Source organism: Lysinibacillus sp. NPDC093712, from assembly GCF_050280025.1.
In the GTDB taxonomy this organism is placed as follows: Bacteria; Bacillota; Bacilli; order Bacillales_A; family Planococcaceae; genus Lysinibacillus.
The window spans coordinates 474,313-704,998 of sequence record NZ_JBNNUU010000001.1 but is presented as its reverse complement, the minus strand read 5'-3'; the positions used below and the strand labels follow the sequence as shown (position 1 = coordinate 704,998).

Annotated in this window: 225 protein-coding genes, 1 other RNA gene, 3 pseudogenes, 1 riboswitch and 2 other annotated features (1 of these 232 cut by a window edge); of the genes and pseudogenes, 63 read left to right on the top strand and 166 right to left on the bottom strand. The window is 36.3% G+C overall.

From position 1 onward, the window contains the following. Together ACQKNX_RS03595 and ACQKNX_RS03590 are read left to right on the top strand one after the other, a co-directional pair. On the top strand, nucleotides 1–892 hold the 3' portion of the coding sequence (locus tag ACQKNX_RS03595; RefSeq protein ID WP_427428259.1) for an MFS transporter. 311 nt of this gene lie to the left of the window's left edge; the window shows 892 of its 1,203 coding nt (coding positions 312–1,203); the start codon falls outside the window, past its left edge; it ends in the stop codon at nucleotides 890–892. 472 nt (nucleotides 893–1,364) lie between these two features. Then, nucleotides 1,365–2,267, top strand: a complete 903-nt coding sequence (locus ACQKNX_RS03590) for a cation diffusion facilitator family transporter (protein ID WP_427427605.1) — start codon at nucleotides 1,365–1,367, stop codon at nucleotides 2,265–2,267. A 76-nt stretch (nucleotides 2,268–2,343) separates the two neighbouring features. Here the strand turns inward: ACQKNX_RS03590 and ACQKNX_RS03585 are convergent, their stop codons facing one another. Next, entirely contained in the window at nucleotides 2,344–2,793 is a 450-nt protein-coding gene (locus ACQKNX_RS03585) for a DUF1569 domain-containing protein (RefSeq protein WP_427427604.1), read from the bottom strand. Between the two features lie 49 nt (nucleotides 2,794–2,842). Beyond that, the gene (locus tag ACQKNX_RS03580) at nucleotides 2,843–3,547 is read right to left on the bottom strand and encodes a CPBP family intramembrane glutamic endopeptidase (RefSeq protein WP_427427603.1); all 705 of its coding nucleotides are present in this window, start codon (nucleotides 3,545–3,547) and stop codon (nucleotides 2,843–2,845) included. Between the two features lie 88 nt (nucleotides 3,548–3,635). Between ACQKNX_RS03580 and ACQKNX_RS03575 the strand changes: the two genes are divergently transcribed. Continuing rightward, nucleotides 3,636–4,361, top strand: a complete 726-nt coding sequence (locus ACQKNX_RS03575) for a MerR family transcriptional regulator (RefSeq protein ID WP_427427602.1) — start codon at nucleotides 3,636–3,638, stop codon at nucleotides 4,359–4,361. A gap of 118 nt (nucleotides 4,362–4,479) precedes the next feature. On the opposite strand, the gene ACQKNX_RS03570 is transcribed toward ACQKNX_RS03575, so the two are convergent. The 4 genes from ACQKNX_RS03570 to ACQKNX_RS03555 all read right to left on the bottom strand — a co-directional run bounded on the left by ACQKNX_RS03570 (nucleotide 4,480) and on the right by ACQKNX_RS03555 (nucleotide 6,551). Further along, nucleotides 4,480–4,797: a thioredoxin family protein gene (locus ACQKNX_RS03570; RefSeq protein WP_427427601.1), complete on the bottom strand. Its 318-nt coding sequence runs from the start codon at nucleotides 4,795–4,797 to the stop codon at nucleotides 4,480–4,482. Nucleotides 4,798–4,911: 114 nt separating this feature from the next. Further along, complete coding sequence (locus ACQKNX_RS03565) at nucleotides 4,912–5,535, bottom strand: FMN-binding negative transcriptional regulator (RefSeq protein WP_427427600.1); 624 nt, start codon at nucleotides 5,533–5,535, stop codon at nucleotides 4,912–4,914. Nucleotides 5,536–5,554: 19 nt separating this feature from the next. Beyond that, nucleotides 5,555–6,073 (bottom strand): GNAT family N-acetyltransferase, encoded by a 519-nt coding sequence (locus ACQKNX_RS03560; protein ID WP_427427599.1) that lies wholly within the window; start codon nucleotides 6,071–6,073, stop codon nucleotides 5,555–5,557. A gap of 25 nt (nucleotides 6,074–6,098) precedes the next feature. After that, a complete protein-coding gene (locus ACQKNX_RS03555) occupies nucleotides 6,099–6,551 on the bottom strand; it encodes a MarR family winged helix-turn-helix transcriptional regulator (protein ID WP_427427598.1) in 453 nt (150 codons plus the stop codon). A gap of 114 nt (nucleotides 6,552–6,665) precedes the next feature. On the opposite strand from ACQKNX_RS03555, the gene ACQKNX_RS03550 reads away from it, so the two are divergent. The 3 genes from ACQKNX_RS03550 to ACQKNX_RS03540 all read left to right on the top strand — a co-directional run bounded on the left by ACQKNX_RS03550 (nucleotide 6,666) and on the right by ACQKNX_RS03540 (nucleotide 9,931). Beyond that, nucleotides 6,666–7,286: a YczE/YyaS/YitT family protein gene (locus tag ACQKNX_RS03550; protein ID WP_427427597.1), complete on the top strand. Its 621-nt coding sequence runs from the start codon at nucleotides 6,666–6,668 to the stop codon at nucleotides 7,284–7,286. Between the two features lie 149 nt (nucleotides 7,287–7,435). Beyond that, the gene (locus tag ACQKNX_RS03545) at nucleotides 7,436–8,578 is read left to right on the top strand and encodes a winged helix-turn-helix domain-containing protein (RefSeq protein WP_427427596.1); all 1,143 of its coding nucleotides are present in this window, start codon (nucleotides 7,436–7,438) and stop codon (nucleotides 8,576–8,578) included. An 87-nt stretch (nucleotides 8,579–8,665) separates the two neighbouring features. Then, complete coding sequence (locus ACQKNX_RS03540; RefSeq protein WP_427427595.1) at nucleotides 8,666–9,931, top strand: MFS transporter; 1,266 nt, start codon at nucleotides 8,666–8,668, stop codon at nucleotides 9,929–9,931. A 151-nt stretch (nucleotides 9,932–10,082) separates the two neighbouring features. Here the strand turns inward: ACQKNX_RS03540 and ACQKNX_RS03535 are convergent, their stop codons facing one another. Continuing rightward, nucleotides 10,083–10,559, bottom strand: coding sequence for a hypothetical protein (locus ACQKNX_RS03535; protein ID WP_427427594.1), 477 nt, complete (start codon nucleotides 10,557–10,559; stop codon nucleotides 10,083–10,085). Between the two features lie 179 nt (nucleotides 10,560–10,738). On the opposite strand from ACQKNX_RS03535, the gene ACQKNX_RS03530 reads away from it, so the two are divergent. Both ACQKNX_RS03530 and ACQKNX_RS03525 read left to right on the top strand, forming a co-directional pair. Further along, nucleotides 10,739–11,044 (top strand): hypothetical protein, encoded by a 306-nt coding sequence (locus ACQKNX_RS03530; RefSeq protein WP_427427593.1) that lies wholly within the window; start codon nucleotides 10,739–10,741, stop codon nucleotides 11,042–11,044. 541 nt (nucleotides 11,045–11,585) lie between these two features. Next, on the top strand, nucleotides 11,586–12,095 hold the full coding sequence (locus ACQKNX_RS03525) for a DUF3841 domain-containing protein (protein ID WP_427427592.1): 510 nt from the start codon (nucleotides 11,586–11,588) through the stop codon (nucleotides 12,093–12,095). 181 nt (nucleotides 12,096–12,276) lie between these two features. Here ACQKNX_RS03525 and ACQKNX_RS03520 read toward each other — a convergent pair whose 3' ends face one another. Continuing rightward, a complete protein-coding gene (locus tag ACQKNX_RS03520) occupies nucleotides 12,277–13,029 on the bottom strand; it encodes an SAR2788 family putative toxin (RefSeq protein ID WP_427428258.1) in 753 nt (250 codons plus the stop codon). Between the two features lie 624 nt (nucleotides 13,030–13,653). Between ACQKNX_RS03520 and ACQKNX_RS03515 the strand changes: the two genes are divergently transcribed. Beyond that, a complete protein-coding gene (locus ACQKNX_RS03515) occupies nucleotides 13,654–14,082 on the top strand; it encodes a DUF2621 domain-containing protein (protein WP_172771918.1) in 429 nt (142 codons plus the stop codon). A gap of 295 nt (nucleotides 14,083–14,377) precedes the next feature. Here ACQKNX_RS03515 and ACQKNX_RS03510 read toward each other — a convergent pair whose 3' ends face one another. From ACQKNX_RS03510 to ACQKNX_RS03490, 5 genes are all read right to left on the bottom strand, one after another. Then, nucleotides 14,378–14,569: a hypothetical protein gene (locus tag ACQKNX_RS03510; RefSeq protein ID WP_340824768.1), complete on the bottom strand. Its 192-nt coding sequence runs from the start codon at nucleotides 14,567–14,569 to the stop codon at nucleotides 14,378–14,380. Between the two features lie 141 nt (nucleotides 14,570–14,710). Continuing rightward, on the bottom strand, nucleotides 14,711–15,208 hold the full coding sequence (locus ACQKNX_RS03505) for a CcdC family protein (protein ID WP_427427591.1): 498 nt from the start codon (nucleotides 15,206–15,208) through the stop codon (nucleotides 14,711–14,713). Nucleotides 15,209–15,232: 24 nt separating this feature from the next. Then, a complete protein-coding gene (locus ACQKNX_RS03500) occupies nucleotides 15,233–15,619 on the bottom strand; it encodes a response regulator (protein WP_401007733.1) in 387 nt (128 codons plus the stop codon). A 33-nt stretch (nucleotides 15,620–15,652) separates the two neighbouring features. Then, a complete protein-coding gene (locus tag ACQKNX_RS03495) occupies nucleotides 15,653–16,363 on the bottom strand; it encodes a cytochrome c biogenesis CcdA family protein (RefSeq protein ID WP_340824771.1) in 711 nt (236 codons plus the stop codon). 323 nt (nucleotides 16,364–16,686) lie between these two features. Beyond that, nucleotides 16,687–18,366 carry an L-lactate permease gene (locus tag ACQKNX_RS03490; protein ID WP_427427590.1) on the bottom strand — a complete coding sequence of 560 codons (1,680 nt, stop codon included), beginning with the start codon at nucleotides 18,364–18,366 and terminating at the stop codon, nucleotides 16,687–16,689. Between the two features lie 446 nt (nucleotides 18,367–18,812). Between ACQKNX_RS03490 and ACQKNX_RS03485 the strand changes: the two genes are divergently transcribed. The 4 genes from ACQKNX_RS03485 (at nucleotide 18,813) to ACQKNX_RS03470 (ending at nucleotide 22,595) form a co-directional block, all read left to right on the top strand. After that, nucleotides 18,813–19,532, top strand: coding sequence for a FadR/GntR family transcriptional regulator (locus ACQKNX_RS03485; RefSeq protein WP_427427589.1), 720 nt, complete (start codon nucleotides 18,813–18,815; stop codon nucleotides 19,530–19,532). Between the two features lie 177 nt (nucleotides 19,533–19,709). Further along, entirely contained in the window at nucleotides 19,710–20,426 is a 717-nt protein-coding gene (locus ACQKNX_RS03480; RefSeq protein WP_427427588.1) for a (Fe-S)-binding protein, read from the top strand. Nucleotides 20,427–20,451: 25 nt separating this feature from the next. Further along, nucleotides 20,452–21,879 carry a LutB/LldF family L-lactate oxidation iron-sulfur protein gene (locus ACQKNX_RS03475; RefSeq protein WP_427427587.1) on the top strand — a complete coding sequence of 476 codons (1,428 nt, stop codon included), beginning with the start codon at nucleotides 20,452–20,454 and terminating at the stop codon, nucleotides 21,877–21,879. Further along, entirely contained in the window at nucleotides 21,879–22,595 is a 717-nt protein-coding gene (locus ACQKNX_RS03470) for a LutC/YkgG family protein (RefSeq protein WP_427427586.1), read from the top strand. Before ACQKNX_RS03475 ends, ACQKNX_RS03470 begins: the two co-directional genes overlap by 1 nt. Before the next feature lie 259 nt (nucleotides 22,596–22,854). Here ACQKNX_RS03470 and ACQKNX_RS03465 read toward each other — a convergent pair whose 3' ends face one another. Beyond that, on the bottom strand, nucleotides 22,855–24,141 hold the full coding sequence (locus tag ACQKNX_RS03465) for an MFS transporter (protein WP_427427585.1): 1,287 nt from the start codon (nucleotides 24,139–24,141) through the stop codon (nucleotides 22,855–22,857). A gap of 220 nt (nucleotides 24,142–24,361) precedes the next feature. On the opposite strand from ACQKNX_RS03465, the gene ACQKNX_RS03460 reads away from it, so the two are divergent. Then, the gene (locus ACQKNX_RS03460) at nucleotides 24,362–25,606 is read left to right on the top strand and encodes a helix-turn-helix domain-containing protein (RefSeq protein ID WP_427427584.1); all 1,245 of its coding nucleotides are present in this window, start codon (nucleotides 24,362–24,364) and stop codon (nucleotides 25,604–25,606) included. Between the two features lie 232 nt (nucleotides 25,607–25,838). Here the strand turns inward: ACQKNX_RS03460 and rarD are convergent, their stop codons facing one another. The 4 genes from rarD to ACQKNX_RS03440 form a co-directional block, all read right to left on the bottom strand. Further along, on the bottom strand, nucleotides 25,839–26,744 hold the full coding sequence (gene rarD, locus ACQKNX_RS03455) for an EamA family transporter RarD (RefSeq protein ID WP_427427583.1): 906 nt from the start codon (nucleotides 26,742–26,744) through the stop codon (nucleotides 25,839–25,841). A 170-nt stretch (nucleotides 26,745–26,914) separates the two neighbouring features. Continuing rightward, nucleotides 26,915–27,451, bottom strand: coding sequence for a hypothetical protein (locus ACQKNX_RS03450; protein ID WP_427427582.1), 537 nt, complete (start codon nucleotides 27,449–27,451; stop codon nucleotides 26,915–26,917). 203 nt (nucleotides 27,452–27,654) lie between these two features. Continuing rightward, the gene (locus ACQKNX_RS03445) at nucleotides 27,655–28,326 is read right to left on the bottom strand and encodes an MBL fold metallo-hydrolase (RefSeq protein ID WP_427427581.1); all 672 of its coding nucleotides are present in this window, start codon (nucleotides 28,324–28,326) and stop codon (nucleotides 27,655–27,657) included. Between the two features lie 68 nt (nucleotides 28,327–28,394). Next, nucleotides 28,395–29,318 (bottom strand): DMT family transporter, encoded by a 924-nt coding sequence (locus tag ACQKNX_RS03440; protein WP_427427580.1) that lies wholly within the window; start codon nucleotides 29,316–29,318, stop codon nucleotides 28,395–28,397. 113 nt (nucleotides 29,319–29,431) lie between these two features. Here ACQKNX_RS03440 and ACQKNX_RS03435 point away from each other — a divergent pair, with 113 nt between their 5' ends. Then, a complete protein-coding gene (locus tag ACQKNX_RS03435) occupies nucleotides 29,432–30,859 on the top strand; it encodes a PLP-dependent aminotransferase family protein (protein ID WP_427427579.1) in 1,428 nt (475 codons plus the stop codon). A gap of 392 nt (nucleotides 30,860–31,251) precedes the next feature. Here ACQKNX_RS03435 and ACQKNX_RS03430 read toward each other — a convergent pair whose 3' ends face one another. The 5 genes from ACQKNX_RS03430 to ACQKNX_RS03410 all read right to left on the bottom strand — a co-directional run bounded on the left by ACQKNX_RS03430 (nucleotide 31,252) and on the right by ACQKNX_RS03410 (nucleotide 36,290). Continuing rightward, on the bottom strand, nucleotides 31,252–33,099 hold the full coding sequence (locus tag ACQKNX_RS03430) for an ABC transporter ATP-binding protein (protein ID WP_427427578.1): 1,848 nt from the start codon (nucleotides 33,097–33,099) through the stop codon (nucleotides 31,252–31,254). Then, complete coding sequence (locus tag ACQKNX_RS03425) at nucleotides 33,092–34,855, bottom strand: ABC transporter ATP-binding protein (protein WP_427427577.1); 1,764 nt, start codon at nucleotides 34,853–34,855, stop codon at nucleotides 33,092–33,094. The genes ACQKNX_RS03430 and ACQKNX_RS03425 overlap by 8 nt, the downstream gene beginning before the upstream one ends. Nucleotides 34,856–35,010: 155 nt before the next feature. Continuing rightward, nucleotides 35,011–35,424, bottom strand: coding sequence for a MarR family winged helix-turn-helix transcriptional regulator (locus ACQKNX_RS03420; RefSeq protein WP_427427576.1), 414 nt, complete (start codon nucleotides 35,422–35,424; stop codon nucleotides 35,011–35,013). Nucleotides 35,425–35,674: 250 nt separating this feature from the next. Continuing rightward, nucleotides 35,675–35,968: a hypothetical protein gene (locus ACQKNX_RS03415; RefSeq protein ID WP_427427575.1), complete on the bottom strand. Its 294-nt coding sequence runs from the start codon at nucleotides 35,966–35,968 to the stop codon at nucleotides 35,675–35,677. Between the two features lie 163 nt (nucleotides 35,969–36,131). Beyond that, the gene (locus ACQKNX_RS03410) at nucleotides 36,132–36,290 is read right to left on the bottom strand and encodes a hypothetical protein (protein ID WP_427427574.1); all 159 of its coding nucleotides are present in this window, start codon (nucleotides 36,288–36,290) and stop codon (nucleotides 36,132–36,134) included. Nucleotides 36,291–36,755: 465 nt separating this feature from the next. Here ACQKNX_RS03410 and ACQKNX_RS03405 point away from each other — a divergent pair, with 465 nt between their 5' ends. Genes ACQKNX_RS03405 through ACQKNX_RS03395 form a run of 3 tightly spaced genes read left to right on the top strand, consistent with a single transcriptional unit; the run spans nucleotide 36,756 to nucleotide 38,094 of the window. Continuing rightward, nucleotides 36,756–37,064 (top strand): hypothetical protein, encoded by a 309-nt coding sequence (locus tag ACQKNX_RS03405; RefSeq protein ID WP_427427573.1) that lies wholly within the window; start codon nucleotides 36,756–36,758, stop codon nucleotides 37,062–37,064. Further along, nucleotides 37,058–37,528: a hypothetical protein gene (locus tag ACQKNX_RS03400; RefSeq protein WP_427427572.1), complete on the top strand. Its 471-nt coding sequence runs from the start codon at nucleotides 37,058–37,060 to the stop codon at nucleotides 37,526–37,528. The genes ACQKNX_RS03405 and ACQKNX_RS03400 overlap by 7 nt, the downstream gene beginning before the upstream one ends. Nucleotides 37,529–37,566: 38 nt before the next feature. Continuing rightward, complete coding sequence (locus tag ACQKNX_RS03395) at nucleotides 37,567–38,094, top strand: hypothetical protein (RefSeq protein ID WP_427427571.1); 528 nt, start codon at nucleotides 37,567–37,569, stop codon at nucleotides 38,092–38,094. A gap of 341 nt (nucleotides 38,095–38,435) precedes the next feature. Here ACQKNX_RS03395 and ACQKNX_RS03390 read toward each other — a convergent pair whose 3' ends face one another. Further along, nucleotides 38,436–38,735 carry a cupin domain-containing protein gene (locus tag ACQKNX_RS03390; protein ID WP_427427570.1) on the bottom strand — a complete coding sequence of 100 codons (300 nt, stop codon included), beginning with the start codon at nucleotides 38,733–38,735 and terminating at the stop codon, nucleotides 38,436–38,438. Between the two features lie 178 nt (nucleotides 38,736–38,913). Here ACQKNX_RS03390 and ACQKNX_RS03385 point away from each other — a divergent pair, with 178 nt between their 5' ends. Continuing rightward, entirely contained in the window at nucleotides 38,914–40,095 is a 1,182-nt protein-coding gene (locus tag ACQKNX_RS03385) for a M20 metallopeptidase family protein (protein ID WP_427427569.1), read from the top strand. Nucleotides 40,096–40,232: 137 nt separating this feature from the next. On the opposite strand, the gene opp4C is transcribed toward ACQKNX_RS03385, so the two are convergent. From opp4C to ACQKNX_RS03320, 13 genes and pseudogenes are all read right to left on the bottom strand, one after another. Beyond that, the gene (opp4C, locus tag ACQKNX_RS03380) at nucleotides 40,233–41,156 is read right to left on the bottom strand and encodes an oligopeptide ABC transporter permease (RefSeq protein ID WP_427427568.1); all 924 of its coding nucleotides are present in this window, start codon (nucleotides 41,154–41,156) and stop codon (nucleotides 40,233–40,235) included. Beyond that, nucleotides 41,153–42,127 carry an ABC transporter permease gene (locus ACQKNX_RS03375; RefSeq protein WP_427427567.1) on the bottom strand — a complete coding sequence of 325 codons (975 nt, stop codon included), beginning with the start codon at nucleotides 42,125–42,127 and terminating at the stop codon, nucleotides 41,153–41,155. Before ACQKNX_RS03375 ends, opp4C begins: the two co-directional genes overlap by 4 nt. Then, the gene (locus tag ACQKNX_RS03370; RefSeq protein ID WP_427427566.1) at nucleotides 42,121–42,975 is read right to left on the bottom strand and encodes an ABC transporter ATP-binding protein; all 855 of its coding nucleotides are present in this window, start codon (nucleotides 42,973–42,975) and stop codon (nucleotides 42,121–42,123) included. The genes ACQKNX_RS03375 and ACQKNX_RS03370 overlap by 7 nt, the downstream gene beginning before the upstream one ends. After that, complete coding sequence (locus ACQKNX_RS03365; protein WP_427427565.1) at nucleotides 42,972–43,961, bottom strand: ABC transporter ATP-binding protein; 990 nt, start codon at nucleotides 43,959–43,961, stop codon at nucleotides 42,972–42,974. The genes ACQKNX_RS03370 and ACQKNX_RS03365 overlap by 4 nt, the downstream gene beginning before the upstream one ends. 23 nt (nucleotides 43,962–43,984) lie before the next feature. Then, nucleotides 43,985–45,601, bottom strand: a complete 1,617-nt coding sequence (locus tag ACQKNX_RS03360) for an ABC transporter substrate-binding protein (protein ID WP_427427564.1) — start codon at nucleotides 45,599–45,601, stop codon at nucleotides 43,985–43,987. 35 nt (nucleotides 45,602–45,636) lie between these two features. After that, on the bottom strand, nucleotides 45,637–46,413 hold the full coding sequence (locus tag ACQKNX_RS03355; protein ID WP_427427563.1) for a DUF1684 domain-containing protein: 777 nt from the start codon (nucleotides 46,411–46,413) through the stop codon (nucleotides 45,637–45,639). Between the two features lie 6 nt (nucleotides 46,414–46,419). Next, the gene (locus ACQKNX_RS03350) at nucleotides 46,420–47,277 is read right to left on the bottom strand and encodes an alpha/beta fold hydrolase (protein ID WP_427427562.1); all 858 of its coding nucleotides are present in this window, start codon (nucleotides 47,275–47,277) and stop codon (nucleotides 46,420–46,422) included. A 714-nt stretch (nucleotides 47,278–47,991) separates the two neighbouring features. Beyond that, a pseudogene (locus ACQKNX_RS03345) lies at nucleotides 47,992–48,195 on the bottom strand (acetyl-CoA C-acyltransferase); the annotation flags it as partial. Nucleotides 48,196–48,464: 269 nt separating this feature from the next. After that, on the bottom strand, nucleotides 48,465–49,163 hold the full coding sequence (locus tag ACQKNX_RS03340) for a YczE/YyaS/YitT family protein (RefSeq protein ID WP_427427561.1): 699 nt from the start codon (nucleotides 49,161–49,163) through the stop codon (nucleotides 48,465–48,467). 183 nt (nucleotides 49,164–49,346) lie between these two features. Next, nucleotides 49,347–51,074, bottom strand: coding sequence for an amidohydrolase family protein (locus ACQKNX_RS03335; RefSeq protein ID WP_427427560.1), 1,728 nt, complete (start codon nucleotides 51,072–51,074; stop codon nucleotides 49,347–49,349). Nucleotides 51,075–51,371: 297 nt separating this feature from the next. After that, nucleotides 51,372–52,349 (bottom strand): LacI family DNA-binding transcriptional regulator, encoded by a 978-nt coding sequence (locus tag ACQKNX_RS03330; RefSeq protein ID WP_427427559.1) that lies wholly within the window; start codon nucleotides 52,347–52,349, stop codon nucleotides 51,372–51,374. A 340-nt stretch (nucleotides 52,350–52,689) separates the two neighbouring features. Continuing rightward, nucleotides 52,690–53,859, bottom strand: coding sequence for a toxic anion resistance protein (locus tag ACQKNX_RS03325; RefSeq protein WP_427427558.1), 1,170 nt, complete (start codon nucleotides 53,857–53,859; stop codon nucleotides 52,690–52,692). 302 nt (nucleotides 53,860–54,161) lie between these two features. After that, nucleotides 54,162–54,492: pseudogene (locus ACQKNX_RS03320) on the bottom strand (DUF3888 domain-containing protein); the annotation flags it as partial. Between the two features lie 151 nt (nucleotides 54,493–54,643). Between ACQKNX_RS03320 and ACQKNX_RS03315 the strand changes: the two are divergent. Then, nucleotides 54,644–55,078 (top strand): hypothetical protein, encoded by a 435-nt coding sequence (locus ACQKNX_RS03315; RefSeq protein ID WP_427427557.1) that lies wholly within the window; start codon nucleotides 54,644–54,646, stop codon nucleotides 55,076–55,078. A 340-nt stretch (nucleotides 55,079–55,418) separates the two neighbouring features. Here ACQKNX_RS03315 and ACQKNX_RS03310 read toward each other — a convergent pair whose 3' ends face one another. The 5 genes from ACQKNX_RS03310 to ACQKNX_RS03290 all read right to left on the bottom strand — a co-directional run bounded on the left by ACQKNX_RS03310 (nucleotide 55,419) and on the right by ACQKNX_RS03290 (nucleotide 59,766). Continuing rightward, entirely contained in the window at nucleotides 55,419–55,886 is a 468-nt protein-coding gene (locus tag ACQKNX_RS03310; RefSeq protein ID WP_427427556.1) for a hypothetical protein, read from the bottom strand. Between the two features lie 856 nt (nucleotides 55,887–56,742). Continuing rightward, entirely contained in the window at nucleotides 56,743–57,993 is a 1,251-nt protein-coding gene (locus tag ACQKNX_RS03305) for an ABC transporter permease (protein ID WP_427427555.1), read from the bottom strand. Next, nucleotides 57,971–58,876: an ABC transporter ATP-binding protein gene (locus ACQKNX_RS03300; RefSeq protein ID WP_427427554.1), complete on the bottom strand. Its 906-nt coding sequence runs from the start codon at nucleotides 58,874–58,876 to the stop codon at nucleotides 57,971–57,973. Before ACQKNX_RS03300 ends, ACQKNX_RS03305 begins: the two co-directional genes overlap by 23 nt. Before the next feature lie 11 nt (nucleotides 58,877–58,887). Then, nucleotides 58,888–59,418, bottom strand: a complete 531-nt coding sequence (locus ACQKNX_RS03295) for a DUF2812 domain-containing protein (protein ID WP_427427553.1) — start codon at nucleotides 59,416–59,418, stop codon at nucleotides 58,888–58,890. A gap of 27 nt (nucleotides 59,419–59,445) precedes the next feature. Beyond that, nucleotides 59,446–59,766 carry a PadR family transcriptional regulator gene (locus ACQKNX_RS03290; protein WP_340824830.1) on the bottom strand — a complete coding sequence of 107 codons (321 nt, stop codon included), beginning with the start codon at nucleotides 59,764–59,766 and terminating at the stop codon, nucleotides 59,446–59,448. Nucleotides 59,767–59,946: 180 nt separating this feature from the next. Here ACQKNX_RS03290 and ACQKNX_RS03285 point away from each other — a divergent pair, with 180 nt between their 5' ends. Beyond that, nucleotides 59,947–60,528: a TetR/AcrR family transcriptional regulator gene (locus ACQKNX_RS03285; RefSeq protein WP_427427552.1), complete on the top strand. Its 582-nt coding sequence runs from the start codon at nucleotides 59,947–59,949 to the stop codon at nucleotides 60,526–60,528. Between the two features lie 52 nt (nucleotides 60,529–60,580). Continuing rightward, on the top strand, nucleotides 60,581–61,780 hold the full coding sequence (locus tag ACQKNX_RS03280) for a YhgE/Pip domain-containing protein (RefSeq protein ID WP_427427551.1): 1,200 nt from the start codon (nucleotides 60,581–60,583) through the stop codon (nucleotides 61,778–61,780). Between the two features lie 137 nt (nucleotides 61,781–61,917). Here the strand turns inward: ACQKNX_RS03280 and ACQKNX_RS03275 are convergent, their stop codons facing one another. Further along, nucleotides 61,918–62,496, bottom strand: a complete 579-nt coding sequence (locus ACQKNX_RS03275; RefSeq protein WP_427427550.1) for a TetR/AcrR family transcriptional regulator — start codon at nucleotides 62,494–62,496, stop codon at nucleotides 61,918–61,920. A gap of 228 nt (nucleotides 62,497–62,724) precedes the next feature. On the opposite strand from ACQKNX_RS03275, the gene ACQKNX_RS03270 reads away from it, so the two are divergent. After that, a complete protein-coding gene (locus tag ACQKNX_RS03270) occupies nucleotides 62,725–63,483 on the top strand; it encodes an SDR family oxidoreductase (protein ID WP_427427549.1) in 759 nt (252 codons plus the stop codon). A gap of 53 nt (nucleotides 63,484–63,536) precedes the next feature. On the opposite strand, the gene ACQKNX_RS03265 is transcribed toward ACQKNX_RS03270, so the two are convergent. The 3 genes from ACQKNX_RS03265 to ACQKNX_RS03255 all read right to left on the bottom strand — a co-directional run bounded on the left by ACQKNX_RS03265 (nucleotide 63,537) and on the right by ACQKNX_RS03255 (nucleotide 66,758). Continuing rightward, nucleotides 63,537–64,169, bottom strand: a complete 633-nt coding sequence (locus tag ACQKNX_RS03265; protein WP_427427548.1) for a LysE family translocator — start codon at nucleotides 64,167–64,169, stop codon at nucleotides 63,537–63,539. A 127-nt stretch (nucleotides 64,170–64,296) separates the two neighbouring features. After that, complete coding sequence (brnQ, locus tag ACQKNX_RS03260) at nucleotides 64,297–65,646, bottom strand: branched-chain amino acid transport system II carrier protein (RefSeq protein ID WP_427427547.1); 1,350 nt, start codon at nucleotides 65,644–65,646, stop codon at nucleotides 64,297–64,299. 359 nt (nucleotides 65,647–66,005) lie between these two features. Continuing rightward, a complete protein-coding gene (locus ACQKNX_RS03255) occupies nucleotides 66,006–66,758 on the bottom strand; it encodes an alpha/beta hydrolase (RefSeq protein WP_427427546.1) in 753 nt (250 codons plus the stop codon). Nucleotides 66,759–67,058: 300 nt separating this feature from the next. On the opposite strand from ACQKNX_RS03255, the gene ACQKNX_RS03250 reads away from it, so the two are divergent. Further along, nucleotides 67,059–67,961, top strand: coding sequence for a LysR family transcriptional regulator (locus ACQKNX_RS03250; protein ID WP_340824840.1), 903 nt, complete (start codon nucleotides 67,059–67,061; stop codon nucleotides 67,959–67,961). A gap of 71 nt (nucleotides 67,962–68,032) precedes the next feature. On the opposite strand, the gene ACQKNX_RS03245 is transcribed toward ACQKNX_RS03250, so the two are convergent. Both ACQKNX_RS03245 and ACQKNX_RS03240 read right to left on the bottom strand, forming a co-directional pair. Beyond that, on the bottom strand, nucleotides 68,033–68,830 hold the full coding sequence (locus tag ACQKNX_RS03245) for a DUF1835 domain-containing protein (protein WP_427427545.1): 798 nt from the start codon (nucleotides 68,828–68,830) through the stop codon (nucleotides 68,033–68,035). A gap of 14 nt (nucleotides 68,831–68,844) precedes the next feature. Continuing rightward, nucleotides 68,845–69,477: pseudogene (locus ACQKNX_RS03240) on the bottom strand (LysE family translocator). Between the two features lie 242 nt (nucleotides 69,478–69,719). Between ACQKNX_RS03240 and ACQKNX_RS03235 the strand changes: the two are divergent. From ACQKNX_RS03235 to ACQKNX_RS03195, 9 genes are all read left to right on the top strand, one after another. Further along, entirely contained in the window at nucleotides 69,720–70,103 is a 384-nt protein-coding gene (locus ACQKNX_RS03235) for a sodium:proton antiporter (protein ID WP_427427544.1), read from the top strand. 521 nt (nucleotides 70,104–70,624) lie between these two features. Further along, nucleotides 70,625–71,719 carry a glutamate 5-kinase gene (proB, locus tag ACQKNX_RS03230; RefSeq protein ID WP_427427543.1) on the top strand — a complete coding sequence of 365 codons (1,095 nt, stop codon included), beginning with the start codon at nucleotides 70,625–70,627 and terminating at the stop codon, nucleotides 71,717–71,719. Between the two features lie 12 nt (nucleotides 71,720–71,731). Continuing rightward, nucleotides 71,732–72,982, top strand: coding sequence for a glutamate-5-semialdehyde dehydrogenase (locus tag ACQKNX_RS03225; RefSeq protein ID WP_427427542.1), 1,251 nt, complete (start codon nucleotides 71,732–71,734; stop codon nucleotides 72,980–72,982). Between the two features lie 112 nt (nucleotides 72,983–73,094). Beyond that, on the top strand, nucleotides 73,095–73,973 hold the full coding sequence (locus ACQKNX_RS03220; RefSeq protein ID WP_427427541.1) for a DMT family transporter: 879 nt from the start codon (nucleotides 73,095–73,097) through the stop codon (nucleotides 73,971–73,973). A 27-nt stretch (nucleotides 73,974–74,000) separates the two neighbouring features. Further along, entirely contained in the window at nucleotides 74,001–74,963 is a 963-nt protein-coding gene (locus tag ACQKNX_RS03215) for a carbohydrate kinase family protein (protein WP_427427540.1), read from the top strand. A 628-nt stretch (nucleotides 74,964–75,591) separates the two neighbouring features. Beyond that, nucleotides 75,592–76,308, top strand: a complete 717-nt coding sequence (locus ACQKNX_RS03210; protein WP_427427539.1) for a hypothetical protein — start codon at nucleotides 75,592–75,594, stop codon at nucleotides 76,306–76,308. 561 nt (nucleotides 76,309–76,869) lie between these two features. Further along, nucleotides 76,870–77,079, top strand: a binding site (T-box leader). 175 nt (nucleotides 77,080–77,254) lie between these two features. Beyond that, nucleotides 77,255–77,707, top strand: coding sequence for an HIT family protein (locus ACQKNX_RS03205; protein ID WP_427427538.1), 453 nt, complete (start codon nucleotides 77,255–77,257; stop codon nucleotides 77,705–77,707). Continuing rightward, on the top strand, nucleotides 77,700–78,515 hold the full coding sequence (locus ACQKNX_RS03200) for a protein phosphatase 2C domain-containing protein (protein ID WP_427427537.1): 816 nt from the start codon (nucleotides 77,700–77,702) through the stop codon (nucleotides 78,513–78,515). The genes ACQKNX_RS03205 and ACQKNX_RS03200 overlap by 8 nt, the downstream gene beginning before the upstream one ends. Before the next feature lie 386 nt (nucleotides 78,516–78,901). Next, nucleotides 78,902–79,177, top strand: a complete 276-nt coding sequence (locus ACQKNX_RS03195; RefSeq protein ID WP_427427536.1) for a hypothetical protein — start codon at nucleotides 78,902–78,904, stop codon at nucleotides 79,175–79,177. 80 nt (nucleotides 79,178–79,257) lie between these two features. Here the strand turns inward: ACQKNX_RS03195 and ACQKNX_RS03190 are convergent, their stop codons facing one another. The 13 genes from ACQKNX_RS03190 to ACQKNX_RS03130 form a co-directional block, all read right to left on the bottom strand. After that, nucleotides 79,258–79,698: a GNAT family N-acetyltransferase gene (locus tag ACQKNX_RS03190; protein WP_427427535.1), complete on the bottom strand. Its 441-nt coding sequence runs from the start codon at nucleotides 79,696–79,698 to the stop codon at nucleotides 79,258–79,260. Nucleotides 79,699–79,777: 79 nt separating this feature from the next. Then, nucleotides 79,778–80,605, bottom strand: coding sequence for an ABC transporter permease (locus ACQKNX_RS03185; protein ID WP_427427534.1), 828 nt, complete (start codon nucleotides 80,603–80,605; stop codon nucleotides 79,778–79,780). Between the two features lie 12 nt (nucleotides 80,606–80,617). Next, on the bottom strand, nucleotides 80,618–81,559 hold the full coding sequence (locus ACQKNX_RS03180; protein ID WP_427427533.1) for an ABC transporter permease: 942 nt from the start codon (nucleotides 81,557–81,559) through the stop codon (nucleotides 80,618–80,620). 16 nt (nucleotides 81,560–81,575) lie between these two features. After that, on the bottom strand, nucleotides 81,576–83,105 hold the full coding sequence (locus ACQKNX_RS03175) for an ABC transporter substrate-binding protein (protein ID WP_427428257.1): 1,530 nt from the start codon (nucleotides 83,103–83,105) through the stop codon (nucleotides 81,576–81,578). A gap of 16 nt (nucleotides 83,106–83,121) precedes the next feature. Beyond that, complete coding sequence (locus ACQKNX_RS03170; RefSeq protein WP_427427532.1) at nucleotides 83,122–84,126, bottom strand: P1 family peptidase; 1,005 nt, start codon at nucleotides 84,124–84,126, stop codon at nucleotides 83,122–83,124. 70 nt (nucleotides 84,127–84,196) lie between these two features. Beyond that, nucleotides 84,197–85,171 (bottom strand): ABC transporter ATP-binding protein, encoded by a 975-nt coding sequence (locus ACQKNX_RS03165; protein WP_427427531.1) that lies wholly within the window; start codon nucleotides 85,169–85,171, stop codon nucleotides 84,197–84,199. After that, the gene (locus ACQKNX_RS03160) at nucleotides 85,146–86,174 is read right to left on the bottom strand and encodes an ABC transporter ATP-binding protein (RefSeq protein ID WP_427427530.1); all 1,029 of its coding nucleotides are present in this window, start codon (nucleotides 86,172–86,174) and stop codon (nucleotides 85,146–85,148) included. The genes ACQKNX_RS03165 and ACQKNX_RS03160 overlap by 26 nt, the downstream gene beginning before the upstream one ends. 11 nt (nucleotides 86,175–86,185) lie before the next feature. After that, complete coding sequence (locus tag ACQKNX_RS03155; protein ID WP_427427529.1) at nucleotides 86,186–87,646, bottom strand: aldehyde dehydrogenase family protein; 1,461 nt, start codon at nucleotides 87,644–87,646, stop codon at nucleotides 86,186–86,188. A 10-nt stretch (nucleotides 87,647–87,656) separates the two neighbouring features. Beyond that, nucleotides 87,657–88,403: an SDR family NAD(P)-dependent oxidoreductase gene (locus tag ACQKNX_RS03150; RefSeq protein ID WP_427427528.1), complete on the bottom strand. Its 747-nt coding sequence runs from the start codon at nucleotides 88,401–88,403 to the stop codon at nucleotides 87,657–87,659. Nucleotide 88,404: 1 nt separating this feature from the next. Then, entirely contained in the window at nucleotides 88,405–89,487 is a 1,083-nt protein-coding gene (locus ACQKNX_RS03145) for an isocitrate/isopropylmalate dehydrogenase family protein (RefSeq protein WP_427427527.1), read from the bottom strand. Further along, nucleotides 89,487–90,716 carry a M20 family metallopeptidase gene (locus ACQKNX_RS03140; RefSeq protein WP_427427526.1) on the bottom strand — a complete coding sequence of 410 codons (1,230 nt, stop codon included), beginning with the start codon at nucleotides 90,714–90,716 and terminating at the stop codon, nucleotides 89,487–89,489. Before ACQKNX_RS03140 ends, ACQKNX_RS03145 begins: the two co-directional genes overlap by 1 nt. 270 nt (nucleotides 90,717–90,986) lie before the next feature. Continuing rightward, on the bottom strand, nucleotides 90,987–91,754 hold the full coding sequence (locus ACQKNX_RS03135) for a DUF7683 domain-containing protein (protein ID WP_427427525.1): 768 nt from the start codon (nucleotides 91,752–91,754) through the stop codon (nucleotides 90,987–90,989). A 147-nt stretch (nucleotides 91,755–91,901) separates the two neighbouring features. Next, nucleotides 91,902–92,318 (bottom strand): Rrf2 family transcriptional regulator, encoded by a 417-nt coding sequence (locus tag ACQKNX_RS03130; protein WP_427427524.1) that lies wholly within the window; start codon nucleotides 92,316–92,318, stop codon nucleotides 91,902–91,904. Between the two features lie 132 nt (nucleotides 92,319–92,450). On the opposite strand from ACQKNX_RS03130, the gene ACQKNX_RS03125 reads away from it, so the two are divergent. Then, nucleotides 92,451–93,410 (top strand): alpha/beta hydrolase, encoded by a 960-nt coding sequence (locus ACQKNX_RS03125; protein ID WP_427427523.1) that lies wholly within the window; start codon nucleotides 92,451–92,453, stop codon nucleotides 93,408–93,410. Between the two features lie 289 nt (nucleotides 93,411–93,699). Here the strand turns inward: ACQKNX_RS03125 and ACQKNX_RS03120 are convergent, their stop codons facing one another. The 9 genes from ACQKNX_RS03120 to ACQKNX_RS03080 form a co-directional block, all read right to left on the bottom strand. Further along, nucleotides 93,700–94,824, bottom strand: coding sequence for a conserved virulence factor C family protein (locus ACQKNX_RS03120; protein ID WP_427427522.1), 1,125 nt, complete (start codon nucleotides 94,822–94,824; stop codon nucleotides 93,700–93,702). Between the two features lie 12 nt (nucleotides 94,825–94,836). After that, entirely contained in the window at nucleotides 94,837–96,723 is a 1,887-nt protein-coding gene (locus tag ACQKNX_RS03115) for an ABC-F family ATP-binding cassette domain-containing protein (RefSeq protein WP_427427521.1), read from the bottom strand. After that, the gene (locus ACQKNX_RS03110; protein WP_427427520.1) at nucleotides 96,723–97,343 is read right to left on the bottom strand and encodes an HD domain-containing protein; all 621 of its coding nucleotides are present in this window, start codon (nucleotides 97,341–97,343) and stop codon (nucleotides 96,723–96,725) included. Before ACQKNX_RS03110 ends, ACQKNX_RS03115 begins: the two co-directional genes overlap by 1 nt. A 758-nt stretch (nucleotides 97,344–98,101) precedes the next feature. Next, entirely contained in the window at nucleotides 98,102–99,145 is a 1,044-nt protein-coding gene (locus ACQKNX_RS03105; protein WP_427427519.1) for a DUF917 family protein, read from the bottom strand. 16 nt (nucleotides 99,146–99,161) lie between these two features. Further along, nucleotides 99,162–100,736 carry an OPT/YSL family transporter gene (locus ACQKNX_RS03100; RefSeq protein WP_427427518.1) on the bottom strand — a complete coding sequence of 525 codons (1,575 nt, stop codon included), beginning with the start codon at nucleotides 100,734–100,736 and terminating at the stop codon, nucleotides 99,162–99,164. Between the two features lie 22 nt (nucleotides 100,737–100,758). Further along, nucleotides 100,759–101,511 (bottom strand): IclR family transcriptional regulator, encoded by a 753-nt coding sequence (locus tag ACQKNX_RS03095; RefSeq protein ID WP_427427517.1) that lies wholly within the window; start codon nucleotides 101,509–101,511, stop codon nucleotides 100,759–100,761. 16 nt (nucleotides 101,512–101,527) lie between these two features. Further along, nucleotides 101,528–103,207: a hydantoinase B/oxoprolinase family protein gene (locus tag ACQKNX_RS03090; RefSeq protein ID WP_427427516.1), complete on the bottom strand. Its 1,680-nt coding sequence runs from the start codon at nucleotides 103,205–103,207 to the stop codon at nucleotides 101,528–101,530. A 3-nt stretch (nucleotides 103,208–103,210) separates the two neighbouring features. After that, the gene (locus ACQKNX_RS03085; protein ID WP_427427515.1) at nucleotides 103,211–105,247 is read right to left on the bottom strand and encodes a hydantoinase/oxoprolinase family protein; all 2,037 of its coding nucleotides are present in this window, start codon (nucleotides 105,245–105,247) and stop codon (nucleotides 103,211–103,213) included. 560 nt (nucleotides 105,248–105,807) lie between these two features. Further along, complete coding sequence (locus ACQKNX_RS03080; RefSeq protein WP_427427514.1) at nucleotides 105,808–107,487, bottom strand: formate--tetrahydrofolate ligase; 1,680 nt, start codon at nucleotides 107,485–107,487, stop codon at nucleotides 105,808–105,810. A gap of 212 nt (nucleotides 107,488–107,699) precedes the next feature. On the opposite strand from ACQKNX_RS03080, the gene ACQKNX_RS03075 reads away from it, so the two are divergent. Then, a complete protein-coding gene (locus ACQKNX_RS03075) occupies nucleotides 107,700–107,900 on the top strand; it encodes a cold-shock protein (RefSeq protein WP_004269397.1) in 201 nt (66 codons plus the stop codon). A gap of 52 nt (nucleotides 107,901–107,952) precedes the next feature. On the opposite strand, the gene ACQKNX_RS03070 is transcribed toward ACQKNX_RS03075, so the two are convergent. Beyond that, entirely contained in the window at nucleotides 107,953–108,738 is a 786-nt protein-coding gene (locus tag ACQKNX_RS03070; protein WP_427427513.1) for a VOC family protein, read from the bottom strand. A gap of 166 nt (nucleotides 108,739–108,904) precedes the next feature. After that, the gene (locus tag ACQKNX_RS03065; protein WP_427427512.1) at nucleotides 108,905–109,318 is read right to left on the bottom strand and encodes a hypothetical protein; all 414 of its coding nucleotides are present in this window, start codon (nucleotides 109,316–109,318) and stop codon (nucleotides 108,905–108,907) included. Nucleotides 109,319–109,778: 460 nt separating this feature from the next. On the opposite strand from ACQKNX_RS03065, the gene ACQKNX_RS03060 reads away from it, so the two are divergent. Continuing rightward, a complete protein-coding gene (locus ACQKNX_RS03060; RefSeq protein ID WP_427427511.1) occupies nucleotides 109,779–111,770 on the top strand; it encodes an alkaline phosphatase family protein in 1,992 nt (663 codons plus the stop codon). Nucleotides 111,771–111,978: 208 nt separating this feature from the next. Here the strand turns inward: ACQKNX_RS03060 and ACQKNX_RS03055 are convergent, their stop codons facing one another. From ACQKNX_RS03055 to ACQKNX_RS03010, 10 genes are all read right to left on the bottom strand, one after another. After that, on the bottom strand, nucleotides 111,979–115,320 hold the full coding sequence (locus ACQKNX_RS03055) for an InlB B-repeat-containing protein (protein ID WP_427427510.1): 3,342 nt from the start codon (nucleotides 115,318–115,320) through the stop codon (nucleotides 111,979–111,981). A gap of 595 nt (nucleotides 115,321–115,915) precedes the next feature. Continuing rightward, nucleotides 115,916–117,061 (bottom strand): cyclically-permuted mutarotase family protein, encoded by a 1,146-nt coding sequence (locus ACQKNX_RS03050; RefSeq protein ID WP_427427509.1) that lies wholly within the window; start codon nucleotides 117,059–117,061, stop codon nucleotides 115,916–115,918. Between the two features lie 462 nt (nucleotides 117,062–117,523). Beyond that, on the bottom strand, nucleotides 117,524–118,714 hold the full coding sequence (gene nagA / locus ACQKNX_RS03045) for an N-acetylglucosamine-6-phosphate deacetylase (protein ID WP_427427508.1): 1,191 nt from the start codon (nucleotides 118,712–118,714) through the stop codon (nucleotides 117,524–117,526). 74 nt (nucleotides 118,715–118,788) lie between these two features. Further along, on the bottom strand, nucleotides 118,789–119,643 hold the full coding sequence (locus tag ACQKNX_RS03040) for a MurR/RpiR family transcriptional regulator (protein WP_427427507.1): 855 nt from the start codon (nucleotides 119,641–119,643) through the stop codon (nucleotides 118,789–118,791). Nucleotides 119,644–119,659: 16 nt separating this feature from the next. Beyond that, nucleotides 119,660–120,544, bottom strand: coding sequence for an ROK family protein (locus tag ACQKNX_RS03035; RefSeq protein WP_427427506.1), 885 nt, complete (start codon nucleotides 120,542–120,544; stop codon nucleotides 119,660–119,662). A gap of 38 nt (nucleotides 120,545–120,582) precedes the next feature. After that, nucleotides 120,583–121,278, bottom strand: a complete 696-nt coding sequence (locus tag ACQKNX_RS03030) for an N-acetylmannosamine-6-phosphate 2-epimerase (protein WP_427427505.1) — start codon at nucleotides 121,276–121,278, stop codon at nucleotides 120,583–120,585. 27 nt (nucleotides 121,279–121,305) lie between these two features. Continuing rightward, a complete protein-coding gene (locus tag ACQKNX_RS03025; protein WP_340824901.1) occupies nucleotides 121,306–122,145 on the bottom strand; it encodes a carbohydrate ABC transporter permease in 840 nt (279 codons plus the stop codon). A gap of 12 nt (nucleotides 122,146–122,157) precedes the next feature. Beyond that, a complete protein-coding gene (locus ACQKNX_RS03020; RefSeq protein WP_340824902.1) occupies nucleotides 122,158–123,030 on the bottom strand; it encodes a carbohydrate ABC transporter permease in 873 nt (290 codons plus the stop codon). Nucleotides 123,031–123,108: 78 nt separating this feature from the next. Then, a complete protein-coding gene (locus ACQKNX_RS03015; protein WP_427427504.1) occupies nucleotides 123,109–124,500 on the bottom strand; it encodes an ABC transporter substrate-binding protein in 1,392 nt (463 codons plus the stop codon). Between the two features lie 142 nt (nucleotides 124,501–124,642). Then, nucleotides 124,643–125,554 carry a dihydrodipicolinate synthase family protein gene (locus ACQKNX_RS03010; protein ID WP_427427503.1) on the bottom strand — a complete coding sequence of 304 codons (912 nt, stop codon included), beginning with the start codon at nucleotides 125,552–125,554 and terminating at the stop codon, nucleotides 124,643–124,645. Between the two features lie 360 nt (nucleotides 125,555–125,914). Between ACQKNX_RS03010 and ACQKNX_RS03005 the strand changes: the two genes are divergently transcribed. Both ACQKNX_RS03005 and ACQKNX_RS03000 read left to right on the top strand, forming a co-directional pair. Beyond that, the gene (locus ACQKNX_RS03005) at nucleotides 125,915–126,817 is read left to right on the top strand and encodes a PucR family transcriptional regulator (RefSeq protein WP_427427502.1); all 903 of its coding nucleotides are present in this window, start codon (nucleotides 125,915–125,917) and stop codon (nucleotides 126,815–126,817) included. A gap of 104 nt (nucleotides 126,818–126,921) precedes the next feature. Continuing rightward, on the top strand, nucleotides 126,922–128,079 hold the full coding sequence (locus ACQKNX_RS03000; RefSeq protein ID WP_427427501.1) for an ABC transporter ATP-binding protein: 1,158 nt from the start codon (nucleotides 126,922–126,924) through the stop codon (nucleotides 128,077–128,079). 349 nt (nucleotides 128,080–128,428) lie between these two features. Here ACQKNX_RS03000 and ACQKNX_RS02995 read toward each other — a convergent pair whose 3' ends face one another. Then, nucleotides 128,429–128,968 (bottom strand): hypothetical protein, encoded by a 540-nt coding sequence (locus ACQKNX_RS02995; RefSeq protein ID WP_427427500.1) that lies wholly within the window; start codon nucleotides 128,966–128,968, stop codon nucleotides 128,429–128,431. 628 nt (nucleotides 128,969–129,596) lie between these two features. On the opposite strand from ACQKNX_RS02995, the gene ACQKNX_RS02990 reads away from it, so the two are divergent. After that, complete coding sequence (locus ACQKNX_RS02990) at nucleotides 129,597–130,085, top strand: flavin reductase family protein (protein ID WP_427427499.1); 489 nt, start codon at nucleotides 129,597–129,599, stop codon at nucleotides 130,083–130,085. A gap of 214 nt (nucleotides 130,086–130,299) precedes the next feature. Here ACQKNX_RS02990 and ACQKNX_RS02985 read toward each other — a convergent pair whose 3' ends face one another. The 3 genes from ACQKNX_RS02985 to ACQKNX_RS02975 all read right to left on the bottom strand — a co-directional run bounded on the left by ACQKNX_RS02985 (nucleotide 130,300) and on the right by ACQKNX_RS02975 (nucleotide 132,475). Continuing rightward, on the bottom strand, nucleotides 130,300–130,455 hold the full coding sequence (locus ACQKNX_RS02985) for a YezD family protein (protein ID WP_427427498.1): 156 nt from the start codon (nucleotides 130,453–130,455) through the stop codon (nucleotides 130,300–130,302). A gap of 73 nt (nucleotides 130,456–130,528) precedes the next feature. Further along, nucleotides 130,529–130,625, bottom strand: a riboswitch (SAM riboswitch). A 215-nt stretch (nucleotides 130,626–130,840) separates the two neighbouring features. Then, nucleotides 130,841–131,515 carry a phosphopantothenoylcysteine decarboxylase gene (locus ACQKNX_RS02980; protein ID WP_427427497.1) on the bottom strand — a complete coding sequence of 225 codons (675 nt, stop codon included), beginning with the start codon at nucleotides 131,513–131,515 and terminating at the stop codon, nucleotides 130,841–130,843. An 84-nt stretch (nucleotides 131,516–131,599) separates the two neighbouring features. Then, the gene (locus tag ACQKNX_RS02975; protein ID WP_427427496.1) at nucleotides 131,600–132,475 is read right to left on the bottom strand and encodes a LysR family transcriptional regulator; all 876 of its coding nucleotides are present in this window, start codon (nucleotides 132,473–132,475) and stop codon (nucleotides 131,600–131,602) included. Nucleotides 132,476–132,609: 134 nt separating this feature from the next. On the opposite strand from ACQKNX_RS02975, the gene ACQKNX_RS02970 reads away from it, so the two are divergent. Then, a complete protein-coding gene (locus tag ACQKNX_RS02970) occupies nucleotides 132,610–133,509 on the top strand; it encodes a DMT family transporter (protein ID WP_427427495.1) in 900 nt (299 codons plus the stop codon). A gap of 154 nt (nucleotides 133,510–133,663) precedes the next feature. On the opposite strand, the gene ACQKNX_RS02965 is transcribed toward ACQKNX_RS02970, so the two are convergent. From ACQKNX_RS02965 to ACQKNX_RS02910, 12 genes are all read right to left on the bottom strand, one after another. Then, nucleotides 133,664–134,170: a general stress protein gene (locus ACQKNX_RS02965; RefSeq protein ID WP_427427494.1), complete on the bottom strand. Its 507-nt coding sequence runs from the start codon at nucleotides 134,168–134,170 to the stop codon at nucleotides 133,664–133,666. A gap of 198 nt (nucleotides 134,171–134,368) precedes the next feature. Beyond that, nucleotides 134,369–134,818: a Dps family protein gene (locus ACQKNX_RS02960; RefSeq protein WP_427427493.1), complete on the bottom strand. Its 450-nt coding sequence runs from the start codon at nucleotides 134,816–134,818 to the stop codon at nucleotides 134,369–134,371. 598 nt (nucleotides 134,819–135,416) lie between these two features. Then, nucleotides 135,417–135,707, bottom strand: coding sequence for a hypothetical protein (locus tag ACQKNX_RS02955; RefSeq protein ID WP_427427492.1), 291 nt, complete (start codon nucleotides 135,705–135,707; stop codon nucleotides 135,417–135,419). Between the two features lie 224 nt (nucleotides 135,708–135,931). Continuing rightward, nucleotides 135,932–136,318 (bottom strand): iron-sulfur cluster assembly scaffold protein, encoded by a 387-nt coding sequence (locus ACQKNX_RS02950; protein ID WP_427427491.1) that lies wholly within the window; start codon nucleotides 136,316–136,318, stop codon nucleotides 135,932–135,934. Beyond that, a complete protein-coding gene (locus tag ACQKNX_RS02945; RefSeq protein WP_427427490.1) occupies nucleotides 136,305–137,117 on the bottom strand; it encodes a class I SAM-dependent methyltransferase in 813 nt (270 codons plus the stop codon). The genes ACQKNX_RS02950 and ACQKNX_RS02945 overlap by 14 nt, the downstream gene beginning before the upstream one ends. Before the next feature lie 5 nt (nucleotides 137,118–137,122). Next, nucleotides 137,123–138,283, bottom strand: coding sequence for an MFS transporter (locus ACQKNX_RS02940; RefSeq protein WP_427428256.1), 1,161 nt, complete (start codon nucleotides 138,281–138,283; stop codon nucleotides 137,123–137,125). Between the two features lie 55 nt (nucleotides 138,284–138,338). Next, complete coding sequence (locus ACQKNX_RS02935; RefSeq protein WP_427427489.1) at nucleotides 138,339–139,631, bottom strand: hypothetical protein; 1,293 nt, start codon at nucleotides 139,629–139,631, stop codon at nucleotides 138,339–138,341. Between the two features lie 85 nt (nucleotides 139,632–139,716). Next, a complete protein-coding gene (locus ACQKNX_RS02930) occupies nucleotides 139,717–139,905 on the bottom strand; it encodes a hypothetical protein (protein WP_427427488.1) in 189 nt (62 codons plus the stop codon). A gap of 522 nt (nucleotides 139,906–140,427) precedes the next feature. Next, nucleotides 140,428–140,670 (bottom strand): IS3 family transposase, encoded by a 243-nt coding sequence (locus ACQKNX_RS02925; RefSeq protein WP_427427487.1) that lies wholly within the window; start codon nucleotides 140,668–140,670, stop codon nucleotides 140,428–140,430. A 127-nt stretch (nucleotides 140,671–140,797) separates the two neighbouring features. Then, nucleotides 140,798–141,067, bottom strand: a complete 270-nt coding sequence (locus tag ACQKNX_RS02920) for a transposase (protein ID WP_427427486.1) — start codon at nucleotides 141,065–141,067, stop codon at nucleotides 140,798–140,800. Between the two features lie 126 nt (nucleotides 141,068–141,193). Beyond that, entirely contained in the window at nucleotides 141,194–141,721 is a 528-nt protein-coding gene (locus ACQKNX_RS02915) for a general stress protein (protein ID WP_427427485.1), read from the bottom strand. Between the two features lie 104 nt (nucleotides 141,722–141,825). Further along, nucleotides 141,826–142,266, bottom strand: a complete 441-nt coding sequence (locus tag ACQKNX_RS02910) for a Dps family protein (RefSeq protein WP_340824923.1) — start codon at nucleotides 142,264–142,266, stop codon at nucleotides 141,826–141,828. A gap of 264 nt (nucleotides 142,267–142,530) precedes the next feature. Here ACQKNX_RS02910 and pepF point away from each other — a divergent pair, with 264 nt between their 5' ends. Both pepF and ACQKNX_RS02900 read left to right on the top strand, forming a co-directional pair. Next, on the top strand, nucleotides 142,531–144,336 hold the full coding sequence (pepF, locus tag ACQKNX_RS02905) for an oligoendopeptidase F (RefSeq protein WP_427427484.1): 1,806 nt from the start codon (nucleotides 142,531–142,533) through the stop codon (nucleotides 144,334–144,336). 255 nt (nucleotides 144,337–144,591) lie between these two features. Continuing rightward, on the top strand, nucleotides 144,592–145,575 hold the full coding sequence (locus tag ACQKNX_RS02900; RefSeq protein ID WP_427427483.1) for an SEC-C domain-containing protein: 984 nt from the start codon (nucleotides 144,592–144,594) through the stop codon (nucleotides 145,573–145,575). A gap of 382 nt (nucleotides 145,576–145,957) precedes the next feature. Here ACQKNX_RS02900 and ACQKNX_RS02895 read toward each other — a convergent pair whose 3' ends face one another. Beyond that, nucleotides 145,958–146,149 carry a zinc-finger domain-containing protein gene (locus ACQKNX_RS02895; protein ID WP_172771035.1) on the bottom strand — a complete coding sequence of 64 codons (192 nt, stop codon included), beginning with the start codon at nucleotides 146,147–146,149 and terminating at the stop codon, nucleotides 145,958–145,960. Nucleotides 146,150–146,331: 182 nt separating this feature from the next. Between ACQKNX_RS02895 and ACQKNX_RS02890 the strand changes: the two genes are divergently transcribed. After that, nucleotides 146,332–146,724, top strand: a complete 393-nt coding sequence (locus ACQKNX_RS02890; RefSeq protein WP_427427482.1) for a ribonuclease HI family protein — start codon at nucleotides 146,332–146,334, stop codon at nucleotides 146,722–146,724. 115 nt (nucleotides 146,725–146,839) lie between these two features. Here the strand turns inward: ACQKNX_RS02890 and tyrS are convergent, their stop codons facing one another. From tyrS to ACQKNX_RS02805, 17 genes are all read right to left on the bottom strand, one after another. Then, nucleotides 146,840–148,054 (bottom strand): tyrosine--tRNA ligase, encoded by a 1,215-nt coding sequence (tyrS, locus tag ACQKNX_RS02885; protein ID WP_427427481.1) that lies wholly within the window; start codon nucleotides 148,052–148,054, stop codon nucleotides 146,840–146,842. 81 nt (nucleotides 148,055–148,135) lie between these two features. Further along, nucleotides 148,136–148,384 (bottom strand) — a binding site (T-box leader). Nucleotides 148,385–148,566: 182 nt separating this feature from the next. Further along, nucleotides 148,567–149,085 (bottom strand): hypothetical protein, encoded by a 519-nt coding sequence (locus ACQKNX_RS02880; protein WP_427427480.1) that lies wholly within the window; start codon nucleotides 149,083–149,085, stop codon nucleotides 148,567–148,569. A 73-nt stretch (nucleotides 149,086–149,158) separates the two neighbouring features. Continuing rightward, the gene (locus ACQKNX_RS02875; RefSeq protein WP_427427479.1) at nucleotides 149,159–149,674 is read right to left on the bottom strand and encodes a hypothetical protein; all 516 of its coding nucleotides are present in this window, start codon (nucleotides 149,672–149,674) and stop codon (nucleotides 149,159–149,161) included. Between the two features lie 270 nt (nucleotides 149,675–149,944). Continuing rightward, a complete protein-coding gene (locus ACQKNX_RS02870; protein WP_427427478.1) occupies nucleotides 149,945–150,286 on the bottom strand; it encodes a hypothetical protein in 342 nt (113 codons plus the stop codon). 110 nt (nucleotides 150,287–150,396) lie between these two features. Then, nucleotides 150,397–150,924, bottom strand: coding sequence for a hypothetical protein (locus ACQKNX_RS02865; RefSeq protein ID WP_427427477.1), 528 nt, complete (start codon nucleotides 150,922–150,924; stop codon nucleotides 150,397–150,399). Nucleotides 150,925–151,014: 90 nt separating this feature from the next. After that, the gene (locus tag ACQKNX_RS02860) at nucleotides 151,015–151,545 is read right to left on the bottom strand and encodes a hypothetical protein (protein WP_427427476.1); all 531 of its coding nucleotides are present in this window, start codon (nucleotides 151,543–151,545) and stop codon (nucleotides 151,015–151,017) included. Between the two features lie 21 nt (nucleotides 151,546–151,566). Beyond that, nucleotides 151,567–152,520 carry an SAR2788 family putative toxin gene (locus ACQKNX_RS02855; protein ID WP_427427475.1) on the bottom strand — a complete coding sequence of 318 codons (954 nt, stop codon included), beginning with the start codon at nucleotides 152,518–152,520 and terminating at the stop codon, nucleotides 151,567–151,569. An 18-nt stretch (nucleotides 152,521–152,538) separates the two neighbouring features. Continuing rightward, the gene (locus tag ACQKNX_RS02850) at nucleotides 152,539–153,288 is read right to left on the bottom strand and encodes a S8 family peptidase (RefSeq protein WP_427427474.1); all 750 of its coding nucleotides are present in this window, start codon (nucleotides 153,286–153,288) and stop codon (nucleotides 152,539–152,541) included. 745 nt (nucleotides 153,289–154,033) lie between these two features. Then, complete coding sequence (locus tag ACQKNX_RS02845; protein WP_427427473.1) at nucleotides 154,034–154,780, bottom strand: amino acid ABC transporter ATP-binding protein; 747 nt, start codon at nucleotides 154,778–154,780, stop codon at nucleotides 154,034–154,036. 11 nt (nucleotides 154,781–154,791) lie between these two features. Then, a complete protein-coding gene (locus ACQKNX_RS02840; protein WP_427427472.1) occupies nucleotides 154,792–155,448 on the bottom strand; it encodes an amino acid ABC transporter permease in 657 nt (218 codons plus the stop codon). 93 nt (nucleotides 155,449–155,541) lie between these two features. Further along, complete coding sequence (locus ACQKNX_RS02835) at nucleotides 155,542–156,348, bottom strand: transporter substrate-binding domain-containing protein (protein ID WP_427427471.1); 807 nt, start codon at nucleotides 156,346–156,348, stop codon at nucleotides 155,542–155,544. Nucleotides 156,349–156,585: 237 nt separating this feature from the next. Further along, the gene (locus tag ACQKNX_RS02830; protein ID WP_427427470.1) at nucleotides 156,586–157,809 is read right to left on the bottom strand and encodes a M20 metallopeptidase family protein; all 1,224 of its coding nucleotides are present in this window, start codon (nucleotides 157,807–157,809) and stop codon (nucleotides 156,586–156,588) included. Nucleotides 157,810–157,874: 65 nt separating this feature from the next. Further along, complete coding sequence (locus tag ACQKNX_RS02825) at nucleotides 157,875–159,287, bottom strand: YfcC family protein (RefSeq protein ID WP_427427469.1); 1,413 nt, start codon at nucleotides 159,285–159,287, stop codon at nucleotides 157,875–157,877. Between the two features lie 29 nt (nucleotides 159,288–159,316). Continuing rightward, on the bottom strand, nucleotides 159,317–160,429 hold the full coding sequence (locus ACQKNX_RS02820; RefSeq protein WP_427427468.1) for a M20 metallopeptidase family protein: 1,113 nt from the start codon (nucleotides 160,427–160,429) through the stop codon (nucleotides 159,317–159,319). A gap of 197 nt (nucleotides 160,430–160,626) precedes the next feature. Then, a complete protein-coding gene (locus tag ACQKNX_RS02815; RefSeq protein ID WP_340824960.1) occupies nucleotides 160,627–161,274 on the bottom strand; it encodes a GntR family transcriptional regulator in 648 nt (215 codons plus the stop codon). 217 nt (nucleotides 161,275–161,491) lie between these two features. After that, entirely contained in the window at nucleotides 161,492–162,196 is a 705-nt protein-coding gene (locus ACQKNX_RS02810; RefSeq protein ID WP_427427467.1) for a hypothetical protein, read from the bottom strand. Between the two features lie 130 nt (nucleotides 162,197–162,326). Continuing rightward, nucleotides 162,327–162,530, bottom strand: a complete 204-nt coding sequence (locus ACQKNX_RS02805; protein WP_340824964.1) for a transcription initiation factor TFIIIB — start codon at nucleotides 162,528–162,530, stop codon at nucleotides 162,327–162,329. 421 nt (nucleotides 162,531–162,951) lie between these two features. Here ACQKNX_RS02805 and hmpA point away from each other — a divergent pair, with 421 nt between their 5' ends. The 3 genes from hmpA to ACQKNX_RS02790 all read left to right on the top strand — a co-directional run bounded on the left by hmpA (nucleotide 162,952) and on the right by ACQKNX_RS02790 (nucleotide 165,400). Continuing rightward, the gene (gene hmpA, locus ACQKNX_RS02800) at nucleotides 162,952–164,160 is read left to right on the top strand and encodes an NO-inducible flavohemoprotein (RefSeq protein WP_427427466.1); all 1,209 of its coding nucleotides are present in this window, start codon (nucleotides 162,952–162,954) and stop codon (nucleotides 164,158–164,160) included. A 194-nt stretch (nucleotides 164,161–164,354) separates the two neighbouring features. Beyond that, complete coding sequence (locus tag ACQKNX_RS02795; RefSeq protein ID WP_427427465.1) at nucleotides 164,355–164,981, top strand: C40 family peptidase; 627 nt, start codon at nucleotides 164,355–164,357, stop codon at nucleotides 164,979–164,981. An 89-nt stretch (nucleotides 164,982–165,070) separates the two neighbouring features. Then, nucleotides 165,071–165,400: a hypothetical protein gene (locus ACQKNX_RS02790; protein ID WP_427427464.1), complete on the top strand. Its 330-nt coding sequence runs from the start codon at nucleotides 165,071–165,073 to the stop codon at nucleotides 165,398–165,400. Nucleotides 165,401–165,421: 21 nt separating this feature from the next. Here ACQKNX_RS02790 and ACQKNX_RS02785 read toward each other — a convergent pair whose 3' ends face one another. Together ACQKNX_RS02785 and ACQKNX_RS02780 are read right to left on the bottom strand one after the other, a co-directional pair. Continuing rightward, entirely contained in the window at nucleotides 165,422–166,618 is a 1,197-nt protein-coding gene (locus tag ACQKNX_RS02785; RefSeq protein ID WP_427428255.1) for an MFS transporter, read from the bottom strand. Further along, complete coding sequence (locus ACQKNX_RS02780; RefSeq protein WP_427427463.1) at nucleotides 166,618–167,016, bottom strand: MarR family winged helix-turn-helix transcriptional regulator; 399 nt, start codon at nucleotides 167,014–167,016, stop codon at nucleotides 166,618–166,620. The genes ACQKNX_RS02785 and ACQKNX_RS02780 overlap by 1 nt, the downstream gene beginning before the upstream one ends. Nucleotides 167,017–167,301: 285 nt before the next feature. On the opposite strand from ACQKNX_RS02780, the gene ACQKNX_RS02775 reads away from it, so the two are divergent. After that, on the top strand, nucleotides 167,302–167,856 hold the full coding sequence (locus ACQKNX_RS02775; protein ID WP_427427462.1) for a DJ-1/PfpI family protein: 555 nt from the start codon (nucleotides 167,302–167,304) through the stop codon (nucleotides 167,854–167,856). A 30-nt stretch (nucleotides 167,857–167,886) separates the two neighbouring features. Here the strand turns inward: ACQKNX_RS02775 and ACQKNX_RS02770 are convergent, their stop codons facing one another. The 5 genes from ACQKNX_RS02770 to ACQKNX_RS02750 all read right to left on the bottom strand — a co-directional run bounded on the left by ACQKNX_RS02770 (nucleotide 167,887) and on the right by ACQKNX_RS02750 (nucleotide 170,967). Beyond that, nucleotides 167,887–168,210 (bottom strand): DUF3889 domain-containing protein, encoded by a 324-nt coding sequence (locus ACQKNX_RS02770; RefSeq protein WP_427427461.1) that lies wholly within the window; start codon nucleotides 168,208–168,210, stop codon nucleotides 167,887–167,889. A gap of 169 nt (nucleotides 168,211–168,379) precedes the next feature. Further along, entirely contained in the window at nucleotides 168,380–168,520 is a 141-nt protein-coding gene (locus tag ACQKNX_RS02765) for a hypothetical protein (RefSeq protein ID WP_340824972.1), read from the bottom strand. A 17-nt stretch (nucleotides 168,521–168,537) separates the two neighbouring features. Beyond that, entirely contained in the window at nucleotides 168,538–168,762 is a 225-nt protein-coding gene (locus ACQKNX_RS02760; protein WP_172771013.1) for a hypothetical protein, read from the bottom strand. Nucleotides 168,763–168,964: 202 nt separating this feature from the next. Continuing rightward, nucleotides 168,965–169,801 carry a type II pantothenate kinase gene (gene coaW / locus ACQKNX_RS02755; protein WP_427427460.1) on the bottom strand — a complete coding sequence of 279 codons (837 nt, stop codon included), beginning with the start codon at nucleotides 169,799–169,801 and terminating at the stop codon, nucleotides 168,965–168,967. A gap of 431 nt (nucleotides 169,802–170,232) precedes the next feature. Beyond that, a complete protein-coding gene (locus ACQKNX_RS02750; RefSeq protein WP_427427459.1) occupies nucleotides 170,233–170,967 on the bottom strand; it encodes an SDR family NAD(P)-dependent oxidoreductase in 735 nt (244 codons plus the stop codon). A gap of 266 nt (nucleotides 170,968–171,233) precedes the next feature. Here ACQKNX_RS02750 and ACQKNX_RS02745 point away from each other — a divergent pair, with 266 nt between their 5' ends. Further along, nucleotides 171,234–172,052: a squalene/phytoene synthase family protein gene (locus ACQKNX_RS02745; protein ID WP_427427458.1), complete on the top strand. Its 819-nt coding sequence runs from the start codon at nucleotides 171,234–171,236 to the stop codon at nucleotides 172,050–172,052. A gap of 87 nt (nucleotides 172,053–172,139) precedes the next feature. Here ACQKNX_RS02745 and ACQKNX_RS02740 read toward each other — a convergent pair whose 3' ends face one another. Further along, the gene (locus ACQKNX_RS02740) at nucleotides 172,140–172,628 is read right to left on the bottom strand and encodes a metal-dependent hydrolase (protein WP_427427457.1); all 489 of its coding nucleotides are present in this window, start codon (nucleotides 172,626–172,628) and stop codon (nucleotides 172,140–172,142) included. A 215-nt stretch (nucleotides 172,629–172,843) separates the two neighbouring features. On the opposite strand from ACQKNX_RS02740, the gene ACQKNX_RS02735 reads away from it, so the two are divergent. After that, entirely contained in the window at nucleotides 172,844–174,088 is a 1,245-nt protein-coding gene (locus ACQKNX_RS02735; protein ID WP_427427456.1) for a ferredoxin reductase family protein, read from the top strand. A gap of 60 nt (nucleotides 174,089–174,148) precedes the next feature. Here ACQKNX_RS02735 and ACQKNX_RS02730 read toward each other — a convergent pair whose 3' ends face one another. Continuing rightward, the gene (locus tag ACQKNX_RS02730) at nucleotides 174,149–175,354 is read right to left on the bottom strand and encodes an MFS transporter (RefSeq protein ID WP_427427455.1); all 1,206 of its coding nucleotides are present in this window, start codon (nucleotides 175,352–175,354) and stop codon (nucleotides 174,149–174,151) included. A gap of 674 nt (nucleotides 175,355–176,028) precedes the next feature. Here ACQKNX_RS02730 and ACQKNX_RS02725 point away from each other — a divergent pair. Beyond that, on the top strand, nucleotides 176,029–176,517 hold the full coding sequence (locus tag ACQKNX_RS02725) for a hypothetical protein (RefSeq protein WP_427427454.1): 489 nt from the start codon (nucleotides 176,029–176,031) through the stop codon (nucleotides 176,515–176,517). 231 nt (nucleotides 176,518–176,748) lie between these two features. After that, a complete protein-coding gene (locus tag ACQKNX_RS02720) occupies nucleotides 176,749–177,906 on the top strand; it encodes a pyridoxal-phosphate-dependent aminotransferase family protein (protein WP_427427453.1) in 1,158 nt (385 codons plus the stop codon). Between the two features lie 69 nt (nucleotides 177,907–177,975). On the opposite strand, the gene ACQKNX_RS02715 is transcribed toward ACQKNX_RS02720, so the two are convergent. Both ACQKNX_RS02715 and ACQKNX_RS02710 read right to left on the bottom strand, forming a co-directional pair. Further along, nucleotides 177,976–179,298, bottom strand: a complete 1,323-nt coding sequence (locus ACQKNX_RS02715) for a D-serine ammonia-lyase (RefSeq protein ID WP_427427452.1) — start codon at nucleotides 179,296–179,298, stop codon at nucleotides 177,976–177,978. Beyond that, nucleotides 179,288–179,761, bottom strand: coding sequence for a YaiI/YqxD family protein (locus tag ACQKNX_RS02710; protein WP_427427451.1), 474 nt, complete (start codon nucleotides 179,759–179,761; stop codon nucleotides 179,288–179,290). The genes ACQKNX_RS02715 and ACQKNX_RS02710 overlap by 11 nt, the downstream gene beginning before the upstream one ends. Before the next feature lie 187 nt (nucleotides 179,762–179,948). Here ACQKNX_RS02710 and gdhA point away from each other — a divergent pair, with 187 nt between their 5' ends. The 3 genes from gdhA (at nucleotide 179,949) to ACQKNX_RS02695 (ending at nucleotide 183,148) form a co-directional block, all read left to right on the top strand. Further along, nucleotides 179,949–181,322, top strand: a complete 1,374-nt coding sequence (gdhA, locus tag ACQKNX_RS02705) for an NADP-specific glutamate dehydrogenase (protein ID WP_427427450.1) — start codon at nucleotides 179,949–179,951, stop codon at nucleotides 181,320–181,322. 243 nt (nucleotides 181,323–181,565) lie between these two features. Beyond that, nucleotides 181,566–182,252 carry a phosphoribosylaminoimidazolesuccinocarboxamide synthase gene (locus tag ACQKNX_RS02700; protein ID WP_427427449.1) on the top strand — a complete coding sequence of 229 codons (687 nt, stop codon included), beginning with the start codon at nucleotides 181,566–181,568 and terminating at the stop codon, nucleotides 182,250–182,252. 242 nt (nucleotides 182,253–182,494) lie between these two features. Beyond that, nucleotides 182,495–183,148 (top strand): Yip1 family protein, encoded by a 654-nt coding sequence (locus ACQKNX_RS02695; protein ID WP_427427448.1) that lies wholly within the window; start codon nucleotides 182,495–182,497, stop codon nucleotides 183,146–183,148. Between the two features lie 61 nt (nucleotides 183,149–183,209). Here ACQKNX_RS02695 and ACQKNX_RS02690 read toward each other — a convergent pair whose 3' ends face one another. The 6 genes from ACQKNX_RS02690 to ACQKNX_RS02665 form a co-directional block, all read right to left on the bottom strand. Continuing rightward, on the bottom strand, nucleotides 183,210–184,412 hold the full coding sequence (locus ACQKNX_RS02690; protein ID WP_340824993.1) for an NAD(P)-dependent malic enzyme: 1,203 nt from the start codon (nucleotides 184,410–184,412) through the stop codon (nucleotides 183,210–183,212). A 675-nt stretch (nucleotides 184,413–185,087) separates the two neighbouring features. Further along, the gene (locus ACQKNX_RS02685; RefSeq protein ID WP_427427447.1) at nucleotides 185,088–185,918 is read right to left on the bottom strand and encodes an MBL fold metallo-hydrolase; all 831 of its coding nucleotides are present in this window, start codon (nucleotides 185,916–185,918) and stop codon (nucleotides 185,088–185,090) included. 54 nt (nucleotides 185,919–185,972) lie between these two features. After that, nucleotides 185,973–186,329 carry a hypothetical protein gene (locus ACQKNX_RS02680; RefSeq protein ID WP_427427446.1) on the bottom strand — a complete coding sequence of 119 codons (357 nt, stop codon included), beginning with the start codon at nucleotides 186,327–186,329 and terminating at the stop codon, nucleotides 185,973–185,975. 197 nt (nucleotides 186,330–186,526) lie between these two features. Next, a complete protein-coding gene (locus tag ACQKNX_RS02675; RefSeq protein ID WP_427427445.1) occupies nucleotides 186,527–187,522 on the bottom strand; it encodes a hypothetical protein in 996 nt (331 codons plus the stop codon). A 163-nt stretch (nucleotides 187,523–187,685) separates the two neighbouring features. Beyond that, nucleotides 187,686–188,495: a sulfurtransferase gene (locus ACQKNX_RS02670; protein ID WP_427427444.1), complete on the bottom strand. Its 810-nt coding sequence runs from the start codon at nucleotides 188,493–188,495 to the stop codon at nucleotides 187,686–187,688. A 10-nt stretch (nucleotides 188,496–188,505) separates the two neighbouring features. Then, the gene (locus tag ACQKNX_RS02665; RefSeq protein ID WP_427427443.1) at nucleotides 188,506–192,117 is read right to left on the bottom strand and encodes a dynamin family protein; all 3,612 of its coding nucleotides are present in this window, start codon (nucleotides 192,115–192,117) and stop codon (nucleotides 188,506–188,508) included. Nucleotides 192,118–192,497: 380 nt separating this feature from the next. Here ACQKNX_RS02665 and ACQKNX_RS02660 point away from each other — a divergent pair, with 380 nt between their 5' ends. After that, nucleotides 192,498–192,917 (top strand): DUF4183 domain-containing protein, encoded by a 420-nt coding sequence (locus ACQKNX_RS02660; protein ID WP_427427442.1) that lies wholly within the window; start codon nucleotides 192,498–192,500, stop codon nucleotides 192,915–192,917. A gap of 30 nt (nucleotides 192,918–192,947) precedes the next feature. Then, the gene (locus ACQKNX_RS02655; RefSeq protein WP_427427441.1) at nucleotides 192,948–193,268 is read left to right on the top strand and encodes a DUF4183 domain-containing protein; all 321 of its coding nucleotides are present in this window, start codon (nucleotides 192,948–192,950) and stop codon (nucleotides 193,266–193,268) included. 120 nt (nucleotides 193,269–193,388) lie between these two features. Here ACQKNX_RS02655 and ACQKNX_RS02650 read toward each other — a convergent pair whose 3' ends face one another. The 5 genes from ACQKNX_RS02650 to ACQKNX_RS02630 form a co-directional block, all read right to left on the bottom strand. Then, a complete protein-coding gene (locus ACQKNX_RS02650; protein WP_427427440.1) occupies nucleotides 193,389–194,123 on the bottom strand; it encodes a 5-oxoprolinase subunit PxpA in 735 nt (244 codons plus the stop codon). Nucleotides 194,124–194,125: 2 nt separating this feature from the next. Further along, nucleotides 194,126–194,983: a biotin-dependent carboxyltransferase family protein gene (locus tag ACQKNX_RS02645; protein WP_427427439.1), complete on the bottom strand. Its 858-nt coding sequence runs from the start codon at nucleotides 194,981–194,983 to the stop codon at nucleotides 194,126–194,128. Between the two features lie 3 nt (nucleotides 194,984–194,986). After that, entirely contained in the window at nucleotides 194,987–195,685 is a 699-nt protein-coding gene (pxpB, locus tag ACQKNX_RS02640; protein WP_427427438.1) for a 5-oxoprolinase subunit PxpB, read from the bottom strand. Continuing rightward, the gene (locus ACQKNX_RS02635) at nucleotides 195,666–196,283 is read right to left on the bottom strand and encodes a pyroglutamyl-peptidase I (RefSeq protein ID WP_427427437.1); all 618 of its coding nucleotides are present in this window, start codon (nucleotides 196,281–196,283) and stop codon (nucleotides 195,666–195,668) included. Before ACQKNX_RS02635 ends, pxpB begins: the two co-directional genes overlap by 20 nt. A 315-nt stretch (nucleotides 196,284–196,598) precedes the next feature. Next, a complete protein-coding gene (locus ACQKNX_RS02630; protein WP_427427436.1) occupies nucleotides 196,599–196,928 on the bottom strand; it encodes a hypothetical protein in 330 nt (109 codons plus the stop codon). A 397-nt stretch (nucleotides 196,929–197,325) separates the two neighbouring features. Between ACQKNX_RS02630 and ACQKNX_RS02625 the strand changes: the two genes are divergently transcribed. The 4 genes from ACQKNX_RS02625 to ACQKNX_RS02610 all read left to right on the top strand — a co-directional run bounded on the left by ACQKNX_RS02625 (nucleotide 197,326) and on the right by ACQKNX_RS02610 (nucleotide 200,362). After that, on the top strand, nucleotides 197,326–197,793 hold the full coding sequence (locus tag ACQKNX_RS02625) for a chemotaxis protein CheX (RefSeq protein ID WP_340825013.1): 468 nt from the start codon (nucleotides 197,326–197,328) through the stop codon (nucleotides 197,791–197,793). Between the two features lie 242 nt (nucleotides 197,794–198,035). Further along, the gene (locus ACQKNX_RS02620; RefSeq protein ID WP_340825014.1) at nucleotides 198,036–198,158 is read left to right on the top strand and encodes a hypothetical protein; all 123 of its coding nucleotides are present in this window, start codon (nucleotides 198,036–198,038) and stop codon (nucleotides 198,156–198,158) included. A 70-nt stretch (nucleotides 198,159–198,228) separates the two neighbouring features. After that, entirely contained in the window at nucleotides 198,229–198,720 is a 492-nt protein-coding gene (locus ACQKNX_RS02615; protein WP_172770986.1) for a cytochrome B5, read from the top strand. Then, nucleotides 198,707–200,362: a b(o/a)3-type cytochrome-c oxidase subunit 1 gene (locus ACQKNX_RS02610; RefSeq protein ID WP_427427435.1), complete on the top strand. Its 1,656-nt coding sequence runs from the start codon at nucleotides 198,707–198,709 to the stop codon at nucleotides 200,360–200,362. The genes ACQKNX_RS02615 and ACQKNX_RS02610 overlap by 14 nt, the downstream gene beginning before the upstream one ends. A gap of 545 nt (nucleotides 200,363–200,907) precedes the next feature. On the opposite strand, the gene ACQKNX_RS02605 is transcribed toward ACQKNX_RS02610, so the two are convergent. The 4 genes from ACQKNX_RS02605 to ACQKNX_RS02590 all read right to left on the bottom strand — a co-directional run bounded on the left by ACQKNX_RS02605 (nucleotide 200,908) and on the right by ACQKNX_RS02590 (nucleotide 203,853). Next, complete coding sequence (locus tag ACQKNX_RS02605; RefSeq protein WP_427427434.1) at nucleotides 200,908–201,621, bottom strand: UDP-N-acetylmuramyl pentapeptide phosphotransferase; 714 nt, start codon at nucleotides 201,619–201,621, stop codon at nucleotides 200,908–200,910. A gap of 902 nt (nucleotides 201,622–202,523) precedes the next feature. Continuing rightward, complete coding sequence (locus tag ACQKNX_RS02600) at nucleotides 202,524–202,682, bottom strand: hypothetical protein (protein WP_167395904.1); 159 nt, start codon at nucleotides 202,680–202,682, stop codon at nucleotides 202,524–202,526. A gap of 220 nt (nucleotides 202,683–202,902) precedes the next feature. Beyond that, entirely contained in the window at nucleotides 202,903–203,283 is a 381-nt protein-coding gene (locus tag ACQKNX_RS02595) for an iron chaperone (protein WP_427427433.1), read from the bottom strand. A 330-nt stretch (nucleotides 203,284–203,613) separates the two neighbouring features. Then, a complete protein-coding gene (locus tag ACQKNX_RS02590) occupies nucleotides 203,614–203,853 on the bottom strand; it encodes a hypothetical protein (RefSeq protein WP_427427432.1) in 240 nt (79 codons plus the stop codon). Nucleotides 203,854–204,041: 188 nt separating this feature from the next. Here ACQKNX_RS02590 and ACQKNX_RS02585 point away from each other — a divergent pair, with 188 nt between their 5' ends. The 3 genes from ACQKNX_RS02585 (at nucleotide 204,042) to ACQKNX_RS02575 (ending at nucleotide 206,079) form a co-directional block, all read left to right on the top strand. Next, nucleotides 204,042–205,004, top strand: coding sequence for a S8 family peptidase (locus ACQKNX_RS02585; RefSeq protein WP_427427431.1), 963 nt, complete (start codon nucleotides 204,042–204,044; stop codon nucleotides 205,002–205,004). Next, complete coding sequence (locus tag ACQKNX_RS02580) at nucleotides 205,004–205,813, top strand: endonuclease I family protein (protein WP_427427430.1); 810 nt, start codon at nucleotides 205,004–205,006, stop codon at nucleotides 205,811–205,813. The genes ACQKNX_RS02585 and ACQKNX_RS02580 overlap by 1 nt, the downstream gene beginning before the upstream one ends. Nucleotides 205,814–205,974: 161 nt before the next feature. After that, nucleotides 205,975–206,079, top strand: a complete 105-nt coding sequence (locus tag ACQKNX_RS02575; protein ID WP_370635715.1) for a putative holin-like toxin — start codon at nucleotides 205,975–205,977, stop codon at nucleotides 206,077–206,079. A 169-nt stretch (nucleotides 206,080–206,248) separates the two neighbouring features. Here the strand turns inward: ACQKNX_RS02575 and ACQKNX_RS02570 are convergent, their stop codons facing one another. The 24 genes from ACQKNX_RS02570 to ACQKNX_RS02455 form a co-directional block, all read right to left on the bottom strand. Continuing rightward, nucleotides 206,249–206,506, bottom strand: a complete 258-nt coding sequence (locus ACQKNX_RS02570) for an AAA family ATPase (RefSeq protein ID WP_427427429.1) — start codon at nucleotides 206,504–206,506, stop codon at nucleotides 206,249–206,251. A 471-nt stretch (nucleotides 206,507–206,977) separates the two neighbouring features. Continuing rightward, nucleotides 206,978–208,474, bottom strand: a complete 1,497-nt coding sequence (locus ACQKNX_RS02565; protein WP_427427428.1) for a carboxypeptidase M32 — start codon at nucleotides 208,472–208,474, stop codon at nucleotides 206,978–206,980. Nucleotides 208,475–209,168: 694 nt separating this feature from the next. Further along, nucleotides 209,169–210,113 carry a malate dehydrogenase gene (gene mdh / locus ACQKNX_RS02560; RefSeq protein WP_427427427.1) on the bottom strand — a complete coding sequence of 315 codons (945 nt, stop codon included), beginning with the start codon at nucleotides 210,111–210,113 and terminating at the stop codon, nucleotides 209,169–209,171. Nucleotides 210,114–210,124: 11 nt separating this feature from the next. Further along, on the bottom strand, nucleotides 210,125–210,466 hold the full coding sequence (locus ACQKNX_RS02555) for a BMC domain-containing protein (protein WP_427427426.1): 342 nt from the start codon (nucleotides 210,464–210,466) through the stop codon (nucleotides 210,125–210,127). Then, the gene (locus ACQKNX_RS02550; protein ID WP_401008073.1) at nucleotides 210,459–210,743 is read right to left on the bottom strand and encodes a EutN/CcmL family microcompartment protein; all 285 of its coding nucleotides are present in this window, start codon (nucleotides 210,741–210,743) and stop codon (nucleotides 210,459–210,461) included. The genes ACQKNX_RS02555 and ACQKNX_RS02550 overlap by 8 nt, the downstream gene beginning before the upstream one ends. Nucleotides 210,744–210,779: 36 nt before the next feature. Beyond that, entirely contained in the window at nucleotides 210,780–211,649 is an 870-nt protein-coding gene (pduL, locus tag ACQKNX_RS02545) for a phosphate propanoyltransferase (RefSeq protein ID WP_427427425.1), read from the bottom strand. Nucleotides 211,650–211,664: 15 nt separating this feature from the next. After that, a complete protein-coding gene (locus ACQKNX_RS02540) occupies nucleotides 211,665–212,252 on the bottom strand; it encodes a phosphate propanoyltransferase (RefSeq protein ID WP_402760019.1) in 588 nt (195 codons plus the stop codon). A 100-nt stretch (nucleotides 212,253–212,352) separates the two neighbouring features. After that, on the bottom strand, nucleotides 212,353–212,631 hold the full coding sequence (locus ACQKNX_RS02535; protein WP_024363388.1) for a BMC domain-containing protein: 279 nt from the start codon (nucleotides 212,629–212,631) through the stop codon (nucleotides 212,353–212,355). Nucleotides 212,632–212,647: 16 nt separating this feature from the next. Further along, nucleotides 212,648–214,138 carry an aldehyde dehydrogenase family protein gene (locus ACQKNX_RS02530; RefSeq protein WP_427427424.1) on the bottom strand — a complete coding sequence of 497 codons (1,491 nt, stop codon included), beginning with the start codon at nucleotides 214,136–214,138 and terminating at the stop codon, nucleotides 212,648–212,650. Nucleotides 214,139–214,153: 15 nt separating this feature from the next. Beyond that, the gene (eutL, locus tag ACQKNX_RS02525) at nucleotides 214,154–214,804 is read right to left on the bottom strand and encodes an ethanolamine utilization microcompartment protein EutL (protein WP_427427423.1); all 651 of its coding nucleotides are present in this window, start codon (nucleotides 214,802–214,804) and stop codon (nucleotides 214,154–214,156) included. Nucleotides 214,805–214,815: 11 nt separating this feature from the next. Beyond that, nucleotides 214,816–215,832, bottom strand: coding sequence for an ethanolamine ammonia-lyase subunit EutC (gene eutC / locus ACQKNX_RS02520; protein ID WP_427427422.1), 1,017 nt, complete (start codon nucleotides 215,830–215,832; stop codon nucleotides 214,816–214,818). A gap of 9 nt (nucleotides 215,833–215,841) precedes the next feature. Next, a complete protein-coding gene (locus ACQKNX_RS02515; RefSeq protein ID WP_340825051.1) occupies nucleotides 215,842–217,212 on the bottom strand; it encodes an ethanolamine ammonia-lyase subunit EutB in 1,371 nt (456 codons plus the stop codon). 5 nt (nucleotides 217,213–217,217) lie between these two features. After that, entirely contained in the window at nucleotides 217,218–218,642 is a 1,425-nt protein-coding gene (locus ACQKNX_RS02510) for an ethanolamine ammonia-lyase reactivating factor EutA (RefSeq protein WP_427427421.1), read from the bottom strand. A gap of 21 nt (nucleotides 218,643–218,663) precedes the next feature. Beyond that, entirely contained in the window at nucleotides 218,664–219,161 is a 498-nt protein-coding gene (locus ACQKNX_RS02505; protein ID WP_427427420.1) for a EutP/PduV family microcompartment system protein, read from the bottom strand. Between the two features lie 10 nt (nucleotides 219,162–219,171). After that, nucleotides 219,172–219,513 carry a BMC domain-containing protein gene (locus ACQKNX_RS02500; protein WP_340825057.1) on the bottom strand — a complete coding sequence of 114 codons (342 nt, stop codon included), beginning with the start codon at nucleotides 219,511–219,513 and terminating at the stop codon, nucleotides 219,172–219,174. 19 nt (nucleotides 219,514–219,532) lie between these two features. Continuing rightward, nucleotides 219,533–220,777, bottom strand: a complete 1,245-nt coding sequence (eutH, locus tag ACQKNX_RS02495) for an ethanolamine utilization protein EutH (protein WP_427427419.1) — start codon at nucleotides 220,775–220,777, stop codon at nucleotides 219,533–219,535. Nucleotides 220,778–220,859: 82 nt separating this feature from the next. Further along, nucleotides 220,860–221,438, bottom strand: a complete 579-nt coding sequence (locus ACQKNX_RS02490) for an ANTAR domain-containing response regulator (protein WP_427427418.1) — start codon at nucleotides 221,436–221,438, stop codon at nucleotides 220,860–220,862. Next, nucleotides 221,431–222,861 (bottom strand): histidine kinase N-terminal domain-containing protein, encoded by a 1,431-nt coding sequence (locus ACQKNX_RS02485; protein ID WP_401018629.1) that lies wholly within the window; start codon nucleotides 222,859–222,861, stop codon nucleotides 221,431–221,433. Before ACQKNX_RS02485 ends, ACQKNX_RS02490 begins: the two co-directional genes overlap by 8 nt. Nucleotides 222,862–223,116: 255 nt before the next feature. Continuing rightward, the gene (locus tag ACQKNX_RS02480) at nucleotides 223,117–225,024 is read right to left on the bottom strand and encodes an ATP-dependent DNA helicase (RefSeq protein WP_427427417.1); all 1,908 of its coding nucleotides are present in this window, start codon (nucleotides 225,022–225,024) and stop codon (nucleotides 223,117–223,119) included. Nucleotides 225,025–225,108: 84 nt separating this feature from the next. Then, complete coding sequence (locus tag ACQKNX_RS02475) at nucleotides 225,109–226,245, bottom strand: THUMP domain-containing class I SAM-dependent RNA methyltransferase (RefSeq protein WP_427427416.1); 1,137 nt, start codon at nucleotides 226,243–226,245, stop codon at nucleotides 225,109–225,111. A gap of 3 nt (nucleotides 226,246–226,248) precedes the next feature. Further along, nucleotides 226,249–227,988, bottom strand: a complete 1,740-nt coding sequence (locus ACQKNX_RS02470) for an EAL domain-containing protein (RefSeq protein ID WP_427427415.1) — start codon at nucleotides 227,986–227,988, stop codon at nucleotides 226,249–226,251. A gap of 281 nt (nucleotides 227,989–228,269) precedes the next feature. Next, nucleotides 228,270–228,648, bottom strand: an RNA gene (rnpB, locus tag ACQKNX_RS02465) — RNase P RNA component class B. Between the two features lie 59 nt (nucleotides 228,649–228,707). Further along, a complete protein-coding gene (gpsB, locus tag ACQKNX_RS02460; RefSeq protein ID WP_427427414.1) occupies nucleotides 228,708–229,007 on the bottom strand; it encodes a cell division regulator GpsB in 300 nt (99 codons plus the stop codon). A gap of 121 nt (nucleotides 229,008–229,128) precedes the next feature. After that, nucleotides 229,129–230,376, bottom strand: coding sequence for a ribonuclease H-like domain-containing protein (locus ACQKNX_RS02455; protein WP_427427413.1), 1,248 nt, complete (start codon nucleotides 230,374–230,376; stop codon nucleotides 229,129–229,131). Nucleotides 230,377–230,686 lie beyond the last annotated feature (310 nt).

The following is a 230,686-nucleotide window of genomic DNA, read 5'->3' as shown; positions in this document are numbered from 1 at the left end:
TTACGGTGCAGGAACAGCAACAAATTTACAGGCTCGATATGCAGGGACAGATTTAGCAAATAAAAAACAACGAGCAAAGGCTATAAGCACGACAATGGTTATGACAACATTCGGCGCTGTTGCAGGACCAAATTTAGTTGAAGTTATGGGGAAATTTGCCCTTTCTATCGGTATTCCTTCATTAGCTGGCCCATTTATCTTATCTGCAGTGGCATTCATAATGGCAGGATTGGTTCTTTTCATCATGCTTCGTCCCGATCCTTTACTGCTAGCAAAATCAATAGAAGCTTATAAACAACAAGACGCTGAGGGCGTTATCACTCATTCTAGTCCTTTAATAAATAAAAATGGTATTATTGTAGGCGCAGTTGTCATGGTCCTCACGCAAATCGTTATGGTTGCTATTATGACAATGACGCCAATTCATATGCAACATCATGGACATAGTTTAAGTGCTGTAGGTATCGTGATTGGTTTTCATGTTGGATCAATGTATCTCCCTTCCCTTGTAACTGGAATTCTTGTAGACAAAATTGGTAGAACCGCTATGAGTATTGCTGCAGGTGTTACTTTACTGTTTGCAGGTTTAGTCGCTGCATATGCACCAAGTGATTCAATGTTTATGCTCATATTGGCCCTTTCTTTATTAGGATTAGGATGGAATTTTGGCTTAATTAGTGGAACTGCTCAAATTGTTGATTCTACAGAACCATCAACACGTGCTAAAATTCAAGGAACAATTGACGTTTTTATTGCATTAGCTGGAGCTACAGGAGGAGCTCTTTCAGGAGTCATTGTTGCAAATTCAAGTTACGCAGTTTTATCTTTAACTGGTGGACTTTTATCATTATTACTAATTCCTGTTATAATATGGTATCGTAAAGCGAAATAAGCATTCATTTATTTTAAGTAATCGACCAGGTTCTTATGTGAGAATGAGACCTGGCTTTACTAGCGAACCTTCGTTATCCGCTTCACTAATTATTTTGAAACAAACTGAAATATCTTCTCCTATAACTAAATTGATAGGGAATTCACCGATGCCTTTAATCAGTTATTTACTCGACTAAAGCAAGCTATTTTATATAATTTAACTGCTTAATAAAACACCTTTTTAAAAAACAAACATATATTAAGTTATTGGCTGAAAAAACGGCAAAGATTTCAGAAAAAGAAATGACAAACCATTATTGAACCAACGAATATAATGTGTTAAACTCAGTGGACGCCTATATAGGAGTGAGAAATATGATTCAAATTTCAAGTTCACGAAAACTATATTTTTTTAAACAAAACCTTTGACTTAAAAATAGTCAAAGGTTTTTGTTGCTTTTAGGAAAGAATTTTATTGGAGGTATACTTTTATGAATCAAACCACAAATTCCAATGCTTCAATTGTTGCTGGATGGATTAGTTTAATAAGTAACATCGTATTAACAATTTTAAAAATTGTAGTTGGTACTCTCTTCCATAGTCCAGTGCTTCTAGCAGATGGTTATCATAATGCCGGAGATGTGATTGCAAGCGGTGCCGCCTTAACATCGATGCGTATTTCCAAACGCCCTGCCGACGAAGATCATCCTTACGGACATGGGAAGGCTGAAGTAATCAGTTCCGCTATTGTAGGGATCATTTTAATTATAGCAGCATTGTATATTGCTTATGAATCGATCAAAGCATTCTTTCATGAACCAGAAAAAGCAAGTCTAATTGCGTTTATCACTGCAATCATTTCACTCGTTTGGAAGCTCATTTTATACGTATATACGATTAAAATCGGCAAAAGAACAAATAGTAAAGGCTTAATTGCCACTGCATATGATCATCTTGCTGATGTGTATGCTTCAATAGCTGCTGTATTGGGAATAGGGCTTGCGCTCATTGGGGAATTTACTAATATTCATATCCTTACATATGGGGATCCAATTGCTGGTATCATAGTGACAATATTAGTTTTCAAACTTGCATATGGGATGTTATTAGAAGCTATAGACACGCTTATGGAGAAAAGTGTAAGTCGTGATACACTGGATCATTTCGAAACATTAATTCTTACAATTCCAGAAGTAAAACGTATAGATCGTCTACGAGCTAGAGAGCACGGCCATTATGTATTGGTTGATCTTCGTGTAAGTGTACCTGGAGGTTTAACAGTTCAAGAAGGTCATGATATTATTCGTAAAATAAAGAAAACGATAATGGAAATGCATCCTAATGTAGAAGAAGTTCTTATTCACCTAAATCCTTGGTACGAGGATGATCAATAGGTCGAAATAGTAAAAACCTCCTAACTCATTTATTAGTTAGGAGGCTTTTTAATGGACTGAAAAATCTTTACATTGATTACACTTCAAACTGTTTTAAATGATGGTCAAGGTGCTTGTATATTCCTTTCCCCCATTGCTCTGGAGTGAGTTTTCCAAAAAAGGGATGAGGATGCGTTGTACACTTCTCTGGTCCGTTCTGTTGGAAGGTCGTAATTTTTTGTTTAAGCTTTTCTTTTTCTGTAGCAAATTCTCTAGCATCTGCGATCAAAATGGTTGGAATTGTAGACATATTGTGAGGTAATGTCTTTTCATTGTAAATCATTGGTTTTGCAAATCCCCCTACGATTACTCCTAACCAACTCCTTGTTGGAAATACATTTCCCATTGCAATGTCTTGGAAGGCTGAGCAATGTGCAAGCATTTGAGCAACATCCATTTTTCCCCATTTAGGTTTTGAATTAGGACTTAATTTATCTATCCGCTGTAAAATATCTGCTGTATGCGTAGGATTAAAAATATTTTTCATTATTGCAGATCCCCTACCTTTTTCAATTTGTCCTATAGTTGAATAATTTTCATCCCATACTAGTCAGAAAAACCATAATTCCATTCGTAATCCCGTGAATACATATTGGTACCCAAATCGAATTAGTGCGTTCATATGCTAAAGCAAAAATGACACCACTAAAGAAATTTACTGGCATTACATTATATGTCGGTATATGAACAATTGTAAAGATGAGCGAGCTAATTAAAATGGCACCAGTAAATCCTACGCGTGTACGAAACCAACGATATAAAAAACCACGATAAAAAATTTCTTCGTATATTGGTGAGATAACAGCCGCAGAGATAAAAGCAATGAAAACCGTGAAAAAAGTTACGCTTTGCTGCATTGCGTCTGTTTTGCTGTTCTCTACGGAAATTCCAATAAAACTAGTAAGTACGACAATTATTACGGCACCAACTAACAACATAATAGAATATATAATAATGAGTTTCCAATCGTTAGAAGCGAATGATTTTAACCCTACTTCACGCCAAGAAAGTTTTTTAGGACGTAGGGCAATAAAATAAATACCGAAAAGAAGCGTAATCGCAATTGTTAACCCCGTTAACGTTCCAGCATATAGTTCATTATTAAAAAAGTGAAAATAAATAGGTTTAACAACAAATTTAATACAACCTATGACAAACACAAATTCAAGTAATATTAAAAAGATGAATTCTTTCCATCCCCAACAGTCTTGTTCTTTCCAGTTCATTTGCTTTATTTCCATCCATTATCCCTCTTCCTCTTTATGGTATAATCCAAGTGTAATAGATGACGTTACGTCACCTGCAACCTTTTTTTCAGGAGGAAATGAAATGAAACAATGGACTACTGGCGAGGTATCGAAACAGCGGAATGTATCTATTCGTACACTTCGTTATTATGATCAGGTGAATCTCCTTACACCTAGTTTTAAAGATGTTAATGGCCGACGGTACTATTCAGAAAAGGATTTATTTAGATTAGAGAAAATCATCATTCTAAAATCACTTTCACTTCCACTCGATACTATACGTGATTTATTAGATAAACTCTCCTATAAACAAATTTTAATTTCGCATCATAATTACTTACAAGAACAACTGTCCCAACTTCAAACAAGCATTTCTAATACGACTTCATTAATTAATATGATTGATCTGGAAGAGTCTTTATCGTGGCAACATGTTACTAAACTTGTTCAAAATTCACAAAACATCCCCAAAAAGTGGATCGATTATTTCCAAGATGATGAACAATCATTTTTACAAGAAATAATCCCCAACCTTAGTAACAATGATAAAATAACACAGCAATATATTGCATTACTACGACGAATTGAATGGTGTATAGAGCACAATATTAAAGCCGAAACAGACGAAGGTTTTCAAATTGGTTCCAAATTAATCGACCTATCAAATGACACTTTTCAAGGAGATACAGAATTGATAGAGAAGTTTTGGGATGTCCGAAAACTACCCGTTGAGGAAACTGGGCTATATCCGATTTCGGAAGAGGTATTAGACTATGTGGAACGTTGTATTACATATGCAACAACTTGAAATAGGATAAAAATACGAATAAAGCTATAGGAGGAAGTTTCGCCCCCTATAGCTTTTGCAAATAAATTTAAATAATATACTTACAGAAATTTTTAATGTCGAGAATTCCCCTCTTACATTATAATGCTAATGCATCAATAAAAGCTTCAATTTCTTCCTGTGTTTTACGATCCTTGCTAACAAATCGCCCAACTTCATTGCCTTTATCGAAAGCTACAAAGCTTGGAATACCAAATACATCTAATTCAACACATAAATCGATGAAATCATCACGGTCAATCTTTACAAAACTATATTGACTATAGTTTTCTTCAATTGTAGGCATTATAGGATCGATAAATCGACAATCTCCACACCAATCTGCTGAAAAAACAAATATTGTACGTTCTCCTTTTTTTAGTTCTTCAAATTGATCAATCGATTGTAAATTTTCCACTTAAAAAATCTCCTTTATAACTGTTATTTTTTCTAAAAAAACATATTTACATTACCGGGTGTTTTTAAAACAATTAATGCAGGCAATTTATAAACACTACTTCTAAATATACATCTATATTTGCTTTTTGCATCTCTCTTCCATTAATAATGCCATTTGTTTCGAATTTGGGGTTTCTTCATTTTTTAATTGATCAATGATGTTTTTGTAATCATCTTCATTACGGTTCTGACTTAATTTATAGGCAGCCTGAACATCGCCAATCTTTATTTCAAATCCAACAATACCTTTTATTTCCTTTTCTAAAAGCTCAGGTGAAAGATTATCCCACAAAATAGGTTTCTCTCTATCCTTCTCATATTTTTCTAACAGCATTGTTAAATCGTCGATTAATTCTTCTTTTTCTAAAATATTAGCCTTGCCATAGATGTGAACAGCCTGATAATTCCACGTTGGAACATTTTCATGTGAATACCAAGAAGAGGAAATATACGCATTCGGGCCCTGAAACATGACGAGCACATCTTCACTAGATTCAAATGTTCTCCACTGTGGGTTTCCATATGCCATATGCCCAGTTAGAAAATAATTGTCGCCCTTTTTATTGAACATTAAAGGCAAGTGAGTCGCAATTGGTGTTCCTTGTTTTGTTGTTACGAGTGTAGCAAAAGAGTTCATTTGAATAAATTCTTCAATTTCATTAACATCCGTGACTTTATAGTATTTAGGAATATACATATATGTCCTCCTTAATCATTTAAATTAATGTTTTAGTCATGATAATATCAATTTGTTCTTCATCACCCATATAAAATGAGTGTACTCCTGTTTGAGCAAAGCCAATATTTTTATAAAAACTTATTGCATTTTCGTTCTTTTCCCATACACCTAGCCAGATGTTGCTTTTGCGTTGTTCTTTAGCAATTTCTATCGCTTTATCTATTAGGTATTTTCCGAGCCCTTTTCTTTGAAACTTGTTTCTTATATAAATTCTCTCAATTTCTAGGTACGCATCCCCCATTTTTTCTGATTGGGCATCATGTACATTGACTTTTAAATATCCCGCAACTTCTTCATCGCACCAAATGAAATAAAATTGTGAAAAACGATTGGCTAGTTCCTTCTCTAGTTGTTTAGAGGTAAATGCGCTATCCAAATAAGCTTTCATATTTTCAGGTGAATTTTGATTACTAAATGTATTATTGAACGTTTCAATACTTATTTCTCGGAGTACATGTAAATCTTCCAAGTTGCACTTCGTTATTTTTACAGTCATTTTCATACAGCCCCTTTATTTAAATTCAATAATCTCTCTTATTTCCCTTTTTCACAAATTCCCAGTCTACTTCTATATTTTTTCGAACCCTTTGAAGAAGATGAAAAATTGTTTCTGCTTCACGTTCGGAAAATCCTGCTAATGCGACACTATTGGAATAATCATTTTCCCTTTTGATAATTGGAAAAATCACTTTTCCTTTTTCTGTTGGAAATAGTTTTTTTATTTTTTTGTTATAGTCATCCTCTTTCTTTTCAATAAAGCCATTCATCTCAAGTTTTTTTATAGCCCGAGCTGCTGTTGTTCGATCTACTTTAATCATCTCTGCTAGCTTTTCTTGTATGATGCCTGGATTTTCACAAATTCTTACAAGATATAAATACTGCCCTTTTGTAAGGTCATATTCTTTAAATTCTATATTACTTATAGAATCTAACGCTCTTGAAATCATGCCAATTTCACGAAGAATTTCCTCCATAAATTAACTCCTCCGTTTTTTTATTGCAAATGCAACAAAAAGAATATATATTGAATCTAACCTAACTTTGTTGCAATTGCAACAAAAAACCAGTGGTAGAGAGGTCGAAAAAAAGTGAAATATAGCTTATATGTATTAGGAATTTTATTATTAACCCTTGGTATTTCTTTCACTATACAATCAAACCTTGGAACTTCTCCTTTTGATGCACTTTTGGTAGGACTATCTATTAATGTAGGATTAACAGTGGGGAGCTGGGAAGTAATTTTAGCTTTAATATTGATCGGTTGTAATGCAATATTAGCAAAACAAAGGCCAGAGTTTTTAGGATTAATCACAGCATTTATTACAGGTATCGGGATTGATATATGGTTATTTTTATTACACAATTTGTTAACACCAGAACTGTGGTTTAGCAAAACCATTTGCTTTGGAATTGGTTTGATTATTATTGGCTTAGGAACTGCCACCTATTTACAAACAAATTTTGCACCGATTCCTGTTGATCGATTAACATTAATCATACAACAATTAACTGGGAAAAATATATTATTTGCGAGAACATCCATTTATCTGTTGTTTTTACTCTTAGCAATGCTTTTTAATGGACCGATTGGTGCTGGCACTTTATTAACTGTTAGCTTAGGAGGGCTCATACTTAATTTCTTTATGCCAATTACTAAAAGATTAATAGACGGCATTTTAACTCCAGCTACTACTTTGAAAAAAGGATAGTGTTCAAATTTCTGCTTTAGCATACTCGCCATCTTGAATGTAATTATGACGAGCATCGTATGTTCATCCTATTGAAATAGTAATTAGGATTTAAAAAATTTATCTGTTAAAATGAGCTATAAAATATCCCATTTAGTTGAGGTGAAAGAATGGAAAAGATTCAATTTTCCAAAACAGATTATAACGTAACATATCGTTCCGAAAAAATTGCTTTCTTACCGAGGGAATATCAATTATTTAAATTTTTATATCAAAATCCTTCACGTATTTTTTCAAGGGAGGAATTATTGAACGCTGTTTGGCCAATGGAAGATCCAGTCGATAGAACTGTAGATGACCACATTTATAGAGTTCGGAAAAAAATTGAACCCCTCTCATCCATAGTTGAAATTAAAACAATTAGAGGTCAAGGATACCTTTTGTCAATGAAAGCGGTACAGAAAAGTCCATTATTAAAGGACGACGAAGTATCTACTCAAGTTAAAAGTCTTTTTCGCAAGTATCATCGCTACGGGCAGGGAGATGCCCTGAAACTATTAGCAGAAAATCAGAATGTGTTTGGCTTCCAAATCGATTTGCCTAACCTTCTGTATCTCCATTTCATGAAGGGAGATTTCAGTTGGTTTCTTGAAGCGCAAGAAATCACCTTTTGGGAAAAGTGCTTTTATCTATTGCATATCTATTCATTAATTGAACCAGATAAGAAGAAATGCTTTGATTACTTTACTTGCGCTTTATCTGTAGAGGAAATACCTGACTATCATCGTTTAGAAATGAAATTATTAAACCGTCTATCATTATTGATATTTACTAAACAACTAGATAAAGCCGTTACCCTTCTTCATCGTTCTAAAAATGAGATTTATGAGAAAAACTTGGAAGGTTTCATCCCCTTAATCTTGCTTTCCGAACTATGGCTTACGTTACTTCAAAAGGACATTCTAGAGATAGAGGAACGGATGGAAGAAACAGAAAAAAAGCTTGCAAGTTTTCCTTATCTAAGAGAAAATGCGAATTTATCAATTATTAAAGGATGCTATTGGCTTCTTAAAAACAATGAATCAAAAGCTAAAGATTATTTTGATGAAGGGTTTCAGCTACTTTTGGAAGCTAGATTCATACCTGGGGTGTTAATGAACATCAACATGATTTTATTTTGCGTAGACGATTTTGGCGTGAGTGGTACACTACAAACTGACTATAAAGAATTAAAAGAACAGTATATATCCAAGTACAAATTAAATGAAATACATAGTAAAATCGAACATCAGTTACAATACAACTTAAAATAATAATGAAAAATTTCATTTCCTCTGATATTCCTCTGATAATTGCTCGTTATGCTCGTTAGTAGAGACACTAGCGTGGAGGGATTATTTATGAATAAAGAAATATCAATATGGCGCAATGGCAATTTCATTAAATTTTTTTCTGCTAATACTTTAGCCAATTTAGGAAACTGGTTTGATTTTGTTGGGGTCCTTATTTTATTTAGGTATACATGGAAGGCGGACCCGATGCTGATTGCTCTAATTCCTATTATGTATGCCATACCTAGTATACTTTTAGGACAATTTGCGGGCGTATTTGCAGATCGAAGAAGTAAACGAAAAATTCTTATTTATTCTGACTGGTTTCGTGCAGCGTTAACTTTGTTGCTTGTCTTTACGACTACACCTTGGTTAGCTTTGCCCATCCTATTTTTACGAAACACTGCCGGGGTATTAAGCCTTCCTGCACAGCAAGGATTAATGAGGAGTATTGTGGACGAAAAAAATATTATGCAAGCCATCACTATTAATGGCAGTTTGTTTCAGTTAGTAAAAGTTATTGGCCCACTTATAGGGGGTTCAGTAGCAGGCATATTTTCTCCAAATGTATCCATTGCAATTAATGCGATAGCTTTCACTATTTCTGGCATACTGCTTACACAAATGAAGGTACAAGAAAGCGAATCAAATATAAAAATAGAAGATTCACAATCTGGATTTCTACATTCTTGGCAAGAAGGTTGGCATATAGTATTAAAAAGCAAAGTCCTTTTGGCGAGCATAATTTTCGGGATATTCAGCACCTTAACAATACAAATGATTGACGCACAAATTGTTACTTTGTTTAGTGAGGTGTTCCCCAACAAGCCAGCGTTTACTGGCTGGGCAATTTCTGCTATTGGAATCGGTTCCCTTCTTGTGGTCATCCTTCTAACCAAATTTAAAAAAATCTCTAAATTTGGTTGGTTTTTCGGTGTCGGAAGTCTTCTAATTGGTGTAATGACTGGAGGGTTTGGATTCCTATTGCAATACAATATCATAGCATTTGCTATTATTCTTTCGATTGTTGGTGGAATCGGCAACGGGTTAACGTTTACAGCCATAAATTATCTCATTCAAACAGAACCCCCTAAGGAAGCGATAGGAAGAGTTACCGGAATAATTGATTCCTTGATGAGTATCCTTTTTATTGCAGGCCCTCTTCTTGGCGGACTACTCATTACACAACTAGGGATATTAACCACATTTAAAACAATTGGACTTGGACTAACCATTATTGGCATGACAGGTATATTCCTGCAACGTCTCATCTGGAAGCAGCCCAAACTAGCAAACGTACAAATGAATGATAATGAGGGAAATGAATCTTGTTAAAGCGTGCTAGGAATATTAAGAACATCTTTTTTGCACATCACGATAACTATTAAAACAACAAAAACCCACTTTCAAATTGATAGTGGGCTTTTTGTATAATAAGGCATTTTAACAATGTAGAATAATCCTAATTATCCTATGTAAAATTTTGTTAAATTAAAGCTACACGTATATATTGTTCGTTTTGGATGCTCTCCAGGTGATGCATTTCGATTTCTTCAATCTTGATACTAAAGTTTTTTAGTTTTTGATCGTAATCTCCTGCCCAAAACCTAATTATATCAACGTTTTGCTCTGGTTTAATATGTTGCTTTAAATAGATTAAAAAATCCGCTAAAAATTGAGAACCCCAATTTCCCTCAATACCATATACATAGATTTTTTCACTATAATATTTTAAATCATATGGTGGATTACCCCATTCAAAAATATTGAACTGACGAAATGCTGATTCATCGGGCGCATGTAAAATACGGGCATCATCATCCATCGAATGCCATGCCTGTGCTGGTGTACTTTCTGTAATTGGATATAATTTTTTTAATTCTCTAACTGTAATTTCTACAATCCCTGTACAATCAACTGTTTGTAATGCCCTATCCGCTACAAGTACAGAATATAAAGTCATATCTGAGCCTCCTTAGGTTAAAATCCTTGAAAACAGCATCCTCCTTCCCTACATTTATTTTTTAAAAAATCCCATATTTTATATGATAATATAAAATAAAGGATATTAGATAATTTTAAATAATGGCATAGAAAGGAGTATAATTTATGAAGCAAATAACATAAGTGTGTGCAGGACTTTTGATAAGTGGCTTGTTAATAGGCTGTACGGAGGAAGAAACGAAGGTTGAGCCAGAAACAGAAAAAATTAAAATCGAACAAGTAAAAACAGAAACGGAAGTCGACCATTCAAAGCAATGGAAGGACGTTTCAACACCAGAAGGCTTTAACAATTATGGAATCGAACCAGCGTTGGAGGCTTGGATTGCTTATCACGCTAAAGATATCCTCAACACAACCGACGTAAACGAATATTATCCAAGGGCAGATCAACTCAAGACAGTGATGAACTTTCAAAAGGATTTTGAAAATTTGAACGTACTTTAAATTATGATGGGGCATCTAGTTTATGTTATATCTGTACAGGAAGAATAAGGGCTTGGAACGGCAGAGACCTATGCTGAATTAGAAAAGATTTTTAACTATTTTACTTAATTACTTCATGATCTCAACATCGTAATCAATTACGATGGAAAGGGTAAAACATTCGGGCTCACAAACCAATTAGATGGGAACAAAGTCGGCGAACTAGAAACGTTCCTCTATGTGGGATGACATTTATATTTTTAGTATATAACAAAGGATAACCTTGTCATTTTTGGATACAGGTTGTCCTTTGTTTTATATTAATTTATTTCTAATTCGCTAAAAATCAGAATAACAATATGTAATGAACTTGTTGATAATATATTCCCTATTCTCCCTGAAATCCATTTAAAAAAATGAAAAGGATGTTCTAGGTAGCATCTCCCCCTATTGTTTCAGTGTAAGGTTAATCAGAACCTACCTTTAAGTAATAATGATGGTTCCATACATTCAAATTTTAGATATAATTATATATTATTAATTTAGCAAATAAGGAGGATCTATGGGTATATATTGGACTATTCAATCAATTAAAAAATGGGAGGAAGTAAAAAATATAGGCTATCTTATCGGTGCTCGTGAGCATATATGGCCAGAGTTTATTGAGCCGTATCATTGGATGATGCAACAAATGACTAAAAAACTACCAAACTATCAAGGTGAGTATCCCGTATGGGTATGGACTGATAGACCAGATTTAAGAAAAATAGGACATTTAAATAAAGGAGATCGCGGGGTTTTGTTAAAAATTGACATTGAAGATGATAGAGTTCTCCATTCAGACTTTCAAGCTTGGCATTTTGTTTTAGTTGGTGAATATTGTAATATTGAAGCAAAAGAAGACTTTGAACTTAATTTATCACAACAATCCATACAAGATAGTTGGAAAACAATATTTAATATAAAATATTTAGCAGATCACCCTGATTGGGGGGTGTGTACAGTTCAAGGTGTAACTGGCAAGGTATTGCTACATGAAATTACTTTGGTGAAAGAATTTACAGCACGTTAAATACCAAATATTATTAGCAGAAAGATTTTAGATGTAAAACAGAGCCATCTATCGACAAGACTAAAAGGTGAATAACTCAATAATGGAGTAACTTAATGAATCCAAGAAAATAGAGAAATGGAAAGACATCAATTTCTCTTTTTCTTGGATATACTAGTTTGACCCAGCATCTATATTAATATTAATCAGGTACTATAGCTTTTTCTACCGATTTCTTAATACTATTATAAGTTCCTTTCGCTAATTCCTTATGTAATGGTACAGTAAAGGTATTTCCGTTAGGACCCTTCATAGTTACATGGCTTCCTTTTTGTCTAACCTGCTCAAATCCTACTTTTTCAAGCATCTTGATAAGATCTCTACCACTAATAGTTTTCGGCCATTTAAGTTGAGAGAGAATAGCTTCTTTCACCGCTGTTTTTCCATACTTTTTAATTGCTTCTTTTACTGCCTTTTTTACCACTATTCCAATAATAAGAGGTATTAATGGTGTAGCAGAAGCTTCTAATTTTGTGGAATTTAACAAGTATTCTTCACCCGTAATTGTATCTACTAATGTAGCAATAAATACATCTTCTTTTACTGCATGAAGGATAACATTGTATTTATAAGTAGTGATTTGTCCATTCTCATCTGTTACATCACCAAAAACTATAATATCATGATTATTTTTGTTGATTTCTAATTCTGCATTAATTTTAAGATCCTCTTCTAACAAGTTAGTTTCGAGTTTAAGTCTATTCTCGTTATCTTCTTTAAGATTCACTGGTAATTTATCTGAGAGTTGAAAATTATGTTTCTCTTCAATTTCACTCTCTGCTTTATTCAAATCAATTTTATTATGAGTATCATCATATGCAATAACACTAATATCCCTAGGAAGTATTGTAAATAATAAAGATAATACTAATAATACACTAAAAACTTTTTTCAAAATGTTCACCTCTTTAATACCATTGTCTACTATGTCTATTTTAGATTCCATCTTTAGAGACTCTTTTACTGAATAGATATCTTCAAAATAAATTAAAGAGAAAAGTACAACATAAAATCAATAAAAAGGCATACAGCTTTTACATTAATCTTTAACTCTTTTGTTAAAATTTCTTTATCAAGAATGGTTTTTCAACAATAATTGTAAACAAAATTAATAAAGATTAGTATAATTATATTTATTTTCATACATCTGAATAGCATGCTAGTACTAGAGTAAATATTATTTTAACTTTCTAATAACCGACATTTCAACCGACAATATTTCTGTCGGTTTCCGGCAAGATTACCGTCGGTTGTACTTTTCTGCTCTTAGTATCTCAAAAATTATAGAGTAAAATTTATGACGTTTTAAAAAATAGTTGCAGATATTTTTCCAAATAAGCAACCTAAAGATCTAGCATGTGGATCAGTCTTTATTTTGCAAAAAAATTTAAATCTACAAGCTTTCAATAGCTCAATATTTACATTTATATAAACAAATTATAAAAACAGGCACAATAAGGATGAATTTTTTTGTTTAAGCTTTTATAATAGAGTGAGTGAAGACAAAGAGGTGAACGATTTGTTAGATGGTTGGTTTTTATGGTTTATTTTATTTTGGGTAGTCGTCCTTATCTCGCTAATGGCAATTGGCGGATTTTTCATGTTCCGCAAATTTTTAAAGGCATTACCAAAACAGGATGGGAAATCGGATTTAGATTGGCAGGAATTTTATTTAGATAAAACGATTCATCTATGGGGACAACCTGAGAAGGAACTTCTTTATGAGCTTGTGAGCCCAGTACCTGAGTTATTTAGACAAGTCGCAAAAGAAAAAATTGCGGGTAAAATTGGGGAACTTGCTTTAGAAGAGAAAGCTAAAGCTATTGACAACGACTTAATCATCCGTGGCTATATTCAAGCTACACCTAAACGTGATCATAAGTTTTTACGCAAAAAATTAGATCAACTGCAAATTGATGTTTCCCCGTATGAGCATCTGTTTGAATAAAAGAGAAAAAGTGTTAGATTGACTTCAATCAATCTAGCACTTTTTTGCTATGGCGTTTGGACCTAAGGCTTACCGGCGATTCTCGGACTTTTATCGGCGATTTCTAATATCTTACCGGCTATTTTTGTACATTTATCGGCGATTTCTAATGTCTTACCGGCCATTTTCGTACACTTATCGGCGATTTCTAATATCTTACCGGCTATTTTTGTACATTTATCGGCGATTTCTCATGTCTTACTGGCCATTTTCGTACACTTACCGGCGATTTTTCTAGGCCCTTAGTCTATAAAGATTATTTAAATAAATGATCTAACGCTTGATAATCTTGTTGGTAGCGTCCACCATCTGCTACTTCTGCATGGTATAGCGCCTTTAATGCGTAATTTTTTTGCAAATCCATGTCAGCCATCAGCTCTTTTAGTCGATCATGTAATTCACGATTTTCTTTTACTAGCTGCTGCATCTGTGGTTTAAAATATTTCATGTAATAAACTCCTCATTTTTTAACATGCTTCCTAGTATACCACGATTACTGTTGGCTTGTAGCAAAAGCACAACTTATTTCTTCGAAGTCGCTTTAACATAAAAAAACTACAACAGCACAAGTGCTAGTGTAGTCTTTTCATTACATACTTTTAAGCGGAATTGTTTTTTTGATTTTTTTAAATTGAATTAGCATAGCAATTCGCCATGGGACTAGCATAGCAAATGCTAATATCCAAAACATGCCTGCTAACTCGCCGACATCTATTGAGCTACTTAATATCATTTTCGCCACAACACGGAATATTAACAGTCCAACTAAAATAAATACAAACGCTTTTGAACGTTTTAAATAAATATCCTGACCTTTTACTTCAAATTTAGAAGTAGCAATTAAAATTGTTGAGAACACTACGCCTACAGCAGCTGCTTCTAAAATTTGCATAGATGGCACTCGAAATTGTGCAAATAAAAACATTAACGCACCTGAAGACATTGCAATCGGTGGAATAATAATTTTCTTCTCATTTGTAGGTTTTTTGGAAGCTCGCATACGTACTACCATAACGAAGCTACCCATTATAATGGCCATTATAGTCGAACCTATAACATAATAGTGAGAAGGGATATTGCTTAACATAAAAAATCCTCCTCTGATGTTAAATTAGCAATTTTGACCAACTAATTGGTCTGCTATAGCCCTTAATCTTTCCGGTTCGAAAGGCTTCGTTATAAAATCTTTCGCACCACTTTCCAACGCTTCTACAATTAATTTTTGTTGACCTAAAGCAGTAATCATGACAATCTTTGCATTAGGAAATTCTGGGACGATTCTTTTTACAGCCGCAATACCTGTCATTACGGGCATCGTTACATCCATTGTTACAAGATCTGGTTGTAACTCTCGATACAGCTCTACAGCTTCCTTACCATTCACTGCATTGCCGACTACCTCGTAACCCCATTCGTTAAACATATTACTGATTGTAACACGCATAAATAGCGTATCATCCACTACTAAAACTGTAGGCACGTATTCATCTCCCTCCACGTTAAAGTACAGTATGCCATTAAGTTTAGCAGATTAGAAGCCAATAAATCCACCAAAAATAGGCTGTAATAATCGTGTGATGTACGTTAAACCGTCGAAGAATAACAATATCCCTACAGCAATCATAATATAGCCGCCGACTTTTACGATTTTTTGACTATGGTTGCGAATCCAATTCATACGTGAAATAAAGAATGATAGCACAAAGAATGGTATCGCAAATCCTAAATAATAAGCAAACATATAGCTAAACCCTGAAGAAGGATTTGCTCCAGCTAGTGTAATAATAGACATTAAGATAGGTCCTGTACAAGGTGTCCAACCCGCTGCAAATGCAATACCGATTAAAATCGAACCTAAATAGCCAGATGGCCGATTTTTAAATTGGAATTTCCGATCTTTCATTAAAAAATCAATTTGAAGTAATCCTACAATCATTAAGCCAAAGATAACAATTAAAATAGCGCCGATTTGACGTAACAATGTTTGATAATTAAGGAAAAACTCTCTTGCTAAAGATGCGCCAAGGCCAATCATTATAAAAATAATTGAAAAACCTAGTAAAAAGAATAGCGTATGCAAAATAGCACGCTTTTGCATCATGCCTCGTTCAGATTTTAGCTCATCTAATGTCATTCCCGTTATGTATGATAAAAATGCAGGATACAGTGGGAGCGTACACGGTGAAATGAAGCTTAAAAAGCCTGCGCCAAACGCTAAAAATACGTTAATATCAGTTTCCATATTTTTTCATTCTCTCCTTACAGTTACTGCCTCCATCGTACCAAAAAACAATGGAAATTGCGCCCTTTTAGCTTGTGAACGTTTCATGACGAAAAACTACAAAAAACGCGAAATATCGATATGTTTACATATGTACTTCTGAATTATGCTCTCGGAGCGTTTTTCTGTCAATGAAATTCACTATTATATTAGAAGTTAAAACACTGTATTTATGACCAATGAACGCTTTGTAGCAGTGCTCTACCCTCCGCTCCACACGACAAGTCGATCAAAAAAGACATTGAGAAATACTCAACGCCTTTCATTAAAACTATTCAATCCCCTTAAGGAATCATCCAAGCTAGGACATTACTTTGTAAGAATGTTAGTATACAAATACATAACAGCAGCATAACACTATACCTTAACGCAAAACGAATCAATTCCGATTCTCTACCGACAAGTCCAACCGCCGCAGCTGCTACTGCGATAGATTGTGGCGAAATCATTTTCCCTGTCACGCCCCCAGAGGCATTAGCAGCAAGCGCTAGCACTGGTTCCATACCAACAGATTCAGCTGTAACTTGCTGTAACTTGGCAAATAATACATTGGAAGATGTATCAGATCCCGTAATAAATACACCTAGCCAGCCTAGTACAGGAGCAAAAAATGGGAACAGTACGCCTGTTTTAGCTAACACCAATGCAAGTGTTGTCATCATCCCAGCAGTATTTGTGACATAAGCATAAGCTACAACACTACAAATCGTAATAAGTGGAAACTTAATTTCATTTAACGTTTCAAAAAAGGTTTTACCCCATTCGTGCCAAGAAACGTGAAAAATAAATTTAGAAACGATTGCAGCTAATAATATCGCTGTGCCAGCTGCACCTAATAATTCTAGTTTATAAAATGCTGCTATTGGTTCCTCTGTAGTGCCATTTAATACTTGATTATGTAAAAGCGGTACTTCTGCTGTAAATGTCACGGCTTGTCCTACTACATTGATGCCTTGTAAAATAACATTTGTACCTTCATAATTTCCAGTTAAAGCACTTTTGATTATCGGTATTCCCCAACAAGAAATAAAAGCTGTCAAAATGATAAATGGTGACCAAGACTTTAATAATGTTCCTCCTTTATATGACTCTTTTATTGCCATTTCATCAGCGGTCGCTTCACGTTCTGAAGCAAAGCGATAAATCGTTTTAGGTTGCCAAAATTTCATAAATATAGCTAGTGCAAAGAGCGATACTAATGCAGATAAAACATCGGGTAATTCAGGGCCTAAAAAATTCGAGCTCAAAAACTGCGTCACCGCAAATGAAATACCTGACACTAAAATGGCTGGCATTACTTCCCAAGCTTTTTTAAAGCCAGTCATAATTAACACTAAAAAGAATGGAATAAAAACTGCTAAAAAGGGTAATTGACGTCCTACCATTTTTGAAATTTCAAATGCTGCGATTCCCGTTGGCCCTTCCATTGCAGTAATCGGAACACCAATGGCACCGAATGCAACTGGTGCAGTATTGGCAATTAAACAAAGGCCAGCAGCATACAACGGGTTAAAGCCAAGCCCTACTAATAACGCAGCAGAAATAGCAACAGGTGCCCCAAAACCGGCAGCTCCTTCTAAGAAGGCTCCAAATGAAAACGCTACAAGTAATGCTTGAATACGTCGGTCTTCCGTAATGGATAAGACAGATTGACGAATGATAGTAAAATTCCCTGTTTTTACGGTGATATTGTATAAGAAAACAGATGTTATGATAATCCAACCAATTGGTAATAGGCCATAAACAGCCCCCTGTGTAGCGGACATTATCGCTGTCCCTACTGGCACTTTAAAAGCAATAGTAGCCAAAATTAAAGAAACAAGCAAAGTCGTTACACCTGCCATATAGCCTTTCATTTTTTTAATCGCTAACGCCCAAAAAAAATAAAGAATAGGAATAACTGCCACAATTGCAGACCAAGTCAAACTACCCCCAACAGCTGTAAAATTTTGTGTAAATGTCAAGATACATACCCCCAAATAAAAATTTCTCGCCAATTAATGACTGTAAGCAACAACAAACCACATTTTGATTCATTGCCTGAGTTGCAAGCCAAATGGCTACATACTCATACTATTCATTGTCAAAACCTTTGTAGAAACTACAAATGAAGTTATCCTTTTAGCAACACCTACAAATTTATTTCAAAACCATTTAATTTTCCTAAGCCCTCCAAACATCAATAGATTAGGTCATCTGATGACTATATGATAAAATTATATTAACTATATTTTAAAAATTCAATAATTTTTCATAATTCTTTTTAGCTTATTGAAATAGACATTCCACAAAGCTTTCATGAATGGACAATCTAAACTATTCACTTTAAACAGTGAGTAAAATTCTATTCATCATGTATAATAAAATTATAACGTAGAGCAATCGATCGAGATGAATGAGGTGTAGCTCCTTGGAATTAAAGAAAATTAAACAAAAAAAAATATATGAGGAAGTATCAGAAATGCTCTATGAAAAAATTCGGGCTGGTGAACTGAAGCCTGGAGATCGTCTTGATTCAGTAGAGCAGCTTGCTGAACAATTACAAGTTAGTAGATCTGCCATTAGGGAGGCCTTATCCGCCTTAAAAGCAATGGGCTTAATCGAAATCAAACAAGGTTCTGGGACTTTTGTAAAGAGCACTCCTTCCCAAAAGCTTAATTTCCCATTTTCAACACTAACTTTAACAAATAAAAAAGATATCTCTCATTTATTAAAAGTACGGAAAATTATTGAAGTGGGTGCTGCCGCGAGCGCTTCCATCCATCGAACTGAAGAAGATTTACAAACAATGCTTCGTATTTTAGATGACATGAAACTTGCACAAGGTGATGGTGAGCTAGGCGAAAAAGCAGATTTTCAATTTCACGCAGCAATTTCAGCTGCCTCTCAAAATCCCCTATTGGCAACAATTTTAGACCAAGTATCTGGATTAATGATTGATACGATGAAAGAAACACGTCGTATTTGGCTGTATTCGAAAAAGACAACAAGTGAAAAATTATATGATGAGCATATGCAAATCTTTCTAGCTATTAAGCAACAAAATGAAGAGCTAGCGAAGCATGCGATGTCCTCTCATTTAAGCAACGTCGAGGAAGTTTTAATGCAATACTTCGAAACGAGTCATTAAGTAATTGTAGCTGCCTTTGTAACACGGGTAGCTACTATTTTTTTGAAAATTTGCAATTAACACTTTCAACAATCCAGAAGGTTGTAGTATTATTAAACCAATCTATTTACATATCAAGTCATCTGATGACCAGTTGAATCGTTTGAATAGGAAATTATCACATAAGGAGTGATGAGCATGAAAGTAACACTGTTTGCGACTTGTTTAGTCGATATGTTTCAAGGTGATGTAGGAAAAGCTGTCGTTGAAGTATTAGAGAGACTCGGCTGTGACATCGACTTTCCAGAAAATCAAATTTGCTGTGGACAGCCTGCCTACAATAGCGGCTACGTCCAAGAATCCAAAAATGCTATGAAAAAAATGATTACAGCTTTTGAACATGCAGAGTATGTCGTCTCCCCTTCTGGCTCTTGTGCCTACATGTTTAAAGAATATCCTGAAGTATTTAAAGGAGATCCTATATGGGAACCTAAAGCGCAGGCATTAGCAGATAAAACATACGAATTCACTGAATTTATTGTGGATGTTTTACAGGTTGAAGATGTAGGTGCCCATTTAGAAGGTAAGGCAACTTTTCACACTTCTTGCCATATGACTAGACTGCTTGGTGTGAAAGAAGCACCCATCAAATTATTAGGGCATGTTAAAGGCTTACAATACGTTGAGCTCCCTGGAAAAGAGCGCTGTTGCGGATTTGGTGGCACATTTTCAGTAAAAATGGGGAATATTTCTGGAGAAATGGTCAGTGAAAAAGTACAGAACGTGGAAGAAACAGAAGCAGATATTTTAATTGGTGCGGACGCTGGCTGTTTAATCAATATCGGTGGTCGTATTGAGCGACAAGGGAAACCAATTAAAGTCATGCATATTGCGGAAGTGCTAAACTGCCGATAAATTGCATTTAGAGGAGGATAATCGAATGGCAATGAAAACAAGCGATGATAAGTTTAACAAGCGAGTAACGAAAGAGCTAGAAAATACATTTATGCGCGGCGCAGTATCAAGTGCCCAAGAACGCTTTCAAACACGTCGTTTAAAACAAGCAGATGAGCTTGGGCACTGGGAAGAATGGCGTTCCCATGGTGAGGAAATTCGACAACATGTACTTGCCAACTTAGATTATTACTTATATCAACTTAGTGAAAATGTTGCAAAACGTGGTGGACATGTGTATTTCGCTAAAACTGCTGAAGAAGCAACTACCTATATCCAACAGATTGCAATAGAGAAACAAGCCAAGAAAATTGTTAAATCTAAATCAATGGTAACAGAAGAAATTAATTTAAACCCTGCTCTCGAACAACTCGGTTGTGAAGTTATTGAAACAGACCTTGGTGAATACATTTTGCAAGTTGGTGACCATGAACCACCCTCTCATATCGTCGTGCCAGCATTGCATAAAAATAAAGAACAAATTCGTGATATTTTTAAAGAAAAACAAGGCTATGACAAAACAGAAAAACCGGAAGAACTGGCACTTTATGTTCGTGAAAAACTGCGTAATGAGTACTTAACAGCAGATATTGGCATTACCGGCTGTAACTTTGCTATCGCAGAAAGTGGCTCAATTACGCTCGTTACAAATGAAGGAAATGCTGACTTAGTAACTGCTTTACCTAAAACACAAATTACAGTTATGGGAATGGAACGTATTGTTCCTACATTTGAGGAAATGGAAGTGCTTGTCAGTTTATTAACAAGAAGTGCAGTTGGTCAAAAGCTGACAAGTTATATTACAACGTTAACAGGTATAAAAGACGAGGACGATACAGATGGTCCCGAAGAATTCCATTTAGTTATCGTCGACAATGGCCGTTCGAATATTTTAGGTGGTGAATTCCAGCCTATATTGCAATGCATTCGCTGTGCAGCATGTATCAACGCTTGCCCTGTATACCGTCATGTTGGTGGCCATACGTATGGTTCGATTTACTCTGGACCAGTCGGTGTTGTACTATCACCACTGTTGGGAGGATATGATGATTTCAAAGAGTTACCATATGCTTCTACTTTATGCGGTGCTTGCACAGATGCTTGCCCTGTCAAAATCCCATTGCATCAACTGATACATCGGCACCGTCAGGTCATCGTTGAAAATGAAGGGAAGGCTCCAGTGTCTGAAAAGCTTCTCATGAAAGCGTTCGGCTTAGGTGCTTCCTCTCCTACTTTATATAAGATGGCAACGAAAATGGCATCACCAGCGATGTCACCCTTTACAAAGGACAATAAAATTTCAAACGGTCCAGGACCATTAGAGGCATGGACCGAAGCGAGGGATTTCCCTGCACCGAATAAGGAAAACTTCCGTAGCTGGTTTAACAACCGTACTAAAGGAGGGTCTGAATAATGGCCGGAAGCATTCTAAATAGAGATGCATTTTTATCTACTATCGCCAATCAACTCGGACGAGCACCAAAAACAGAATTAACTAAGCCGATTTGGCAATATCAGCCACAGGATCGTGTTTTAAAAGATGCTACAAAGGATGATTTAGTAGCCGTCTTAGAGGAGCAATGTAAAAATATTAATACAAATATGCTCATAACCAATACAGCTAGTCTTGCAGCTGATTTACAAGCAGTCGTAGATAACTATGGTGGTCGCTCGGTCATCACATGGCAAGACGAACGCTTTGATCGCTTTGGATTATCACATATGATGCATACACAATGGCCCCAAACAAATATTCAACTTTATGTATGGAATGAGACACAGCCAGAGGAAAATATCCGACAAGCAGAAAAAGCAAACATCGGTATAACAATTAGTGAGATGACATTAGCCGAATCAGGTACCGCCGTGCTATTTAGTGACAAGCATAAAGGGAGATCAGTTAGCTTTTTACCCGAAAAGTCGATTATTTTGATTCCTAAAAGTACAATTGTTCCACGAATTACCCAAGCAGCTCGATGGATTAGCAAAAAAGTTCAAAATGGTGAACATATTGCTTCCTGTATTAATTTTATTACGGGTCCAAGTAATTCCGCAGATATCGAAATGATTCCTGTCGTTGGTGTCCACGGCCCTATTAAAGCAACATATATCGTCATCGAGGATCAATAAACGTAGCACAGGCATGCACGGGAAACTATGCATGCCTGTTGCTATGATGAAATTTATATTATTGTAGGTAGAACAGGCATTATCGCAGGTAAAACTTCTACTATTCAGGATAAACCACTCGCTACTGCTCAGAAAGCCCTTGTAATCGCCAGAAAATCCCTATCTATCGCCAGGTAAACCTTCGTTATCGCCCATAAAACCTCTGTAATCGCTAGTAAACCCCCCGTAACCGGTTGAAGGAATACATCCTTTTGAATAATTAATTTGCTACTCTCTCTGCCATCGTCGTTTCATCGTAAAATTCTGGGTGTGCTTCTCTTAAGACAGCTGTGCGTAGTAATACAAGTGTCATTACAACTATAATCGCACTTGTGACAAGTAAAATACCGGTTGCTGGTAACATATCGTACAAAATACCATAAACGAGCATACCAATTGGCATCATGGACATAGCCATCGTTTCCATGAGCCCAAATACACGTCCGCGGTATTCCTCAGATATAAGCTTTTGCATAAATACGCCTAGAGGCATATTTACGCCCATTTCAAAAATTGCAAAAATGAAGTAGAGCAAAATATAAAAGACAACAATCATGGAATATGAAAAATCCGTAACTAACGGGATAACCGCAAATGCTAAGCTACTTGATAGCAACAATAAACAAAATTTAGAAAAACGAAGTGGCACTTTAATTTCGCCACGTGTTGCAAAATAGATGGAAGCTACTAGCATACCAAGCGCACCTGCCGCTTCAACAAAACCAAAATGAGTAGGTTCGACCTTGAGTAACTCGATAATCACATACGTTCCACCGACTACGATTGCTGAGAAAAATAAATTAATCCACAATGATAGCCACATCACAACTTTAATAACTTTGTGTTGCTTAATATAGCTAAAACCGCTAACAAGACCTTTCCATATCTTTTCCTTTTTAGTATTGTCCCCTCTAGTACTGTACAAATTAAAATTCATCGTTGCCTCTAAGCAAAAAGCAATCGCATAGGCAATCATATGCACAATTAAAAAAACTTCCATCGAGAAAAATCCGTACATCATCCCTCCGATTACTGGACCTCCGACGGCTGCAACGGACATTGACATTTGGTTAAATGACATTGCGCGCTGTAAACGTTCTGGATTCACGAGTGTAGCAATAGCGGAAGTAAAGGTTACACCTGAAAAGGCAGAACAGAGTGTATAAAATACTGTTGTCACATAAATCGCATTGACCGACATACCAAACAGCTCTGTATATAGTAGTAAACCTGCCATCGTCAAAATCGTCCCAGCTTGCGCTAATAATATTGTTCGTTTTTTAGAATAATTATCGGCTACATAACCAGCTAATGGTGCTACTAGTGCTCTTGGGAGTATGGAACAAATCATGTTTGTTGCAAAGCTTGTGGCAGAACCAGTCATCGCTAAAATATACAAACTAATACCAAAGGACAACACATGTGACCCTAACATTGCAATCATTTTACTCGCTGTAAACGTCCACAAATGATAGGTCGCCTTTTTATATTTTGCTGCTTCATCCATCAAAAAACCCCTCCGTATTTCAATTAAAATTAAAAGTTTAATTTTATTAAACAAAATATACCACACCCTTTGCTTTTCATGCAACAAAAAGTTTAATATAATTAAACAAACTAAAATTAATTTTAATGTCTCCCCTAGCACTCTCAGTTGTTTTAGGTAAATGTCTAGACTTTGCGAAGAATAGTTATTATTGTTAATAGTGTAGAAAGGAGGCGAGGCAGTGGACTCTTTAGGCATGAGGATTCGCAAATTACGAAAAGAACGAAAATTAACATTAGAGGCACTTGCTGCCGATCGTCTAACAAAAGGTATGCTAAGTCAAATAGAAAATGATAAAGCGAAGCCATCTATGGAAAGTTTAGATTATATTGCAGAACGTCTTGGTGTGAAAGCAAGTGAATTGCTTGAGCAAGTGACATCATCTGATATCCGTCATCTTTTGGAGCAAGTAGAAATTATGTTTGCCGAGGTAAAGTTTGGAGATGTGGACAACCATCAGCAAATCGTTGATATCATTCACCCATACATAGACGATTTACCTCTTAGCTATGAAGCTGGGCGTTTATTATATATTTATGCGAATGCGCAGTATGTGGCAGGTTTAACGACATGGGAGCCACCGCTTCAACAAGCACGTCAAATATTTAAAGAAATCAATTTGTGGAGTCATTGGTTCAAAACCTACATGCTCCAGCTTGGCATTTTATCAGAAAATCGCTTATATGACGAAGCATATCGATGTATTTTACAAGTGAAAGAGGAAGTTGCCCAAGAAAACTATCAGCTCGATTCACGTGATACGGGGAAATTGGCTTATTATATTAGTATTTTTCAGCTAGCTATTGGTGAACATGAGGCAGGTAAAAAATTAATTAACGAAACCATTGAACATGCCCATCAAAACCAACTGTTTTATCATATCGATGATTTGTACCGCATTGGTTCCTATTGCGCCATGATTGATGGTGATTTCGAGCAGGCTGACCAAATGATGATGAAGTTGGAGCAGTATCGTATTTTTGTGGAACAAGATGATGTCGACGCCTTTATATACGTCTTAAAATCCCATTATTATAATAATTATACACATGAGTATGAAAAAGCATTAGTTGAAATTGAACATTTTAATGCCCTTACAAATTCAATAAAACTAAATAAAAATTTTTATTATGCTGAAAAAGGAAAATCATTGTATTTACTTGGTCGTTATTCAGAATCACTAGCAACATTTAACCATTTTACAGAAATACCCATTTCAATTTCACACCCTTATGATTTGCTAAGTATGAATGAATGTTTCTCCTATAAAGCGCTATGCTACGCACAGTTTGGCGAGCTAACAACGGCTTACGAAATTGCCAAAAAAGCATATCTTGATTCGAAAGATTTAATTGACCTACCTTATAAGCAAAAAATTGAGGAAACGTATTTTACGATTAAAGCACAAATCGATTCTAGGCAATAGCTATTGATTTCGCTACGGCCGAACGCTTTCCGCTGGCACAACCTAGCGATCGCGCGGTTTGTTGTAGTTTACGTTCTGTGCGTTCCGCTCCAATTAACGGAGCAAGTTGGAAGAGAAATCTTATTTTATGACCTTTAAAAGGATAAAAAAAGACAAAAGCATCAAGAGTTAACTACTTGATGCTTGTCTACATGCTAAAAGGACTTGTAGAGTTTTCTACAAGTCCTTTTCGCTACGCAGATTTATGATGTGCTTTTCTTATTTCTATAATTTTTGAACCTGAAAACAATAATAAGGCTAACCAAATAATACTGAATGCCAGTAGCTCTACTTGACTGAATGGTTCTTTATAAAGTACCACGCCCAAAATTAAAACAATTGTTGGCGCTACATATTGTATAAAGCCTAATAGGTAAAGCGGAATATTTTGAGCACCTTTAGCAAATAAAACTAAAGGCACAGCTGTCACAATACCGCTCACAATCATTAATATATCTGTATGGGTATTAACATGTAAGAAAGACGCTTGGCTTGTTGAAAATAAATAGACGTAATAGCCTAACGCAAATGGGAGAATAAACATGGTTTCAATGGCTAAACCCCTTGTTGCATCAAGTGTAATTTTCTTTTTCAGTACCCCATAAATAGCGAACGTTAGGGCAATTAAAATTGCCACCCAAGGTACTGTACCATAATTTACAGTCAGTATGATAACCGCAATAAACGCAATGGCTGTAGCAACCCATTGTGCCCGACTCAATGTCTCTTTAAAGAAGAAAACACCAAAAATAACCGACAATAGTGGATTAATATAATAGCCAAGGCTTGTCTCAATCAAATGTTCATGGGTTACAGCCCAAATATATAAATACCAATTCATTGAAATGACAAAAGATGCACCTGCTAACTGCCAAAAAATCTTCTGGTGTGTCCATAAATATTTTAAATCAGCTAATAAATCTTTGCGCATACCGAAAATAATGACTGCTAGTACTGTAAAGACGAAGGACCATATTACACGCCCTAATAAAATTTCCATACTTGGCACATGCTCAAGTAGTTTCCAGTAAAGTGGGAATGCTCCCCAAATGGCATAGGCAAAAAATGCTGCCAATACCCCTTTTTTCTCATTTGACATTGTCTTTAATTCTCCTACTCTTCTTAAATCAATTACGACACTCTCGTAATTTCACAAGTTTGACGTTTATTCATAATGTGAAAGAATAGACTAATTATAGGACTTTGACCGGCAACTGTAAATGCACAATTTTACTATGAACATATTGTTTATTGCTAAAACACCTGACATTACGCTTTATTTTCACTTTCAAGCTCAGAAATATATTTTCGTACCATACTATAACTAATATCAGGATTTATTTGTCTCTTAATGCGAATATGAATTTCTTTTATGCCTACCCCCTGCTCCCGCATATCTCGAATCATCGATTTTAAAGGACCTGAGAGAGATTCCCTAGACAGGGCCGTGTATTTACTAAGCTCAATCAGCAAGTTGGTATTTTGTCGGCGGAGCTCTTTCAGCTCGTCGACGGCACAATTATACTCCGTTAGCTTTTTTTGTAACACCGCATTTTGCTGTGTCAATTTTTGCATGTCTTCTGTAAGCTTAGTATTTTGTTTTTTTAAATTTTTCCGCTCTTGCTCCAATACAATTTGCTTTTCATCTAAATCAATATGCATGGCATTATACAATTGTTCAATATGCATTAATTCTTTATAGCGACTTTGCGTTAACATCATAAGTGTTTCTGTCGTTTTGACAGCAAGTGTGCCATCTTGCATTTTTTCACATGTTAATGCCGATAGATCCATTTTGTTCGTCATTTTTTTCTCACTCCATTACTAAATTGTTCGTGTAATGGGATTGCTTTGTTTAACATCCTTCAGCTTCCTTTTATATGATAATCATTCTCATTTATCTTATCATAATGAGAAAAGCACATTTTGTCAAAATAAAAAACTCCCTGTGTACAATACAAGGAGCCCTTAGCATTATATTACCTAATAACCTTCGTTGGATAAACGCATCACTTTCTTTCATTAATTAATAATTTCTGAATCTGCTTTTTCATATTTCCGGAACTCAATCCGCCGTGGTAACAAACAACAGATTCAATATCTAAGTCTAAATAATTCTTTAAAGATTGTTGTGCAACCTTTATATCTAATGTCGTTGGAACATGAATTCCCTTCAATATTCCGTTCTCACTATACATCGAATCTCCAGCAACAAGCGTTTTACTTTGTTGCAAGTATAGGCTGACATGACCCGGCGTATGACCTGGCGTATGGATAACACGAATGCCTCCGCAATATGGCAAATCTTGCCCATCAAACAAAGTATCATCCACTTTTCCCTTAGGTGGATTTTCTATATGCCCGTCTTTCAAAAGAGGCAAATCCCCTTCGATATAAGGCTTATCTAGTACGTGCGCATAAACTTTAATATTACTTCCATAAACCTGCAATATTTCAGGGAGACTGCCAATATGATCGATATCCTGATGCGTTAAAATGACAACCTTTAGTTTATCGAACGACACCCCTACCTTCTCCATTGCTCCATGCAAATCTTCAAATTGTCCCGGGAATCCAGTATCTATTAACACAGCCATTTCCTGATCCCATAAAAGAGTTGGATAAATGATAATCCCATTAAAATCAAGCTCCAAAATCTCTACACCATTAGAAATTTCCATTTTTCATACTCCTTTATCAATATATTTTCCGATGTAAAAAATTGTTTTCTCATACAAGAAGATTAAGGTCAATTTTTAACATCCTTAAGAACAGTTCCCTTCCGCCAAAACAATGACCGCAATGTTTCAAAATTAACTAAAATCGTTCCTACAATAATCGTCACAGTACCTATTCCTGTTAGCCAAGAAACATATTCATGATAAAAAAGGACACCTAGTATAACCGCAATTAATGGTGAGATATAAAGCCATGTAGAAGGAAAAATAGGATTTGTCCGTGAGACAAGCCAATAATACATGCTATGTCCAATCATTGACCCAACAATCGTTAAATAAAGAAGAGAGCCAATTGAAGCTGAGCTGACAAGATTATCAAGATGTATGTTCTCAGTAAATAACGATAAAATAATTAATAAAATCCCGCCATGCATCATTTGCGCTGCATTTAAAGCAATCGGTGATGTCTTATCATATTTTTGAACGACATGCTTCGTATAAATCGTTCCCGCTGCATAAAAAACTTCACCGACTATAATGGCAAAACAACCGACCATCCAGAAATGGCTTATCTCAATTGAAAAACTAGGTAAAATCAAAAACGTGACACCGATGACGCCGATGATACAACCAATGAATGAGTTCCGACTGCCTTTTTGCTTTAAAATGAACGACTGAATAATGATAATCATCATCGGCCCTGTAGCAGATAAAACAGCTGCAATGCCTGATGTCACATACTGTTCTGCCCAGTATAATGCGGCAAACGTGCCAAAAGTTAAACATCCCCCTGTTATAAACATCTCTTTTCGAAAAAACAACCGAATTGTCGCTTTTTCTCTCCAAACCATAAAACTAAACAGCAGCAAACCAGCAAGAAAAAAACGAAGTCCAGCTGATAGAAATGGCGCAACGCCTGCATCCACACCAATTTTAATCGCTAAAAATGTCGTGCCAAAAATTAAACACATAAAGATATAATTAACTATAACCATGTAAAACTCCTCCTCTTTTTCAATCATAAAAGAAAGAACATAGAACAGATTGAAAAAGATAGAACAGATTCAATTAGGTCATGGTACAATCGTTTTGAATAGGAGGAATCGATGTGAGCAAAGCGTTACAAAATGAAGATTATCTATTTAAAAAAGTATATGATTATGTACTACACCGAATAGAACGTAAAGAATGGAAAGAGCATGAAAAGATTCCCTCCGTCCGGCAATTAGCATCTGAAATGAATATTCATCGATTAACCGTATTAAAGGCTTATCGTTTACTGAAACAACACGACAAAGTTTATGTAAAAGATAAAGTAGGGTATTTTGTCCAATCTAATTTAACAAAAAATTCCGAACTCTCATATCAGAACAATCCAATCATTTCTGCATATGTACAAAAAAATCATTTATCTGAAATCCATCAATCACCTGTTTCCTATAACTTTTCTCAGGCGTTAATTGATCCAAATCTTTTGCCTAATCATTACTTTTCAGATTACGTGAAGAAAGTGTTTGACCTTTATCCCAAAGTACTTGCTACCTACTCCACTGTGCAAGGTGACTTAGAGCTACGTGAAACACTAACACAATATTTTATTAACCAGTATAAAACGCATCTCCATGCTGATAATCTATTAATTACTTCTGGCTCACAGCAAGCGATTCACATAATCGCTCAAACGTTTATTAAGCCAAGAGACATCGTTTTATTTGAACGGCCAAGCTATAGTGCGGCGATTGATATTTTCAGAGCACAAGGAGCACACATTGTAACGGTTGATATCCATCCAGAGGGGTACAATTTAAATCAAGTTGAATACTATATGAAACAATACAAACCACGCCTATTTTATGTCAACCCAACATTCCATAACCCGACTGGTTATACTGTTTCTGTCGAGCAACGTAAAAGACTAGTAGAATTAGCAGAACAATATCGATGTCTATTAATTGAGGACGATGCCTATCACGACATATATTTTGATGATGCTCCGCCTCCCCCCCTCTACACATTTGATACTGCGGGAACAGTCATATATATCCGAAGCTTTTGCAAATACATTTCACCAGGTTTGAGAATTGCGACCGTTATTTGTCAACCATCATTAATGAACTTACTATTAACAGAAAAATCGTTAGCTGATAATGGCTCTCCACTTCTCAATCAAAAAATTTTTCTCCATTACTTTTCATCACTAAGGTTACAACAGCACTTAGAGAAAATTCGGATCGCCCTACAAATACGAAAAGAAATTATGGAGGAAGAGCTAGCAGTAACAGGTTGGCAATGGGTCAGTCCAAATGGTGGTCTGAATTTATGGGTGCAGCTCCCTAATCAACTTTCAACTGAATTATTATTATCGAAAAGTATCGAACAATCGATATCCTTTGTGCCAGGTCAAATATGCGATCCATTAAAACAACAATCTTCTTGGATACGTTTAAGTTATTCTTATGCAAATGAAAAGCAAATAAGAGAAGGGATAAAAAGCTTGGTTGTAGTGGCGCAGTCGCTTGCTACGTATGGTGCATGATGCACTCTGTTTTGGTACTCCCACTGCATTTTTCAAAACCTTTCATCACTGTAACTATCTTATGTTTGGTTCTAAGCAAATTGTTGCTAAAATAAAAAAGCTCAAATAACTTCAGGAGTTATTTGAGCTTCATCTATTTTTCATTCGATTCCTTTTATCGACGCTTGAATATCTTCGAACGTTAAGTTTATTAACTCCATTATATCTTCATTGCTATTCCCTTTTTACTATCATCTTTCTCGCATTGCTTTTATACCTTTTTAAATGTCTTTTTCAATCCCAGCTTGTTCTGTATAGTATTTAGCATCTTCGATTGTCGGCACTTCATCATGATGTATTTAACTCGTGATTGGTAAGAATGTATTACGTATGCAAAAGCTCTAGCTCATTGTTCAAGAAACTTCCTCAAACTGACTATTGTAAAGGTCTGCATAAAAGTCGCCTTTTGTTAATAGTTCCTGATGATTACCTGTTTCAATAATATCGCCGTCTTTCATTACGAGAATTAAATCAGCATTCTTGATAGTTGACAAGCGATGTGCAATCACAAAGGATGTTTTACCAACGGTTAATCGGTCCATTGCTTGTTGAATCAATAAATCCGTACGAGTATCAACTGAGCTGGTTGCTTCATCCAAAATCAAAAGTGGCGCATTGTCAATCATTGCGCGGGCAATGGTAATTAATTGCTTTTGACCCGCTGACAGATTGGCTTTGTCATTTAACACGGTATTATATCCATGAGGTAATGTTTGAATAAAGTGGTGCAGTCCCACCGCTTTACAAGCAGCCTCCACTTCATGATCCGTGACGTTTTCTTTTGAAAATACAATGTTTTCACGAATCGTTCCTTCGAAGAGCCATGTATCCTGCAGCACCATACAGAACAAATCATGGACATTTTCACGTGTTAACTGATTTATTGGTGTGCCATCAATACAGATTTCTCCACTGTTCAAATCGTAGAATCGCATCAGTAAATTGACGATTGTGGTTTTACCTGCACCAGTTGGACCGACAATCGCAATTTTTTGGCCTGCCTTTGCTTTTGCATTGAAGTTTTTAATAATTATCCGATCTTCATTATAGCCAAATTGGACATTTTTAAATTCCACATCCCCTTTCACATCTTGAACTTTCAACGTTGTTTCACTTTCATCTTCTAATTCTTCTTCTGCTAAAAATTCAAAGATTCGTTCACTTGCAGCAGCAGTTGATTGTAAATTAGTTGCTGCTTGCGCTAATTGTGAAAGTGGCTGTGTAAACAGACGAATATATACCATAAAAGCAACAATGGTACCGATACTAATCATATCGTTTGTCACAAGTACAGCACCAACTACACAGATGGCCACATAGCCAAAATTCCCAATAAACTGCATCACAGGCATCATTAAGCCTGACATAAACTGGGCTTTCCATGCGTTTTCGTAAAGTCTTTTATTAATGCCGTGAAAAGCTTCTTTCGCATCTTTTTCACCGTTATAAACCTTCACCACATTGTGACCTGCATAAATTTCTTCAATTTGTCCGTTGATAAGACCGAGTTCTTTTTGCTGAGCGACAAAGTACTTTTGTGAATGCTTCATAATCATTGTCATTAACATAAACCCAATCATCGTTGCGATAATACCTGTTATAGCCATAATCCAATTCGTATAAAACATCATAATAATTGCGCCAATAAAAGTCGCAATAGAGCTGACTAACATTCCGAGGCTATTATTTAATGTTTGACCTATCGTATCGACGTCGTTTGTTACACGGCTTAAGACATTGCCGTAGCTCGTATTATCAAAATACTTTAAAGGAACTTTGTTAATTTTCGACGCAATATTAGTGCGCATTTTTTTTGTAATTCGTTGTGTGACTGTTGCCATCATAAACCCTTGGATGTAGTTAAATAAAAGGCCAGATCCATATAGTAACGCCAATATCAATCCGACTCTTTTAACAGCATCCAAATCAATTTCTGTCATCATGCCTTTTTGAATGATGTCAGTAATTTTACTTAACTGATCCGGACCAATGACATTTAAGGCTGCGCCGACAAATGCTAACACTAAGGCAATGAAGATTACTGGCATATAGCTACTGCAGTATGCCACAAGCTTTTTCATCGTTGGTCCAAAATTATTCGCTTTTTCACCTGGCCCCATCCCATGTCGTCCAGGTCCAGGTCCACGTGAAGGCTGAGACTTTTGATTATGCTCCCCAATGGTGTATTCTTGTTTAGTCATGTGCTAGTTCCTCCTTCGAAAGCTGTGAATAAGCGATTTCCTGATAGGTCTTACAGTTTTCAAGTAATTCCTCATGAGTACCATTTCCGACTACTTTTCCTTCTTCCAGCACAATGATTCGGTCCGCGTTTTTAATTGTGCCAATTCTCTGCGCTACAATTAGGGTAGTGGCATCATTCGTACCTTTTTTAAGTGCCGAGCGTAAGGTGTGATCGGTTTTATAGTCAAGAGCTGAAAAGGAATCATCGAATATATAGATTTCCGGTTGGCGATAAATGGCACGTGCAATTGACAGTCTTTGCTTTTGTCCACCTGATACGTTCCCGCCCCCCTGCGAAATATGTCCTTCATATTGTCCTTCCATTTTTTCAACAAATTCCTTACCTTGGGCAATCTCAACCGCATGTTTAATCATATCGTCCGCAGATTTCTTTTTGCCATTATCGCCATATCCTACGTTAGATGCTATCGTACCGCTAAATAAAATTGCGCGCTGCGGTACATATCCAATTTTGTTATGAAGAGCTTCTTGTGTATAGTTTTTTACATTGACACCATCGATCAGCACGTCCCCATCAGTAACATCATAGAATCGGGGAATTAAGTTGATCACACTTGTTTTTCCGCTTCCAGTTGAGCCTATGAAAGCAACCGTTTCCCCTTTTTGGGCTTTAAAAGTTATATTCTGCAAAATCGGTGCCTCAGCATCAGGATATTTAAAGCTTACATTTCGGAATTCTACTTCTCCGACAATGCCACTTTGACCTTCTGTTATATTTCCATCAATAATTTTTGACTCTGTTTCTAATACTTCCAGCACTCGTTTAGCAGATACCGCGGCACGAGGCATCATAATAAAGATCATACTAACCATCATAAACGCCATGACTACCTGTACGGCGTAAGATGAGAAAACTACCATATTAGAAAAAACGCTAATGCGATCAGGTAATTCTGCTCCATTAATTAAGTGAGCACCAATCCAATAGATGGATACACTTAAACCCGACATAATAAAAGTCATTCCTGGACTAAAAATGGCTAATAATCGATTGGCAAAAAGATTCGTTTTCGTTAAGTCATCATTGGCCTTTTCAAATTTTCCTTCTTGATATTTTTCAGAATTGTAGGCACGAACAACACGAAGCCCAGTTAAATTTTCCCGAGTGACACGATTCAAATTATCAGTCAAGCGTTGGATGCTTTGAAATTTTGGCATGACGAAAATAATAACAGTCACAAGCATAATAATTAAGGCTCCAACAGCCCCACCTGTTGCCGCAGTCCACTCCCAACTTTTCCCTGAAATTTTAATAACTGCCCAAACAGCTAAAATAGGAGCTTTAATGACTAACTGCAGACCCATCGCTACAATAAGTTGAATTTGAGTAATATCATTTGTTGAACGTGTAATTAAACTGGCTATTGAAAATCCATTAATTTCCTCCATCGAAAATGATAATGTTTTATTAAATACCATGCCACGAAGGCGCATTGACAATCCAGCTGCAACTTTTGCAGCAAAAAAACCAACGATAATGGCAGCTATCATACTCCCAATTGCACATAGCAACATATAAATACCTGGAACCAACAGCTCCGAAGTACCCGTTCCTTTTGTTTGGATCAATGTCGTAATTTCAGCCATATAATCTGGCAGCTTTAAATCAAGCCATACTTGCGTGACGATGAAGGCAATACTAACTAGTACGAGTAGCCATTCATTCCTTTTTAAATATTTGAAGATTTTTAACATAATTTCTCCCCTTTTAATCGAGTCACTTGCGGCCCGAATTTTACTTTGATGGCTGTTGAAACATAACTTACTATGCTTTCATTTTATTTATCTTATAGTGTAAGGAATTCAAGAAAAATAGATGGAGTTCCACTGGAGCTCCATTGCATTTATATTTAGGTCATGACCTTTTTTACAAGGCGTACAAATTCAATTGCCTCTTCCTCATCTAGCTTCTGAAGTGCCTTCATCATTCTTTCAATTCCATGTCGATGTTTTTCAAGCACCAGTTTTCTTCCTGTTTCCGTAATCAATACATTCACCCTGCGTTTATCTGATAAATCTGTTTGGCGTATAATGAATCCTTTTTTTTCGAGACCTTTTAGGGCTGTTGCCACCCTGCCAGTACTAACAGATAAACTTTCGCTTAAATCTCCAGAGGTAACTCTGTCACTATAAAAATGTAAATAAACAAGAATACCCATTTCCCCTCGCGTAAATTCCTGCGGTTCTTGCATCGGTATTTTAGGACATCTCGCCATAAATTCAAATAAATCCTCTGCTAACTTTTTATAGTCTATGATGAACACCTCCCAATTTACCTTACGCTATAAGATAATAATCTGTGCATGAAGGAATGTCAAGAAGAAGGCCCGCCAAGAGGTTTGTTTATGGGGATTTTTTTGTCGTCCTCTTACATGGGGGAGCAAATTCCTTACTGCTAAATCTCGACTCCATTCTTCCAAGCTTTAAAGATTACAATACTTTATAGATATCTTCATAGATTACGTTTAATCAGATTATCACTAATAAAGAAAACGCTAACATAAACAAATGACATCAATGTGTAAATAAAAATAATTCTATATCCCATTCTGTTATCAGTAAAAGCACACAAACACAAATTAATCCACAAGCAAAATGTTCTATATAAGCAAAGAAAATATGTTTCGTTCGTAATTCAATCACGATGGAAGCCAAAATGCCAAAAGTGAATAGTATTGGAACTGGAATTATACTTACACCAAGCCCGATTGCGAAATAAGAGTTCTTAAAATCGTTAAAGAAAATAGGTACGATAAAGTAACATACGACCGCTGTTACAAAAGCCGCAAGCAATTTTCTGTTTAACATATTTTCACTCCTTCACTCACTTCTCGTATTGCATTTTTCTAAAGCATTAAGCATTAATTAATCCAAATCTTTTGCCTAATCATTACTTATAAGATTACTGCAGAAAGTGTTTGTCTTATTCAAAAATACTTGCAAGCTACTCAATTGTGCAATTTTGACGTGATTAATATACAATAATAGATTCTGTATCATGATTAAGTACTTTCCACCCTTGAAATACTTCATGTAAGCGTATGTCTTTCATCGCTAATTCCTCCAATACTTTATTGTTATCTTCAATTGCATCAGCTATAAAAGAGAAATCAAACTTCCCTTCTTCCAAAGTAATAGCGTAATCAGTCCAATTTTTTAAGTCTTTGCAATTATTACGTATATTCCAGGTATTTTCTAAAGTCCGTGATTAATATATCCAACACAAATCATTTCAAAAGTATTTCACTCTAACTTCTTCATATCGCATTTCTCTTATTAGTTAATCAATAATTTAAAGCCCATATTTTTTAAATTTTTTTGAACATTTTATATTCTGAATTTTAAATTTTTATACTTTTTTTTATAATTAAATATGTACATATAATTATCGGGAAAATTATATTATTTCAATGTTGAAGAAATACTTATATTAATAAAAATCCTAATAATTTTATGTTGAAAGGTATATGAAATTGTCTGACTTCAGAAGAAATATCTCCTAATTAAAAAATCTACAGGTATCTATTAGAAATTTTATTTTCCCTGTTTATTATAAGTACAAATATTAGATATTATTTTTATAGGAGTGATGTTTATGGCAAGTTGGTCAACTAGTATCAATAATGCTTTTAAAAAAACGGTAAGTGATCAAATTTGGCCAGTTTTTACTGTAGGTGCTGCTATAACAGGTGCTAAGGATGGTTATAAAGTCGGTGTTGAAGCCTATAATACGAACAAAGGAAATGCACATAAAGCTGCTGTCGGAGTAGGTGCTTCACAAGCAAAACAATCTGTTATTAAAGCTGCTATATCAACTGCTGCTAAAACAACTGGGGTAGGTGCTGCAATTTCTTTTGGTACAAATTTCGTATATCGCTTAGGACAAGAGAGAGGCGCATGGTAAATAGAAAATTTCAAGTTAATCTATCTCCTTTTGTTAAAAAGCTAGAAATGAAATATTTAGAAGAGGATAAATTAACCAATGTTCCATTTTATTACAACAGCGTTTCTTGTCAGTGGGAAATCGATAATTTAGTATTAATTCAAAATTGTTTGTATTACTTTTGTTTAAATGATTCTAACTATTTTTTAGATCCTTTAAATCAAAATATTTATATAGATAAAAACACAATGATATATTCGGTTTATAATCAGCACCTAATTAATACAGAAGTATTTGAGGATTTTATATCGTCTGTTCAATCTTTTAAAATTCAAAATTCTAATCTGGACACTTATTTGTTTACTAAAAATTTCTTTTTAACAGATGAGGTAGTTGGTCTTTTAGTGAATATTAATAGAACAATTACTGACACAATTAAGAATAGTATTATCGTAACTTTTGATTTCTTGTATAGCTCTAATTGAAAAATTCTGATAAAAATACAATAAAAGGAGGATGTAATGTGAAAGATTACATCATAATAATTATTTCTATCCTTCTATTATTTACTATATTTTTTATCGTTCAAAGAACTTATACTATTCCATCAAACGTCAGTGCAATAACTGCTAGTATTCAACAACATTTAGAGGAAGAGATTTCATCGATTAAAGAGTATGTCATCTCACAATCAAATTCAAAGATTGTTATTTTTGAGTATGGTAATAACATGGGATATGCCGTTTTCAAAGAGAATTATTTTAATAAAAAATTAAAAATTATATTTGTAAAAACGAATATTTTAGAAAAGAATATCAATATCATTCATACTAATCGTGGTAACTATATTCTTTTAAGTGGCAACTATCATGAGAAAATCGATTATATAGTTGTAAAAGAAGGCAATACTAATCATTTATTTGAGGTTACACTTATTAACGAAAACATTGGTAATTTATATATCACACTCGAAACTATTCCTCGAAAGTTAACTGACACGATGCTAGATGATTTAACGCTTTACAATGAGGATAATAAGCAAGTTCATTAGAATATCTGCCAATATCTTCAACTACCTAAAGGGCCTTTACTTTTAGAAAATAATAACTAAGATTACCAGTTTCTCTGAATAAATCTGCATGAAAATTCTTACAATTCAATAGATTACAAGAAGTACCTTCTCAATGTCACCAGTGTAGTTACCGCTAGAAGCCATTTTTACAGATTTCATATTAAGTTCTCCAAACTCGTCATTAATCCTACATAATCTTTCAAATTAGCGATCACTGTTCGTTTTCATCTTTTGTAATTAGAAATAGCCATGAACATCACAATACGATAAAAGAGCAACCGAACTATTAATACGAATTGCTCTTTATCGTATTGATCGACTTAATTTTCTGCATCTACCATATGTGACGCGAAATTTTCGTTATGGATTCCTTCATGAACGGGAATGAAGATGCTTACTTGCTTAGTAGGTTCGACATCGTCATTGGCAACGGAGTGAACGACCCCTTTGGGAACTAGGAACGTGTCACCTTCTTTATAGCTTTTCCATTCGCCATTTTGCAGGAGTTTTACTTTACCTTTCGTAATATGAATTACTTCAGCTACGTCGTGATAATGGGGTAATACGGCTCCGCCTACCTCGATGCGTTCTCTTAAAACCGTGCTGACACTTACGCCCAACTCATCCGCCTCTTCGGCACTTAGGAGCTCGCGGTGATGGGCTTACGTGTAATACCATTCCCACTAGTCATTCCCTAGAGAGCAATCGCCCTACCCTTTTAAACGACCTATATCATACTTGACAACTTGGTTTAATCAACGTATTATCATTTTCATACATTTAGATAGAGGTGATCTTGTGAGTTTTCAAAATCAAGTAGAACAATTACATACACTTTTCGATGAAATTGTAGCAAATCGTCGTTATATGCATATGCACCCTGAATTATCATTCGAGGAAGAAAAAACATCCCATTTTATTGCAAATACATTAAAAACATATGGTATCCCATTCCGCGAACGCGTTGGCAAAAATGGCATCGTCGCTAGCATCGATGGCGCTTTACCTGGAAAAACACTCGCGTTCCGTGCCGATTTCGATGCCCTGCCAATCAATGATGAAAAAGACGTGCCCTATAAATCGACAGTACCTGGCGTTATGCACGCTTGTGGTCATGATGGACATACTGCTGCACTACTTGCATTTGCAAAAATTGTACATCAAAATAAAGATCAATTAACAGGCTCTATCCGTTTAATTTTCCAACCTGCAGAAGAAAAACCACCAGGGGGAGCAAAATTTATGATTGAGGATGGCGCACTTGATGGTGTTGATTATGTATTTGGAGCACATTTAGCTTCCGATTTACCTTTAGGAAAACTTTCGACTGCTGCTGGTCCTATTATGGCCTCTGTTGATGCCTTTACGATTAAATTATTCGGTAAAGGTGGACATGGAGCTTACCCACATACGACGAAGGATTCAATCATTGCAGCGACTCAGCTTATTCAAAATTTCCAGCAAATCGTTAGCCGCCGAGTAAATCCAACTGAGGCAGCAGTTGTAACAGTTGGTAGTTTACACGCAGGAAATGCCTTTAATGTTATTGCAGACACTGCTACATTAGAAGGTACTGTTCGTACATTAAATCAAAATGTACGTAATCAAATTGAAAAAGAAATTTTCGCTATTTTAGATGGCTTAAAAGTTTCAAATTATGTTGACTATGAAATCGATTATTTAAAAGGCTATCCTGTTTTAATTAATACAGAAAAGGAGTCTGTTATTGTTGAACAATTAATTAAAGAACAATTCACAGAAGAAGCTTTCGAAATTAAAACTGCAGTCTTGGGTGCCGAAGATTTTGCCTATTACTTACAACATGTACCAGGAAACTTTATTCACGTTGGCTCTGCCAATGATCATGCAAATACACAATTCCCTCACCACCATCCGAAATTTGATTTTGATGAGCGTGCATTGCTAAACATTGCAACAATTTTCTTAAAAATTATTGATTATTACGGTAAAGTCGAATAAATAAAACGGATTTGGAAAACGTGTAATTTTCCAAATCCATTTTTGTCTTTCGTATAATTTCAATTGCTAGCGTATGATCTAAAATCAAAAAAAGCCAAATTTGAAAAATAATGCCTTCTTCGAATCTGCTCCTTTTGCTACTTTGAATTGTGTGGGTCAAGCGCGTCTCGCAATGCATCCCCAATATAGTTAATTGATAAAACTGTACATAATATTAAAATACCCGGTGGAATCCAAAGCCACGGTTGATCCGTTAAAATCGAAATCGATTGGGCATTTGAAAGCATATTCCCCCAGCTTGCATCTGGTGGCTGTACACCTAAACCTAAAAAGCTTAATGCTGCTTCATCTAATATTGCCCCTGCAACACCAGAAGTAGCGAAAATCAAAATTGGTGCAATGGTATTAGGTAAAATATGCTTAAACAAAATACGTGGCGTCCTATATCCTAAAGCAATACTTGCTTTCACATAGTCCGATTGCTTAATCGCTAAAACATTTCCGCGCACAAGTCGTGCTATACCTGGCCAGCCTAACACCCCTAAAATAAGAATGATATTCGTTAACCCTGGTCCTACAATACTAGCTACAACTAAAATAAACAAAATATATGGAAATGACATAAACATATCTGTAATACGCATAATAATCCCATCTATAATGCCGCCAAAATAACCAGAAATCAACCCTAATACAGTACCAATAATCGCCGAAATTGCCACCGCACCAATACCTACAGCTAACGAAACACGTGCTGCATAAATGACGCGACTAAACACGTCTCGTCCTACTTGATCTGTACCTAGCAAATGCTGCCATGAAGGTGGTGCACTAAATTCACTTGTAATTTCAGCTGGATCAAACGGTGCAATAAACGGTGCAAAAATGGCCGCAATCGTTACAATCGCTAAAAACCATAGTCCAATCACAGCTAATTTATGCTTTTTGAATCTTCTCCAAAATAGGCCCCTCGTATTAGCTACAGCAAATTCTTCACTCCAAGTGACCGTGTGTTCTGTATCATATTGTTTTTTATTAAAATACCGTTTAAATAAACTCATCGTTTGCCACCCCCTACATAGCTTTTGCGAATACGTGGGTCGACAAATGCGTATACAATATCCGTTAAAATATTTGAAGCAATAACAACGAATGCAGCTACTAAGTTTAATCCCATAATGGTAGAGTAATCACGGCTCATAATGGAAGAAAGCGTAAGCTGACCAATACCTGGCCAGGAGAAAATTTGCTCAATTACAACTGCTCCACCAAATAAAATCGAAATCTCTAATCCGATAATTGTTACAATTGGAATTAAAGCATTTCGCATCGCATGTTTATTCACAACGAAAAATTCTTTTACTCCTTTTGCACGAGCTGTACGTAAAAAGTCTTGTCCCATAATTTCAAGCATGCCCGAACGCACATAACGGATGTTTCGCCCAGCAACGCTTGCGACAAGCACTGTCACTGGTAAAATCATATGCCATAAAAGTGATCCGAAGCTTCCTTCAGAACCTAATTCTTTCATACCGCCTGAAGGTAACCAGTTTAATTGAATTGAGAAAATATATACTAATAATAGAGCTAAGAAGAAGTTTGGAATGGAAACTCCTAAAAATGAACCCGTTACAAATGTATAATCAAGTTTCGAATATTGCTTCGTCGCACTATAAATACCAATTGGAATCGCAATAATTAACCCTAATATTAACGCTGTTCCCATTAAAATAATTGTCGGACCCATTCGGCTCGCAATTAACTCGGTTACAGGCTCGTACGTAATCATTGAATAGCCTAAATCGCCATGCAACACTAAGTTTTTTAACCAATTCCAATATTGAATGTAGGCTGGATCATTTAGTCCTAATTCTATCATTTTAGCCTGTCTTGCGGCCTCTGGTAACTTAGGGCTCACGAGCATATCGACAGGATTACCCGGTGCCATTCGCATAATAATAAAGTTAATAACCGATACACCAAATAAAACGGGGACGGCGATTAATAATCGTCTTAAAATATATCCTAGCATGCATCTGTCCCCTTTTCACGGCGAATAATACTTCGTTTTGTCGGATCTGGCTTCGGATAAGCATTTAATAATTTTTTTGTATAATCATGTTGAGGATTTAAGAAAATTTGTTCTGTTTTACCCATCTCCACAATTTTGCCCGCATACATTACTGCAATACGATCACTAATATATTTCATTGCACCTAAACCGTGCGCAATGAATAAGTATGTTAACCCTAATTCATGTTGAAGCTGTTTAAACAAGTTTAAGATTTGCGCTTGAATCGATACATCTAATGCCGATACAGGCTCATCACAAATTAATAATCTTGGTCGTAATGATAACGCACGAGCAATGCCGACACGTTGGCGTTGACCACCCGAAAACTCGTGTGGGTAACGCTCTTTTGCAGTCGTCGGTAGCCCCACTAGCGCAAGTAAGCGGTCTACTTCCTGGGCTATCTCATTCGTCGGGACTATTTTATGTACGCGTAGCGGTTCTGCAAGTAATGATCCGATAGTTTGTCTTGGATTTAAAGAAGAATATGGATCTTGGAAAACGATTTGGATTTGTTGACTTAAGCTAACGCGGTCTGTTCGATAATCCATTGGTTGACCATTAAATAGAATACGGCCCCCTGTTTTCGGTTCTAGACCGATAATCGTGCGCCCTAACGTTGATTTCCCACAGCCAGATTCTCCTACGAGCCCAACTGTTTCCCCTTCATAAATTTCGAATGAAACGCCATCTACTGCTTTCACATAATCGGTTTTTAAATTCATAAAGCCCGTTTTAAACGGATAGTACGTTTTAACATCTTCTAATACAAGTAACGGAGAGTGGTTTTGCTCTGTTTCCTTTTTCATTGCTGCTCTCCTCCTTGTGCGACCTTTTGCCATTCAAAACATCTCGTTTTATGCCCTTTTTCAACTTCAATTAATGGTGGTTGCTGTTTTTTACAATGCTCTGTTGCAAAAGCGCAGCGGTTTGCAAAACGACAGCCAACAATATTTTGGTAACGTCCTGGTATCGTACCTGGAATTGCCTTTAATTGTTTTCCGTCAAAATCCATTGATGGAATTGAATCCATTAGGCCCATTGTATATGGATGTAATGGTCGTTCAAACAACGTAAAAACATCTGCTTCTTCGACAACTTGCCCTGCATACATAACGATGACACGATCTGCCATTTCTGCAACGACACCTAAATCATGTGTAATAAGTAAAACAGACGTTTGCAGCTCATAACACAATTCATTCATTAAGCGCATGATTTGTGCTTGTACCGTTACATCAAGTGCCGTTGTCGGTTCGTCCGCAATTAATAACTTTGGTTTACACACTAAAGCTATTGCAATCATGACACGTTGTCGCATTCCACCTGATAAAGAGAATGGGAATTGCTTCATCACACGTTTAGCATTAGGTATACCAACTTTATCTAACATATTTTGAGCAATTGCTTTTGCTTCCTTTTTATCGACATCTGTATGGAGTAAAATGGCCTCTACTAGCTGATGGCCAATTGTAAAAACAGGATTTAACGCGGTCATTGGCTCTTGAAAAATCATTGAAATTTCTTTCCCTCGTAATGATTGAAATGCCTTATTAGAAAGAGCTGTTAAGTTTTTATCTTCTAATGTAATTTCACCTTGCTCAATTGAACCGCGTTTCCCTAATAGACGCAAAATAGAGAGTGCTGTTACGCTTTTACCGCTTCCCGACTCACCTACAATCCCCAATGTTTCACCTTTTTTTACATCAAAGCTAACATCGTCGACACTGACTACTTTTCCATATTCAGTTTCGAATGCCGTTTTCAGCTGTTTTACGCTTAGCAAACTCTCCATTAAAACACGTCCTATCTCTCTCTTTATTTAACAGTCCACTCGTTTACGTTAATGAACATACCGAAGTCGCTTGGTGTAGCGCCTTGAACTCGTTTATTGACTGCGCCTAATGCTGTTGTAGCATAAATTGATGGCATTGGTACTTCTTGTTGTGTTATTTCTTGTAATTCACCGTATAACGATTTAATTTTCACTTCATCTACTTCAGTCGCTAATGCAGCTAAAATTTCATTGACACGTTTATTGCTATACGCGTTTGGATTACCTTCTCCTAAGAAGTAAGCAATATCCGGAAGTGGATTAATTGGTGTAATGGATACTGTTAAAATCGCTAAATCATACTTCTGGCTTACGATTTCATCGATAATTGTACCGAAATCCATCATTTGGATTTCAGCTGTAATACCTGCCTCACGTAGGTTTTCTACGATGATGTTTGCAGCTTGCTCTAACGTTGCATCACCTGATAATACAGCTAATTTCAACTTTTTGCTTGAATCCCATCTAGACTCAGCTAATAATTGTTTTGCTTTTTCTAGGTCATACTTAACAGGTTTAATAGCATCATTTAAGTATGGGCTATTGCTTGGGAAGAAGCCATCCGTTACTTCACCAGCACCTTTTAATAAATTATCAATAATTAATTGACGGTTCATAGCATATGAAATCGCTTGACGTTGCTTCACATCTGGAACTACGTTTTCATTAATATACATATATTGTGTAGCTAATGGCTCTCCATAAGCCGTGTTTAATGTATCTAAACCTTGCACATTTGCATAATCTGAAACCGGAATAACACCTGCTGAAGGGATATTCATATCAATTTCACCGCTCTTTAATTGAGCAGCAATTTGATTCCCTTGTAATACTTTAAAGTTTAATTGATCTAATGTAGAAGCACCTTTGAAGTAATCTTTATTTGGTACCATTTCTACAAAATGCGCACGATCCATTTTTGAAATGATAAATGGACCAGAAGTTACTGTTGGGTTTTGCATGAAATCACTAGCATTTAGCTCTTCAACTGCAATTGCTTCAAGCTGTGCCTTCGGTAATGTTAATAAATAACGACCTACTGTATCTTGGAAGATAGATAAAGTCGTTGGTTTTTTTGTTTTAATTTGAACTGTATCTTCGTCTACTTTTGTAACGCCTGAAATAGAAGTGGATCCTTGTGGTAAGTAACCGCTATCATCTAAGCCATCAATAATTGCAAACATGTAAGCATAGTTTGACGCCACAACAGGGTTTGCCATTAATTCTAATGTATAGACTACATCATCCGTTGTAATGTCTGTGCCATCCGTCCATTTTGCTTCTTTATTTAAGTTAATAGTAAATGTTTGATTATCTTCTGTTGTAATAGCATCAGCTAGCATTGGCTGATAGTTTAATTTTGAATCTAAATCAACTAATGGTAAAAATAATAGATTTGAAACATAAGTAGATACTAATCCATTAGGTTGTAACGGATTAATGTTGCTAGCTGGGTACGTTACACCGATATTAATAACATTTTTTTCGCTGCTCTTCCCTTTAGTTGAAGAAGAAGATTCATCGTTACCACACGCTGCTAAAACAACTAGTACTGCCATTGTGACTAACGCTAACATAACCTTTTTTGAGTTTTTGAACATTGCTTTTCTCCTATTTCTCTAATTTAGGTGCTTCATTATAAATATGATGAAATGATTTGCTTTTCGCCCGCCTGCACTTTACTTTGAATTCGATTGCTCATAGGAGGCATCGGACAGTTAAATGAAGATGAAAATGCGCATGGCGGTAAAAATGCTTTATTAAAATCAAGAATCACCGTATCATCGTTTAATAGTTCGATGATTAACATACGACCCATACCGTAAGTTTCGTTACCACTTGTTGCATCTCGGAAAATAATAATTGAGTATAGTCCAGATTGAAATGGTCGTAATGTATATTGCGCTCCGCCAATTTCCACTTCAATGACACCTATTGATTCGTGACTACGCGCTGCACGATTGTCATCTCCCGTGTGAGAAAATTCAATCATCACATCATCTTTTATAAGCTTTCCTTTATAAATCGCTTGTTCGTCCAATTCGTACGAATCAATATGACTAAACGTTTGAAGTGCAGAGCTGTTTTCATCAAAAATGGCTAGTAAATGCATAGAGCCTGGCTGACTTGTGGCCATTGCAGAAATGCCGTTAGTAGTTTGAATGATCGTTTCATCCGCAATAATCTCTAAAATACCTTCTACTAGCACACCGTTTATAAATAATTGGTCTTCAGCTAATGCCGTTAAGGTAAGACCTGGTACAGATCGGTTTGTCGGCTTCCAGCTTCCAGCAATTTGTTTAACTGTTGTTTCACTCGTTAACTCATGCATTGCGATTAAACGTAAATCACCTTGTGCTCCCGTTACTTCTAAATGACGTTGTTTATGCCAGGCTTGTAATGTGGTATGCATCTTGAATCAGTCCTTTAATAAAAATTCACGTACTAGGTTTAAGAAATCTTCATGCTCTTCGATAAATGGCATATGCCCACTCTCTTCAAATACAGTTAATTGCGAATTTTTAATTAATGAATGCATTACTTCTGACTGTGTTAACGGTGTAATCCAATCGTGACGACCCGCTACGATCAATGTAGGCACTTCAAGGTTGGCAATTTGTGAGCGTACATCGTATTGTGGCATTAAATGTTTGAACGTATAGTTTGTAATTTCTAAGGAACCGATCGGACGACTTCCTGTATCGCCACCTAGTTCTTCCTGATAGTTGTACCAGTATAAGTCCCAACAAATATCCCACCATTGAATTAAATGATCGTCGTCACGGATGTTTCCTTCAAATAACTCAGGAATAGTTTGAATTTGTTTTTCCGTCCCAATTCGTTGTGCAAACTCTTTAGCTTCCTTATAGAATTCATAGCTTGGTGCAGTATTAATTAATAAGAGCTTACTCACTGATTGCGGATAGCGCGTAGCAAATACTTGGGCAATCATCCCACCAAAAGAATGGCCTAGCACAGCAACTTTTTCTAAGCCTAAATAATTGCGTAACGCTTCGATATCATCTGCTAACTGATCAAATGTTGCTGTCATTACATCTACACGCTCTGATTGACCGTTGCATCTTTGATCTAAATAAACTATCTGATAAAATTCTGATAGTGGCGTTAACCAAGGCTTGAAATCAGAGTGATCACTACCTGGTCCACCATGTACGGCAATAAGTACTGGTTTTTTCACCATTTTTGGTCCTACCGGAATATACCCTGAACCTTCTACGTCAAAATAAATTTTCGTTCCATTTATCGCAGCAAACATTATTTTCTCCTCTTTATCAAATAAATTTTATTTATATAATTATTAAAACTACTTTGTTATTATCTTAATTCCTATTTGTTTAGTCAAGTTTTTTTAACAAGAGAAATACTATTACAAATAATAGAGTAAAAGTGAAAAAATTTATAGTTATTTTTTCATAAATAACTGCTGAATATGCTCAAATAACATGTTTTTCACTTAGGTAGAATTAGTATTACACTCGTTGGTAACAATTCGATGGTTATTAACATGGATATCCTCGGAAGACAAAATTATTATGATTCAATAAAAAATGCGATAAAAAGACATTATCTAAAGATAAAATAATTTAACTGCATAGCATGAAGAATTTCAAAAAATATAAAAAAGCTCATATAACTAGTAAGTTATTTGAGCTTATTCTATCTATCTATCATTCTACATCTTGTCTTAACATTTGAATTTCTTCTAACGTTAAACTTGTTAACTCCATATTTCCTTTTGCTACCATCTGTCTTGCAATGATTTTTATAAATTCTTGCATTCCTTTTTGGATTCCTTTTTCAATCCCTGCTTGTTCTGCATGGTATTTTGCTATCTCTTAGCATTCTAAGAGATAAGATGATTTTTAAGCAAACTTTCCTATATAAAAAAATCTTTTTCCTTCTATGTAATACGCACTATAAGTTTTTTGATGTCAGAACCCGTCAAACCGTATTAAATTAAATTGCCCTACTACACTGTTGGATTTTCTAGTAAAATAGCTATGCCTTGTCCGCCACCAATGCATAAGCTTGCTACGCCGTATCTAACACCTCGTTTTTGCATTTCTAATGCAAGCGAGTAAGTAATACGTGCTCCACTTGCCCCGACTGGATGCCCAAGTGCTACTGCTCCCCCATTGACATTCACTATTTCTTGCTCAATTCCTAACACCTTCAGGGTTTGCAGTTAGATAATGCTAAATTGGAGGATTTAGGGAGGCCACTAATAAAACAACTTATAACAAGCTTACGAAACTAGCTTATAAAGTAAAAAAGCAGAGACTGGCAAGAAGATGAAACTCATAATTTGGAATACACTAGTTCTTGAATTAATAGTTATACTTTGCTACGTGCACTTGCATTACTAATTTTTTTGCAATGCGAGTTGAACACAATAAAAAACTCCTCAAAATTGAGCTGTTTTGGGGAGTTAGTTTATGTTAATTATTTTGCTATCGGTTGTGTAACTTCAAATCCTTTTTTCACCTTATTTCTTTTGTACATGTAAGTAAATAGTTTAATATATTGCCCGACAAGTATGGCGTTTAAAACCGTACCTTCTCGAATAAACATAATTTTACCAGCTAAAATCAGTCCGAAGATTAATGCTAAAGCAAGTAACGTCAAGTCAAAACACGTTTTAACATTCCCCCATTTAAACCCGGTCCTTAGTTGAACAGCATTAACGAAATTATCAATGGGCATTAGCACAACTTTAGATTGAAGCATAAGGAATACACCAAAAGCTAAAAATGCATCTCCAATAACAAGTGTTAAAAATTTCGTCCAATACTCAGGAAGATTTAGATAAGTAAATGTAAGAGATAGATTGAAATCTAAAAAAACAGCAAATATCGCCGAAGCAACAAGACCCATAATATGGTATAACTTAAAACCCTTTCTGTAGACTAAAAATGCCAGCACTAACATGATACACTCTAAAATGAAATTTGCCTTTCCCTGTGTTAACCAATCAAAATGCACAACAAAAACTCTTTGAAAGGCACTTTGAGGTGAAATGCCAATCCCCGCTGTTATTGCTAAACTAACACCAATTGACAATATATATATTCCAATGATATATACAATCCATCTTTTAATTAAACTGTTTTTATCGGATTTTAAAACGCTTTCATTTTGCATAAAAATCCTCCCTTACCCCTTGTGAAATTTTATAGTATTGCCAATCATTTAAATCTTGAGTGGAACATTTAGCATTAGTGCCTCTTAGTAAAAAATAGTTTTCTCACCGCTCAGGTATTATTAAAATGTTTCTCTAAAAAGCATAAATACGGTGTAAGTAATATGGACAGGATTTATTGAGTCTTATTTCATGATGCGGAAACGATGCAGAGAAATAAACAGACTTAAAAGTTTATTCACTACCGGCTCCCCTTCATTGCGGTTACCCATTTCTTCTAAAGCTGCATCAATGGCGTCAGCACTATTGGTTAATTCATCGACAGTCATATTCGCCATAGCGCCAAAAATTTCAAGAGGCATCACACTCTTAATCGCTTTATCATCTGATACAATACATGCACCAGAATATTTATCAACTTCTTTTGCACAGAAGCACATCTCTTCGCTTTCCTGTCCAACTACAACGAAATACGGTGATGGCGCTGACCAGAAAGTTGCTACTGCACCATGTTCAACATAGACTCCTTTAAATAATCCATTAACGACATGGCGTTTTCCATCTGCATAACGCTGGATAACAGACAGGCGGCTTAATTTTTCACCTTGATAATCCGGAACAATTTTGCCATTTACTATTGACACCCAAATTTCTTGGTAAAACTTTTCATGACCTCGCCCATATACATCAAATAAATAGACTTTTGCTTTTGTCCCATCTTCGGAAACTTCAAAAGGTGCAATGTCTAACTCAGCCGGTGTTAAGTCCTCTAAACCTTGTACACCCTTCGTACACATGGAAGAGTAGTCAATCTCAATTTTCTTTAATAATTTTTTGTCTTGTGCAATCAATTCACCATCTTTAAATACGTAAAGAGGATTTATTTTTGAGAGGCTGTCCGTCAAGACAATATCAGCAAATCGTCCAGGTGTTAAAGAACCTATTTGATCTTCCATATGGTAGGATTTAGCTGTATTTAATGTTGCCATTTTTATAGCTTTAATCGGGCTAATCCCCATCTCCGTACATAGGGAGATAATCCAATCCATATGCCCCATCTTACGTAACCTTTCAATTGAGATATTATCCGTACATAACATAAAATTATCTGTTGGAAATTTACGGTCTACAATGGAACGAAGCAATGTTTTTATTACTTCACTGCTCCCTACACCAAACTTAATTTGGGTTGGAAAACCGTAACGAATGCTTTTCTCAATATCGTCCCCATTCCAAACATCATGATTATTGGATGTACCAATAGCAGGTAAATAATTTAAAATCATATCTGGAAGAGCAGTCAAGCCCCAATGCCCGTTCATAAATCCCCCTTTTTCTCTTACCCATGAAGCCTTCAGAAAGTCATCCTCATCCCCCTTACTATAGGTAAAATGTTCAAATTCACCTAGCCCGATTACCGGCTCCATATTTAAGACTTCCTCCGTTACCGATGCCGCTACTTTCTTCCCAGGGGCAAATGCATATAATCTGTAGGGCAATTTTTCATAATCACGGAATAGACCTTGAGCCGCTCTGACCCCATCCTCACCAGCTGCACTTAGAAGGTCTAAAGTTTCAGCAAATATCGTCGTTGTTCCATTAGGAACCATTGCTTCGCCCAAGGCTACTGGATGAGCCAGCTGAGATTCAAAATGCAAATGTGCATCTATTAATCCCGGAATAGCGTATAGCCCTTGTCCATCAAATACATCTCTTACTTTAGCGATTGATTCATCGGGATTTAGAGCTACAATACGCTTATCATAGATTAGCAAAGACCCTTGATAGACCGTTTCCCCATGTACATCCAAAATATGTACATTTTTAATAAGCAAATCTGCTTCCTTTCTACCGTTTAAAATCTCGTAAATATCCCGTACTTTCTCAAGATGATTTGTTTCATTTTGTTTCATAGTTCGTTCTCCCCTTCGTTATATATTGATGTTTTATAAGAAGAGCAGTGCTCTTAACTTATCTAAAATAACTTATTAGTTAAACGATTAACTAATTGCTTCAATAGAGTGGTTAAACGATTAACTAAATAGATGTATTTCTTTTGTTGATCGTTTAACCACGTTGGTACATTAACTTCTGATTAAATTGGTTAAACGTTTAACTAATTTGGAATATCTTTATTAATGAATGAAAAATAGTTAAACGTTTAACCAATAGTTCCTTATTTGCCTCTATTTAAGTTTATCTCATAAAAATCATGAAGATTTCCGTTCAACAATAAACGGTTCTAATATAGTTACTGCCTCAAATTTTTCTTTTTGAATTTCGCTAAGAATAATCTCAGCACTTCTTATGCCTAATTCCTGGTTCTGTAAATCCACACAAGTTAGCTCAGGTGTAGAAATTTGTGATAATAGCGAATTCCCCAAACTCAAAACAGCAATATCCTCACATATCCGAACATCACGATGAACTAATGCCTTAGTTAAATAAACTGCACTTAATTCATTAAGTACAAATGCACCATCAATATTGTTTTCAAGAAGATTTGGCACACAATCTTTTGATAAATTCATATTATCGTCGATTTCGATAATTAAAGGCTTTTGCTCATACTTGCTTGCTTGACTAATTCCATCCAAGAATAATTCAAGTACATCGTTAGGCAACTTTTTATGAACTAAAGCTAATTTATTTTTACCTTTTGAAAATAGATATTCTGCCCCTATCCTACCTGCTTTGGTTAAATCCGGATACACTAATGGAAAACCGGAGTACGGAATACATCTATTTGCATAGACAACAGGTATACCACATTCTAAAAAACTAGGAATATTATCTTTAAATGATAGGTCAGAAAATAACCCAATAATGATAATTCCAGCTACCATATTTTCACGCATAAGTAGTAGTATTTCATTTTCACTTAAATTAAGATTGTCTACTTCATAAATAAATAAATTATAATGATGTTTTCCTAAAGTTTGACTGATTCCAGAAGTGATCTCAGAATAATAAAGACTATTAATCTTTGGTAAGATTACCGCAACATTAGTAGTTTCCTTACGCTTTAATGCTTTTGCAACTACATTTGGTACGTATCCCAGTTCTTTAATGGCGAGTTGGATTCTTTCTTCTGTTTCTTTTTTCACAACAATATTATGGTTTAAATATCTAGAAACGGTACAAGCGCTTACATTAGCGTGTTCTGCAATATCTTTCAGAGTTGTCATATCAAATCTCCTTGCCTTTAGTTAAACGTTTTAGTAAATCGTTTAACCGTTTATAAAAACAAAATATCATGTTAATAACTTAATTGCAAGAAAATTCTGTACATTATTCAAAGATAGTTGTAACTTTGAATGAATTTTTAGCACTTCAAGTTACTCGTCGGACTCACTATATGAAAATATAATTTGGCACTTATTAACTTTCAAAGTAGTAGTATTTCCCAAAATATAAAAAGCTTTTTTGAGTGCAATGAAATCATCTCAAGTTCAACAAATATTTAATAATAAAAGACTGTAAACAAACTCGATATATTTTCGAGTTTGCTTACAGTCTATGCAATCATTACATTTTTTTCAATTTTTCATATTCAAGCTGTAATTTTTCGATACGTTTGCGGCCTTCCTCGCGGTTTCTTGCTGTTTCTGCTTGAATTTGCTTTGTTTCTTGGATACCGGCCATAATTGTTTGCCATGTTGTTTCAATAGTTTCAATTTTAATGCTTGGGCTACCAGCAGCGCGTGCAATATTGACACTATTTTTGCTAATGTTTTCTGCATTGCGTACAAGCATTTCATTTGTGCGGCGATCCAGTTCACTCATTGAATCTGAGATAAGCTTTTGACGCTTTAATGTTACTGCGTGGATTAAACCTTGTTTAAAAATTGGAATAGTCGTTACAAACGCAGAGTTTATTTTACCGATTAGATGATTATTACCTTGCTGCATTAAGCGAATTTGTGGTGCAGATTGGAACGATACTTGCTGCGCCATTTCTAAATCATAACGTCGTTGCTCAAGTAATTCTACAGCACGTTGCATTGTTTCAAATTCCATTGCAGCTAGTTGGTCACCTGTTTGCGCTTTTTGCTCTAACATTGGTAACGCAGCACGAACTTCATCTGCCTTTACTTCAATCGCTGCAATAAATTTACTTAATGTTTGGAAATAGTCTAAGTTTTGGTCGTATAAGTTTTCCAAGTCGATAGTATTACGTTTCATTTCAACTTCATACTTTTGAATTTCACGATAAATCACGTCAACTTCTTTATTCATGCTGTCATATTTAGATAAAAATCTTTCTAATTGTTCTTTTCCTTTGCTGAACAGCTTTGTAAGGAAGCCCGCTTTTTTCTGCTCTGCAAAATCTTGCGGATCGAATTTATCCATCACCTTATTTAAATTATTTAACAATACACTGGATTCTTCCAGCTTACTAGCTCTCATTGATGCCAGCATTTTATCTGAAAATGTAGAAATGCCATTCGCCGTTTCTTTTCCTAGCTCTAACATAGCGATTTGGTCTTTTACATCAATTTTTTGAGCAAGTGCATGAACCTCTGGATCCTTCTTTAAAACAAGCTGGTTTTGAGCAATTTGTGATAGCTCTTGCTCAGAAATCAATGTCGGTGTTTGCACTGGTTCAGCTTGCATTAATGGGTTAGGTTGTAGTAGTGGTTTTTCAGTTGCGAATGGATCTTTTGATTTAAATAGGTCATTGTTCATTTCAGACATAAGTAATACCCCCTGCGATTAATCTCTTCTATTACATACGATTAGTAGATGAAAAAGTTTCATCTGATTTAGCCATACACGTTCGATTTAGTTAAAGTTTCGGACTAATGAGAAGCTTGTTTGCGCGGTATGTAGCTTCATTCACAAAGCAGTCCATCATTCCTTCTCCTCAAATTATAGCCTGTTTGAACTAAAAATTCGACTGAATCTTCAATTCGCCTTACATCTTTTCTAAAAATTAGTATATTCGAAAACAGCTACATCCCAATAGCTGTCACACTGTAGGCTATAGCTTAAAGAACTACTGGAATATACTGACCGCCATCTGTAGGTTCAATTACATATGTAATTTGTAATATAAAGCCACGGAAACTATTTACTCTTTTAGATTCAATAACTTCTATTTTCCATAGAGTAACTTGATGTAAAAAATCACTTATAATCTTCGGATAATAATAGCGATTTAAATCATTTTCTAAATTTTTCTATATAAGGAGTAAGCATTAACATTAACATTTCCTGTAATCTAATCTCCTTAGAGTCTTGAATTGGTTCTGATGATGAAACGGCTGTTGTTTGAAAAAACGTAATTAGAACATAGGACAGTATAAAAACGATTAATATCTTTTTCATTTTCTTAAATACTCCTCATTACGGTTTTTACATAAACGCTGGGCTTTACTTCAATAAGTAGTAGAGCCTTTTTCTACTTAAATACGACGCAGGGAGAAGAATGGATAACACTTTTCTAATTCGGGAAGATTAGAAAAGAGGTGAATTTATCTTGAAAAAATTGTATGCACTGATTTTATTCTTATTTTTATTTACGTTAATGTCATTAGAAACTTATGCACAGCCTAAAAACTGTCCTGTATTAAGTGATTTAGAGAAAACATCTCTTAAGGATAAAAAAGATGTAATAGAAGCGTTAAATACTTTAATACCTGAAACTTATGGAATTGGAATAGATGACTTTCCAGACATGTATACTAAGTGGAATGTAGTAACTGCTAAACCTTTTCCCAATACAGTTGGTAATAAGGAAGAAGAAGCCTATTTTGGAATGGCAAAAACCTTTTGTGGCAAAGAAATTGCTGAAAAGTCATGGCTTGTACGTTTAGATTTCCCAAAAGCACCTGGAGCTGACTTAGCCCAAGGTCAAATATTTTTAGCTAGAAGTAAGGAAAAAAGATGGTTTGTTTGGTTTCAATACCATTAAACAACTACACCTAATTGAACTAACAGGATACTTTATTATTGAGTAATGGAGTTAAATACTTCCATGAAGTGCCATTATGTTAACGTTGTGGATAAAAATGCAAATCGGTATTGATTCGCTTGTTTGGGATGGAGATAACCGCATTTTTTGCATGAATACAACCCATTTTAGTTTTTATATTATTCTCTTTTAAATTCTTCTTCTAGCTCTCCTGTTCCTGCGTTGAACATTAAATAGATCATATTTTCCTTTGCCTGATCCCAACCGATAACCATCACAATTGGAATATTTTTTTGTGGATCTTAAGTGAAACTAAAATTTATATCCCTTAGCAAAAGTGTCACCTGGGTATTTTGGTGTTTTTTTGTCCCTTTTTTAGTAATTCAGGCGTGTCAAACTTAAATTCATCAACACTAGCAATAAAGTAACTTTTAGGCATAACTTCCAATCCTGCTGGCACATGCGCTTTTTCATTTGCCTTTCCGTCTCTTATAGTTACTAGATAAAAATCTGTTTTACCTGGTATTCCAAATTCGATGTTCCAATGTTTTCTTTTGCCTTCCATTCCTGTTGGAGTATTATCTTTGTCAACACTATTTCCGCCATATAACATTGCTTCTTTATTCCACTTAAGCGCCTCTTTTTGGGCGATCTCGATTGCTTCCTTTAATGTTAAGCTCATTTCAGTGTCAGGGAAAAAAGAAACTTCGGATTTTTTGTTCGAACTCATTGTAGTATCTTGAAATGTACTTGGTTGAAAACTAACTAAAAATATACAAATAAAGAGAAGGAAAAGATTTTTCTTCATTAATTTCTCCCACCAAGGAATAGTATAAAACGATTAAAAACTTTTTCATTTTCTACAATACACCTCTTTACAACTTTATTTGTATTGTTACCGTTTCTAAATAAAGTATGTGCTTCTTCAACTAACCGGGGCTTTAGTAAACTAAGCATTGTTAAAACAATCTAACAAGGTTACTTTTATATCTTATTAAACCTCTATTTTAACTACTCAAAATGAATAGCAACCCATCTCTTCATTTTCCGCTACGTATTGTTTAACTGCTATCAATCTATTCACCAATTTTTCTCTTGTAAGCTACACATACTTATTTTTAGCATTGTTTAAATCACCTTCTACAGTTCTTTTATGTCTCAAATACTCCTCCTATAGCTACACGTATCTTTTCCTTTGAATCTTTCCACTCGTTGCCCTTGATAATTACTTTTTTCCCTAGCCACTAAAAAAAGGGAAGCAAACATTTCAAATAAGAGGTTGCAGAGCTCTTATCTATTTTCCTTACACAATCAACATAATAATCTGTCCAGGGAAGGAACGGTTAGTTATCTCTAAATACGAATAATTCATATTTACTGTCAATATGTTTGGGACATTAATACTCATATCAATACAATCAATAACACCCCTCAAAGAAGATTCGTTCTATCCTAACTTTTTTCAAAAAAATGTAAATATTAACCTTTTTAATAAATCCTAGGAGAAATTTTAAGCATAATAAAAAAATGCACACTACTAAAATTGAAATTAGTAATGTACATTTTTATAATATGTGCAACATTCTAAACAAGTTATGATAAATGAAAACATCATGTACAATTACTTGTCTTTAATATTACAGAGTAATAGCTGCTTTCCATCATTATGTCGTTACTTTTAATACCGTTTTGAACTTTTGAATCACGCCGCCTGTACTATATGTTAAGACGCTACGTTTGTAGAATGATAAGCTGAATAAGTATGCAACAATAATTGTCACTACTAAAATACCAAGTGATAGTAAAGGCTCAATCATACCTATATCTGTCGCTCCAATACGCATTGGCATCACCATACCCGATGTGAAAGGAATATAAGAGAAAACTTTAATAATAATTGTATCGGGATTACCAATTCCCGAAAGCATTACATAAAAGCCAATTAGGGTAATCATCATTGCAGGCATTAGCACTTGACCTGCTTCCTCTACTTTAGACACTAATGAGCCGAATAATGCGCCAACAATCAAGTATAAAACAATTGTTAACAGTAAAAACAGGATTGCATACAGCACATATCCAAGCGATAACTCCTTAACAATACTTGCTGCCATTTCCCAAATAACGCCGTCTTTCGCGAACTTTGCATAGATTAGGAAGACAACTGCAATAATCGCCATTTGTGTCATTGCCAGTAGCAGGACACCTGCAATTTTTGCTTTAAAATGCGTGGCAGGTTTCACACTTACTAATAGCATTTCCATAGCGCGTGAGCCTTTTTCAGAAGCAATTTCAGTTGTAATCATCGATAGGAATGTGGAAATAAAGAAGTAAATTAAAATGCCGACAGCATAGGATACCCATAGCCCTGATTGTTTTTCTTCCTCACTTTTTCCACCAGTCGTTTCTTCATTTAAATTTTTATTTGAAATAATCGTTTTGGCAGCCATTATTTGAGCTGCCTGCTCTGAAGATAGGGATAGTTTTTGTACAGCGTAATGCTGCCCAGCATATTGCAATAAAGAAGATATCGTCGATTGATCATTTAATTTCAAAGGCTTAAACGTTGAAATTTCTGCATGCAACTGACCGTTCTGATCACTCACTTCAACAATCGCAGCAAGTTCCCCATCTTTTACTTTTTGCTCTAACTTCTCTAAATTTGTCTCATCTTGAATAAACGTCATATCACTATTTGATACAAATATTCCGCTTAAATCTGCGGTTGTATCATTAACAATAGCGATTTGCTGTGCCTCATCGTTCCCTGTGAATAGCTCCTTAATATCTGACCAAAAAATAGCAACAGACATTGCAAGCACGTATAGAAGCGTCATTAAAATAAATGATTTTGATTTCAATTTTGATTTATATAATTGCTTCATTAACAAACTAAACTTCGACAACGCTGCCACCTACCTTATCTTTAAAAATTTCATCCAGTGTTAAATAGTCTAAGCTAAATTTTTCGATGTACTTACCTGCAGATAAATGTTGGAAAATACTTTCTGCATAATGCTCATCCTCAAGCATTAACACCGTTTGCTCTTTTTCCACACGTATGTCTTTAACACCTTCGAGCTTAAGTAATTCGGTTGTAGAGTAATCCGTTCGTACAGACAGTTTTGTTTTGCCATATTGTTTCTTTAAATCTAATAAACTGCCGGAAAAAAGTGATACTCCCCGCTTTAAAAGACATAAGTGATCACAAAGTTCTTCGACATTATCCATTTGGTGACTCGAAAATAATATCGTTGTTCCTTGTTCTTTTAGCAGTAAGATGGCATCTTTCAGTAAATCTTTATTCACTGGGTCAAGACCACTAAAAGGCTCATCTAAAATTAAAAATTGTGGTTTATGAATAAAGCTTGCAATTAACTGAACCTTTTGTTGATTTCCTTTAGACAACGTCTCCGCTTTATCTTTACGTTTTTCTTCTAAATCAAAACGGCTAATCCAAAAATCAATATCCCTCTTGAGCTCTGCTTTTTTCATGCCTCGTAGCTCTCCGAAGAAGTAGAGCTGCTCCTCAACCTTCATTGTTGGGAAAATTCCACGTTCCTCTGGTAAATAACCAAGGACGTCACGGTTTATTGAATTCACAGGCTTTCCATTCCATGATATCGTGCCTGCTGTAGTTTCCTGCAAGTCTAAAATCATACGGAATGTCGTTGTCTTTCCTGCACCATTTTGACCAATTAGTCCAAAAATCTCCCCTTTTTCAATCGTGAAATTTAAATTATCAACCGCAGTGAAATCTTTGTATTTTTTTGTGACCTGCTGTAATTGTAATGTCATATTTATCCTCCTTACCCCTCAAATATATGTAAATCATGTTCTAGATGCTTTTTGCGTCTTTGAATTTTTCTAATTGGTACATACATTAAAACCCCTAAAAACACATTTAAAAAACCAAGATTAATAGACATAAACGTTGCCGGAGATGCTGTTAGCCCCGTGAATATATTAAAAAATCCTATTAAAACACTTAGAATGGCAATTGGAATAAACAGCCTACTAATTGATTTTAAATATTTTATTTTTGAAGGTGCATCTGAGAATAATTCAAATTCCCCATCAGCTGCTTCTTTACGATAATATGCCCAAACACCGAATTTAGAAACGCATTCAATGTTTAGCGATTCTAAAAATTCGCAATAATCTTTCTTTTCACCTACTACCAATTCATTACGATAAATATATTTTCCAGGCTCGCCTTGTTCAAATACAAAGAAGCTGATTATATTTTTTCGTAAATGCCATCCTTGTTCGGCCATTTTATTGACCCATACCTCTTCTTTTTCATAGTCCAGAAAAAAGCGAAATTTAATTTTTTTCATATCAACACCTCTTATAAAAAATGCATTTTATGCTTTCCCATTTGTTATACGGATACCATTGTCAAAAAGTTCCCTTAATCGTAAAATTTCATATTCTATTACATTTTTCCCACTTTCCGTAATTATATATTCCTTCTTACGACCATCACCATCTAATGCTTCTATCCATTGTCGTTCTAACAATGTTTTAATAGCACCATATATCGTACCTGCCCCAAGACGAACACGACCTTTACTCATTTCCTCGACTAATTGCATAATGCCATAGCCATGTCGTGCTTCAAATAATGCTAATAAAATATAATAAACACCCTCTGTTAAAGGTGGATATTCCTGTGTCTGTGTCATAAAAAATACCTCCCTCTATATCGCCAAACAATATATCGACTGACGATATAAATAAAATATATCAGCGCCCGATATAGTTGTCAATGACAAAACTGGCGAATAATTCTTTTTGAGTTATTGCTAACACAAATCACTCATGTTAACATGTAAGTAATCACTTGCATTGGAGGATGTATTTTATTGACAACGAAAGAAACAGCAGAACGAATTATTGAAGCAGCCATACAGCTAATTAGCGAAAAGGGCTACACCGCAGCGACAACGAAGGCAATTGCCGACTTAGCACAGGTCAATGAAGTAACGATTTTTCGCCACTTTGGCAATAAACAAGGGATTTTAAAGACCATTGTGGACAGATTTTCCTACAACCCTATTTTGCAAAAAATGATGCATGAAGAGGTTACATGGGATTTAGAAAAAGATTTAAACCATTTTTCAATGAAATATTTTGAATATATGATGTCCATAAAGGATCTTGTGATGATTGGCTTTAAGGAATCAATGCAATTTCCAGAAATCAGTGAAGAAATAGCAAATGTTCCCCTTATCTTCAAAAATGAGTTAATTCAATATTTCGAGGAGATGCACCATAAAGGGAAAATCCGTGAGGTCAACTATGAAGCCGCTGCACTATCTCTTATTGCCCTTAATTTCGGCCACTTTATTTCACGCGCTCGATTAGGTACAACCGTTTCTACCCTTCCAACTGAAGAACTGATTAACACAAGTGTTGCAATTTTTTCTAGGGGATTAATTTCCTAGAAAAAATTTTTCTTAAGGATGCAAGTAAGTACTTACTTATAGGAGGTTTATAATGAAAGGATTACAAGCGTTATTTAAAATTCGCGAAACTTATATTGGTATTGCCGCTACAATTGCATTTCAATTAATATTTTTTTCTATCTGGATGACCGCATACGACGGCATAAGTGATAGAGCAGATAACTTAACGATTGGCTTGATCAGTGAAGATTCATCCTTTGGTCAAGAAGTTATTAGCGGATTAAAGGAATCATTGCCTTTTGCAACGAAAGATTTCACCTCAATTGAAAAGGCAGAAAATGAATTGGATCAACGTCATATAAATATGATTATCCACATACCAGCTGATTTTTCGGCCCAATTACAGGCTGGAGAAGAGGCAAACATTATTTATTCCATAAATCAAGCGAACGCAAGTCTTGCCAAAACAATGATGGAGAGCGTAGCAAAACAAGCTACAGAGGAAGTCAATCATAGTCTGTACCCTGTACAGCAAGGAGAAATTATAAAGGCATTTTCACAGCAGTTTTCACAGCTTCCTTTAGAACAAAATACAGCACTTAAAGTTCAAGATACTGTTGCTTCAACCATTATGGGAGTAAAAGACCGAACAGTTGAATCTACTATTATTAAAACGAATGACGTCAAAGGCTTTGCGGCAAATTTCGTACCGTTAATGGTTATTATTTCATCATTTGTTGGTGCAATGGTGATGATTATGCAACATCAGCAGGCAGCTGAAATCGTACAGCATACTGTTTCGAAATGGTCTTTATTTTTTGCTAGACAGCTAGTAAATATTGCGGTTGCTTTTATTCTTCCATTACTAACAATAGGATTGATGCATTTATTTACAATTTCAAGTAACGAAAGCTTTTTCACTATCTATCTATTCCAAGCTTTCATGTTTTGGGCTTTTCTATGTTTAGCACAGGTCTTTGTCATCGTATTTGGTAATCTCGGCATGGTCTTTAATATTTGCGCACTTTCCTTACAGCTTGTCACATCTGGCGTACTCGTACCAAATGCTATGCTTTCAGACTTTTACCATCGCGTTGCTTCCCTTTTGCCAGCAACTTACGGGGCTGATGGCTATTATACAATAATATTTGGAGGTAGCTCTGAAAGTCTAATTTATAATAGTAGTTCGTTAGCTATTATCATTGCTGTCACACTCGTTATTGCTACCGTTGCGGTTGCCTTAAAAAGACCTAAAATGGAACTAGAATTAAGCGTGACTACACCGCAATAAAAAAACAAAAGGCTAAGCCATAAGAGAAAAAGAGTTAGATTGACTGCTATCAATCTAACTCTTTTTACTATGTTTTACCGGCGATTGGCATGAGTTTATCGGCGATTCCCCTAGATTTATTGGCGTTTTACCGAGGATTACCGGCGATTGTCGTAACTTTCTTCAAAACGTAAAATTGCCGCAAACTGCTGATTTAGTTCACTAGCACTTTCGGCAAAATCATGCCGATACCACTCAATAATCATGCCGATAATTGCATTTGCTTGATAGGCACTATAAAAGTCAGTTGTTATTTTGCCTATTTTATTTTGTGCTAAGTCTCTTTTTAAAAGCGATTGAATTTCATTAAATAACATATAATAATAGGTTAGCGGTACATTTTTTGAAAAGACGATTCGATAAAATTGTTTAAACCGCTCTATATGATGAAAAATACGAATCGTATTTGGATCTAGCTCATTTTTAATAATGGTCGATGCAGCCCGGTATGGTTCCTCATATGAATTATATAAATCCTCCACAATTTCCTGAAAGTATTCCTCAAACAGCTTCTCTTTTTGTTCATAATGTAAATAAAATGTGCCCCTATTCACTTTTGCTACACGGCATATTTCCGCAATCGAGATATTTTCTAACGGTTTGTCGCTTAACAAAGTAAGCAATGCATTATGTAACGCTTGCTTTGTTTTTACTACCCGCAAATCATTAACGCTCAAAATTTTCACTCCCATATTAAACAAATATTTCAAATGTGTTGATTACTGAACAGTTCTACGAATTCTGCGTATTGAAATCGCTTACATGAGTATTATAATATTTTAATGAACACATGTTCAATACATAACCAGAAGTAGTAGATGCGAGTGCATATTTATTTCTGGTTAAGCTTAAGACAAAGTAACTTTGTCCTTAGGGAAATTCGATCTAATAGGAGGTCTTTTGACATGAGATTACAAGGTAAAGTAGCAATCGTTACAGGTGCAGCTTCAGGTATGGGAAAAGCAATTGCAGAAGGTTATGCAAAAGAAGGTGCTAAAGTTGTTGTGTCAGATTTAAATTTAGACGGTGCACAGGCTGTTGCAGATGGTATTCAAGCAAATGGCGGCACAGCTATTGCTATACAAACAAATGTTGCTTCAACTGAGGACATGCAACGCTTATTCGATGAAACAAAAAATGCATATGGTAAATTAGATATTTTAGTTAACAATGCGGGCATTATGGATGGAATGGAGCCTGTCGGTGAGATTTCTGACGAGCGTTGGGATAAAGTATTTGCCGTAAATACAACAGCTGTTATGCGTTCAATGCGCATGGCAACAAAGATTTTCCTAGAGCAAGGACATGGTGTTTTCGTTAATAATATTTCTGCTGGCGGATTATACGGTGCTCGTGCTGGTGCTGCCTATACTGCATCTAAACATGCCGTTGTTGGTTTAACAAAAAATACAGCATTTATGTATGCAAACCAAAACATTCGTTGTAATGGTATTGCACCAGGTGCTGTTATGACAAATATCGCTGCATCAATGACTAATATGAGTGAAGTTGGTGCGGCTCGTCAGTCACTAGGATTAGCAATCAATCCACGTGCTGGACAACCCGAAGAAATTGCACAACTTGCTATTTTCTTAGGCTCAGATGAAGCAAGCTTTGTGAATGGACAAATCATTGCCGTTGATGGTGGATGGACTGCTTACTAAGCCTATTCAAAATGCACGCAAAGGAATATACCTTTGCGTGCATTTTTCTCGTTCTATACTTTTTCAGTCGCAATACGTATACCAATTCCTACTAGCATAACAGCCGTAATTTTATTAAATATTGCCTGCACCGTCTGTTTCATAAACCATTTTCGAATAACATTCATAACGAGTATCACAATGCCCAACCAAACAATTGATAACGCGATTAAAATGCCTGCTAACACAATTAATTGAGAGTTTATATTAAAATTTGGCTGAATAAATTGAGGCATTAATGTTACATATAATAGCAATGTTTTTGGGTTTAATAGATCAGTCGTAATGCCTTGAGTCATACAGCTAAGCGATACGTTTTTTTCTGCATCTTCCTGTAAAGGTAGCTCTTCTTGTAATATCATATTTTGTGCCCTTGCACGCCAAGATTGAATGCCTAAATATATTAAATAAGCGGCACCTGCATATTTTATCGCTAAAAATAAGACCATTGATTTTGAGATAATCGTAGCTAGGCCAAGTACAGCAAGGGTTGTCCAAACGACAAGGGCAAGAATAATCCCCACCATTGTAAAAAAGCCTGCTTTCTTTCCATGGATGATTGTATTCTTTAACACTAGAAGCGAATCCACTCCCGGCACCATAACAATCAATAATGCCACTGCTGTAAACATCCAAATCTCATGCATATGCTCACTCCTTTAAACAATACTAAGTATCATTATAAATTAAATTGAATAAATTTTCTGCATATAATATTTTTACATATAAAAGCACACACATCAATTATTTATTTTGTGTGTGCTTTCTCATATGTTAGTTAATTGTTGATACTTTTCTTGAAGGCATTGCTAATCCAATAATGACACCAATTACAGCCGGTAATATCCAGCCTAAACCGATATCATATAAAGGTAAAACATTTGAATACAACTCAGCTACTGAATCCAACAGGCTTAATTTTGCACCTGGAATGCTATTAACGAGTGCATTGTAGCCATCGATTAGGCTAACGAAAAATGTTAAGAACATCGCAGATGCATAAACTGTTTGCTTATTGTTAAATAGCGAAGAGCTTAAAGCAAGTAAAATAAGGACAATCGCAAGTGGATATAAGAACATCAACACTGGAATCGCAAATTGAATAATATTATTTAAACCAAAGTTGGCAATTGAAAATGACACAACACACAAAATGAAAACAAACCATTTATAGCTTATTTTCGGGAAAACTTCATGGAAAAATTCACTACAAGAAGTAATTAAGCCAATACTCGTTTTTAAGCAAGCTAGCACAATAATTACAGCCAATAAAATCGCACCAAATGAGCCAAAATAATGGTCTGCTACTGCTGCGAAAATTAATCCACCATTTTCAAATGTTCCGACAGCCTCAATACTCGATGCGCCCATATACGTAATGAGCCCATAAATTAGTGTCATTAAAGCCATTGCAAAGATACCTGATGTCCATGTTGCCTTGGCAATTTCTTTTCTATCTGTAATACCTGCACGTTTAATAGCATTGATAACGACGATACCAAATGCTAGTGACGCTAGTGCATCCATCGTATTGTAGCCTTCTTTAAAGCCTGTCATAAAGGAAGACTGGATATAATCACCGATTGGCTGTTGGAATTGACCCATCGGCTTCACAATACTGATAATAATTAAAATAAATAATACAACTAGAAAAGCTGGTGTTAACACCTTACCTATATAGTCCATAATCTTCGCCGGATTTAACGAGAAATAATAGACTATTGCAAAAAATATAAAGCTAAACAGAGCTAGTAAAATTGTTGTATATTCCGCATTGATATACGGTTCAAAACCAACGACAAATGGTACTGTAGCAGTTCGAGGAATTGCAAAAAAGGGACCGATTGTTAAGTATAGCGCTAGTGAAAAAATAACGCCAAATAAAGGATGAATACGGCTCGCTAAATCACGCAGACCATTACTGCCCGATAAACCAATCGCTAAAATGCCCAAAAATGGCAAACCGATCGCGGTAACTAAAAAGCCGATCAGTGCAAACCAAAAGTTTGTTCCTGCAAGTTGTCCAAGTTGAATTGGAAAAATAAGATTCCCCGCTCCAAAATACAGTCCAAATAACATCGTTCCTATGACTGCATAGGTAGAAAAAGGTATTTTCTTTTGCATAATTGATGTACTCCTTAGATGTGTTTAACTATAGCAAATTACCTTGGCGTAGTTGCGTCCAGATTTTTTCGAGTTTGCTCGAAAAGCATTTTTAAAATCTGTAATAGCCGCCGGGGCTTTAACCTGATTCAGACAAGTTTAAGCTTTCACTTAATTCAGTGGCTATTTGGTTCGTCCCACTTATAGAAGTAGAGGGGTTGCTAAAACAAGTTAAATCGAATGAATTTTCACTACAATTTCACTATGGTAACAGGCATTTATTATAAAAACAATAGTTTTTGCGTAGTTGATTGCTAATTGTACAGTTACTAGCTAATAAGTAAAAGTAAAAAATGAAAAGAGCTGTCAGAAGACAGCTCTTAGTTTGCAACAGACCATTCAATATGGTTTAAAAAATTGTACACGTCTTCATAAACTTTCTCACGTTCTTTATCTAATGTGATAATATGACCTGAATTTTCATACCAAATAATTTCTTTATCATCTGTTTTAACTGTATCTAAAATAAACGGAGCGCTTTGTTGATATAGCTCATCGTCTAATAATCCTTGCAGTACTAAAGTTGGAGCTTTAATTGCTGGTAAATCTTCACGCGTTTCTTCAGTTAAGCGTGTAACGCCATCTAAAGAATCTTTTGGTGTAATTCGTAACTCATGTAACTCAGAGATAATTTGGTCTTTTGATTTATTTTCAAAATGTTTATATAGTCTTGCGTAGTTATATAAACGTGTAAATAATCCTTTTGAGCTATCGCGTGTTATCGGCGCACACATGGCAACAACTCCTTTAACAGGAAATTGCTCTGCTACTTTTAACGAAAAGACACCGCCAAGTGAAATTCCTACTACTGCGATTTCTTCATGGCCTTTATTTTTTAGGAAGTTGTAGCCTTCTACTACATCATTCCACCAGTCTTCAGGCTTTGTTTCAAGTAGGGCTTCTGGTTCTACCCCATGACCACTATAGATAGGTGCATGAACAGTATAACCACGTGTTGATAAAAATTCCCCTAGCTTTTTCACATCTTTTGTGCTACCTGTAAATCCATGCAGTAATAGTACGGCTTTTTTGCCTCCCTCAATTGTTAGAGGTTGCGGCTTTGTTAACTTCATTTTATAATATCCCCTTCACGGAAATTTGTATTTGTGTATTTTATGTGTCTATCTTAACACCCTTTATTCATAATGTACAATTTATAGTTTTTATCGTTTCGATACTTTTCATGCATGAATGATGTAAGGTTGAAGCCTTGTATAATCACCATTTAGGGATGGTTAAAAATTATAAAAATTACTTTATTAAAATTCCTTTGTCATACTATACAAATTTTTTTTCCGTTGCCTATACTTCCTATACTTTTACCGTTATAATGCAGGTAACTAATAGTAATACTATTATTGGAGGTGAAAAAAATGGAATGGCAACAATTGGAGTATTTTGCAACAGTAGCAAAGCTTGAACATATGACACGTGCTGCGGATGTATTAGCTATTTCACAGCCTGCACTTAGTCGCTCAATCTCTAAGCTTGAGGAGGAATTAGGTGTTCCTTTATTTGACCGCCAAGGGCGTTCCATCATGCTAAATCGTTATGGAGAACAGTTTTTATATCGTGTGCAGCGTATGCGCAAAGAATATGAAAAGGCAGTTTTAGAATTACAAGAGCTTAATAATCCTGAGCTAGGAGATGTGTCACTGGGCTTTTTACATACACTTGGAACAAGTATTGTACCTGATTTGATCCGCGCCTTTCGTCAGCAACACCCGCAAATCCGCTTTCATTTCACACAAAACTATTCACACTCACAATTAAAGCAATTACTTGCAGGTGAGCTTGATCTTTGCCTACTTGCAGCTATTAACACTGAACCCCCTGTATGCTGGAAGGAACTGTGGCGAGATGAGCTTTACATTATGGTGCCAATTGATCACCACCTTGCCAATCGTAAAAGCATTACAATGAAGGAACTGGAGCATGAAAACTTTGTGCTTATGAAAAAAGGCTATGCATTGCGCCGTACTGCAGATCGATTATTAAACGCAGCAGGCATTAAACCTAAAATTACCTATGAGGGAGATGAGGTCTCGACCGTTGCGGGATTTGTAGGAGCCGGCCTTGGCGTATCACTACTACCTGATGATGAAGATCTTAATCCAAAAAAAGTCGTAAAAATTCATGTTGAAGATATGGTCTGTGAACGTATTATCGGGATGGCTTGGATTGAAAATCGTTACCTTTCCCCTTCCGCACGACAATTTCAGAAATTTGTTTTTGATTATTATGAGAAAATGGGACCTTCAAGGAACAACGACTAAAAGCGGAAGGATGCTTTATAGCATTCGTCCGCTTTTAATTTTATGATTTAAAAGTTATTGTAGGAAACTAATTATTTCCCTATATATTTTATTTGATAAGAAAACATATCCGTCGTGTCACCGCTAATTTCAAATAACCCTTGCCTAGCCATGGTGAAAATTCGATATTCTAAAAAGGCTTCGCTTATATAGTCCTCGATTTTATTGAAAGTTCGCCCAATGACGCTCACTGGTGAAAGCCATAGCTCCTCGTTGTTAGCTTGTAAATCTTTTGCACATTCAATAATAGTTGCATCGTAAATGTCCTCATCTGCATGAACAATGCCATTTTGCCAAACTCGCAATGTACTTGGATTTTGCTTTAGCTCTTCCCATTCTTTAGCAAGTCGCCGACACTCCTCGAGTGTAAACCGTTTAGCATCAGATCGAAGTTTCATAAGCAAATCCGATGATAGTTCTCCAGTATGGCGAATAGACATATCTGGGTGAATTCGCTTTAAAGCTGCGGTTGTATCTATTCCAAATACCATGCTGCATTTAGTTACAAACTCACTCATTACATAACGCAAACCAATTTCTTCATGTGAATTTTGGCTATACCAAATCCAAACATCCAAATCACAAGGGATGCCGGCGATTGATTTCGTCCACTTCTTATGGATGTCCTCGTATAATTCTTTTTCTTCGATATCCTTAAAAACATTAGATTCTAACCAATTTTTTCGATTTTCCAGGCTTGCAAGTGGTCCGATTGAGAAAACATCATTGACACAAATCACCGACTCTTCTCGCTGTAAATGGTGTTGTCGTATCGCGTGTTTAATAGAACCGTGTGTAGACAAGCTAAAGGTAATATGTAAAATTGCCATATAGCCTCCTCCTTTTATTGTTTACTTAGTGCAATTTGTATGCCGATAAAGGTAAATGGTATGCCTTGTACAATATGCAAGCGTTTAGCAATTGCTGGCTTCTCTATAATGACTTTTCTAACTTTCCTTGCAAAAATACTAAATAACGAGAATAAAATCAGTGCCTGCACTAAAAATACCATACCCAAAATAAGCATTTGTAACGCCAGATGGTCGTGTATTGGATTTACAAACTGTGGCAATAGTGCTAAGAATAATAAAGAAACCTTTGGATTCAACACATTCATCAAGATTCCTTTGCGATACAGTAAACCAAAAGCTTGAATATTTTGTTGCTCCAATGTAAATGGATCGTCTTTTACTCGAAATGATTGCCATGCTAAATATAATAAATAGGCGGCACCTGCAAATTTGACAACGGAAAAGAGGAAAAGATAAACGTCGATTGATAAATAACAGCTGAAATTCCTATAACTGAAGCTCCGATATGAACAAGCAAACTTGTACATAGACCTAATGAAGTAGCAATGCCTGCCTTTTTATCTTGTGTAATGCTTTGCGCAAGGACAAATAAATTGTCCAGCCCTGGCAATTACCGTTAATATGCTTGCTGCACCTAAAAACGTTAGTAACGTTGAAAATTCCAATTATTCTCCTTCTTTCCAATTCTTTTAGAAAAAACCATAATTAGAATGGTTGTATTTTCATTATACTACACGACACTCGCTACTTTAATTGTGAGTTTATGACTATATATAGAATTTTTACAAAAAATTCATTGTCTCAACTAATGCTCGTTCACATAACATTTTTCCTCGTCCATGCATTATAATGAAAATTAATACTATATTTTTAGTCCATATTGTTTGAAGAAAGAGGTGATTCGTCGATGGCAGTAAGCGATATTGTTCAAGAATTGGAGGACGAGCAAGGGAATGTCTTTTATAAAATGAAAACACATGATATCGACGTTCAAGCAATGCAATCCTCTGGCCTGGCACCAGTTATTACCTATCGGATTGGCGAAAAAGATATCACGGACGATATCCGAAATTTACGTTTCAACCCAAGACCCCCGTCAAGTTATATACGAGATTATGATGAATTTCAATCAATGCTATACGCAAAAGAGCAACGCGCCATCAACCAGCTCTATGAAAAAATGAGCATTAAGCCAAAAAATATGACAACAGGAAAACAAATATTGTGGAGTTTCTTTGTGATGATTTTGGCGATGTTACCTTTATTTGTTGCCATTTGGTGGTTTAAATAATTCGTTTTTCTATTTGTCACTTTAAGAACGTTTTAGGACATCCCCTTTTTTGTAGACTGTTCGCAACTTCAGCATTTTGTCCTCATTTTTACAGAATTTTTCTATTCAGCTTGACAGACACACAGAAGTAGTGCATTCTTTATTCAATTACTAGTACGAACGAGCGCCTGTAGTCATTTTATATGGTACGGACCTCTCTACAATAATCAATACCAAGAAAGCGAACGAAGACTAGTACGTAGAAACTAATTGCTTAGAGAGCGATGCCCACCGGCTGCAAGGCATTGTACAAAAAAGACTACTGAACCTACTTCGTGAAACGTCCTAGCCAAACTAGGCGCAGTCTCAAGCGTTATGAGGAAAGTGGAATATCTCAAGATATTCAATGTAGGTGGTACCACGGAAAGCAAACCTTTTCGTCCTAATTTTTAGGATGAAAAGGTTTTTTTATTGTTATTTAACAAACATTTTCATGTGGTAAGGCAAGTGGCGACCACGATTGAAGAACTGGAGGAAATGTGATGGAAAGAAAAAGAATGGTTGTAAAAATTGGCAGTAGCTCCTTAACGAATGCAAAAGGCGAAATTGACAAAGTACGCTTAATGGATCATGTGCAAGCTATTGCAGAATTAAAAAAATGTGGCCATGAAGTTTTACTTGTATCTTCAGGTGCTGTAGCAGCAGGCTTTAAACAATTAGGCTACCCTTCTCGTCCAGTGACAGTTAAAGGGAAACAAGCTGCTGCTGCAGTCGGCCAAAGTTTGCTTATCCAAACATATCATGCGCTATTTAGTATTTATGATATTATGCCTGCTCAAATTTTACTTACACGTACTGATTTTTCGAAAAAAGAACGCTATAAGAATGCTTATGCAACATTTGAGGAATTGTTAGAACGTGCTATGCTCCCAATTATTAATGAAAACGATACTGTATCTGTCAGTGAGTTAACATTTGGCGATAATGATATGCTATCCGCACTTGTAAGTGGACTTGTTCATGCAGACCAGCTCATTATCCTTACAGACATCAACGGCTTATACGATGCAAATCCCAATAAAAATCCCCAAGCAAAACGCATTGATCGGTTAACAGAAGTAACAGATGAAATGCTTGGCTTCGCTGATGGTGCAGGTTCAAAAGTCGGAACAGGTGGTATGGAGTCTAAACTATTGGCAGCGCGGGCAGCTTTAAATGCTGGTGTTAAGGTGTTTATCGGCACGGGCTACGGTGCACATAAGCTCGTCGATATTATGGATGGTCATGGAGATGGGACATATGTTGAGCATGAGGCGCTCGCTATATTAACAAATAATAAACAGTGGATTGCACTTACGGAAATTTCTGGTAAAATCTTTGTAGATAACGGTGCGGAAATTGCCTTATTAGAAAATGGTAAAAGCTTACTACCAGCTGGTGTCTACCGTGTTGAAGGAGACTTTGAACAAGGTGACGTTGTAGAGGTTTATAGTGAAAATAGGCTTATTGGACGTGGCGAAGTTTTATACTCATCACTTGAGCTAGCACATGCGATGGGAAAACGGACCGATGAATTAACGAACTATCCAATAGAAGTCATTCATCGAGACAAATGGCTAAAAATACAAACGAATTAGGGAGGCATAAAAATGACGAGTGAAGTATATCAAAAAGGACAACGCGCAAAGGCAGCAAGCTATGTATTAAATATTAAAACAACTTGCGAGAAAAATGATGCGTTAACTAAAATTGCTGAGCAACTAATTATCGATCAAGATTTGCTAATTGCCGAAAATTTAAAGGACTTAGCAAGTGGCAAAGAAAAAGGTATGCCCGCTTCAACACTTGATCGCATTATGTTAAACAAGGACCGAATTACAGCAATGGCAGATGCCATTCATTTACTTGTCACATTAAACGACCCAGTTGGCACAATACTTGAGCACATTGACAAAGATAACGGCTTGCATATTGAAAAGCGTATGGTACCAATCGGTGTGATTGGCATGATTTATGAAGCACGACCAAATGTGACCGTTGATGCAGCAACATTATCGTTGAAAACAGGCAATGCTGTTATTTTACGAGGAAGCTCTTCAGCTAAATTTTCAAATATAGCGCTTGTTGAAAGTATTCACCGAGCACTTGAAAAAACGGCTATCCCTGTTGATGCAGTTCAACTAATCGAAGATACGAGTCGTGAAACTGCAAAGGAATTATTCCATTTAAAAGAATACCTCGATGTATTAATTCCTCGTGGTGGTAAGGCTCTTATCGATTTAGTCGTTCGTGAAGCTTCAGTGCCAGTGCTTGAAACTGGAGCAGGCAATTGTCATATTTATGTTGACCAAACTGCTGATTACATAAAAGCAGAAAGAATTTGTCGAAATGCTAAAACACAACGTCCTTCTGTTTGTAACGCTGCTGAAAGCTTACTTATTCATCCGGATTGGTTTAATGAATACGGAACAAAGCTGCTAAACGCTTTGCACAAAGCAGATGTAACAATTATCGGTGATGCAACAGTTTGCCAAGCGGTAGATTTCGCACAGCTCGCTACAGAGGAAGATTTCGCTACGGAATACTTAGATTTAAAAATAAGCGTAAAAGTTGTCGAAAACGTATTTGAGGCCATCGAGCACATTAATCAATACGGTACAAACCATTCGGAAGCCATTATTACCGAAGATCAACTTGTAGCAGATACATTTTTAAATAATGTAGATGCGGCAGCCGTTTACCATAATGCCTCTACTCGCTTTACAGATGGTTTTGAATTCGGCTATGGCGCCGAAATTGGTATTAGTACACAAAAATTACACGCACGTGGACCAATGGGCTTACCTGCATTAACATCAACAAAGTATTTTATCCATGGGAATGGGCAAATCCGCGAGTAACGATTATTTCCAATATAAAGATCCGACAGTAGACCACACTGTCGGTTTCTTTACTAACATGATAACTAAAAAAACAGTAGCTATTGAATAGCTACTAGAAAGAAGGTTTGATATGAATATTTCTGCAGTAATAAAACTTACTGTATCGATGGCCATTTTCGGCTCCATCGGCTTTTTCACTATCCATACTGGCGTACCAGCTATTGAGCTAGTCTTTATCCGTTGTATTTGTGCTACCCTCTTTCTTTGTTTCTTATGGCTAATGACAGGTGGCCATAAAACCGAAGTATGGGACAAAAAAGAAATAGCGCGTACGCTTCTATGCGGTGTCTTTATCGTCTTAAACTGGGTATTTTTATTTAAAGCATTTGAAGAAATGTCAATCTCGATTGCCATTTCAATTTATAATTTGGCACCTATATTTGTGCTTATTTTAGGGGCTCTGTTGTTAAAGGAAAAAATGACTGTACAAGCGCTTGTCGCAACATTGACTTGTTTTATCGGTAGTATTTTTATTATCGGTTTACATAATTTTATTTCATTGTCTGAATTTATGCAGTCAGGCTTCGTTTGGGCACTACTCTCTGCTTTGTTTTATGCATTTACAATGTTAACGAGCAGAACGATTAAAAATTTAAGCTCCTATGCATTAACCTTTATACAAACGACTGTTGGTATCGTCATACTATTACCTTTTGTGGACTTTTCACTATTTGAAGGATTAACTACAACGAATTGGCTTTATATTTTAGGTACAGGCTTTATTCATACTGGATTCGTTTATTATTTATTTTTCGATAGTATCCGCAACCTATCTACTATACTAGTTTCTGTTTTAGTATTCGTAGATCCAGTCGTTGCTATTTTATTAGATATGCTATTGCTCGATTTCATGCCTAGCATTATGCAAACTGTTGGCATTGTTTTAATTTTCGGGGGGATTTTTTATACAATTTATATCCCTTATCAAAAAGCTAAGCTAAAGGAATAAATTTTCTATCGTAAGAGGAGGAATTGTATGCGTAAACTATATGCAATCGGTGAGCTGTTAATTGACTTTACCCCTACTGAACAAAGTGACTCGCTTTGTTCAGTAGAACAATTCACAAAAAATGCTGGAGGTGCTCCTGCCAATGTGGCCGCTGTCTGTGCAAAAATGGGACAGCATGCTGCCTTACTATCACAGGTAGGTCAAGATGCATTTGGGGATTTTTTAATCAAGACAGTCAAACAAGCTGGCGTGGATGCCCAATATATTGCGCAAACAATTGAAGGTGAAACAAGCCTCGCCTTTGTTTCTTTGTCAGCAAATGGAGAGCGTGACTTTTTATTTTACCGTAGAAATGCGGCTGATTTACTATATCGACCAGAACAATTGCCAGCTAATTTACTTACAGCGAAAGACATCCTCCACTTTTGCTCGGTGAACTTGGTGGACAGTCCGATGAAGCAAACTCATGAGTCAATCATTGAGCAAGCACATCAGGCGGGGAGTCTTGTATCTTTTGATCCAAATGTGCGACTACCTCTGTGGCATGATGCTGAATTATGTCGACAAACGATTTTAAATTTTATTCCGCGCGCGCATATCGTGAAGCTTTCTGACGAGGAACTATCGTTTTTAACGCATCTAGACGATGAACAACATGCCGTTCAATCATTATTCCAAGGGAAGGTCCAAGTTATTTTCGTGACCCATGGTGCACAAGGCGCTAGTCTTTATACGAGGCAACTACATGTAAAAGCTGCTGCTGAGGTTGTGCAAGCAATTGATACAACAGGTGCAGGTGATGCCTTTATCGGAGCCATCTTAAGTATTTTGTTGCAGAAAAACATAACAGCACAGACAGTCGAAGCATTTTGCGAAACGTTTGCTACACCCCTACTTTCCTTCGCCAATCGATATGCCGGCGCTTCCACAATAAAACATGGCGCCATTGCATCTTTTCCAACGAAACATGATGTCCCAGTATCATTTTAAACAACAAACTCCATTTTTGAAAAAATCAAAATGGAGTTTGTTTTATCGATTTCTTCAAAATCCATACATATTCTATCTTTCATTAATGTACCTACTAACTGGCAAACACGAACATGTTTAGGGTGAATTTATTAAGGTTACATAATCTTACAAAGAAATACGCTTCCTTTTATTCTCTTCTTATTCATTTATATTAAATATTTTATACTCTCGCTTTCTATATTATCACTAGACAAAAAATATAAAATCACTATAAAATTTAATTATCCTCACTGTCGTCGCAGGAACATAATTCAACACTATAACTTAATATTCTTCATTTACTTCATATGTTTATGAAGAGTATCACCGAATTAAACACAAATATAAATTAGTCGCTACTTAATTAAATTAGTTTTATGGAAACGAGCAAAAATGTGCTTGTACACTATTTCAGGAAGTACCGTCTCATAAAGTTATTTAGTCTCTGTCGCACCAGTCTGAGGTTATAGTAAATAATGGATGTACACTACCTCTACTTGAGTGTCTTTGTTATTTATTAAAACCAAGCCGATTTAAAAATAAGAGCATTCAAAATTTAAAAATGCGACACTAGTGAGTTAATTTGAAAGATAAGGAGAAGGATAAAATGGAAAAAAAATCGTCGATAAAAACGTACAAATTTTTCACGGCCCTTTTTGCTTTCGCTTGTATTCTCTTTATTACAAATAACAGCGCATCAGCTGAGTTAAGTCAACATGCAAAAGAACAATTACATCAACAATATATAGAAATTTTAAACGAAGTAAAATCCACTTATACATGGGGAGACGGTCTAGTAGGTATTGAAGTTTCTCCAATTGAGGATTTTGAAGAAGAAGCTTGGGTTTCTCTAGAAGAGTTTAAACAACGAGCAATTGAGAGGGTACAATCTAGCGTTGTTGAGATTCCTTTGAAAGGATTCGAAGAAGATTGGACATCAGAAGAAGTATTTAAACAACAAGCAATTGAGGTTACACAAGCTAACGCCGTAGCAGCTCTTTCAAATACAATAACGCCATTCTCTACTACTTCTGCATCACGTATGGTTAGAGTTATACATGGTTCAACTCCTGTTGATATAGCAGTATCTGCAACTTTTACAACACAGCTAGCTGGTAGTCGTCAAATATTTGCTAGCTATTCTAATTTACGCACCACTGCTTCAGAAGGTTATTTTAACCGAACAGGAGTAAACGCTCGTATTACTGGTCTAGGCAGTAATTACGCATTTACGATTGGTGGAAGTTTAAATTATCTTGGTTTTACAACTAACCATACATTAAATACAAACTTTATATGTTTGCCAACGGGTGTAGTTTTATAACATAAATCAAAGCAGATTACTTTATGAGACATCTAATGAACAAAAAAGAGTAGCCATCTATTTTTATTAAAAGTCAAGTAAATGTTTATAAAGCTCTATAACTAAATAATTCAATACAATGTCACACATTATATAGGGTTAACAGGAAAGGATAGATGAACAGGGAGATTACCTGCTTACATCTATCCTTTTAAGATTGATGTTGAAAGACAAAAAAGTTGGTAACAAAAAACTCGATCCATTAGCTGTGTGGCTAGTTTATTGCTACACTAAATGATTCAGAAAGAGTTTCACCTAATAATTGTTAAATGTGTTAATATAATTACAAATGATTTATGAAGCAGTTACAATAACTTTGTTGATTCAGATGCATATAAAAATGATTTTATCTATTATGTGGTCAAGTCAGATTTAAGTTGTTTACAACGCTAAGAAAAGAATAGTTACCAAAAGACGCTTTGGTTGCATTTTCATTATTCAACAATTGGTGCTGAGTATGAAAATTTTCCATTTATCCATTTACAATAATTTTAATTAATGGTAATATTCAAAACAATTAAAAATTTTACATTGATTGGAAGTAGTAAGGAACACTTATTGTATAGAGAGCTGTTGGTTGGTGAGAAACAGTCAGTAAATTCCCGAACTCGTCCAGGAGTATTTATACTGAAATTAAGTAGGTATAGACGGCAACTACCGTTATAGTTTAAGTGAGTTAATTTAAATATTAACTAATTGGAGTGGTACCGCGAATTAAACTTCGTCTCTTTGTTGAGGCGAATTTTTTTATTTTTTGGGACAGATCGTAATGAAACGATTGTGAGAGAAGCTAACAAAGTAAATCAAGAATTTGAAGGTAATGAGATTATTAAAATAATTTATTTTCCACATAAAATTATTAATTTTCAATGTACTATTTAAAACATATAAAAAGGAGAGGGAATTTATGGAATATTGTTTTATTTGTAATAAACACGCTGGAAATATTCAAACATCAGGAGTGATGATTTACGAAGACGAATATGTTTTTGTTGGACATATTGATAGAAATGGTAATCCAAACTATCTTGGTCATATTATGATTGATTTAAAAAGACACGCTCCCACACTTGCTGATATGACGATGGAAGAAGCAAAAGCGTTTGGAGTTATTATGACTAGAATTAGTAAAGCTCTAACGGAGTCAGAAAATGCTGAACACATATATTCATTTGTTTCAGGAAATTCAGTTCCACATCTTCATATGCATTTAGTAGCTCGCTATCCAAATACGCCAAAAGAATACTGGGGACCATCTGAAGTTTACAATTGGAAAGATGCTCCTATGGGCGATAATAATGCTGTTATTGAACTTTGTAATCGTCTTAAAACGTATCTAGAGGGTAATCCATATGAATAATAGTGCTAAAGATTTTAGTTGGGTCGGTAGCCAAGAAGATTTCGTTGATAAACCAAACATTCTTCAACTTAATCATATTTTAGTTGGACGTTATGGTGGTAATTCTAATGCAGGACAGTATAAGAACGAAGATGGGTGTTTAGTTTGGTACAACGAAAAAGAAGATTGGGAGTTCGTTATTCTTCTTGATGCACATAATACATCAGAGAGTACAAAAATCATGATAGAACAGTTCGATAAAGAAGAAAACGACATTAAAGATTTATTGTCCTTATCGGCAAATCAGCCAACTTTTAAAAAGTTGGAAGATAAGATCTTGAATATGTTTCAATCTGTGGAGTTCTTATCTGTTTGTCGAGAAGTTAAAGGAGAAACAGCTTGTTTAATTGTGGTAAGGAAAGATAAGTATGTTTGGTGGTTTTCTGTTGGGGACTGTATTCTTTGTTTATTTCATCAAGAATTAGCTGCACTAGGTCAATATCAATTAAATCAAAGACAATTTTATGAATGGATAGGACAGGTCAATACTTTTGAACAAGAAGTTCCTTGCTACACTGTTGGTAGAAAGGAATTAAGACAAGGTGAAAATCATCTATTCCTTACAACCGATGGATTAATTGAGTGTCCAAATGAACCTTACTCAAACTCGAAAGACATTTATAATGTGGTCAATAATATGAATGACGATGAAAGTAATATTTGGTCAATGTTAATGAACATCAGAAATAATGATGTCCGAGACAGTACAACAATTGTTTCCTGGAAGATAAATATTTCGAAGGTCGCTACCATACCAAGTGATCAATAGTATAAATATGAAATAACTGGTATTCCAATTTCTTACTATCTGCTCTCTTTCTAGCAATTTCATTAACATTATTTGCTCTTCATATTGATTTATAATAAAACAAATCGTAGCTCTTTAGAAAAGCGTTCTACAACAGTCGGGCGAGATTGTTAAAGAAGTGTTTTTATTTTTATTAAATTCAAGATTACTTTAGTTCATTAAAGATTAATAAAGTATACAAAATAAAACTAAATAATGTTCCCAAACAAAAGTTTGGAAACACACCAAAAAGCGACAAACGTTGATTTAACAGCGTTTGTCGCTTTTCTGTATGAACTTTGTTTATAAATAATTTTATACACTCTCTTAAAAGTCAGTCATAGCAATGTGTAAGTGGTCTTTCGAGCATGGACGCAACTCGTGAAGTTCCGGAACGATCAGAAATTGTCAAGTATATACAGGACACACAACCAATCAGAGAATTTTATGCTACTGAAGAAATGCAAAGTTTACTTAGCGCTTACATCTTTAATGATATTGAGAAAGGTAAATTTGAACAAACTAGTGAAATCAAAGGAGAGATTCACTTTACCTCATCGCATGATAATGTACCCATGGCTGGAACAATGATTAAAAATGAACAAGGTATTTGGCAACCATTGTTTACTAGTCCATTTGAATAATAATAAGGTCTTCTCAAAAATCATTTGAGAAGACCTCTTTTCTTGTTAATATACCTGGAATATCGGATTGACTTTCAAAATTAAGATTCAGTAAATTGCTTTTTCATTAAAATATGTGGGATACCTGCATCCATATATTCTTCACCTGTACGAGTATAACCGAGCTTCTCATAAAAGCCTTCTGCATATACTTGCGCACTTAATTTTGATTTCGTTAAGCCCTTTTCTTGTGCCAATGCCTCTAGCGTTTGAATAATTACTTTTCCTAGCCCATATTTACGAAATTCCTCTAAAATACAAATTCGCTCAAGCTTCCCATAGCCATCTACAACGCGTAAACGACCTGTACCAACAGGCTGCGCATTGTAATATACAAGAATGTGATCACATGCCGCTTCGAGTGCATCAAATTCATCGTATTCCTCTGATGCTGGAATTTGTTGTTCTTCTATAAAGACAGCTTTCCGAATAGCAAAAGCTGTTTGTAAGTCATTTTCTGTTGTAATAATTGTTGTGTTCATATAGAGTGCCTCCTCGTATTTAGCATGCGTAATCTATATAGTATAGAATGTTTTTTATCGCCATGACAATAGCCTTTTTTTATGATTTTGAACGAGGATCCAGATAATCACGTAAAGCATTGCCCAGCATATACAATCCTAGTACTAACATCGTAATCGCTCCTCCTGGTGCAAATGTATACCAAGATGCTTTCACTAAATACGCTTGAGAATCTTTTAACATGCGTCCCCAGCTAGGATTTGGTGGTTGAACGCCAAGCCCTAAATAACTAAGTGCAGCTTCAGCGAGCATTGCTGTAGCAAAAGTAACCGTTGCTGCCACAATAATTTGTGATGATATATTAGGCAAAATGTGGCGAAACATAATTTTATAAGGCTTTACACCAATTAATTTAGCAGCTAATACGTATTCGGCATCACGATGTTGGACAAAACCACTGCGTGCGATTCTAGCGATGGCTGGTATTGCGATAACCCCAAGTGCTATCGCCGTATTGACTACGCCAGGTCCGAAAACAGCCACTAACATTAAAGCTAAAATAATTCCTGGAAATGCCATTAATGCATCCATCAAGCGCATAAAAATTTCATCTACCCAACCACCGATGTATCCCGCTATACCTCCGATTAAAATACCAAATGATGAGCCGATGAATACTGTTAATAAACCGACCGCAAATGCTGTTTGTGTGCCTTTCATCATCCGACTAAAAATATCACGTCCGAATTCGTCTGTCCCAAAGAGATACTTACTACTCGGACTGTGCAATTTTTCTGGTATGTTCATCGTATTGACATCATGCGGTGTATAAAAGAAGCTAATGACCATGACAAGTAAAAATCCGACTATGACGAGTAGACCAATGATTAAATTTATATTTTTCATGTAGCGCTGTACAGTTTTCATTGCATCCACCTCTCATCGTAATCGGATTCTTGGATCTAAAACGGAATATAAAATATCGACGATAAAATTAATTACAACTACTGCAACCGTAATATACATAACGATTCCTTGAACTAAAGGGAAATCGCGATTACTTATCGCAGTAATGAGTAACTGACCAACACCTGGCAATGAAAATACTTGCTCGACGATAATTGTCCCTGCCACCACTTCTGCCATAATTAATCCAAAGACCGTTAATATCGGTATCATCGCATTTTTTAAAACATGCTTATACATGACATTTTGTTCCGACATTCCTTTACTGCGTATTGTTCGAACATAATCAAGCTGCATTTGTTCTAAAATTGCAGTTCGCACGTAACGGAAGTTAACAGCAATTTGGGGTATAGCAATTGTTAACGCTGGGAGGACAAGCGTACTTAACGCACCAAATACACTTTGTGTCCATGGAATATAGCCGCTAATTTTAAAGAAGCTAAATTTCATTCCGACATATAAAATAAGCATCATACCAAGCCAAAATGAAGGTACAGCCATTCCGATTTGTGTCAATGTCGATAATGACACATCACTCAGCTTATTTTGTCTTCTCGCTGCAAACATGCCAAGCGGCAAGGAAACGAGTAATACAATGGTTAGTGTGAGCAATGCTAATGACATCGTTACAGGAAGTCTATCAAACAATAAATCTTTTACAGGCATTGAGAAACGAATTGAATTGCCTAATTCCCCTGTCAATAACCCCTTCATCCAATCAGCGTATTGTTCATAAAGCGGGCGGTCCAAACCAAGCTCAGACCGCAAATTTTCAATTTGCGTAGGATCCGCTTCCGTTCCTAACATTGTTCGAACAGGATCCCCAGGTAAAATTTGAAAAACACCAAATGTAATGATCGACACTAGAAGAATCGTTGTTATTAACAGGATGAATCGACGTATGATATACATCATTTGCAATCATCTCTTTCTAGTTTGAGAATTTTACCTCCGACATATCGTGGAACCAGAATGGATAGCTTTTCAGACCTGTCACTTGCTTATCAGATCCCCACACGATTTGGTAATCCGCCACATAAACGGACACTGCCTGCTCTGCTAAAATTTCTTGTGCACGTTGGTAGTAGTCGATTTGCTTTGCAGTATCTGTTTCTTTTAACACGTCTGCCATGATTTTGTCGTATTCCTCATTCTTAAATAAGAAGAAGTTTTCACTATCATTTGTAGAAATATAGTCATTTAGTATTTCATAGGCAGAAGCACGACCTGTTAAATCAATCGTCGTCATATTATAGTCGCGACCGAAGTACACACGATCAAGCCAAATACCCCATTCCACTACTTCGATTTCTACATCCACGCCAATTTCCTTTAAGTTAGCCGCAACAATTTGCGCTATATTCGAATAAATATCGTTATGTGAGGACACGGTAATTTTTGTTTTAAAGCCGTCTGGGTAACCCGCTTCTGCTAATAATGCTTTCGCCTTTTCCACATCAAGCTTATACATGTTCTCTAAACCTTTCTTTTGATAGTCCCCCATTGCTGGACTCATGTTCGAGCCAAGTGGTACAGCATAGCCTGCAAATACCGAGTCGATAATATCCGATTTACTAATCGCATAGTTCATCGCCTGACGCACTTTCACATTATCAAACGGTGCTTTCGTTTCATTAAACGTCACAATTAAAGAAGAGTTATTATTTTGATGCGATAAATGATGACTGCTCTCGACTTCATTGACGCGTTGCCAAGGAACACTAGTTAAGTCAACCTCATTTGCCATTAAGCTCATAATGGCTGCTTGATCGTCTGATTGGAAGGTAAAGGTTACTTTATCTAAATAAGGCAAACCTTCCTTCCAATAGCTATCATTCTTTTTCAATATTAAATTTGAACCTGGGGCGTATTTTACATAGGCAAATGGACCAGTCCCAATTGGATTTTCATTGTGTTTGCCATCATTACTTTTCGGTATAATTGCTGATTGGCGAGCAGTAAGTGAATATAAGAAATTAGAATTTGGTTCTTTTAACTTGATAACAAAGGTCGTAGCATCTGGTGCTTCGGTAGACGCCACATTATCAAAGTTATTCGACATTTTTTCTCCACCACTTTTGCCCATTAAGCGATTAAAAGAATATTGAATATCTTCTGTTGTTAAATCCTCACCGTTATGAAATTTCACGCCTGAACGGATTTTAAATGTATAAGTTAAACCATCCTCCGAAATATCATAGCTTTCCGCTAGCCCTTGTTTTAATGACCCATCTGTTTCAGGAGCCATTAGCCCTTCAAAAATATTGAGAATCATTTGGTAGGAAATAGACGCTGTCGCTTTATGAGGATCTAAAAAATCCGGGTCATCATTAATACGGACAACAATTTCTTGCGGTGTTTCTGTTGTTACTGGCGCATTTGTACTGACTTGATTTGTATTTTTTTTATCCTCATCATTTGAACATGCGCTAATAATCAACCCTACTAGCAATAACAGCATTAGTAAAAACCAATTTCTAATCTGCTTCAAATCGTTTCTCCCCCTTTGCCCTTTGAACGTGTTTTGAAATACTAGTATAGCTTTCAACATCCTCTAATTTAGCAGCACATTTAACCCCAGCAATAATGGCTTCCTCTACTACCTTAGTTGCTAAGTGTCCAAGATAGTCTACTGGATACGGTTGTTGTCCAGTGCCCAAAACAAAAATCGTATCGCCATCTAGCATTGTATGGACAGGATAAATCGTACGTGCTAACGCATTTTGTGCAAGCTGTGCAATTTTTTTCGCCTCTGACTTTGTTAACTTAGCATTCATAGCAACAACGCCAATGGTCGTATTTGTGCCAGATAGTGCCTGTGATTGTCCATGTGCTTCTAAATACGTACTGCTATCTAGCCATTGACCCGTTTCTCGGTTACGTGCTCCCGCAATGGTTGCTCTTGTATTGGGATCCTTTATATCACCTACTGCATTTACCGCTACAAGTGCTCCTACTACAAGCCCCTCTTTGCCTTCTAGCGAGCTGCTGCCCAATCCTCCTTTCATACAATATTGCGGACCTGCTAGCTTCCCTATTGTAGCGCCATATCCAGCACCAATATTGCCATTTGCAAAAGGTCCAATCGTCGCGTTTTTCGCTGCCTCATAGCCCATCTGAGCTGTCGGTCTTGTATGTGCATCACCGATAAATAAGTCAAACAATACAGCACTAGGTACAATTGGTATTTTTGCAATACCAGCATCTACCCCAACATCTTGCTCCTCTAAGTAATGCATGACACCTGTTGCGGCATCTAAGCCAAATGCACTCCCACCAGCTAAGCAAATGCCATGCACTTGCTGAATTTCATTGATTGGATCAAGAGCATCCGTTTCACGAGTACCTGGTGCAGAGCCTCGTACATCGACGCCACAAACTGCTCCATTTTCTACTAGAACGACGGTGCATCCCGTTATCCCCTCTTTATTTTCTACATGACCAACTTTAACGCCAGGTACGTCGGTAATATTGCCGAACATCTATCCACCTCCTTTAGAAATAGTTATATAGCTGACTTTTCTCGGTAAAATAAATTGAATATTCAGATTTTTATTCATGTAAAAAACAGGCTACTTGCTGCTGTTCATTTATTTGTTGCAGTATAGGTCGCTCCAGACGACACTTCTCCATAACAAATGGACAGCGCGTATGGAATACACAGCCAATCGGTGGATTCATAGGGCTTGGTAGCTCCCCTTGTAATGGCACTAATTGCTTTGGTTCATCAAAATTCACAGTAGGTATCGCAGATAGTAATGCCTGTGTATATGGATGGAGGGGATTTGCATACAACTCTTTTTTCGAGCCTAGCTCTACTACTCTCCCTAAATACAGTACCGCAACACGATCACTAATATGTTTTACAACACTTAAATCATGTGAAATAAATAAATACGTTAAATGAAATTCATCCTGTAAATCCATCATTAAATTTAATACTTGTGATTGTATCGAAACATCTAATGCAGAAACAGGCTCATCTGCAATAATAAACTCTGGATTGATGGCAAGTGCACGAGCAATACCGATTCGTTGTCGTTGCCCACCCGAGAATTCATGGGGAAACTTATGCATAGCATCATTAGGTAAACCAACCTTTTGTAAAAGCTCGCTAACGCGTTTTTTACGTTGCTCTTTTGACAACGTTAATTGTAATGCCATCGGTTCTTCTATAATGGAGCCAATACGCATCCTTGGATTTAACGATGCAAACGGATCTTGAAAGATCATTTGCATTTGGTTACGATATTTTTGTAAATGGCGTCCTTTCAAATGTTGAATAGGTTGGCCTTTATATAAAATTTCTCCATCTGTCGGTTCAACGAGCTTTAAAATTGTACGGCCAAACGTGGACTTACCTGAACCTGACTCTCCTACAATCCCAAGTGTCTCACCACGGAAGATTTCAATTGAAATATCATCAACAGCCTTGACGACTTTTTTCTCTTCCTTCATAGACTTGCGTTTCACAGGAAAGTAGGCTTTTAAATGATGAATTTCAAGTAAAACTTCTCTCTCCGTCATGTGTAAATGCTCCTTCCTCCGTGAATAAATGACACCGTACGCTATGGTCAGGCTGGATAAGCCTAGTTTGTGGCGTTACTTGACGACAATGCTCCATAACAAATGGACAACGCGGTGCGAAACGACAGCCATCCGGCAGTGCATAGGCTGGTGGCACAGTGCCAGGGATAGAAGGTAATCTAGTCATCTCTGTTTCAAGACTAGGCATCGTTTTTAATAAAGCAATTGTGTAAGGATGTTTGGGCTGGAGAAAGAGCTCTCGGACAGGCGCCTCTTCGACAATTTGTCCAGCATACATGACCATCACACGGTCTGCCGTTTCAGCAACAACACTCATATCGTGTGTAATAAACAAAATGGCTGAGTGCTGTTCTTTTTTCATTTTCATCATTAGCTTTAAGATTTGCGCTTGCACGGTTACATCTAAAGCTGTTGTAGGCTCATCTGCGATTAATAACTGTGGATTATTGGACATTGCAATTGCAATCATTACACGCTGACGCATCCCGCCTGATAACTGATGTGGATATTCTGTTATAATCTTTTCCGTATTTGCAATGCCCACTTCTTTTAATAGGTGTAGTGACATTTCTTTTGCTTGTTTTTTGGAGACTTTTTGATGCCTTCGAATCGCTTCCATCATTTGATTGCCGATTGTAAAAACAGGGTCAAGTGACGTCATCGGCTCTTGAAAAATCATACTCACTTCATTGCCACGTATCCTACTCATCTCTTTATTTTTATAATGTAATAAATTTTTTCCATTTAAAATGATATCACCTTTCGTAATTTCTCCAGGTGGCATCGGAAGCAAACGCATAATTGACAGCGATGTTATACTCTTGCCACTGCCCGATTCTCCAACAAGTGCAACGGTTTCACCTTTATGAATAACAAAGCTTACATCATCAACTACTTTTGCCTTTTTACCATTTTTCAAATGAAATTGTACATTTAAGTGATTTACCTCCAACAATACTTGCTTGTCTTTTGCTTGTTCCACATCCTACCCTCCTACTCACGGTCGAGATTGGGTGTCGTATAGCGTATTGCAATATTTTTCATTTGCGTATAATTTCTTAATGCAACAAAGCCCTTTTCACGACCGATACCGCTCTTTTTATAACCTCCAAACGGCATTTGAATTCCACCCGCTGCGCCATAATTATTGACGAACACTTGTCCAGCCTTCACCCGACTTGCCACATAATGTGCTGTGTCTAAATCTTTTGACCAAACACCTGCTACTAATCCATAATCGGTTCCGTTTGCCAATGCAATTGCTTCATCTATTGTTGTAAACGTCAATATAGTTAACACTGGTCCGAAAATCTCCTCCTGCGCGAGTGCAGCATTGGCATCTACGCCATCGAGAATCGTCGGTTGAATATAATAGCCTTTTTCATAGCCTTTAATTGTAATGGTTTCGCCACCAGAGATGACATAGCCATTTTCTTTCGCCTGCTGCAGAAGTGTGGAAATCTTCAAGTATTGCCGTTGGTTTAAAAGTGGCCCCATATCAACATCCGCTTCTCCTGGGCCGACCTTCAATGCTTGAAATTTCGTCACTAGCTGTGCGACGAACGCCTCTTTCACATCTTTTTCAATAAGTAACCGTGCACCCGCCGAACATGTTTGCCCAGCATTTTGGATAATAGCACGGACTACCCCTTCTAATGCCTGTTCCATTGGCGCATTTGCAAAGACAATATTCGGCGATTTGCCACCGAGTTCTAAAGTGACAGGAACAATGTTTTGAGCCGCTGCCTTCATCACTTCAATACCTGTAGGGACAGAGCCTGTAAACGTTATATGGTCAATATCAGAATGTGTTGTTAAAAATGGTCCTACATCTCGACCTAAGCCTGTTATATGCTGAAAAATTCCTTTCGGCAATTTTCCAGCAAACCATTTCGTCATAGCATGCGTCGTCAAAGGGGTATCCTCAGCACTTTTAACAATCACTGCGTTCCCTGTTGCAATAGCTGCAGCAACGCTTCTTGCTGTAATTTGTAAAGGATAGTTCCATGGCACAATATGGACAGTAACCCCAACTGGTTCTAAAACTACCGCATTTAAAATACCGTCTTCGATAGGAATTGTGTCACCCATAATTTTGTCTGCAGCTCCGCCGTAAAATTCAAAGTAGCGAGCAGCCGCTTCAACATCTGCCCTTGCCTGTGTCAAAGGCTTACCTACATCACGACACTCTAGCAAACTCCATTCTTCAGCATGCATACGTATATATTGTGCTAATTGGATAAGTAGCTGACCTCGCTCAAAAGCTTTCACTTGGCGCCACTCTTCACTTTCATATGCATGACGAGCCGCACGTACCGCCTCGTCTACCTGTTCCTTACTTGCATTCTTTAATTGCGCAAGTACTTCACCAGTAGATGGATTTACGACATCTATTAACTCCTTACCATCTCCTTGTACCCACTTACCATTTATTAGCATCGGAATAACTTGCATCGTACCCCTCCTATAAGCCACGGCCACCGTCAACATGTAACGTTGTGCCTGTCACCATTGTTGCTGCATCTGATAGTAAATAATTTACGGCACCTGCTATATCTGTTGGATCGACTAAACGACCAAGTGGCACTGATTGTATAAAGACATCGTGCTTTGTTTGCTCTTCATCAGCACCCTCTGCTGTAAACTGTGCTAGCATTTGCGTATTTGCCGGTCCTGGATGAATAGTATTAACACGAATTTGATGAGATGCAAGTTCAATCGCCAGCCCGCGTGTAAAGCTTTCGGCCGCTCCTTTTGAAGCAATATAAGCCTGCAAGCCTGGACGGGGACGCACTGCGGAAATAGATGCAATCGTCACAATCGAACCTTTTTTTCGCTCCTTCATATAAGGAACAACTGCCTTTGTCGTAATAAATAAACTTTTCACATTTACGTCCATAAGTCGATTCCAGTCATCCATCGTAACTTGCTCAATCGGTGTTGCAACTTGTGCAATACCTAGTGCATTGACAAGTCCATCAATTTGTCCATATTTCGCGAAAACTTCTTTCGTAATCTCCTGAATACTTTCTTCTTGTAGAACATTTACCTCGTACGTTTGTAAAGATTCATGCGCTAGGTCAACGAGTGAGGCAACTGATAAATCAATACCGATTACAATGTTTCCTTGTTCAAGCAGCCCTTGAATAATCGCTTGTCCCATGCCCCCACCGGCACCTGTCACAATGATAACTTGTTGTGCTACCGCCATGTTACACACCCCCTGCTGTTTGTCTTTTGTTTACAAGCGCCTGACAAATGGCATCGCCCATTTGTGAGGTAGTCGCTTGTCCTCCAATATCCGCTGTTTTGACGGCACCCTCTTTAAGTACGGCTTCAATCGCTGAAACAACTCGTTTTTCTGCGTCTGCTCTACCAACATGCCCAAGCAATAATGCAAGAGACCAAATTTGTGCAATCGGATTGGCAATCCCTTTCCCCGCAATATTAGGGGCAGAACCATGCACTGGCTCAAACATCGATGGAAACTCCTTTTCAGGATTTAAATTTGCCGAAGGAGACAATCCAAGTCCCCCTACAATTGCTGACCCTAAATCCGATAAAATATCGCCAAATAAATTGGATGCCACAACAACTTCAAAATCTTGAGGACGCTCTACAAAATAAGCGACTAATGCATCAATATAAATAGATTCTAGCGTTAATGTTGGCGAGGCTTTTTCCACAATATGTTTCGTATGCGCATCCCAAAATTTCATGGAATGAATAATGGCATTTGATTTTGTAGCACTTGTAATTTTTGACTTACCATATTTACATGCATAGTCACAGGCTGCTTGTACGATTTTTTCAACGCCGAGCCGTGTCATAATCGTATTTTGAATGGCCATTTCCTGTGGCTGATTATGATAAATATGACCACCGCTATCGGAATATTCACCTTCTGTATTTTCACGAAAAATAACCATATCTATATCCCTACCATTTGCCAGTGGTGATACAATACCTTGTAGCGTTTTGACCGGCCTGAAATTTACATATTGCTGGAATTGCTTGCGAATGGGCATAATGAATTCCCATACTGTAACATCATCTGGTATACGAGCATCACCGATTGCACCGAATAAAATTGCATCATAGTTCTTTAATATTGTAAGTGCATCTTTTGGCATCATAGTGCCATGTTGCATGTAATAATCCGAGCTCCATGGAAAAATGGTCGTTTCAATTTGTAGAGTTGGGTCATCCACCTTTAGTTGTTCGAGCACTTTTAACGCTTCCACCATGACTTCCTTGCCTATACCATCTCCTGGAATAACTGCGATTTTGACCATTACGCTTCACCTGCTAAAAACTTTAATGCTGCTAAACGGTAAATGGCCGTCGTTTCTGCCAGTTCTTCAATATCGACATATTCATTAATTTGATGCGGAATTTCACGATCACCCGCCCCAACCGTGACGATGGGTACACCATGTACATGAAGGAAAGTACCATCCGTTGCGCCTGGCACACCATTATAAATTGGCTCTTTTTGTGTCACTTCTGCCACTGCTGCGAAAATAGCTTGTACAACCGGCTCGTCTTTCGCAGTAGCGGTTGCAGGGCGATTATCAAGCACCGTAAGCGCCACTTTAAAGTCTGGATCATCTGCTTGTAGTCGTTGAATAATCGCATCAATTTTTCCTAATAATTCATCATGATCTTGCGCTGGTACAGTGCGAATATCCAGCGTCGTCATACAATGATCGGGAATAACATTAATTTGCGCATCCCCTTTTACAGGCGCGCGTAAAATCGTAGGTGTAATCGATGGCCAGTTGAGCATTGGGTCCTTACCTAATCGTGCCTGCTCTTCTTGTTCTAACTTTTCAAGCTCAACGATCAAACGTGCCATCCGCCAATTCGGATTAATGCCACTCCAAGAAATCGCACCATGTGCCATTTTGCCGAAAATATCGACCTGTAATCGAATGGCCCCACGTTGTGCAATACATACATTGTTTTCCTGCGGCTCACAAATAATGGCCCCATCTACGCCATCCGCCCAGCCATTGCGAATAAAATGCTTAATGCCAAGCATAAGACCCTCTTCATCACATGGAATGCATAAAATAATCTTGCCTGTAAATTCCTCGCTATCTAGTTGCAATGATTGACAAGCGGTAATCATACACGCAAGATTGCCTTTTGTATCATTTGTTCCACGACCATACATACGCCCATCAATAATTTCCGCACCGAACGGATCATATGTCCATGCCTCACGATTGCCTTCGGTTACGACATCTGTATGCCCTTCAAATAGTAAGGTTTTCCCTGGCTTCCCCGAATCAATAATACCAATGACATTCGGTCTCCCAGGCACAACCTCCTCCACAAACGTTTCAATACCGATGTTTCGTAAATATTGTGCGACGTAATTGGCTACTTTCTCTTCATTACCATGTGGATCATTTTCGCGATAGACACTTTCGATACGAACGAGCTTTTGTGTTAGCGCAATGACCGTTTCACGATCTCGTTTATACGTTTCCGTTGTCTTTATAGTTAGTTCTTGCATTCAGTAGGCCCCCTTTATATTAGAAAATAATTACAAATCATATTTTCATATTGTATATTTACTAATATATTGGTTAAATTGATAATCATTCATAGAATCCCATGAAGTTTTTTGCTACTATCCATATGGAAAAATAAGGTGTAACGATGGCAATCTACAAAAAAAACGTGGCTGCAAATAGAAAACACTCACCCAAACGCTGTGAGCTCAACGTTTTGGGCGAGTGTTTTGTTTGTTTATAATTTACGGATTTGAAAACCTACTATTTACTTAACTCCCAGCTAATAAATAGTACTCATACTTAGTAAAGTCCATTTTATGCTTGATTTTCTTTTGGAAAAACTCCGCATTGTCCTCTGTAATTTTGTATGAACCTGTAACCGGATGAATAGAAGAGAGTTGAAAAATAGTTTGTAACTCCTCTAGAGACATATCTTTCAATATTTCACTATCTTCTATTATTGTTTCTCCAGGAAAGCTCCATGCCACTTCTCGAATAACATTTTTTTCAGAAAGATAATACGGCGATATCATTTGTTCTACAAAAAGTCTCTGCTCGCTCGCAAATTGTATCGCTTCCTGTTGTATGCTATTAGCACCAATAAATAGATAATAGTCATCACCGAACTGGACAAAGAAATCCTCGGTAATCAGTTGACAATAAATATAATCTCTCAACGCCATTTTACAGACGATTGAAATTTGAGCGATGTTTACTAGCATATCTTCTGCCAATGGAATGGTATCAAACGATGGGTCATATAAAGGCGAAGTTTTATCCACGTTACTCAAACCATACGTCTCAAGATGAATCAGTCGTACGTTCTCAATTTGATAAACCTCAAGAAATTTCATCACCGTATCGACATATGCTTTCTCGACCTGTAAATAGTCGTCTAACGTTAATATTTCTCCAAGAAAAGATTTTCCAATTTCTGAAGCACTTGTCCACTCATCCCTCAAATAATGTCCTTCTGCATTTCGATAAGCAGGATTGTATTTTGTAATCCTCCATTGATAGTCGATTTCTTTATGCACTAATATATACACCTCCATTTTTAAAATATTAATTAGATTTTATCAAACCAATCTCCAATTCTTTTAAAAACAGCATCAAAAGTAGCTAATTTAATAGTGTTATTTTTTTAAAATGTTCTACCTTGTCGGTGACTGCTCGCCTACACCCTATTTACTTCTATTATCTAAAATATCTTGAATCGTATAATCTGCCAGTACTGATTGAAACGTTTTCTCCGCTTTCGCAATAATCATGGAAATAAAACGTTCCGAACCAGTAGATGGCACTGACCAATAAGGTGTTTCATTGTCATTGCCGAGCACGCTATAAATATCTTGCATAGTAATTTGCGCTGGTGCTTTATTAAGGCAATAGCCACCATAACGTCCACTATGCGCCTGTACATAGTCTTGTTCTGCAAGCTTCGCAAGAATTTTCCTGACGAAGGTAGCATCCTCCCCTAGCGTTTCTGCAATATAATTACTTTTTAGAAGTTCATTCGATTCCGCCATTAGGACGATTGCTCGCATTGCTACATGGAACCATTTCGGCCCCAGATCACCCGATTGGATAAGTAGCTGCATTGTTATTCCCCCAATTTTCAAAATACTCTATTTTTTCATTTGACATCTCTTAATCATTGTACTATATTTTAATTGTGATATTTTAATCACAATTAAAATGATAGCGTTTTCAAAAATAAGGAGGGCATGCAATTGGAAAATCGAGTACATCCTGAGTTAACAACGTTCTTATCAGCTATGCAGGAACTAAATTTAACAAGAGAGAATATTGCTGAATCACGTAGTGTCATGAATGAAGCGCTTGGCAGCGAAGAAGTAAAAATGGAAAACGTTACAACGACAGAACGCTATATTAGTAGTCTTCACGGGGCACCAGATGTGCGTATTCGAATTTATGAACCAACTGAAAAATATGGCACGCTGCCTGCTATTTTGTATATCCATGGTGGCGGTTTTATCATTGGGTCTATTGAAATGTTTGATGCAAGTTGTCAGATGCTTGTTTCACAATTAGATTGTGTGGTCGTTTCCGTTGGCTATCGCTTAGCGCCAGAGCACCCTTACCCTGCTGGTGTAGAAGATTGCTATACAGCACTCGAATGGGTAGCGGCAAATGCAAGTGAATTAGGCATTGATGTAACACGTCTTGCTGTCCATGGTGCAAGCGCGGGAGGCGGATTAACTGCTGCTGTTTCACTCTTGGCTCGGGATCGAAAAGGACCTAAAATTGCTTTCCAAATGCCACTATATCCAATGATTGATAATCGTTGTATTTTACCTTCAAATGACGAAATTATTGATGCTCGAGTATGGAACGGTCCACAAAATCATCTAGCATGGGAAATGTATTTAGGCCCAAATTATGCTGTGGATGCGCCTATTTATGCGGCTCCTCTCCATGCAGAAGATTATAGCAATCTTCCTCCTACGTATACATTTATAGGAGATTTAGATCCATTCCGAGATGAAACAATCGAATATATTGCGAGACTGACAAAGGCGGGTGTACCGACGGAATTCCATCTATACCCAGGTTGCTTCCATGGATTTGAACACATGGTCCCTCAAGCAGAAATCAGTCAACGTGCAATTGAAAATTATATGTATGCCTTTAAAAAAGCTTTTGAAAAAGCAGCTTCACCTACTACTTAACTAATTAGCGATTCTGGGAAATTTATCGGCGATTTCCAAGGTTCTATCGGCGATTCCTGATGTTTTTCCAGCGATTCGCATGGCTCTATCGGCGATTTCAGAAATCAATCAATCTAACATTTCTGCCGTTGATGTCCGCTTCGCCGGGCGCTTTCCGCGGGCATACCGTAAGCCGCAGGAGTCGCCGCCTCTGCTACTAACAACTATAAAAGAATCACGTTTCTTTCTATATCAAGACAACAAAAAGAGCATCTAAGTTTAGATGCTCTTGCGAATATTTTTTATGCTTCTATTGCTGACGTGATTCCGTCATTTGCTTCCATACAGAGCCTTTTGCCTCTTCACCTTGTTCAATACGAGCGATGGCCATTTTCACTTGAAGCTTCACTTCAAACTCTTTATCTTCTTCAGCTGCCTTTAACGCTTGTAATGATTGCTCTGTCCCTACTTCATACAAATACATCGCTGCGCGCCAACGAACAAGCTTATTTTTATCTTGCAATGCTTGTTGCATAGCCTCTTCAAATTCTACCAAGCCTAGGTCACTCATACAGTCTCCCGCAGTACGGCGCACGGCTGCACTTTTATCGTGTAATGCTTTTTCCAAATACGGAACAACTGCTACATCTTCAATCATGCCTAAGTAAACTGTTGCCAGGCGACGAATAGACATTTGTTCATCTTGCAGCGCTAAATCTAAAAGTGGCAGGTCATCTAGCTCTGGATCCGCCATTTGGTCAAGTAATTGGAACCGTTTTTCCCATTCTGGCTGTTGGAACTGCTCCACCGTTATTTTTAGTTTAGCAGGCTTTTGGTAAACCTTTTCTGTATCATTAATCGTTGCCACAATGTCTGCTAAACGTTGTGCCGAATAAGTTACATCAATTTCCTGTTTGACCGCTTCAGCAATTTCCTCAAGCTCGCCATAACGAACACCGTAATCAATCCATTTACGTTGGAAGATATAGTTTTCATCGACATCTGTTTCAATAATTTTATTGAAGGCATCGACAAAGCGTTCACCACAGCTTACACGGTATTCGCGTTGATTATCGAATACCTTTACTTGCAGTGGGACCTGCTTGTAAAACTGTACATGGACATAAACTTCACCGTAAAATTCATTGGCAATTTGTATATCACTAGCTTCCGTTACATCCTCGCCTAATACTTGTCGAATGCTCGATAAAATACTTTCCCATGCGTATTTTGCATTACGCTCAACTGCAAAGAAATCAGCTACATGATAAACACCTTTAACCCCCTCAATGGCTAAAATAGCTGCCGCTTCACCAGTAGCTTCGTCTTTATTGTCCTTTGTAAAGTTAAAACTTTTGCCAAACGGTAACTCTGTATCGACGATAATCTTCATAGAATTGGGACTTGGTGTCGGCTCAATTGTAAGTATTTTCATGTTATACGCTCCTTATCCGTTTACGATTTCATCTAAGTACGACCATCTTTCTATTAAATGCTCATAATGGGCATTCAACTCATCTAGTTTAGCCGTTAACTCCTGTAATTTAGTAAAGTCAGCACCAGCGCTTGCAATACCTTCTTCAGTTTCCATAATTGAAGTCTCTGTTTTTTCTATATCATCTGCAATGGTTTCCCATTCTTTTTGTTCTTTAAATGATAGTTTTTTCTTATCTGATTTTGGCTTCTCGACTTTCTGCTTGTCGGCTTTCGGTGCTTCCACCTTCACAGACGTTTCCTGCTCCCGCTTCTGTAAATAATCACTATAAATATCAAGTGACTCATCTACATGTCCTTGTCCGTCTAAAACCCATAGTTTTTTGGCAATACGATCGAGGAAGAAGCGATCGTGGGAAATAGTAATAACGACACCTGGGAAATGTTCGATAAAGTCCTCTAATACCCCAAGTGTTTCAATATCTAAGTCATTGGTTGGCTCATCCAGTAATAGCACATTCGGTTGCTCCATTAATAGTTTTAATAAGTGCAGACGCTTGCGTTCCCCACCTGATAACTTACCAATCGGCGTACCGTGTGCATGTAGCGGAAATAAAAAACGCTCCAACATTTGCGCAGCAGAATAGCGTACACCTTCTGCATCTGTAATATCATTTGACGCTTCACGAATATATTCAATCATGCGCTCATTTTCATTCATCTTCGGTAACGTTTGTTTAAAATGTGCAAGTTTTACGGTAGAACCGACATGAATTTCGCCTTTGTCTGGCGACAGTTCACCAGCAAGCATGTTGAGTAAAGTTGACTTTCCAACGCCATTGGCACCAATTATACCGATTCGATCGCCCTGTTGTAGTAAAAACGTAAAATGCTCTACTATTTTTTGCGTACCGAAAGCCTTTGATATATTTTCAGCCTCTAATACTTTTCGCCCTAGTCGCGTCGTTGCTAAGCCCAGTTCAAGAGAAACATCATCTGACTTGCGCTCTAAGTTATCTTCTAGCTGTTCGAAGCGCTGAATACGTGCCTTTTGCTTTGTTGAACGTGCTTTCGCACCACGGCGAATCCATTTTAACTCTGAACGATAACGATTGCGATCTTTTTGGGCTGAAGCAGCAGCCATTTCCTCGCGAATTGCACGAGCCTCTAAAAAGTCTCCATAATTCCCTATATGGCGATACAGCGTTTGGTCTGCTATTTCGTAAATATGTGTCGACAATTCATCTAAGAAATAACGATCATGGGTAATGAAAATAACAGCTCCCTTTAAGCGTAACACCATTTCCTGTAGCCATTCTGTTGACTGAACATCTAAATGGTTGGTCGGCTCATCTAATAAATAAAGGTCTGCTGGTTCAATTAATACTTTCGCTAAAGCGACACGTTTTTGTTGGCCACCAGAAAGGGTTAACACTTCCTTATCAAACATTTCAATGCCTAGCTTTGTCAGCGCAGTTTTAGCAAGTGCATTGACATCCCAAGCTTGCTCCTCGTCCATGCGCTGCTGTAAGCTAAACAATGATTTTTGTAAGCTTTCTGATGTTGGATTTAACGCGAGCGCTGCAACAATTTCTTCATATTGACGGTTAAGTTGTAAAACGGGAGAATCACCGGCAAACACTGCTTGGAGTACCGTTTCGCCACTATTAAATGTAGGTTCTTGCGGTAAATAAGCAACACGATATTTATTTGGGCGATCAATCTCTATTGCATCCGCTTCGATTTGACCGGCTAAAATTGATAGCAATGTTGATTTCCCTGTTCCGTTTATGCCAATTAGACCTGCACGTTCCCCTTCGTATATTGTAAATTCAATATTTTGAAAGAGCGTTTTATCGCCCACTGTCTTCGTTAAATTTTGTACGATTAAATGACTCATTATGCTTTTCCATCTCTTTCATTTTGTAATTGCTCTAAAAAGCATACCATAAATTGATGGCGTTCATTAGCCATTTGCTTGCCTTTATCAGTCGTCATTAAATCTTTTAATAATAAAAGCTTTTCGTAAAAATGGGTAACGGACGATGTATTTTTACTACGATAATCTTCCTCAGACATTGTCGTTCTTGCTTCCTCTGTGTCATCATATAATTTCCGACCTTTGGCACCACCATAAGCAAATGTCCGCGCAATTCCAATCGCTCCAATTGCATCTAAACGATCAGCATCACGTACAATTTTCGCTTCAATAGAAGTTGCCTCTAGCTCATTTCCTCCATTAAATGACACTTGTGCGATACAATCACGAATATGTTGTTTTTTAGCTTCACTTATTTTCAATTCATTAATCAACCGGTCTTCTTGCTCTTTACTATCTGTATACTTTTTATCACTTACATCGTGCAAAAGCACCGCCATTTTCACAACGTCTGCATCTGCTTTAGGCTCTGTATGTAAAATCGCTAACGCATTTTGATAAACGCGCTCAATATGTTGAAAGTCATGACTCGCATCAAATTGCTCATATATGCTACGTACCTTATTCTTTAACTCATTCATATTATTAATCAGTCCTTTCTCTTTGCCTATTATACTGTATTGCTATGGGAAGTTGGTAACGATGTCGCCTTTTATATAGGAAAAACAAATAAAAAACACATATCAATTGACTAATTATTCAGAATATTGTAGTATAAATATACAGAACAAACTTTATTGTTCTGTAAGCTCACAATTTGCGTAATGTACAAAAGCTATGTGTTTTTACAGTTTTAAATAACTTCAGCGGGTATACAATTAAATATTGTTTTACAAAGAAATGCGTATAGTGTAACCGATCATCTTCAATAAAAGTGAACACTTTCCCTAAAATTTCAAGTTTGTTAACCCGCATAGTGGAAGTACAATACAAAAATGTGAACAACGAGTTAGCTTTGTTTTCGCGTCCGCGAAGGCTTTGACCAAATGTAGCAAGGCTTTATGGATTTATCATTAAACGATGTTACCTTCTACAATGCTTTTACCGTATATGTTTGAACGTAACTTTTCCATTTAATGATTAATGTATAACCAACTATGCGAGCATTTTGCGAAAAGCCGCTTCATTAGAGTCGCGTTAACAATATTCGATAATTCATTTCGACAATGAAAGTTCATTTAAGCCATAAGTAAGAAATACGTTATGAAGGAAGTAGGAAAGAAATTGATCGTATGTAATACCCTCCCGCTGAAGGAACAATAAAAGCTGCCCATCTCGATGAGATGTTGGCAGCTTTTATGAATTAGGTTGCTTTCTTGCTATTTTAGCATTTTTCTTTTTACAAACCCTTACCAATAACCGTATCAATTTCCTGTAATAGCTTGGCATTTTTCATCGTTGAGCTTAAATTTAAATGGCTTTGATCAACTTGAATAACAGCTATATGCATGCCTTCTTTAATGTTTGCACTTGGTACAGGTTCCATCCCTTCAATATCAAATGTCATTATTAAATCTGGAAATCTCGATTGGATGGTCCCTGCCTTTGATAATGTCATATATTCATTCCAGAAAGTTAATTCAACATCCTCAACAGTTAAGCTACCGACATCAAAGCCATTCTCCTTTATCAAAGAAAAATCCTTTACTACTCCAGATACGATATGCTCGCCATTTAACAGTTGAATAATATTATCTAATTTTTCATCCATTGTTCGCCCACCTAGGAAGCTATATCCCAGCTCAATCGCGGCAGATATTGCATTTGGTGCACCATGTTCCTTCAAATAGCCTATTGTTACTGGATTACGTGTCACCGCTACCATTCCTCCAGCTAGAATAGAAGCGTGACGAACTGTTTTGGCAGTGTTTTGTAAATTTCCTTCAGCAAAGCCTTGGATAGCGTAATCATTTTTTCCACCTGCATAAAATTGAACAGATTGATAATCTTGTTGCTCATGTAAGTTTAAAGAACCCATTATGCCAGTCGGATGAGCCCGTCCATTACAAGGGGCATCAACGACCGGTACGCTCAGTAATACCGATTGTAACCAACCATTGATTGTCGTTATGGCACCATTTTCATTCGTGATAATTCCTTTTAATCGATGATCCATATACGCTTTCATATGTTGATAGCTCCAGCATAGCTGTTCATTGGATACATATTGTTCTTCCGCTGAAGGTGCGCCAACCATTGCGACGCAGGCTACTAAATCTTCATGGTTTAATGCCGTTAGATCGATAAGTTGAGGGTTTCCAGCAGCGAAAATTTCCTCCACTAACTTTAAGCCTTCCCCTAGGAGGCCGCCACCGCCGCCTCCTAGGATTGCACCTCCATAAACAGCGGCTAAACCATCCTCATACGTTAACACCTTTACCATCTGCACTTACCCCTTTCTATTTTCCTATTTTCAGAACGGAAGAAAAGAAGCTATATAAAGCGTCTCCAGCAATAACACCTGCTGCAAAAACAGTCATTTCAGATTCTCTCTTACCTTTTGTCATATAAGTGAAAATAACACGAAGTAAAATACCTACTAACACTGCCCAACCAGCTATAGGATTGATTAGTAATAAACCAGTCGCAAACAGAATACCCATTTGTCTCTTTGAACCGCCAATTAATTGAATCAATGCCCCAGGAATCGCCCAGATCAATAGCTGTTTCGCTACGTCTCCAGTCACTCCGGATTGGATAGTGGCTGCATATACATGGTTAACAGGTGCTACTAAACCCTGTGCAAAATACGATTGATATGAAAGTAAAACTACAACTGCAGAAATTGAAAATGCTAGCATCCCAGCAATCATTTGCTGTTTACGCCCTTCTTTTTCTAATACAGGATCACTGCCATTTCCACGTAAAATAAAACCTGTTTTCAAGTCATAACCCATATCTGCAAATGCTACCCCTGTTGCCGCACTAAAACCAGCTAACAAAGCAAGAGCAGGTGCCGGGAAACCAATTAATATTCCGACAATTAGTGTGATAAACGCTACTGCAAATGCAGGGAACCAGCCTGCATGCATTGCAGCAATCCCAACGATAAGTTCGTGAACAAATGCTGCAATTGTTGCGAAAATGATAAAGCCGATTAGCATTCCAAAAGACATATGTGAAATCATACCACCTATTAGAGCAATTAATAATGCAATCGCTAAATAAGCAATAAAACCTACACCAAAACCTTGTCGAATTTCTTTTTGGTCTTTTGAATAGATTAATTCTTCTGACTCTTTTGTTGATCTTTTACTTAACAAAGTAAAAGCAACCTGGATAAGGGCTACAATGCCCGCTCCAATCATAATGCCATGCGGAATATAATATTCATTCAAATCAACATTAAATAATTGAACAGAATAACCTCTCAGTAAAAGACCAATTCCAAACATAGTAAGCGCCCAAATATTTCCGATAAAAGCTACCCCAAAAGCTGACATTGGAATTTTAAGAACAGACCCCACAATACCGATTAACACACCGCCAATTAAAACCTTTGCATTTTTACCGCCTTTATCGCCAGCTTTAATAGCTTCTGCTGTTGCAATCCCCGGTGGCCAGGTACCTGTTGCTGGGAAAATCTTAGTATCAAAAAATTTATATAATAATAAAGCATCCACAAACATCGCTAATATAACACCAATAAACAATGGCAAAACTAAATTTTCATAACCTAAAACATATGGAATACCAATTGGCAACATTAAACTACTCGCTGCACTAAATGTAGCCGATGATATTGCTGTCTGTATAATATTTTGTCTATGCACGGATTTGAATGCAATTAGTTTGCCAATTGGAATTCTTCCTAAAATCATCGCAAATATAGCCCCAATGATGGATGTATTAGCAGAAATCCCTAAAGTCGTAATCAGCTGCATCCCAATAATTGCCCCTACCACAGATGTTAAGACAATCATTAGTAAAGTGACAGGCTCCAAAGCCCGCGGATGTAATACTTTATTATTCATAGTGTCAGGTCCCCTATTGTAGTTATAGTTTAGATATGTGAGATTGAATTTGATGCGCAATTTTCACTAACTGTTCAAGCATGTATTTCTCCCTTTGATTGTCAATGTCATATACTAATCCAGAAATTGTTAGAGATGCCATGATTTCTTTCTTATAATTGAATAATGGTACACTTATACCAAAAGCATGTTCATTGTACTCCCCGACAGTAACACACCACTTATTTTGTCGTATGGTTTGTAACTCCTCTTGTAAATTATCAAGAAGCTTTTTATGCTCCTCTTCAGACTGCTTTTCATGAAAATAGGCCAACACTTCAAGCTGTCGTTCTTTGTCTAAATAGGCAAACATAACTTTACAAGAAGCACCAATATAAAGCGGTGTTTTTGTACCTAAGGACACCGCATATTTTATATTTTTACTACTTTCAGCAATTTTTGTTGTAACACCATACTCATTATCCATATAAGTTAGAAAGACTGATTCATTGATTTCACTTGCAAGACTTTGCATCAATTCATAAATTGTAAAGTGAGGGTCACTTGTATTGGAGAGCGTGTCATGAAATATAAACATTTTATAACCTAATTTATATTTTTTTGTAGCTTCATCCTGTAATAAATACCCTGCTTCAGTAAATGTATTGATCGTTCTTTGCACAACACTTGTATGCAGTTTTGTCATGCGTGCAATTTCACGTACACCTAATGCGCTTTCTGTAGTTGCAAAGCATTCTAGTATATCCAATGAATTTTTTAATGTCTTGACAGTCATTTATATATTTCTCCTTTTATGCGTTTTGGTAACCGTAACGTTTTTCAGCTACCTCTAAAGAAATATATCCATTTATTAGATCTTTTTCAATTGCTTTCGTACTTCTATCTTGTGGATTGCCATAGCCACCCCCTGTTGCTGTGACAAGTTCAATACGATCTCCTTTCTGTAATTCATAATTGGCGAGTACTCCTACTGGTCCCACCTTTGTACCATCTTGTTTATGAATAATCAGATAGTTATGCGAGCCTTCCTCACCATTATTTAAGCCAAATGGTGCAAATTTATGTCTACCTAAGTTGACAGAAACCTTCTGGCTATCATGATTAACGGTATAAACTCGGCGTACACCTAAGCCACCTCTATATTGCCCTGCACCAGCACCATCGCAATTTAAGCTATATTCATCAATCTGAATACCGTATTTGGTCTCTGCAATTTCAACAGGAAGATTATATGTTTCTCCATCTCCCATACAATATTGCCCACTTTGGCCATCGTCATCATTTGATGCTCCCCAGCCACCTACTGATGGCTCAACAATTAAGAATGATTCATTATTTTCAGGATTTTTGCCTGTTAAAATAAATGTACAAACCGACTGTAAATGCCCTGCTGATAATCTTTCAGGTAAATGAGGTGCAAGTGCCTTCCAAATTAAGTCTGCTGCTCCAATACGTGCCTCAAAGTTCATCGAAACAGGATGTGGACGCTTCGCTGATACAATTGAATTATCATCGGTAAGAATTGTTAAGCGTGTAAAGACACCTTCATTAATCACATCAATATCTCCAAGTAATGCTAAGAACATTACACGAACACTAGCCATTAAGCCAAATTGTGAACAGTTTACTGGCACATTCACAGCAGGGTGTGAGCCTCTAAAGTCACAAATAAATTCTTCATCGCTAATCGTTACTTTCACTTGAATTGGATAAGGTCCTCCTTTTAATGGATCGCCTTCAATAAAGTCTTCTGCATAAAATTCACCTTTTGGTAGATGCTGAAGCTCAAGCTCTACAATTTTTTCACCCTTGTCCAATAATTTTTGAATGGACAACTTCACCGATTCAGCACCAAATTTCCGACAAAGCTCTGCAATCCTTTTCTCACCTGTTTTCAAGGCTGCTACTTGCGCTAACATATCCCCAATAGATAGCTCTGGTAGACGAACATTTGTAGATATGATTTCATAAATGCCTTCATTGAGCTCGCCCTTTTGATAAAGCTTTACACCAGGTAGCTGAAGGCCTTCCTGATAGATTTCATTCGAATTACTTGTAAATGAACCAGGGTCCATCCCACCTACTTCGGTCCAATGTGCTTTATTTGCAGAATAAGCAATAATTTCTCCATTGTCGAAAATCGGTAAAACTAATCCTACATCTGATAAATGCGAGCCTCCCCCAACATAAGGGTCATTTATAATGATGACATCACCTTCGTTTAATTTTCTCCCATTGTCATATTTTTCTATGACATGTTGAACCATTGGACTCAACATTCCAATAAAACTTGTCACACCATTACCTTGGCTAATCAAATTACCATTGGCATCAGTTAAACCACAGGCATAATCTAAAACCTCATAGATAACAGGGCTCATCGATGAGCGTGCTAATGCAACAAACATCTCATCTCCAATGGCCAGCAATGAATCCTGAATAATTTCTATAGCAAAAACATCTTTTTTCATGTATTATTTCCCCTCCATCTCTACAATTAGATTGCCGTATTTATCTATTTCAATAGATTGCTTTTCATTTATCACAACTGTAGATGTAGGACTTTCCACAATAGCAGGACCTGCAATAACATAGCCAGGTACTAACTTTTGTTGATCGTATACGTTAACCTCTACCCAGCCTGTTTCTTTGACGTATAGATTTCGTGTTGCTTTTATACATGTAGAAGCATCAATATGTGAGAAATCTAACTCCTTAAACTGGACCGCTTCATCTTTTCCATAAATCGTAAGATGTAAATTTACTAGCTCTATTGAAGTCTCTCGTAAGTCAAAAGCGAACTCCTGTTTATGTTTGATATGGAAAGCTTCTGCTAATTGAGCTAGCTCTTTTTCATGAAGCGAAATATTTGATGCATTCAATTTAACTGCATGCTCTTGACCTTTATAGCGCAAATCATAATTAATCTCGAAATAATAATGCTCCTTCGATAAAGGTGCATCCGCATAAGCATTTTCAATAGCCTCATCAATATTTTTTTGAATGGCAGTTAAATGATGATCATCAAAATTCATTAAGCTGGTTTGAATATAATCTTGTCGATATTCTGTCATCATCATCCCTAATGCTGAAAAGACTGATGACCCATAGGGAATAATAACTTTCTTCATGCCCAGTTCTTCAGCTAAATCAATCGCATGTAGTGGACCACCGCCACCAAAGGCAACCATTGTAAAATCCTCAGGGTCATAGCCTTTACGAATTGAAATGAGCTTAAGAGCATTTAGCATATTAGAGTTGGCAATATCTATAATTCCTTGCGCTGCTTCTTCTGCTGTCACATTAAACGGTTTCGCGATTGCTTCACTAAGTGCTTCCTCGACTTTGTCAATAGACACTGGATTATCAAAGTTTTCTAATGATAATCTCCCTAAATAGACATTTGCATCTGTAATTGTTGGCTGCTTATTGCCTAAGCCATAAGCAACAGGACCTGGATTGGCACCAGCAGAATCTGGTCCAACTTTTAAGGAGCCGAATGGATCGACGCGTGCGATGGAACCACCACCATTACCGATTTCAACAATATCTACAACAGGTGTTTTAATTGGATAGCCTGCAAACTTTTCATTTCTTTCAATATAGTAATCTGTTGTAACATTTACTTTTCCTTCCGTAATGAGTGAACATTTTGCTGTCGTTCCGCCAACATCAAAGGCAATTATATTTGATTCATTTAACAGCTCTCCTAGTTTTGCGGCACCAAACATTCCCGCTACAGGACCAGATTCAACTAAATTAATTGGCAATTCCATCGCTTTATCAAAGCTTGTCGTTCCACCGTTTGATTGCATTATTTTCAAATGATCTGTTATACCAATCGAGCTTAATTTTTCCTTTAGGTTTTTTAAATAAGCGTGTGCAATTGGTTTTACATATGAATTTAAAACAGTAGTATTTGTTCTTTCATATTCTCGATATTCTTTAATCGTTTCGCTTGAAAGTGTGATGTACACCTCTGGCCAAAGCTTTTCAATTTCTTCTTTTAGCTGTAATTCATGAATTGGATTTTTATAGCCATGGATCAATGAAATAGCAATAGCCTCTACACCTAATTCCTTGAATTTTCTAACAATTTCTGCAACTTCATCGGTATTAAGCGCTTTCATAATATTTCCTTTAAAATCGATGCGCTCATCAATTTCTTGTCGTAAGTATCGCTCTACAAAAGGTTCTGGTTTTTTATATTTAAAATTATAAAGGTCTGGACGATTACCACGAGCAATCTCTAATACATCACGGAAGCCTTTCGTTGTAATCAGCCCGACTACGCCCCCTTTTCTTTCCGTCAATGTATTAATAATGACCGTTGAACCATGAATAAATGATTCAATCAATGAATCTTCCGTAACGTGTCGCCCTAATACATTTAAAATACCGTCCTCAAAATGACCTGGAGTCGTATGTCCCTTGTCAAAATGAAGATTTCCCATCTCATCTGTGTAAACTAGGTCAGTAAATGTACCGCCGATATCTGTTGCAATTTTCAAGTCTTCATCCCTCCTCGTTCCTATAATCGGAACACTGTTCCGATTAACAATTAAGTAAATTATATTTAAAAGAAAAAGAAAATTCAATGTATTTTATAAATAAAAATTCATTTGACAATTAAATTTATGGTAAAAACCCTCATTTTCTTACCATTTTTAGGTTATCATTTATAAAAATAACCAAATATTACATTTCATAAATTCACTTTTATTTGTTATAAAAACACAAAAAGACCCTGGTTATACACCAGAGCCCTAATCAACATAATTATCAAAAAACCATATCCTCTATAGGAGAGGATCATTACAAATAAAAAGCCTTTTAGAAAATATAAGTTTATTGGAAAACGTTTATGAATTATCTATCGCCGTACTTCTTCTATGTTCCCTGTTTATCGTAAGACTTCTAGAAAGATAAAGCGAGAAAGAAAGCTTTCTGTTTTTATGGCTAACTAGTTTTTTACTTAGTAAATATGATGCCGATCTACTTTAACTTTTTTTAAAATATTAAAGCTGCCCTTTCTGACTAAAAAGGAGCAGCCTTTAATATTATATATTATTTAGAACAAGCCTACCGCATGTCCTTCACTATCGACATCCATACGTAAGGCAGCTGGCTGTTTTGGTAACCCAGGCATTGTCATAATATCACCTGTCAGACAAACTAAGAAGCCTGCACCAAGCTTTGGAATGACTTCACGAATCGTTACTGTAAATCCTTCTGGACGACCAAGTAACGTTGGTTGATCAGATAACGAATATTGTGTTTTTGCCATACAAATCGGCAGAACATCCCAGCCGAATTTTTCGATTTGCACGATTTGCTTTTTCGCTTGGTCTGTAAATTGGACATCTTTCCCACCATAGACCTTTTGAACAATTGTACGAACTTTTTCTTCAATCGATTCTGCTACATCGTATAAAGGGGAGAAATTATTTTCTTCATCAAGGACAGAGAGTACTTGCTCTGCTAAAGCTAAACCGCCTTTGCCGCCCTCTTCCCAGACATTTGTACGGGCAATGCGAACATTATTTTCTTGACACCAATTTAACACTGATTCTAGTTCCGCCTCTGTATCTGTAATAAAACGGTTTAATGCGATAATTGGCTCTACACCGAATGTGCGAATCGTTTCCACGTGTTTGGCTAAGTTTTCAATGCCTTGTAACAGCGCAGGCACGTTTTCTCCAACGAGAGCCGTTTTTGCTACACCACCATGCATTTTCAATGCACGAATCGTTGCCACAATCACTACGGCACTCGGTTTGAAGCCTGCCTTACGTGCTTTAATGTTCATGAACTTTTCAGCACCTAAATCTGAACCGAAGCCCGCTTCTGTTACGACGATATCCGCTAGCTTACGTGCTGTTTGTGTCGCCATAATTGAGTTACAGCCGTGTGCAATATTGGCAAATGGACCGCCATGAATAATAGCAGGTGTCCCTTCTAATGTTTGCACTAAGTTTGGTTTGAACGCATCTTTTAGTAGTAAAGTTAGCGCGCCTTCTACTTGTAAATCACGCACAAATACCGGCTCACGATTATACGTATAACCGATGACGATGCTTGCTAAACGCTCACGTAAATCGTCTATGCTTGTCGCTAAACAGAATACGGCCATTATTTCAGAGGCAACTGTAATATCAAAGCCATCCTCACGTGGCATTCCTTGCACAGGACCACCAAGACCGATAACCACTTTTCTTAGAGCACGGTCATTTAAGTCCATTACTCGCTTCCAAATGATACGGCGAGGATCAATGTTTAATGCATTACCTTGGTGGATATGATTATCTATAAAGGCTGATAACGCATTGTTGGCTGTTGTGATGGCATGCAAGTCGCCAGTGAAATGCAAGTTAATATCTTCCATTGGTACAACTTGAGCATATCCACCACCTGTCGCGCCTCCTTTTACACCCATTACCGGGCCAAGGGAAGGCTCACGCAATGCGACAACTACATTTTTCTTTAATTGATGAAGTGCATCTGCCAACCCAACCGTTACTGTTGATTTTCCTTCACCAGCTGGAGTTGGACTTATCGCTGTCACTAACACGACCTTCGCATCCTCGCCCTGTGCTGTAATTTTTATAGGATCTATTTTTGCCTTGTAGCGGCCATATTGTTCTAGTGCATCTTCTGGAATACCTGCCGCTTTTGCTATATCTATAATAGGCTTCATAACCGCTTGACTAGCGATTTCTAAATCTGATAAAGGATGATTTCTCGTTGTCATTTGGCACCCTACTTTCTATATTATTTAACTCCATTATAGACTTTATTGAGAAAGAAAACACAGTTAGTTACGCAATATTTCGACAATCAATTGACAACTGTAATCAATTCATGTATGTTCTAAGAGAAAATGCAATTTTTTCATTTTTTATCAATTATGCCACGTGTTAATTGATAGTATTTTACATTCGAGCGCATTGGAGGCGAATGCTTATGCAACAAGGAATCGTAAAGTGGTTCAATAACGAAAAAGGTTATGGCTTTATTGAATGTGATGATGGAGAAGATGTATTTGTACATTTTACGGGCATACAAGAGGAAGGCTTCCGTACACTTGAAGAAGGACAGAAGGTTTCATTTGATGTAGTGGAAGGCAATCGTGGTCCTCAAGCGTCAAATGTTGTGAAATTATAAGCGACAAGGAGCTGTTCATTTGATGAACAGCTCCTTCTTTGTTTTTTTGTAACTATGGGTTAAGCCAATAAAATGCTCCTGGAGAAATTAAAGTTTCCTTCGTCCGATCTGTATCTCTCAACGTAACACCGAACGGCCCTTCACATTTTCGACCAAGCATCATTTTTGTTGCGGCAGCTTCTTCGTAAAAATCTAAACGAATATTAGGCAAATGTAATGAAACAAATTCCGAGTGAACTTCAGGCTCTGATAATTGTAATACTTCTTGCCATATCTTTGCAGTTGCCCTCGCATCTTGGACATAAAACTGTACTGACTCCATCGAAATATTTTGTGTTGTTTTTAGAGCGCCACTTGCCTCTAATTGTGCGTAACGCTCCTCATCCCCATCAGCCCATTCAATAAAAAATGGAAAATCGATTACTTGCTCTTGTTTCCCGAAATGTAATAGTTTCCATTCAACAACTGATCCATCAGGTCGTGTTCGACTACAAGCATCTGGTCCATAAACTTCTAAGCCAAGCGCACGTAAACGCTGTGCCTCTGCTTCTATTTTTGTAGTGCGTAAAGCAATTCTAGAAAAACCATAGCGCTCATTGTCCTGTTTAAAAGTATAATGTAAGGAATACGGTAATTTCGCCGCTTCCTCAAATAGCGCATGATCATAAACCGCTATTTGTTCAATATAGCTTAACCCAAAATAGCTTAATGTGTTATACGTTCCCCACATTGTGTGCTGACCACCATTTACGGTATGGATATGACGTTTATTTAAAAAGACTTTCATATTTTCCGGTGATTGAACTTGATGAACGATATGATCAAAATACAAAGTCATTCTTCTTCCCCCTTTTTGTCCTTTCATTATATACTTTACCTGTTAGTTTTCTAGGTTTAAATTAAAATTAGGAATATTCAAATAATTAAAGGTGTTAAATTGGGTATTTAGAAGAGTAGAGGTACATCACAACTATAAATCGTTATGTATATTGTTATAAACTATTTTATTCACTATCACTTTTTAAATTATTAAAAATGCTGAGCATGAATGTTAAACCTGCAACTATTTCAATGAAATAGGAACTTATGACTTTACTAAACAATATACCACCTATGGGTAAAGATAATGGCAAAATTGTAGCGATTGGCAGAAATATTGAAAAGAGAAAACACGGAATGAACACGCAAATAAGTAAAGGCAGATTTATATTAATGGTCCATTTTTTTATAAAAATAAGTGATAAATAGACACCCAACATAAAGAGAGTAATAAAATTAGTCCAAAAAATAGGAGTTATACTAAATGTTGAATCTGACATAACTCTAATTTCATTTTTAATCTCATAACTGATAATTGTTAATAAAAATAAACCTATAACCCAAATTAATTTCCATAAATAAGGTGACCATTTTTTCATAAAAAACCCCCTCCTTAGCCTCTTAGAAGTTTCATTTATTATTATTAATACGTCCCAAAATTCAAATAGTTCCAAAATGGTCCGTATATTATAAATTATCTGCTTTCAAATGAACATCAACACGTTTTGAATTGCTGATTTTTATCCTTTTGACTTTAGTAAGTCTTTTACAATACGGACAATTTACGTGCTGCCCCTCTTCTTTTCCTTGGGGGCAGCATGTAATACAAAAAAGTTTCATACATAGGAAAAAGGGTAATTTATTGATAAATAAATTAAACAGAATCAGCTAGAGTTTATAAGGAGCGTTTTCTGTAATCGTTTTTTCGACTTTTAGATGCTCCTTTTTATAATCAAAATATTGATAGAACAGACATTCTTCATTTTGTCTTTTGTTAATATGCTTTTTTGGACAAACCAATTTTTTTAAGAAGAGCTAGCGGTCAGAAAGGATAAGAAAATGAAAAAAATTTTTTATGTAGGCCTAATCATCCTTAATTTTTGCCTATTTACCACAACGAAGGAAGTAGAGGCACAGGAAAATCACGAAACGGATCGAAAGGTCATCCTTATCTCATTTGACGGAATGAAAAATGACTATACTAAAAAATATGTGCAAGAGAATAAATTACCTCATATCAAACAGATGCTAGAAAATGGCGTTACTGCCGAAAAACCTGTTACGATTACCCCTTCTCTTACTGCGCCTTCACATGCAGCAATAGCAACAGGGGCTACACCGAAACAAACTGGCATCGTAAGTAATCATTTTCACGAACCAAACACAGCTTTAGATAATGAAGAAAGCGGTTTTCAGGCAAAAAGCGAAGTACCTCCTTTATGGGTAGAAGCTCAAAAACAAGGGAAAACAACGGCCACCATCGCTTTTCCTGGTGCTAATCCCAAAGTGGAAAAACAAGGCGATTATTCAATATATTTTGGAGAAACTTGGTCTCCAAGTAAGTTGGAATCGTTAACCTTTAAGAAAACTACTGAATGGGTTCAATCCCCTAAAAGCTTCAGTCCTTTAAAGGAAGCGAAATTCTCCATTAAAATGAAAGATGAAAAAGATCGTCTCCTCCACATTTTGGCGATTGACTCAACGGATGATCAAACTGAAAACTATGACACGTTTATATTATCTGAAGATAAAAAAGTAGATTCTGAGGACGCTATTGTGAAAGGAAACAAATGGGAGTCACTCCCAATTCAAATAAAAGATCATCAATCTGCGGGGTTTTGGTTCAAAATGAGAGTAGATAACGAAAATCTTAGCAGTCCTGTAAAGTTGTACCGGACAGCTGTAACTTCTAGTCGAATTAGTGGTCCTAAAGGATTTGCCGAAGATATTGAGAAGGAATTTGGATTTTATCCAGCACAAGATGATGATAGTGCCTTTGAGAAAGGATGGATTACAAGAAAGGAATATGAGGAGATTAGTAAACGACATATCATGTGGGTCACAAAAGTTTCGCTTTATGTAAAACAGCAATACAATCCTGATTTGCTAATGTTTTATACACCACATATTGATCATGAACAACATAAGTATTTATTAATAGACCCTCGTCAGCCAGACTATTCAGATGAAAAGTCAAAAAAATATATGAGCTATATCGAGTGGTCGTACCGATTAGCCGACGAAGTAGTTGGTGAAACATTGAATTCCCTAAAAGACAATGATTATTTGTTTGTCGTCTCAGATCATGGAATGGAACCTGCCCATTCTACTCTTTCGCCTAACAAAGTACTGCAAGATGCAGGGTTATTAGCGGTCGATCAACACGATAAAAATAAAATTAATTATGCAGAATCAAAAGCATACGCCATTCCAAGTGGATCAGCAGCAAATGTATACATTAACCTACAAAACCGTGAAAAAGGCGGAATTGTCCCTCAAGAAGAATATAATCATGTCCGTGACCAAATCATCCAAGCTTTTAAAGAGGTCGAAGTTACATATAACAAAGGAGCAATGATTCGATATGAAATGAAAAAAATGAAGTCTGCTATACAAACGGACAATTATTCGTTAGCTACTGTTCAACAGCATGTCAAAAATATTTGGAGCCATCTGTTAGAACCAAGAATCCATCCTTATGAAAGTGTATTGAAAAATGAAAATATAACGCTTTTGGAACATCAAAATGCAGGCGATGTCGTATTAATAGGTGCACCTGGCTATGTTATTGGTAGCGACATTGAAGAAAATGTAACGCCTCCAATTGAATTAGGGACACATGGAGGGGATGCAAACAGAAGCATGCTTAGACCTATTTTTATCGCGACTGGAGCAGAATTTTCAAAAGGGAAAGAAATAAAATCCACATCTAATTTAGATATAGCACCGACGATTTACGATTTACTAGGGTTAGAAATACCTTCATTTGTAGAAGGCAAAATCATTGAAGGGATTTTTAAAGATCAAAACAGTGAGGAACATTCGGAATGATTAAACGTTCGCTCAACATCTGCCTTTAATATCCTCTATGTGTTGCTCTTTCTGCAGGCACATTGTTGCTGCAACCCTCGCTAACGCGAAAGAATAGAAGCGCATTTCAGATAGATATGAGTGTATTCCCAATGAAAATTCCTTTTGATAATAGACATAGAAAAACACCCTTTAGAAAATATCTTCTAAAGGGTGTTTCGTTGTAACTTTAATTCAATTCTACATCATCTGTCATACCTTGAAACTGTAAAGCACGATATAAAAATGCAACAAACTGCGCTCTTGTGACAGGTTCATTTGGGTAGAATCTTCCATTATCACCAAGCGTAATACCTTCACGCTTAAGCACGGAAATATAGCCTGCACTCCAATGTGTACTAGCGACATCTGCAAATGAACTTGTTCCTTCTGGCGTTAAACCAAGTACCCCAACAAGCACTTTCGCTAACTGCGCACGGGTCATATTTTCTGTTGGGCGGAAAGCGCCATTTGTGCCATCAATTATTCCTGCTTTTTGTAAAGCTCCTATCGCCTCATAATAAGGATGTGTTGACGGCACATCCGAAAAAACCTTCGTTGTTCGTACTTGTTCAAACGAAAATGCTCTTGTCAGTAGTGCTGCCACATGCATACGGCTAATCGGTGTATTTGGACGGAAAGTGCCATCCTCAAAGCCTTGGATAATACCTTGTGCCGTCAGTTTCTCAATCATCTCTTTTGCCCAATGCCCATCTAAATCACTAAACGTTACGATTGGCTTTGGTGTTTGTGGCTCTTGTGGTGGTTTAGGTTCTTCTACAGGGAATGCCGTCCATTTGGCATAGAGCGAAATATTTTCTCGCACAATCGTTTCCTCACGCCACTGCTTTGTCAGTGCTTCATCTTGATACCATCCAGAAAAGCGATAGCCTTCTTTTGTTGGGACAGGTAAATCACTAACTTTTGTATTGGCGGTAATTTCAATTGGCTTCATAACTGTTCCACCATTGGTATACAAGGAGATTTTCACCTTTGCTGGTGGCGAATTGTCTTGGTCGTTTGTTACAGGTGGAGTTGTCGAATTACCTCCTCCTCCTGTTGTTGGCGGATTCGCTAGCCATTGGGCATAAAGCGTAACATTTGCTTTACCCATTTTGAATGTTACTTTTTCAGCATAGGCTGTCCCTTTACCATCTGCTTGAGTGCTCCACCCCTTGAACGAATAGTTTGTTCTGAAAAGTAGACCACTATTGCCTTGCACCGTTACGTTGTCATTTTCTTCGTACGATTTACTATCCTGTGGCACAGTACCACCTGTTGCCCCATTTTTATCATATATGACGGTATAAGTTGGATTCGATGTCCACTTTGCGTACAACGTTATTGCTTCTGTTACGACATCTGTTGCAAAATCCCATCCCTCTGTTAATGCAGTATCTTTATGCCAGCCTCCAAACATATATCCTAGTTTGGATGGTATTATCGGTTTCGGAATTTTTCCATTATACGCTACATTATCTGGTGCAACATATGTGCCACCATTTGAGTTAAAAGTTATTGTATAACTATTGGCTATCCATTTAGCGTAAAGCGTTGTATCGCCAGCCACTACATCTGTCATAAAGTCCCACTCTGTTGTGAAGCTGGCATCTTTATACCAACCTGTAAACGTATGTCCTATTTTGGTCGGGGATGCCGGTTTTACTAATTTGTCTTGATAATTAATAGTAATGTCACTTATTGCACTTCCGCCGTTAGTGTCAAATCCTACTGTATATTGTTTTGGCAAAAGTGTGACGGCGGTGCTTGTTAGCGACGCTACTCCAGTGGCATCAAAAGCCAACTGTGCTCCAGTCACTTCATATGAATTACTTGCACCTAAATTAGAGAAGCTGACAATTCCAGCGTTAGCTGTAACGTTTAAGTCCCCCGTTAATGTCCATGCTCCTGTATCTTTCTTCGTCACGGAAACAATCTTCGTACTATCATTCACACTTACATTCTCATAAACATCGTATAGCGTTAGTACCGGCTGTTGAGCAAATGGCCCACCATTTATAGTTGGCGGAACAATATCTGTTGTCAACTTCATCGTAGCTGTGGTTCCAGCCTCCGGAGTAATCGTTAACAAATTGGCTGTTGGTGTGCTAACACCTGCTACTTCAAGTTGAATTGACTGCGTTGTTGCTGCATTCAACTTCAATTTTGAAATTGCTACTCCGTTTATAAATTGTATATTGACCGTCTGACTTATTGGTGTCAGTGGTACCCCACCGAAACTACCTATGGAACCGTTTGGAGCTTGTTTGTAGCCACTAATTATCACAGTTTTTACTCCATTAAACGAAGTGTCTGTATTACCTAATGCATTCATGACAGAAATCTTGATGCTATTATCATTTCCAACTATGGGAGTAAGCGATTCTACTGAAGCACTTACTGCTTGTGCAGGCTGAGGATCAAATTGCACACTGGTCTTTGCTGCTAAAGTTTGGCCATCAACACTTGCACCGATTGTAGCAGTGCCAACTGTCGTTGGGGCAGTTAAAGTTGCAGTATACATACCGTTGTTATGGTCTGCTACAGTGCTTAACGTTCCTAAAGTGGATGACATTTCTACTGCCGCTCCTCCAGCCTTAATTTCGTGATTTTGAGCATCCTTCAATTTCACAGTCACCATTGTCTGACTTGTTCCATCTGCTAACAAGGAACTATTGGTAACAGCAATCGTACTGTTCTGTGCTGACGGAGGACCTGATACAAATTGTACGCTAGTCGTTGCTGCCATAGCTCTACCACCAATACTTGCACTGATTATAGCTGTACCGATAACCGTTGAAGTAGTTAAGGTCGCAGAATATGTACCATCGTTATTGTCTTTGACAGCACTTACCGTTCCTAGTGTTGACGAAATAGTCACTGTCTCTCCACCTGTTAGTACATCATTGCCTTGGACATTTTTTAATTTGACAGTCACTGACGTATGACTTATACCATCTGCTTCAAGACTAGGATTACTTACAAACACTTCACTCTCGATTGGAGATATCGAATAGTCTAGAATCATATAAGTGTTGAAAGTAAAATCGAAACCAGCGGCTGAGGATGATCCTCTTGGATATGGATTATTAGGACTCACAGACCAACCAAAGCCAGCCGTCGATCCACCGTTTTCAGTGGAAAGCACCATGCGATACATCTTTTCCCTTATCAAGTAAGGTGATAGATTAGAAAAATCAATAGAAGTCCAGCCTGAGCCGAATGATGCCAACTGTGTTGAAGCAACTGGAGTTGACAAATCATCTTCTTTATAAATACTTGCTATGAGTGCGCCAGTTGAACTATAACTACCAGCTATATTAATGTCAATTTTGCTAAGATTTCCAGAAACCGCTGGAGTAAACGTCTGATATCTCGGATTATCCTTATTTACAAAGATGTTACCATTTAGAATCATCTGAGATTGATCTAAAATAGGTGAACCTGCCGCTTTAACACTACCCCCAGGTGATATAACACAACAACTCATAAATAATAAAAATATCGCGACCCACAGTTTTATTTTTTTCATTCATTACCTCCACTCTTCATAAATGTTAATCGTAATGCTAATTGAATGAAATAACTAGCATTACCCCATTTGGATAGTTTTCACATACTGAACTTCATCAATTCAACTGCAACTCTTTTAATGACCACCTCACTAGTTTAGAAACAGGCTAGAACGTTAGCTGGCTCCCTTTCTCTTTTTCTATATAGCAGCAATCTCCACTAAGTAGGTAATTCAATTACATACTAATTAATTGTACTTTAGATAAAAAGTGGATGATACTAACAAATGTTAATGATGCAAAAATTAACATTCTAAATGTAGAACTAACAACATCTAGTTTGCAGTATCAGTGTTGTACCTTTTATACCTCTGAAACACTTACATCGCCATACATTCGTATTATAATACGGTATTCATCCAATCAAACATGCTATGAAGTTCATATTTCTCATAATACGCTTACGAATTAACCTTTTTATAGACAAAAAACACTCCTTTATCCAATCTAAAGGAGTGTTTTTTCACGACTTTTTCACAATCGACTCAATTTTCATTTTAGAGATGCTAAAATATAACTTTAGTGCTCGCAATCAATCAAAAATACTATCATCTACTAATTTGTAAGTAATGTTCCAGCATAAATTGCGTTCGTTCTTACGCCTGGTTTAATTTCTCCATTAATAGAGTAAATATTTTTATCCATTAACACTAAGCCCTCTCCACAAGGTGCATCAAATGGAACTTTTCCTACAGAGCGCCAAGTATCCTTTTGCGCATTATAGATTAGTACATCTTTATTCCAATTAAACTCATAAGGATCAGCAGTAAAGTATTTTGTTCTAAATGCCAATAATTCTTCATCTTTTAATGATCCTAAATTTTTAACAGCATTATCATATACTGCTTTATTAAAGCCGCCGATTACCAACATTTCATTTTTATTTAATTTGACCGAATTTGCGCCAAGTAAAGAAATTTCTTTCCCATTTACTTTTACAGAAGAAACTTTTGTCCATTGGTTTTTCTCGATATTGTATTTGTAGCCATCTGTATAAGCAATCGATCCTCCGCCACTAAATACATAAAGATTTCCATCTAATATTTGAGCTACGCTTTGATTTCTAACACTTTCTCCTGGTATTGAAGCTAGCTCTCTAGTTTTGGATGTTTTTAAATCGTACTCGTATAATTTATTGCTTTCTTTTGCATTTTGCTTACCAAGACCAATATACAATTTCCCATCTTTCTCAGCAGCTATACCATCGCTTATCGTAAATGGCAGATCGCCTATTTTTTCTACTTTCAATTTTTTATTTTTATCAATTGTTAATAAAGTGATATCGTCTGCATATTCTTTGTCAGGGCTTCCACCAATATAATAAATTCCTTTGTCAGTCGTTATGGAGGACCCATAGCCTATTTCATGATTAAGATTTGTATGTTCCACCAATGTTAATTGATCTTTCTCTTTTTTATAAACATATATATCTGAGTAATGTTGCTTTGCGCCTCCATTTAGTACTGTATCATAAGGGAAATTCGCGCCGCCTCCTACAATTAAATAATCTTTATATGAGCCAGATAACACGCCAGCTGTCCCAATGTTCTTTTCAAATCCTTTTTGTGCCTCGAGTTCTCCTGCATGTTCCCATGTTATTCTTTCCACTGAATCTCCGCCTTTAGAAGCTTCTACTTTACTTCCAATACCTACGCCCAAAACCAACATTGATGTCATAGCTGCTACCCAAAATTTTTTCATAATTTCTCCTCCTCTTAATATGGAAATTACATCAAATTTCTTTTTATAGATAATAACAAAATATCTCCAATCACCACCTTTGGGGGATTACATTTATTTCTAAATCACCTTTATTGAAATTCTTAATATTCCGAATATTTAATTGTTAAAAAAATCTTTACTTTGTTTTTTAAACGAAAACTAAAAGAGAAATGAGGTAGAATTGGCAACCTTAGTGGTATATAGTCTGCGCTAGAAGTCGCAAAAGCAATTTATCAATAATTCGTTTAAGAACGCGCCAATTTTCAAAACTATGTAAATGACTAGTTTCAAGAAAGTTTTCGCGTTCTTTGTTAATCGTTCCCTCTGTCTATTCCCCTATATATAGTCTGCTAGGGTATATTAACAAAGAGATTTACAATACAATTATTTATCTCTAGCTTTAAAAGCTCATAGCTAAAAACGATTAGAAGATAAATAATGCTAGTCCATCAGGCTTTCTTTTTGATAAGATAAAATCCCTCGGCAAAATGTCATCTGCACATCATAATCATTGTTTAACACAACTAAATCTGCATCCATGCCAGCTTTAATAGTTCCTTTACGATCACTTATATTTAACTGTTTTGCAGGATTCGTTGATGTCATTTTAATAACATCCTCGAGCGTACAGTCATCACAATATTTCAGCATATTTTTTAGCGCATCACTTAGTTTTAAAACACTGCCTGCTAATGTGCCATTCTCTAATACAGCCATTCCATCTTTCACAATGACCTTTTGACCGCCTAAATCGTAGTTGCCATTTTTTAAGCATTTTGCCCGCATGGAATCTGTAATTAAAATTAGTTTTTCGCTTTTTTTGTTTTGATATGCTAACTGAATCATTGCTGGACATACATGAATGCCATCTACAATTAACTCTGCATATAATTCTTCAAGAAGCAAAGCAGCGCCCACAACACCAGGCTCTCGATGATGCAATCCTTTCATCTGATTAAACAAATGAGTAACTTGTGTAGCGCCAGCCCCTATTGCCTTTTTTACATCTGCAAATGTCGCATCTGAATGACCAATTGAAATGACAATTTCATTTTCTTTAAGATAGCGAATGAATTCCAATCCGCCCTTTTGCTCAGGAGCCAACGTAACCAGTTTAATTGTTCCTTCAGCAAGTTCTTGCCACTTTTCAAAAAGTGGGATTTCCGGCTGGATGATAAAATCAACTGGTTGTGCTCCTGCCATGCTAGGATTAACAAAGGGCCCTTCAAGATGAACGCCAAGCACCTCAGACTGTCCTGGATTTTGATAACTTTTTATAAAGCTCGCTGCATTTTTCAATGCTTTTGAAATATTCTCATCAGATTGGGTCATAGTAGTCGCTAGAAAGCTTGTGGTACCTTCCTGTGGTAATGCTCGGACAATTGTTTCAAAAGATGCTATTTCTGCATCCATTACATCAGCCCCAGACGTCCCGTGCGTGTGAATATCAATCATGCCAGGGATTACTGATTGTCCTTGTAAGTCGATAACATAGAATTGATCATCTGCTTTATAGTTGGTCATCCAGCCTGTTTCTTGAATTTTCATTCCATCAATTTTAATAAATCCATCGGAAATAATCTGATTTTCTGCATAAATTTTTGCATTGATTAAAACAATTGATTGATCCATTCTATCTTACCTCTCAATTCATTTAGCTTAGCCATTCCACATATTACGAGCTTTCAGCAACTTCAAGTTTCCCTTTAAAACATCTTTTCAATAACTGCTTGAGCAGTTAGTTCTTTGTTATGAACAGATTCTTTGTTCGTTTTTTTGAAGTATTCAAGATAAAGTAAATCTAAAAGATAAAGCTGTGATATTTTTGCAGATAAACTGCCCCCTTGCAGTGGTCCTTCATTTGCACCACAAAGCAGTGTAATATCTGCGAAACTTGTCAAAGGAGATTTTGCAAATCTCGTTATCGAAATAATTTTTGCGCCTCTTTCTTTTGCTACTTTTGCTACTTCAATCGTATCTTTCGTTGAGCCTGAATAAGATATTAGAACAGCTACATCTTGCTCAGTCATTAAAGCAGCAGACATAATTTGAAGATGAGAATCCACTGAGCACTCAGTTTTATTGGTAATTCTCATAAATTTATTTTTTGCTTCCATTGCTGTCATTAAGGAAGAACCTACGCCAAAAAAGTGTATTCTTTGAGCATCTATCATGCACTCAACAGCATGCGCAATATCGCTTTCCGATAGTAGATTATAGGTTTCAGTCAACGCATGGACATTGGACGATAAAACCTTTGACGATAGTTCTGCAATTGTATCCTGCATCGTAATCGCACTGGAAAGTTGCGGAGTTTCATTATCTAGCGTAATGCTATGTGCAAGCATAATTTTAAACTCTTGATACCCTTTAAGATCCATCGTTTTACAGAATCGAAACACGCTTGACTCACCTACATTACATTCGTCAGCTAAATCAGTAATTGACATGTAAATGACATCTTTTATATTTTCGAGAATATAATCTGCTACCTTTTTTTCCGTGTTAGTAAATGAGTTGTATCTCGAATGAATAAGTGAAAATATATCTTGATTTCCCATAATAGTACTCCTTCTATTAATCGCCTCTTAAATGAAGTGATACTGCGCCAAGAATGCCCGCTTTATTTCCAAGTGAGGCTTTCATGATTTTTACATCCGAGAAACTCTCCATCGTTAACAATTTAACTTTATTCGCTATATTGTTAACGAGATTTTCTTGCTCCATTACACCACCACCTATAATAATCGCTTGTGGATTAAAAATGTGAATGAAGGAAGCTAACCCAAATGCTACTTCTAAAATCCAATCCTGAAGAACTTTTTCTAAACTTTTATCTCCTTGAAGCATTTTTTCGAAAATGACTCTACCATTTATAAAGTCAGAGTTTACTTCCTGTGCTCTTTTTATTAAAGAGGTTGTAGATGCATACGATTCATAGCATCCATTCTTACCACAGTTACAATTTTCACCGAATGGATGGGTAATAACATGCCCAAATTCTGCTGCCAATCCATTATGTCCTTTATATATTTTAGAGTCTATTATTATGGCACCACCAATACCTGTACCATATGTTAAACAAAGAAAATCTTTATAGTCCTTTGCAGCACCAAAATACTTTTCTCCTAATGCAGCTGCGTTGACGTCATTTTCAACTTTAACAGGAACTTTAAATTGTTTTTCAAGGATAGCCTTTAGTTGAGTACCAGTATAATTTGGAATATTATCATTAGCATAAATTATAGATCCATCTGCACTATTTACCTGTCCTGCAGTGCTAATACCTATTGCATGAAAGCCCTGATACTCATTTATTATCTTAATTAGTTTTTCAACTAAATACTTTCCACCTTTTTTACTTTCTGTATCATATTCTTTAAATACTTCTATTTGCCCATTTTCATCAGACATGCCAACTTTTATCGATGTACCACCAATATCAGCTGCTAATATCTTCACTTCAATCATCCCTTTAGCCTGACTATCTCTAATTTACTTTATACTGATTGAATCGCACTAACAAATCTTTTAGTAATTTCCATCGGTCTTGTAATAGCAGTACCGACAACTGCTGTATGAACGCCAAGATCAAAAACGCGCTTTAGTTCGTCGGGAGTCCAAATGCCGCCTTCAGCAATGACAGGAATAGGGAAACTTTGAATTAGTCTTTTAATCAACTCTAAATCGGGTAATTTTTTATCATTTGTATATTCTGTATAACCGCTCAATGTTGTACCTAAGCAATCAAACCCTAATTCATACGCCTCTTTAGCCTCTTCATAAGTAGAGCAATCCGCCATAAAAATCTGATCTTTATACTTCTGTCTAATTTCAGGGAATATTTCACTTATTGTAGTGCCGTCAGGTCTAAGTCTTTTTGTGGCATCAAGAGCGATAATATCTACCCCCTCCTTGTAAAGCAATTCAACCTCTTTACCAGTCGGTGTAATACACACATCCGATTCGTCAGATGACTTTTTGATAATGCCAATAATGGGTAGGTCAACCATACTCTTTATTTCTCTAATATCTTCAATACTATTTGCTCTAATTCCTTTAGCCCCTCCAAGCATCGCTGCATAAGCCATTTTCCCCATAATAAAAGAGCTGTGAAGAGGTTCTTCTGGAAGTGCCTGACATGAAACAATCAGTTGTCTTTTAATATCTTCAAAAACTTTCTGTTTTTTATTCATTTGCATACATCTCCATGGATAATCATATTACTTATCTGCCCCAATCGTAATTCCTTTTGTAAAATACTTCTGGAAGAAAATAAATATTAGTAGCATAGGAATTGCTGCTACAGTAGCACCCGCCATCTTATAAGCAAAGTTTGGATTTAAGTCTTGCATTAAAGTTGCAATACCTACCATCAGTGTTTTTGAGTTAACATCTTGGCCTACAACGAGTTGCCATAAGTAATCATTCCAAACCTGAACAAAATTAAGAATAAATAACGCACCAATACCCGGTTTAACTAGTGGCAGCATGATTTTATAAAATATACGAAATTCGCTGGCACCATCGATTTTTGCGGCTTCTCTTAATGAATCAGGAATTGTATCAAAAAATCCTTTTAGTAAAAATACGCCAAATGCTGTTGCTACATTAGGCCAAATCATACCACTTAACGTATTTACCATATTTAAGTCTTGAATAATTCTAAACAGTGGAACAATCATAACTTCTTTTGGAATCATTAAACTTGAAATAAAAATAATGAAAATAACATTTTTACCTTTAAATTTCAGCTGGGAAAATGCATAAGCTGCAAGGGAACTAACAACAATTAATGCAAATGTAGACATCAGCGCTACAAATAAACTATTATACGTCCACGTTAGAGCAGGCTGATTATTAAACACATCCACATAGTTACTAAAGTTTAAGCTTTTAGGAAACCAATCTGGTGGCATCTTCACAACATCAGCACTGTTCTTTAATGAACTCGTCACAAGCCAATATAATGGGAAAAGACTTAAAACAGCGAAAAATATAACAATGCAGTTTGTTATAATTTCTATTTTTTCTCTTTTCCTCTTGTTCTTATTTCTTAACATACTCATTCACCTCTAATCCTTCTTAAACATAGCTCTTAGCTGTGGAGTAGATAACACTAATGTAATGAGGAACATAATTACACCTACTGCAGAAGCAATACCAAGCTGATTATACTTAAATGCATTATTATATAAGTAATACATAAGTGTCGTAGAGGCGTTGTTTGGACCTCCACCTGTTAATAGCTGTATTACGACAAATATTTTGAGTACAGCAATAATGTTCATAATAATAATGTAAATCGTTGTTGGTTTTACCATTGGGATAATAATCTTAAATATTATTTTCATTCGGCTTGCACCATCGACTTCAGCTGCTTCAAAAAGTTCCTTTTGCACACCAATCATAGAGGCAATATAAAGAATGATTGCCTGCCCTACATTTGTCGCAAAGGTTACGAAAATAATTACAGGCAGTACCCAATGTGTATCCCCTAAAAAGTTGACTGAGGTTTCCATTTTTCTTGCTAAAAATGGTATAAGTCCATTTGCTGGATTTAGCAAAAAACTCCAAATCATACTCATAACAACCATCGAAACCATGACCGGAATATAATATGCTCCTTGTATGAAGGACACATATTTTGCATTTTTATCAAAAACAGTAGAGGCAACAAACAGAGCGAAAATTACTGTTAATGCCACAATGAAAACAACAAAAATAATTGTGTTGATTGTAGATTGCACGAAAACAGGATCACTAAATAATTTTCGATAGTTTTCAAACCCAACAAATATTTCATTCTGATAGTTAATCTTAAATAAACTTAAGCGAATCCCTTCAATGATAGGGTAAACTAAAAATACTAAAAAAAGTAATATTTGAGGTCCAATAAACAAGTATCCTGTCATATTTTCTTTAAAAGATTTTTTATTGATTTTCATCGGTATCATTTACCTTTCTACAATTTAAGCCCCAAAATAAAGGGGCTTAAATTGTTGTAAAGTTATATACGCGCAGAGCTATTTATTATAAATTACAGAGTCTACTTTCGATTCCTCTATAACTTTATTACCATTTGTTTGGTAATCTTTCACAGCCTCATCCGCCGTTTTACCACCAGTATATAAAGCTTGTAATTCTGGATATAAAACTTGTCTTAATTGGCTGTATCCAGGTACATTTCCAGTGAAATTAAACATGTACGGATCATTAGCAGAATACGCCTCAAAGTAAGGTTTATCTGATTTAAACTCATCAGCAACAGTTGTTCTAACTGGTACACCATTTTTAGATGCCTTCACAAGTTCAGGATCTGTAGAAATAAATTTCACGAAATCCTTACTAATTTTAATTCTTGTTTCGTCTTTTGTATCAAAAACGGCTGCACCTGTTACATAAGTAAATGTTAATGGTTTCCCGCTCTCAGAAGGAATATTAGCCAGTCTTATATCAAATTTAGGCGCTTTTCCACTTTCCATATCAGCCATTGCATTATTGAATAAAATTGCGTTTGTAAAACTAATTGCAAGCTGTTGATTTTGGAACATCGCGTTCACATCGTTTGAAGAAACGGATTCTGCACCTGGGTTTGTTAAGCCCTCATCATAAATTTTCTTTAACCAATTTGCAGCTTTCACACCACTTGCGTCATCAATGATTAAATTTCCATTGTTATCAAAGAACTGATTGCCAAACATTCTTAAATAAGCAAGATTCCAAGTATCACCTTGATTATTTAGCGCGTATAATCCCATTGGATACGCATTTGAATATTTATCTTTAGGTAAATCTGTTTTTAACTTGTTTAGAATTTTTTCATAGTCAGCTAGAGTCCAAGTTTTGATTTCATGCTCTCCACCAATATACTCATCTAGTCCAGCAGCTTTAAACATATCTGCGTTGTAAGTTAAAGTACCTGGGTTATGTGAGAATGGGAAGAAGTACACATCATCACCAAATGTCACGCTATCCCAATAACCTTGTGCAATATCTTTTTTCGATTCATCATCAACGATATCATTTAACGGTACTAAAGCACCTCTATGAGCATAGTCGCCCATTGCAAACACACTTTCAAAAAATACATCTGGAGGTGTTCCACCATTAAGGCTTACGTTTAATAGCTCATCACGTTGATCACCTGCAATAACTTCTACATTAACTTTTACTTTGTGGTCCTTATACTCAGCAGCAAATCGCTCCCCTGCATGTTTGAAAAAGCTATCATAATCTGCTCCATCTTCAGAAGAATCCAAAACACCTTTCCACTGTGGAGTCAACCAAACTTTTAGTTCTACCTCATCAGAAGAACTAGATTTAGAACTATCTGTAGAATTACTTGTACAACCTGCTAGCACTGAGAGTACAAACAAAATTGCTATTGCGGTTGTTAAATAACGCCTTTTAAACATAAACTACTCCCCCTTAATAATTTAATTTATAAATTAAAATTACCTTTATGAAAGACAAGCCATGAAGCTTGTGTCCTCCCTCCTAATGTGCAACAATTCCCGTATTGCTTTGAGAAATTCAAAACTTCGAATCTCCTGATAGCTACTCTTTGTACTTTAATATTGTTTCATCGATTAACGTCTTAATGCCTGCTACTTTATTTAAATCCTCACCAAATACTGGCTCTAATGGACCTCTTACACTGCCGATATTTACCCCATTTAATTTTAAAACTTCTTTAATCGTCGAATACATGGAACCATTTAATGAACATAAAGTCACGATAATATCATTAATATCATGCTGAATTTTTCTCGCATTTGCGAAATCCCCAATTGATACAAATTCCTCTGCCTTGATAAAAAGTTCCGGCATCGCGCCATAAGTTCCACCAATCCCACTATCTGCACCAATTACTCTGCCTGAAACATATTGTTCATCAGGTCCATTAAATACAATAAAATCTTCACCTGCAGTTGACTTAAATCTTTCAATATCCATAACTGGCATCGAAGAATTTTTTACGCCTATCACTTTCTTATTCTCTAATAATTTCTTAAAGAGATTAATCGAAAGATCAAAACCTGTTGTTTGCGGGATATTGTAAATAATAAATGGCATATTCGTTGCATCCATAATTTCAGTCCAATATTTATAAACTGAACTTTCTGAAAACTTAAAGTAAATAGGTGGAATGGCAGAGACAGCATCATAGCCTAATTCCTCAGCATATTTTGCTAAAATTACACTATCCCTTGTCGATGGTGCCCCAACATGTGCGATTAACGTGAGCTTCTCTTTTACATGTTCTGCCACATATTTTAGTGTTGCTTTTCTTTCTTCAAGGTTGTGATAAATACATTCCCCTGAACTTCCACCAACATAAAGCCCTTTAACGCCTTTGTTGAATAAATAGTCGCAAAGTTCTTTTGTCCGGTTCTCAGATATTTCTCCTTGATCATCATAACAAGCATAAAAAGCAGGAATCATACCTTTATATTTTTCTAAATTCAACTTTGAACACCACCTAATTAATTTTAATAAAATCTTATGTGACATAACATCACGAAAAAATTACTGTACTTCGTAAGCAATGCATAACCTTAATCTAAACAACCAACTGTTACCGCTTACAATTAATATTATAACAATTCAAAATAAAATGTAAATAATTTTCTTTATTTTTTTATTTTTTGGAGAAAAATTTCACCTTTTGTATGCATAAAAAAAGAATTACCTTATAATTGCTACTTTAAATAACATAATACAGCTGTTATGTAGGGCTTCTCGTCAGAACAATTAAATAATGATTGGCGATATTATTTTACAGTAAGGCTGAAAATTGTTTACAATCAGTCTAAAAAGGAGAAACAAATGCTTGAAAAACTAGAAAATCTTTTTCAAACAGCTTTTACGACTACATATAATGCGCAAGATAATAATCGATATTGGTTCCAAACAGAAGATGGCAGGAAATTTGGAATTAGCAAAACAGCCATTTCCAATTCAGAACACAATCTATTAAAAACTTTATTCCTTCCCGTTGAGCATCTTACTATCGAACAAAATAATTCAAATATTCAGCAGAAGTGGTATGATTTTTTATTTAATGATGCAAAAGAGGTACCGTTTTTACAAGATGTAAAAACATTACGTTTTTTTTATTTCTATCTGAAACAACCAATTGATGATTTTAATAACTTTAAAGAAGCGATTACTGGTGGATTTCAGCAACCAATCATTTTAATGATCAATGACACACAAGGTGTGATAATAGATGAAAAGCCACAAGTAGTTTTCGATCAAGAGTCGTTTAATCAGCTAAGTGATACATTAACTAGTGATTTTTTTGTTGAAATTTATAGTTATATCGGTCAACTACATCAAGCAAATTATTTATTGAAAGAAAAATTTGACCATGAATTCCAATGCTTTAACACAATTCATCGTTATGCAAATCGTGAAAAGACGATTACATTTTACGAAGCTTTACCATTATTGATGATTCATTCACCATCATTCGTAAAAAAAGATATACTGTCCGATCTTTTTGTAGAATGTATTGAAGCGCAAGAAATGCTTCATACTATTCAAGTTTTTTTGCAATGTAATTTAAATGCTTCGTTAACGGCAAAAAAGCTCTATATCCATCGCAATAGCCTGCAATATCGATTGGACAAATTTATTGAAAACACTGGAATAGATATTCGGTCCTTTGCAAACGCTGCTTTTGTTTCCCTTGCTATGATACTGTTGAAATCAGAAAATTATCAATAGTTGTACAATGTGCCCAAACTTGTTTTGTGTAATGTATACGTATACATTTTACATATTTTTCTCTTATACTCTAAAAAAACACTTACATAAGGGAGATGACGATATTGGCTGAATTAAAATTACAACATATTTTTAAAATCTATGACAAAAATGTCACAGCAGTAAAGGATTTCAATCTTGATATTGAAGATAAGGAATTTATTGTTTTCGTAGGTCCTTCAGGTTGTGGTAAATCTACTACATTACGTATGGTTGCTGGTCTAGAGGAAATCTCACAAGGAGATTTAATCATTGATGGAAAGCGAATGAATGATGTGGCGCCTAAAGATCGAGATATCGCCATGGTATTCCAAAACTATGCTCTTTATCCACATATGAGCGTATATGAAAATATGGCATTTGGATTAAAACTTCGCAAATTACCGAAAGATGAAATTTCTCGTCGTGTAAATGAAGCTGCCCGCATCCTAGGCCTTGAAGAATACTTAAATCGTAAACCGAAAGCCCTTTCTGGTGGGCAACGTCAACGTGTTGCATTAGGTCGTGCGATTGTTCGTGATGCAAAAGTATTCTTAATGGACGAACCGTTATCGAACTTAGATGCAAAGCTTCGCGTACAAATGCGAGCTGAAATTACAAAGCTTCATCAACGTTTACAAACGACGACAATATATGTTACGCATGACCAAACAGAAGCAATGACGATGGCAACTCGACTTGTTGTAATGAAAGATGGAATTATTCAACAAGTAGGTGCACCAAAAGAGGTATATGAACAGCCTAAAAATGTTTTTGTAGGTGGATTTATCGGATCACCAGCAATGAACTTCTTTACTGGTAAGCTTATAGATGGCAAAATCCATATTGGTAATGCTTCCATTACGGTTCCAAAAGAAAGAATGAAAGACCTACTTGAGCAAGGCTACAACAATAAAGAAATTATTATGGGTATTCGTCCTGAAGATTTCCATGATGAACAGGCATTTATTGAATCTTCACCAGGCTCTAAAGTAGATGTAACAATAGAAGTAGCTGAACTAATGGGCGCAGAAATCATGCTCTATTCGCAAGTAGAAGGTCAACCGTTTATCGCACGAGTGGATTCACATTCAATTGTTAAGCCTGGCCAAGTTGTTCCACTAGCATTAGATATGAATAAAGTTCACTTCTTCGATAAAGACACTGAAAATCGTATTATTCCAGGTGACAGTAATCATAACAAAGGCAACGAGGGCACTGAAAAGCCAGTTGTTGTAAGCTAAGTTCTTTCTGTTGCTATAAATAACAATTAGAATAATACACAAGTTGATGGTAGCGGAGGCGGTGATTCCTTCGGGAACGCACGCAATAGGAAGACGCAACAATCCGCACGTTAGCGAGGGTTGCGGCTTACTGTGCTGAGCGGAAAGCACCGCCGCATCGGACTTCAACGGTATAGCAAAAAGAGTTTAACTGATGGTATTTATCCTCTATTAACAAGGATGAAACCTTAGCTGTTCATTATTTTGCAGTAATAAAAAATAGAAGCGAACATCAACGGTATAGAAAAAGTGTTAGATTGATTCGATCAATCTAACACTTTTTGATTAGTTGCACTCAATATAAATTGATTCATATCCGGGTTTTTAATTTTTGAATTTTTTCAATTTCGTAGCTATATTTAGTCAAATCAAGTTCTTTTACAAGAACAGTAAAAAAGACTTCAGCACGATTTAAAAAGATACTTAATAGCATTTTTTGTTCAAATTCTAACACATGATCGTCGTTATCAAATAAAAATTGTACTTTTTTATTTTTTAATTGCTTTAATTGTATTTTAACTGGTTGATCAGGAAAATAACTTTTCCCAATGCCGTCCTCTAAGTAATCTTCAATCACATTGACAATATATCCCCATAGCTCAGGGAGATAGTCCCAATATCGAACACCTAAAATTTCTTTATTATAGCATTTAATCGATAACCCACCATCAAGTCTAAGAAGACCGTCTTCTTCTATATATTTATTTTGAGTGTTATTGATAAAAGAAACAAATTCATCCCAATTATCGTTTATGCTTATCGTATATTTATCAGGATTGTTGACTGCATCTTCCAAATCGTCGATAATTCTTTTTACAACAAATTCATTAATTGTTACTACTTCCATCATATATTCACCTCACATTAGTTTTTTGGATATAGTTGTCTAATATGCTCATTTTTAATCCCTAGTACGTGAGTATTGGTATACCATTTATTTCATAATGGTCCTGATGGAATACATTTAACAACCTTCAACCGATTAACACTAACTACCTCCTAGGCATAAGTAATTTGAAAATAATTAACTCATTCACTAGGTAAAGTATCAATAAATCAAGCATTTTTATTAAGTAAATATAGTTCCGTTATGCAGAAAATTAACGATAAAAATTTTTGCTTAGATTTTATCATACAATTTTATCTCTATCAATTTTAAATAAATTTTAACGTTAAAGTCATTCCCCTCTTAAAAACTAGATATTTTAACTAAATAATCTATCCCTTTAATATCTCTCTTGCTCTATAACTGCTACTGAAACTAATGACTAAAAATACAATATAAAATAGAAGTCTGGATATCCAAGTAATAATCACCATTAAAAAAATCCTTTCAATTGATGATTTTTTTAAAATAATCGTTATTAATCAGCTTTACAGTTGCTGGATTATTTTGTAGGCTATCCATAATAGCACCAGAAAAAATGCTACAAGAACAAACAACCCGTACTCTCCATAAAATAATAAGAGGTGATTGTATGACGGACAAAGTAACTGCTTTTAAACAGGCTTTAGGTAATTATCCAACAGGTGTCACAGTTGTCACAGCTTACAGCGATGTGAATGAACCGATTGGCTTAACGGTCAATTCCTTTGCATCTGTTTCCATAGATCCGCTCCTTATCCTATGGTCATTGGACAAAAAATCGCAGCTGCATCCACTTTTTAGTAATACGGATAAATTTGCTGTTAATATTTTAGCGAACGATCAAACACATTTATGTACGGTATTTTCAAGCAAAATTCCTGACCGATTTGCGCAAGTAAAATGGTCTAATTCTTTACATGGTTTACCAATATTACATGATACTTTAGCTACGTTGCAATGCGAAACATATAAAAAAATCGACGCAGGCGACCATACGATTTTCATTGGTCATATTTTAGAAATTGATAATGCCCAGAAGGAGCCATTGCTTTATCATCGTAGGCATATTGGTCAAATTCCAACGAGTTTTTACGAATAATAAAAAAGTAGGTATTTCAAATTTTATTTTGAGATGCCTACTTTTCTTGTTTGTACGTTAATAATATTTAACATTACGAACAATCTGCACATGCGTACAAAATATTGGAATATGAATCAAGTACATGAATGCTGCACATTAACTCAGGACACCATGATGCGACAAAAAGCTTCAAATTTGGTCCCGAGTTAATTTCTCTGTTTCTTTTAAAGCTTCACTTTTTCTGAGGAAATCTTTGCTTTTCAAGTCGATTTATTTGTACGATCACACCATCTTGAATAGTAATTTGCACTTCCCCAAATTCTAAATTTTGAATAGCCTTCGCAATAGCTTCTAATTTCTTATCATCAATCTTAGACAGTTGAGACATACGATACACCCCTTCTTTTTTTCATACTTTTGTGTATAAAAGAGATCCATGCATCAAGACGATTTGATGCCTCCCCTTATCTCTCAGATAACTCTGCTGGAGTTGGCACCGATTAACTCGGTTGCCGAGACTTCATTATGCCTAATTCCTCCACCCTCTCGCGATAAGAGTTTACGTTTCTTGGAAATAATTCTATAATTCAGAAAACCTATTGTCAATATAAATATTATAAAACCTAGTTGAATACTATGCAATAGAGAAAAAAGGTATATTTTTACTGCTCTAAATTTTCTTGAAATCCAATCTTAAGATCTTGAAAGCATTAGTATGAATGTTCAAAACATAAAAAAGCTGTGCAGAATTATATATTCTACACAGCTTCTCTTTATTCGCTTTGTAAGTATTCCATTAACACTTTTGCAGTTTCTTGTTTACCAATGACTTTGATAGGTTGTCCTTGTGCAGGCACAATCCAATGTGGCTCTTGTCCGCCGTAAAGTGATTGCGAGCTATTAGCAACCATGAATTGCGCATTCGCTGTCTCCATACGAAGACGTGCACGCGACAGTAAAAACTCCTCATCATCTGTTGCCTCTAGCTTAAATCCTACTAACGTGACATTTGGTTGCCAGCCCTTTATTTGTCCTAACACTTTTGGTGCCTTTTTAAAATGAATCACAGGGGGCTCGTCCGACGGCATCTTCCCTGCACCTTCCATTAGATTCCCCGATTGGTCGTAAACTTTATCAATAACCCAATCGGAACCTGCCGCTGCCATAATAACGATATCTACTTGTTCCTCCTGCACAGCATGGCGAACCTTGTCACCTAAATCTTCAATACCTTCAAAGCGTACTGTACGCATTTTATGTTGATTAATCGGCAGTTGCGCAAAATAGCCATGCATATAGATGACGTCCGCACCTGCGGCTAGAGCTGCTTCAGCCAAATAACAGCCCATTGACCCCTTCGATAAATTCGTATGCCCTCGCACGCGATCCCATTTTTCAAGTGTTCCCCCACTTGTAATGAGTACGGTTTTTCCTTGTAATGTCCCCACTCACACTCACCTTTTCTTTTCAAACTAATAACTAATTGATAACCAATCTACATGTTCTATTTTAACGTAAAAAGCTTAAATAACCTATTTCTTATTTTGTTCTTTTAGCCACACACTTAAAATTTCCGCAAACTTTTTTGTTACCGGTGAGGCTTGATGTTTCATCGCTAGCCCTATCGTACGATAACCACCTTGCTTTAGTGGGATAGCCTTTAATGAGGACGGTAATCGGTTAATCACTAATCGAGGCAAAATAGTAATGCCTAAATGGTGTGAAATCATCGAAATAATCCCAACCTCCTCCGATAGCTCAAATCGAATATTCGGTTTAACATGGTACTGCTCTAAAATTACTTTTACATCATTAGTTCCTCGATACGATGTCATTATAAAAGGCATGTCTTCTAGTTCAGCAATATCAATTTCTGGACGATTATAGAGAGAGCTTTGATCCGAGACTATACATAGAAGTGGGTCTTGCACCAATTCGATAAATTGAAATTGCTCCGATTTTTGACCATTTAAAAATCCAGCATCAACTTCGCCACTTTGTAGCCACTGTTCAATTTCATAATAGTCCCCTTCACGTAACTCTACTTGAATACCTGGAAACTGATTGTCCATAATACGAATAATTTCTGGCATCCAGTTGGAAGAAATACTAGAGATAACACCGATTCGTAATTTCCCTCGGGTTACCCCTAAAATATGTGCCGCTTCTTGTTGTAATAATTCGTCTGCATCAAGAACATTTCGCATAGCCCGAAGCATTGTTTGGCCCTCGCTCGTTAATGTCACACCTGTTCGACTTCGATGAATAAGGGCAAATCCACATTCCTTCTCTAAGCTGGAAACAGCATGACTAACTGCCGATTGGGTTAATCCAAGAGCGTCCGCAGCTTTCGTAAAGCTGGAAACTTCTGCAACTTTATTTAAAATCTCATATTTGACTAAACTCATTCACATTCCCTCATATATACATGAATTTTTTTAATATTACTCATTATAAACATTCGTTTTACTAATCACAATACAAGATATATAGTAAATTTTAGTATGAAACTGTTTTAGTACACAGAGATAGAAGGTGCAAAATGAGTAATCAAGGGAAAGCAAATTTATTAATGGTCATAGTTACAATGTTTTGGGGATTATCTTATACGTTTATGGTAATGGGACTTGAAACATTAGCTGTATTTAATGTGGTAGCGTTACGCTGTATCATCGCATTTTTGGCAGCAGGCATTATTTTTTATAAACGTATGATAAAGGTCAATTTTAAAACATTGAAATACGCAGCTATTCAAGGTTTTCTGTTATTCATTGTCTTTGCACTTAGCTTATTTGGATTAGAGACAACTTCTGTTTCAAATGCAGGATTTATTTTAAGCCTTACAGTAGTCTTAGTGCCCATTTTCAGTAGCTTTATCGAGAAAAAGTTGCCATCAAAAGCAGTAAGTTTTGCTATTATTTGCACGATGATTGGTATTACAGTATTAACTATTCAACATTCTTTTACATTTCAAATGGGCGATATATTAGTTGCAATCGCGGCATTATGTTATTCGATTTATTTACTGTTAAACGGTAATTTTACACGTAGCGTAGAATCGATTTCTTATGGTATTTACCAGCTCGGTTTTGCTGGAATTTATGCGCTTGTTTTAACACTACTTTTTGAAGCACCAACACTTCCGAATTCAACTACTTCATGGATTGCGATTTTAGGGCTTGGTATTATCTGTAGTGCATTTTGCTTCGTTGGCCAAACTGTTGCACAACAGTACACTTCTGCTACACATACAGGACTCATTTTCTCATTAGAACCTATTTTTGCAGCGATGTTTGCGATGATGTTCATCGGCGAAGGACTAACGGTAAAATTACTTATCGGTGGAAGCTTTATTTTAATTGGTAATCTTGTCGCTCAATTAGAGCAACTTCATGTTCTTCGATTTATGCGAAAACATGAACAAGAAAAAGTGATGCATTAATTATACGAAGATCCTGAAATGTAATTTCTCAGGGTCTTTTTTATTTAACGCTTCAACGGACACTGTAATAAAAAAACAGCAAAAAGTGAATGGAGTGCATACCATTTCACTTTTTGCCTGTCTGCAAGCTAGTTAAATTCTAGCCTCTTTACCTTTATAAATATCTTCTCATTTGTTCAGCTTCATTCATTTGCTCTTCAGCTTTTAGTCGCTCTTCGCGTTGTGCTGGTGTCTCATCAACAATAGATTGAGGTGGCGTTACATGTGTATCGAATGGATCAAGTTCAGCGCGTTTTGAATCTGCGATTAGTGTAGATGTTGTAGGATTTACATCATTATGCTCTGCATATAATACGATGTTTCCTTCTTCTACAAGCTGAGCGTAATAAGCTGTTTGGCCCTCTGTAAGATCAAATCGTTTTAAACCCTCAGTGACAGCAGTTTCACCTGTAAACCATGATTTAATTTGGTCGAGCCAATTACCTGCCTCATGCGTTTTCACATCAACATTTGATTTCACATCATCAATTTCGTGTGCTTCTCTAGAAATAATATGAATTTCATCTGTGTTATAACCTTCCATGCGCATACATTTTAAAATATGAAACATCTCTTCTCTCGTATGTGCAACTTCAATTTTCGGGTTTTGTTCATTCATCATGTTCAATTCCTCCTAATTTTGTAAGGCTTACTATGTATGTACCCTGCCACTTTAACAAAAAACCCTTTTTATGCATCCTTTATATAACTGTAATATTTGTCATATTATTTTACTTTCTGTTGCGTTTTTGTCATATTCTATTTATCGGTATAAAAAAGCACTTGGAGCGATTAACTTTACTCCAAGTGCCTATGTTCATTAAGCATATTTTTTATCAAGAAAGGCTTTCAACATCCACGTATGTTTTTCAAGGGATTGGTACATCGCATTTAATAAATCTTCAGTACGGTCATCCCCTTCCTCTGCCGCTAGCTGCATAGCATTATTAATAGCCTGCATTTGTTTTTCAAAGTCTGAAACAGTCGTTGCTACCATTTCATCAGCCGTTTCTTTACCTGTTGCTTCTTCAACATGTGATAGCTCGAGATATTCTTTTAACGTGGCAACTGGCTCTCCACCTTTTGAAAGGATACGCTCTGCCGTATCATCGAAGTAGATTGTAATTTCATTATATAATTCTTCAAATTTTGCATGGAGTGTAAAAAAGGCATTACCTGTTACATACCAATGATAGTTATGTAGTTTCGTATACAGTACTGACCAAGTTGCTACTAGTTTATTCAATTCCTTGTTTAAATTTTGTGGCATAATTACCCCTCCAAATTATAGTTTTTTTAGGTTTTTAGTATGCAACAATTAAATGAACCCTGTCAAGTGGACAGATTAAATAGAATAAAAAAACAATCTAGTTAAACTCCTATTACTCAATACACTATTAGCTTGGTGAATTTAATAAACCGAACGCCAAATAGTCTTACTTTAAAATAGCGTCCTATTTTAGTTATGAAGAATTTGAAATGAATGGACATAATTTAAAATTGGTTTATTATAAATGGAGTGATTCGGAAGCAACTTTTATCGATTAACTTTCTGAAAATGATTTAGTTTAGTTTTAATATTCAATAAATAAAAGATATTTTTAAACTAGTAAACCACCTATCAATTTTATTTGATCGGTGGCTACTGTTTTTAAGTTATCGAATTGACAAATCACTCAATATCAAATTTGTCTAACTGCTTATTATATGGAATATGTTTAATAAACTTTCCTAATTCAATATTAAAATAACTTTCAATATCTTCTTTAAGTTTTTTCTCTAAAACTAAAAATTCATTAACAATATAATCTAAGGCAAAAACATTATAAATATTAGATTTTGCCCAAATAGATTTTAACCTAGCTTTATTAGAAATAAGGTATCAAAGAAATAATCGCTCCATCTTTATAATCATCATACTCTACTGAATAATAATGGAAATCCAACCTTTCAATTTCTTTGATACGTTCTTTCCACACATACAGAGGCTTATAAAATTCTAAAAAAGCTAGTTCTTCTTCAAAATATATCGCTTCATTAATTTTAATTTTAATGATAGCCTCTACTCCCAAGATTAACGAAACATTTCTTTGATCTTTATTAGAAATGGCGACTGCTTCACTTAAAATCTCAAACTCAAAATGAATAGAATTATACACATTCCATACCTCATCACCAAGCTTTCATGAATATTTTTCACAAAAAGAAAAAACCTCAAAAAGCTAGAATACCAGCATTTCGAGGCTTTAAATCGAGTAAGTTTTATTTTGCATAACTACTAATGGAAAAACTTCAATTACTATCATTTAATAGTTTCGCAATGGGACTTTGTTAATTTGATATCCTGTGTTATGTGATGGCTATAGTTTCCTCTACTAAATTTTCATTTAATTGTAGTATATGTCAATTCTTTAACTATACTCGTAACGGTATTTAATGCCAAAGTTGAACATTTAGGTCGACTATTAATAATTTTAGAACCAATAATCTCTTCTAAATACCCTTTACCATACTCGCTAATTTCTATTAAACATTTTCCATTGATTCCTTCCAATAAGATTGAAGCACAAGCACGTGATAATGTACATCCTAAAGCTTCAAACGTAAAAACTAATTTTTGATTCACATATTTATAATAAATTAAAACTACATCGTTACAACCTGGATTACTAGATTCAATTATAGCTGCATTTTCTAACTTACCATAATTTCTTGGTTTCCTAGCATGATCAAAAATCAGGTTTTGAATAACTCTATCATTTAAAATCAAACACTCCACCTACTTTTTGAGCAACTAATTGTAATCTTCTATAATCATTATTAAAACGAACATTGCTTATAGTAAAATCTCCAAACAATTTTTGTACCACAAAATTACTATTTTCTAGTATTGCGATCATTTCAGAAATTGAATACATTCTTATGCTATGAGTTTTCTCTCTTTGTCCTTGTTTATCAATAACTTTCATAGCAGTATTTCTTCTACTATTGATATAATCAAATTGATGCGATATGACGTAAGTTTTGTCGTCTATTGTTACCCAATCTCTATATCTAAAATTTTTCAACATATTATCTCTATTTGGTATATCGATAATAAGAATACCATTTTCATTTAATAGCGAGTAAATTTTTGAGATTAATTTTTGATTTTCTAAATCTGAAAAATAGCCAAAAGAAGTTTGCATTAAGAGACAACAATCATATTTATTATTTGTCGTAAAATCTCTTGCATCACTAACTATATATTCAACATGACTTTCACTTGAACTTTTTGCAATTTTTATGGTATTTGTATCTATATCCAAACCGGTAACAATATAACCTTCTTCACTTAATCTATTTGCGTGCCTTCCTATTCCACAAAATAAATCTAATATAGTAGATGCGTTTGATTCTTCCAATATTGATTTTATGAAAGACAACTCATTTTCTGTAATTTCTATTGATGAACAAGAATAATACACGAGATTCCAATAATCATCATTAAAATAATCTTCATACCAATTTTCTTTTATCATATCTGTATTTAATTTAGGAAATGAACATACGATCGGTTGATTTGTCATTTTACTCAACCTTTCCTTTCAAGATAATTTATAGAAATCGCAATTGCTAGTATAGCGCTAAAACATAATAATAATTTAGGACTAAAATATATAATTAATATGGATGTCAGACTCGTAACGGTTATATTGCTAAGTCTCGCTATTGCATCTCCAGCTGTAATTGCCCTACCTATATACCTTGAATCAGTTAATGATTGACCAATTAAAGAAATACCAGTTCTGCATACAATTAATCCAATACCTATTAAAAAGCTCCCTAAAATTATTGAGTTTATATTTTCGAAAGTCCATAAAATGAAACCGGTTGCAAAAATTACACCAGAATAAATAAATAACTTTTCTAAATTATTCGATATTTTTTTTTTATTCTTCTTGATTACAAAACCTCCAACTAATGCACCAGCTCCTTGAATCGTATTAACTAAACCGAGCAAAATAGGAAACGTTAATGTGACATTGAAAATTGTTTGGTTTACCATACTAGCTAAATATAAATAATTAACTATTACATAAATAGCTAAAGCACTAGTTAAAAAGATTCTACTTAAATTCAATTTTAATAGTGATTTATTTCTAAATAAATAAACCCACCCGGAACTTATTTTCTTCCAAAATGTTTCTAGACTAGAATCGCTAACTGGAGTATCTTTAGCTATCTTCATTATAAAAAGAGCAGAAATAATAAAAGCTGTTAAGTTTATGACAAAGGAGGTCCTTGGTGAAAAAAACACAATTAATATTCCTGCTATTGTTGGACCAATTAAACTGATTGAAGATAAATAGCTTTGAATAGTTGAAACTATTTCTAATCTATCATCCTTTTCAAATTGAGATTGAATATACCCTTCTCTTGAAGGATGGAAAACAGAATTGCAACAAGCAATAAGAAATACAATTATATATACAACCCAAAAATTCTCATCTGAAATAAAAAACAGTGGAATAATTAAAAAGGCACGAAGAATATCACAAATTAACATTAAATGTTTCCTAGGAAACTTATCTATAAACCAACTAGCCACTAATCCCATCATAAAAGTTGCTAAGGCACTAATTGAAACCAACCAGGCAGCTTGTATAGGTGAATCAGTAATTTGAAGAGCCAAAGATGCTAATGCAATTGTTAAAAACACTTCTCCGATTGATGCCGTAACTTGTGAATATATTATGTTTCTATTTCGGCATATTTTCCCTTCTATAAAACTTCACCACCATGTTTTTTTACGATTTAATTAAATTAAGTTTTTCTAAAATTTTGCATAAATCACATAATCCAATATCTTTATACTCTCTATCAATAATTGTATACTCCGGTTGATATGAAGTAGAATACGTTCCGGTGCAATTTTCACATTGCTTATATTCATTTGGTACCAAATGTTTTAATGTAGTTTTTTGAGAATTCAACAATTGAAGTCCTGCACCTGGTAGAATAGTCTCGATTGTGTCAGCGATTAAATAATATATATCTCTTGATAACGAGCCACGTTCAAATTCTGAAGGACTTTCTTGACGATTATGACTTGGCATTATTGCTTCCAAATACAACGTTAACTCTTTTTTTGAGATAGGCCATAGAGGATAAATAACATCAAAGTCTCCAAATTTCCGATTAAATGGACCATTGAACGGGAACCCGACAAAAATACACTTAATTATCGTAGACATTAAATCTTCCTTCATTAGTCCAAAAGAAAGTTTTTTAAAACCCTGTTCTCTAGCTCCTTTCTCAACAGCCGATCTCATAATTATATGTGTACCTGCAATTGAATAAGATTTATTGAAATCATTCTTTAGAAGTTCGAGTACATCGTTAGGATCCTCCTTTAATCTAAATTGCTCAATTACTTGATTATTTGTAATAATATTATGTTTAAAATCGAACTTTTCCGCAATTTCTTGAGCGAATCTTGTCTCTTTTTGTTTCGAAAATGTAGTTACATGGAATGAACTTATTGTATGCGCTGGTAGATAATTTCGATTCCGACTTAAAAAATAACCTAAAGATAAACTATCTCTACCTCCAGACATTGCAAGTGCAATTCTGTCATTATCTTCAATAATGTGATTCATTATTATTCCATCAACGAAAACTTTATCAAGATATGAAACAAACTCGCTTTTATTAAATGATGTTTGTGTGGACGTATAATCACCATCGTAATCATTGTGTAGGAATAGTCTTTTTGTGTAGTAAGCATGTTCAGTAACTTTAATTTTTCCTGAAACTAATTTTGTATCCCATAATCTTAGTAAAGATAATAAATCGGGAAGATGATAAGCTCTTACCATTTCCACAACATATTCACTATTTTCTTCTATTCTTTCTTGCCAATCGTCAATTATACTTCCATCCTTTTTTACAATTACAGCATCAATTGGAATGTGATTTTTATTTAAAAATGATGAAATCGGTTCATTTATTACGCCATCGATTTTAAATTTTCTATCTAATCTATCTTTAATTTCGATTGGCATTCGTCTAATCAAAGATGTTGTTCCAACATTATTCACAACTTAAAACCTCCTCAATTGTAAAAGTAGCCTAAGTTTGAAAAAACTTAAACTACTTTTATAACATTGTGAGTTTTTGGCAATACTATAAATGCATTACATGGTTTTCAGAAGAATTACAATTCGTTTCTTCATGCACCATTCTTTGTTCAAACATTTCCATCATTTCAACCAAAGTTAAAGCTTTCGTATTTGGTGAAACATATAGAACAGGAGAAATTACAGATTCTGAATTGGAAAACTGATGGATTTTTAATACAGCTGTTGTACCCATACATATCACCCCCTTTCATAAACAATACTCGAATGTTCAATCATTAGGCGAAAGTAAAATTAAAATCATGCTCTACATATTAAAATTTAGAAATAAATAAAACTTAATATATTTTAAAAATTCAGAAATTTTAGTTTATTAGAAGTACTTACTTCAATTACAAGTTTAGATTTTCCTATAAATCAAATCGAATTACAACTAATTCCTTAGCTTCTTTAGCTAAAATGTATTGGATTGATTGAATGAGACGCAATTTAAAGATGTAAAAATTATGTAATTTCTTAGATTTATTGATAGTACCTAAAATAATTTATAGGTATTATAATAGTTTTCCTTTTACAAGTCAACAAAAAACAGAAAATTCTTATCTTAACAAAAAAATAATGCATATATTTATACACTAATAAATACCTCACTTTTTCAAGAAGTAAAAAAAGCTTAAAACGCTAAAATACCAGCATTTTGAGCTTTACATAGTGCAAATTTTTTATCATCATTATTCATCTTTTAGATTCTAGATTCTCAGTAGGGCTTTTTAGGATAGCGAGGATAGCCCTCATTTTTTTCTCCCCTTCGATTCAGACTTGCTAACTTCATCAATCGATAAACCCGTTTATAATTAAATTGTTTATTAAATTTCTGGTTTAGAAGCTGCTGCATTTTGTGATAGCCATAGTTCTTTTCAGCTTTTTCATTTAAGTTTTGTAGTTCTTTTACTATCTCGTATTTTTCTGTTGTCTTTTCGTTGTTGTACGTCTTGTCCATTCGTAGTACGCTAAGCACGCAATCCCGGTAAATTCACAGAGGATAGAAATAGAGAACTTATCTTGAAGATGCAATGCCTGAATCGCCATATTTAACTATGACATTAACCTCCTACTTCCGAATTTCTCTAGATTTTCTGTTCATTTTCACGTTCAAGCTGTTGCATTTCTATCTTCAATTGTTCTTCCATTGTTCGTTCATGCTCAACTTTATTTCGTCCACATTTATCTTGCAGCGATGTTTCATCACTAGCATCATATTTTTTAACCCATTGGTATACTTGTTGGTATGATACTTGATAGGTATCTGCTGTTAGCTGATAATTGTTGTCGTTTTTTAAACAAAATAGAACGATTTGAATTTGTTCATTTAAGTCCGTTTTTCTTCCCTTTTGCATAAGATGGGCTATCCTAGCAGCATATCCGTTATTTTTCTACTATATAATTAGGAATGAAACGAACGGGAACACAAAATATTATTATAAATATAAAAATCCCCCTTCGATTGTTAAAGGGGGATTCACTTACTCTGTTTTCTCACTTTTCAATTGTTCTGATTCTTCCATACTTTCTTCAGCAATTAAGCGATTTTCGCGCTGCTGAGGTGTCTCGACGTTATCAATCGTATCAATAAATGGTTCTGGCGCAGTCATGCGAGGCTCAAGTGGATCATGGCGATATCGATTTTCCTCTTGGTCGATAGCTATTTCTAACGGACCATCCGTATCTGCCTTCTCTGCAAATATAACAATAGAACCATGCTCAACAAGCTGTGCATAATAGGCCGTTTGCCCTTCAGTTAAATGAAAACGCTTGATACCTTCCTTTACCGCAGAGTCACCTGTAAACCATGACTTAAATTGATCTACCCAATTCCCTGCCTCATGTGTTTTCACATCAGTTTCCCATTTAATGTCTTCAAATGGCGTAGAGTCTTTGGCAATAATTTGAATATCATTTGTATGATAACCTTGACTATGCATATTTGTTAATATTGCTAGCATTTCCTCTTTCGAGTGTGCCACTTCAATATGTGGATTTTGTTCATTCATGCTGTTTATGTCCTCCTAATTTTTATGGCCCACTCAAGACACGTGCGTATCAGAGGAATTGCCTTTACCTTTTTTCATAATTACTTAGTGTATGCGTTTCGTTTTTATTCGTTAAGATATGCTTTTAACATCCAAGCATGTTTTTCAAGAGACTGATACATGGCATTTAGTAAATCTTCCGTACGATCGTCACCCTCTTCAGCAGCCAGCTCCATTGCAGAATTTAAAGCCTTCATAAGCGTTTGGAAATCTGAGATTGTTGTTGCGACCATTTCTTCTGTTGTTTCTTTACCTGTTGCTTCTTCAATATAAGAGAGCTCAAGATGTTCTTTTAAAGTGGCAACCGGTTTTCCTTCTTTTGAAAGAATACGTTCTGCAATTTCATCTAAATTTAATGTTGTTTCATTATATAACTCTTCAAATTTTGCATGGAGTGTAAAGAAGGAACTGCCCGTTACATACCAATGATAGTTATGCAATTTTGTATACAGTACAGACCATGTTGCTACCAGCTTGTTCAATTGTTTGTTTAAATTTTGTGTCATAATATCTCCTCCAATAATTCATATACTAGCCTTTAGTATGCGTTACATTGTGTATTGGCTATACCTCATATTTTCCCTACTGACACATTTTCAAACATCTAAATTACATAGTTAACAATTATTATTTATAGTTGAAGTCTTCTTTGAACGTATCAATCGCAAAAAATTAGCTATTAATATTGCAAACTTCTTTCCGTAATTATTTCACTTTTCGAAATAGTTTCGTTATAATGGTATCACTTACGTTAAAAGGGGTGTTCTTACATGGAAGTATTACCATTACGAAAAGATGTCGCAATAGAGGAAACATGGAATTTACAAGATTTACTTGAAAATGATGCTGATTTTGAACCTGCTTTAGCTCAGTTTGTTAAGGATGCAGTAAAATTCGAAAGCACATACAAAGGTACAATTACGGATGCTCAAAAAGTAATTGATGTACTTACAGCTTATGAAGCATTACAAGTAGGCATTGTCCCAATCGGAACGTATGCAAGCTTAAATATCCAGGCTGATCGTACGGATGAGGTCGCACAAATGCGTGCAGCGAAGTTTGGGACAGCAGTTGGTAAAATTAGCAGCTCCATTGCATTTGTACAAAGCGAATTGCTTGCATTGGATGAAGCCATTTTAGAGGAAGCTGCAGCATCAAGTACGCTTTATAATCGCTATATTACAGAGCTATTAAAGCAAAAGCCTCATCAATTACATCCAGAAGTAGAAAAAACGCTCGCTGCATTAAGCTCTACGTTTGAAGCACCATATGAAGTCTATAACACGACAAAGCTTGTGGATATGCATTTTGGCGAGTTTGAGGCAAATGGTAAGAAGCATCCGCTAAGCTATGTTTTATTCGAAAATGATTGGGAACTTGAAACCGATACAACTATACGTCATGCAGCTTTCAACGCATTTTCTAATAAACTCCGTGACTATCAGCATACAACGGCAAAAGTGTATAACACACATATCCAGCAAGAAAAAATTATTTCTGATTTACGCGGCTTCGACTCTGTCATTGACTACTTATTGTTTGACCAAGAGGTAGATCGTTCACTTTATAATCGTCAAATTGATCTAATTACGAAGGAACTTGCCCCACATATGCGTCGTTATGCTAAGCTTGTGCAAAAAGCGCACGGCTTAGAAGAAATGACATTTGCTGATTTAAAAATAGCGCTCGATCCAAGCTATGATCCAAAATTAACAATGGCAGAAGCAAAAGATTATGTTGAAAAATCATTGGCTGTTATGGGTAAAGATTATGGACAAATGATTGAAAGAGCGTTCAACGAGCGTTGGATTGATTACGCACCAAATAAGGGTAAATCTACAGGTGCATTTTGCTCAAGCCCGTACGGCAGTCATCCTTATATTTTAATGTCATGGAATGAACGGATGAACGAAGTATTTACGCTTACTCATGAGCTTGGTCACGCAGGCCATTTTGTTAATGCGCATGGACATCAATCTTATTTAAATAGTCGCCCTTCACTATACTTTATTGAGGCACCATCTACAATGAATGAAATGTTGCTAGCAAACTATTTACTGACACATAATGACGATAAACGCTTCAAACGTTGGGTCATTTCAAACATCGTATCGAAAACGTATTATCATAACTTCGTTACACATTTACTAGAAGCAGCTTACCAGCGTAAAGTATATGAATTAGTGGACGCAGGTGAATCTGTTAATGCAACTGTGTTAAACCAATTAAAACGTACGGTTCTAGAAGATTTCTGGGGAGACACTGTCAATATCTCAGAAGGCGCAGAGCTTACGTGGATGCGTCAGCCTCATTACTATATGGGCTTATATCCGTACACATATAGTGCTGGCTTAACAATTTCTACACAAGTATCGCAGCGTATTTTAAAAGAAGGCAGTACTGCAGTAAATGAATGGCTAACTGTCCTTCAAGCGGGTGGCACAAAATCACCTGTAGAGCTTGCCCAAATGGCAGGCGTGGATGTGACGACAGATCAACCGCTTCGTGATACGATTGCTTACATTGGTCATTTAATCGATGAACTTGAAAGACTAACAGAAGAGATTGAAGCTTAATAGATTCTATCCCTTTTCTTCACTTTTTAACGTTACCATCTACGCTCTCTTCTAGGGCGTAGATGGTTTTCATTTTTTTAGTTCTAAGCGAGAAAACTCATACATATACTAGAATCAGGGCCCGCCCCATTAACTTTTTTGATATTTCAAAATAGATAATCATTTTTCTTCGTACAAAAGTACCGTTATTATTAAGAGTACGCAATTTATTTAGCAAAAATCGACTAACAATTTTCAAAGGAAGTGTTTCTAATTATGGTAAAACGTAATGATCCATGCCCATGCGGTAGCGGCAAAAAATACAAAAAATGTTGTGAAGGTAAACAGCAAGTTACAGTGGAAGCTGTAGCAATCGAAGAACTAGAGCGTGTACTACAAACATTTTATCTAGAATATCCAGAACGCAAAGATGTTCGAGCTTATATCGAGCATGTTGGTACATGGCAGCCTAAATTAGAGAGCGTACTTCAACGTGAGCTTATTGAAGCAATTGCGTTAGACGATTTCTTCTTCCATCAAGAGCCATCTATTTGGAAAGGTTACTTAAAGAAAACGAAGAAAAAAACGGTTAGACCTTCTACTTTAAAAGTGCTAGAAGGCTGGTCACAACCAACATTATTCATCGGTACAGTGACTGTTGTAGAGGAGAAATATTTCAAAGCTAGTCATGTCCTATCTAATGAAGATATTTATATTCGTCGCGAAAATGATAAGCCAATTCCTGAAGGAATGCATGTCTTTGCGTTCATCTTACCAGATGGCACGAAGCAAGAAGCGCATTATTTAGCGGTGTCTACTCTTATATTCTTCCCACAAGACCATGAAAAGGTATTTGTGAAGTTAAAAGAAAACTTCGAGTCTTCTAACAAAAAAGCTCAGACATTCTTAAAAGAAGATCATCTTTCATTCTGGGAGCTACTTGTATCAAATGGCTACAAGGGTGAAGAATTTACAAGCTTCGAAAACGGTGTTATTGCGCAAGTGAAGGAATTCCTTGAGCAAAATGAGCGTGAAACAGCACCAATGCTGGAATTATTAGAGGATTACTTAATCGAAGGACAACCATCTGCACGTAAAGAAGCAGCAATCGCAGCGGGTGCCATTCGCTACGGTCAAGAAAAAGAACTATTTGAATCGCTATCTTTAACAGTTAAAGAAATTGCAGCGACTTTCGATATTTCGCCTTCCTCTTTAACAAAATACTACCAAGATTTAAGTCAATACGCTTCAACTAAATAAAAAAAGAAAAAGTGTTAGATTGATTGCAGTCAATCTAACACTTTTTGCTATGGTGGTACTTTCACAGGTTTAGTGGCGATTTCTTAGATTTTTGTGGCGTTTCGCTGGCTTTTAATGGCGATTCTCACGAATTTACTGGCGATTCACGTACTTTTATTGGCGATTTCTCTATGTTTACCAGCGATTTACACTAAAAATAGAAAAAAGCTACATTTGTTATCTGCATAGCAGAACAACAAGGTAGCTTTTTCTATGGTAACCAACCAATTTTATTATTTCCGAACATATAGTTATTTATGCAAGCAAGACAGGAAATATGATTATTTTCATGCATAAATATTTCTTCTTAGGTATTTTTTTGAGAGTTTTCACAACAATTATCTTATTTGCTATAAACTTTCATTAGCTCTTCACCAAGAAATTGCAGTCGCTCCCCTACTGTACATTCCTCAATACAAAAACGATGGGCTTCTGGTTTCCCTCGTTCTTTGCGTAGTTGCTTAATGACTAAGCAATCAGCACAGTACATATCATGTAGTTCATCAATATCTTTCATGACCGTCACTTTATCCATTAAGAACGTTCGCCCCTTTCACGTCCAAATTTCATGTCTTTCTATTATGAAGCGAACGTTGTGTTCAAGCAACTATTTTGTTCATCCTTATTTAACAAAAATTGTTTGATAATTTGAAGGTTGTCAAACAACACGATTGCGGTAAAATAAAATGGAAGTCTAATCGCAAAGTAGGGATTTTCATGTTAGAGGTCTATATAGATGCTGCAAGTGCAGGTAATCCTGGTCCTAGCGGCATTGGGATTTTTATTAAAGGAGAAGGCCATCACGTACAAATTAGTGAGTATATCGGTCAGACAAATAATCATATTGCCGAATTCACCGCGTTAGTACGCGGTCTAGAGGAAGCACAAAAGCTTGGTACAAGTATTGTCTCCGTCCGCTCCGATTCAAAGGTTGTCGTGGCATCTATAGAAAAAGAATATGTCAAAAACGAAGAGTTTAAACCTTTTCTTGAGCAAGCATTAAAACTGGCAAGCAACTTTGATTTATTTTTCATCAAATGGATCCCAGATGGGCAAAATAAAGCGGCCGATGCACTAGCGCGTAAGGCTATTCAAAAAGAAAAAAATTAAAACAATAGTAAGGACTGCTTAAGCAGTCCCCTGTTAGCTCTTTCATTCATGAATTAACTCATTGTATGTTTCTAAATGTCCGCGATAAGAACTTTTAAATCTACTGATTTATAAATTATTTAATTAAACGAATAAATCGCTTTTTCCCAATTTGTAATACTTCGCCATTTATTAATACACGATTTAAATCATCAGTATTAATTTTTTCTTTATTGATTTGAACACCGTTTTGTTTAATTAAGCGCATAAATTCACTTTTACTTTTTACAAATTCTCTTTCTATGAGTTGAGGAATGATATCTACAATTGTTTCTGCATCAATCTCTATTAATAATTCTGGGATATTTTCTGGAATATCCTTGTTGGTAAAGGCTGTTGTGAAGTACTCAAGTGCTTGTTTTGTCTCTTCTTTGCCCCAGTATAATGTCGTAATAATATTTGCGAGCTGTAGTTTAATATCACGTGGGTTTAAGCCATTTGCTAAATCACTCTTTACTTGTTCGACAACGTCTGGATGCTCATCCGTGGCTAATTCATAGTATTTCACGATTAAATCATCTTGCACTTCCATCACTTTTTTTAACATGACTTTAGCCGACTCATCAATACCGATATAATTGCCTAAGCTTTTACTCATTTTTTCGACTCCATCTAGTCCTTCAAGTAACGGCATAAATAGAGCGACTTGTTTTTCTTGTCCGAAATGCTTTTGTAAGGTACGCCCCATTAGAATATTGAAGGTTTGGTCAGTTCCGCCAAGCTCGATATCCGCATTTAGATGAACCGAGTCATATGCCTGCATGAGCGGATAGAAGAATTCATGGATGCCAATCGGTGTTTGATTGTTGTAGCGTTTTTGGAAATCGTCACGCTCTAAAATACGGGCAACGGATGTCGTTGCTGCTAATTTAATGACTTCTTCAAATGTCATTTTAGACAGCCATTCACTATTAAAGTTAACAATCGTTTTTTCTGCATCTAAAATCTTGAAAATTTGATCACAGTACGTTTGTGCATTCAATCGTACTTGCTCATCGCTCAACGCTTTCCGTCCTTTCGCTTTACCTGTTGGATCTCCGATACGACCTGTGAAATCACCGATTAAGATAATTATTTGGTGACCAAGATTTTGTAATTGCTTCATTTTACGCAGGACAACCGCATGCCCTAAATGAATATCAGGTGCTGATGGATCTAATCCGAGCTTAATGTTCAGTGGCTTCTGTTGATTAAATGATTTTTCAAGCTTCGCTAAAAGCTCATCTTTATTTACAACCACATGTACACCTTTTAAAATAATTTTTAGCTGTTCTTCTGGTTTTTGAAACATTTTAACATCTCCTTATAATATTATTGCTAATATTGAAAGTTCTATAAGAATAGGCAAAATAAAAACGCCCTTTCCCAATCGGAAAAGGACGTTGAACACGTGTTACCACCTTTAAAATGTAAACAACTCGCATTGCTTACCTCAATAAGTACAAACTCACTATACTTTAGCACATGATTACGGATGCTAAACCGTTGTAGCCTACTCAGACAATGCTTTTCGGTACACAGCTCCAAGATGTATTCACAATCGTCCAACATGTACCTCTCAGCAACCGGTACCTTTCTGTATGTCTACGTGATTGTTACTAGTTCTTATCATAGCCTTTATTCTTATACTCCGAAATGTGCGACACAAATCTTAGTTATGCAGATATTAATTGTCATTATACTCAATTAATTTAATTTGTCAATATGACTATTTTATAGGATTATAAAGCTCATAGCATTCATGTACTTAAGAAAAAATTTTGGGCATGTTTATTAAGTTAAGTAGGAAATTTTTATAAAATGTTATGTGCCAAGTAATTCTTCATACGTTTCTAATAGCCCACGATAAGAACTCTCTTCAGAAAACTGAAGTTTTTCATTTTTACAAAACTCCACAAATCTAAAAAATTCCTTTTTTAGCTCTTTTTTAAATGGTTCAATCGGCACAAGAAAGCACTGGTAACGATCAAGTTGAATTTCATAATACTGACCAATTTCTTGAATTGTCGTATAGATATAAGGATAATTATCCAAAAAAATTATATGATGATTCCTTCCATCATATCTACTTTCTAAAAGATAACTAAAAGTACTCCACGTATCTAACAAACATTCAGTTAATGGCTCTTCTCCAAAAATAACTACATTATTATAAATTATGCTGACAAAGCCATATAAGTAATCACCCTCGTTTTCTTCTAAAATGTTCTGTGCCTTTTCCACTGCTAAAGGATTAGTAATAGGAACAGCATCAGTTATTACTTCTGGAAAATTGCTATAATATTGTCGACCAATGAATGTATTTATTTTTAGCGCATTCATAAAAGCACCCCCATCCCCATGATGAGTCTTCTGTTATGAGTAATGCTACTAAAAAATCTATTGTAGGGACAGCTCAAAAAAGTAATTCATCATATGTTTCTAATAGTGCTCGATATAAACTCTCTTCGGCGAACTGTAATTTTTCATTCTTACAAAACTCCACAAATTTTAAAAATTCTTTCTTCACTTCTTTTTTGAATGGCTCTATAGGCAACAGATAGCGCTGTGAACTATCAAGTTGAATTTCATAAAACTGACCAATTTCTTGTATTGTAGTATCGGTAAAAGGATAATTATCTAAAAAAACAATCCTATGGCGTCTTCCATCATAATGACTATCAAAAATATAGATTAAATCACACCACGTATCTAATAAACTTTCCGTTATTTGCTCAAAAATCACCACATCATTATAAATCAAACTGACAAAGCCACATAGGTAATCACCTTCGTTTTCTTCTAAAATGTTTTGTGCCTTTTCCACAGCTAATGGATTGGTAATAGGAAAACTTTCGATTTTATATTCGGGAGCAGTTAAATCTTCTTCACCTATAAATGTTTCGATTTTTAGTTTATTTATACTAAACACCACACTTCTTTGAAAATGAATCTCATGTTAAAAGCCTAAATTAGGGGAACTGCTCATTGGAAATAAGCAGTCCCATATCCACTAGTTTCATTTACCTTTATCATAAAGTAATTCGTTATATGTTTTTAAATGACTTTTATATAAACTTTCCTCCGAGAATAAAAAATTGCCATTTTTACAAAAGTCCATAAATTCAATAAAACCTTTTTTTACCTCATTTTCAAATGGTTCTATAGGCAATTGGAAGCTATGTGAACTATCAAGGTGAATTTAATAATATTGACCAATTATTTCAATTTCAGCATCATAAGTTGCATTGTCCAAAAAGATGATATTATGAATACTACCATCATATCTGTGGTCCAAAATGTAAACTAAATCACTCCACGTATCCAATAAATTTTCCGTTAATTGCTCTTCTCCAAAAATAACTACATCATTATATATTAAGCTTACAAACCCACATAAGTAATTCCCTTCATTTTCTTCCAATATCCTTTGAGCCTTTTCAAAAGCTAAAGGATTTGTAATAGAAACTGCCTCCGTTATTACTTCTGGAAAAGAGCTATAATATTGTCGACCAATAAATGTATTAATTTTAAGCTTATTCATAAGAATCCCTGCTTCCTTTAGGAGTCTTCTGTTTTATGAGTAATGCTACTAAAAAATCTATTTTAGTGACCACTCCTAAGAAATAAGCAGCCCCTAATATTTTTTTACTTTCAAATTTTTTCACCTTCATCATGAAGTAATTCATCATACGTTTCTAAAATTCCCCTATATAAACTTTCTTCTGCAAACTGTAGTTTTTCATTTTTACAAAACTCCGCAAATTTTAGAAATTCTTTCTTCACTTCATTTTGAAATGGTTCTATAGGGACGAGAAAACACTGGTGGTTTAGTTTAATTTCATAAAACCGGTCAATTTCTTTAACTATTGCATTCCCTCTATAATTATCCAAAAAAGTTATATCAATACTTTTCCCGTCATATCTGTAATTTAAAATATAGATTAAATCACACCACGTATCTAATAAATCTTCCGTTAATTGCTCTTCTCCAAAAATTACTACATCATTATAAATCAAGCTTACAAAGCCACATAAGTAATCACCTTCGTTTTCTTCTAAAATGTTCTGTGCCTTTTCTACCGCTAATGGATTGGTAATAGGAATAGCTTCAGTTATTACTTCTGGAAAATTGCTATAATATTGTCGACCAATAAATGTTTCAATCTTAAGATTTTTCATACTACACCTCACATTTATGGTATTCTAAGAAAAATACAATGTGGTAACCGCTTGATAAATTCAAGCAGTCTCCTGTATATATTTTGCCATCTAAGTTTTTTCCTCTTCATTTTGAATTAATTCTTCGTAAGTTTCTAAAAGTCCACGATAAGAACTCTCCTCAGAAAACTGTAATTTCTCATTTTTACAGAATTCCACAAATTTAAAAAATTCCTTTTTCACTTCATTTTTGTAAAGTTCGATAGGAACTAGAAAGCGTTGGTGACAATCTAGTTGTATTTCATAAAATTGATCAACTTCTTGAATTGTAGTATAAAAATAGGGATAATTATCCAAAAAATTTATCTCCTCTTTGCTCCCATCATATCTACTTTCTAAAATATTACTTAAACTACTCCACGTATCTAATAAACTTTCCGTTATTTGTTCTTCTCCAAAAATCACCACATTATTATAAATCAAGCTTACAAAGCCACATAAGTAATCACCTTCGTTTTCTTCTAATATCTTCTGTGCCAATTCCACGGCTAATGGATTTGTAATAGGAAAACTTTCGATTTTATAAATAGGAACATTTATATCTTCTCTCCCAATAAATGTTGCGATCTTTAGAGTATCCATACTAAACACCATACTTTCTATTTATTTTCCGACAGGGTATGCAGAACTGACGTGTCCATACTTATTAATTGCAACTTTATATTCAATTCCATTCACTTTAGCAAACACATTTATATCTTTTCCATCAATTAATCTTCTAGATATAGCAAATTTATTCTTATCTATTACTGTTGTAACAATATTTTTAATATCATTAACCGATAAATCTGGATCAAAAAACGATTTCCCTTCATTTCCAGTCCAATAATTTGGATGATGATTTTCTAAAATGTGTCTCATTTTAGCTTTCGTAAAATAAACCTTTTTACCACCACCTACATCCAACGTGATATCTGTAAAGTTGGCTACAGCTTTTTTCGCTGCATCTTTTGACTTGCTGTAAAATGAGCGTTTGCCAATTTGCAGGATTTTCTTAGTCCCGATTTTTGTTACTGTATAATGAATAATCGCACTACCGATTCTGTATACAATGGCATGTATTATCGATGCCTCTAACCTTGCAGGATTGGCTTCATACGTTTCATGCGTTTCTAAATCCGTAAATATCGTACTGTAATGGCCATCTTCCAGTTGTTGCATCGTCACACGATAATGGTTTTGCTCTACAGTGCCGTTTTCTTCGATAACACTATCGATTACTATTTCTTCGCTTTCACTATCAAACTTGATGTCTAAATCCGCCTTCAAATCCTCGGACTCAAAAGTTGTTTGAACAAGTAATTCGTTATTATGTATTTCAATATTCCGAATATTTATCGTACTATCATCTGAATATATAAGATTTTTATTTAATTCATCGTACAATTCTTGTTGGTATTCTTCTGGATTAACGTCATATATATCATCTATTGAAACCATCACAAGAGGCTCTTCTGACACGAAATCATATTCCTGTGCAGCAATTAAATTGGGCCCAATATTTGCAAATAGCAACCCTGCAATAATAATAGATATGAAGTGTTTTTTCCATTTCATCGTTTCATTTCCCCTTTATTATTGTATAAATATTGTACCTTTGCCATATTCAGCTTCATTCCAAAAATCTTTTGTCACAGTATATTGTTGTATAAATGAGTTAAAATCTTTTGTCTCAACTTCTTTATATGTCTCTTTCAACTGAATGAATAGATGTGTTGCATAAGCAGCTGCAAAAGAGGTTCCTGTAAAGACAGATGCTTGACCATTATGATTAATACTTTGTACATCTTCCCCCTTAAAAACAAAATCAATTTTTCCAATAGCTGAAAAAGATGATCGTTTATTTTTTTCATTCATTGAACCGATGGACAGTACACCATCCAATTTTGCTGGGTAGTCGGTTGCTAAACCATATGTATTGCCAGCGGCGGCGACAATGGTAATCCCTTGCTCTATTGCTTTTTCAATAATAGATTCTAGTTCAGCATTTGGCGTTTGAAAGCCAAAACTAATATTCATAAAATCTACCTTTTTATCCATACACCATTTAATAGCTTCTATTAAATGCTCAATTGAACCATTGCCCTTTTCATCTAACAATTTAATATCATATATTTTTAACTCTCTACCAATTGGAGCATCACCTTCCCCTACAATAATTCCCGCGACTGGCGTACCATGATTAAAATCATCAACAATCTTTTCCCCAGGATGAATTAGATTGAATTCTTCAAATGCGATTCCTTGAAAAAAATTCAAATCTTTATTAATACCACTATCCAGTACAGCTACTTTTATATATTGGTTGTCACTTTTTATTACCAATTGTCCGAAGGCAAAATAACAAAAAAAGAAAATAATCAGTGATAAAAAGACTCCCAATTTTTTATTGATAGCGTTCACCTCCTTGCTATGTAGTTGTTAAAATTAATTCCAACATGGATGGGCTCTCTTATTGTAAAGAGAGGTATTCTGTAGGTTGTTTCGAAGTTAAGGGATGGTCATGTTGGAAAATTAAAATAGATTTATGTATATAAATCCTTTTAGTTCTCTACAAGACAATTAAAGTTTTTCAAGAGAAGATTTTTTTAAAATTATTCTAAATTCTCACTATAAAAAGTGTCAATAAATTTTATGTAGATTTTCTTGCAAATTTTACGTAATGGCGATTGCTATTAGTTTAGTGGCGTTTCTTAAGGTTTTCGTGGCGATTCCCGAGGTTTTCGTGGCGTTACCTTAAGTTTTATTGGAGATTCTAGAAGGGTCATCCTAGCGTTAATGTGTATCCGCGGAAATCAACGCCAGTATTTATCGCTATAAAAAAAGACATCGTGAAGTAACTCGATGCCTTCTATTTTTGTATTCTTTTGAAGCTTAACGTTTATCAGAGTTGTTTGGAGCGAAGGGTGGCGACTCCTGCGGGAACGCACAGAACGTAAGACGCAACAATCCACGCGTAGCGAGGGTTGCGGCTTACGGAGTGCCCGCGGAAAGCGTCCACCTGTAGCGGAAATCAACGCCAGTATTGATATCTATAAGAAAAGCCATCTCAAATGAGACAGCTTTTACATTATTTCAAATTCCTTTGTAAAAATGCTTTCGTCCGTTCATGCTGTGGATTAGTAAAGAATTCTTCTGGATGATTTGCCTCGATAATGTCGCCACCATCCATAAAGACAACTTTGTTTGCGACTTCACGTGCAAAGCCCATTTCGTGCGTCACAACAATCATTGTCATATGTTCTTCTGCTAAATCCTTCATAACCTTTAATACTTCACCTGTCAGTTCTGGATCAAGTGCAGAAGTCGGCTCATCAAATAATAAAATCTGTGGATTCATCATAAGCGCTCGCGCAATGGCTACACGCTGTTTTTGCCCACCAGATAAATTCGCTGGGTAGACATGTGCTTTGTCAGCAAGCCCGATTTTTTGCAGTAAATCTTGACAGCGACGTGCAATGGCATCTGATGACTCCGTTTTTAGTAAGCCTGGTGCTACTTCAAGGTTTTGCTGTACTGTTAAATGGGGAAATAGGTTAAAGTGCTGAAATACCATGCCCATTTTCGCTGTCATTTTTTTAATATCTTGTTGCTTGGCATATGTTCCGTCTTGTACTAAATAATCGCCATCGACACAAATGCTTCCCCCATTAATTTCTTCTAAATGAATTAAGCTTCGTAGCATGGTACTTTTACCAGACCCAGACGGACCAATAACAGCCACGACATCGTTCTTTTCTATATTAAAGGTGATTGTCTTTAACACCTCTAACTCACCAAAGGATTTCTTCAAATTCGATACTTCAAGCAGTGCCATTTATGTCACCTCTATTCAAATTTAAAACGTTTTTCTAGCCACTTAAAGAATATCGTTAAGACAAGCGTCATCACTAAATAAATAGCGCCAGCAATAAAGAAAGGCACAATCGTAAAGTCACGGTTTACTGCTGTTTGTGCAAAATGCAGCAATTCTGGTACAGCTACAGCGTAAAGAAGTGCCGTATCTTTAATTAATGTAACGGATTCATTCGATAATGCAGGTAACGCTACACGAAACATTTGTGGCAAAATAATACGTGTCGTTGTTTGCCATTTTGACAAACCTAGTACTTGTGCCGCTTCGTATTGACCTTTATCTATTGCCAATAAACCACCTCGGAATATTTCTGCAAAGTACGCAGCGTAATTTAAAATAAAACCAAGACAGGCGGCAACAAAGCGATCAAGAACCATATATTCACCAATCACTGGCACCATCGGTAATCCGAAGCAAATTAATAACAATTGTAGTAACAGCGGTGTACCGCGCATGACATAAATATACGTTTGAGCAAACCAAGACAATGGTTTAATACGACTTTTCACAGCTAATGTAAGCAAGAACCCAAATGGAATCGATACAAGGATGGCTACAATGAACAGCAGCACCGTCATTTTTGCGCCTTCTAGCATCGGCAAAATCATTGTTTGCCAGTAGTCCGCCATAACTATTTTCCCTCCAAAAAGTATAAGAGTTTCACGAGGAAACTCTTACTGACTGATAACATTCAATTATCTTGTACGAATAAAGGAATTCCTTTATTTCAACACCTTATCTTCACCAAACCACTTTGTAGAAATTTCTGCAGCTGTGCCATCTTCATTCATTTTATCTAAAGCGGCTTGTAGCTTTTCTAATAATGCTTCGTTTCCTGGTTTGACGCCAATTCCATATTGCTCAGGTGCTAATGATTCATCTAATAGTTTGAATGTTTCAGGCTCTTGCGTCATGTAGTATTCCGCTACCACTGCATCAATAATGACAGCATCCAAACGGCCTGTTTTTAAATCTGTTAAAGCTAACACATTATCTGCAAACTCTGTGACGTTTTTCACTTCTTTGTGAATTGGGTTTGCATTTAGTGCCTCTGCAGCAGAAGACTGTGCTTGAAGTCCGATTTCTTGTCCTGCTAAATCGCTAAGACTGTTAATAGTAGATTTTTTTAATGTCATTACTGCTTGCGCATTTTCTAAATAAGGCTTTGTAAATAACACCTTTTCTTTACGCTCGTCTGTAATTGTATAACCATTCCAAATTAAATCGATGCGACCACTAATCAACTCAGCCTCTTTCGTTTTCCAATCGATTGGTTGGAATTCAGCTTCCACTCCCATATGTTCAGCAGCAGCACGTGCTAAGTCAATATCAAAGCCTACGATTTCATTTTTATCATCACGGAATCCTAATGGTGCAAACTTATCATCAATTCCGATTATTACTTTTTCTGTTGACTTATCTGAATCCTTCGAGCCATCAGCTGAACTCGATTTTTCTCCAGAAGTGCCGCAAGCTGCTAAAGCTAGTACCGCTGTAAGCATGCAAAGTATTGTGAAAATGCGCTTCATTATCTAATATCCCCTAACATTTTATATTAATTAATAGAAATAATAGTTTCGCTTTCTCTTACTAAACTACTAACGTGTTAAAGAATATCAAAATGGCGCATTGTTGTCAATATCTTAATTGAATTATTAGAATACTTTACTAGAATTATTCAAGCTCTATTTGAGCATTAACGGCAACTGCTCATTAAAAACAGCCCAACCAGAAAGCTCCGGCTGAACTGTTTTCAAAGTAGATTCTTATTTATGCTGTTGTTTTAACCATTCAATTGCTACATTTGCATGTAAGGCAGCACCATATTTAAAAATGGCCTCATTTTGACGCATACGAGGGTTGTGCACAGGTGCCTCGCCTTCTTTTCCTGTTCCTAGCACCACAAATGCAGAAGGTACTTCTTGCGAGATGTAAGAAAAGTCTTCTGATCCACCAAGATATCCGTTATCCACCACATTTTCGGCTCCTACTACATTTTCTAAAAATGGCGTAATAGCATCAATAAATTCCGGATTGTTATATGTTGTTGGCGTATGGAATTCGATTGTATGATATTCTCCACGCCATGCTTTTACAGTATGGTCTATCATCTCTGGGATGCGTTTACATAAATGGTCACGTGTTTGTTGATCATAGCTTCTCATATTTCCTTGTAAAACTGCTTTGTCTGGAATAATATTTGTCGCTGTACCGCCAGCCATAGCACCTACTGAAAATGTCACACTATGATTTGGATCAGCTTCCCGTGTCATTAATAGGTTCAAACTTGTATACAGTTGATTCATAATCATATTCGAATCAATTGTTTTATGGGGCTGTGAGCTATGTCCACCATTTCCTTGAATATTGACGATATACGTATCCATCGCTTGTGTTAACGTCCCTTTATGGACAGATAATGTGCCAGCTTGTTGATCTGGCATAATGTGAATTCCAAATGCAGCATCCACTTTTGGATTTTGCAGCAAACCATCATCAATCATTAGTTTTGAGCCATAACCCCACTCTTCTCCAGGTTGGAACAATAATTTAACGGTCCCCTGTAACTCCGCTTCATGGTCCTTTAAAATTTGTGCTGCACCTAAAAGCATAGCCACATGTGAGTCATGACCACAAGCATGCATTACACCCGGATTTTTGGATGTAAACTCACAATCTACTTCTTCTTGAATTGGTAATGCATCCATATCTGCGCGAAGAAGAATACAAGGAGCCCCCTGTCCAATTGTCGCAACTACACCCGTACATTGATCTTGCGAACCAAATCCTGCTTTTGCATATTTTTCTTTAATTTCATGTGGTACTACTCCACATTGCTTATGTGCTATACCCATTTCATCAAGTCGTTGTTGGATATACTTTTGTGTGTTCGGTAGTTCAAAGCCAATTTCTGGATATTGATGTAAATAGCGACGATCTTTTATAATTTGTTCTTCATATTTCTTAGAATGGTCTAAAATATTCATCATGTTGCTATCTCCTTTATAGTTTAATAGTTTGAGTAAAACTTCAAAGTTTTGAATGAACTAATCTATTAAAATGGTCCTAACCCCATATAATGAGCGATTAATATTAAGATAAATGCCGCAAAATGTAGTATAAGGAATAGTTTCATCGAAAATTTAACCCAAGCAGAATAGCTGACATTCGACATGCCCAGCGCTGCCATGAGCCCTCCAGAAGTCGGCCATAAATAATTCGTAAAGCCGTCACCGAATTGATACACGACAACCATTACTTGTTGATTAATCCCTAATATTTTCCCTAAAGGTCCCATAATTGGCATTAAAATAATTGCCTTACCGCTTCCCGAAACAACGAAGAAGTTAAAGAAAATAACAACGATAAATAGTACTAATAAAGTAATAATCGTTCCCGTATTGTTTAATATATTAGATAATGAATGCACCGCTGTATCAATTATTTGTGCTTGCGTCATTAAAATCATGACCGAACGAGCAAACCCGATTGCAAGCCCTGTAGGTAAAAGTCTCGCTGCGCCAACACCGAACGTTTCAGCGGCCTCACTAGGTTTAAGTTTTAAAATGATAACTAATAAGACAGCGTAAATAGCATAGACAGCAGAAAGTTCAGGCATCCCCCACCCTAGTTTAATAGCACCGAATGCACTTCCAACTAAAACGACAACTAAACCTAATAATGCCAACTTTCTTGACATTGTAAATTCTTCTTCTTCATACTCAGCTGTTTTTGTATTCTCAATTTCTTCTAAATATTCAGCTGCAACAATACTTTTACTTGGATCTGCTTTTGTTTTATTCGCATAGCGCAGAATGTAAATCATTGAAATAATAATAAAGACGATTAAAGCAACGATACGAAATACTAGTCCAGAATAGATAGGTAAGCCAACAATCGTTTGACTTACACCTGTCGTATAGAAATTAACAACTCCAGCTGTAAAACCAATGGCTAAACCAACTGTCGGGATAGCAAAAGCTGTGATGCGGTCATATCCCAATCCCATGACGACTGCCATCGCAAGCGGAATGAATGGAATACCCCCTTCCCCGAACCCAATTGTTCCTAATACGGAGAACAGTACGAGCAATGAGATGATAATTAGTTTTTCTTTTCCTGCTGCGACGCTTAATAATTTATGGATACCTGCTGCAATCGCACCAGACTTTTCAAGAATAAATAGCGCTCCACTTGCAAATAGCAACATCACAATGATATCTGCTGATTGTACAACCCCGTTATGTAAAGCTGTGAAAAAATCCATGAATCCTATCGGCTTTGCTTGCTCCACATATGAAAAATTGTCAGTGTTTAGTTCGGTAATACCCGTATCTGGATTTACTATCCGTTCATACTCCCCACTCGGAACAATCCACGATAGTAACACAACTAGTAGCATTACTAGCATAAACATTATGTAAACATGTGGGAAATTAATGCCTTTTTGTTTTTCCTTTGCTGACATAAAAAATCCTCCAAATCCCTCTTACTCGTTTATTTAATTAATGCTTTAAATAGATTCACGCCTGATTCAATCAATTCGTCACGGAAATCATATTCATGTGTATGAACATGCGGGTAATCTTCTCCATTACCAATGAAGCAGTAAGCTCCCTTTGTTAGCTTTGTAAAATGGCCAAAATCTTCGGATCCACGAAAAGCTTCATCTAGTTCAAGTAATGTCATTCCTTCCGATTTCGCAACGGCACGTATTTTGTCTGCACTTTCTTTATGATTGAACGTTTCAGGGAATTCATCATTATAATCAAAACTTACATGCAAACCGTATTGTTGTGCTTGATCTTTTGCAAAATTTTCAAGATTTTCTTGTAGTCTATCCAGCTCATCTTCGTAAAGGGCACGTATTGTTAAACGAAGATCACCTGTCGATGCAGCAATTCCAAAAGCGTGTTCACCTACATCGATTTGTACAACTGTACAAAGAACAAGTCCTTTATTTAATTTAGGGGAAATAAATTTAGGAATTGCATTCACAATATTTGCAATGGCAAACGCTGGATTGATGCCCTTTTCTGGCTGACTAGCATGTGTAGGTGAACCTTTCATATGAATGGTCATTCCTTTTGATGCACATAAAGCAGTACCATCAATAATTCCTACCGTTTTGTAAGGAAGTCCACTCATGTTATGGTAAGCGAAAATTTCATCAATATTGTGTTCCTTAATGAAATCAACACATTGAATTGCCCCATCCCCTGTTTCTTCCGCTGGCTGGAAGAGGAAAAAGATGTTTTTATCGGCACCCATCTGATCAACTTCAAGTGCAAATGCCGCTAATGTCGCTGCATGTCCATCATGACCGCATTTATGTGCTTTTCCTGGGAATTGAGAAGCCCATGGAAGATCAATCACTTCATCCATCGGCAATGCATCATAATCAGCACGGAAAGCAATATTTTGCTTAGCTGATTCTGCATGATAAATGGCATAAAACCAATTTCCTTTATCAACAATTACTAACTTTGTATACGTTTTCAAAAACTCAATTAAATGCTGTTTTGTCCATACTTCTTCATTAGAAAGTTCGGGGTGTTGATGTAATTCGTGACGCAATTGTTTAGCTAAATCAAAATTTTTACTGTTCACTGTATATCCTCCTAAAAAGCTGATTTTTTTAATTTTCACCCTAATCTCTTGTTCTATTAAAATTTTAAGGGTAAACTGAATCATTCATTTCTGTATATTGTATATTGTATATTATATTTAAATTTTTTCAACAAAAAAATAATTCTGTTTATTTAAAAACAGAATTACTTTTTATGTTTAAGCGAGCAAATTAGCACCTAAAGTGGTATAAGCTCTGCTTTATCAATATTCCAATGTACTTCTTTCATGTATCTCTCTAATTCAACTATCTCGCCTTTTTTAAATAGTTCTACCATTTTTCGATGTTCATTGTTTGTTTGAGACAGTCGTTTTTTTGTAATTTCTGGTTCATCAGCATGATGAAAGTTTTTCAAAAACTTCTTTTCTAATTGTAATAGCAGGTTTACAAGACTTTTGTTTGGGCAAACCGATAAATACACGCCATGAAAAGCTTCCTGCATTTTATGATACATAGAGAAATTGCCAGTATTAATGGCCAAATCAATACTTTGAATATAAAACTCCATTTCATTCATATGTTTCTCAGTTAAAAAAGGTGCCGCTAAAGCAGCCGCCAAGCCATCCAATGCCCCGATAATAAAATACGTTTCTTTGGCTTCTTCCGTCGTTAGGTTTTTAATGACAAAGCCTTTTCTCGGCACATTTTCTAATAGCCCTTCGGAAGAAAGTTGTATTAACGCCTCTCTGACCGGTGTCCTGCTGACATTTAGGCTTTCGCTAATAGCACTTTCATTCACCTTTTTTCCAGCAATCAGATTTCCATTATTAATTTGATCTACGATATAATTATAAACATGGTCTTTTAGCGATAAATAATTATTCATAAAGTAACCTCAATTTTAAATTTTTTAACAATCCTTTTCATCTACTATACACTTTTTTCTAGTATCTTAGCCATAGTCATCGCCTAAATACTATTCATTAAAAATAATATTATCCAACATTATTTTATATTATCTGATAGTTTAGTGAAGTGTTTATGCAAAGAGCAAAATGAAAAAGCGTTTATCCCTTTTGGAATAACGCCCTCTGTTAGTTTAACTATGGTTTATATGGTTTGAACTCAATGGATTTTGCTTGGTACATTTTATCTTTGAACATATACGTGATATGAATATCACCTATATATCCGCCTGCTGGTGCAATTTGAGCTCCGATTTTTGCTATTAAGAGATAATCTTTAACGTCAAAGGTGATTTTATTGCCAAAGTAGACATTCGCAAATAAATGATCAGCTTGAATATCTAACGGTTTAATATCAATAGTATATTCCTTGTCGCCTATTTCAATTTGAGCTGTGGTTGGTAATAATTCGGATTTAACATTTTTAAATACAATTGCCATTGGGTCATCCACAAGCACTTCAACTGTAACTTCTACAAACTGACTTGTTACTTTTTGATTTTGTATATGGAAAACGTGTGCTTCTTGTTCTAATATTCCTGTACCAGTACCTTTTGTCAAAATTATAATCAACTCATTCTTTCCATCATTATTGATGTCCTCATACTTAATTAAAGGTGAAAAAGTAGGATTTGCTGTGTTGATCCAATAAGGTCTTGAAAGCATGCTACCACGAAAATCTATTTTGAAATCTGTATAGTCGCCATTCATCTTTTTAGCATATAAGGAAACATCTACTATATTAGACTTTGCAATTTCTTCATATTCATTTATCATTGCTTTAGCTTGAATGAAAATGAAAAATAGAGAAGTAGCGAAAATTAGCATCATCATTTTTTTCAAAAGAAAACACCTCATGCTTCAGTGTTCTCAAAAATTCACTGCTTATGCTATTACTGTTTGACAGACCTCAACATGATTTGATTTATAAAGTGCAATAATGCAAATATTCATCGATTGTTTTAAATAGAACCTAAAGTGTCCCCTTAAATTTTTCTGGTTTTTTTACATAGCTTTCGATGATATACCCACAATCAGTACAAAGAATATATTCAACTTCTGAGCCAAAACTCATCTTATTCGTTGGGTGCATCACGGCATATCCATGATGTTTGCCCTTCCCTAATTCTGCTCCACCGCATTTTGGGCATTCCGTTATTGCATTAGATTGATTCATTGGAAAACCTCCTCATTAGAAATATATGTATTACTTTCAAAGGGTTGCATGTATTCTAGCTCTTAGTATATTTACGATTGAACAGTAAATTGGTTTCACCTTCAATTCATTTAACTTCTGGTTTGCTACCATATTAATCAAATCTATAACTCCCCTATCTACTAATTATTTTTTAAAAATATAATTATAGATGACTACCGCTATAAGTATTCTCTTTTGCAGTATGTAAAATTCCATAAACTCCAATATTATATTGCTCATTTTATTTATATCAAAATAATATAATAATAGGTTCTCACGAATTTCAAATAAAAGAAGTATTATAGATACATGTTTGTGTCCATTTTGTTAAAGATGTATTTTATATATTGCTTTAAAGATAGTTTAGTAATATAGTAAATCACGAAAGGACGTGTTCAACATGTTAGATCAACACACAATTAACGTTATTAAATCAACAGTACCAGTATTAGAGGTGCACGGCGTAGCCATTACAAAAACATTCTATAGCAACTTATTTAAGGATAATCCATCATTATTAAATATTTTTAATCACACAAACCAAACTCAAGGTCGCCAACAAGGCGCTTTAGCAAATACAGTTTATGCAGCAGCTCAGCATATCGACAACTTAGAACCAATCGTCCCTGTAGTCGTTCAAATTGCACATAAACACGTAAGTCTTGGGGTTTTACCTGAGCATTATCCGATTGTAGGTCAATACTTGCTTGCAGCAATTAAAGAAGTGTTAGGTGATGCGGCAACTGACGAAATCATCGAATCTTGGGGTAAAGCTTATGGCGTAATTGCAGATATCTTTATTTCAGTAGAAGAAGATTTATATAAAGCTGCAGAGCAAAATAATGGATGGCGTGCATTTAAACAGTTCAAAATTGCTCGCACTGTAAAAGAAAGCGATGACGTTACATCATTCTACTTACAGCCAACAGACGGCTCAAAAGTACCCGCTTATAAACCAGGACAATATGTTTCAATTCGCGTAACTGCTTCAGGAGAAGAATATTTATTAAATCGTCAATATACTTTATCTCAACCAAGTAATGAACAAGAATTTCGTATTTCTGTGAAACGTGAAAGCCAGCACAATCCTAAAGGAAAAGTATCAAACTTTTTACACGATGCTACACCGGGCACAACAATTGACGTTAGTGCGCCAGCAGGTGTATTCACATATGAACCAACAAATGCACCAGTGCTATTCATTAGTGGTGGGATTGGCGTAACACCTTTAAATGCGATGTTACAAACAATTCAAAACAAAGAAAACGTTACATTCATTCAATGTGCACGTAATGAAAATGTTCTTGCTTTCCATGAAGACATTCAAAATAAAATGAACGCATTAAACGGCCCAACCGGTTTAAGCAAACTGTTCAATGTATTCAAAAAAGACAGTAATGCACATCATAAAGTGTTATACTCTGAAAAAAATGAGTACATTAACGCTAACGTTTTACGCCCTCTTTTAACGAAAGATACACAAGTGTACATTTGCGGACCAACACCATTTATGGAAGCAGCTATTAATGCTTTACATGAATGCAATATCGTTGACGGTCAAATTCATTACGAATTCTTCGGTCCTGCGCTCCAATTAAATACAAAATAAAAAAAAGAACTAGCCCTGCGTTGCGCATGGCTAGTTTTTTGATACTTAAGTCTTACGCTCATTGAAAATCACTTCAATATTATATTAAATGTATCCTTAATGTTATTTTGTTGACATAGAACTGTAATATAAGCGTGTTAATATCATTATTGTACCAAGTAATACGTTTTAATGTTTTTAGGAGGATACATATTATGAAAAAGAATAAACGAAATAAGTGGGGGATGAAATTAGCAGTATTAGCTTTAGGCTCTTCTGTACTTTTTTCAACAATTGACACAGCATCAGCTGCAACATATACAGTTAAATCTGGGGATTCCCTTTGGAAGATTGCCACTCAAAACGGCATTTCTTATCAAACTTTGATGAGTTGGAATAACCTAACTTCATCAAATATTCGAGTTGGACAAACATTAACTCTAAATAGCACAACTAATAAGGCTCCTAGCACCCCTGCTAACACGCCTGTCAATCTTATTCAAGTTGCGAAACAGCAATTAGGTGTAAAATATACATTTGGAGGTAGTAAACCAAGCACAGGTTTCGATTGCTCAGGCTATATCACTTATGTATATAACAATGCCGGTATTCCGACAAGTCGTAAATCAGCAGCTGGTTTTTATGTTGCAGCGAAAAAAGTAAGTACACCACAAGTAGGTGATTTAGTATTTTTTGCTAACACATATAAAGCAGGTATTTCTCACGCAGGTATTTATATTGGAAATAACCAAATGATTAATGCAAGTGACGGCGGCGTTAGCATCGCTAACATTAACAGCACATACTGGAAGAAATATTTTGTAGGTTATGGTCGTTTATAATTTATAAGAAAAACAGTTAGGCATGTCCTAACTGTTTTTCTTATGAATTCAATAGTAAAGCCAAAATAAAATCGCCCTTTACAATAGTAATGGGCGATTTTTATTGGTTTATCGGCGATTTTCTAAGCTCTACCGGCGATTTGCCCAAGGGTATCGGCGATTTTCTAAGCTCTGCCGGCGATTTGCCTAGGGGTATCGGCGATTTCCTAGGCTCTGCCGGCGATTTGCCCAAGGGTATCGGCGATTTTCTAAGCTCTGCCGGCGATTTGCCTAGGGGTATCGGCGATTTCCTAGGTTCTACCGGCGATTTGCACAGGGGTATCGGCGATTTCCTAGGTTCTACCGGCGATTTGCACAGGGGTATCGGCGATTTTCTAAGTGCTACCAGCGATTTGCCTAGGGATATCGGCGATTCCTAGGATTATCAATGGTTTTTCCTACTAAATATGTGCCATCTTTTTCGATTTTAATTTTGCTAAACGCAGTAAATAAATGATAAAGACAACACCGAGTACACCTGCACCTGTTAAATAGACGGACGCATACCCTACTTGCACTGCGAGCATCCCTAAAATATATGATCCAAGGGCAATACCAAGGTCAAACATTGTAAAATATGTTGCTGTTGCATAGCCACTACGAGTATGGGCCGTTGATTGGACAGCTAGTGCTTGTAAGCTTGTTGTTACCGCTCCGTAGCCAAATCCAACAAAAACTGCCGAAAATAAGAATAACGCTGGTCCTGAAACATTCGCAAGGAGGATTAATCCAATTGCAAATGAAATAATACCTGGGATAATTACAAATTGTGGCCCTTTCGTATCATAAAGTTTTCCAGTATATGGTCGTGTAATTAGCATGGCCGCCGCAAACACTGCATAAAAGAAACTTGCCACAGACATTAGATCCTTTTGCTGAGCGTACACTGACAAAAATGATAATACACTAGCGTAGGCAAACGCAACCAAGCTGGCAATAGCCGCTACTGGTAACGCTTTTCGTTCAAATAAATCATTGAATTTAAACGTTAGTTTCCCTTGATGATCGGGTTTCTGTAAATCATCTGTATTAATCGTTACAGCTAGAATACCACCTGCTAAAACACAAATACTCATGACAATAAATAATACATTGAAACTGCTATATTGAATAAGGAGTAAACCGATAAATGGACCAATTACAACTGCTAAATTCGTGGACATTGTAAAATAGCCTAGCCCTGTGCCTTTGCGACTGACCGGTACAATATCTGCTGCTAAAGAACCTGCTGCTGTCGTAATAATACTAAAGAAAATCCCTTGTACAAATCGTAAAGCTAATAAAAGACCAAATGGATGAATAAATAAATATAATATCGTACATAAGAAATAACCTACAATCGCAATGACTAAAAGCTTTTTCTTGCCGAACACATCCAATAATTTACCTGAAAACGGACGTACAATGATAGCTGATAATAAGAAACCTGATAATAGTAATCCCGCTTCCTTATCTGTTTGGTGTAGCTCGCCAATCGCATACAGTGGCAAAGTCGTTACCAAACCATAAAAAACAAAAAACACCGATATATTTGTTATAAATAAACTAATGAACCGCTTCGTCCATATTTGTGTGTTGCCCTCTTGCTGCACATCAATCAACCTTTCATTTTTTGCAATAGATTTATAAATTGTGACTGCTCTTCAACAGTAAGTGAACCTACCATTTCCTCTTCAAACGCTAAAATCGTTTCAGTAATCTCCGGTAGTCGTTCCTCCGCCATCGCTGATAATGTCACAATTTTTTCGCGCTTATCTTCTCCATCAATTCGTTCCACCCAGCCTAAAGTTTCTAGCCTGGAAATAGCTCTCGTTATACTTGGCGCTTCGACATTCAAATACTTCCAAATTTGTGTCAATGTCATTGGTCCATGTGTATGTAAGCAATATAAAATTGTCCATTGCGAGCTATACAACTGGTGCTGTTTCAATACTTCATTCAAGCAATTTGTTAAATAGCGACTTTTTTGAAATAAAGCATGGAAAACGGGATTCATATGATCACTCTCCTTAATTATTTACCTAGCTAAATAAATACTATACGCTTCATTTTTCAGGTTGTAAAGAAAGTTGTTTTTGCTTTTATTAGCGAATAATTGAACCTTGTTGGCGATTTTCATATGGTTAGTGGCGCTTTCCACGGGTTTAGTGGCGTTTTTCATTCGTTTATTGGCGTTTCCCACAGGTTTAGTGGCGTTTCAATGCCTTTTATCGGCGATAGCAGGGAATTTACAATAAATGTCGAATACAGCTACTAGACTTATAAAAAGGGAGATGGGAACATGGGAAAAAACATACTAATTATCGCAGGCGATGCTGTAGAGGCATTGGAGATTTATTATCCATATTACCGTTGTTTAGAAGCTGGCTACGAAGTGTCCATTGCTGCACCGTCAGTAAAAAAACTACAAACCGTTTGTCATGATTTTGTTGAGGGTGTGGACACTTATATAGAGCGTCCAGCTTATGGCTTAGAAGCAACGGCAGCCTTTGCCGATATCGACCCAACACAATTTGATGGATTAATCATCCCTGGTGGTCGCGCACCTGAATACATTCGATTAAATGAGCATGTCCCAGCGATTGTGAGCCATTTCTTTGAGGCGAATAAACCTATTGCTGCTGTATGCCACGCGGCACAAATTTTTGCAACAATTCCAGATGTACTTAAAGGACGTGAACTTACTGCCTATATTGCCTGCAAACCAGAAGTCCAAGTAGCGGGTGGTACGTATATCGACGCAAATTTACACACAGATGGCAACCTTGTTAGTGGGCACGCTTGGCCTGATTTACCTGGATTAATGCGTGAATTTATTCAAAAAGTAGAAGGGTAAAGATGAAGAGGGTGCCGAATTGGGCATCCTCTATTTAGCTGTTTCCTGAAGCTCAACATCCAACACTTTTTGTGTTTCAGTCGTATACTTAATTCTTACATAAACACCGAATTCTTTGTCTCCATCTTTTAACCAAAGCTTAAATTTTTCAATGGTTGCCTCTTCATTCACTTCACTACCCTCATGTAAGTAGTCAATAATTTTTGAATTGGGGTATGATGATTGTGTCTTTTCAATAGCGAGTTTCCCCCATTTAGCATAGGCAGGCGTTACCTCGGCATGTGCATCCAGAATGTGTAGTGGCACGGCTTGAGGTATCATAAAAATTCCAAGTGCTACAAGTAATTTGCGCATGTTTTGAGCTCCTTTCTTTTTATAGAATGTGCAACAAACAAAAAATCATTATGTTTCTCAGCTTAATTGAAGAAAATGGCACTGTTCTTATTATGTAATTCTCGGTATAGCTTTGCTTTAACTACAAAAAATAAATGCTCCAGATGTTATCTTTGGAGCATCCAATTTTTTAGGGTCTTTTTGTACTTGGTTGTTGAGGGTTATTATGAATTACTTTATTAAATTCTGCTGAATATTCTTCCCGATCATTTCTTTTATGTGTATCTTCCTTCTTTTTCTTTTTAAAGCTTGTTTTACTTTTCTTTGCCATTGTTAACTCCCTCCAATTTAGCTCTTTTTATTAGATTGTTGATTTTTATCATGATTGGTTTTATTGTTTTTATTTTTCGCTTTGGCATCAAATTCCGCACTGAATTCTTCATTTAGATTATCATTTGGGTTATTGTTGTTACTATTACTGTCATCAAGGTCTTTACTTTTGTAAGTTCCAAAAGGATTGTGTGTCCTTGCATTCATTGTTTTTTTGCTGTTTTTGTTATTTCTATTGCCCATAGCCTTTTCACCTCCTACTTGTAATTTGCTCAGGAGTGAACGAATTATGCTTTGGGGAAAACTTCAATGGGAGAAGATACAATGGCAAGATTTGCAATCAAAAACACTGGAGATTATAAACAAAAAGCTTCTCCATTCTGTTTTACATAGAAAAAATGTACATCACCAATAATCATTAGTAATGTACATTTTTATTTGTCATTTAGACAATTGTATATTCAGTTATATTAAGTAAAGCACCAACTGCACCTGAAAAACCGTGGTCATTGATAAATATAGGTGTATGTTTTTTCGTCCGTGTATAATTGGCAATCACATGTGTAAGGTGGTCATTATGACTAAGAGTTGAGCCGATATAAACGATATGCTGCGTATTTTTTTCCTCGGCATATTGAATACTTAGCGTAGTAATAACCTCACCAACAAGTCCTTGCACAGTCGCAATAATATCTTCTGGAGGATGTTTCACTTCCTCCGTAATACCGACCTTACCAAAATTACTTGCAGTCAAATGCCCGTCAATTGGCGTATCCATTCCTTGATAAATATCTTTTACAAGTAAATCTACACCTTCACGATTACCTCGTGTAGCCAGCTCACGGATTTCATTGTAATCTGTAATCCCTGTTGTAAGCGCTGACAATCCTATCAATGTCCCACCGCCTACGCCTGTACCACCAACGCGAATATGTGTATTATCTTCCATATAATGAATGGAAGTTCCCGTTCCGATATTGGTAATCATACTACGCTCAAAGTAATATCCTTCTTTATTTAGTAAAAAACGAACACCCTTCAATGTAGCTTCAAATTCTACTATATAATGAATCGATTTCATTGTTTTTATGACATCAAGTAATTGTTCTGTACGTCCCCCCGTAACACCAATATCCTCAATATCTGGATTATTTCTAATCCACTCCATTACAGTCTGCAAATCATTTGACGGAAAAGTTGTTAAAACAAGTTCGTTGTGCTCGTCTAAGTAGGCAACCTTCGTCAATGTGCCGCCTGCATCAATACCTATAGCCTTTGGCATACCATTCTCCTTTAACTTTATTCAGCAGAAAAATTTTTCCTACCTAAATAGATGGTTAGATGAATACTAGTTTACTCTTTTATTCAGTGAGTGTCTAAACGCTAACTGATTAAAGTTCATGCCTCCGGCGATTGTCAACGATTTCGAAAGGAGTTTATTGTGTATGCACAATTCAAAATCCTGACACACTGGTTCTGCGCGAAAGCGAAACGTCAGCGATAATTAAGCCGAGGCGCAAGTGAATATTCGCCCTCCCTAAACTTTACCGCTGTTGAAATGATTGTGCAATAACTTGGCAAACTTTCATGAAAAAAAACATGAAAAATAGCAAAATTAATAGATAAATACAACAAACATTTACATTTTATGCAAAAAAAGAGCCGCTGTTAAAACAGTCGACTCTTTTTATTATAACATTCTAAAAAAGCAAATTATTGTGCAGAATATCCGCCATCAATGACAAGCTCGCCACCTGTGATGTAAGAAGCTTCATCAGATGCTAAGAATAAAATAGCGTTTGCAACTTCTTCTGGTTGTCCAAGACGACCCATTGGAGTAGCACGAACTAACATGTCCATTGCTTCTTTGAATTGACCGATGTTAGCAGTCATTGGTGTTTCAATTACACCAGGGAATACTGTGTTTACACGAATGTTAGATCTACCTAATTCAGCAGCTGCTGCACGTGCGATTGCGCGTAAAGAACCTTTTGAAGCTGTATAAGAGTTTAAGCCAGAACCGATAATAGCAGTGTACGATGATGTATTAACGATTGAGCCTTTTCCAGCTTCTTTCATGTATTTAGAAACATGTTTAATTCCTAAGAAAGGACCGAATGAGTTAATTTTGTGCATGATAGCCCAATCTTGGTCTGTAATATCTTGTGGAGATTTTTGTGAAGAAATACCAGCATTGTTGATTAAAATATCGATACGACCATATTTTTCAACAACTGCTTTTGTAAATTCAGCCCAGTTTTCATCAGAAGAAACGTCTAATTTCATGCCTTCTACGTTTTCTAATTCAGAAATTTTTGCTAAATTTTCTTCGTTAATATCAGCAGATATTACGATTGCGCCCTCTTTAGTGAATAGCTCTGCCATTGAAGCGCCCATTCCTGATGCGCCACCTGTAATAATTGCGATTTTGTTGTCTAAACGTCCCATTAAAAAAACTTCCTCTCTCTTCTGTTTCGCCTAAGCGTATTTAGCGTTGTTATGTACTTTAAGTACAAACAGTCGCCTAGCACTTTAAAACTAATGCAGTTTTTTATTGAACTGTATATGTTTAAATAGTTTACTATTAAACTTTATCATAATTTTGAAGCGTTTTCAAAGAATATGACCGATATTTGAACAATCTGTTTTCACTTTCCTCAATTTTGCGATACGATATACATTGAGGCTTGACTATTTGAACGGAGGAAAAATACGTGAAAGATCAAAAAACACTTTATAAAGAAGCGATGCAAGTTTTAAAAGAAACGAGTCGCACATTTTATATACCGATTACTTTTTTAAAAAATGATTTAAAAATGTCAGTCGCTGCTGCATATTTAGCGATGCGTGCCATTGACGAAATCGAAGACCATGAAGAACTTTCGAATGATGTGAAATTCGATTTACTTTCCGCAACAAGTGAATTATTAAAAGAAGAGTTCGATGCAGTAGCCTATAATACATTACTAGCTCCATACGCCAAACAATTACCCGAAGTTTCCCTTCGTTTAGCGGATTGGCTAACATTTTGCCCAGACGGCTCTCGACAAATTGTCCAAGCATCTACAAGTGAAATGGCATATGGCATGGCAAAATGGGCAAAAGCAAATTGGCAAGTGCATACACGTGAAGATTTGGACGACTATACATACTATGTTGCAGGACTCGTTGGGACAATGCTGTCAGAGTTATGGGCATGGGGTGCAGACGTGCAAACAGATCGCGATTTAGCAATTGGCTACGGTCGTGGACTACAAGCAGTCAATATTTTACGTAATCAGCATGAGGATTTAGACGAGCGTGGTGTAAGCTTTGTGCCGGACGGTTGGACACGAGAAGACTTGTTTGCCTATGCCGAGGAAAACCTAGCGAAAGCAGATCTTTATATGAAGGCAATCAATAAGCGTACGATTTTATTGTTCTGTCGTCTTCCGCTTGCTTTAGCCCATAAAACATTAAAAGCGATGCAAGAAGGTCGTGAAAAAATGACGCGCGCTGAAGTAGAGCAAACTGTAGAAGAGATTCAAAAATAGGTGCCTGGCACCCACACAATTCACTACAATTCATAAAAATTCAAAAGCCCTTGTGTTGAGAATAGTCTCACACAAGGGCTTTATTGTTCATATGACGCTAACGAATCGACTAATTAGCTCATAGCCGAAATACAGAGAAAGTACCGATAATAATGTAAAAACAACCTTTTCTACTTTTCCGCCAGTTTTCGTTGTTAAAGGAAAGCGCACTGACATATTTATCGGGAAAAATAGCTTCACCCCTTGTTTCGTCCCCATATCGAGGACAATATGACTCATCATGCCTACTAAAAGTCCTGCAATAATCGATTCATATGGAATTATTGCGTGTAACAGTGTCGCTACAAGGAACAAAAACAGTAAACTATGTGTAAAGGAACGATGTCCAAATAGCTTGTTAACAATTTTTGAAATGATGGGAAATGTCCGCCCAATTTTGCTTCCGCCATGGCAAATATCCGGAATTAATGCACCGATAATACCAGCTCCAACTAATACGAATGGATTATCATTTGAAATTTGAGCAAAGGCAAGGCTAGCCGTGATGCCTCCAATAATGTGTGTATTCCCTTGCATAATTACTCCCTCTCTATGTACTGTAATTTTACTTTCCTAATGTAACATATTCTCCTCCAAAAGAGAACATACATTCCAAACATATGTTTTATTTTTTTACTTTACGTTGACTACTTTTGAAATTCTCCAAAGCGAACCAAAAAATTTTGAAATAATTCAATTAGCTATTGTATATCTAGTAGGTCTAACGTGAAAAATGACTACGGGAGGGAGCTATGAAAACGTATAAAGGAATGCTATTTATTTTCATCACGATGCTTGGGAGTGCGTTACTATGGTATTCGGCGAAGCCAATTGAAACTTTACATGTGTTAAATAGGCTCAGTCATATTGTTGGGGGCATGGCAATTACAGGATTCTTCCTTGTTTTTTTACTTGCCACAAGAAGTAAAATTCTTGAACGGTGGTTTCATGGCTTAGAGCATGTCTATAAATATCACAAGTATTTGGCGATTCTATCATTAGGGCTAGTGATTTTACACAGTCAATTGCAAGATTTAGTGCCACATGGGGATAAAGGGGTAGAAACTCCGCTCAATGAATTAGCAAAGAAATTTGGTGAGCTTGCGCAATATGGCTTTATCGGGCTAATCGCCATTGCACTATTAGCAAAATTCCTGAAATATGAGCATTGGCGCTATATTCACCGTTTATTGCTTTTACCGTATGCTCTTGGCCTTTACCATGTCTACTTTTCAAGCAAATATGATTTATTTCAAGTGACACCCCTCGGTATTTTTACTGCGATAACTGCCATTATAGGGACAATGTCCGCTTTATATATGCTTACAATGTATCAAGATATGCAATTTAAACATACTGGTAACGTTACTGGCATTCGAAAGATGGGTGCTAGCGCAGTTGAATTAGAATTAACATTAGATCGAAAATTCCCCTATCGTGATGGTCAGTATATCTTTTTAAAAATATTCCAAGATGGTTTAGAAAAAGCACCACACCCCTTCTCCATTTCAGGCGGAGATGGTCATAAAATTTTTATAACGATTAAGGCACTTGGCGACTTTACTAAAAAGGTAAATACACAAATACAATTGCAAACACAAGTATCCATTGAAGGCCCCTACGGTCATCTAAACTTTGACAAAGGTTATCAACAACAAATTTGGATAGCTGGTGGTGTAGGCATTACGCCTTTTATATCGTATTTACAATCGCAACCTACTGATCGCGAAATTGAATTATTTTACACGTTCCGTGGAGAAAACGATGCTATCTATAAAAATTTTTTACAAAAATACGCAGAAAACAATAAGCATTTTAAAGTGAATTTTATCGATACGACCACCATGGACAGACTTACTTTCGATCATTATTCAGTACCAGTGCATACGAGCATCTTTTTGTGTGGCCCTGAGAAAATGGTGAAGTACTTTATCAAGCATTTTAAATCCGACAGTAGCGATATTGACATCAACTACGAAACCTTTAAATTTAAATAAAGTATCCAAAAAAAGAGGCTCACATCCAATAGTAGAAATGTGAGCCTCTTTCGCTTATTATCATTTAATAATTTTATGACTAAACAAATGCCTATTTTTCACTATAATGACACTTACGACAGCAAGTAACAGCCCCGAAATCAAAAAGACTAGTCTTACGCCTATAACGTCTGCAATTATTCCCATCATTAGAGAGGAAATGCCAAATGCCCCCGTTGAAATCGCACTTAAAGAAGTATATACAGAGGATAGTTCTCCTTTTGGGACACTCGTTTGAATAACCGTATGTTGTGGGATGCTCTTTATTTGGCCAAAAAACCCAACGCAAAAAGTTAGTAATAATGCGATAATTGGAATACTATTAATACTAAACAAAATCGTTGCAATAAACATAAACAAAGAACCAATAAACATCACTTTCGCTAATTGCCGCTCAATAAAAGATGTATATTTAACACAATAAACGCTTCCTGCTATTAAACCTACAAAAAATGTGCCATTCAAAAAGCCCCACCATTGCTCGTCAACTTGTAAAGCATCCGTGACAAATACCAATATAATTGCAGCAATCCAAACCGTACCTGCAATCGATTCGAGAAAATCTATCCAAACAATTCTTCTTAACAGTGGCGTATGCCAAAGTAATTTCCAGCCTTTTATAACTTGTTCTATTTTCCCTTGCTGTGCAAGTGATTGATGGTCAACATTTTCTAACAGACATAAGACAATACTGGCCACTGTAAACAAACAGCCCACTACCCAAACTACTTGCTGGGAACTTAGAAAAAGTAAGAATAGGCTACCTACGAACCACATAACTGTTTGAATAAATTGAGTGACTGCTTCGTCAATGCCATTTGCCTTCAATAATTGTTCGTCTTTCACATAATGTGGAACCAATGTCTGTCTTATTGGATTCGCGCAGCCATCCAGAAATGCAATCATACTTATAACAATAAACAACAAGTAAAAGTTAGTTGCTGTTGTTACATATAACAGTAGCCCTAATAAAAATAATAAACATGTCTTTCCTATTTGCGAGCCTGCCATTAACCATTTTAAATTCACCTTTTCAAACAAAAGCGGAGTCAATATGCTTGATACAAACATTGATGAAGCAATTGTAAATGGCACAAATGATGCTGCAATAGCCGATTCCGTTACAACGTAAATTAAATGAATAATGCTCACTATATATAAAACATCACCTATATTTGCCAGTGATTGACCGATCAGTAATAATGAAAAGTCTCTACCCAATTTCATAATAAACCCCCATTTTCAAGAAATTAAATTTATCGAAATGGGTGATTTTTAAATTGGACTGTTCATGTAAACTTTCCTCCCCCATTTTTCACGAAATGAAATTCATTAAAATGGGTGATTTTTAAATTGGACTACACATGCAAACTGCCCTCCTTTTGTCTTGCAGATAAATCTTGGGGGAATTAGATTTATCAAAAATTTTTGTATGTAATTTTTCCGTAGAAAAGCTATGCCTTATTATAATCGAAAATCCGTACTAATTTTTTAATTTCTGTTGTATGGTTTGAAGATGTTGCGCTTTTACACCTCTGATACTTGCATTTGAGACAGTAGTTTCGTATAGATAGCTTCAATATCACTTTGTGTAAAAATTCCACACCTGATTGATTGCGGCTTTCTATCAAACGCCTTACATTTTCTCGCTTTAACACATGTACATTTTCAGACGTTACCTCCACCTTTTTCAACTGACAATAATTATACCAATTTCTACTAAAATAAGTGTATTTTCTATTTACAAAGCATGAAAAACTGGCGAACTTCATAAAGTGATTTAATGTTCTCTGAAATAGTTAGTCCATTCATCTTGGAATAATACTAAAAATTTCGTGGGAAATGGTATGGATTTAACATCCATAAGTGATTATTAAATCTGTTGAAAGGGAGGTTTTTTGATGAATTATTATGATCCGTATTATAGTGATTATGATGCAGTCTTTGGTGGCTTCATGGTTGTGTTCTTTTTAATATTTTTTGTATTATTAATTATTGGCTATATTGTGAATGCACTAATTTATTTTATGACATCTAAAACAAATGGCTTTAGCGATATAGCTTATATCGCGTGGATTCCTATTATAAACATTTACAGCCTATTCCTACTAACTGCTAACGGTGATGATGATGTGACAATTCGTGCTGCAGCGAAAAAAACGACCTTAATTTATGCAGGTCTATTTATCGTTTCCTTCGTTCCTGTTGTTGGTATAATCGCGTCCCTTGCTATGTTTTGCTATTGGATTTATTACTCCTATCGTCTCTTATATCGTTGGACTGGCGATACCGGCAAAGCTGTTCTCTATATGATCTTATCACTTATTACTGGCGGCTTATTCTTTGCCATTTATGGCTTAATGCGTATGAAACGCCCATTCATAGTATAGGTTTCCGCATTAATAAACCTATAACTCCTCTTTCGTTTAGAAAACTGAAAGAGGAGTTTTTTGTGCTTAGGTACGTTCTTCTGTTCCTATCTGATGCAATTCAGCGTCAGACACTTTTTCCTCATCTTTCCAATATTTTTTAAAAAAAGGTCAGGAATTACGTAGGATATGCTATATTATAGTTAGAAAATTTAGACTTTCTAACTTTTAAAGCAAAGGGGATTTTTAATTATGTATGAAAATATTTTAAGACATCCAGGGCCAACACCTATTCCAAAAAAGGTTCAACTTGCGATGAACCGAGATATCTTCAGCCATCGAAGCAATGAATTTGTGGAACTATATCGTGAAACAACTGAGCTCGTTAAACCTATTTTTGGCACTAAGCAGGACATTTTATTGCTTCCATCTGGTGGTACAGCTGCATTAGAAGCAGCAGCTGTCAATACAGTTTGTGCAGGTGAAGAAGTTGTCGTCATTACGGTAGGCGCTTTTGGGGATTACTTCGTTTCGATTTGTGAAAAATATGGCTTTAACGTACATAAGCTTGCGAAACAATGGGGACAAGCATGCACAGCTGAAGAGTTACGTAACTTTTTACAACCTTTGCAAAATATTAAAGCCGTTTTCGTTACGTATAATGAAACTTCAACAGGTATTTTAAATCCAATTGCAGAATTAGCACAGGTTATTCGTGAAGAAAGTGATGCGTTAGTAATTGTTGATGGCGTAAGCTGTATTGGTGGTGCTCCTGCTGAAATGGATGCATGGGGCATTGATATTCTCGTAACAGGCTCACAAAAGGCGATGATGCTTCCACCTGGACTTTCTCTCGTTAGTGTAAGCGACAGGGCGTGGAAGGTCATTGAAGAAAATAAAGCGCCATCTTATTACTTGAATTTATTAAGCTATCGCAATTGGGCAGAGAAAGGTATGACACCAAATACCCCTGCCATTACACTAATTTATGGGCTACAGGAAGTGTGTAAACTCATTGAACAAGAAGGTGGATTTTCTCAAACTGTTGCCCGTCATGAACTGATGAAAAACATGGTACGTAGTGCGATGAAAGCACTTAATATTGAGCTTTTGACAGCCGATGAATACGCTTCGCCTACAATTACAGCAATTATGGCTCCTAAAGGGATTGCATTAGGTGAATTTTTGACACATCTTAAACAAAGATACCATCTAGATTTTGCGGGTGGATTAGGTCATTTACAAGGAGAAATTTTCAGATTTGGCCATATGGGCTACTGCTTCCCTAGTGATGTTTTACAAGCGGTTTCTTTAATGGAGGCGGCACTACAAGACTTTTCTTACGACTTTGAGCCCGGTGCAGGTGTTAACGCAGCGCATAAAGTGTTTTTAAAGGCACAACTGAAATAACACATACTTTAACAAAAATAGACTGCCTGACGATAAAATCGATCAGCAGTCTATTTTTACTGTATGAAACTATCTAACAAGTTTTTTAAAATATTCCTCACGCATCTCCTGTGGCACCATACTGCCCCCTGTTGCCCAGACAAGATGTGTAGCTTGCTCCATTTTATCTAATAAATGATGCTTCTCTAAATAATCTCGCCCATTCTTCATCAACTGAATCGGTCCTAACATCCCCGCATGTGCAGATGGTTCTAAAAATAACCGTTCGCTGTCCATGGCTAAACCGAGTGAAGTAAACAATTCTTCATCTTTCACTGTATAACAGCCACTAATATATGTTTCCATCACTTTTCCAACGAATTTTGAAGCACGTCCGACAGCTAGACCATCTGCTTCTGTTTTATTATCCAAGCCGATATCTTCTACACTGATTTCATCATGTAAGCCAGTCATGAGCCCAATTGTCATACAAGGTGACGCGGTTGGTTCAGCAAAGAAAATATGAACATGTTCCCCAAACAATTCTCGTAAACCATATGCGACCCCACCAGGTCCACCACCAACACCACATGGTAAATAAACGAACAATGGATATGCATCATCCACATGAATATTTCCCTCTTGTAATTGGACTTTTAAGCGTTTCGCTGCTACTGCATAGCCCGCAAATAAATCTTTTGAATTCTCATCATCAATAAAATGGCACATTGGATTTTGCGAAGCTTCCTGTCTTCCCTGCTCTACAGCGACACTATAATCTGCCTCATATTCAATGACCGTTGCCCCTTTTTCTCTTAATAATGCCTTTTTCCATTCCTTAGCGTCACTCGACATATGTACAACGACATTGAACCCTAGTTTTTTGCCCATTATGCCGATACTAAGACCTAGATTTCCTGTTGAGCCTACCGCAATTGTGTATTGCTGGAAGAACGTTCGTAGTTCTTCTGTGGCAAACACCGCATAATCATCATCTACTTTCAACTTACCATTCGCAATGGCCAATCGCTCGGCATGCTTTAATACTTCATAGATACCACCTCGCGCCTTGATTGAACCCGAAATAGGCAACGCATGATCACATTTCAAAAATATTTGACCAGGAATCGATATTTGGAACTCTTTTTCAAGTGCTAGCTTCATTTCATCAATCTGTTGAATAGAGGACTCAATCAGCCCTTTGCTTTCTACTAGCTCAGGAAATGCGATAATTAAATAGGAAGAAAAGCGTTTTAGCGTTTCTTCCGCATCGTCAACCTCTTCTATTGAAAAGAGAGTTGTACTCGCTTTTTTCATCCATTTTGTGTTTTCCCAAAAAACAGTATCCCTATTTTTGATCTTTTCTAGTTTCGGATATAGGTGAAATATTTCGGTTTTTAATTTACTTTTCATCTGCGGACCCCTCCATTTTTTGTGCTAAAATTGCTCGTTCACAAATTTGTCGAAATTTCAATTCGAACAACATATTGTTTTCTTTTGTTCTTTTTTTAGGTCCCTTGGTTCGTCCGCCTGCGCGTCTAATCTTCTGCCCCACATGGCGCATGTCGAGCAAACGTTCGATATTTTCACTAGACATTTCCCTACCATTTTGATCTATTGGATACCCTCCTCGTGCCAAAACCATGGCTGCTAAACCGTAATCCTGCGTAATCACAATATCATATTTTGAAAGCGCATTCACTAGCGTAAAATCAACCGAATCTGGCCCCTTCGGCACAATAATTGTTATTACATTATCACGTTCAATACGGTGTGATGTATCGCAAAACAAGATAGTTTCAATCTCAAACTCAGATGATATAGATAGCGCTAAATCCACGACTGGACAGGCATCAGCATCAATTAATACCTTCACAATAAAGCATCATTCCTTTCTCATAATTAGATGAATCAAGCACCTGTGAATTATTTTAATATAACATTTTCCAGACCCCGATTGCTCATTTTTTCACAAACTTATTCGACTTGGAAAAAGTATTTTATTGAATAGTGTGAAAAATAGATATACGATACACCTATCAATTAAATTGGAGGTTTTCAATATGACAATAACAACTGTAAACAACGATCAATTAGCAAAAGAATACGTTGACGGCGTGTTCGAGCAACTGAAAAACCAAAACAGTCATCAAGCGGAGTTTTTACAAGCAGCTGAAGAGATTTTCATTTCATTAGTGCCTGTATTTGCACAACACCCTGAATATATTAAGGCAAATATTCTTTCTCGTATCGTTGAGCCAGATCGCATCATTTCATTCCGTGTAGCATGGCAAGATGATAACAACCAAGTACAAGTAAACCGTGGTTATCGTGTACAGTACAGCAACGTCATGGGACCTTATAAAGGTGGGCTTCGCTTCCACCCTTCAGTAAACGAATCTATTATTAAGTTTTTAGGCTTTGAGCAGATCTTTAAAAACGCATTAACTGGTCAACCAATCGGTGGTGGTAAAGGTGGATCTAACTTTAATCCAAAAGGCAAATCCGATTCAGAAATCATGCGTTTCTGCCAAGCATTCATGACTGAATTATACCGTCATATTGGTCCAGATGTCGATGTTCCTGCTGGCGATATCGGTGTAGGTGCTCGTGAAGTAGGTTATTTATGGGGCCAATACAAGCGCCTTACAAAAGCAAACGAATCTGGAGTATTAACAGGTAAAACGCCTGGTTACGGTGGTTCATTAGCTCGTAAAGAAGCAACTGGTTACGGTACAGTATACTTTGTTGAAGAAATGTTAAAAGACGTAAATGATTCATTTGACGGTAAAACTGTTGTTGTTTCTGGTTCTGGGAATGTATCAACTTATGCAATTGAAAAAGCTCAGGCATACGGTGCCAAAGTTGTTGCTTGCTCTGATTCTTCAGGCTATATCTATGATGCAGATGGATTAGATCTTGATATCATTAAAGAAATTAAAGAAGTAAAAAGTGACCGTATATCAACTTACGTCGACTACCGTCCAAATGCTACATTTACAGAAGGTTGTACAGGAATTTGGTCTATTCCATGTGATATTGCGCTACCATGTGCAACACAAAACGAAATTAACGGCGACGCTGCTCGTACATTAATTTCAAATGGTGTAAAAGCAATCGGTGAAGGTGCCAATATGCCATCTGACCTTGAAGCAATTAACGAATTTTTAAATGCTGGTGTATTATTTGGACCAGCTAAAGCAGCTAATGCTGGTGGCGTGGCGGTATCAGCACTAGAAATGGCACAAGATTCTAGCCGTATATTCTGGTCATTTGAAGAAGTAGATGCGAAGTTACACCAAATTATGAAAAATATTTATGCAGATAGTAAAGCTGCTGCTGATAAATATGGCTATCCAGGTAACCTAGTAGTTGGGGCTAACATCGCCGGCTTTATAAAAGTTGCTGATGGAATGCTTTCTGAAGGTATCTATTAAATAACCCTTAATACAATTTATTCGGTTATTCTACCATCTAGTAACTAGAATCCTTTATTAAAATTTTTAATTTTCTTAATTTCGCATAAGATGATAACGAATATTCGTTATCATCTTATTTTTTTGTATAAAACATGTAAAAAAATAAGTATAAATAAGATTATAACGAACATTATTTATGTTAAACATTCTAAACATTCGTGTTATAATTATAAGGTACTATGAAATATTGGAGGGTTTTTTGTGGAATTATTGTATACAGGTAAAACGAAAAATGTGTTCAAGTTAGAAGATGGTCATTACTTATTAAAATTTAAAGATGATGTAACTGGAGAAAACGGCGTATTTGACCCTGGTGCAAATACTGTAGGTTTAACAATTGATGGTGCTGGCCTAGCTGGTCTTCGCTTAACTTCTTATTTCTACTCAAAACTAAATGAACAAGCTGTCCCTACTCACTACGTAGATGCAAACTTCGACGATGCTACAATGACTGTAAAGCCCGCAACAGTTTTCGGCAAAGGTTTAGAAGTCATTTGTCGCTTCAAAGCTGTTGGCTCTTTCCTACGACGCTATGGCGCTTATGTACAAGAAGGACAACCTTTAGATTCTTTCGTTGAGGTAACAATCAAAGATGACGATCGTCTAGATCCTCCAATTTCTGAAGATGCTTTAGCAATGTTAAACCTGTTATCACATGAAGAATATGCAATTTTAAAACAACGCACAATTGAAATTTCTAAATTCGTCGGTGTAGAGCTAGCAAAAAAAGGCTTAACGCTTTACGATATTAAATTAGAATTCGGCCGTGATGCACAAACAAATGAAATATTATTAATTGATGAAATTTCTGGCGGTAATATGCGTGCATACAAAGGCGAACAATACATCGAACCATTAGAACTTGAAAAAATTATGTTAGCAGACTAATAACTAATCCCCTTCTAAGTAATCCATTTGCTTAGAAGGTTTTTTTGTTTATTTTTTTTTTGCAAAACACCTTACTGTTATAAATTACCGATAATTCCCTGTAGCTATAAGTATTATTTTCATTTAAGCTCGAATACGTTGGGCGAAAAAACTTGGTCCCATTTAAGACAATTTTTGAAACCTTTCACCATTTCACTCGTATATTGAGTAGAAGTAATATTATCATCACAGGAGGTAGTTTAATGGAAAACTATAATGAAACAACGCAACAAGAAAGGCCAAAAGTTAATCCGTTTCTGTCTACTTGGATGCATCCAAAGCAAACAGCACGCTACATGATTGATGCTAAAACGGTCGGTTATGCAATTCTTGTCATGTCCATCGGTTATATCGGTTCTTTGCTTTCTGGCCTTATAGATAGTAATTTCTTGCTTGACGTATCCCCTTGGATTATCGTGCTATTTTGTGTGATTTTAGCGCCAATCGCGGCAATTATCGGCACAGCCTTTTCTACCCTTATTTTCTGGTTGTTTGGTAAATTATTTAAAGGTACTGCAACATATTCAGACTTATTTAAAGCACTAAGCATAACTGCTGTACCATTTATTTTAGTCATTCCTTTCTATTTAATTTGGCTAATTACATCTCCTGAATCGTTAATGGATACTGACTTTTTAGGGTCTGTTCCTTGGATTTTTTGGCCAACGATGTTAGTGACAGCTGTTGTTAGCGTTTGGTCCTTTGTGACGACAGTTGCTGTTGTAGCGGAAGCACATCAAATCTCGAATTGGAAAGCATTCTTTACAATAGTTATTCCTTCTATCATTGGGGGAATCATTGTCTTTGTACTTATTATTGTGCTCTTTATTGGCCTGGTTGGTATCGGCATGATGTAAAAAAATCTCCCCTCTCAATTGAGAGCGGGAGATTTTTTCGTTTAAAACGATTTTCTAACAATTAAACAGAAAGTACCGTTTGTTGCTGGAATAACTCAGATACACCAGATGCAACAGCCGCCCCACTGACAGCACGTGAAACAATTTCAACAACACGCTCATCTAATGATTTCGGCACGATATATTCCTCTGTTAATTCTGCATCACTAACAAGGGAAGCAATGGCTTCTACTGCCGCTAACTTCATATCCTCATTAATATCTGTTGCACGGACATCTAATGCTCCACGGAAAATCCCTGGGAAAGCTAGCACATTATTGATTTGATTTGGATAGTCTGAACGTCCAGTACCCATTATACGAACGCCCCAAGCTTTAGCATTTTCATACGTAATTTCTGGATTCGGGTTTGCTAATGCAAAGACAACCGGATTTTCATTCATAGATGTAATATGTGCTTCTGTTAATAAATTCGCAACAGACACGCCGATAAAGACATCTGCACCTACAAGTGCGTCTTCCAACGTTCCATGAATTTTTTCTGGATTAGTTAAATGTGCAACCGCCTCTTTAATCGGGTTCATACCTTCCGCGCGGCCTTCATAAATAATCCCTTTTGTATCGCACATATAAATATTTTTATACCCCATTTGCACAAGAATACGTAAAATGGCGATACCTGCTGCACCTGCACCATTAATGACTACTTTCATCGTCGCAACATCTTTTTTAACGATTCGATTCGCATTAATCATGCCCGCTCCTACAACAATTGCTGTGCCATGTTGATCATCATGAAATACTGGAATATCGCATTCTTGACGTAGACGATCTTCAATTTCAAAGCAACGCGGTGCCGAAATATCTTCTAAATTAACAGCACCAAATGTTGGCGCAAGCGCCTTCACAATGCTGACGATTTCATCTGTGCTTTTTGTATCTAAACAAATTGGGAAAGCATCAACATTGGCAAAACGCTTTAATAAGATCGCCTTTCCTTCCATAACAGGTAGTGCTGCCTTCGGTCCAATATCCCCTAAACCTAACACTGCAGTACCATCCGAAACAATCGCAACCATATTCCCCTTCATTGTATAGTCATAGACAAGAGAAGGATTTTTTTCAATTTCTATACATGGTGCCGCTACACCTGGTGAATATGCAAGGCTAAGATCATAAGAGTCTTGTACAGGAACCTTTGAAATCACCTCTAATTTTCCACTATAATGCGCATGCATATCTAACGCTTTTTTCATAATATCCATTCTATCCGCCCCTTTTTATGTTTTTATTGTATGTCAGAATCATAATACTTTGTGAAATAACAGTCAATAAAAATAACTAAAAAAGCGAAATTTTCTTTGATAAATAAGCATTCTCTGTCGATAAGTACAATATTTTGTTTTGTTATCAATTTCACAATCTATTATATCAAAATAATAAACAACCTGTTTCACCTTTACCAAAATGCACTTATATCGGCGCTAAGCCTGTTCAACTTTTCACATAGTATTTTTCTACAGTAAATGAGAAGAATTTCACAAACTTATGTAAGCGTATCCATTGCTACAACTATCTTTGCCACATTTTCTTCACATTTTTTCACAAACATTTTTATTATTAAATCGAAAATTTCTTACATGCTAACATTTTCTAACAGAGGAATGTAGAACTTTACATATCTCACCCTAAAATTCATAAAAAAAAGTCCTTAGTATAAGGACTCTCAGCATGTCGACAAAAGGTACCAAGTATTATAACTTGATGGCTTGTATTCAGTTGATTGGAGCAGAGTACGGCGACTTCTGCGAGAACAGCACAAAACGTAAGACACAACAGACCATGCGTTAGCGAGGGTTGCGGCTTAAGGTGTGCCAACGGAAAGCGTCCGCCCGTAGAGGAAATCAACGGTATTTAAATGAAAAAAGATTGAAGTGCCCTTAACGTAAGGACTCTTGTATAAATTGATTCGTAAAAGCTGTAATAATATGTTTGGACGACCATTGTTCTCCCGATACCTTTGTAATCGGGTAATCTCTACGAAAGATTGCTTTCGTTATATCTTCTACTGAGTAGCCACGTTCATAGAGCTTCCGAATTTCTCCCTCCAGTTCTTCTAAATAGGCAATTTTTTCGATAATTTTTGCCCGACCATCTGCTAGATAACCTGCATGGCAGCAATAAACCTTTTCAAAATCATAGTGTAGTAGTTTTTTTAACGATGCCAAAGTATGTACAACGTTTTCCTCATCAAGTACAACCTTTGTTTTCGTTTGAATGTACAAATCACCTGTAAACATGGCACCTGTTGCACGATTATAAAAAGACAAATGATCTGTTGTATGTCCTGGCGTAGCAATAATATCCCATGTAGTTGATTTAGTTACAATTGTCTCACTAAAAGGATGTGCAATAAACGCTGGTCGCTGTCCCCATAGCGCCTGACGATACAATTGATAGTCTCCATCTTGTGCACAATCCGCAATTGACTCATGATGAACATAAATAGGGACACCCATATGTTGTTGTATCCATGCAGCATTTCCTGAATGATCCTCATGCGAATGAGTCAAGGCAACTTGTTCAATCGGTAGCTCTCGAAAAAAAGATTGAAACTCCTCTGTAAGTGAGTTCGAACCTGTATCAATTAGTAAGCCATCTACATAAAAGCTATATACACTCATGCCAATACCTTGAACAGCTACCTTTCCATGCGCACAGTGCACATCATCATTTTGTTCAATAGCAATGCTTTTCTCTAGTTTAAACATATTTTCTCCCCCTTCCCCTTTGTAAAAAAAGTGTAGCACAAAATGAATGACGAGTCATTTTTTGGCGTATGTTACCATTTGCATTGTCGATTTAATATGTTGTTTTAATTTGCGCACATGCATGAGCAATCCTATATTTACAAAGCACAACAAAGCTGCTCCAAAGAATAGTAAAATAATTTGCTCCATATAGATAAGATGCATCAGGAAAGTCCAACTTACAATGACACTGACTACAATCCACTTGTATTTTTGCATGAATTTAGATATTGTTCCTCGCTTATTGTATTGTTGCTCAATTTCGGATAGGATGTTGCCAAATTGTAGAATGATAGTTAAGTCAATGACAGCAGTAAATATTAATAACCAGTAATTAATTAGCATTTGATCCGACACGATATGAATGATCAATAGCACTATCCCTATAAAAATATGGCGCTTTGCCAATGTTTTACCGTTAATATAAGATAAGCTCCTTAACATTGCACAGTAACTAAGCAATTGCTGTATGTAGAAAGCAAAAGGAAAAACATTTAAATAGATTAGTTTTGATAAGAGCGACGGTGAGCCATTTCAATAGTTTTAACTGTTGCTGTTTCTCTCCTATTTCAATCATGTAGCAAACTCTCCTCTTTTATTTTTTGGATATCAAATGGTGCCTTACGATGTATCCAAATTGGCAATATCCCTTGCGCCCCGCTAATACCAACGATCATCTGAACATCTATGCCAATTGCGTTACTTTGTAAAGACAATGATACCCGCTGCCCTTTTTTAACAACCACTGGAAAGTCTTTCACGGTATAAGTCTTGCCGTTTACGTTCATTTCTTTGAAATCGACGCTTCCTTGTAATATTTCCGGAATAAATACTTCGTCAAATACAGCATCTTGCATCATCATAAACGCCCCTGATTGATTACCATTACTCGAGACTGATGATGAAATAAAATCGTATGCTACTTCAGAGGTTGGTCGGTTAAAATCTAATTGCAAATTTGTCGACAGCTTTTCTCCATCATCTAATACAAGATAAATTGCATCACTGTTTATTATTTTTATCATTTCTTCTTTATTTCCAATAAAATGGGCTGAACGCAATAACTGATAGCGACCTTGATCTGTTACATCTGTTGGAAAATAAAACATACGTTGATAATTTGCTGGCTGTTCATTGTACTGCGCGAATAAAGTCACTTCTCCTGCTTGCAAATATTTCACCGAGCGATGATCGCTTTTATTTGTTAGATAGCGAATAGTAAAGTCATGGGTCTCGTTACCGCTATAAAAATCGTGCACAAGTGGCACTGTTATAGGCTTTGGTAATTGATTTTGCAAATAAAATGCGCTATTGCCGAACATTAATATCAATATGAAACCTATTGCCAATACTAATTTTTTATTTGCACCTTGTTGAATTATTTTCATCATCATAAAACACGTCAATAGCATTAATGCAATGGCACATAGCCAGTAAATAGTTGGTGAAAACAATGATAATCCTAGACTACTGTGTGTCTGATAGAGCACCTCTTGTTTCCCAACACTCAATACATTTAAGTAGCTCACTCCTATTGTCGTAGCTACCGCCATCATTTTTAGCATGGTGCTCACCCCTTTTTATCTATTAAACTATAAAATAACAATTATAGCTTACCTTACAAAAAATATTTTTAAAATCAACTACATGAATGTCTAATTATCTCTCCAACCACTCTCCTTCATATAAAAAAACGCCCACTTTATGTGAGCGTTTTATTACTATAAATTATTCATTTGTTCCTGTTTCTACATCATAAGCTGTAATCCAGTCACTAAAGCTACCTGTATAGAGCTGAATATTCTCGTAGCCTTCATCTGCAAGCACTGCATAGAGTGGTGATGCTGTGACACCACTACCACAATACACAACAATATGTTCATCTTGTGCAACTTTTGCACGCAGCGCATCATTGGCTTGCAGTGTATTTTCTACTTTTAATTGCTCCCAATCAAAGTTTTTAGCAGTTGGAATATGGCCAGCTACTTTATCAAGTGGTTCAACCTCACCACGATAGCGAGCAGCGGCACGTGCATCTAATAGCGTTGCTGTCTGCTCTCCATCCACAATGGCTTTCACTGCTTCACGCGGTGCATAAAGATGATCTTGCCAATTAAAGTCGATTGTCGTAGGGGCATATTTGACAATATCCTTTGTGAAAGACACTTTGTTTTCAAGCGCTGCCACTCCCCCGTTGACAATAACGACATTCGGGAAGCCTGCATACGTTAGCATCCACCAAGCGCGCGGTGCGAACGGTGATGCCCCCTGATCATAAACGACTATTTGATCTTCATAGCGGAGTCCTAATTCTTGAAAAACAGACGTTAGCTTTTCCTTACACGGCATCGGATGACGGCCATTTTCACTTGTCATATCCGATAAATCCTGTTCTAAATCTAAGTATACAGCACCAGGTGCATGACATGCTTCAAATGCTTGTTTCCCTGATTCTTTGTTCTGTAAATCATAGCGAGCATCCACAAAACGGACATTATCAACTTGAATTTCCTCAACTGTTTTGAATACTTTTCCCACGTGAATCACCTCATGCGTATTGTAGTTGTGCGTAAATTGATTTCCACGATGCTAGTCGACTCTCTTCTTGTAATGCAAGTCGTTCAGTAGCAATTTGCTCTAATGCCTGATGGTATATATGCAGACGTAATCTCTCTGCTTCCTCAATGATAAAGGTAATTGCCCAAGTCATTAGAGATACTTTTTGTCCATCTAAATAGTTTTGTGCATCTGGTTTTGTTAATGCTTCTAACGCTTCACTTAACTTCATTTTTTCATTTTTCTCAAAGAATGCCTTTTGATTGCGGAAATGCGATTTCACACTTACATATTTTGAAATATCGGCAAATGGACCTTCAAATGCTAATAAATCTGGCTCTGATGATTCAAATGCTAAAAATGAGAAGCTACGGTTCATTTCTTTTAACTCACGTACTTCATCTTTAAAGCGCAGTTGCATTTTCTTACTAATAAATTGTGATAAGCGGAAGTTTGTAACGCGCATTTCTTGTGTAAAGTCAAAACGTAAGCTTTGTAACACTTCTTTCAACGCATGTTCTAATGCTTGCTGTGCAGGCATTGCGGCAAAAGTTGACGGGTTATAGCCTTCCTTAAAGAATTCAGGGTAGCGATAATAGACACGTTGCAAGACGTAATACAGTAACTCATCTAATTCCTGCTTTGTCTCACTTTCCATCATGCTAGTATTTAACGCATTAAACTTAGATTTAACGTGCTGTTCAAGCGTTGTTAGCTCCTCCAAACGTTCATCTTTACGTTTTAAGTTTTCCTCTGTTTGAGCAATTAAATCCCCTAAACGTTGCTCTGTTTTATCAACTTCCTCAGCAAGTGCTTGCACCGCTAATGCACTTAGTTCGTCATTTAAGAATGTATGGAAAGCATCCTCAAACGGAGGCATACCGGAGGCAAATGACCCGCCCTCTACTTTTTCTTTTAAAGCCATTAAGCTTGATACCCCGTATAGACGAGGGAAGCGAATGCCAAAGCGTTGTAATTCCGAACGAACATAGCCTTTGACATCTTCTTGTTCTTCTTCTGTCGTCGCCAAATCAATTGCATTGACGATAAAGAACATTTTATCAAGTTCAAACGCATCTTTGACACGACCTAATTGGATTAAGAACTCACGGTCAGCTTTCGCAAATGCATGATTATAGTAGGTAATAAATAAAATGGCATCTGCATTACGAATATATTCAAAAGCAACCCCAGTGTGACGCGCATTGATTGAATCTGCTCCAGGCGTATCAACGAGCGTTACACCCATACGTGTTATCGGACTATCATAGTAAAAGTCAATATTATCTACGAAGCATGATTTATTTTCTTGTGCTACAAATTTTTCAAATTCTTCTCGCTCCACACGTAGCACTTGACCAAGGTCTGATTTAAATGTTGGATAGCCCTCTTTGAATGCACGGATAAACGATTTATGCACATTTAATCGCTCATCTGTAAGCTGTACCGCAAGCCCTTCATCTGCTCGGTTAAATGCTTCTTCTAATGAACTAACAGTTAAACCAATTGCCGCATAAGAACCTTGGATATCCTCAAGCATTTGTGCAGCATTTTTTAACTGGACATCCGCTGTTTCATGAGGATGCTCTGGTGTCACTGGTCGAATTTTATTTATTGCCGCTGTTGTTGGGTTAGGTGATACAGGTAACACGTTTGCACCCATTAGTGCATTAGAGAATGAAGATTTCCCAGCACTAAACGCACCGAATAATGCTATCGTAAAATCTTTTTTCTGTAATCGCTCTACTTTGTTTTCTAAATAACTTGCTACTTCAGCAAAGCCTTGTACTTCTTTTACTGCATTTGCTGTATGCAATGCACGCTTAATAACACCATCAATCGGCAAGCTCGTAGCACTTACCGCCTGCTGTGCTTCCTCTTGCTGCACGATTTCTTCCTTTGGCTTTAACATAGATTCGTCAAATACTCGAATATCAGCTAAGTCCTGCTCAAACGCTTTATCCCAAACTTCGAGCTGATAATTTGCTTCTTTCCGAATTTCATTGCTTGCTTGATGCATTACTCCTGCACTATATTGCTGATATCCTTCGATTTCTAGCACTGCTTGAATAGCATCAACTTTCGCTTGCATCCCAGCCATTTTCAACTTAGATGGAGCTGCGGTTTCAGTTGCAACAGCTTGTAACGTTGTTGCTTGTGCATCTTTCCACACATCTGTTTCTTGAATAAAATAACGCTTTGTTGCCTCGGCAACACGGTTAGCAAAATTGAGAACAGCATCTCCAGTCAATATTGCCCCGACTTGCACTTGTTGTTCAATCAATGAAAATGGTAAATCAAACACATAGGCATCCACTGCTTGTGCGCGCTCTTCACTTAAAGCACCGACATCTTTTAATGCTTTTTTCATTAGTGCTTTTAAGTGACCCGTAATTTGTGCATGGACAACTGTTTGATAGGCACTATACGCATCATCTTTACGACGATTGCGTTCCTCCTCGGTTTTTTTCTTTGCTGAAAATAAACCGCCAACTTTAAACCCTTCCTGCTTACTTTCTAAGTAAAGACGTAATTTATCTCGTACATCTGCTGGCATTATTGCCGCATTCGCTAGCAATTCTTTACGTTCTTCTTCGAAAGTTTCATTCCAAGCTTCCACTGAGAATAATTCGACTTGACGACTTAATTTATTATATTGCTCTAATATATCTTGATGGTGTGCCCAATCATCTGCACTCAATATGTCCTCATCGATCTCTAAGCGATCTTGCTTTTCTTCCATTAAATAATTGTCATGCTCGCTTTGCAATAAACGCAGCGTATTTGTCGCTGTATGAACAAGCTGATCTTGCCAATCATTCATGCTATCCATAACGATTTTTTTAACAGCTTCAAAATCATTATTTGGATGCTCTGGCTCTCTTAAAGAAGTGAAAAATACACCCTTTGGCACTACGCCCCATGCAGAGAACGAATTGTGGACAGTTGCTTTAAATTCTTCAAAACTTAATTCATTTTCCTTATGTTTATCAATCATATTAACGATTAAATAGACATTTGGATTGTATTTCATTAGTTGTTTAGTAAATTGAAAGTTCAACTCAGATTGAACATGATTATAGTCCATTGTATAGAATACAATATCTGCAATATGGAGTGCTGATTCTGTAGACATGCGGTGTGCATCATCTGTTGAATCTACACCTGGTGTATCCATCACCGTTACGCCCATTGGTAATGTAGACGCACTATGACCAATTTCAATTTGCGATACAAGATCCCCATTTTTACTAAGCTCTTTTACGGTTTTAAAATCATACCCTGCTTCAAACTTAACTGGCTTTTCATTGTGCATATAGACAATGGCAAAATCCTCTTCGGATTTATGGACTTTTACAATATTAGCACTCGTAGGAATCGGACTGGAAGCAAGTAAATTTTCACCAGATAAAGCGTTAATCATACTTGATTTACCAGCTGAGAAATGGCCAGCAAAGCCAATGACATACTCTTTTTGTTGTAATTTACGTGCAAATAGTGATGTCTTATCCATACGCTCTGTATCACCGTTATGCTGATATATTATGTATTGTAACGAAGCTTGCTTTAAAAGCCCTTCCAGTTGTTGTTCAAATTCTTTCATAAAACGTAAACCCCTTTACCCTTTTAATTATTCACAATTAGTATTCTACCTTATTAGATATGCAAAGTATAACACTAATTTACTTTGAAAAGCATATATATCAAGGTTTCAGACGTAATATTCGTCAACAAAGTCATGTTTATCCAATAAAATACATCTCATAGTTCTTCTAAAAAATCAACTATATTTATCTTTCAATGGATGCATAACTAAACAACTCTTCATTTATTTCATATTTTAAAGAGAGTGAGGGGAAGATTAAAGAACAATTGATAAATAACAAAAATATTCTAAAGTCCAATTAAAATAATAATGCACAAAACAAATAAAATCTTTCAAAATTGCAGGGATACAAATAAATTATAGGAGTGATTATTTATATGGTAAAGGAGAAAGATTGTCGTCAGATTATTCAGCTATATGACTGTGAAGATAGATTTATATGGCCTCGTATAATAGCTCGTAATGTCCCTGAAACTGCACCTCCTCCCATCATTGTTTCCGGTCAAACGATTATACCTAAAGTGAATAGATATTTTTATATAGTAACATCAGATATTGATTTGACGAACGGGGTCACGCTTGATGCTAATCTATTTTCAGATGACAACGGCGTAAACGTAACAGAATTTTCTATTATCCATCCAAATGGCTATGTAAATCTGTTTATTAATGCCGTCATGCAGGAAGGTGGGATTTATTCCGTAACGGATACTTCCCTAATACTAAATGCTGATAACGCAACGATTTATAGAGGGACACCAATTATTATTGAATCTCTTGGTTTTTTACCGAGGTGAACTAAAACTTTTGAAAGGAGGTGAACGTACGTGGCGCTTTCCATTATTAATATCAATGTCAATGTTTCTAGCACATCGACAAGGTTTTTCAACATTTTAGCTACCCCACTAGAAATTACAGATGGTACAACGCTTGCTGCAACAACTTTTTTAACTGACAGCGGTACTGCAGCAACTGCTTTCCCAATCATAATTAATGGGTACTATAATTTATATATCAATGGTGTGCTGCAGGAAGGTGACGCCTATTCAATTTCCTCAACAGAACTAACGTTTAACATAGTTACAGCTTCTATTGCTGCTGGAACTCCAATAATTATTGAAGCTGTTGAATTATCGACTATTATTTAATCGATTGTAGATTTTGGGCATGCTTATTTTGTAGTTAAATGCGGTAATAAAGTGTGGAATAGGACTATAAGCGTAAGGACGCTTTAAAACATATTTTAGAGCGTCCTTACTACTTCTCACTTATCCTATTTGTTTTCTTAATTCATAAATTTTTTTTGCATAGGCTAGTGCTTGTGGGCCATCTCCATGTATACATAATGTTTGCGCAGAAATCTTGATTTTCTTTTGTTGCACTGACATCACTTCATTCGAAGTCAAAATCCTTTTGACATGAACGAACATTTCTTCCTCAGTTTGAATTAACGCATTTGCTTCTTCTCGACTTACTAACGTACCGTCTTCATTGTAATTACGATCTGAAAAAACTTCCTCGTATACTGGTAAACCCTTCTTCTTTGCAATTTTCACCATTTCGCTACCAGCTAAACAATATAAAACATAAGTTGGATTTATGTCATATACTGCATTGACAATAGCTGTTGCTTTTTCTATATTATTAGCACTTTGATTATAGAGCGCTCCATGTGGCTTCACATGATGAAGTTTTCCTTTTTCCACTGAAACAAATGCTTGCAAAGCTCCTACTTGATAAACAATCATATTATATATTTCATCTGCACTAAAATCCATATTCCGTCGGCCAAATCCTTGAAGATCAGGATATCCCGGATGAGCTCCAATAAGAACGTTTTTTCGGATGGCATTTCGTACAGTCTTATGCATAATTGTATGGTTCCCTGCATGATAACCACAGGCAATATTGATTGACGTCACATAGTCTAAAATTTCTTCATCTTTGTCTAGTGTAAAAGCATCCACATTTTCACCCATATCGCAATTAACATCAATTGGCATATCTATTCCTCCATTAATACAAATCTTATTGTGTTAAACATGCGCATTTGAGCAACTTTCTGTAAATCATCTTCGTGTATTGTTGCAATGATTGGATAGCCTCCAACCGTTTGGGCATCTGCCATTAAAACAATAGGCTCACCACTTTGTGGCACTTGAATTGTCCCATATTGGGTCGCTTCTGAAAGAATGTCTTTTATGTTTTTTAGACGTAGGACGTTACCTTTGAAATAATAGCCCATACGATTTCCACCAGCAAACTGATAAGAGCTCTTTAAAAATTGTTGTTTACTTTCTTCTGTAAATAATTCAAAATGAGGACCTTTAAAAATTCTTACTGTAATAGCTGTATTAAATATAGGACGAAAAGGTGCATATAGCCCTCTTGTATTTTGTAATGTTTCCACGTTCTGCCCGTATAAATCACTTCCCACGCTTACAGCATTCCCAACAATCGGTAAGCATGACTGACTACCAAGTATTGAATCCGTTTGAAATCCACCTTTAGGAGTGAGATATACAATAGAGCCATGGGTAACGCTTTTTATGGATAAAATATCTCCCTTTACTAATTGAAAGGTTTTCCACATTTCGATGGGGCTACCATTTACTAAACAATCACAAGTTGCGCCAGTCAATACATACGTTCCTTCATTTAAAGCTTGAAATTCAAAACCACCTATAAACATCTCAAATGATGTTTGATCCTTCCCATTGTTTAAAATAGAATGGGCAACTTGAAAAGACACTTTGTCCATAGGCCCCGATAGAGGAATACCAAACGCACGGTAGCCGTATCTCCCTTGATCTTGCAGGCTCCCATAAACACCTTGTTTTTTAACCTTAAGAAGTGGCTTCAATTGCTACACTCCTTTACTTTTTATTTCTAAAAACTCTTGTTTGGTAATTTCATAAAATTGTACTTGATCCCCAAGAGAAAAGATAAAAATGTCTTTCCCATGAATATCAAATAAATTGAATGGCGTCTTACCAATAATATTCCACCCACCTGGTGAATCGAGAGGATAAATCCCTGTCTGCAACCCTCCTATACCTACAGAACTTGCAGACACGAATTTACGAGGCTTTTTTAATCGAGGTACAAATAATTTGCTATCTAAATCTCCTAAGTAAGGAAACCCAGGTAAAAAGCCGATTAAATATACACTATATGTTTTAGACATGTGCGTTTTTTTTATGTCCTCAAATGAAAAGCTTGTATAATCCATCACACGGTGCATATCCAAAGCAAATTCCTCATCATAACAAACTGGAATTTGTAACTGACGACTTGCTCCTTCATCATCGTTAGAGTTAATTTGCATGAAAAGCCATTGTTCTTGTAAAAAAACTAAATCTATTTTGTCCTTAACATACGCTGTAATAGTATGATAGCTTGCAACACTTTCAATAAGGTTTGAACGTAGCATTTTTTTCAAAAAACTATTAAACTTTTGGACAATACGAAAATTTTCTTGTGATATTACTTCATTAAAAGCAAAACGGATTGTGTGTCGACTAATCCACATTGTATGAGGAAACTCAATTATTTGATGTTGCATGAATTGTTTCCTCGATACAAAGCTTAATGCAAGTTATTAAATCTTGAATATTCCAGCCCGGTATTTTCCCATGCTGTATAGCCAATTCAAAAGATGCTGGAATATGAATAAACCCAGCGCTCACACCTTTATGTTGCTTTGCATAAACTAGCCCTTCATACATGATATTATTGCATAAATATGTACCCGCGGTATTTGAAATTTCTGCAGGATATCCTTCTTTGCTTAATCGATCTACCATACTTCGAATAGGTAAATTTGTAATATATGCATCCTCACCACCATCATATATGCTTTCATCTACAGGTGTATAGCCATTGTTATCTGGCTCTCCATCTTTAACGTTAATGGCAATTCGCTCTGGTGTTATTTTAAAACGCCCTCCAGCTAATCCTAATGAAATAATAATTTCAGGCTTTATATCCGCAATATATTGTTTCAACTGCTGTGCGGATTGCTGAAAATCTACGGATAGTGTACGTCCTACAATTTCATAACCGTCCATCATATTACCATCTAAATTTTCTACAATTTGCATAGTCGGATTAATTTTATATTCTAGAAAAGGTACAAATCCTGTTAATAAAATTTTTGTCATTTTCTTCACCTAAATTTCTATAGAATTTTGTTTTATTACTTAGTGGATACTGTTGATTAAATAGCTTCTAGTTGAAGAGGAATTTTCTTTTCAATTCTAACAAACAAAGGCAACAATTACTCTCCTTGTCGAGAAATAATTTTATTTTTCCGAATTTTCTTCTTATCTATTAAACCATCGATGGCTCATTTTATTCATATCCAAATTGAAGCCGTAAATTGTAAAATTCTATAAATAAAAGAGTATGACACAAGTCATACTCTCAGATTTTAGACAAAAGAATTCTATAGATTAAAGTAAGTAATTCTTTATTTTTTAATTGCTATCCAAATACATAGTAGAAGGTTGAAATACAATATTAATATTTTTCAACTCATTTATCACTTTTTCTGTTAATTTAAGCCCTAATTCATTATGTTGCTTTTCTAAATTTTCACCTTCAACAATTAAGCTATCAGAATCCCATTTTACCCAAACACCATAATCATTTATCCATGATCTTAGCTGTATCTTTAAAGAAGGAGGAATCTGCATTTTATCCATATCCAAGTTAAAGCCACAAACCTTACACCATAACGGATCAGAACCAAAATCTGCTTCCACTTTTATTTGCACAAGTTCTTTACAATTACATAATGAATCCATAAATAACTCCACTCCTGAAATTTTTACAATAATTAAAGAGTATGACGCAGGTCATACTCTTTAGGTATATATTCATTTATAGTAAAAATGTTGATAACAAGAGCACTAACGAAAGCGCTATTATTTTAAATGGGCAGTCGCCTGTTTCATGACGTATTTCCCCACTCCAATATAAATAGCAACTGTTGCTCCGATAAATACGAATGTCATTGCTAACCGCTCCTTTTCTTATAAATAGTAAGCTAAAGCAACGAATGCCGTAGCGTGAATTAACTGATTTTGAAAATCATTCTCATTAATATAATATAAATTTCGCCTTATTTCGTCAAGACATACTTTCATCTTACCCTTTTAACATGGTAAGATGTAGAAAAGTCGGAAAAAGGATGCGGTAATGATGAGTAATTCGAAGTACTTTCAAACTATTTTAAACGGGACAATCCATGCATTAAAAACGATTCTCCCTATGGATATTCAAGTGAAATCACCAAGTATTATTTCGGAGCCCTTTCAACAACAGCAAATGGGTGTACTAATAGGCCTTATTGGAGATGTAAAGGGACGTGTAATCATAGATTCCTCCCCTGACATATTTAGTGGTATCGGCAGCTCTATGTTCGGCATGCCACTTGAAGGCGAAATGCTAGAGTCTTTTACTGGCGAATTCGGAAACATGATTGCAGGTAATCTATGTACGGCAGTAGGACAAGAAAGCCTAGATATAGATATTACACCGCCAACAGTAATGGTAGGAAACACAAAATTATACGGTTTTGAAAAAGCATTTGTACTACCCGTTACGATTCCAGACGTTGGTGCATTAACAGTATTACTAACGATTGAGGAAGAAGTAATAAGAGCATAATCTGGATTCTTTCAAACTATACATTCTATGCAATTTTAGCTAGTATTTATGAATACGAAATCGTTATCTGCATAAAAGGAGTTGGCTCATATTTGAGTCAGCTCCTTTCGTATTTCAACTATATTTCACATTTCTTTCACACAATCCACTCTGTTGTGTGATTTTTTTCACATCAAAAAGATTTGATATACCATATCATGACTTTAAGAAAGCCACTATGAAAGCGTAGGAGGGAGTAAAAAATGGCCAACAAAAAAAAGTCAGAAGATAATCTAAAAGGCTCACTTTATGGAGTGTTTGGAATCGGCATTATCATTATTTTAATTTGGATTTACTGCTTCAATTTATTCATTGAGCGCTTTTAATTTTATTAGCAAAAAGAACTATTTAGTCAACAAGATGTAAGTAATACGACAGAGGAAGGACGACAGAGATATGCATATACATAAATACGAGAAATACTGGCTTGTATTTGGAGTTGCTACTTTAGTTGCATTTCTTATTATTCTTGGTATTGGGGCGTTTCACCAAGGCTCTCATCCAAACAGTAATAAGAAAACCATCGATTATGAAAAAGTAAAAGAAATTGCACCGTTTACGAATCCAGGTGTACACAAAGTAGAAGGTAAGGATTGGGATTACGAGGTTGTCATTTTAGCGTCTGCCTTCTTTTACAATCCACCCGAAATTGAAGTGCCACTTGGTTCAAAGGTAAAATTTATCGCGACAAGTGAAGATGTTATACACGGATTTGAAATTGCAGGTACAAATATTAACATGATGCTTGAACCTGGTTATATATCTGAATATGTAGCTGAAATCAATCAAGCTGGGGAATTTTTAATAGTATGTAATGAATACTGCGGTACAGGACATACGCTTATGCATTCTATGCTAAAGGTGGTGGATCCAAATGAGTCTAAATAATAATTTGACAAAGGTGGATCGTCGTGATGCGAAACTAGCACTTGCCCATATCTATGTGGCATTTATCGCATTATTATTAGGTGGTCTAGCTGGTTTATTACAAGTATTTGTACGTTCAGGCCAATTCACATTGCCAGCAGGTATTGGTTATTATCAAGTATTAACTGTTCACGGCGTATTACTCGGTCTTATTTTAACAACGTTCTTTATATTTGGTTTCCAAATTGCTGGGGTTAGCCGAACATCTGGTACACTTTCAGATAAACAACGATTACTTGGTTGGATCGGTTTTTGGTTAATGACGATCGGTACAGCTGCAGCAGCAGTCATGGTTCTATTAAATAAAGCAACGGTTCTCTATACTTTTTACGCACCACTGCAAGCACATTGGATTTTCTATCTCGGCTTAACGCTCGTAGTAGTCGGCTCTTGGATTGGTGCAGCCGGACAAATTTTACGTTACGTGCAGTGGCGTAAAGAACATAAAGGCCAAACTTCACCACTATTATCTTTTATGGTAGTAGTCAATAATTTACTATGGTTCGTGGCCTCTTTAGGTGTAGCAGTTTCTGTTTTATTCCAACTGTTACCTTGGTCTCTTGGTCTCATTGAACGTGTTGATGTGTTACTGTCTCGAACATTATTCTGGTATTTCGGTCACGCACTCGTTTATTTCTGGTTATTGCCTGCCTATATGGTATGGTATGTTGTTATTCCAAAAGTCATTGGCGGAAAGGTTTTCTCTGACTCATTAGCTCGCTTATCATTTATGCTGTTTTTAATCTTCTCTGTACCCGTTGGTTTACATCACCAATTAACAGAGCCAGGTATTGATACAACATGGAAATTCATTCAAGTTGTTTTAACAATGGCAGTTGTTGTCCCTTCCTTAATGACAGCATTCTCACTATTCGCAACGTTTGAATTACGTGGTCGCGAACTTGGTGGTAAAGGTATTTTTGGTTGGTTTAAAAAATTACCGTGGAAAGATGCACGCTTCTTAGTTCCGTTCATCGGTATGCTATCATTCATCCCTGGTGGTGCAGGCGGTATTGTTAATGCATCTTATCAAATGAACCAACTCATCCATAATACAATTTGGGTTACTGGACACTTCCATTTGACATTTGCTAGTGCAGTAGTGTTAACATACTTCGGTGCTGCGTTCTGGTTAATACCTCATTTAACTGGTCGTACACTAACGAAGTCGTTAAATTCACTCGGAATTGTTTCAGGTGTTTTATGGGGCGTCGGCATGACCATTATGTCCGGTGCAATGCATATTGCAGGATTAATCGGTGCTCCTCGTCGCTCTGACTACTCAGAGTATGGAGGTGCTCAGCAAGCATATGATTGGATTCCATATCAAATTGCTCAAGCTGTTGGCGGTACTATTTTATTCATTGCGATTTTAGTCATTACGTACATTGTAATACAACTAGTTTGGTTTGCGCCAAAAGGTGAAGAGGAATTCCCTATTGGTCCAATCCATGAAAGCAGTGGCCCAACACCACCAATCCTTGAAAACTTTAAAGTATGGTTAGTAATTTTAGTAGCATTAATCATCTTTGCTTACACAATTCCAATCTTTGATATTATCTCGAACTCACCAGCTGGCTCAAAAGGCTTTAAGCTTTGGTAAACAATTTTTTAAAGCAACAAGCGATTTCTCATTGTAGAGAAATCGCTTCAGACTGTAGTCAAACTCGAAGTTTTTCGAATTTGTCTATAGTCTTTTTTTATTTAAAACTAATATAGAGGATGACTACTGCCGTTGATTTCCGCTACGGGCGGGCGCTTTCCGCGGGCACATCGTCAGCCGCAACCCTCGCTAACGCGCGGTCTGTTGCGTCTTACGTTTTGTGTGTTCTGAGCAGGAGTCGCCCACCCTCCACTCCAATCAACTTTATATGTATTGCTAGCAGTCTACTATAAACGAAGGAAGAGTATGCCAATATAAATCGAGTCCGGACAGTATGGTCAAGACGATAGTAAGAACCCTTTTTTACAATAAAAATAACAAAAGGGATTAAGAATTTATCTTAATCCCTTTTGTCGACAAGCTGAAGCGATTTCTCATTGTAGAGAAATCGCTTGTTTTTTGGAACGTTTTTTTAGATTTATTTTGTATACTTTATAAATATTTGTATCACTAAAGCCACGTTAGTTGAATAAAAAGTTTCGTTTCTATATAAATCGATATTTACGTGAAAATTGAGTGATCACCAAAATACTCGTTAAACCAACAATGAAATACCATATTGTATTAAAAGGAACTATATACATTAATAAACCAAATAAAATAGCTGTTAAAAAGCTAACTGTAATAGATTGTACATTCGTAATTTTATCTTGAATTAAATAATATAAAGTGAATGGTAGTGCTAAAGTAAATAACGGAATATAAATTGTTACAATAGATGTTTCAATGAGGGATATTGAAAGAACAGCTATTATGAAGCCTATTGACGTAGTAAGCGTTCTCCCCACAAATACTTTACCAGTAAAATAGCCGTATAGCAGAATAAACATAAGCGTTAAACTGGAACAAATCCCCGTTATTAAAACAAATCGATGACCTATGAAGAAAGCTGCTATTGAGAAAAAAACTAAAGAAACGAATGGCAACAGCAATATTGAAGGACGCTGAACTTTTTCTATATTTATGACATTTGTAAAACCTACAAGAAGTAATAAAGTAAATGGAACCGCCAAATATCCTAATTCAAAGTGTTTACCTAGACTAATATGACTAACCTCGAGGTTTCCAAATATTAAGATTACAATTGACGCACTGATTTGACCAAGCAACCCCAACGTGCTTGATAATTTAAAAGCATAAGTAAGCTTATTCATAATTACAATTAAAACAACACCAATAAATAAAGCGAAATATAACAAATTTCCCCCTCCTAAAATATTTTTTTCAGATTTAAATCCTCTAATTCTAAATTATACATTATTTTCAAAAAAATAGAGCTAATACTAAGGTGATTTGAATTTCATTAATAAACATCAAAAGAATCTATCCACCTACACATATAAAAGAATTCTACCATTACCAAAATTGGAAAAAAGCTCTTATTTAAATTAAGAACGAATTTTATGGGATAAAGTTACATATTAAAGTCCACAAATCGTCGTTTGGTAACATACCTTAAAAAATGTTATGGAATAAAATGGCCCGATTGTGGAATAAGAATGAAACAAATGTGTACGGCTTTGGTTAATCATAACGAATTATCTCGCAATCTTCGTTACAAATGTACAATTGGAACAATGAAAACTATAAAGAACAATATTGTATAGTATTAGAAAAATAAAATTGTTGTTGTGGAAGCAACGTTTCCCGATTGTAGCTTTTCTACTTGTTGGGCATGTTCTTTAAATTGCATAAAATCTTAGAAAGAGCTACGCAATCCTTTATTTTAAGGGCAAGCGAAGCTCTTTTAAAATTTCTTAATACTTTAGTTAATTTGCCTTTTAAGCAGGTTAACAGGTCAAGCATCTAAGCGTCATTTGCTTTGCCAGTTACTTAAAGAGTGTTATTTCTTAGAAATCAAATGACTTCACGCCGCTTTCAAAAAACAAAAGTATATAATAAACTGCTCATTGACACTCGGCTACATGACATTATGCTCATCCTCTTGAACTCATCCTCCACAAACTGGTCCTTTAATAAAAATGAGCACTGATTCTTTTCACAACGCACAATTGTTGAAAATCAAATTAACTTGTATTTGGGACATTATTAAGTTTATTTATGTATTCGTTATAAATCCTTGCTGCACTAATATGACGTGTTACTGTCTCTTTTCAACAAATAACAAAATTAGTGTTGCCAATGGACCTAATACAAGTGAAAGTAAGAACCAATTTAACCCCGTTCTATTTTTTCCTTGTGCAAGTGCAGCATTTATCAATGCCAATGTACCCCAACCTACGAAATATTGGTTATCCAACCTCTGTCCCCCCTTTTACATTTAACTATACTACAATGTTAGATGTAAAAAGCACCCAAAGAATCGTCTAGTTACATTTACAAAAGCATGTTATTCAATAATCTAACCCTCTAATGAAATCGAGCGCTCTTATTAAATAATCACGCCCGATTGTTGAAAAATCCTGTTATTATGATTTTTGTTACAGTTCATAAACAAAGGGAAATTTGCCATCTACAAATTATTTCTTTTTTATTTTCCCTTCCATTTTACTTTGGTTTTCAGCAACCCTAAATTTTACTATTTGACTAATTAATCCATAAGGGATGGGTTTTCCAATTGGGAATTGAACTGCACCTTTAGAGGTTTTATATCCCAATAATTCATGCTGAAAATTATTAATCCCGCTTGAAGTTGGGTAGAAGCCTATATGGTTTTTGTATGCAGCAAAATGTACTAGATTTCCGTTTAATACAAAAGTAGGCATTCGGTAACTTATTTTTTCCTCGGCATTTGGTGCTGATTCCTTTATAACCTTTCTTATTGTTTTTAATATTTCTTGAATCTCTTGAGGATATTGTAAAATATATTCATCAATTGATTCAGGAATGTTTTGTTCCATAATATGCCTCCTTGTAAATTTAAGTATTTAAAGGATTTTAAAACACATTAATATTAAAGTAAATATTCTTTATCTATTTCTCACTCTCCCCAATTTTTTCAAAGTTAATATTGATGAATTGATTTAAATATTTTTGGTCCATTTTGTTTAAATGAAAATCCTCACATTTTCTTTTGCCCTTAACAATATTCTTTAAAATATGTTGCTCAATTTAATAGCCCTTTAATGAAAACGAACGCTAATACTTATTCCAAATCGCGCCCGTTTGTTGAAAACTTTAAATTCCATTTTTCCCCTCAATCGTGTCCTTCTTTCAACAAAATTTTTATCCTAAAAATACAATTTCACCATTTTCTTTTTTGCTCGAATTGTAATTTTACCCACGCATTGTTTTGGATTTTTATAGCCCTTTTCACCATCGTGAAATAGCGTAGAGAATAGATTTTCTACTTCAGCTAATGTTGTATCTTTAGAAATTTTATGTAAACGTATTAATTCGATACCTTTATAAGCATCTTCTGTTCCATGAACTTCAACTTCTTCAATGCAGTTTATTTTAAGTACAAACATCTACAAACTTTAAGATGTTATCATGCAATATTGACTAATAGATACCAATACTATTTTCACTATTAAAAATCTGATATTTTAGATAAAAACACGTCTATTGTAACTGTTAATTAAAATTCAGAATTGTTAGAATATTATTAATTACCAATAATACACTTAAAACCTAATTTCTTTCAGGAGGGATACAAATGAAGCAAAAGTTACATTTAATTCCGTTTCAAGTGAATGAAGTGGTCGAAGTGGTCGAAGTGGTGCCAGAAGGTATTGAACTTATTGCAGCACCAAAAGTTTGGGAAAATTCTAAAGGGAAGGGGATTACTGTTGCGATATTGGACACAGGCTGCGACGTCACCCATCCTGATTTGAGTGGGCGTATTATCGGTGGGTGGAATTTCACTCATGATGATGATGGACAACCTGATCGATACATCGATTATAATGGCCATGGAACCCATGTAGCTGGCACAATTGCTGCAATCAATAACTACACAGGAGTAGTTGGTGTTGCACCTGAGGCAAGTTTATTGATTTTAAAAGTGCTTGATAAAAATGGATCAGGGCAATACGACTGGATCATAAATGGTATTAACTATGCAGTTGAACAAAGGGTGGATATCATCTCCATGAGCCTCGGAGGTTCTGTCAATGTACCTGAGTTACACCAAGCTATTCAAAACGCAATCACTAATCAAATACTAGTCGTTTGTGCTGCTGGTAATGAGGGAGATGGACAGAGTTCTTCAAATGAATTGGCCTATCCTGCCTGCTACAATGAAGTCATCAGCGTCGGTTCCATTAACCTGCAACGCAGATCTTCTTATTTTTCAAATTCGAATAATGAAGTCGACTTAGTAGCCCCTGGTGAAGAAATCCTTTCAACGTATTTAAACGGAACTTATGCAAAACTAAGCGGAACTTCGATGGCAACACCGCATATATCTGGTGCACTTGCACTCATAAAAGAAAATGCCAACAGAAACTTTGAGCGAAATCTGACAGAGGCTGAGCTGTATGCACAATTAATAAAAAGAACGATTCCTTTAGGAAACTCGCCAAAACTCGAAGGCAACGGAATGCTGTACTTAACAACAGAGGAATACTTATCGGATGTATTCAACCAAAAATTATCTGGACAGGCATTGAAAATATAATGGAAAAACTAGATTTGCTATACAGTGAATGGGAAACGGCCAAGTCAGACTTTTTAAACTATCAGGAAAATCGACCCTATTATGACGAAAAGAAAGATAAGGAAGTCAGAAATCAATACTATCATAGCATTTCATTCACGAATACTACTCTTTTAGACAGCCTTCACACATTGCTCAAAAAAACACATACAGATCAATTAAACTACAGACCGCACCGTTATGTTTATCCCTGGGTTGATTTACAGGAAAACGGTTTATTAAAAAGTCTTTATTCTGGACAAAGGATGGATCCCCTTTCTGTCATAGAGGAGGACGTTCGGCTCCACGAAATGCAGGCAAAAGGGTTAATAAGCATCTTATCGGATAATCTATTTAACTGTGAACACGTAGTGCCTCAATCATGGTTCGATAAAAAAGAACCGATGAGAGGAGACTTGCATCATTTATTCGCCTGCAATCGTACCTGCAATAGCAGTCGCAGCAACTACCCTTATTACGATTTCCATGATTATATCCCTGAAGGATTAATTTTAGGAATCAAAGATGGCTGCGGCAAAGCTGAAGAAAGTAAATTCGAACCAGAATACGGCAAAGGAATCGTTGCTAGAGCAACACTCTATTTCCTAATTCGCTATCCAAACATAATAAAAAAAGAACTAGAGAATATCTTCTTATTGTTAAAATGGCATCAATCTTTTCCAGTATCTATCTATGAAGAGCATCGCAACCAAGCTATCCATGAACTTCAAGGCAATCGGAATCCATTTATTGATTTTCCAGAGATTGCAGAATGTATCGTAACATATTAAAAAACACTAATTCCCTTATAAATCGTACAAAAGAATTAGTGTTCGCTTTTTTAATATTAAACGCCAATAAAGGTATAATTTCTACATGTAGTAGGTCGAGATATTAAGGGTGGTTGGCCATCTTTTATTCCAAAAATTCGTTTCAAACGAAAATAAAGGAGATGGTTCCAATGACAGTTTATGAGTCTATAACGCTCATGTTTAGTTTCGCTACACTTATTGTAACGATTCTTGCGTTGTCATTTACTTTTTCAAAAAAAAAGTAAATCACCCTCTATACCTTACAGGGTAGGGTGAATTACTACATGCCAATCGCCTTTAATGTAATCATCTAAATCCGAACAATCTCATTATCTTTAATAGAAACTATCGCTAATCTATTTTGGTATTTTTTTACATATTTTATAAATCTTCGAGGATATGTTGCAAACCTTATTATTCTTCCCCACTAAACTCTAAAATATTGAAACTCTCGGATACTTCTGGTTCTTCAAAAAAATTAGTAACATGAATAAACGTCTCTTCTGTCTCAAAAGTTGCTCTTTCGGGTTGTTCGATACACCTTTTTGCAATTTGACGTAAGCATTGCTCATTATTTAAATTAAGGAAAATTAGTTGATGGTTTGCATTTACCTCTGATGCAATATCCAAAAACCATTTTCGCTGTTGTTGAGTATTACCTGGAAAATCCATGACTACATCTTTACCAACACTTAATATGTTTTGGACATCTTTTTATCATCGGCTTGAGTTGCGCTGAGAATTTAAGGTAGTCTTCATGGTCCGACAATTTAAAGAACACTATTCAACTAAACTGCTCCGTTAGTTGTATAAGGTATAATTTAGCATCTTAATTACACTATACTTTCATTACGTAAATATTTATAATTATATTTTTATTCACATATAATAGCCGAACTAATATAAAAATTAGTTTAGCTTAAAAATAACTAGTAATAATGTTGCACATATAAAGAATACAGATGAAACATGTAAATTACTTTAAATCTTGACTTGTAATTTTAGTAGCGTTATATTTGCTTACACAATTCCAACCTTTGATATTATCTCTAACTCACCAGCTGGCTCAAAAGGCTTTAAGCTTTGGTAAAAGATTTTTTAAAGCAACAAGCGATTTCTCCTATTCGAGAAATCGCTTGTTTTTTATAGCTGATAGAGCTTTGTATATTTTTCTTGTAAGTAGTTTGCAAGATACTTGGCATTTAAGCCTTCCCCTGTAGCCTCTTGCAGTAGCTCAAATGGCTTTTTCAGCGCACCGTATTGATGTACTTTCTCTGTTAGCCACTCACGAATTGGTAGGAGTTCGCCTTTTGCGAGTAAGTCATCAAAGTTTGGAAGGTCTTTATCCATCGCATGCTTCCATTGTGCCGCATAAATCATCCCTAATGCGTAAGATGGGAAGTAACCAAACATCCCCCCTGCCCAGTGCACATCTTGTAAAACGCCCTTGGCATCACTTTCTGGTCGGATGCCTAAGTATTCTTCATATTTTGCATTCCACACTTCTGGAAGGTCTTTAGCTTGCAAGTCCCCATTGAACAAATCACGTTCAATTTCGTAACGAATCATAATATGCAGTGGATACGTTAGCTCATCTGCTTCAATTCGAATTAATGATGGTTCCACCATATTAATGGCACGCAGAAATTCAGCTAATGGGATATCTCCAAACTGTGCTGGCGAATGCTTTTGCAAGCGTTCATAGTTTTGCGCCCAAAACTTTTCATTTCGTCCGACAAGATTTTCATAGAATAGTGATTGCGATTCATGAATGCCTGTCGATGTACCCATTGCTAACGGTGTACCAGCAAGTTTGGCATCAATATTTTGCTCATACATCGCATGCCCACATTCATGGATCGTGCCAAAGATTGCCGAACGGAAATCTTGCTCATCATATTTCGTTGTAATACGTGCATCTCCGTGATTGATGCCAATCATAAATGGATGGACACTTTCATCTAAGCGACCCGCTTCAAAATCATAGCCAAGCTGCGTGAGCATTTCTAATGATAATGCGCGCTGTGCATCTCTCGGAAATTGTTTAAATAGCATACTTATATCTGGCTTATTCGGAGAAGCTGAGATTTTTTGTACAAGTGACACTATCGTTTCACGTAATTCACCAAATACTTGATCTAACACATCGGTAGTCATATCTGGTTCATATACATCGAGTAACGTATTGTATGTAGAGCCGTTTTTAATGCCCCAATATTGAATAAATTTCTTTTGCCATTGAATGATTTGCTCTAAATAAGGTAAAAATTGTGCAAAATTATTCGTTGCTTTTGCTTCTTCCCAAACCGTTTCTGCCTTCGCTTGTAAAATAACATATTCTTTATACTCTTCAGCTGGAATCTTTTTATTTTGATCGTAATTTTTGCGTACTTCCTCCACTAAACGTCGTGTAACATAATCAAGGTCTGTTTTTTGTGCCTCTAGAGCAGTTAGTAGTTCCCCTAATTGTTCACTCGTTTGCATATCAAATAAGGAGGCCGATAATGTACCTACTACTTCTGAACGTTGCGTTAATCCCTTCTTAGGAGCACCAGTGCGCATATCCCAATAAATCACACCTAGCGCTTCTTGATAGTGCTGCATTTTTTTCACATAGTCTGTAAATTGCTGTACAGTCATATCCAATCATCCCCCTTTTACGCTATTAGTTTAGCATATTTTCGAAAATTTTGTATATTTCGGACTTAGAATTTTTGAAGAAAAGCTCACCTGAAAATTTTATAAAATCTTTGTATAATAACACTATCTAAAGACTATTAAAAATAGAAAGAAGGGTTTCAAATGAAATATTTCTGGTATTTTATTATCGGAGGTTTGTTGGGATTACTACTTTCATCCATTGCCACTGAAATATCACGGATAGTAGCTTTTTTAACCCTAGGCATTGTAGCGGTCATAGCCTTCAGTGCCAGTCACTCAAACAATTCTGACAATTAATAATCCATATAGACTGCCAGTTTGGTAATTAATGACTAGCCAAGTAATAATCCTCGGAGGCTCCTGCGAGATTGCATATCCCCCATACCTTACCAGCGATTTTGGTAGGTTTATCGGCGGTTTTCATATGTTTACCGGCGATTTCTATGATTCTATCGGCAGTTCCCGTAGTTCTTCCGGCGATTACGCAAACATCAATAGTCTATATTTAAATCAAACGAAAAGTAGCTCCCTTCTATTTGAAGGGAGCCTCTATTTTAAATTGGGGATTTCAACTAGTTTTCACGTTCCTGTTCATGTTCGGTTTCCAATCAAACATATTTTAAAACAATTTATATATCATTGGGGAAACGCTATATAAATTAAAAGATACTAGTTAAATGTTTTGGCAAATTTGTAATACTTGCTTAACGGCTTCTGCTGATTGATTGAGTGCCGTTTTTTCTTCATGTGTCAGGTGTAATTCAATGACAGATTCAATGCCATTACCGCCTAAAATCGTCGGTACACCTAAAAATAAATCATTGTAGCCGTACTCCCCTTCTAACAGGGCGATCGAAGGAATAATTTTTCGCTGATCCTTCATTATAATTTCGACCATTTGAGCACATGCTGCTGCTGGTGCATAATAAGCACTGCCATTTCCTAATAAACCAACAATTTCGCCGCCACCTTTACGTGTACGTTCGACGATTTGCTGTAGTCTCTCTTGCGGGATAAGCTTTTCTAATGGGATGCCCCCTGCATAGGAATAACGGATTAATGGCACCATTTCATCACCATGTCCACCTAATACAAACCCTGATACATCTTCCGGGGCAATTTGTAACTCTTGCGCTACAAATGCATTAAATCGCGCGGTATCTAACACACCAGATTGACCGATGATACGATTTTTTGGAAAGCCTGTTTCCTTATAGCAAACATAAGTCATCGCATCAACAGGATTGCTTAAAACAACTACTATGCTGTTAGGGGCATACTGTTTAATTTGTTTCGAAACATGCTGAATGATTTTCGCATTTGTTATAACTAAATCATCTCTACTCATCCCTGGTTTCCGAGGGATGCCTGCCGTAATAATAACGATAGATGCACCTGCAATATCCTCATAATTACTCGTTCCATGTATAGATACATTAAACTTTTCAATCGGTCCTGTTTGTAATAAATCTAGTGCCTTCCCTTTTGTTGGATTTTCGGCTTCTGGAATATCTAGCAACACTACATCACCTAATTCCTTTTGTGCCAAGAATAAGCTTAATGTTGCACCAGTGTGACCGGCTCCAATAACAGCAATTTTATTTTTGCGAAATGCCATTATGCTTCACCTCAATTGTCCGTAGCTTCTGTCGTTTTTTTAGCACGCACAGGGGTTGGTGCTAGTTTTTTCTTTGGCGTTTCTGGTCCTTTAATCATGTTGAATACTTCTTCGTCAGGTCTAGGAATGACATGAGCGCTTAACAATTCTCCAACGCGCTTAGCTGCCTCTTTGCCAGCATCGACTGCTGCTTGTACCGATCCAACATCACCTTTTACGACGATGGTCACGATACCACCATCCACAAATTCTTGTTTGACAATCGTGACATCAGATGCCTTAATCATCGCATCTGCTGCTTCGTAAGAGCCTACTAATCCCTTTGTTTCTATCATGCCAATTGCACTACTCATTGTCTTCACCTCGCATAACATCTGTTGAATCTATAATTCCTATTACAACTGCATCAATAGGAAGTGGATTATCTTTCATAATATAACGGGATGATCCTCCACTCGTAATGAGCACATCATCGCCAATGCCTGCACCTATGCGATCAGCAGCAACCATTTCCGTGCGAATTGGCTGCTGATTAGAGTCAATTGGTTGAATTATTAAAAGCTTTAAGCCATTCAACCCTTCTTCCTTGCGTGTTGCCCAGACGCTTCCAATCACTCTTCCCATCTGCATGAACTCACCCTCTTTATGCTGCCTGGATAATACTTATTATTCAGAGCGAATCGTTAATTTTTTATTCAACTCTCTTATTTTGTCATAAGCTAGTGCTGTTACGATGGTTCTTTTCGGCACAACAATTTCTTGAGCTTCTATTTCAAGCACTTCCACCTGTGAAAGGAGCTTTTTTTCAAAATGATAAATCGATTGTTTTTCCGGCGTTTGCTTTACGACTAAAGAGCGTTCTTTCACAGTCATCGGTTCAATCGCTTGACCATTGACGATTTCAGCAAAAGCGCCTTGTTGAATCAAACCTGCATTTGCTTCATCTGTATCAATATGCATTTCTAAGCGATAGCGTTCAGACACGCGAATAATCACATTGGATAAAATAATAGGCCGTATTCCTTGAACCTTGATTTGCACTGACTGCCCATCCACTACTTGGAATCTCACGCTATCTGCAGGTGACATATGAATATGAGCTTGCGCAATAATGAGGCCTTCTGTTAGTACTACACTACTTTTTGGTCCAATTAACGTAACAGGGCTTGAGCCTTTAATGTCTCCAGATATTCTTAATGGAGGCTTGAGGCCAAGTTTCATCGCATCTGTCCAGCTAACTTCAACTTGTGTTAAAGCACGTGCTGGACCTAATATACGAACCCTTTCAATAGAGCCTCTAGGTCCCGCAATAACTACCGTTTCTTCAGCTGCAAATTGGCCTGGCTGTGACAGCTCAAATTTGGGCGTTAATTGATAATTTTCGCCAAAAAGTTGCTCCACTTCTGCCTGTGCAAGATGGACATGTCGAGCTGATACACCGATAGGAATTTTACCGTCATCTGGTGGGGAAGGCTGATTTTTTAATACTTGCTGTAAAACTTCTTCAACGATTTTTTGCACTAATTGTTCCTGCATCAAACCTCCTCCTTATTAAAATGATTTAACAATTCTTCCCTTTGCCTGCTGTTCAATAAAGCCTGCATTCGCTTCATCTGTATCGATATGCATTTCTAAGCTAAAATCATTTGAAACACGCACGACTACCCCGCGGAATGTTACAGGTCTTTCACTGTCAACTTCTACAGAGACTAATTCATTATTGTTGACTTCAAATACTCGCGCATCTTCTTCTGTCATATGAATATGTGCTTGTGCAATAATGACTCCCTGCTCTATCATAATTTCTTGTCGTTGGTTAATTAGTTTAATGCTAGCTGAATTTGCGATATCTCCCGATTGCCTTACAGGAGGGGTTAAACCTAATTTCATTGCATCTGTTCGACTAATTTCCACTTGCGTTGCTGCTCTAACAGGTCCTAATACACGCACATTGTGAATAACACCTTTTGGTCCTTCAATAGAAACACGCTCTTTTGCTGCAAACTGGCCTGGCTGTGAAAGATCAAAATCCTTCGTCAACGTTGCGTTTGGACCAAATAGTGCTTGTAAATCCTCTTCACTTACATGTATGTGACGAGCTGAAATGGCAACTGGAAAAGCTTTTGATTTTATGTTCAAGTTAGCCACCTCTATATTTAGTAACAATTATTTTTTGCTGATGACAGGCATTCATCTCCATCTACAGTAAGAGATGAATGCCTCACCTTGACAGCTGTAATTAAGCTTCTGCTTTTGGCAAGATTAATTCTAATTCGTTATGAGGGCGTGGAATTACATGCACAGATAGAAGTTCTCCAACACGTTGAGCTGCTGCTGCACCTGCATCCGTTGCTGCTTTTACTGCGCCTACATCGCCTCGAACTAAGACAGTGACAATTCCGCCACCAACATGTACTTTCCCAACTAAATTAACACTTGCAGCCTTCACCATTGCATCCGCCGCTTCAATTGCTCCTACAAGACCTTTTGTTTCTACCATTCCTAATGCTGTACTCATTTGTCATTCCTCCAAATTATTTAGTTTGTAATGTGATTTGCTTTAATACTTGATCGACAATTTGTTGCACCACTTCTGTATCCAGTGATGGTGCTTGCGCCTTGATATTCTCTACTACCGGCTCTATATCGAATTCCGGTTTTGGCACCTCAACATCTTTAATGCCATATGCCATACGCTTAATATTTAATAAGTGTCTAGCTGTAATGTTATCGGACGTAATATTGCCGCCAAATGTACCACAGCCTAATGTAAAGGATGGGGCTAATCCAGTCGTACCGCCAACTGCGCCAATCGAAGATAATGTGTTAACAACAATACGCGACACTGGTAAATCAAGCGAAAACTGCTCTGCTAACGCTGCATTTTCCGTATGAATTGAGCATGAATGACCTCGTCCCCCTATGTTCAGTAGATCGATCATCACTTGTTTAGCCTCTGTGCTGTCCTCTACTGTGTAGAACGCAAAGATCGGTGAAAGCTTTTCTAGTGAAAATGGAATATTTTTACCGATCATCGTCTCCAACCCAACAAGTACTTTCGTCTCTTCTGGCACGACAATACCGACTAAATTGGCTAAGCTCACTGCTGATTTCCCAACAATTTGAGGGTTTACTTTTCCTGGCACAGGAGAAATCAGTTTTTCCATCTTCAACTTCTCTTCTGCACTTAAAATATACGCATGCTGTTTCTTTAACTCTGCTAAAACTTGCTCTGCAATCGCTTTATCCACGATAATGGCCTGCTCTGTTGCACAAATTGTGCCATTATCAAACGATTTGCTCTGTACAAGCTGACGACTAGCTTTTTGAATATTGGCTGATTTTTCAATATAAGCCGGCACATTTCCTGGCCCTACTCCATACGCAGGTTTTCCAGAGCTGTATGCCGCTTTTACCAATGCACCGCCACCCGTTGCTAAAATTAAATGAATATTAGGATGCTTCATTAATTGCTGCGTCGCTTCCATTGAAGACATCGTTAAACATTGCAACAATCCTTCTGGTGCACCAGCCTTTTCCGCCGCCACTCTACAAATATCTAAAGCTTCCTTTGTACATTTAACAGCATAAGGATGCGGGCTCAGAACAAGACCATTTCTCGTTTTTAATGAAATAAGTGTTTTAAAGATTGCAGTTGAAGTAGGATTTGTTGTTGGCACAATACCTGCAATGACACCAAACGGGCTAGCAATCTCTGTAACTTTCTTTATACGATCAGAGCCTATTACACCAACAGTCTTTAAATCTTTTATATCTTCATAAACATCTCTAGAAGCAACTTCATTTTTCATTTTTTTATGATTTGGGATACCCATCCCTGTTTCTTGTACAGCCATTTTGCCTAATCGTTCTGCCTCTTTAAATGCGGCATCCGCCACAGCCTTTACAATAGTATCCACTTGTTGCTGTGAAAATTGCATATAGGCTGCTTGTGCTGTATTTGCCTGTCTAACGGTATCTCTCATTTCCTGAATGGCTAATAAATCTTTATCTAAAGAAGCCATAAAGCCGCCTCCTTTCTAAATAACCGGATTTCTCGCAACATTTTCAATTGCTTCTCTAAAAGCGTCTGCAGCAGCTTGACATGAAGATTGACTGCCACTGACTATGCCACCACCAAAATTGGTTTCTGAAGGTGGTCCAAAAAATACTTTTAGCTCTACGTCCGCTGCCTTTAAAGCGGCATCTAAACCAACGACCGCTTCAAGAGGTGGTGCGATTAAATAAGCGAGCGCAGTGCCAACCTTCACTTCTGCTAGTTCTGCCAAATAGGTGCCACAGCTTGCAACAGTATGCGCAAAAAGAGCATGGCCTTCATTGCCATTGATTGCTTCAAAATACGTATCGAATTGAATTTTTTGTTCAATTGCTTCCAACCCACTGCGAATTTCGTCTGGTGAGCTTCCCGCAATAATGCCAATCATTTCACCAGATAATGGGCCTGAAGCGTGTGCTGCTCCAGCATAAAAGCTTTTTGCATAAACAACATCGACATCAGCTTTTTTCGTCGCTTCGTCTAATGCCACATATCCGACATCATCAATCGTTAGTGTGACCAGCCCAATGCTATGCTGATTTGGCTTTAGCTCAAGCTGTGCTGCTAATTCTCTATTCACTCTTGGAATCATCTGCATTGCCAAAATTTCAGCCATTATTTTTTGAGGATTCATTACTTGCCCCCCTAACCTTCTTTAGCGACAAGATTTACGCCACTTGCCTTGTATTGCAATATTTTTTGAACGACTGTACCTAAATAAGCACCTGCCTCAAGTGGCGGAATACCACCTTTATGAATGTTCGATATAACCATTCGATCCGCTTCGACTGTGCCCATTCTCGGCTGATAACATAAATACGCACTCATCGACTCAGCTGACACAAGCCCAGGACGTTCACCAATTAAGTAAACAATGACCTCTGCTTGCAATAGTTCGCCAATCTCATCCATTAAGGCAACACGCCCTTTATCAATGTAAAAAGTAGTCCCTATTTCGATATTTAAATTGCTAAGACTTTGCTGTAATGCTAAATAAACATCCTGTACATTTTCTTCAATCGCACTCGCACTTAAGCCGTTTGAAATAATGATTTGAACTGTTGGACGTGCTTTGCATGATGATTGAATAAGTGCTTTCGATTCATCTGATAAGCGACGACCTAAATCCGGTCTAGTAATGTATTCTTCTTTATCAGTTACTCGTGTTGTTACTTGAAAGACATTCAATTTTTGCAATAGCTCTTCTGTCACTTCTCCATATACGGCATCTACTGCTGCTGCATGATCAAGGCGGAACTTTAACCAAGTTTTTGTTTTTGGCCTTGTTCCTGCTCTTCCAACACCAATTCTTGCAGGTGTATGTTTTTTTGCCGCTTGTACACTTTCAGATATAGTTTCCTCTTCAAACTGAAATGCCTTAGCAGGTTCCGCTGTAGAAGGATGGTCTTCAATCGTTGCACTGTGTGAATATTCTTGTGTAGATGATGCATGATTGTAAAGCTTAATTAATGGTTGATCTGACGTTGCTATAGAACTTGGTAGTTCTTCAGAACGATTAGTCGCAGTTTCATAGAACTTAATAAGTGGTTCTTTTTGTTCTACATCAGGCGTAGCTTTTTGTTCAGAAGAATCATTTGATGTATCATTACTCATTTTCTCCATAACAAGCTGCGTAATCATGGATACTAGCTGTTCATTCAATGGTCTCACCTACCTTTCAAATATCGATAAATCGCCAGCTCTAGCTGAAAGTCGCCCATTTTCGTAAATGCCCATTTTTTCTAACCATGCTAAATATTCGGGCGCTGGTTTTTTACCAAATGTTTGAAGCAACGTTGCAACATCATGGAAACTCATTGACTGGTAGTTCAACATAATATCGTCTCCCATAGGTGCGGCAATAATAAAGTTCACGCCTGCTGCGGTTAGTAATACGCTTAAATCTTCCACATCATTTTGGTCTGCCTTTATATGATTGGTGTAGCAAATATCAACTCCCATTGGAATGCCGTGCATTTTACCCATAAAATGATCTTCTAGCCCTGCTCGAATAACTTGTTTATTGTTATATAAATACTCAGGGCCGATAAAGCCAACCACTGTGTTGACAATATACGGATTAAAATGTCGAGCAAATCCATAATTGCGTGATTCCAATGTTACTTGGTCAATGCCCATATGTGCTTCTGCCGAAAGCTCCGAGCCTTGCCCTGTTTCAAAGTAAAATAAATTTGGGCCAGTTCCCGTTCCTTGTTTTTTCACAAGCTCCTCTGCTTCTCGAATCAAGTCTGCAGAAATACCAAACGAGCGGTTAGCAATTTCTGTCCCTGCAATACTTTGGAAAATCATATCGGCTGGCGCCCCTTGCTTGATGGCCTTCATTTGTGTTGTAATATGTGCCAATACACAGTTCTGTGTTGGAATCGACCAATCATTAATAAATTCCTTAGTAGCATGTAAAACCTTTTTAACGCTTTCGACCGAATCGTCTACAGGGTTAATGCCAATAACGGCATCGCCTATTCCATAAGACAATCCTTCTTTTAAGGAAGCGATAATTCCGTCAATATTATCTGTTGGGTGGTTGGGCTGTAGTCTTGAGGAAAGCGTACCCTTTTGCCCAATCGTAATATTGCACGTTGAGAGTATTTCTACCTTATTGGCTGCATGAACAAGATCCAAGTTAGACATCAGCTTTGTAACAGCTGCAATAATTTCTGAATTCATGCCCTTACTTAAGCGCTTTAACTCTCGATCTCCTGTATCATTCGATAAAATATATTCTCTAAGTTGTTCAATGCTCCAATTTTTTATTTCTCCGTAAATTTGTTCATTGATATCCCCTTCAATAATGCGTGTAACCTCATCATTTTCTGGAGGAACTAAAGGATTCTCGCGTATATCCTTGACTAGTAATTCACTTAGCACAGCTTTTGCTGCAATTCGTTGCTGTACGGTTTCAGCAGCAATACCCGCTAGCCGATCTCCCGATTTTTCTTCATTGGCCTTAGCCATTACGTCTTTTAATGAATGAAAATTATATTTTTCTCCACCAAATATCACCGATAGATTCACATTCATCCTCCTTACTTTGAGTGGAAAGCTAGTGTTTTGACAACAACAGGGACAACACCAGAAGGTAGCACTTGCCCAATGTCAATATAATCACCTGTTTCTACTTTAATTTGATCTATACATAGTATAGGAACCATTGGATTAATAGCTTGCAACGTTTGCCCTATAACCTTTGCATAATCTGATTGAATGACTATGATAATTGGTATGTCCTTGGAGCTTCTTGTTCCTAAATGCTGTAAAATGGCCTCGCATAATGTATGGACATCCTGAAAACTTAAGTACGGTAACTCACTAAAATAAAGTGCAAATGGAGAGTGTTTGTCCTCTATCGAAAAGAGTGCATCTGCTCTATCCACTGCTGTTTTTACCATATGATCAAATGCTTTTGATGCCAAACTCATATGGCAATTAAATACAGGAACATTTTTTAACGGTAAAACGTCTGCATCCACTTGAATGGTGGCACCACTAATTTCAGTTGTTTGTGTACCTGCACCAGTCACTGTTGCTCGTGCAGTTTCTTGTGGCTGTAGCCATACAAATGTTTGCAGTTGCTCATGCTGTAACAGCATATTTGCTAGTTTATCGCCGATATCATCGTACTGACGATGCGTACAATCATGGTTATATATACAAGAAGCTACCCCTCCTGAAAAGACGATTGCATCGACTGGCTTATGCCAATTTGGCAAATGACCTAACAACAATGGGTGCTCGGCATCAATTATTTGACCTCTTAACGTTTGCGCTAAGAAGTTCACCATTTCTTGTATCAGTTGTGCTACGCGGTCATCTTCTGCAAGATCCCCAACTTGTAAAGGATTGGGCCACTTCTCCATGAGCTTCTTAATTGGTGGTGAAATGGAAAGGATTTTGCCATTATAAAATTCAATTAATCTACCACCGACATGCAATGTACATGTGCCAATGACTTCACCATACTGCATAACCGCGATATTAGCCGTACCGCCACCAATATCTATATTGGCAATGACTTTGCCTGTGTTTTTTGACAGTTGGACAGTACCTGCACCTTTGGCGGCAATAATCCCTTCTAAATCAGGCCCTGCAGTCGCAACTAGAAAATGACCTGCTGAGTCAGCAATTGCATGGACAACCTCACTGGCATTTTCTTTCGTAGCAGATTCACCCGTAATAATAATGGCGCCTGTTGAAATATCTGCCGGTGAAATTTGAGCAAGTTGATATTGCTGAAAAATAAATTGTTCTATCTGTTCCATATCGATAATGTCATGATTGAGAAACGGCGTTTTAATAATAGGACTTTGATGTAACACTGTTTTTTCAATAATTTCTATCCGTGGCACATGTGTCACACCAGCAACGTTCTTCAACAGAAAACTACTAACAACCATCTTTGTTGTACTTGTCCCAATATCAATGCCTGCACTATAAATTTTTTCTGTTTTCAACTTATGCCTCCCTCTACACCACTAAGAACAATAAATAAGATAGGGACTATCACGATCCTTAACGAATTGGCGAATTTCCTCGTCTGTTTGGAGTTGAATTAACGGTTCAATATACTCAATTCCAAGCATTTGCCACGAAGATGTTTTCACGATTGGACCGTGTGTCATAACATTTTGTAATAACGTTGTTGCTCTTTCTACATCTGCAAGGGGTGCATCAATTTTTGTAATGACACCAATTTGTATTTTGGGTATGCCCAAGCTAAATTGTGGTGGAAAAACACTCCTTGATGATGTGGCATCCTGTAAATAAATTACATGCGTCACTTCGAGCGATGTTGCCATAATATTTCTGTAATACATCGGATTTTCTATATATTCTCCAGGTGTATCAACAATCCAGTCATCAAAAACGAGTGCTTGCGTTTTATTGGCTTTGCTATCTTTGCCTAACAACGCATTCATTAGCGTCGACTTACCAGCTTGCACACCGCCTATTATCATTACTCGATTTTTCATATGGCACATCCTATGACTTCGTTATTTTAGATGGCGTATAACCTAGCATTTCTGAAAGAAAACGATTAATTTCTAACATCGCCATTTCAACCTCAGAGACACTACCAACAATAACGAGACTGCCCGTAAAACGATCTAAAAACCCTAGTTTTACATTCGCTGCCTTTGTAGCTATATCCCCAGCAATAATGACTGTTTCACTCGGTGTACAAGTCATAATGCCAAGTGCACCCGCTTCTTGAATACCAAGTTTTTGAAACATTTCAGGATCTGGATTTGCTATTAAATGACTCAACGTTAGTTGCTTACCTGGCACAAATTCCTGAATAAATCGTTTCTTTTCTTCACTCATACGACATCACTTCTTTCTATCAAGACTTTTGATCTGTTAAATATTCTCCCTCTTTAATGATGCCTGCCTTGCGATCTTCTTGTTCTAATTTTAAAGCTGTAGGTACTGATAGCTTATAGGCAAAGAAAATGGCAATGATTCCAGCTAAAAGCTTCCCTGCCATTACAGGTAAAATAATTGTTGGCTGGAAATTAGCAGTAAATGATAAATGATCACCTAACAGGAATGCTGAACAAACACCAAAGGCAATGTTGATTACTTTATCTTTTGGCGGCATCTGACGAATGAGTGTAAACATAGCTAAAATATTTGCACTCGTTGCTAAAATTCCTGCACTTCCTACCGATGAAAGACCTAATTTCTTCCCTGCTGTTTCTAGCGGTTTAGAAGCATATTTTCGGATTAAGTAGACCATTGGGAATGCACCCGCTAACATAATACCGATATAGCCTGCTGTTTCTAATGCACGGAATTGGTCAACGCTATCTGCCATGATTGGATCAAAGCCCCATGCACCAAAAATCTTTGTAAAAAGGCCTGTGAAAATTTCAACAATCGAGAACACAAGCACAAGCTTAATCGCCGCATCCATCACTCGTCCAAATATCATAAATCCTTTGATCATGCCGTTTGGAATGAGCTTTAGTCCCAGCGCAATTAAGATTACGAAAATAAATAAAGGCAATAAATTAAGTAATATTTGTAAAACAGAAATGGCAAAAACATAAGTTGGTGCCGCTGTAGTACTAATGACTTCACGAACTTCAGTGTTAAACATCACAATCATGATTGATGAAATAAATGCACCAATCGGAATTGTTAAAACGCCCGCCATAATTCCTAATGCCATATACTTATGATCACGCTTGTCTAACATCGCAAGACCCATAGGAATTGAGAATACAATTGTTGCACCTGACATAAAACCAACAACAAGTGCCATCACCCATCCTTCATAGGATTCCTTTAAGGCATTTGCTAATTGATATCCCCCCATGTCCGACGCTAAAATTGTTGTTGCGGCTATTGCTGGATCAGCTCCAATCCATTCAAAAACCGGACTAATAAAGTGACTAATAAACCATGTTAAGTAAGGTATAGCTGCCATGATTCCTGCTGCGGGTACAAAAATATGCCCTACAGTATGGATACCATTCATAAATTCTTTACCAATTCCATACTCTGCATCTCGAATTGCTCCGATCGCACCTAAAACGGCACAAATCATAATAATATAAACGATTATCGTTCCTATCATTGCCATCTTACTCATCCCCCCTTTGATTTTGATAAATATATAGAAAAAAAGACGCATTAAAGAAAAATTCTCTTTAAGCGTCTTTGCTTCATCTATTAACTTGTAATGTATGAATAATTCGTTTTGCTATTGTCACCATTTCCTGCTGACTTTGCATACTCTCATTGCGAATTCTTTTATAAGCCTCGTCCTCGCTAAGTTTTTCTGATTGCATCAGTAACCCTTTCGCTCGTTCGATTAGTTTTCGCTTTTCTAATTCACTTTGCTTATACAATATTTCACCGTTCAGACGGTTGAATTTATCGATTTGATGAAATGCCACTTCCAGCGCAGGCAGGACATTTTTCTCAGAAAACGGTTTCATTACATAACCTAAAATATTATCCTGTTTCATGTACAATAACAATTCTTTTTCACTGTAAGCTGATATAAACAGTACCGGTATACCTAACTGCTGTTCAATAATTTTACTTGCTTTTAAACCATCTAGTTTCGGCATTTTGATGTCCATTAAAATCAACTGTGGCTTATGTGTAAAAGCTAGCTCAATCGCTGATTCTCCATTATTTGCTTGAGCAACGACTTCATAGCCATTATCTTCTAGCATAAATTTCAAATCGATGGCGATAAGTGATTCATCTTCGACAATCATTACTTTCCTAGTCATTTAGGATAAATACCTCCTCACTTACAGGAAACTGAATTTGAGTATGTGTACCTTGTTCACTAGGGATAATTGTAAATGTGCCAGCTAAATCATATTCAACAAGCCTTGTAATAATCTCCATTCCAAATGATGCCTTCACCTCATGCATGCCAACGCCGTTGTCGGAAATATGAAGTGAAATATAAGAAGCATCCTGAAGAAATTGAATATCGATTATTCCTTCCTCGCGCTCGATAAAAGCATACTTTAATGCATTTTGTAGTAGCTCACAAATAATTAATGCGAGTGAAACAGCTTTTTTCGAATGACAATATAGCTGAATATCATCATCGTGGAAGACTAATTGAATGGATTGTGTATTGGTAGTGCCAATCATTTTATGCCCTATCTTTTTAGACAACGCAATAACGTCAACTTTTTCTTCCGCATTATCCTCATTTTCTAAAATAAGTTCATAGACAGAGGAAATACTATATATTCGATTTAATGCCTCTTGAAAAGCACTTGCATTTGAAGCTGCTAGGTCATTTCGCATTTGCAATCGCAATAGGCTTGTAACCGTTTGTAAATTATTTTTCACACGATGGTGAATTTCTCGTATAGCAAATGTCTTCATCATCAGTTCATTTTCTTTCAGCTTTAACTCTGTCAGATCATGAATAATAAGAAGTGTCACTTTATCATGTTGACTGCGAATTGGAATTTTTTTCACTATAAACGATTTACGATCAATCGTAATTTCTAAGAAAAAGACATCGTCGCCTTTATCATAGACCTCTTGTAAAAAAGGTAAAATTTTATCCAACGCAATATTGTTAAAATGCTCTAGCCCTGAAAGCTCCGTAATAAAACGGTAGCCTGCTGGATTGCTATAAATCACTTTGTTTTCATGATTTGTGAGAATAATTGACTCTACTAATAAATCAGACACAACAGGAATTGGTTGCGAATTTGGCTCGACGATATGCTCAATTAAAGCAAAAGGCATATTTTGAAAATCATCCTTTGGTGCAGTTTGCATTTTGACCTTTTTTTCTTGAATCAACATGGCTATAACCTGTCCCTCGTCATTAAAGACAGGAACAACGTTTTGTTCAACGGTTATACCTTCCTGTGTGATTGCTCGGGAAATGGATGATTTTTCTTTATATTTAAAAGCTGCAAATACTGCTGGTTCAAAGCTTTCAAATACGATTTTTCCAATCACTGATTTTTCGTATAAACCAATTTCTTTTGTAGGGAATGCCTCTGCCACAACAATTGCATGTGGTAAATTTTCCACCATGCAATCTATAAACATATAGCAATCTGTCAATTCAGCATAATAGGAAAGTGTAGTTTCAAGCTCTACTAACTTCTCGATATCTGTTTCGGATAAGTTTGTATATTTACTACACAGCGTTTGAATGCTCGACAGGTCCACCCCCTATCATAGAATACTCACCAGTAATCGTAACTATTCCTTAAATTTCTTGTCATCATTATAAACCTTTTGCAAAATTATTTTCAAGAAGAAAAATTTTATGCTTCAATCAATTACATCACATTACAAAGAACTATATAGTTTAAAAGAGAAATATTCAACACTTTTTTTCGACACTATATAAATATCATCATGTTATTATTATTTCAATATATCAAAAAAGCGAGTTTGCATCGATGGCAAACTCGCTTTTTTCTATTTTATTTCTGGTGATACTGCTAAAATATTTTCAAATGTTTCGCGCTGCTTGGCTTCTTCCTCATTTAACAAAATATGAATATCGCCATGATCGTTAGATGTACGAATTAATCGTCCCATTCCTTGTTGTAGACGCAATTGCATAAATGGTAATTCTACTTCTTCATACGGATTTTCAGCAAATGTCCGTTTTGCGTCAAACAATGGATCGTGTGGAGGGAAAGGCAAATCATAAATTATGACACGTGTCAGTGCTTCTTCAGGTAAATCTAAACCTTCCCATAAATGATAGGAGCATAACGTTTTTACAGCACCTTCTTGGAAATCACGAACAATTGCAGATAGTTCACGATCTCCCTCAAATGCAACATGCATACGTTCCATAAGAGGCAATTCCGCTTTAAAGTTTAGCATCGCTTGTTTTGATTTAAATAATATTAATGTTTTTTCACCATCTCCCAACAGTTGTTGGACACGAGCTGTTTTATTATTTTGAGATAATTCATGCAAGTAAATTCTCATCACCGCTTCGTAATCAAAAGGTGACGGAACTGAGAATGATTGGTAATTATGAATACCAAGACTATAAGCAATATATGAGAAATCCTTATTGACAGATAGTGTTGCAGAAGAAAATACAATAGGAAGCTTTTTCGAGAATAATTTTTCTTCTAAAACTTCTGTAATAAGTCGTGGCATAATGACAAGCGTTTCCTCACCATCTGTTTCCTCTAGCCAATCAACCGCATCACCTTGCGCTGTAAAAATGCGAAGTGAAGCTTGATATTGCTCCAAATACTCTTCTGCCATATTTAACTCATACTCTGGAATCATATACATTTCTGATTCAAAGACAAATTCCTCAAGCAGTATTTCGACATCTTGAATAAGTTGTTTACCATATTTTAAAAGTGTTGCGGATTTGTTTATACGCTTACGTTCTTCCTCAGAAGCTACAATATCATCACGCAGCTGATCAAAAAATAGTTCGTGATCGTCTTGTAATTTTTCCATCGCATACAAAGTTCGTTCACGTACACCGTCTACCATTAAACGTTCTAGTAGTGGAACAATCGTCGTTGCCTGAACTTTGTACGTCATCGCTTTCTGCGCAGCGTATTCTAATAAATGTCCTTCATCTAGTACCATCATCGATACTTCTGGAAGTAACGCTAACTGTCCTTCACGTTCACGCGACTCTTTCGTTGCTAAATGCTCCATTAAAAAATCTTGCGAGCAAATAATTAAATCCGTTGATTTACGGTAATGTGCACGGTGAAGGGTTTGACCGCAACGATTACGCAGATCACATACAGAACATTGCATAATCGCGTTATAGTTTACTTTGTGCCAATCTTCATCACTAACCGTCGGATAATCACTGCGGTCACCATATGGTTGCACAGCAATCATCGAGCCTTGTGCATATACACCGTCAGGAATTGAAAATGCTATATCATCAATCCACTCATCTGTTTCGACTTTTTCGGCTTCCTCGAAACGCTTTAAGCATAAATATTGATCACGTGATTTCGCTAAACGTACATCAATTTCTAAACCGAGTGTTTTTTGTAATTTATAAATATCGCCGCCCTCTTTAACGAGCTGATCGATTAATGTTTCATCTGCACAGGCTATTAATGCTGGTTTACCTGTATAGCGTGCATAGGATACAGCAGGTAATAAATAGGCAATCGTTTTCCCTGTCCCTACTCCCGCTTCAGCAAATAATACATTTTTCTCTTTTAAAGCCTGTTCAATTTGATAAGCCATAAAAATTTGCTCATCTCGGCATTCGAATCCTTTTTCTGGTAATTCATCATAAAGGACGTCTCCCATCCAGTCACCTAATGACTCGAAAAACGAGCGATCCTTCGTTAATGCAAATGGTAAAGATTTACGCAATTGACGTTCCCCCTCATACAATCTGTTCCTATTATACGCGACGAAACGGAAGATAAGAAAAAATCTCACCTTCCGTTACTCTAGTTAGTCTCTTTTAGACTTTTGTCCCCAGTATTGATAATAATTCGTTTCAATAAAACCATTGAATAACTTACGTCTTTTCGTCGATTGACGACCGTACAATTCTTCAAAGTTTTTCATGGAGGACAGCATGTACACTGACCAAGTTGGGTAGTTTTTCATGACTTGACCTAAATCACGAATGACTTGCTCCACAACTTCTACATCACCAATACGTTCACCGTATGGTGGATTCCCAATCATAACGCCATCTGTAAGCAGCGTTGTAAAATCACGAGCTTGCATTTGTTTGAACGTAATAATGTCCCCAAAACCAGCTTCTAGGGCATTTTCTTGCGCAATGCTTACCATGCGATGGTCAATGTCAGTACCAATAATTTCAAGTGGTTGATCATAGTTGGCTATGCTATCTGCTTCATCTCGAACCGCTTCCCAAATTTTCGCTTTCATCCACGGCCAGCTCTCCGAAATAAATTCACGGTTATAGCCTGGTGCGACATTTTGTCCAAACATTGCTGCTTCTAGAGCAATCGTACCTGATCCACAAAATGGATCTACAAATGGTCGATTCGGATTCCATTTTGAAATCTGAACGAGTGCAGCGGCTAAAGTTTCTTTTAATGGTGCTTCCCCTTGAGCTTGTCGGTAGCCACGCTTATGTAAGCCAGCGCCAGAAGTATCAATGGTAAGTGTAGCCACATCTTTTAAAATTGAAACTTCAATTTTATAAGTTGCACCAGATTCATCTAAAAAGCCAAGACGTTTGTAATGCTGCTTCATGCGTTCTACAATTGCTTTTTTCGTAATTGCTTGGCAATCTGGCACACTAAATAATTTAGACTTTACTGATTTTCCTGACACAGGAAATGATGCGTCTACTGGTAAATATTTTTCCCATGGTAACGCCTTTACACTTTCAAACAGTTGCTCAAAAGACTTTGCAGGGAATTGTCCTACAACAATTTTTACACGATCTGCTACACGTAGCCATAAGTTCGTGCGGGCAATAGCCGTTTCATCACCTTCAAAATAAACCTTGCCATTTTCGACTGTCGTTTCGTAACCGAGAGCCTGTACTTCTTGCGCTACAATCGCTTCTAAGCCCATTGCAGCCGTTGCTACTAATTTATAGTTTGCCATACATTATTTCCTTCCTTGATGTTCAATTTCCCAAAACTCGATATACTCCAGCAATTCGGGAAGTGGTAATGGTTTGCTGTAATAATAGCCTTGAATAATATCACAGTTCATTTTCCGTAGTATATCCACTTGTTGCGCTTGTTCTACACCTTCTGCTACAACTTTCATTTTTAGACGATGTGACATTTGAATAATGGCATCTACAACTGCCTGTTTTTCATCGAGCGAACTAATATGTTGAATGAAGCTACGATCAATTTTTAAACAATCGAGTGGGAATCGAACTAAATAGCTCAGCGATGAATAGCCTGTACCAAAATCATCAATCGAAATTTTAAAGCCGAGTTGCTTTAGTCGAACGAGCTTGCTAACCGTTTCCGAAGCACTATTCATCACAGTGCGTTCTGTAACTTCTATTTCAAAATTGTTTGCTGACGTGTTATATCGTTCCAATATTGTCTGAATCGACTCTAAAAAGTTTTGCTGTTTAAAATGAATGCTTGAAATATTAATTGCAATCGGAATTTTACGACCAAATTGTTGTAATTTAATTGCTGCTTCACAAGCCATTTCAATAATGACTTCGCTTAAAGGAATGATAAGGCCTGTCTCCTCAGCATATGGAATAAATTCTGCTGGAGATACAAATCCAAGTCTTTCATTATTCCAGCGAACGAGTGCCTCAAGTCCTTGAATATGTTCATTTTCCACAGTAATTTTCGGTTGAAAATGCAGCTCAAATTCGCGATTTTCTATTGCTCTACGTAACTCTGAATCTAGCAATAGAACACGCTGACTGTCAGTTTGCAATTCATCAAAATAAAAAGAATAGCTATTAAGACCATTCTTCTTAGAATAGGTCATCGCTTTATCTGAACAAGTAATAAGTTGCTCGGACGTCACCCCATCAGCAGGATACATACTAATCCCAATACTCGTGGAGATAAAGACATCTTGTCCATTTATATTCATCGGTTGTTCTATAATTCCAATAATTTGCTCAGCAAATTTCGCAGCTTCTCGTACATTTTTTACATTCGTTAATGTAACGATAAATTCATCTCCGCCGTACCTAGCAATGATATCTTTGTTTTTTAGCAATGTTTGAATACGTTTTGCTGCTTCTACAAGAATCGTATCACCTACTGCATGACCTAAAGTATCATTTATTTGTTTAAATCTGTCCAAATCAAGGAAATAGACAGCATGCTGTACTGAATGAGACATAGTAGAAGACGATTCTAGTAGGCTATCCATTCTCTCAATATAAGCAAATCGATTTGATACATCTGTTAAGGAATCTGTTAACAAACGTTTTTCTAGTTCATTTTCTACTATTTTTCTTTCAGAAAGATCTGTAAAAATACCACAATAATTTGTGATTTCTCCCATATCATTTGTGATGCTAACAATTGTTAACCATTCAGGATACACGTCTCCTGTTTTACGACGATTCCAAATTTCACCTTGCCATATTCCTTCTTGTCGAATCTTTTCCCACATTGTCAAATAGAAGGATAACTCATGTACACCTGACTGCAACACCGCGGGCGTTTTTCCTATCACTTCATCGCGTTTATAGCCTGTAACGAATTCAAATGCTGGATTAACCATCTCTATTTTCTTATGTTTATCCGTAATCATAATGCCTTCAGATACATTTTCAAAAATTTTCTTCAGTAAGGAAGTGGGGTATTTAGAAATCGAATTAATCTTCTCCAGATTATTAATTACTCCGCCCATGTTTCCGCTCCATCCTATCTATCGATACTACCCTTATTTTTAGAAAAGCGCGTTCCTACTTTTTGCGTAGGTATGTATGTCGCGTCCATACGATAACGGTGATGTTATGACTTCGAAGCGTATCGACAAAGGCGCGGCCAACATGGTGTTAGCCTAACCTCAGGCGTATATCGCGCATGACTAGACATCATAAGTAATAGATACAACTTTAATTAGTTCAAAAGAAAAGCTCTCCACCGAATTGGAGAGCGCTTGTTATTTCGTAGTTAAACATCAAAAAATTCAATAAGCCATGTTTTGTTCCCGAGTACTCAAACAGCTTGCGCCTCGTACGACCGGGCAGTAATCATCTATCTACAGAGTCAACTCTGTCCCTCTATCCGTTCAATTCCTTCAAGAGAGTGCCCCTACCATAATTTGGGTTTCTCACTCGTGGGGTTTACCTCGTTCCACCTTGTATGTTTCCAAACAAGCTTCGTCACTGTGGCACTTTCAGGAAGTGTCAACCATATCAAATAGACTTAGGTCTTCCTTCCGCCGTCAGCTTTAAGCTGCCTTACCTTATTTTTTCAGTAAGCACGAACACTACGGCCATCGCAGAACCGTGTGAGCATGGACTTTCCTCTACGACGTCTAGCGTCGCAGCGATTACTCGAATTTCATGATGATACGAAGATTATACTAGAGTTTTATGATAAATACAATGTATATGATAAAAATTATTCGTAAAGCTTGCTACCAAATACATGTTTTTCTAAATTTGAAAGTCGTTTCAAAATATCAAAGTTGGTTGTACCTGCTGCTGATACGGCTGGTTGCGGTTGTCTCTTTGGCGTATTTTCTATTTCTTCTTTTAATTGTTTATTTTCTTCTTTCAGTTGTGCAACAGCTTTTTCAAACGTTTCATAATCTTGAATTATTTCATCAAGAAAAGAATCGACCTCTTCTACATTGTAGCCTTTAAAGTTTTTCTTAAATTCCTTTTCAAGAATCATTTTTGAAGTTAATTTAATGTCCATTCACATCGCCCTTCCTCGCACTACATACACGAATTCATTATAGCATATTTCCTAACATTATATCGCCTGAAACCATCAATTGTAAGGCTAAACTTGTCGTTTCTTGCGCTTACCCGGGAAATTATTGCTTATTTCCTAATCTGTGCAACCTCTTTTCCCAAGAAATTGCCCATTTTTGTTTTTGTTCCATTCGCCATTCCTCAGTCGAAGTAATCAATTGTATGCCTTCTAATGTATATTTAAGGGCCTGCTTGTAATCTTTCATTTGATGCTCATAGAGCATAGCTAATTGTTCTAAAGCATGCAACTTTTTACGTGGCTCTATAAAGTGGAGTGAAGCGACAAAAGCATCGATTGCTTCATTAAATTGCTTATTTTTTTTAAGTTGAATTGCCAAATAAAATTGAGCATTGCCGGCTTCTCGCTCATCAAATTGTGCCGTTACCTTTTCTAAAACGTTAACACTTTGGGGGCTCTTCTTCAAATCAGCATACCATTTCCCAATATTCGTGTAAGTATTGGCTGATTCATCGCTCGCCTCTTCAAATAATAAGTTAGTAGAATGAACATATAAAGTTATGAGCGATAGCAAATCCCATTCATTATGAATAAGGACCTTCATAAGTGCATCAGGCACACCACTTTTCACAGCATCAAGATAAATGATTGGTGCTAAATAGCCTGGGATATCGCCAATACGTGAAAAGCCAAGCTTCTCCTCTTCTACTGATTTTAATTTCATGCGCTCCATATCGTTTTTCCATAATCGCTTCGAGCTATGCAGTAAATCTATTTGGCGCTGTGTTCGTAATTTAGGCAATACTTTTTGGTTGAGGGTCCAACGTGTTTCAAGCTGTGGCCAATCGAAACTTTTACCATTATACGTAATAATCGTCGCTGTTTTTTGCCAAAGCTTAGATTCAAATAACAGGGCTGCTTCATGCCCTGGATCTGCTAAAACATATTGCGTTAAGACAAAATCATGATCCGTCAGTTCTAAAAAGCCTAAAAGAAAAATTTGTGTCCCAACACCTTTTAATCCAGTCGTTTCTGTATCAAAAAACAGTACTTGCTCCCTCATATCTATTGCATAAGGATGTTCAAAATCAGCACTTTGCCATTTTGTTAACGCGTCAAAAAATGACTGCAATTGATAATGACCGTGCTGATAATCGTATGGATAATGCACTTGTCGTTTAAAAACGATGCCAAAGTCATTATCGATGCGCGTAAGACCTGCCTTTTCCCACTGCTCCGTATAGTTAGGAGCGCTCGGCTTTTGAAAGACTGGTTCTACGGTGGCTACCTGTTTTTCTACTTTTTTTCCGAGCATTTTTTTCATTTGTAGTATTTTATTTTCGTAAGACATTAACTTCACTCATTTTCTGCCTGTAAAATTTTTAATACTTGTGCAAGCTATCTTTTACTTTCGTTTTGTAAATAACCAGTCTTATAGATTCTAAACCTTGAGTCACTTGATAGACATGTCTTATTGTGTATCGTGTGAGATTATGATTTAAGCCAATGTTATCATACGTGCCAAAATGAATTTTAATGATTTATCTATGCAACATTTATTTCTCTATGAATATGTCGCTTGCGAATAAGTTTGTAAGATTAACATTATGGATTATTTCTATAAGAATAGCGCCTCCATGTAAAGGATTTCAAAAAATACG

Excerpts from the sequence above, each read along its gene's own strand:
- ACQKNX_RS03525 (WP_427427592.1), top strand. The coding sequence starts at position 11,586 with ATGGGTATATATTGGACTATTCAATCAATTAAAAAATGGGAGGAAGTA.
- ACQKNX_RS03255 (WP_427427546.1), bottom strand. The coding sequence starts at position 66,758 with ATGAAGTTAACAAAGCCGCAACCTCTAACAATTGAGGGAGGCAAAAAA.
- ACQKNX_RS03050 (WP_427427509.1), bottom strand. The coding sequence starts at position 117,061 with ATGAAAAAATTTTGGGTAGCAGCTATGACATCAATGTTGGTTTTGGGC.
- ACQKNX_RS03360 (WP_427427564.1), bottom strand. The coding sequence starts at position 45,601 with ATGTTCAAAAACTCAAAAAAGGTTATGTTAGCGTTAGTCACAATGGCA.
- ACQKNX_RS03185 (WP_427427534.1), bottom strand. The coding sequence starts at position 80,605 with ATGAAAACTGTACAGCGCTACATGAAAAATATAAATTTAATCATTGGT.
- ACQKNX_RS02790 (WP_427427464.1), top strand. The coding sequence starts at position 165,071 with ATGGGCGATTTTTATTGGTTTATCGGCGATTTTCTAAGCTCTACCGGC.
- ACQKNX_RS03055 (WP_427427510.1), bottom strand. The coding sequence starts at position 115,320 with ATGAAAAAAATAAAACTGTGGGTCGCGATATTTTTATTATTTATGAGT.
- ACQKNX_RS03560 (WP_427427599.1), bottom strand. The coding sequence starts at position 6,073 with ATGACTGTAAAAATAACGAAGTGCAACTTGGAAGATTTACATGTACTC.
- tyrS (WP_427427481.1), bottom strand. The coding sequence starts at position 148,054 with ATGTTTCAAAAACCAGAAGAACAGCTAAAAATTATTTTAAAAGGTGTA.
- ACQKNX_RS03205 (WP_427427538.1), top strand. The coding sequence starts at position 77,255 with ATGGAATATTGTTTTATTTGTAATAAACACGCTGGAAATATTCAAACA.
- ACQKNX_RS03250 (WP_340824840.1), top strand. The coding sequence starts at position 67,059 with ATGGAATGGCAACAATTGGAGTATTTTGCAACAGTAGCAAAGCTTGAA.
- opp4C (WP_427427568.1), bottom strand. The coding sequence starts at position 41,156 with ATGAGTTTATTTAAACGGTATTTTAATAAAAAACAATATGATACAGAA.
- ACQKNX_RS03310 (WP_427427556.1), bottom strand. The coding sequence starts at position 55,886 with ATGAAGAAAAATCTTTTCCTTCTCTTTATTTGTATATTTTTAGTTAGT.
- ACQKNX_RS03450 (WP_427427582.1), bottom strand. The coding sequence starts at position 27,451 with ATGACGAACAAAATGGATCTATCGGCATTAACATGTGAAAAAATGCAA.
- ACQKNX_RS02610 (WP_427427435.1), top strand. The coding sequence starts at position 198,707 with ATGAGTCTAAATAATAATTTGACAAAGGTGGATCGTCGTGATGCGAAA.
- ACQKNX_RS02475 (WP_427427416.1), bottom strand. The coding sequence starts at position 226,245 with ATGGCAAACTATAAATTAGTAGCAACGGCTGCAATGGGCTTAGAAGCG.
- ACQKNX_RS02550 (WP_401008073.1), bottom strand. The coding sequence starts at position 210,743 with ATGCAGATGGGAAGAGTGATTGGAAGCGTCTGGGCAACACGCAAGGAA.
- ACQKNX_RS02880 (WP_427427480.1), bottom strand. The coding sequence starts at position 149,085 with ATGAATGCGCTAAAAATAAATACATTCATTGGTCGACAATATTATAGC.
- ACQKNX_RS03090 (WP_427427516.1), bottom strand. The coding sequence starts at position 103,207 with ATGAAAAAAGATGTTTTTGCTATAGAAATTATTCAGGATTCATTGCTG.
- coaW (WP_427427460.1), bottom strand. The coding sequence starts at position 169,801 with ATGCCAAAGGCTATAGGTATTGATGCAGGCGGCACATTGACGAAGGTT.
- mdh (WP_427427427.1), bottom strand. The coding sequence starts at position 210,113 with ATGGCATTTCGCAAAAATAAAATTGCTGTTATTGGAGCCGGTCACACT.
- ACQKNX_RS02770 (WP_427427461.1), bottom strand. The coding sequence starts at position 168,210 with ATGCGCAAATTACTTGTAGCACTTGGAATTTTTATGATACCTCAAGCC.
- ACQKNX_RS03145 (WP_427427527.1), bottom strand. The coding sequence starts at position 89,487 with ATGGTCAAAATCGCAGTTATTCCAGGAGATGGTATAGGCAAGGAAGTC.
- ACQKNX_RS03585 (WP_427427604.1), bottom strand. The coding sequence starts at position 2,793 with ATGAAAAATATTTTTAATCCTACGCATACAGCAGATATTTTACAGCGG.
- ACQKNX_RS03445 (WP_427427581.1), bottom strand. The coding sequence starts at position 28,326 with ATGGAAATTTCTAATGGTGTAGAGATTTTGGAGCTTGATTTTAATGGG.
- ACQKNX_RS02580 (WP_427427430.1), top strand. The coding sequence starts at position 205,004 with ATGGAAAAACTAGATTTGCTATACAGTGAATGGGAAACGGCCAAGTCA.
- ACQKNX_RS02585 (WP_427427431.1), top strand. The coding sequence starts at position 204,042 with ATGAAGCAAAAGTTACATTTAATTCCGTTTCAAGTGAATGAAGTGGTC.
- ACQKNX_RS02970 (WP_427427495.1), top strand. The coding sequence starts at position 132,610 with ATGAGTAATCAAGGGAAAGCAAATTTATTAATGGTCATAGTTACAATG.
- ACQKNX_RS03270 (WP_427427549.1), top strand. The coding sequence starts at position 62,725 with ATGAGATTACAAGGTAAAGTAGCAATCGTTACAGGTGCAGCTTCAGGT.
- ACQKNX_RS02740 (WP_427427457.1), bottom strand. The coding sequence starts at position 172,628 with ATGCAAGGGAATACACACATTATTGGAGGCATCACGGCTAGCCTTGCC.
- ACQKNX_RS02490 (WP_427427418.1), bottom strand. The coding sequence starts at position 221,438 with ATGACTAGGAAAGTAATGATTGTCGAAGATGAATCACTTATCGCCATC.
- ACQKNX_RS03225 (WP_427427542.1), top strand. The coding sequence starts at position 71,732 with ATGACGAGTGAAGTATATCAAAAAGGACAACGCGCAAAGGCAGCAAGC.
- ACQKNX_RS03030 (WP_427427505.1), bottom strand. The coding sequence starts at position 121,278 with ATGAATAAAAAACAGAAAGTTTTTGAAGATATTAAAAGACAACTGATT.
- gpsB (WP_427427414.1), bottom strand. The coding sequence starts at position 229,007 with ATGGACATTAAATTAACTTCAAAAATGATTCTTGAAAAGGAATTTAAG.
- ACQKNX_RS03200 (WP_427427537.1), top strand. The coding sequence starts at position 77,700 with ATGAATAATAGTGCTAAAGATTTTAGTTGGGTCGGTAGCCAAGAAGAT.
- ACQKNX_RS03535 (WP_427427594.1), bottom strand. The coding sequence starts at position 10,559 with ATGACTTTATATTCTGTACTTGTAGCGGATAGGGCATTACAAACAGTT.
- ACQKNX_RS03095 (WP_427427517.1), bottom strand. The coding sequence starts at position 101,511 with ATGACTGTCAAGACATTAAAAAATTCATTGGATATACTAGAATGCTTT.
- ACQKNX_RS02665 (WP_427427443.1), bottom strand. The coding sequence starts at position 192,117 with ATGAAAGAATTTGAACAACAACTGGAAGGGCTTTTAAAGCAAGCTTCG.
- ACQKNX_RS02635 (WP_427427437.1), bottom strand. The coding sequence starts at position 196,283 with ATGACAAAAATTTTATTAACAGGATTTGTACCTTTTCTAGAATATAAA.
- ACQKNX_RS02500 (WP_340825057.1), bottom strand. The coding sequence starts at position 219,513 with ATGAGTGAAGAAAAGAAACGATTTATTCAGGAATTTGTGCCAGGTAAG.
- ACQKNX_RS03110 (WP_427427520.1), bottom strand. The coding sequence starts at position 97,343 with ATGAATGAGTTAAAGAATAAGGTACGTAGCATATATGAGCAATTTGAT.
- ACQKNX_RS03070 (WP_427427513.1), bottom strand. The coding sequence starts at position 108,738 with ATGACTTTGTATTTTGATCATATCGTTCATCAAGTTCAATCACCGGAA.
- ACQKNX_RS02720 (WP_427427453.1), top strand. The coding sequence starts at position 176,749 with ATGTATGAAAATATTTTAAGACATCCAGGGCCAACACCTATTCCAAAA.
- ACQKNX_RS03105 (WP_427427519.1), bottom strand. The coding sequence starts at position 99,145 with ATGGTAAAGGTGTTAACGTATGAGGATGGTTTAGCCGCTGTTTATGGA.
- ACQKNX_RS03425 (WP_427427577.1), bottom strand. The coding sequence starts at position 34,855 with ATGTTAAAAATCTTCAAATATTTAAAAAGGAATGAATGGCTACTCGTA.
- ACQKNX_RS03170 (WP_427427532.1), bottom strand. The coding sequence starts at position 84,126 with ATGTTCGGCAATATTACCGACGTACCTGGCGTTAAAGTTGGTCATGTA.
- ACQKNX_RS03075 (WP_004269397.1), top strand. The coding sequence starts at position 107,700 with ATGCAACAAGGAATCGTAAAGTGGTTCAATAACGAAAAAGGTTATGGC.
- ACQKNX_RS02695 (WP_427427448.1), top strand. The coding sequence starts at position 182,495 with ATGGAAAACTATAATGAAACAACGCAACAAGAAAGGCCAAAAGTTAAT.
- ACQKNX_RS02505 (WP_427427420.1), bottom strand. The coding sequence starts at position 219,161 with ATGAAAAATCGAGTAATGATAATAGGCGGTGTGCAAGCTGGTAAGTCG.
- ACQKNX_RS02575 (WP_370635715.1), top strand. The coding sequence starts at position 205,975 with ATGGTTCCAATGACAGTTTATGAGTCTATAACGCTCATGTTTAGTTTC.
- ACQKNX_RS02625 (WP_340825013.1), top strand. The coding sequence starts at position 197,326 with ATGAGTAATTCGAAGTACTTTCAAACTATTTTAAACGGGACAATCCAT.
- ACQKNX_RS02530 (WP_427427424.1), bottom strand. The coding sequence starts at position 214,138 with ATGGCTTCTTTAGATAAAGATTTATTAGCCATTCAGGAAATGAGAGAT.
- ACQKNX_RS02830 (WP_427427470.1), bottom strand. The coding sequence starts at position 157,809 with ATGATGAATATTTTAGACCATTCTAAGAAATATGAAGAACAAATTATA.
- ACQKNX_RS02515 (WP_340825051.1), bottom strand. The coding sequence starts at position 217,212 with ATGAATGTGAATCTATCGGTGATATTTGGTGGAGAAAAATATAATTTT.
- ACQKNX_RS02685 (WP_427427447.1), bottom strand. The coding sequence starts at position 185,918 with ATGTTTAAACTAGAGAAAAGCATTGCTATTGAACAAAATGATGATGTG.
- ACQKNX_RS03175 (WP_427428257.1), bottom strand. The coding sequence starts at position 83,105 with ATGCTGTTATTGCTAGTAGGGTTGATTATTAGCGCATGTTCAAATGAT.
- ACQKNX_RS03020 (WP_340824902.1), bottom strand. The coding sequence starts at position 123,030 with ATGAAAATCAATAAAAAATCTTTTAAAGAAAATATGACAGGATACTTG.
- ACQKNX_RS03300 (WP_427427554.1), bottom strand. The coding sequence starts at position 58,876 with ATGACATTACAATTACAGCAGGTCACAAAAAAATACAAAGATTTCACT.
- ACQKNX_RS03220 (WP_427427541.1), top strand. The coding sequence starts at position 73,095 with ATGAATATTTCTGCAGTAATAAAACTTACTGTATCGATGGCCATTTTC.
- ACQKNX_RS02925 (WP_427427487.1), bottom strand. The coding sequence starts at position 140,670 with ATGGACAAGACGTACAACAACGAAAAGACAACAGAAAAATACGAGATA.
- ACQKNX_RS03335 (WP_427427560.1), bottom strand. The coding sequence starts at position 51,074 with ATGAAACAAAATGAAACAAATCATCTTGAGAAAGTACGGGATATTTAC.
- ACQKNX_RS02870 (WP_427427478.1), bottom strand. The coding sequence starts at position 150,286 with ATGAATAAGCTTAAAATTAATACATTTATTGGTCGACAATATTATAGC.
- pxpB (WP_427427438.1), bottom strand. The coding sequence starts at position 195,685 with ATGCAACATCAAATAATTGAGTTTCCTCATACAATGTGGATTAGTCGA.
- ACQKNX_RS03215 (WP_427427540.1), top strand. The coding sequence starts at position 74,001 with ATGCGTAAACTATATGCAATCGGTGAGCTGTTAATTGACTTTACCCCT.
- ACQKNX_RS02570 (WP_427427429.1), bottom strand. The coding sequence starts at position 206,506 with ATGGATTTTCCAGGTAATACTCAACAACAGCGAAAATGGTTTTTGGAT.
- ACQKNX_RS02835 (WP_427427471.1), bottom strand. The coding sequence starts at position 156,348 with ATGAAGCGCATTTTCACAATACTTTGCATGCTTACAGCGGTACTAGCT.
- ACQKNX_RS03495 (WP_340824771.1), bottom strand. The coding sequence starts at position 16,363 with ATGGAAACTGATATTAACGTATTTTTAGCGTTTGGCGCAGGCTTTTTA.
- ACQKNX_RS03590 (WP_427427605.1), top strand. The coding sequence starts at position 1,365 with ATGAATCAAACCACAAATTCCAATGCTTCAATTGTTGCTGGATGGATT.
- ACQKNX_RS03265 (WP_427427548.1), bottom strand. The coding sequence starts at position 64,169 with ATGCATGAGATTTGGATGTTTACAGCAGTGGCATTATTGATTGTTATG.
- ACQKNX_RS02555 (WP_427427426.1), bottom strand. The coding sequence starts at position 210,466 with ATGAGTAGTGCAATTGGCATGATAGAAACAAAGGGATTAGTAGGCTCT.
- ACQKNX_RS03540 (WP_427427595.1), top strand. The coding sequence starts at position 8,666 with ATGAATAAAGAAATATCAATATGGCGCAATGGCAATTTCATTAAATTT.
- ACQKNX_RS03120 (WP_427427522.1), bottom strand. The coding sequence starts at position 94,824 with ATGAAAATACTTACAATTGAGCCGACACCAAGTCCCAATTCTATGAAG.
- ACQKNX_RS02840 (WP_427427472.1), bottom strand. The coding sequence starts at position 155,448 with ATGGCGGACTACTGGCAAACAATGATTTTGCCGATGCTAGAAGGCGCA.
- ACQKNX_RS02945 (WP_427427490.1), bottom strand. The coding sequence starts at position 137,117 with ATGACAAATCAACCGATCGTATGTTCATTTCCTAAATTAAATACAGAT.
- ACQKNX_RS03025 (WP_340824901.1), bottom strand. The coding sequence starts at position 122,145 with ATGTTAAGAAATAAGAACAAGAGGAAAAGAGAAAAAATAGAAATTATA.
- ACQKNX_RS02590 (WP_427427432.1), bottom strand. The coding sequence starts at position 203,853 with ATGTTTGTACTTAAAATAAACTGCATTGAAGAAGTTGAAGTTCATGGA.
- ACQKNX_RS02915 (WP_427427485.1), bottom strand. The coding sequence starts at position 141,721 with ATGAATGAACAAAATCCACATATTGAAGTGGCACACTCGAAAGAGGAA.
- ACQKNX_RS02920 (WP_427427486.1), bottom strand. The coding sequence starts at position 141,067 with ATGCAAAAGGGAAGAAAAACGGACTTAAATGAACAAATTCAAATCGTT.
- ACQKNX_RS03140 (WP_427427526.1), bottom strand. The coding sequence starts at position 90,716 with ATGCAAGAACTAACTATAAAGACAACGGAAACGTATAAACGAGATCGT.
- ACQKNX_RS03235 (WP_427427544.1), top strand. The coding sequence starts at position 69,720 with ATGGCAGTAAGCGATATTGTTCAAGAATTGGAGGACGAGCAAGGGAAT.
- ACQKNX_RS03475 (WP_427427587.1), top strand. The coding sequence starts at position 20,452 with ATGGCAATGAAAACAAGCGATGATAAGTTTAACAAGCGAGTAACGAAA.
- ACQKNX_RS02620 (WP_340825014.1), top strand. The coding sequence starts at position 198,036 with ATGGCCAACAAAAAAAAGTCAGAAGATAATCTAAAAGGCTCACTTTAT.
- ACQKNX_RS02795 (WP_427427465.1), top strand. The coding sequence starts at position 164,355 with ATGAAAAAGAATAAACGAAATAAGTGGGGGATGAAATTAGCAGTATTA.
- ACQKNX_RS03155 (WP_427427529.1), bottom strand. The coding sequence starts at position 87,646 with ATGCAAGTTATTCCGATGCTAATAAATGGTAAGTGGGTACAAGGAGAT.
- ACQKNX_RS02780 (WP_427427463.1), bottom strand. The coding sequence starts at position 167,016 with ATGAATCCCGTTTTCCATGCTTTATTTCAAAAAAGTCGCTATTTAACA.
- ACQKNX_RS03195 (WP_427427536.1), top strand. The coding sequence starts at position 78,902 with ATGGACGCAACTCGTGAAGTTCCGGAACGATCAGAAATTGTCAAGTAT.
- proB (WP_427427543.1), top strand. The coding sequence starts at position 70,625 with ATGGAAAGAAAAAGAATGGTTGTAAAAATTGGCAGTAGCTCCTTAACG.
- ACQKNX_RS02910 (WP_340824923.1), bottom strand. The coding sequence starts at position 142,266 with ATGACACAAAATTTAAACAAACAATTGAACAAGCTGGTAGCAACATGG.
- ACQKNX_RS03150 (WP_427427528.1), bottom strand. The coding sequence starts at position 88,403 with ATGGCGGTAGCACAACAAGTTATCATTGTGACAGGTGCCGGTGGGGGC.
- ACQKNX_RS02725 (WP_427427454.1), top strand. The coding sequence starts at position 176,029 with ATGAATTATTATGATCCGTATTATAGTGATTATGATGCAGTCTTTGGT.
- ACQKNX_RS03210 (WP_427427539.1), top strand. The coding sequence starts at position 75,592 with ATGGAAAAAAAATCGTCGATAAAAACGTACAAATTTTTCACGGCCCTT.
- ACQKNX_RS03555 (WP_427427598.1), bottom strand. The coding sequence starts at position 6,551 with ATGGAGGAAATTCTTCGTGAAATTGGCATGATTTCAAGAGCGTTAGAT.
- ACQKNX_RS03065 (WP_427427512.1), bottom strand. The coding sequence starts at position 109,318 with ATGAAAAAATGGTCACCTTATTTATGGAAATTAATTTGGGTTATAGGT.
- ACQKNX_RS03060 (WP_427427511.1), top strand. The coding sequence starts at position 109,779 with ATGAAAAAAATTTTTTATGTAGGCCTAATCATCCTTAATTTTTGCCTA.
- pepF (WP_427427484.1), top strand. The coding sequence starts at position 142,531 with ATGGAAGTATTACCATTACGAAAAGATGTCGCAATAGAGGAAACATGG.
- gdhA (WP_427427450.1), top strand. The coding sequence starts at position 179,949 with ATGACAATAACAACTGTAAACAACGATCAATTAGCAAAAGAATACGTT.
- ACQKNX_RS03355 (WP_427427563.1), bottom strand. The coding sequence starts at position 46,413 with ATGCATACCACATTACAAGCCTGGCATAAACAACGTCATTTAGAAGTA.
- ACQKNX_RS03470 (WP_427427586.1), top strand. The coding sequence starts at position 21,879 with ATGGCCGGAAGCATTCTAAATAGAGATGCATTTTTATCTACTATCGCC.
- ACQKNX_RS02455 (WP_427427413.1), bottom strand. The coding sequence starts at position 230,376 with ATGTCTTACGAAAATAAAATACTACAAATGAAAAAAATGCTCGGAAAA.
- eutH (WP_427427419.1), bottom strand. The coding sequence starts at position 220,777 with ATGGCAATGATAGGAACGATAATCGTTTATATTATTATGATTTGTGCC.
- ACQKNX_RS02855 (WP_427427475.1), bottom strand. The coding sequence starts at position 152,520 with ATGAAATGGAAAAAACACTTCATATCTATTATTATTGCAGGGTTGCTA.
- ACQKNX_RS03180 (WP_427427533.1), bottom strand. The coding sequence starts at position 81,559 with ATGATGTATATCATACGTCGATTCATCCTGTTAATAACAACGATTCTT.
- ACQKNX_RS03040 (WP_427427507.1), bottom strand. The coding sequence starts at position 119,643 with ATGGGAAATCAAGATATATTTTCACTTATTCATTCGAGATACAACTCA.
- ACQKNX_RS03415 (WP_427427575.1), bottom strand. The coding sequence starts at position 35,968 with ATGTTAAACAGAAAATTGCTTGCGGCTTTTGTAACAGCGGTCGTATGT.
- ACQKNX_RS03350 (WP_427427562.1), bottom strand. The coding sequence starts at position 47,277 with ATGTTTGCTGCGATAAATGGAACGAAAATTTATTTTGACGTAGAAGGT.
- ACQKNX_RS02715 (WP_427427452.1), bottom strand. The coding sequence starts at position 179,298 with ATGAAAAGTAAATTAAAAACCGAAATATTTCACCTATATCCGAAACTA.
- nagA (WP_427427508.1), bottom strand. The coding sequence starts at position 118,714 with ATGGATCAATCAATTGTTTTAATCAATGCAAAAATTTATGCAGAAAAT.
- ACQKNX_RS03505 (WP_427427591.1), bottom strand. The coding sequence starts at position 15,208 with ATGTTAAGCAATATCCCTTCTCACTATTATGTTATAGGTTCGACTATA.
- ACQKNX_RS02965 (WP_427427494.1), bottom strand. The coding sequence starts at position 134,170 with ATGATGAATGAACAAAACCCGAAAATTGAAGTTGCACATACGAGAGAA.
- ACQKNX_RS02760 (WP_172771013.1), bottom strand. The coding sequence starts at position 168,762 with ATGGGCAATAGAAATAACAAAAACAGCAAAAAAACAATGAATGCAAGG.
- ACQKNX_RS03280 (WP_427427551.1), top strand. The coding sequence starts at position 60,581 with ATGAAAGGATTACAAGCGTTATTTAAAATTCGCGAAACTTATATTGGT.
- ACQKNX_RS02845 (WP_427427473.1), bottom strand. The coding sequence starts at position 154,780 with ATGGCACTGCTTGAAGTATCGAATTTGAAGAAATCCTTTGGTGAGTTA.
- ACQKNX_RS02470 (WP_427427415.1), bottom strand. The coding sequence starts at position 227,988 with ATGGGCGGAGTAATTAATAATCTGGAGAAGATTAATTCGATTTCTAAA.
- ACQKNX_RS02930 (WP_427427488.1), bottom strand. The coding sequence starts at position 139,905 with ATGGGTACAACAGCTGTATTAAAAATCCATCAGTTTTCCAATTCAGAA.
- ACQKNX_RS03545 (WP_427427596.1), top strand. The coding sequence starts at position 7,436 with ATGGAAAAGATTCAATTTTCCAAAACAGATTATAACGTAACATATCGT.
- ACQKNX_RS02765 (WP_340824972.1), bottom strand. The coding sequence starts at position 168,520 with ATGGCAAAGAAAAGTAAAACAAGCTTTAAAAAGAAAAAGAAGGAAGAT.
- ACQKNX_RS03130 (WP_427427524.1), bottom strand. The coding sequence starts at position 92,318 with ATGCAGCTACTTATCCAATCGGGTGATCTGGGGCCGAAATGGTTCCAT.
- ACQKNX_RS03575 (WP_427427602.1), top strand. The coding sequence starts at position 3,636 with ATGAAACAATGGACTACTGGCGAGGTATCGAAACAGCGGAATGTATCT.
- ACQKNX_RS02730 (WP_427427455.1), bottom strand. The coding sequence starts at position 175,354 with ATGAAATTGGGTAGAGACTTTTCATTATTACTGATCGGTCAATCACTG.
- pduL (WP_427427425.1), bottom strand. The coding sequence starts at position 211,649 with ATGCAGGAACAATTAGTGCAAAAAATCGTTGAAGAAGTTTTACAGCAA.
- ACQKNX_RS02630 (WP_427427436.1), bottom strand. The coding sequence starts at position 196,928 with ATGGATTCATTATGTAATTGTAAAGAACTTGTGCAAATAAAAGTGGAA.
- ACQKNX_RS02650 (WP_427427440.1), bottom strand. The coding sequence starts at position 194,123 with ATGCCAATTGATGTTAATTGCGATATGGGTGAAAATGTGGATGCTTTT.
- ACQKNX_RS03325 (WP_427427558.1), bottom strand. The coding sequence starts at position 53,859 with ATGTCTGAAATGAACAATGACCTATTTAAATCAAAAGATCCATTCGCA.
- ACQKNX_RS02860 (WP_427427476.1), bottom strand. The coding sequence starts at position 151,545 with ATGGATACTCTAAAGATCGCAACATTTATTGGGAGAGAAGATATAAAT.
- ACQKNX_RS02990 (WP_427427499.1), top strand. The coding sequence starts at position 129,597 with ATGACGGACAAAGTAACTGCTTTTAAACAGGCTTTAGGTAATTATCCA.
- ACQKNX_RS02735 (WP_427427456.1), top strand. The coding sequence starts at position 172,844 with ATGAAAACGTATAAAGGAATGCTATTTATTTTCATCACGATGCTTGGG.
- ACQKNX_RS02815 (WP_340824960.1), bottom strand. The coding sequence starts at position 161,274 with ATGAATAATTATTTATCGCTAAAAGACCATGTTTATAATTATATCGTA.
- ACQKNX_RS02660 (WP_427427442.1), top strand. The coding sequence starts at position 192,498 with ATGGTAAAGGAGAAAGATTGTCGTCAGATTATTCAGCTATATGACTGT.
- ACQKNX_RS02675 (WP_427427445.1), bottom strand. The coding sequence starts at position 187,522 with ATGCTAAAAATGATGGCGGTAGCTACGACAATAGGAGTGAGCTACTTA.
- ACQKNX_RS02775 (WP_427427462.1), top strand. The coding sequence starts at position 167,302 with ATGGGAAAAAACATACTAATTATCGCAGGCGATGCTGTAGAGGCATTG.
- rarD (WP_427427583.1), bottom strand. The coding sequence starts at position 26,744 with ATGTCAAATGAGAAAAAAGGGGTATTGGCAGCATTTTTTGCCTATGCC.
- ACQKNX_RS02615 (WP_172770986.1), top strand. The coding sequence starts at position 198,229 with ATGCATATACATAAATACGAGAAATACTGGCTTGTATTTGGAGTTGCT.
- ACQKNX_RS03080 (WP_427427514.1), bottom strand. The coding sequence starts at position 107,487 with ATGACAACGAGAAATCATCCTTTATCAGATTTAGAAATCGCTAGTCAA.
- ACQKNX_RS03480 (WP_427427588.1), top strand. The coding sequence starts at position 19,710 with ATGAAAGTAACACTGTTTGCGACTTGTTTAGTCGATATGTTTCAAGGT.
- ACQKNX_RS03245 (WP_427427545.1), bottom strand. The coding sequence starts at position 68,830 with ATGGCAATTTTACATATTACCTTTAGCTTGTCTACACACGGTTCTATT.
- ACQKNX_RS02985 (WP_427427498.1), bottom strand. The coding sequence starts at position 130,455 with ATGTCTCAACTGTCTAAGATTGATGATAAGAAATTAGAAGCTATTGCG.
- ACQKNX_RS03375 (WP_427427567.1), bottom strand. The coding sequence starts at position 42,127 with ATGCTAGGATATATTTTAAGACGATTATTAATCGCCGTCCCCGTTTTA.
- ACQKNX_RS02890 (WP_427427482.1), top strand. The coding sequence starts at position 146,332 with ATGTTAGAGGTCTATATAGATGCTGCAAGTGCAGGTAATCCTGGTCCT.
- ACQKNX_RS03100 (WP_427427518.1), bottom strand. The coding sequence starts at position 100,736 with ATGAATAATAAAGTATTACATCCGCGGGCTTTGGAGCCTGTCACTTTA.
- ACQKNX_RS03005 (WP_427427502.1), top strand. The coding sequence starts at position 125,915 with ATGCTTGAAAAACTAGAAAATCTTTTTCAAACAGCTTTTACGACTACA.
- ACQKNX_RS03440 (WP_427427580.1), bottom strand. The coding sequence starts at position 29,318 with ATGGTTATAGTTAATTATATCTTTATGTGTTTAATTTTTGGCACGACA.
- ACQKNX_RS02865 (WP_427427477.1), bottom strand. The coding sequence starts at position 150,924 with ATGAAAAATCTTAAGATTGAAACATTTATTGGTCGACAATATTATAGC.
- ACQKNX_RS02900 (WP_427427483.1), top strand. The coding sequence starts at position 144,592 with ATGGTAAAACGTAATGATCCATGCCCATGCGGTAGCGGCAAAAAATAC.
- ACQKNX_RS03165 (WP_427427531.1), bottom strand. The coding sequence starts at position 85,171 with ATGACGGAGAGAGAAGTTTTACTTGAAATTCATCATTTAAAAGCCTAC.
- ACQKNX_RS03465 (WP_427427585.1), bottom strand. The coding sequence starts at position 24,141 with ATGGATGAAGCAGCAAAATATAAAAAGGCGACCTATCATTTGTGGACG.
- ACQKNX_RS02895 (WP_172771035.1), bottom strand. The coding sequence starts at position 146,149 with ATGGATAAAGTGACGGTCATGAAAGATATTGATGAACTACATGATATG.
- ACQKNX_RS03400 (WP_427427572.1), top strand. The coding sequence starts at position 37,058 with ATGGTAAATAGAAAATTTCAAGTTAATCTATCTCCTTTTGTTAAAAAG.
- eutL (WP_427427423.1), bottom strand. The coding sequence starts at position 214,804 with ATGAATCCTCAAAAAATAATGGCTGAAATTTTGGCAATGCAGATGATT.
- brnQ (WP_427427547.1), bottom strand. The coding sequence starts at position 65,646 with ATGCAAAAGAAAATACCTTTTTCTACCTATGCAGTCATAGGAACGATG.
- ACQKNX_RS02750 (WP_427427459.1), bottom strand. The coding sequence starts at position 170,967 with ATGGGACGTTTAGACAACAAAATCGCAATTATTACAGGTGGCGCATCA.
- ACQKNX_RS03510 (WP_340824768.1), bottom strand. The coding sequence starts at position 14,569 with ATGAAATATTTTAAACCACAGATGCAGCAGCTAGTAAAAGAAAATCGT.
- ACQKNX_RS02690 (WP_340824993.1), bottom strand. The coding sequence starts at position 184,412 with ATGGATATTATGAAAAAAGCGTTAGATATGCATGCGCATTATAGTGGA.
- ACQKNX_RS03370 (WP_427427566.1), bottom strand. The coding sequence starts at position 42,975 with ATGAAAAAGGAAACAGAGCAAAACCACTCTCCGTTACTTGTATTAGAA.
- ACQKNX_RS03405 (WP_427427573.1), top strand. The coding sequence starts at position 36,756 with ATGGCAAGTTGGTCAACTAGTATCAATAATGCTTTTAAAAAAACGGTA.
- ACQKNX_RS03365 (WP_427427565.1), bottom strand. The coding sequence starts at position 43,961 with ATGGAGAGTTTGCTAAGCGTAAAACAGCTGAAAACGGCATTCGAAACT.
- ACQKNX_RS03190 (WP_427427535.1), bottom strand. The coding sequence starts at position 79,698 with ATGAACACAACAATTATTACAACAGAAAATGACTTACAAACAGCTTTT.
- ACQKNX_RS02535 (WP_024363388.1), bottom strand. The coding sequence starts at position 212,631 with ATGAGTACAGCATTAGGAATGGTAGAAACAAAAGGTCTTGTAGGAGCA.
- ACQKNX_RS03430 (WP_427427578.1), bottom strand. The coding sequence starts at position 33,099 with ATGACTAAACAAGAATACACCATTGGGGAGCATAATCAAAAGTCTCAG.
- ACQKNX_RS03115 (WP_427427521.1), bottom strand. The coding sequence starts at position 96,723 with ATGAGTCATTTAATCGTACAAAATTTAACGAAGACAGTGGGCGATAAA.
- ACQKNX_RS03290 (WP_340824830.1), bottom strand. The coding sequence starts at position 59,766 with ATGACACAGACACAGGAATATCCACCTTTAACAGAGGGTGTTTATTAT.
- ACQKNX_RS02565 (WP_427427428.1), bottom strand. The coding sequence starts at position 208,474 with ATGACTGTACAGCAATTTACAGACTATGTGAAAAAAATGCAGCACTAT.
- ACQKNX_RS02805 (WP_340824964.1), bottom strand. The coding sequence starts at position 162,530 with ATGAATCAATCTAATGCAATAACGGAATGCCCAAAATGCGGTGGAGCA.
- ACQKNX_RS02595 (WP_427427433.1), bottom strand. The coding sequence starts at position 203,283 with ATGGAACAAAACATTCCTGAATCAATTGATGAATATATTTTACAATAT.
- ACQKNX_RS02995 (WP_427427500.1), bottom strand. The coding sequence starts at position 128,968 with ATGATGGAAGTAGTAACAATTAATGAATTTGTTGTAAAAAGAATTATC.
- ACQKNX_RS03330 (WP_427427559.1), bottom strand. The coding sequence starts at position 52,349 with ATGACAACTCTGAAAGATATTGCAGAACACGCTAATGTAAGCGCTTGT.
- ACQKNX_RS03580 (WP_427427603.1), bottom strand. The coding sequence starts at position 3,547 with ATGGAAATAAAGCAAATGAACTGGAAAGAACAAGACTGTTGGGGATGG.
- ACQKNX_RS02960 (WP_427427493.1), bottom strand. The coding sequence starts at position 134,818 with ATGCCACAAAATTTAAACAAGGAATTGAATAAACTAGTAGCAACTTGG.
- ACQKNX_RS03295 (WP_427427553.1), bottom strand. The coding sequence starts at position 59,418 with ATGAAAAAAATTAAATTTCGCTTTTTTCTGGACTATGAAAAAGAAGAG.
- ACQKNX_RS03015 (WP_427427504.1), bottom strand. The coding sequence starts at position 124,500 with ATGTTTAAAAGGCGTTATTTAACAACCGCAATAGCAATTTTGTTTGTA.
- ACQKNX_RS03340 (WP_427427561.1), bottom strand. The coding sequence starts at position 49,163 with ATGCAAAATGAAAGCGTTTTAAAATCCGATAAAAACAGTTTAATTAAA.
- ACQKNX_RS02825 (WP_427427469.1), bottom strand. The coding sequence starts at position 159,287 with ATGTCAGCAAAGGAAAAACAAAAAGGCATTAATTTCCCACATGTTTAC.
- hmpA (WP_427427466.1), top strand. The coding sequence starts at position 162,952 with ATGTTAGATCAACACACAATTAACGTTATTAAATCAACAGTACCAGTA.
- ACQKNX_RS03565 (WP_427427600.1), bottom strand. The coding sequence starts at position 5,535 with ATGTATATTCCTAAATACTATAAAGTCACGGATGTTAATGAAATTGAA.
- ACQKNX_RS02975 (WP_427427496.1), bottom strand. The coding sequence starts at position 132,475 with ATGAGTTTAGTCAAATATGAGATTTTAAATAAAGTTGCAGAAGTTTCC.